The 230,686-nt window shown below is 28.9% G+C and carries 213 protein-coding genes, 7 tRNA genes and 3 pseudogenes (2 of these 223 cut by a window edge); 75 read left to right on the forward strand and 148 right to left on the reverse strand.

Features of this window, described 5'->3' with window-relative positions; all coding sequences use genetic code 11:
• The 5 genes in view from BSV1_RS02035 to mnmE are tightly spaced (at most 56 nt apart) and all read right to left on the reverse strand, a layout consistent with a single transcriptional unit that may run on beyond the window.
• Nucleotides 1-280, reverse strand: the 5' end (the start) of a protein-coding gene (locus BSV1_RS02035; protein ID WP_002656651.1) for a DUF58 domain-containing protein. Its footprint begins 596 nt before the window's first position; only the first 280 of its 876 coding nucleotides appear in the window; its start codon is at nucleotides 278-280; the stop codon falls past the left edge of the window.
• A gap of 14 nt (nucleotides 281-294) precedes the next feature.
• Complete coding sequence (locus BSV1_RS02040) at nucleotides 295-1,287, reverse strand: AAA family ATPase (protein WP_008882432.1); 993 nt, start codon at nucleotides 1,285-1,287, stop codon at nucleotides 295-297.
• A gap of 56 nt (nucleotides 1,288-1,343) precedes the next feature.
• Nucleotides 1,344-1,970 (reverse strand): 16S rRNA (guanine(527)-N(7))-methyltransferase RsmG, encoded by a 627-nt coding sequence (gene rsmG / locus BSV1_RS02045; RefSeq protein ID WP_008882424.1) that lies wholly within the window; start codon nucleotides 1,968-1,970, stop codon nucleotides 1,344-1,346.
• Nucleotides 1,967-3,832 carry a tRNA uridine-5-carboxymethylaminomethyl(34) synthesis enzyme MnmG gene (gene mnmG / locus BSV1_RS02050; RefSeq protein WP_008882536.1) on the reverse strand — a complete coding sequence of 622 codons (1,866 nt, stop codon included), beginning with the start codon at nucleotides 3,830-3,832 and terminating at the stop codon, nucleotides 1,967-1,969. Before mnmG ends, rsmG begins: the two co-directional genes overlap by 4 nt.
• Nucleotides 3,833-3,834: 2 nt before the next feature.
• Nucleotides 3,835-5,229 carry a tRNA uridine-5-carboxymethylaminomethyl(34) synthesis GTPase MnmE gene (mnmE, locus tag BSV1_RS02055; RefSeq protein WP_008882467.1) on the reverse strand — a complete coding sequence of 465 codons (1,395 nt, stop codon included), beginning with the start codon at nucleotides 5,227-5,229 and terminating at the stop codon, nucleotides 3,835-3,837.
• 83 nt (nucleotides 5,230-5,312) lie between these two features.
• On the opposite strand from mnmE, the gene BSV1_RS02060 reads away from it, so the two are divergent.
• Genes BSV1_RS02060 through csrA form a run of 5 tightly spaced genes read left to right on the forward strand, consistent with a single transcriptional unit; the run spans nucleotide 5,313 to nucleotide 9,621 of the window.
• Nucleotides 5,313-5,807, forward strand: coding sequence for a hypothetical protein (locus BSV1_RS02060; RefSeq protein ID WP_008882659.1), 495 nt, complete (start codon nucleotides 5,313-5,315; stop codon nucleotides 5,805-5,807).
• A gap of 11 nt (nucleotides 5,808-5,818) precedes the next feature.
• A complete protein-coding gene (gene flgK / locus BSV1_RS02065; RefSeq protein WP_008882629.1) occupies nucleotides 5,819-7,702 on the forward strand; it encodes a flagellar hook-associated protein FlgK in 1,884 nt (627 codons plus the stop codon).
• 2 nt (nucleotides 7,703-7,704) lie between these two features.
• Entirely contained in the window at nucleotides 7,705-8,979 is a 1,275-nt protein-coding gene (locus BSV1_RS02070; RefSeq protein WP_008882849.1) for a flagellar hook-associated protein 3, read from the forward strand.
• A 1-nt stretch (nucleotide 8,980) separates the two neighbouring features.
• Nucleotides 8,981-9,373: a flagellar assembly protein FliW gene (gene fliW, locus BSV1_RS02075; RefSeq protein ID WP_002556781.1), complete on the forward strand. Its 393-nt coding sequence runs from the start codon at nucleotides 8,981-8,983 to the stop codon at nucleotides 9,371-9,373.
• Between the two features lie 2 nt (nucleotides 9,374-9,375).
• Nucleotides 9,376-9,621, forward strand: a complete 246-nt coding sequence (gene csrA, locus BSV1_RS02080) for a carbon storage regulator CsrA (protein WP_008882526.1) — start codon at nucleotides 9,376-9,378, stop codon at nucleotides 9,619-9,621.
• Here csrA and tsaB read toward each other — a convergent pair.
• The 6 genes and pseudogenes from tsaB to infC form a co-directional block, all read right to left on the reverse strand.
• A pseudogene (tsaB, locus tag BSV1_RS02085) lies at nucleotides 9,605-10,256 on the reverse strand (tRNA (adenosine(37)-N6)-threonylcarbamoyltransferase complex dimerization subunit type 1 TsaB). The gene csrA and the pseudogene tsaB sit on opposite strands and share 17 nt — an antisense overlap.
• A complete protein-coding gene (tsaE, locus tag BSV1_RS02090; protein WP_002556784.1) occupies nucleotides 10,249-10,662 on the reverse strand; it encodes a tRNA (adenosine(37)-N6)-threonylcarbamoyltransferase complex ATPase subunit type 1 TsaE in 414 nt (137 codons plus the stop codon). Before tsaE ends, tsaB begins: the two are co-directional and overlap by 8 nt.
• Nucleotides 10,659-10,919, reverse strand: coding sequence for a hypothetical protein (locus BSV1_RS02095; RefSeq protein WP_002556785.1), 261 nt, complete (start codon nucleotides 10,917-10,919; stop codon nucleotides 10,659-10,661). The genes tsaE and BSV1_RS02095 overlap by 4 nt, the downstream gene beginning before the upstream one ends.
• Before the next feature lie 213 nt (nucleotides 10,920-11,132).
• The gene (gene rplT / locus BSV1_RS02100) at nucleotides 11,133-11,480 is read right to left on the reverse strand and encodes a 50S ribosomal protein L20 (protein WP_008882497.1); all 348 of its coding nucleotides are present in this window, start codon (nucleotides 11,478-11,480) and stop codon (nucleotides 11,133-11,135) included.
• 20 nt (nucleotides 11,481-11,500) lie between these two features.
• Nucleotides 11,501-11,701: a 50S ribosomal protein L35 gene (gene rpmI, locus BSV1_RS02105; RefSeq protein ID WP_008882757.1), complete on the reverse strand. Its 201-nt coding sequence runs from the start codon at nucleotides 11,699-11,701 to the stop codon at nucleotides 11,501-11,503.
• Nucleotides 11,702-11,723: 22 nt separating this feature from the next.
• A complete protein-coding gene (infC, locus tag BSV1_RS02110; protein WP_002556788.1) occupies nucleotides 11,724-12,284 on the reverse strand; it encodes a translation initiation factor IF-3 in 561 nt (186 codons plus the stop codon).
• A 204-nt stretch (nucleotides 12,285-12,488) separates the two neighbouring features.
• Between infC and BSV1_RS02115 the strand changes: the two genes are divergently transcribed.
• The gene (locus tag BSV1_RS02115) at nucleotides 12,489-13,142 is read left to right on the forward strand and encodes a hypothetical protein (protein WP_039949496.1); all 654 of its coding nucleotides are present in this window, start codon (nucleotides 12,489-12,491) and stop codon (nucleotides 13,140-13,142) included.
• Between the two features lies 1 nt (nucleotide 13,143).
• A complete protein-coding gene (locus tag BSV1_RS02120) occupies nucleotides 13,144-13,884 on the forward strand; it encodes a hypothetical protein (RefSeq protein ID WP_008882693.1) in 741 nt (246 codons plus the stop codon).
• Nucleotides 13,885-13,942: 58 nt separating this feature from the next.
• Here BSV1_RS02120 and BSV1_RS02125 read toward each other — a convergent pair whose 3' ends face one another.
• Nucleotides 13,943-14,752: a TatD family hydrolase gene (locus BSV1_RS02125; protein ID WP_008882628.1), complete on the reverse strand. Its 810-nt coding sequence runs from the start codon at nucleotides 14,750-14,752 to the stop codon at nucleotides 13,943-13,945.
• Nucleotides 14,749-15,888: a tetratricopeptide repeat protein gene (locus BSV1_RS02130; protein WP_008882736.1), complete on the reverse strand. Its 1,140-nt coding sequence runs from the start codon at nucleotides 15,886-15,888 to the stop codon at nucleotides 14,749-14,751. Before BSV1_RS02130 ends, BSV1_RS02125 begins: the two co-directional genes overlap by 4 nt.
• A 337-nt stretch (nucleotides 15,889-16,225) precedes the next feature.
• Between BSV1_RS02130 and prfA the strand changes: the two genes are divergently transcribed.
• Genes prfA through BSV1_RS02150 form a run of 4 tightly spaced genes read left to right on the forward strand, consistent with a single transcriptional unit; the run spans nucleotide 16,226 to nucleotide 22,376 of the window.
• On the forward strand, nucleotides 16,226-17,299 hold the full coding sequence (prfA, locus tag BSV1_RS02135; RefSeq protein WP_008882725.1) for a peptide chain release factor 1: 1,074 nt from the start codon (nucleotides 16,226-16,228) through the stop codon (nucleotides 17,297-17,299).
• A 2-nt stretch (nucleotides 17,300-17,301) separates the two neighbouring features.
• Entirely contained in the window at nucleotides 17,302-18,162 is an 861-nt protein-coding gene (prmC, locus tag BSV1_RS02140; RefSeq protein WP_008882386.1) for a peptide chain release factor N(5)-glutamine methyltransferase, read from the forward strand.
• Nucleotides 18,119-20,122, forward strand: a complete 2,004-nt coding sequence (gene spoT / locus BSV1_RS02145; RefSeq protein WP_008882332.1) for a guanosine-3',5'-bis(diphosphate) 3'-pyrophosphohydrolase — start codon at nucleotides 18,119-18,121, stop codon at nucleotides 20,120-20,122. The genes prmC and spoT overlap by 44 nt, the downstream gene beginning before the upstream one ends.
• Nucleotides 20,112-22,376, forward strand: a complete 2,265-nt coding sequence (locus BSV1_RS02150; RefSeq protein ID WP_008882534.1) for a hypothetical protein — start codon at nucleotides 20,112-20,114, stop codon at nucleotides 22,374-22,376. Before spoT ends, BSV1_RS02150 begins: the two co-directional genes overlap by 11 nt.
• Before the next feature lie 14 nt (nucleotides 22,377-22,390).
• Here BSV1_RS02150 and BSV1_RS02155 read toward each other — a convergent pair whose 3' ends face one another.
• Both BSV1_RS02155 and BSV1_RS02160 read right to left on the reverse strand, forming a co-directional pair.
• Nucleotides 22,391-23,476, reverse strand: coding sequence for a D-alanine--D-alanine ligase (locus tag BSV1_RS02155; RefSeq protein ID WP_008882695.1), 1,086 nt, complete (start codon nucleotides 23,474-23,476; stop codon nucleotides 22,391-22,393).
• A 1-nt stretch (nucleotide 23,477) separates the two neighbouring features.
• Nucleotides 23,478-25,004, reverse strand: coding sequence for a UDP-N-acetylmuramoyl-L-alanyl-D-glutamate--2,6-diaminopimelate ligase (locus BSV1_RS02160; protein WP_008882641.1), 1,527 nt, complete (start codon nucleotides 25,002-25,004; stop codon nucleotides 23,478-23,480).
• A 114-nt stretch (nucleotides 25,005-25,118) separates the two neighbouring features.
• Here BSV1_RS02160 and BSV1_RS02165 point away from each other — a divergent pair.
• The 7 genes from BSV1_RS02165 to BSV1_RS02195 all read left to right on the forward strand — a co-directional run bounded on the left by BSV1_RS02165 (nucleotide 25,119) and on the right by BSV1_RS02195 (nucleotide 30,526).
• Nucleotides 25,119-25,191 (forward strand) — tRNA-Cys (locus tag BSV1_RS02165).
• An 84-nt stretch (nucleotides 25,192-25,275) separates the two neighbouring features.
• Nucleotides 25,276-26,514: a hemolysin family protein gene (locus BSV1_RS02170; RefSeq protein WP_002656686.1), complete on the forward strand. Its 1,239-nt coding sequence runs from the start codon at nucleotides 25,276-25,278 to the stop codon at nucleotides 26,512-26,514.
• 48 nt (nucleotides 26,515-26,562) lie between these two features.
• The gene (hflK, locus tag BSV1_RS02175; protein WP_008882569.1) at nucleotides 26,563-27,498 is read left to right on the forward strand and encodes an FtsH protease activity modulator HflK; all 936 of its coding nucleotides are present in this window, start codon (nucleotides 26,563-26,565) and stop codon (nucleotides 27,496-27,498) included.
• Nucleotides 27,499-28,470, forward strand: coding sequence for a protease modulator HflC (gene hflC, locus BSV1_RS02180; protein ID WP_008882362.1), 972 nt, complete (start codon nucleotides 27,499-27,501; stop codon nucleotides 28,468-28,470).
• A 309-nt stretch (nucleotides 28,471-28,779) separates the two neighbouring features.
• Nucleotides 28,780-28,852, forward strand: a tRNA-Phe gene (locus tag BSV1_RS02185).
• Between the two features lie 22 nt (nucleotides 28,853-28,874).
• Nucleotides 28,875-28,947, forward strand: a tRNA-Phe gene (locus BSV1_RS02190).
• A gap of 28 nt (nucleotides 28,948-28,975) precedes the next feature.
• Nucleotides 28,976-30,526, forward strand: coding sequence for an HD-GYP domain-containing protein (locus tag BSV1_RS02195; protein ID WP_008882673.1), 1,551 nt, complete (start codon nucleotides 28,976-28,978; stop codon nucleotides 30,524-30,526).
• A 3-nt stretch (nucleotides 30,527-30,529) separates the two neighbouring features.
• On the opposite strand, the gene rsmD is transcribed toward BSV1_RS02195, so the two are convergent.
• Nucleotides 30,530-31,099 (reverse strand): 16S rRNA (guanine(966)-N(2))-methyltransferase RsmD, encoded by a 570-nt coding sequence (rsmD, locus tag BSV1_RS02200; protein ID WP_039949498.1) that lies wholly within the window; start codon nucleotides 31,097-31,099, stop codon nucleotides 30,530-30,532.
• Between the two features lie 52 nt (nucleotides 31,100-31,151).
• On the opposite strand from rsmD, the gene BSV1_RS02205 reads away from it, so the two are divergent.
• The 7 genes from BSV1_RS02205 to BSV1_RS02235 all read left to right on the forward strand — a co-directional run bounded on the left by BSV1_RS02205 (nucleotide 31,152) and on the right by BSV1_RS02235 (nucleotide 40,214).
• Nucleotides 31,152-31,988 (forward strand): UTP--glucose-1-phosphate uridylyltransferase, encoded by an 837-nt coding sequence (locus tag BSV1_RS02205; RefSeq protein ID WP_008882789.1) that lies wholly within the window; start codon nucleotides 31,152-31,154, stop codon nucleotides 31,986-31,988.
• Entirely contained in the window at nucleotides 31,975-33,720 is a 1,746-nt protein-coding gene (locus BSV1_RS02210; protein ID WP_008882722.1) for a BB_0208 family protein, read from the forward strand. The genes BSV1_RS02205 and BSV1_RS02210 overlap by 14 nt, the downstream gene beginning before the upstream one ends.
• A 26-nt stretch (nucleotides 33,721-33,746) precedes the next feature.
• Nucleotides 33,747-34,514: a tetratricopeptide repeat protein gene (locus tag BSV1_RS02215; protein WP_002556806.1), complete on the forward strand. Its 768-nt coding sequence runs from the start codon at nucleotides 33,747-33,749 to the stop codon at nucleotides 34,512-34,514.
• A complete protein-coding gene (locus BSV1_RS02220) occupies nucleotides 34,507-37,218 on the forward strand; it encodes a tetratricopeptide repeat protein (protein WP_008882321.1) in 2,712 nt (903 codons plus the stop codon). Before BSV1_RS02215 ends, BSV1_RS02220 begins: the two co-directional genes overlap by 8 nt.
• A gap of 6 nt (nucleotides 37,219-37,224) precedes the next feature.
• The gene (gene mutL, locus BSV1_RS02225) at nucleotides 37,225-39,060 is read left to right on the forward strand and encodes a DNA mismatch repair endonuclease MutL (RefSeq protein WP_008882391.1); all 1,836 of its coding nucleotides are present in this window, start codon (nucleotides 37,225-37,227) and stop codon (nucleotides 39,058-39,060) included.
• A gap of 18 nt (nucleotides 39,061-39,078) precedes the next feature.
• Nucleotides 39,079-40,113, forward strand: a complete 1,035-nt coding sequence (locus tag BSV1_RS02230; protein WP_008882518.1) for a coiled-coil domain-containing protein — start codon at nucleotides 39,079-39,081, stop codon at nucleotides 40,111-40,113.
• A 27-nt stretch (nucleotides 40,114-40,140) separates the two neighbouring features.
• Nucleotides 40,141-40,214 (forward strand) — tRNA-Ile (locus BSV1_RS02235).
• An 11-nt stretch (nucleotides 40,215-40,225) separates the two neighbouring features.
• Here BSV1_RS02235 and BSV1_RS02240 read toward each other — a convergent pair.
• Together BSV1_RS02240 and efp are read right to left on the reverse strand one after the other, a co-directional pair.
• Nucleotides 40,226-40,879, reverse strand: a complete 654-nt coding sequence (locus BSV1_RS02240) for a hypothetical protein (RefSeq protein WP_008882463.1) — start codon at nucleotides 40,877-40,879, stop codon at nucleotides 40,226-40,228.
• Nucleotides 40,857-41,435 carry an elongation factor P gene (gene efp / locus BSV1_RS02245; RefSeq protein WP_008882431.1) on the reverse strand — a complete coding sequence of 193 codons (579 nt, stop codon included), beginning with the start codon at nucleotides 41,433-41,435 and terminating at the stop codon, nucleotides 40,857-40,859. Before efp ends, BSV1_RS02240 begins: the two co-directional genes overlap by 23 nt.
• Nucleotides 41,436-41,600: 165 nt before the next feature.
• Here efp and BSV1_RS02250 point away from each other — a divergent pair, with 165 nt between their 5' ends.
• The 4 genes from BSV1_RS02250 to pstB all read left to right on the forward strand — a co-directional run bounded on the left by BSV1_RS02250 (nucleotide 41,601) and on the right by pstB (nucleotide 45,762).
• Complete coding sequence (locus BSV1_RS02250; protein ID WP_008882429.1) at nucleotides 41,601-42,440, forward strand: extracellular solute-binding protein; 840 nt, start codon at nucleotides 41,601-41,603, stop codon at nucleotides 42,438-42,440.
• Between the two features lie 89 nt (nucleotides 42,441-42,529).
• Nucleotides 42,530-43,438, forward strand: a complete 909-nt coding sequence (gene pstC, locus BSV1_RS02255; RefSeq protein WP_008882493.1) for a phosphate ABC transporter permease subunit PstC — start codon at nucleotides 42,530-42,532, stop codon at nucleotides 43,436-43,438.
• Between the two features lie 56 nt (nucleotides 43,439-43,494).
• Nucleotides 43,495-44,979, forward strand: a complete 1,485-nt coding sequence (gene pstA / locus BSV1_RS02260) for a phosphate ABC transporter permease PstA (RefSeq protein WP_083858439.1) — start codon at nucleotides 43,495-43,497, stop codon at nucleotides 44,977-44,979.
• Complete coding sequence (gene pstB / locus BSV1_RS02265) at nucleotides 44,980-45,762, forward strand: phosphate ABC transporter ATP-binding protein PstB (RefSeq protein WP_002660520.1); 783 nt, start codon at nucleotides 44,980-44,982, stop codon at nucleotides 45,760-45,762. It abuts the gene before it with no gap.
• A gap of 2 nt (nucleotides 45,763-45,764) precedes the next feature.
• Here the strand turns inward: pstB and BSV1_RS02270 are convergent, their stop codons facing one another.
• From BSV1_RS02270 to BSV1_RS02295, 6 genes are read right to left on the reverse strand one after another with little or no spacing between them, the layout of a single operon-like run.
• On the reverse strand, nucleotides 45,765-46,586 hold the full coding sequence (locus tag BSV1_RS02270) for a ZIP family metal transporter (RefSeq protein ID WP_002556818.1): 822 nt from the start codon (nucleotides 46,584-46,586) through the stop codon (nucleotides 45,765-45,767).
• 41 nt (nucleotides 46,587-46,627) lie between these two features.
• Nucleotides 46,628-48,412, reverse strand: a complete 1,785-nt coding sequence (locus BSV1_RS02275; protein WP_008882711.1) for an alanine--tRNA ligase — start codon at nucleotides 48,410-48,412, stop codon at nucleotides 46,628-46,630.
• Nucleotides 48,412-49,629 carry a flagellar motor switch protein FliG gene (locus BSV1_RS02280; protein ID WP_008882775.1) on the reverse strand — a complete coding sequence of 406 codons (1,218 nt, stop codon included), beginning with the start codon at nucleotides 49,627-49,629 and terminating at the stop codon, nucleotides 48,412-48,414. Before BSV1_RS02280 ends, BSV1_RS02275 begins: the two co-directional genes overlap by 1 nt.
• Nucleotides 49,616-50,323, reverse strand: coding sequence for a 6-phosphogluconolactonase (locus BSV1_RS02285; RefSeq protein ID WP_008882829.1), 708 nt, complete (start codon nucleotides 50,321-50,323; stop codon nucleotides 49,616-49,618). The genes BSV1_RS02280 and BSV1_RS02285 overlap by 14 nt, the downstream gene beginning before the upstream one ends.
• A 20-nt stretch (nucleotides 50,324-50,343) precedes the next feature.
• Entirely contained in the window at nucleotides 50,344-50,697 is a 354-nt protein-coding gene (locus tag BSV1_RS02290; RefSeq protein WP_008882319.1) for an SIMPL domain-containing protein, read from the reverse strand.
• Complete coding sequence (locus tag BSV1_RS02295) at nucleotides 50,675-50,950, reverse strand: hypothetical protein (protein WP_008882845.1); 276 nt, start codon at nucleotides 50,948-50,950, stop codon at nucleotides 50,675-50,677. Before BSV1_RS02295 ends, BSV1_RS02290 begins: the two co-directional genes overlap by 23 nt.
• A 68-nt stretch (nucleotides 50,951-51,018) precedes the next feature.
• Between BSV1_RS02295 and dusA the strand changes: the two genes are divergently transcribed.
• Nucleotides 51,019-52,026 (forward strand): tRNA dihydrouridine(20/20a) synthase DusA, encoded by a 1,008-nt coding sequence (gene dusA / locus BSV1_RS02300; RefSeq protein WP_008882394.1) that lies wholly within the window; start codon nucleotides 51,019-51,021, stop codon nucleotides 52,024-52,026.
• Here dusA and serS read toward each other — a convergent pair.
• Nucleotides 52,016-53,293 (reverse strand): serine--tRNA ligase, encoded by a 1,278-nt coding sequence (gene serS, locus BSV1_RS02305; RefSeq protein WP_008882542.1) that lies wholly within the window; start codon nucleotides 53,291-53,293, stop codon nucleotides 52,016-52,018. The two genes, dusA and serS, sit on opposite strands and share 11 nt — an antisense overlap.
• Nucleotides 53,294-53,422: 129 nt before the next feature.
• Between serS and BSV1_RS02310 the strand changes: the two genes are divergently transcribed.
• Nucleotides 53,423-54,124 carry a hypothetical protein gene (locus BSV1_RS02310; protein WP_008882546.1) on the forward strand — a complete coding sequence of 234 codons (702 nt, stop codon included), beginning with the start codon at nucleotides 53,423-53,425 and terminating at the stop codon, nucleotides 54,122-54,124.
• A 15-nt stretch (nucleotides 54,125-54,139) separates the two neighbouring features.
• The gene (locus BSV1_RS02315; protein ID WP_008882457.1) at nucleotides 54,140-57,055 is read left to right on the forward strand and encodes an insulinase family protein; all 2,916 of its coding nucleotides are present in this window, start codon (nucleotides 54,140-54,142) and stop codon (nucleotides 57,053-57,055) included.
• A gap of 35 nt (nucleotides 57,056-57,090) precedes the next feature.
• On the opposite strand, the gene BSV1_RS02320 is transcribed toward BSV1_RS02315, so the two are convergent.
• From BSV1_RS02320 to BSV1_RS02355, 8 genes are all read right to left on the reverse strand, one after another.
• On the reverse strand, nucleotides 57,091-57,336 hold the full coding sequence (locus tag BSV1_RS02320; protein WP_008882692.1) for a type B 50S ribosomal protein L31: 246 nt from the start codon (nucleotides 57,334-57,336) through the stop codon (nucleotides 57,091-57,093).
• Nucleotides 57,337-57,396: 60 nt separating this feature from the next.
• On the reverse strand, nucleotides 57,397-58,944 hold the full coding sequence (gene rho, locus BSV1_RS02325; protein ID WP_008882653.1) for a transcription termination factor Rho: 1,548 nt from the start codon (nucleotides 58,942-58,944) through the stop codon (nucleotides 57,397-57,399).
• Nucleotides 58,945-59,023: 79 nt separating this feature from the next.
• Nucleotides 59,024-59,431 carry a bactofilin family protein gene (locus tag BSV1_RS02330; protein ID WP_008882847.1) on the reverse strand — a complete coding sequence of 136 codons (408 nt, stop codon included), beginning with the start codon at nucleotides 59,429-59,431 and terminating at the stop codon, nucleotides 59,024-59,026.
• Complete coding sequence (locus BSV1_RS02335) at nucleotides 59,432-59,758, reverse strand: HU family DNA-binding protein (RefSeq protein WP_002655986.1); 327 nt, start codon at nucleotides 59,756-59,758, stop codon at nucleotides 59,432-59,434.
• A 12-nt stretch (nucleotides 59,759-59,770) separates the two neighbouring features.
• Nucleotides 59,771-60,028 (reverse strand): 30S ribosomal protein S20, encoded by a 258-nt coding sequence (gene rpsT / locus BSV1_RS02340; RefSeq protein ID WP_002556832.1) that lies wholly within the window; start codon nucleotides 60,026-60,028, stop codon nucleotides 59,771-59,773.
• A gap of 74 nt (nucleotides 60,029-60,102) precedes the next feature.
• Nucleotides 60,103-60,930 carry a hypothetical protein gene (locus tag BSV1_RS02345; protein WP_008882594.1) on the reverse strand — a complete coding sequence of 276 codons (828 nt, stop codon included), beginning with the start codon at nucleotides 60,928-60,930 and terminating at the stop codon, nucleotides 60,103-60,105.
• Between the two features lie 15 nt (nucleotides 60,931-60,945).
• A complete protein-coding gene (gene ychF / locus BSV1_RS02350; protein WP_008882369.1) occupies nucleotides 60,946-62,052 on the reverse strand; it encodes a redox-regulated ATPase YchF in 1,107 nt (368 codons plus the stop codon).
• A 32-nt stretch (nucleotides 62,053-62,084) separates the two neighbouring features.
• Nucleotides 62,085-64,091 (reverse strand): hypothetical protein, encoded by a 2,007-nt coding sequence (locus BSV1_RS02355; protein WP_008882433.1) that lies wholly within the window; start codon nucleotides 64,089-64,091, stop codon nucleotides 62,085-62,087.
• Between the two features lie 148 nt (nucleotides 64,092-64,239).
• Between BSV1_RS02355 and lnt the strand changes: the two genes are divergently transcribed.
• On the forward strand, nucleotides 64,240-65,805 hold the full coding sequence (gene lnt, locus BSV1_RS02360) for an apolipoprotein N-acyltransferase (protein ID WP_039949501.1): 1,566 nt from the start codon (nucleotides 64,240-64,242) through the stop codon (nucleotides 65,803-65,805).
• Here the strand turns inward: lnt and BSV1_RS02365 are convergent.
• Both BSV1_RS02365 and BSV1_RS02370 read right to left on the reverse strand, forming a co-directional pair.
• A complete protein-coding gene (locus tag BSV1_RS02365; protein WP_008882512.1) occupies nucleotides 65,745-66,515 on the reverse strand; it encodes a hypothetical protein in 771 nt (256 codons plus the stop codon). The genes lnt and BSV1_RS02365 overlap by 61 nt on opposite strands.
• A gap of 63 nt (nucleotides 66,516-66,578) precedes the next feature.
• Nucleotides 66,579-67,181: a deoxynucleoside kinase gene (locus BSV1_RS02370; protein WP_002663810.1), complete on the reverse strand. Its 603-nt coding sequence runs from the start codon at nucleotides 67,179-67,181 to the stop codon at nucleotides 66,579-66,581.
• 409 nt (nucleotides 67,182-67,590) lie between these two features.
• On the opposite strand from BSV1_RS02370, the gene BSV1_RS02375 reads away from it, so the two are divergent.
• The 3 genes from BSV1_RS02375 to BSV1_RS02390 all read left to right on the forward strand — a co-directional run bounded on the left by BSV1_RS02375 (nucleotide 67,591) and on the right by BSV1_RS02390 (nucleotide 71,890).
• Nucleotides 67,591-68,355, forward strand: a complete 765-nt coding sequence (locus BSV1_RS02375) for an MIP/aquaporin family protein (RefSeq protein WP_008882683.1) — start codon at nucleotides 67,591-67,593, stop codon at nucleotides 68,353-68,355.
• 42 nt (nucleotides 68,356-68,397) lie between these two features.
• Nucleotides 68,398-69,903, forward strand: coding sequence for a glycerol kinase GlpK (gene glpK / locus BSV1_RS02380; RefSeq protein WP_008882469.1), 1,506 nt, complete (start codon nucleotides 68,398-68,400; stop codon nucleotides 69,901-69,903).
• Nucleotides 69,904-70,306: 403 nt separating this feature from the next.
• Complete coding sequence (locus tag BSV1_RS02390) at nucleotides 70,307-71,890, forward strand: glycerol-3-phosphate dehydrogenase/oxidase (protein WP_008882814.1); 1,584 nt, start codon at nucleotides 70,307-70,309, stop codon at nucleotides 71,888-71,890.
• 86 nt (nucleotides 71,891-71,976) lie between these two features.
• Here BSV1_RS02390 and BSV1_RS02395 read toward each other — a convergent pair whose 3' ends face one another.
• Genes BSV1_RS02395 through BSV1_RS02405 form a run of 3 tightly spaced genes read right to left on the reverse strand, consistent with a single transcriptional unit; the run spans nucleotide 71,977 to nucleotide 74,038 of the window.
• Complete coding sequence (locus BSV1_RS02395) at nucleotides 71,977-72,471, reverse strand: YaaR family protein (RefSeq protein ID WP_002556843.1); 495 nt, start codon at nucleotides 72,469-72,471, stop codon at nucleotides 71,977-71,979.
• Nucleotides 72,458-73,012 (reverse strand): bactofilin family protein, encoded by a 555-nt coding sequence (locus BSV1_RS02400; protein WP_002556844.1) that lies wholly within the window; start codon nucleotides 73,010-73,012, stop codon nucleotides 72,458-72,460. Before BSV1_RS02400 ends, BSV1_RS02395 begins: the two co-directional genes overlap by 14 nt.
• Complete coding sequence (locus tag BSV1_RS02405) at nucleotides 73,013-74,038, reverse strand: M23 family metallopeptidase (protein ID WP_008882330.1); 1,026 nt, start codon at nucleotides 74,036-74,038, stop codon at nucleotides 73,013-73,015.
• 196 nt (nucleotides 74,039-74,234) lie between these two features.
• Between BSV1_RS02405 and rdgB the strand changes: the two genes are divergently transcribed.
• The 7 genes and pseudogenes from rdgB to BSV1_RS02440 all read left to right on the forward strand — a co-directional run bounded on the left by rdgB (nucleotide 74,235) and on the right by BSV1_RS02440 (nucleotide 83,103).
• Entirely contained in the window at nucleotides 74,235-74,840 is a 606-nt protein-coding gene (gene rdgB, locus BSV1_RS02410; RefSeq protein WP_008882676.1) for an RdgB/HAM1 family non-canonical purine NTP pyrophosphatase, read from the forward strand.
• A gap of 119 nt (nucleotides 74,841-74,959) precedes the next feature.
• Nucleotides 74,960-76,732, forward strand: coding sequence for an oligoendopeptidase F (pepF, locus tag BSV1_RS02415; protein ID WP_008882582.1), 1,773 nt, complete (start codon nucleotides 74,960-74,962; stop codon nucleotides 76,730-76,732).
• Nucleotides 76,733-76,745: 13 nt separating this feature from the next.
• The gene (gene pcsA / locus BSV1_RS02420; RefSeq protein WP_008882621.1) at nucleotides 76,746-77,450 is read left to right on the forward strand and encodes a phosphatidylcholine synthase; all 705 of its coding nucleotides are present in this window, start codon (nucleotides 76,746-76,748) and stop codon (nucleotides 77,448-77,450) included.
• Nucleotides 77,447-78,060: pseudogene (locus tag BSV1_RS02425) on the forward strand (DedA family protein). Before pcsA ends, BSV1_RS02425 begins: the two are co-directional and overlap by 4 nt.
• A 20-nt stretch (nucleotides 78,061-78,080) precedes the next feature.
• A tRNA-Leu gene (locus tag BSV1_RS02430) sits at nucleotides 78,081-78,164 on the forward strand.
• 98 nt (nucleotides 78,165-78,262) lie between these two features.
• Nucleotides 78,263-80,785: a leucine--tRNA ligase gene (gene leuS / locus BSV1_RS02435; RefSeq protein WP_008882761.1), complete on the forward strand. Its 2,523-nt coding sequence runs from the start codon at nucleotides 78,263-78,265 to the stop codon at nucleotides 80,783-80,785.
• Between the two features lie 14 nt (nucleotides 80,786-80,799).
• The gene (locus BSV1_RS02440) at nucleotides 80,800-83,103 is read left to right on the forward strand and encodes an efflux RND transporter permease subunit (RefSeq protein ID WP_008882520.1); all 2,304 of its coding nucleotides are present in this window, start codon (nucleotides 80,800-80,802) and stop codon (nucleotides 83,101-83,103) included.
• On the opposite strand, the gene lon is transcribed toward BSV1_RS02440, so the two are convergent.
• Nucleotides 83,092-85,512 carry an endopeptidase La gene (lon, locus tag BSV1_RS02445; protein WP_008882405.1) on the reverse strand — a complete coding sequence of 807 codons (2,421 nt, stop codon included), beginning with the start codon at nucleotides 85,510-85,512 and terminating at the stop codon, nucleotides 83,092-83,094. The genes BSV1_RS02440 and lon overlap by 12 nt on opposite strands.
• A gap of 275 nt (nucleotides 85,513-85,787) precedes the next feature.
• Here lon and recJ point away from each other — a divergent pair, with 275 nt between their 5' ends.
• Genes recJ through rpsU form a run of 3 tightly spaced genes read left to right on the forward strand, consistent with a single transcriptional unit; the run spans nucleotide 85,788 to nucleotide 89,075 of the window.
• On the forward strand, nucleotides 85,788-87,914 hold the full coding sequence (gene recJ, locus BSV1_RS02450; RefSeq protein WP_008882352.1) for a single-stranded-DNA-specific exonuclease RecJ: 2,127 nt from the start codon (nucleotides 85,788-85,790) through the stop codon (nucleotides 87,912-87,914).
• Nucleotides 87,907-88,851, forward strand: coding sequence for a M23 family metallopeptidase (locus BSV1_RS02455; protein ID WP_008882724.1), 945 nt, complete (start codon nucleotides 87,907-87,909; stop codon nucleotides 88,849-88,851). Before recJ ends, BSV1_RS02455 begins: the two co-directional genes overlap by 8 nt.
• Before the next feature lie 14 nt (nucleotides 88,852-88,865).
• On the forward strand, nucleotides 88,866-89,075 hold the full coding sequence (gene rpsU / locus BSV1_RS02460) for a 30S ribosomal protein S21 (protein WP_002656880.1): 210 nt from the start codon (nucleotides 88,866-88,868) through the stop codon (nucleotides 89,073-89,075).
• A 37-nt stretch (nucleotides 89,076-89,112) separates the two neighbouring features.
• Here the strand turns inward: rpsU and BSV1_RS02465 are convergent, their stop codons facing one another.
• The 4 genes from BSV1_RS02465 to BSV1_RS02480 are packed head-to-tail and all read right to left on the reverse strand — an operon-like array spanning nucleotide 89,113 to nucleotide 95,439.
• The gene (locus tag BSV1_RS02465) at nucleotides 89,113-91,476 is read right to left on the reverse strand and encodes a DNA translocase FtsK (protein WP_039949508.1); all 2,364 of its coding nucleotides are present in this window, start codon (nucleotides 91,474-91,476) and stop codon (nucleotides 89,113-89,115) included.
• 3 nt (nucleotides 91,477-91,479) lie between these two features.
• Nucleotides 91,480-92,274 carry an undecaprenyl-diphosphate phosphatase gene (locus BSV1_RS02470; RefSeq protein ID WP_008882636.1) on the reverse strand — a complete coding sequence of 265 codons (795 nt, stop codon included), beginning with the start codon at nucleotides 92,272-92,274 and terminating at the stop codon, nucleotides 91,480-91,482.
• A 14-nt stretch (nucleotides 92,275-92,288) separates the two neighbouring features.
• Complete coding sequence (locus BSV1_RS02475; protein WP_008882587.1) at nucleotides 92,289-94,442, reverse strand: flagellar assembly lytic transglycosylase; 2,154 nt, start codon at nucleotides 94,440-94,442, stop codon at nucleotides 92,289-92,291.
• Nucleotides 94,435-95,439 (reverse strand): hypothetical protein, encoded by a 1,005-nt coding sequence (locus tag BSV1_RS02480; protein WP_008882450.1) that lies wholly within the window; start codon nucleotides 95,437-95,439, stop codon nucleotides 94,435-94,437. The genes BSV1_RS02475 and BSV1_RS02480 overlap by 8 nt, the downstream gene beginning before the upstream one ends.
• A 206-nt stretch (nucleotides 95,440-95,645) precedes the next feature.
• Here BSV1_RS02480 and BSV1_RS02485 point away from each other — a divergent pair, with 206 nt between their 5' ends.
• Nucleotides 95,646-97,028, forward strand: coding sequence for a tetratricopeptide repeat protein (locus BSV1_RS02485; protein ID WP_039949509.1), 1,383 nt, complete (start codon nucleotides 95,646-95,648; stop codon nucleotides 97,026-97,028).
• A 6-nt stretch (nucleotides 97,029-97,034) separates the two neighbouring features.
• On the opposite strand, the gene BSV1_RS02490 is transcribed toward BSV1_RS02485, so the two are convergent.
• Entirely contained in the window at nucleotides 97,035-98,288 is a 1,254-nt protein-coding gene (locus tag BSV1_RS02490) for a M23 family metallopeptidase (protein WP_008882410.1), read from the reverse strand.
• A 61-nt stretch (nucleotides 98,289-98,349) separates the two neighbouring features.
• On the opposite strand from BSV1_RS02490, the gene lepB reads away from it, so the two are divergent.
• Nucleotides 98,350-98,856 (forward strand): signal peptidase I, encoded by a 507-nt coding sequence (gene lepB / locus BSV1_RS02495; RefSeq protein WP_008882486.1) that lies wholly within the window; start codon nucleotides 98,350-98,352, stop codon nucleotides 98,854-98,856.
• Nucleotides 98,857-98,881: 25 nt separating this feature from the next.
• On the opposite strand, the gene BSV1_RS02500 is transcribed toward lepB, so the two are convergent.
• The 49 genes and pseudogenes from BSV1_RS02500 to BSV1_RS02740 form a co-directional block, all read right to left on the reverse strand.
• The gene (locus BSV1_RS02500) at nucleotides 98,882-100,351 is read right to left on the reverse strand and encodes an Hsp70 family protein (RefSeq protein WP_008882521.1); all 1,470 of its coding nucleotides are present in this window, start codon (nucleotides 100,349-100,351) and stop codon (nucleotides 98,882-98,884) included.
• Entirely contained in the window at nucleotides 100,329-100,850 is a 522-nt protein-coding gene (locus BSV1_RS02505) for a DUF6115 domain-containing protein (RefSeq protein ID WP_008882578.1), read from the reverse strand. Before BSV1_RS02505 ends, BSV1_RS02500 begins: the two co-directional genes overlap by 23 nt.
• Nucleotides 100,851-100,869: 19 nt before the next feature.
• Nucleotides 100,870-101,172, reverse strand: coding sequence for a hypothetical protein (locus tag BSV1_RS02510; protein ID WP_008882674.1), 303 nt, complete (start codon nucleotides 101,170-101,172; stop codon nucleotides 100,870-100,872).
• Between the two features lie 26 nt (nucleotides 101,173-101,198).
• A complete protein-coding gene (locus tag BSV1_RS02515) occupies nucleotides 101,199-103,103 on the reverse strand; it encodes a FapA family protein (protein WP_008882766.1) in 1,905 nt (634 codons plus the stop codon).
• Nucleotides 103,104-103,105: 2 nt separating this feature from the next.
• The gene (gene hfq, locus BSV1_RS02520; protein ID WP_008882809.1) at nucleotides 103,106-103,585 is read right to left on the reverse strand and encodes an RNA chaperone Hfq; all 480 of its coding nucleotides are present in this window, start codon (nucleotides 103,583-103,585) and stop codon (nucleotides 103,106-103,108) included.
• Nucleotides 103,586-103,591: 6 nt separating this feature from the next.
• Complete coding sequence (locus tag BSV1_RS02525; protein WP_002556868.1) at nucleotides 103,592-104,479, reverse strand: MinD/ParA family protein; 888 nt, start codon at nucleotides 104,477-104,479, stop codon at nucleotides 103,592-103,594.
• An 11-nt stretch (nucleotides 104,480-104,490) separates the two neighbouring features.
• Nucleotides 104,491-105,657: a flagellar biosynthesis GTPase FlhF gene (gene flhF, locus BSV1_RS02530; protein WP_008882782.1), complete on the reverse strand. Its 1,167-nt coding sequence runs from the start codon at nucleotides 105,655-105,657 to the stop codon at nucleotides 104,491-104,493.
• Between the two features lie 3 nt (nucleotides 105,658-105,660).
• A complete protein-coding gene (gene flhA / locus BSV1_RS02535) occupies nucleotides 105,661-107,754 on the reverse strand; it encodes a flagellar biosynthesis protein FlhA (RefSeq protein WP_083858431.1) in 2,094 nt (697 codons plus the stop codon).
• Between the two features lie 8 nt (nucleotides 107,755-107,762).
• Entirely contained in the window at nucleotides 107,763-108,881 is a 1,119-nt protein-coding gene (gene flhB / locus BSV1_RS02540) for a flagellar biosynthesis protein FlhB (protein ID WP_008882351.1), read from the reverse strand.
• Complete coding sequence (gene fliR / locus BSV1_RS02545) at nucleotides 108,881-109,669, reverse strand: flagellar biosynthetic protein FliR (protein WP_008882517.1); 789 nt, start codon at nucleotides 109,667-109,669, stop codon at nucleotides 108,881-108,883. Before fliR ends, flhB begins: the two co-directional genes overlap by 1 nt.
• A gap of 32 nt (nucleotides 109,670-109,701) precedes the next feature.
• Nucleotides 109,702-109,965 carry a flagellar biosynthesis protein FliQ gene (gene fliQ, locus BSV1_RS02550; protein WP_008882769.1) on the reverse strand — a complete coding sequence of 88 codons (264 nt, stop codon included), beginning with the start codon at nucleotides 109,963-109,965 and terminating at the stop codon, nucleotides 109,702-109,704.
• 8 nt (nucleotides 109,966-109,973) lie between these two features.
• Nucleotides 109,974-110,738 carry a flagellar type III secretion system pore protein FliP gene (gene fliP, locus BSV1_RS02555; RefSeq protein ID WP_008882459.1) on the reverse strand — a complete coding sequence of 255 codons (765 nt, stop codon included), beginning with the start codon at nucleotides 110,736-110,738 and terminating at the stop codon, nucleotides 109,974-109,976.
• A gap of 10 nt (nucleotides 110,739-110,748) precedes the next feature.
• A pseudogene (locus BSV1_RS02560) lies at nucleotides 110,749-111,370 on the reverse strand (flagella biosynthesis regulatory protein FliZ).
• Nucleotides 111,363-111,704, reverse strand: coding sequence for a flagellar motor switch protein FliN (fliN, locus tag BSV1_RS02565; protein WP_002556876.1), 342 nt, complete (start codon nucleotides 111,702-111,704; stop codon nucleotides 111,363-111,365). Before fliN ends, BSV1_RS02560 begins: the two are co-directional and overlap by 8 nt.
• Nucleotides 111,705-111,749: 45 nt before the next feature.
• Entirely contained in the window at nucleotides 111,750-112,808 is a 1,059-nt protein-coding gene (fliM, locus tag BSV1_RS02570) for a flagellar motor switch protein FliM (RefSeq protein WP_002656446.1), read from the reverse strand.
• A 37-nt stretch (nucleotides 112,809-112,845) separates the two neighbouring features.
• Nucleotides 112,846-113,382, reverse strand: coding sequence for a flagellar basal body-associated protein FliL (gene fliL, locus BSV1_RS02575; RefSeq protein ID WP_002656257.1), 537 nt, complete (start codon nucleotides 113,380-113,382; stop codon nucleotides 112,846-112,848).
• Nucleotides 113,383-113,430: 48 nt separating this feature from the next.
• Nucleotides 113,431-114,213, reverse strand: coding sequence for a flagellar motor protein MotB (motB, locus tag BSV1_RS02580; protein ID WP_008882645.1), 783 nt, complete (start codon nucleotides 114,211-114,213; stop codon nucleotides 113,431-113,433).
• On the reverse strand, nucleotides 114,213-114,995 hold the full coding sequence (locus BSV1_RS02585; protein WP_002556880.1) for a motility protein A: 783 nt from the start codon (nucleotides 114,993-114,995) through the stop codon (nucleotides 114,213-114,215). Before BSV1_RS02585 ends, motB begins: the two co-directional genes overlap by 1 nt.
• Entirely contained in the window at nucleotides 114,992-115,216 is a 225-nt protein-coding gene (locus tag BSV1_RS02590) for a flagellar FlbD family protein (RefSeq protein ID WP_008882750.1), read from the reverse strand. The genes BSV1_RS02585 and BSV1_RS02590 overlap by 4 nt, the downstream gene beginning before the upstream one ends.
• Nucleotides 115,217-115,237: 21 nt before the next feature.
• Entirely contained in the window at nucleotides 115,238-116,566 is a 1,329-nt protein-coding gene (gene flgE, locus BSV1_RS02595) for a flagellar hook protein FlgE (RefSeq protein ID WP_008882453.1), read from the reverse strand.
• Nucleotides 116,567-116,570: 4 nt separating this feature from the next.
• Nucleotides 116,571-117,014 carry a flagellar hook assembly protein FlgD gene (flgD, locus tag BSV1_RS02600; RefSeq protein WP_008882406.1) on the reverse strand — a complete coding sequence of 148 codons (444 nt, stop codon included), beginning with the start codon at nucleotides 117,012-117,014 and terminating at the stop codon, nucleotides 116,571-116,573.
• Nucleotides 117,015-117,027: 13 nt separating this feature from the next.
• A complete protein-coding gene (locus BSV1_RS02605; RefSeq protein WP_008882346.1) occupies nucleotides 117,028-118,206 on the reverse strand; it encodes a flagellar hook-length control protein FliK in 1,179 nt (392 codons plus the stop codon).
• A 7-nt stretch (nucleotides 118,207-118,213) separates the two neighbouring features.
• Complete coding sequence (locus tag BSV1_RS02610; protein ID WP_008882637.1) at nucleotides 118,214-118,831, reverse strand: periplasmic-type flagellar collar protein FlbB; 618 nt, start codon at nucleotides 118,829-118,831, stop codon at nucleotides 118,214-118,216.
• Nucleotides 118,824-119,255 (reverse strand): flagellar protein FlbA, encoded by a 432-nt coding sequence (locus BSV1_RS02615; protein ID WP_008882444.1) that lies wholly within the window; start codon nucleotides 119,253-119,255, stop codon nucleotides 118,824-118,826. Before BSV1_RS02615 ends, BSV1_RS02610 begins: the two co-directional genes overlap by 8 nt.
• Nucleotides 119,252-120,562, reverse strand: a complete 1,311-nt coding sequence (gene fliI / locus BSV1_RS02620) for a flagellar protein export ATPase FliI (RefSeq protein ID WP_008882772.1) — start codon at nucleotides 120,560-120,562, stop codon at nucleotides 119,252-119,254. Before fliI ends, BSV1_RS02615 begins: the two co-directional genes overlap by 4 nt.
• Before the next feature lie 18 nt (nucleotides 120,563-120,580).
• Nucleotides 120,581-121,501 carry a flagellar assembly protein FliH gene (gene fliH, locus BSV1_RS02625; protein ID WP_008882601.1) on the reverse strand — a complete coding sequence of 307 codons (921 nt, stop codon included), beginning with the start codon at nucleotides 121,499-121,501 and terminating at the stop codon, nucleotides 120,581-120,583.
• Between the two features lie 14 nt (nucleotides 121,502-121,515).
• Entirely contained in the window at nucleotides 121,516-122,550 is a 1,035-nt protein-coding gene (gene fliG, locus BSV1_RS02630) for a flagellar motor switch protein FliG (RefSeq protein ID WP_002556889.1), read from the reverse strand.
• Between the two features lie 15 nt (nucleotides 122,551-122,565).
• Nucleotides 122,566-124,275 carry a flagellar basal-body MS-ring/collar protein FliF gene (gene fliF, locus BSV1_RS02635; RefSeq protein ID WP_008882741.1) on the reverse strand — a complete coding sequence of 570 codons (1,710 nt, stop codon included), beginning with the start codon at nucleotides 124,273-124,275 and terminating at the stop codon, nucleotides 122,566-122,568.
• Between the two features lie 14 nt (nucleotides 124,276-124,289).
• Nucleotides 124,290-124,625: a flagellar hook-basal body complex protein FliE gene (fliE, locus tag BSV1_RS02640; RefSeq protein WP_002660553.1), complete on the reverse strand. Its 336-nt coding sequence runs from the start codon at nucleotides 124,623-124,625 to the stop codon at nucleotides 124,290-124,292.
• 11 nt (nucleotides 124,626-124,636) lie between these two features.
• Entirely contained in the window at nucleotides 124,637-125,095 is a 459-nt protein-coding gene (flgC, locus tag BSV1_RS02645) for a flagellar basal body rod protein FlgC (protein ID WP_008882630.1), read from the reverse strand.
• Nucleotides 125,096-125,118: 23 nt separating this feature from the next.
• A complete protein-coding gene (flgB, locus tag BSV1_RS02650) occupies nucleotides 125,119-125,526 on the reverse strand; it encodes a flagellar basal body rod protein FlgB (RefSeq protein WP_008882632.1) in 408 nt (135 codons plus the stop codon).
• A 33-nt stretch (nucleotides 125,527-125,559) separates the two neighbouring features.
• Nucleotides 125,560-126,906, reverse strand: coding sequence for an ATP-dependent protease ATPase subunit HslU (gene hslU, locus BSV1_RS02655; RefSeq protein WP_008882528.1), 1,347 nt, complete (start codon nucleotides 126,904-126,906; stop codon nucleotides 125,560-125,562).
• Nucleotides 126,899-127,447: an ATP-dependent protease subunit HslV gene (gene hslV / locus BSV1_RS02660; RefSeq protein WP_002556895.1), complete on the reverse strand. Its 549-nt coding sequence runs from the start codon at nucleotides 127,445-127,447 to the stop codon at nucleotides 126,899-126,901. The genes hslU and hslV overlap by 8 nt, the downstream gene beginning before the upstream one ends.
• 8 nt (nucleotides 127,448-127,455) lie before the next feature.
• A complete protein-coding gene (gene dprA / locus BSV1_RS02665) occupies nucleotides 127,456-128,400 on the reverse strand; it encodes a DNA-processing protein DprA (RefSeq protein WP_008882422.1) in 945 nt (314 codons plus the stop codon).
• 9 nt (nucleotides 128,401-128,409) lie between these two features.
• Nucleotides 128,410-129,102 carry a tetratricopeptide repeat protein gene (locus BSV1_RS02670; RefSeq protein WP_039949516.1) on the reverse strand — a complete coding sequence of 231 codons (693 nt, stop codon included), beginning with the start codon at nucleotides 129,100-129,102 and terminating at the stop codon, nucleotides 128,410-128,412.
• Nucleotides 129,103-130,302 (reverse strand): cell division protein FtsZ, encoded by a 1,200-nt coding sequence (gene ftsZ, locus BSV1_RS02675; protein WP_008882824.1) that lies wholly within the window; start codon nucleotides 130,300-130,302, stop codon nucleotides 129,103-129,105.
• Nucleotides 130,303-130,323: 21 nt separating this feature from the next.
• Entirely contained in the window at nucleotides 130,324-131,565 is a 1,242-nt protein-coding gene (ftsA, locus tag BSV1_RS02680) for a cell division protein FtsA (RefSeq protein WP_008882742.1), read from the reverse strand.
• A complete protein-coding gene (locus tag BSV1_RS02685; RefSeq protein WP_008882677.1) occupies nucleotides 131,565-132,308 on the reverse strand; it encodes a cell division protein FtsQ/DivIB in 744 nt (247 codons plus the stop codon). The genes ftsA and BSV1_RS02685 overlap by 1 nt, the downstream gene beginning before the upstream one ends.
• Nucleotides 132,309-132,343: 35 nt before the next feature.
• Nucleotides 132,344-133,402 carry a putative lipid II flippase FtsW gene (gene ftsW, locus BSV1_RS02690; protein WP_008882686.1) on the reverse strand — a complete coding sequence of 353 codons (1,059 nt, stop codon included), beginning with the start codon at nucleotides 133,400-133,402 and terminating at the stop codon, nucleotides 132,344-132,346.
• A 42-nt stretch (nucleotides 133,403-133,444) separates the two neighbouring features.
• Nucleotides 133,445-134,500: a phospho-N-acetylmuramoyl-pentapeptide-transferase gene (gene mraY / locus BSV1_RS02695; RefSeq protein WP_002556902.1), complete on the reverse strand. Its 1,056-nt coding sequence runs from the start codon at nucleotides 134,498-134,500 to the stop codon at nucleotides 133,445-133,447.
• Nucleotides 134,501-134,517: 17 nt separating this feature from the next.
• Entirely contained in the window at nucleotides 134,518-135,909 is a 1,392-nt protein-coding gene (locus BSV1_RS02700; RefSeq protein ID WP_008882803.1) for a UDP-N-acetylmuramoyl-tripeptide--D-alanyl-D-alanine ligase, read from the reverse strand.
• A gap of 22 nt (nucleotides 135,910-135,931) precedes the next feature.
• Nucleotides 135,932-136,213: a hypothetical protein gene (locus BSV1_RS02705; RefSeq protein ID WP_008882728.1), complete on the reverse strand. Its 282-nt coding sequence runs from the start codon at nucleotides 136,211-136,213 to the stop codon at nucleotides 135,932-135,934.
• Nucleotides 136,210-137,100: a 16S rRNA (cytosine(1402)-N(4))-methyltransferase RsmH gene (rsmH, locus tag BSV1_RS02710; RefSeq protein ID WP_008882360.1), complete on the reverse strand. Its 891-nt coding sequence runs from the start codon at nucleotides 137,098-137,100 to the stop codon at nucleotides 136,210-136,212. Before rsmH ends, BSV1_RS02705 begins: the two co-directional genes overlap by 4 nt.
• Nucleotides 137,093-137,929: a hypothetical protein gene (locus BSV1_RS02715; RefSeq protein ID WP_008882566.1), complete on the reverse strand. Its 837-nt coding sequence runs from the start codon at nucleotides 137,927-137,929 to the stop codon at nucleotides 137,093-137,095. Before BSV1_RS02715 ends, rsmH begins: the two co-directional genes overlap by 8 nt.
• Complete coding sequence (locus BSV1_RS02720) at nucleotides 137,926-139,002, reverse strand: hypothetical protein (RefSeq protein WP_008882513.1); 1,077 nt, start codon at nucleotides 139,000-139,002, stop codon at nucleotides 137,926-137,928. Before BSV1_RS02720 ends, BSV1_RS02715 begins: the two co-directional genes overlap by 4 nt.
• 31 nt (nucleotides 139,003-139,033) lie before the next feature.
• Entirely contained in the window at nucleotides 139,034-139,792 is a 759-nt protein-coding gene (locus BSV1_RS02725) for a hypothetical protein (RefSeq protein WP_002556908.1), read from the reverse strand.
• A 269-nt stretch (nucleotides 139,793-140,061) separates the two neighbouring features.
• Nucleotides 140,062-140,901: an NAD(+)/NADH kinase gene (locus tag BSV1_RS02730; RefSeq protein WP_008882787.1), complete on the reverse strand. Its 840-nt coding sequence runs from the start codon at nucleotides 140,899-140,901 to the stop codon at nucleotides 140,062-140,064.
• Nucleotides 140,891-141,421, reverse strand: a complete 531-nt coding sequence (locus tag BSV1_RS02735) for a chemotaxis protein CheW (protein ID WP_008882745.1) — start codon at nucleotides 141,419-141,421, stop codon at nucleotides 140,891-140,893. Before BSV1_RS02735 ends, BSV1_RS02730 begins: the two co-directional genes overlap by 11 nt.
• Nucleotides 141,422-141,464: 43 nt before the next feature.
• On the reverse strand, nucleotides 141,465-142,043 hold the full coding sequence (locus BSV1_RS02740) for an SAM-dependent methyltransferase (RefSeq protein WP_008882734.1): 579 nt from the start codon (nucleotides 142,041-142,043) through the stop codon (nucleotides 141,465-141,467).
• 50 nt (nucleotides 142,044-142,093) lie between these two features.
• On the opposite strand from BSV1_RS02740, the gene BSV1_RS02745 reads away from it, so the two are divergent.
• Both BSV1_RS02745 and BSV1_RS02750 read left to right on the forward strand, forming a co-directional pair.
• Entirely contained in the window at nucleotides 142,094-143,137 is a 1,044-nt protein-coding gene (locus BSV1_RS02745) for a polyprenyl synthetase family protein (protein WP_008882593.1), read from the forward strand.
• Entirely contained in the window at nucleotides 143,134-143,820 is a 687-nt protein-coding gene (locus BSV1_RS02750) for a tetratricopeptide repeat protein (RefSeq protein ID WP_162470430.1), read from the forward strand. Before BSV1_RS02745 ends, BSV1_RS02750 begins: the two co-directional genes overlap by 4 nt.
• A 1-nt stretch (nucleotide 143,821) precedes the next feature.
• Here the strand turns inward: BSV1_RS02750 and BSV1_RS02755 are convergent, their stop codons facing one another.
• The 5 genes from BSV1_RS02755 to BSV1_RS02780 all read right to left on the reverse strand — a co-directional run bounded on the left by BSV1_RS02755 (nucleotide 143,822) and on the right by BSV1_RS02780 (nucleotide 149,541).
• Complete coding sequence (locus BSV1_RS02755) at nucleotides 143,822-144,628, reverse strand: ABC transporter permease (protein ID WP_008882841.1); 807 nt, start codon at nucleotides 144,626-144,628, stop codon at nucleotides 143,822-143,824.
• Nucleotides 144,629-145,561 (reverse strand): ABC transporter permease, encoded by a 933-nt coding sequence (locus BSV1_RS02760; protein WP_008882544.1) that lies wholly within the window; start codon nucleotides 145,559-145,561, stop codon nucleotides 144,629-144,631.
• Complete coding sequence (locus BSV1_RS02765) at nucleotides 145,558-147,018, reverse strand: ATP-binding cassette domain-containing protein (protein ID WP_008882502.1); 1,461 nt, start codon at nucleotides 147,016-147,018, stop codon at nucleotides 145,558-145,560. Before BSV1_RS02765 ends, BSV1_RS02760 begins: the two co-directional genes overlap by 4 nt.
• Entirely contained in the window at nucleotides 147,018-148,070 is a 1,053-nt protein-coding gene (locus BSV1_RS02770) for a BMP family ABC transporter substrate-binding protein (RefSeq protein ID WP_008882575.1), read from the reverse strand. The genes BSV1_RS02765 and BSV1_RS02770 overlap by 1 nt, the downstream gene beginning before the upstream one ends.
• A 412-nt stretch (nucleotides 148,071-148,482) precedes the next feature.
• Nucleotides 148,483-149,541: a hypothetical protein gene (locus BSV1_RS02780; protein ID WP_008882718.1), complete on the reverse strand. Its 1,059-nt coding sequence runs from the start codon at nucleotides 149,539-149,541 to the stop codon at nucleotides 148,483-148,485.
• A gap of 274 nt (nucleotides 149,542-149,815) precedes the next feature.
• Between BSV1_RS02780 and BSV1_RS02785 the strand changes: the two genes are divergently transcribed.
• Together BSV1_RS02785 and bamD are read left to right on the forward strand one after the other, a co-directional pair.
• Nucleotides 149,816-150,952, forward strand: a complete 1,137-nt coding sequence (locus BSV1_RS02785) for a LysM peptidoglycan-binding domain-containing protein (protein WP_008882813.1) — start codon at nucleotides 149,816-149,818, stop codon at nucleotides 150,950-150,952.
• Between the two features lie 94 nt (nucleotides 150,953-151,046).
• Nucleotides 151,047-151,406, forward strand: a complete 360-nt coding sequence (bamD, locus tag BSV1_RS02790; protein WP_008882726.1) for an outer membrane protein assembly factor BamD — start codon at nucleotides 151,047-151,049, stop codon at nucleotides 151,404-151,406.
• Nucleotides 151,407-151,427: 21 nt separating this feature from the next.
• On the opposite strand, the gene BSV1_RS02795 is transcribed toward bamD, so the two are convergent.
• The 3 genes from BSV1_RS02795 to BSV1_RS02805 are packed head-to-tail and all read right to left on the reverse strand — an operon-like array spanning nucleotide 151,428 to nucleotide 156,336.
• Nucleotides 151,428-152,537 carry a VWA domain-containing protein gene (locus BSV1_RS02795; RefSeq protein WP_008882826.1) on the reverse strand — a complete coding sequence of 370 codons (1,110 nt, stop codon included), beginning with the start codon at nucleotides 152,535-152,537 and terminating at the stop codon, nucleotides 151,428-151,430.
• 50 nt (nucleotides 152,538-152,587) lie between these two features.
• Nucleotides 152,588-155,419 carry a periplasmic flagellar collar protein FlcA gene (gene flcA / locus BSV1_RS02800; protein ID WP_008882617.1) on the reverse strand — a complete coding sequence of 944 codons (2,832 nt, stop codon included), beginning with the start codon at nucleotides 155,417-155,419 and terminating at the stop codon, nucleotides 152,588-152,590.
• A gap of 20 nt (nucleotides 155,420-155,439) precedes the next feature.
• Nucleotides 155,440-156,336 carry a 1-acyl-sn-glycerol-3-phosphate acyltransferase gene (locus BSV1_RS02805; RefSeq protein WP_039949522.1) on the reverse strand — a complete coding sequence of 299 codons (897 nt, stop codon included), beginning with the start codon at nucleotides 156,334-156,336 and terminating at the stop codon, nucleotides 155,440-155,442.
• 418 nt (nucleotides 156,337-156,754) lie between these two features.
• On the opposite strand from BSV1_RS02805, the gene BSV1_RS02810 reads away from it, so the two are divergent.
• The 7 genes from BSV1_RS02810 (at nucleotide 156,755) to BSV1_RS02845 (ending at nucleotide 165,990) form a co-directional block, all read left to right on the forward strand.
• Nucleotides 156,755-158,326, forward strand: a complete 1,572-nt coding sequence (locus BSV1_RS02810) for a peptide ABC transporter substrate-binding protein (RefSeq protein ID WP_008882634.1) — start codon at nucleotides 156,755-156,757, stop codon at nucleotides 158,324-158,326.
• Nucleotides 158,327-158,446: 120 nt separating this feature from the next.
• Nucleotides 158,447-160,033, forward strand: coding sequence for a peptide ABC transporter substrate-binding protein (locus tag BSV1_RS02815; protein WP_008882564.1), 1,587 nt, complete (start codon nucleotides 158,447-158,449; stop codon nucleotides 160,031-160,033).
• Nucleotides 160,034-160,167: 134 nt separating this feature from the next.
• Entirely contained in the window at nucleotides 160,168-161,793 is a 1,626-nt protein-coding gene (locus BSV1_RS02820; protein WP_008882755.1) for a peptide ABC transporter substrate-binding protein, read from the forward strand.
• Nucleotides 161,794-162,151: 358 nt separating this feature from the next.
• Entirely contained in the window at nucleotides 162,152-163,072 is a 921-nt protein-coding gene (locus BSV1_RS02830) for an ABC transporter permease (RefSeq protein WP_008882696.1), read from the forward strand.
• Between the two features lie 12 nt (nucleotides 163,073-163,084).
• Nucleotides 163,085-164,134: an ABC transporter permease gene (locus BSV1_RS02835; protein ID WP_008882396.1), complete on the forward strand. Its 1,050-nt coding sequence runs from the start codon at nucleotides 163,085-163,087 to the stop codon at nucleotides 164,132-164,134.
• Nucleotides 164,135-164,145: 11 nt separating this feature from the next.
• A complete protein-coding gene (locus tag BSV1_RS02840) occupies nucleotides 164,146-165,018 on the forward strand; it encodes an ABC transporter ATP-binding protein (protein ID WP_008882343.1) in 873 nt (290 codons plus the stop codon).
• Nucleotides 165,019-165,990, forward strand: coding sequence for an ATP-binding cassette domain-containing protein (locus BSV1_RS02845; protein WP_008882440.1), 972 nt, complete (start codon nucleotides 165,019-165,021; stop codon nucleotides 165,988-165,990). It begins immediately after the preceding gene.
• A 12-nt stretch (nucleotides 165,991-166,002) separates the two neighbouring features.
• Here the strand turns inward: BSV1_RS02845 and BSV1_RS02850 are convergent, their stop codons facing one another.
• Complete coding sequence (locus BSV1_RS02850) at nucleotides 166,003-166,734, reverse strand: early set domain-containing protein (protein ID WP_008882665.1); 732 nt, start codon at nucleotides 166,732-166,734, stop codon at nucleotides 166,003-166,005.
• 139 nt (nucleotides 166,735-166,873) lie between these two features.
• Here BSV1_RS02850 and eno point away from each other — a divergent pair, with 139 nt between their 5' ends.
• Nucleotides 166,874-168,175 (forward strand): phosphopyruvate hydratase, encoded by a 1,302-nt coding sequence (gene eno, locus BSV1_RS02855; protein WP_008882589.1) that lies wholly within the window; start codon nucleotides 166,874-166,876, stop codon nucleotides 168,173-168,175.
• A gap of 65 nt (nucleotides 168,176-168,240) precedes the next feature.
• Here the strand turns inward: eno and rpsI are convergent, their stop codons facing one another.
• The 9 genes from rpsI to BSV1_RS02900 are packed head-to-tail and all read right to left on the reverse strand — an operon-like array spanning nucleotide 168,241 to nucleotide 177,111.
• The gene (gene rpsI, locus BSV1_RS02860) at nucleotides 168,241-168,651 is read right to left on the reverse strand and encodes a 30S ribosomal protein S9 (protein ID WP_004790427.1); all 411 of its coding nucleotides are present in this window, start codon (nucleotides 168,649-168,651) and stop codon (nucleotides 168,241-168,243) included.
• 19 nt (nucleotides 168,652-168,670) lie between these two features.
• Nucleotides 168,671-169,111: a 50S ribosomal protein L13 gene (gene rplM / locus BSV1_RS02865; RefSeq protein ID WP_008882339.1), complete on the reverse strand. Its 441-nt coding sequence runs from the start codon at nucleotides 169,109-169,111 to the stop codon at nucleotides 168,671-168,673.
• Nucleotides 169,112-169,160: 49 nt separating this feature from the next.
• A complete protein-coding gene (locus BSV1_RS02870) occupies nucleotides 169,161-169,970 on the reverse strand; it encodes a hypothetical protein (protein WP_008882392.1) in 810 nt (269 codons plus the stop codon).
• Nucleotides 169,963-171,420, reverse strand: a complete 1,458-nt coding sequence (gatB, locus tag BSV1_RS02875; RefSeq protein ID WP_008882522.1) for an Asp-tRNA(Asn)/Glu-tRNA(Gln) amidotransferase subunit GatB — start codon at nucleotides 171,418-171,420, stop codon at nucleotides 169,963-169,965. The genes BSV1_RS02870 and gatB overlap by 8 nt, the downstream gene beginning before the upstream one ends.
• A complete protein-coding gene (gene gatA, locus BSV1_RS02880) occupies nucleotides 171,410-172,855 on the reverse strand; it encodes an Asp-tRNA(Asn)/Glu-tRNA(Gln) amidotransferase subunit GatA (RefSeq protein ID WP_039949529.1) in 1,446 nt (481 codons plus the stop codon). Before gatA ends, gatB begins: the two co-directional genes overlap by 11 nt.
• A gap of 10 nt (nucleotides 172,856-172,865) precedes the next feature.
• Nucleotides 172,866-173,141, reverse strand: coding sequence for an Asp-tRNA(Asn)/Glu-tRNA(Gln) amidotransferase subunit GatC (gatC, locus tag BSV1_RS02885; RefSeq protein WP_008882666.1), 276 nt, complete (start codon nucleotides 173,139-173,141; stop codon nucleotides 172,866-172,868).
• A gap of 9 nt (nucleotides 173,142-173,150) precedes the next feature.
• Complete coding sequence (locus tag BSV1_RS02890; protein ID WP_008882574.1) at nucleotides 173,151-175,247, reverse strand: ATP-dependent helicase; 2,097 nt, start codon at nucleotides 175,245-175,247, stop codon at nucleotides 173,151-173,153.
• A gap of 2 nt (nucleotides 175,248-175,249) precedes the next feature.
• Nucleotides 175,250-176,449: a BB_0345 family helix-turn-helix protein gene (locus BSV1_RS02895; protein ID WP_008882790.1), complete on the reverse strand. Its 1,200-nt coding sequence runs from the start codon at nucleotides 176,447-176,449 to the stop codon at nucleotides 175,250-175,252.
• Between the two features lie 11 nt (nucleotides 176,450-176,460).
• On the reverse strand, nucleotides 176,461-177,111 hold the full coding sequence (locus BSV1_RS02900; protein WP_008882571.1) for a LolA family protein: 651 nt from the start codon (nucleotides 177,109-177,111) through the stop codon (nucleotides 176,461-176,463).
• Nucleotides 177,112-177,303: 192 nt separating this feature from the next.
• Here BSV1_RS02900 and BSV1_RS02905 point away from each other — a divergent pair, with 192 nt between their 5' ends.
• From BSV1_RS02905 to amrB, 3 genes are all read left to right on the forward strand, one after another.
• Entirely contained in the window at nucleotides 177,304-178,725 is a 1,422-nt protein-coding gene (locus BSV1_RS02905) for an NFACT RNA binding domain-containing protein (RefSeq protein WP_008882713.1), read from the forward strand.
• A gap of 84 nt (nucleotides 178,726-178,809) precedes the next feature.
• Nucleotides 178,810-180,243, forward strand: coding sequence for a pyruvate kinase (gene pyk, locus BSV1_RS02910; RefSeq protein ID WP_008882605.1), 1,434 nt, complete (start codon nucleotides 178,810-178,812; stop codon nucleotides 180,241-180,243).
• 17 nt (nucleotides 180,244-180,260) lie between these two features.
• Nucleotides 180,261-181,001: an AmmeMemoRadiSam system protein B gene (amrB, locus tag BSV1_RS02915; protein ID WP_008882807.1), complete on the forward strand. Its 741-nt coding sequence runs from the start codon at nucleotides 180,261-180,263 to the stop codon at nucleotides 180,999-181,001.
• Between the two features lie 18 nt (nucleotides 181,002-181,019).
• On the opposite strand, the gene rpmB is transcribed toward amrB, so the two are convergent.
• Together rpmB and BSV1_RS02925 are read right to left on the reverse strand one after the other, a co-directional pair.
• Entirely contained in the window at nucleotides 181,020-181,298 is a 279-nt protein-coding gene (gene rpmB / locus BSV1_RS02920) for a 50S ribosomal protein L28 (protein WP_008882740.1), read from the reverse strand.
• Nucleotides 181,299-181,315: 17 nt separating this feature from the next.
• Nucleotides 181,316-182,881, reverse strand: a complete 1,566-nt coding sequence (locus tag BSV1_RS02925; RefSeq protein WP_008882836.1) for a hypothetical protein — start codon at nucleotides 182,879-182,881, stop codon at nucleotides 181,316-181,318.
• A 109-nt stretch (nucleotides 182,882-182,990) separates the two neighbouring features.
• Here BSV1_RS02925 and BSV1_RS02930 point away from each other — a divergent pair, with 109 nt between their 5' ends.
• Entirely contained in the window at nucleotides 182,991-184,124 is a 1,134-nt protein-coding gene (locus BSV1_RS02930; protein WP_008882437.1) for a hypothetical protein, read from the forward strand.
• On the opposite strand, the gene BSV1_RS02935 is transcribed toward BSV1_RS02930, so the two are convergent.
• From BSV1_RS02935 to BSV1_RS02960, 6 genes are read right to left on the reverse strand one after another with little or no spacing between them, the layout of a single operon-like run.
• A complete protein-coding gene (locus BSV1_RS02935) occupies nucleotides 184,121-185,920 on the reverse strand; it encodes a membrane protein (protein WP_008882770.1) in 1,800 nt (599 codons plus the stop codon). The genes BSV1_RS02930 and BSV1_RS02935 overlap by 4 nt on opposite strands.
• Nucleotides 185,921-185,932: 12 nt before the next feature.
• Nucleotides 185,933-186,883: a hypothetical protein gene (locus BSV1_RS02940; RefSeq protein WP_039949597.1), complete on the reverse strand. Its 951-nt coding sequence runs from the start codon at nucleotides 186,881-186,883 to the stop codon at nucleotides 185,933-185,935.
• Nucleotides 186,884-186,917: 34 nt separating this feature from the next.
• Nucleotides 186,918-187,406 carry a CarD family transcriptional regulator gene (locus BSV1_RS02945; RefSeq protein WP_008882559.1) on the reverse strand — a complete coding sequence of 163 codons (489 nt, stop codon included), beginning with the start codon at nucleotides 187,404-187,406 and terminating at the stop codon, nucleotides 186,918-186,920.
• 39 nt (nucleotides 187,407-187,445) lie between these two features.
• Nucleotides 187,446-188,039, reverse strand: a complete 594-nt coding sequence (locus BSV1_RS02950; protein WP_008882638.1) for a hypothetical protein — start codon at nucleotides 188,037-188,039, stop codon at nucleotides 187,446-187,448.
• The gene (locus BSV1_RS02955) at nucleotides 188,032-188,763 is read right to left on the reverse strand and encodes a 16S rRNA (uracil(1498)-N(3))-methyltransferase (RefSeq protein ID WP_008882821.1); all 732 of its coding nucleotides are present in this window, start codon (nucleotides 188,761-188,763) and stop codon (nucleotides 188,032-188,034) included. Before BSV1_RS02955 ends, BSV1_RS02950 begins: the two co-directional genes overlap by 8 nt.
• A 3-nt stretch (nucleotides 188,764-188,766) precedes the next feature.
• Entirely contained in the window at nucleotides 188,767-190,194 is a 1,428-nt protein-coding gene (locus BSV1_RS02960; protein WP_039949534.1) for a S41 family peptidase, read from the reverse strand.
• Between the two features lie 64 nt (nucleotides 190,195-190,258).
• Here BSV1_RS02960 and BSV1_RS07455 point away from each other — a divergent pair, with 64 nt between their 5' ends.
• The 5 genes from BSV1_RS07455 (at nucleotide 190,259) to mgsA (ending at nucleotide 195,326) form a co-directional block, all read left to right on the forward strand.
• Complete coding sequence (locus BSV1_RS07455; protein ID WP_039949537.1) at nucleotides 190,259-190,684, forward strand: hypothetical protein; 426 nt, start codon at nucleotides 190,259-190,261, stop codon at nucleotides 190,682-190,684.
• Nucleotides 190,685-190,687: 3 nt separating this feature from the next.
• Nucleotides 190,688-191,830, forward strand: coding sequence for a MinD/ParA family protein (locus BSV1_RS02970; RefSeq protein ID WP_002556956.1), 1,143 nt, complete (start codon nucleotides 190,688-190,690; stop codon nucleotides 191,828-191,830).
• The gene (gene lgt, locus BSV1_RS02975) at nucleotides 191,830-192,816 is read left to right on the forward strand and encodes a prolipoprotein diacylglyceryl transferase (protein WP_008882556.1); all 987 of its coding nucleotides are present in this window, start codon (nucleotides 191,830-191,832) and stop codon (nucleotides 192,814-192,816) included. Before BSV1_RS02970 ends, lgt begins: the two co-directional genes overlap by 1 nt.
• A gap of 20 nt (nucleotides 192,817-192,836) precedes the next feature.
• Nucleotides 192,837-194,849: a cyclic di-GMP phosphodiesterase PdeA gene (pdeA, locus tag BSV1_RS02980; protein WP_008882626.1), complete on the forward strand. Its 2,013-nt coding sequence runs from the start codon at nucleotides 192,837-192,839 to the stop codon at nucleotides 194,847-194,849.
• Nucleotides 194,850-194,942: 93 nt separating this feature from the next.
• The gene (gene mgsA / locus BSV1_RS02985) at nucleotides 194,943-195,326 is read left to right on the forward strand and encodes a methylglyoxal synthase (RefSeq protein ID WP_008882427.1); all 384 of its coding nucleotides are present in this window, start codon (nucleotides 194,943-194,945) and stop codon (nucleotides 195,324-195,326) included.
• A 41-nt stretch (nucleotides 195,327-195,367) separates the two neighbouring features.
• On the opposite strand, the gene p22 is transcribed toward mgsA, so the two are convergent.
• Nucleotides 195,368-195,952 carry a lipoprotein P22 gene (gene p22 / locus BSV1_RS02990; RefSeq protein ID WP_008882458.1) on the reverse strand — a complete coding sequence of 195 codons (585 nt, stop codon included), beginning with the start codon at nucleotides 195,950-195,952 and terminating at the stop codon, nucleotides 195,368-195,370.
• 125 nt (nucleotides 195,953-196,077) lie between these two features.
• On the opposite strand from p22, the gene BSV1_RS02995 reads away from it, so the two are divergent.
• Both BSV1_RS02995 and BSV1_RS03000 read left to right on the forward strand, forming a co-directional pair.
• Nucleotides 196,078-197,454, forward strand: coding sequence for an aminopeptidase (locus tag BSV1_RS02995; protein ID WP_008882832.1), 1,377 nt, complete (start codon nucleotides 196,078-196,080; stop codon nucleotides 197,452-197,454).
• A gap of 7 nt (nucleotides 197,455-197,461) precedes the next feature.
• A complete protein-coding gene (locus BSV1_RS03000; RefSeq protein WP_008882583.1) occupies nucleotides 197,462-197,740 on the forward strand; it encodes a PTS transporter subunit EIIB in 279 nt (92 codons plus the stop codon).
• A gap of 21 nt (nucleotides 197,741-197,761) precedes the next feature.
• On the opposite strand, the gene BSV1_RS03005 is transcribed toward BSV1_RS03000, so the two are convergent.
• From BSV1_RS03005 to BSV1_RS03030, 6 genes are read right to left on the reverse strand one after another with little or no spacing between them, the layout of a single operon-like run.
• Entirely contained in the window at nucleotides 197,762-198,820 is a 1,059-nt protein-coding gene (locus BSV1_RS03005; protein ID WP_008882599.1) for an NAD(P)H-dependent glycerol-3-phosphate dehydrogenase, read from the reverse strand.
• Between the two features lie 17 nt (nucleotides 198,821-198,837).
• Nucleotides 198,838-201,126 (reverse strand): AAA family ATPase, encoded by a 2,289-nt coding sequence (locus BSV1_RS03010; protein ID WP_008882519.1) that lies wholly within the window; start codon nucleotides 201,124-201,126, stop codon nucleotides 198,838-198,840.
• A gap of 10 nt (nucleotides 201,127-201,136) precedes the next feature.
• On the reverse strand, nucleotides 201,137-202,354 hold the full coding sequence (tyrS, locus tag BSV1_RS03015; RefSeq protein ID WP_008882763.1) for a tyrosine--tRNA ligase: 1,218 nt from the start codon (nucleotides 202,352-202,354) through the stop codon (nucleotides 201,137-201,139).
• The gene (locus BSV1_RS03020; protein ID WP_008882678.1) at nucleotides 202,339-203,688 is read right to left on the reverse strand and encodes a glycine--tRNA ligase; all 1,350 of its coding nucleotides are present in this window, start codon (nucleotides 203,686-203,688) and stop codon (nucleotides 202,339-202,341) included. Before BSV1_RS03020 ends, tyrS begins: the two co-directional genes overlap by 16 nt.
• Before the next feature lie 17 nt (nucleotides 203,689-203,705).
• Entirely contained in the window at nucleotides 203,706-205,178 is a 1,473-nt protein-coding gene (gene gltX / locus BSV1_RS03025) for a glutamate--tRNA ligase (protein WP_008882368.1), read from the reverse strand.
• Nucleotides 205,179-205,190: 12 nt separating this feature from the next.
• The gene (locus BSV1_RS03030; protein WP_008882848.1) at nucleotides 205,191-205,958 is read right to left on the reverse strand and encodes a hypothetical protein; all 768 of its coding nucleotides are present in this window, start codon (nucleotides 205,956-205,958) and stop codon (nucleotides 205,191-205,193) included.
• Between the two features lie 124 nt (nucleotides 205,959-206,082).
• On the opposite strand from BSV1_RS03030, the gene pdeB reads away from it, so the two are divergent.
• The 4 genes from pdeB to BSV1_RS03050 are packed head-to-tail and all read left to right on the forward strand — an operon-like array spanning nucleotide 206,083 to nucleotide 209,603.
• Nucleotides 206,083-207,222: a cyclic di-GMP phosphodiesterase PdeB gene (gene pdeB, locus BSV1_RS03035; protein ID WP_008882328.1), complete on the forward strand. Its 1,140-nt coding sequence runs from the start codon at nucleotides 206,083-206,085 to the stop codon at nucleotides 207,220-207,222.
• A 22-nt stretch (nucleotides 207,223-207,244) separates the two neighbouring features.
• The gene (locus BSV1_RS03040; protein ID WP_008882439.1) at nucleotides 207,245-207,958 is read left to right on the forward strand and encodes a 5'-methylthioadenosine/adenosylhomocysteine nucleosidase; all 714 of its coding nucleotides are present in this window, start codon (nucleotides 207,245-207,247) and stop codon (nucleotides 207,956-207,958) included.
• On the forward strand, nucleotides 207,955-209,133 hold the full coding sequence (gene metK / locus BSV1_RS03045; protein ID WP_008882503.1) for a methionine adenosyltransferase: 1,179 nt from the start codon (nucleotides 207,955-207,957) through the stop codon (nucleotides 209,131-209,133). The genes BSV1_RS03040 and metK overlap by 4 nt, the downstream gene beginning before the upstream one ends.
• Nucleotides 209,130-209,603, forward strand: a complete 474-nt coding sequence (locus tag BSV1_RS03050; RefSeq protein ID WP_008882340.1) for an S-ribosylhomocysteine lyase — start codon at nucleotides 209,130-209,132, stop codon at nucleotides 209,601-209,603. Before metK ends, BSV1_RS03050 begins: the two co-directional genes overlap by 4 nt.
• A gap of 10 nt (nucleotides 209,604-209,613) precedes the next feature.
• On the opposite strand, the gene BSV1_RS03055 is transcribed toward BSV1_RS03050, so the two are convergent.
• The 22 genes from BSV1_RS03055 to BSV1_RS03160 form a co-directional block, all read right to left on the reverse strand.
• Nucleotides 209,614-210,276, reverse strand: coding sequence for a hypothetical protein (locus tag BSV1_RS03055; RefSeq protein ID WP_008882370.1), 663 nt, complete (start codon nucleotides 210,274-210,276; stop codon nucleotides 209,614-209,616).
• A gap of 26 nt (nucleotides 210,277-210,302) precedes the next feature.
• Nucleotides 210,303-210,722 (reverse strand): HIT family protein, encoded by a 420-nt coding sequence (locus tag BSV1_RS03060; protein ID WP_002656400.1) that lies wholly within the window; start codon nucleotides 210,720-210,722, stop codon nucleotides 210,303-210,305.
• 50 nt (nucleotides 210,723-210,772) lie between these two features.
• Nucleotides 210,773-212,137 (reverse strand): magnesium transporter, encoded by a 1,365-nt coding sequence (gene mgtE, locus BSV1_RS03065; protein ID WP_008882505.1) that lies wholly within the window; start codon nucleotides 212,135-212,137, stop codon nucleotides 210,773-210,775.
• 53 nt (nucleotides 212,138-212,190) lie between these two features.
• The gene (locus tag BSV1_RS03070) at nucleotides 212,191-213,615 is read right to left on the reverse strand and encodes an MGH1-like glycoside hydrolase domain-containing protein (RefSeq protein WP_008882714.1); all 1,425 of its coding nucleotides are present in this window, start codon (nucleotides 213,613-213,615) and stop codon (nucleotides 212,191-212,193) included.
• Between the two features lie 112 nt (nucleotides 213,616-213,727).
• Nucleotides 213,728-214,753: a nucleoside ABC transporter substrate-binding protein BmpB gene (gene bmpB, locus BSV1_RS03075; RefSeq protein WP_008882707.1), complete on the reverse strand. Its 1,026-nt coding sequence runs from the start codon at nucleotides 214,751-214,753 to the stop codon at nucleotides 213,728-213,730.
• Nucleotides 214,754-214,839: 86 nt separating this feature from the next.
• Entirely contained in the window at nucleotides 214,840-215,859 is a 1,020-nt protein-coding gene (gene bmpA / locus BSV1_RS03080) for a nucleoside ABC transporter substrate-binding protein BmpA (protein ID WP_008882642.1), read from the reverse strand.
• Between the two features lie 41 nt (nucleotides 215,860-215,900).
• Nucleotides 215,901-216,962 (reverse strand): nucleoside ABC transporter substrate-binding protein BmpC, encoded by a 1,062-nt coding sequence (bmpC, locus tag BSV1_RS03085; protein ID WP_008882442.1) that lies wholly within the window; start codon nucleotides 216,960-216,962, stop codon nucleotides 215,901-215,903.
• Between the two features lie 318 nt (nucleotides 216,963-217,280).
• On the reverse strand, nucleotides 217,281-218,306 hold the full coding sequence (gene bmpD / locus BSV1_RS03090) for a nucleoside ABC transporter substrate-binding protein BmpD (protein WP_008882752.1): 1,026 nt from the start codon (nucleotides 218,304-218,306) through the stop codon (nucleotides 217,281-217,283).
• A 97-nt stretch (nucleotides 218,307-218,403) separates the two neighbouring features.
• A complete protein-coding gene (gene rpsG / locus BSV1_RS03095; RefSeq protein WP_008882361.1) occupies nucleotides 218,404-218,877 on the reverse strand; it encodes a 30S ribosomal protein S7 in 474 nt (157 codons plus the stop codon).
• 24 nt (nucleotides 218,878-218,901) lie between these two features.
• Nucleotides 218,902-219,276 carry a 30S ribosomal protein S12 gene (gene rpsL, locus BSV1_RS03100; RefSeq protein ID WP_002656492.1) on the reverse strand — a complete coding sequence of 125 codons (375 nt, stop codon included), beginning with the start codon at nucleotides 219,274-219,276 and terminating at the stop codon, nucleotides 218,902-218,904.
• Between the two features lie 67 nt (nucleotides 219,277-219,343).
• Nucleotides 219,344-223,477, reverse strand: a complete 4,134-nt coding sequence (gene rpoC / locus BSV1_RS03105) for a DNA-directed RNA polymerase subunit beta' (protein WP_008882760.1) — start codon at nucleotides 223,475-223,477, stop codon at nucleotides 219,344-219,346.
• Between the two features lie 15 nt (nucleotides 223,478-223,492).
• Entirely contained in the window at nucleotides 223,493-226,960 is a 3,468-nt protein-coding gene (gene rpoB, locus BSV1_RS03110; protein WP_008882611.1) for a DNA-directed RNA polymerase subunit beta, read from the reverse strand.
• Between the two features lie 82 nt (nucleotides 226,961-227,042).
• Nucleotides 227,043-227,417, reverse strand: coding sequence for a 50S ribosomal protein L7/L12 (rplL, locus tag BSV1_RS03115; protein ID WP_002556985.1), 375 nt, complete (start codon nucleotides 227,415-227,417; stop codon nucleotides 227,043-227,045).
• Between the two features lie 70 nt (nucleotides 227,418-227,487).
• Entirely contained in the window at nucleotides 227,488-227,976 is a 489-nt protein-coding gene (rplJ, locus tag BSV1_RS03120; protein ID WP_008882448.1) for a 50S ribosomal protein L10, read from the reverse strand.
• 4 nt (nucleotides 227,977-227,980) lie between these two features.
• Nucleotides 227,981-228,661: a 50S ribosomal protein L1 gene (gene rplA / locus BSV1_RS03125; RefSeq protein WP_008882498.1), complete on the reverse strand. Its 681-nt coding sequence runs from the start codon at nucleotides 228,659-228,661 to the stop codon at nucleotides 227,981-227,983.
• The gene (rplK, locus tag BSV1_RS03130; RefSeq protein ID WP_008882701.1) at nucleotides 228,661-229,092 is read right to left on the reverse strand and encodes a 50S ribosomal protein L11; all 432 of its coding nucleotides are present in this window, start codon (nucleotides 229,090-229,092) and stop codon (nucleotides 228,661-228,663) included. Before rplK ends, rplA begins: the two co-directional genes overlap by 1 nt.
• 51 nt (nucleotides 229,093-229,143) lie before the next feature.
• Nucleotides 229,144-229,698, reverse strand: a complete 555-nt coding sequence (nusG, locus tag BSV1_RS03135; RefSeq protein ID WP_008882624.1) for a transcription termination/antitermination protein NusG — start codon at nucleotides 229,696-229,698, stop codon at nucleotides 229,144-229,146.
• Nucleotides 229,699-229,721: 23 nt separating this feature from the next.
• Nucleotides 229,722-229,892 (reverse strand): preprotein translocase subunit SecE, encoded by a 171-nt coding sequence (gene secE, locus BSV1_RS03140; RefSeq protein ID WP_002556990.1) that lies wholly within the window; start codon nucleotides 229,890-229,892, stop codon nucleotides 229,722-229,724.
• Nucleotides 229,893-229,919: 27 nt separating this feature from the next.
• A tRNA-Trp gene (locus tag BSV1_RS03145) sits at nucleotides 229,920-229,992 on the reverse strand.
• 8 nt (nucleotides 229,993-230,000) lie between these two features.
• Entirely contained in the window at nucleotides 230,001-230,180 is a 180-nt protein-coding gene (rpmG, locus tag BSV1_RS03150; protein ID WP_008882830.1) for a 50S ribosomal protein L33, read from the reverse strand.
• A 27-nt stretch (nucleotides 230,181-230,207) separates the two neighbouring features.
• Nucleotides 230,208-230,280: transfer RNA gene (locus BSV1_RS03155), tRNA-Thr, on the reverse strand.
• Nucleotides 230,281-230,353: 73 nt separating this feature from the next.
• Nucleotides 230,354-230,686, reverse strand: the end of a protein-coding gene (locus BSV1_RS03160; RefSeq protein WP_008882837.1) for a hypothetical protein. It continues 516 nt past the right edge of the window; the window shows 333 of its 849 coding nt (coding positions 517-849); its start codon lies beyond the right edge, outside the window; it ends in the stop codon at nucleotides 230,354-230,356.

A 230,686-nucleotide genomic window follows, 5' to 3' on the forward strand; every position in this document is an offset into this window, starting at 1 on the left:
TGGAAAGTGAATTATCAACAAGAAGATGAAGATTCATTCCCCTATCCTCTTTGAAAACCTTTGAAAAAATGCTGTCGGCCTTTGAACTCACATTCCAATCAATAAATCTAGCATCATCAGAATCCTCATACGGTCTAAATTCATGAAATTCAAGGCCAAGACCTTTAAAAATTGAACGATAACCACCAAAATTAAGCTCTGAAAGCATTTTCCTTGAAAAGAATTTTAAAGCTTTTATCCTAGTTTTAGTACTACTACTTATCTCATTATCTTGTATCATTTCAAAATTATTTCCTAAGGAAGCGCTACAGCAGAAAGAAGCATTCCAATAATATCATCAATGCTCATTTCCTCTACCTCTGCCTCATAAGATGGTGTAATTCTATGCCTTAATACGCTGTAAGCAACAGCTTTAACATCTTCTGGTAAAACAAATATTCGCCCCTCATAAAGAGCATTAACACGGGCACACTTTAATAAACTAAGAGAAGCTCTAGGAGATGCTCCAAATTCAATATATTTGGCAAACGGATAAGTTTTTTTATCTCTCTCACGAGATGCTGAGATTAAAGTAACAATATAAAGCATTATCTTGTCATCAACTTTTACTCTACCAACCGTTCTCTTAATATCAGCCAAAGAATAAGCATTCATCACCTTTGCAACTTTAATATTCTCAAGACGCCCATCTACTGAAAATATTTTCAAAAGCCTTACTTCATCTTGCACTGATGGATAATGAACATTAACTTTTAATAAAAATCTATCAAGTTGGGATTCTGGCAAATTATAAGTCCCCTCTTGCTCTATTGGATTTTGAGTGGCAAGAACAAAAAATGGATCTGGAAGTCTATGAGTTTCGTCTCCAAGAGTTACTTGTCTTTCTCCCATAGCTTCAAGAAGAGCAGACTGAACTTTTGCAGGAGCCCTGTTGATTTCATCTGCTAAAATAACATTTGAAAATACTGGGCCTTTTCTAACCTTAAAAGTGCCTGTAGCACTTTTATAAACCATATTACCAGTAAGGTCAGATGGCAAAAGATCTGGGGTAAACTGTATGCGCTTAAATTCAAGATCAAGAACATCAGATACAGTTTGAATTGCAAGAGTCTTGGCAAGACCTGGAACCCCTTCAAGTAAAACATGCCCATCTGTTAAAAGACCCATTAAAATAGCATCTATCATTTCTTTTTGACCAAGAACTCTGGTTGCAACCTCTCTTCTAAATTTATTTATCAAATGTAATGCATTCTCTACTTCTGAATCTATCTGAAAACCACTCTTCATAATACTCCTAGTCAAAATCACTCTAAAATATAAATTGAACTTAAACGATAATAATATTATCTGTAAAGCAAAACCAAATTTCTATCTACTCTTAATTTTGAATTTAAAGGCTTTACTTCTATTTTACTAAATAAATTTTTAATTTGATTGACTTCAAGGTTAATTCTATCAAATTTACCCTTATATGCCATAATCAATCCCCCAACCTTTAAAAGATTTTTTAAAATTAATGCATATTCATTCATACTTCTAAAAGCTCGAATTGTAATAAATTCATACTTCTTTTTTTCTTTTTCAATCTCATATTCTAAAATTTTTACATTTTCTAAATCAAGTTCTAATTTTATCATTTTTAAAAAAGTAGACTTTTTTTTACTTCTCTCTAAAAGATAATATTTTCTAGAAGTGTCAAAAATAGCCAAAATAATGCCCGGAAATCCAGCACCACTTCCAACGTCAAGAACTTCAGAAGGATTAATCTCTTTAACAGTAGACAATCCTAAAAGAGAATCTATAACGTGCAAATTAAGAATAGAATTAAAATTGCTATTACTATTTGAAATTAAATTAAATCTAGTATTTAAAAGTAAAATTCTCTTTATATATAAATTTACCTTCTGAAGATCTTTGTAAGCAAACTGAAAATTATGTTCTGACAAAGCAAATTCAATATCACTTATCATAAAGAAAAATTTATAACTACCTTATTTTTAGGATTTGAAAAATATATTAACAAAACAGTAATATCTGTACTTCTTATTCCAGGAATTCGACTTGCTTGAGCAAGAGTAGCTGGTTGAATCTTGGAAAATTTCTCTCTAGCTTCTCTTGAAAGGCCTTCAACAATCTCATAATTAAAATCAAATGGTAGCTTGACAAGCTCTAGATTATCAAGCCTTTTAATTAAATCCTTTTGTCTATTAATATAGCCCTCATATTTAACATCTAATTCAACTTGCTCTAAAATTACTTTTGAATCACCTAAACTTGGATCAATCTTTATAAGATTATCTAAACTAATAGAAGGATCTTTTAAAATATGGTAAAAATCTTTACTAACATGTTTTTTTAATTGTTCATCAACAACATCTTTTAAACTAAGGCGCCTTTGCTTTAAAAGCTCCTTTATCTCTTCAACCCTACTCTCTTTAAAAAGATATCTTGAATATCTCTTCTCATCAACAAGCCCAAGATCATATCCAATCTTAATCAAGCGCTTATCACTAGTATCATGCCTTAAATTAAGTCTGTGCTCAGCTCTAGAGGTAAACATTCTGTAGGGCTCTTTAGTACCTTTGGTAACAAGATCGTCAATAAGAACTCCAATATAAGAGCTAGTTCTTGTTAAAATCATTGGCTTTTTATTTTGAAGTCTAAGAGCAGCATTAATTCCAGCCATTAACCCTTGAGCTGCTGCTTCTTCATATCCTGAAGAGCCATTAGTCTGCCCCGCTATAAAAAGTCCTTTGACTCTTTTACTCTCAAGATTTGGGTAAAGTTCAATTGGATTTATATAATCATACTCAACAGCATAACCGGGCCTTGTAATAACAGCATGCTCAAGGCCTTCAATGCTGTTAATCAATTTTTGCTGAATATTTTCAGGCAAAGAAGAGCTAAGACCATTAAGATACATTTCTTCAGTATTAAACCCTTCAGGCTCAATAAAAATTTGATGCCTATCTTTATCTTTAAATTTTACTATTTTATCCTCAATAGAAGGGCAATATCTTGGACCATTACCCACAATCTCACCAGAATAAAGAGGTGATAGGTGCATATTCTCGCTAATTATTTCGTGAGTTTTTTTATTAGTATAGGTTACATAACATGAAAGTTGAGATTTATCTAACTTACCATTTGAAAAAGAGAAAGGAATAATGTCTGAATCTCCAAATTGAACCTCCGTCTTTGAAAAATCAACACTTTTCTTATGAATTCTTGCTGGAGTGCCCGTTTTAAGCCTACCCATTTCAAATCCAAGACCAAGTAAAGTTTTATCAAGCCCATAAGCAGAAAATTCAGCAAGCCTGCCCATATCAGCTCTATACTCGCCAATAAATATTTTACCTCGAAGAAACGTCCCTGTTGTAAGTACCACAACGCTTGATCTAAACTTATTGCCTCTCTCTGTAACAACACCTTCAATTTCATTTCTCATAGAATTAAGAAGAAAATCAACAACTGTATCCTGAAAAAGATCAAGATTGTCTTGACGCTCTAAAGTTTCTTTAGCCTTGGTTTGGTACATTAATTTATCAGCTTGAGCACGTGGAGCTTGAACTGCCGGGCCACGACTTTTGTTTAAAACTCTAAACTGAATCATGCTAAAGTCAATAATACGACCCATTTCACCACCAAGAGCATCAATTTCTCTAACCATATTACCCTTAGCAAGCCCACCAATAGCAGGATTACAAGAAAGCTTACCTATTGTATCTAAATTTTGAGTAATCATTAAAGTTTTAAAATTCAGCCTTGAAAGAGCAAGAGCAGCTTCAATCCCTGCATGCCCCCCTCCAATAACAATTGCGTCAAAATCCATATTTATTTCCCCAAACAAAAATTCTTAAACATATTGTCAAGAACATCTTCACTACTAACTTCTCCTGTTATTTCCCCTAAACAGTTGATAATCTCATAAGCATCAAATGCTAACATATCATAACTTACTTGGCGATCAATTTTGCTAAGTAAATTTAAAATCAAAGCATAAGCTTTCTCTAAAAGTTGCATCTGACGACTTGATGATATTATTATATCATCAAGTCCAATCTCGACTCTCTCATAAGAGATTAAAGCCCTTATTTTGTCATAAAGGATATCTATTCCTTCTAAATTTTTAGTACTAATCATTATTAAATTTGAAGAATTTAAAACCTTTGAGCGAACAAATTCTTCAGTGGACTTATTTATCTTTAAATCTATCTTATTTAAAACAAACAATATTTTACTATTAGATTTATTTGAATCAATAAATAAGAAATCATCTTTTGTTAAATTTGAACTAACATCAATCACATAAATTACTAAAGATGCTTCCTTTATTAAAGAATTACTTTTCTCAATTCCCAATCTCTCAACAAAATTGTCAGCATCTCTGAGTCCTGCTGTATCAAAAAGATTAAATAAAATACCATCAAGCTCAAAACTTGCTTCAATATAATCTCTTGTAGTACCTGGATATGAAGAGACAATTGATCTATCTTTTTTGAGAAACAAATTAAATAACGAAGACTTTCCAGCATTAACAGAACCTGCTAAAACCAAAGCAACACCATGATCAATTTTTTCATAAACCTTATAAGAATTAATTAATTTTTTAAGTTCAGCTTTGCTACTTAAAATTAAGTCAAAAGGAATGCTAATCTCATGATCATCAACTTCATAATCAAGATAAACACTAACAGCTGATAGAAAATTTAAAATACTTTTTTTTATTGCATCTATTTTAACAAACAAAGCTCCAGAAAGTTTATTAACTGCAAGAGAATAAGTTTTATTGGTTTTGGCAAAAATAATCTCATGAATTGCCTCTGCCTTTGTAAGATCAATTTTCTTAGCAAGAAATGCGCGCAAAGTAAATTCACCAGGTTCAGCCATCCTAAACCCACTTTTTAAAAACAAATCTATAATCTTTTTAATTCCAATCACAGAACCATGCGCCATAACTTCAATAGCATCTTGTCCTGTAAAGCTTTTTGGTGCTCTATATAAACAAACAACAACTTCATCTACCTTGCAATCATTCTCATTATCTAATATATAACCGTAATGAATCGTATTCCCAGATGCTGAATTGAGAGCTGAATGATTTGAAAAGATTTTAGAAAATTTAGATATAGAAGAAGCACCACTGCTACGAATTACACATAAAGCACTACTTAAAAAAGGTGTTGCAAGAGCTACAATATCATCATTTCTCTCAAAAAACTTACTCATACTTTAATGTATTATAACACAATAAAAAAGACAAAATTGATTTGTAAATATGTTTATAATAGCTTATAATTAATTTCATAAAAATGAAAACAAAACTTGAAGCTGAACTAAAAGAAGTCTTAAAAAAAGAACTTCTCTTGGTAGAAGAAATATATAATTCATACTTAAAAATAAAAGAATATATCGACAATAAAAATGAAATAGGACTTAAAGAGGTTGCAAACAAAACAAAAATATTGCTTGAAAGTTTTAAAGAAATTGAAAGCAAAAGAGATGAAATTTGGAAAAAATTTACCAAAAATGAAAACTTTAAGTCAACTTACGAAGCTGTAGAAAAATTGACTACAATTTACAAACAAGAAATATACGACTATCTACACAAATTGAAAATTGGTATACTGAATATTAAAAATTTAAATTACATAATACAAAACTATGTAAACACCTCCCTTGGCATGTTATCAATAATATTTCAAGATATCCAAGAAAGCGTAGAGAATGTAACTTACAAAAACCCTTACGGGCCAAAAATTGGACGCTCAAACGAAGCTTCCGTTTTAATAAATAAAAAACTTTAAAGGAGTTTAGAATGGATTCAACATTTTCAGGAATAGAAATTGGCAAAAGAAGTTTATTTGCACATAAAGATGCTATGAATACAGTTGGACACAATTTATCCAATGCTACAAAGCCTGGATATTCAAGGCAAAGAGTAACAATGAAAACCGCAATTCCTCTTTATGCTCCACAATTAAACAGAGCCAAAAAACAAGGACAATTGGGCCAGGGGATTGTGGTTCAATCTATAGACAGAGTAAAAGATGAACTGCTTAACACAAGAATCATTGAAGAATCGCACCGATTAGGATACTGGACTTCACAAGACAAGTTTATATCAATATTAGAAGATGTTTATAACGAACCTGAGGATCAATCAATACGGAAAAGATTAAATGATTTTTGGGAAAGTTGGCACGATCTAGCAAATCAACCACAAGGTTTAGCAGAAAGAAAAATAATTCTAGAAAGAGGCAAATCTTTTTGTGAAGGAATAAGAAATAGATTCCATTCGCTTGAAAGAATTTACATAATGGCAAACGATGAAATAAAAATTACAACAGATGAGGCAAACAATTACATTAGGAACATTGCAAATCTTAATAAACAAATTTCAAAATCTCAAGCAATGAAAGACAATCCAAATGACTTAATGGATGCAAGAGACTTAATGGTTGAAAAATTAGGCAATATAATAAGTGTATCAATTGAAAACAAACAAGATCCCAATGAATTTTTAATCCACGCAGAAGGAAGACATCTTGTACAAGGCTCAATTGCAAATGAATTCAAACTAGAAGCTACAAACGGGCCCACCAGAACTAGATGGAACATTTTATGGGCAAATAATGATAAAGCTTACCTTAAAACGGGAAAGCTAGGATCTTTGCTTAACATAAGAGATGAAGAGATTAAAAACGAAATCAATGAACTAAATAATATAGCTGCCAACATTATAGAAATTGTCAATGAAATGCATGAAGCAGGACATGGAATGGATAAAAAAAATGGAAGAAGTTTTTTTTCTCAAGAACTAAAACTAACTGATGATCGAGGTAGATATGATACTAACGGAAATGGCCAGTTTGATTCCGTTCATATTTTCAAAATTAACAGCACAAACGAAATATTTCCAGAAGAAAAATTGGGATTTTACGGAACTCTTAAATTTGAAGCTACAAATAGTAATGAAATTATAGAAATACCTTACAATGCTCCAGATACAGTTCAAGATGTAATAAATAGAATAAATAATTCCAACGCACAAGTTACAGCAAGAATTAACTCAGAAGGCAAGCTTGAAATCAAAGCAGTTAAAGAACAAGAAAATGAGAACATAGCATTTAGAATCAAACATATGGAAGATTCTGGATTATTTCTAACAAAATATACAGGAATATTAAATGCATCTGGACCTGAGGGAGCTTATGATTATAAAAATATTGACACAACAGAAAAATTGGCGCCTAAATCGACTTATTCAATCTCTCCTCTAAAAAATCCTGCGGCATGGATAAAAGTTGCAGACATAATAGACTCAGATCCTTCAAAAATAGCATCAGGAATTAAAAATCCAACAAATGAAATATCTATTGGAGATAACCAAGCAGCACTGAGAATCTCCTCTTTTGGAAATTCTCAGATTATGATTGGCAAAAATTTAACATTAAATGATTACTTTGCAAATACAGCATCAAATATAGCAATAAAAGGACAAATTTCAGAAATCACAAAAGAAAGCCAATCTCAAATATTAAAAGATTTAACAGATCTAAGAATGTCTATTTCTGGAGTAAACAAAGATGAAGAACTTGCAAACATGATCGAATTTCAACAAGCATTTATTGCAGCAAGTAAATTTATCACTGTTTCTGTTGAACTAATAGACACAGTAATAAATAAAATGGGAGTATAAGCATGATAAATAGGGTAAGTCATCCATTAACATATGAAAATTTCAAAACCTCTTCAGCAGAGCAAGAGTCTAAAATTACAAAACTTTTAGAAAACTTATACAAAGGCGGCAAAAGAATTGTAAAACTAAGAAACGATCCAACGGGCGTTACTCACGCAATAAGACTAGATAACGATATATTTAAGCTTAATGTATACATAAAAAATATTGGCACTTCTAAAAGCAACCTGAAATATACGGAAGGATATTTACAATCTCTTACAAATATTTTAACACGAGCTAAAGAAATTGCAATTCAAGGAGCAAGCGGAACTTATGAATCAGATGACAAAAAAATGATATCAAAAGAAGTAAATGCCTTGCTTGAAGATGTAGTTGCAATAGCAAACGCTAAAGGGCCTGATGGATACAGCATATTCTCGGGGACTAAAATTGATAGCGAGGCGTTTAAGGTAACTAGAGAGAATAAAATAAGCAAAACAAGCAAAGACGGTGCAGGCCCCCAAATAATCAAAGTAGAATACAATGGCAATCAAGCTGAAAAAAAAACAGAAGTATACAATGATATTCATATGTCAAATAATTATCCTGGAAATGTAGTATTTTTCTTACAAAACCAAAATATTATCTCATCAATAAATACTAATGGATTTGCCGTAAAAGAAAATACAAAAATTTATATTGACAATATTGAGATAGGACTAACAGCAGGAGATACTGCTCTTGACATTGTTGCAAAAATCAATGAATCTTCAGCGCCTGTTGAAGCAAGCATTGATCCTGTTTTAAACTCATTGTCTATTAAAACCACAACTCCACACCAAATTTGGATAACAGAAGAAAAAGAATCAAATGTTTTACAAACACTTGGAATACTTACCAAAAACAATGATACCAAATTACCTCCTTACAACCTTTCTAGCAGCACAGAAGTTAGAAGTAGATCTATTTTCGATGCGCTTATTGAGCTTAGAGACACACTTTACAATAACAAAGAAGAGCTTGTTGGAAGTAGAAGCCTGGCAGAAATTGACGAAAGCTTAAAAAGATTACTTATATCCGTTGCAGATCTTGGAGCAAAAGAAAATAGACTTGATAGAAGCTATGAAAGAATAAGCAAAGAAGCTGCAGATATGAAAGAAGATATGGTTCAATATACAGATCTTGATGTAACAAAAGCAATAACTAATTTAAATATGGCAAGCTTAGCTTATCAACTGTCTATAGGAATATCTGCTAAAATAATGCAAACGACTTTATTAGATTTTATAAAATAGAATGATAGATGAAAAAAGTATAGAATTTGATTTTCCCGAGGGAATACTTGGATTTGAAAACATTAAAAAATTCATAATAAAAGACTCTAAGTATAAGCCTTTTTCTATTATGCAATCCATCAATAAAGACGTAAGTTTTTTGGTGACATCTCCTTTCAATTTTTTAAGCGAATACTTACCAAATATCCAGGAAAAAGATTGGTCAGACATTAAAGCAAAAGAAGAAGATGAAAAAGTTATACTATGCATAATCAATATGCATGTCAATGATTATAAAGACATTACAGCTAACCTAAAGGCACCAATCATAATAAACAAAAAAAAATTACTTGGAAAACAAGCTATATGCACAAATGAAAAATACTCACTACACCATAAAGTTTTCAAGGAATAAAGATGCTAGTATTGTCAAGAAAAGTAAATGAAAGCATTAAAATAAATTCTGATATTGAGGTTTTAATATTAGAAATAAAAAAGGATGCTGTTAAAATAGCAATTAAAGCCCCTGAAAACATTAAAATATTTAGATCTGAAATTTATGAATTTATTATAGAAGAAAATAAAAAATCACTACTAAAAGACAAACACAATATAAGCAAAATTAAAAGCCTTTTTAATCATTATTTCAAGAATGAAAATTAATCTCTGCATCACTTTGTCTTATGTAAAGAGGTCCTGACAAAATATCATCACCTTTGCGATTTTTTAAGCATTTAGCTACCCCAAGTTCTGTTAAAATTTTTCCAAACGAACTTAAATTTTCAATGATTTTAAATTTATAATTGAACTCTTTGCAAACATCTTCAAGATTGTTCCCAATAAGCACTGAATTTGGATCAATCTGATTCAAATATTCAAGCAAATCTTCCTTAGAAAAACTCAAAATCTTCCCTATCAATTTGCAATTTTTATAATTCCCAAGAAAATATTTACCTGCAGTAAAAGTTAATACAATTACACTAGGGTTATTTTTAACTAAATTCGCAAAAACATCTAATGTGGAAATATTGACAAAGGGAATAGAAAGACCTAAAGCAAGACCTTGACAAACTTAAACTAATTCTAATACCAGTAAAAGAACCAGGACCACAAGAATTTATAATTAATTCAATTTGATTAAGATCAATATTATTTTTAATTACAAAATCATTGAAAATTTTTGGAACACTAAAATTTAAATTTGATTTAAGTTCAACCAATGAAAAATTATTATTATTAATTCTACAATAAACTATTAATGCTTTATATGAATATTCAAATGCAAGTGTATTAACCATTAAGTTCTACAACCCTGCCTGAACCGACTATTTTAAAAGTTAAAGAAAATAATCTATCTTTTGGAACAATACTCAAAGCAATTTGTGGCCATTCAATAGCAATAATTGAGTCAAGATCCATAAGTATTTCCAATCCCCCAACAAGCTCAAATTCTTCCAAAGAAGACACCCGATATAAATCAATATGATAAAATTTAAAATTTACAAAATCATAAACATTAACAATATTATAAGTTGGACTTGTAAAATAAGAAATTCCAAGGTTAAGGGCAAGTCCCTTCAAAAAACTAGTTTTTCCAGATCCCATATCACCACTTAAAACAAATATTTTGCCAATTGGCAAAGGATAAAAAAAAGATTTGGAAAAATTTATCATTTTTTTTTCTGACTTAAATTCTAAAATCAAGGAAGCTTACCTTTAAACTCCAAATCGATTACACGCCTTTTAATTGCAACCATTAGTTTTAAAACAGGATAATTTAAAAGATCTATAAAATCAATAGTGACATGCTTTTCTCCTAAGGGTGTAGCTTCAATTACAAACTTGACTTTTTTGATTTCTAAGATGTCATTATACTTATAAATAACATCAGCAAAATATACATTTCTATAGTATATAAAACTCTCTTGCTTTTCAATATTATTAAGAGAAATAAGCTGCACAATAATAATCCTTAAAATAAATTAAACTCCCAAAAAGCCAACATAAGAACATTTTTATTTAGCGCTATTTTTCAAGGCGGAATTTTTATTCTTAACCTCTGAATTGCTTTTGGCTATCATCGACTAAAAATATTCAAATTCCTAAATTTTATGAGATGTCGCAAAAAAATAACTCTAATTCTTAAAATTAAACCTCCCAGGAGCTTTGATTTTTCATCTTCTTATTTCTAAAACAATTTTTTTAAAAGCTTCAACATCCTCAATTGCCAAATTAGACAAAATTTTTCTATTAATTTTTATATTAGATTTCAATAAACCCTCAATAAATCTTGAATAAGTAATCCCCGTATCACTTAAAGCAGCCGAAATTCTTGAAATCCACAAGCGCCTAAAATCTCTTTTTCTAACCTTTCTATCTCTTGTGGCATACATCATGCCTTTTCTCAAGGTATCCTTAGCTTTTTTATAATTGCTCTTTTTTGTACCCCAAAATCCTTTTGTTTTTTTTAAAATTCGCTTACGCCTTGCAACGTGAACTGTGCCGTTTTTAGCCCTAGCCATATCTATCTCCTAAAATTATTTTAACCATAAGGTAATAAAGTTTTAATTCTTTTAACTTCAAAACAAGAAAGATTGCCCGATTTCCTTAAATTTCTCTTGCGCTTAGAAGATTTTTTTGTCAAAATATGCCTTAAATTTTGTTTTTTATGCTTAACTTTACCGTTTACAGTAAAAGAATACCTTTTTTTTGCACTTTTGCGTGTTTTCATTTTATTTGCCATTTCTTCCCCTTTAATTTAATATTTATTTTTTAAACTTAGGCGCTACAATCAAAAACATTGTTTTGCCTTCCATTTTAGCTGCAGATTCCAAAACATAATTCACATCCCCTACTTTTTCAAGAATGCTATTTAAGATACCATATCCTAAATATGTGTGAGCAAGTTCACGCCCTCTAAATCTTATTGTAACTTTAACCTTATTGCCATCTTTTAAAAAACCTAAAATGTTTTTTGATTTAAAATCAAGGTCATGAGCATCTATCTTGGGCTGCATTCTGACTTCCTTAAGCTTAATTACTTTTTGATTTTTCTTTTGCTCTTTTTGACGCTTTTCTTGATGGAATTTATATTTTCCATAATCAATAATCTTGCAAACCGGAGGAGATACATTAGGAGAAACCTCAACCAAATCAAGTCCAGCTTCTTTTGCTTTTTTAATAGCATCTTCAATTGATAAAACCTCTTGTGTTCCATTTTCAAAAATAACTCTTACTTCGCGAGCCTTAATTCTGTAATTAATTTTTAATTCCTTGTCATTTGATCTGGACCTATCCCTATCTCTATTGGCATTTCTATTTATCATCTAAAAAATATATACTCCTAAATCAATTAATAATTAATATTAATACTTAATTTTATTATACATTCACTAAAAAGTAAATTCTAGAAATAATGTTTACAAAAAGTAATAAAATCAATAACATTGATAAAACAAATATCCAAATCACACAAGTTTTTAGTCAATCAATTGATTTAAAAAACGTTTAAAAGTAGAATTGTACTTACAATGAGTTTATTTTTATTAACAAGTCTACCACTAATATTAAAAATTTATATAAATATTCGGCTAAAACAAGGTCAAACAAAAAATACCCAAGCCCATGTTTTAGCAATATTTCTTGCAATAACAATGTTTTCTTTTCTTTATTTAACTCAAGAATTTATTCTATACAGATCATTTGAATTAGATTACACATCAAGAATAAGCCTGGGGATTTCAATATTTATTAAAGAACATTTATACTACTATATATTCCCACTATTAATATTTATATTTTTCTTTACTCTAAATGAAAATTCTTTATTTAAAAAAAATTTAACAATTCTTATATATTTCACATTTGGACTAATATTTTCTAAAAACTTAGAAATAATAATTCTAAATAGCAAAATTTTTGGAATTTATGAATATATAGAATTACCAATACTTAATGCAATAGAGCTAATCTTTTCGGCCATAATTTTTGAAAAGAAAATTAAAAAATGCCAAAAATACTCGGCAAAAGAATACAAAATCATTCTTTCTCCTATTCTATTTTTAGGATTATTTATTGCAACTTTAAAAACATTAATTCTAACCAACATGAGCATCTATGCGCTAATAATACTTGGCTTGGCTTTAATATCTATGGCTATTAATAATAAATATACTGAGAAATAAAATGTCTGGCCCCAAAAAACTTGCTATAATAGCGCTCTTAGTAATTTCAATACAAGGATGCAAAGAAACTTCTATTATTGAAAAACAATTTAATTATGCAATAATTTTTTCAGATGCAACTGAATATTTTTTTGAAATTCAAAAAACTCCATTCATAAAAAACGAAATACTATTTATAAATGATAAAAATTTAGAAATTATAAAAGACAAGCTTAAAACAACTAAAAAAATACTATTAACTCATAAATCAAATAATGAAATTCTAAATAACGAAATTCTAAAGGAGAAAATTTTTTATCTATCAAAAATAAAATTTTCTCTAAAAAAATCTATTGATTTCCTGCTTAACGAAAAATCAATAGATTTGCAAAAAACATTACTATTTAGAGACAAATCTCTAAATAACGAAGACCTTGAATACTTGGAAAAAAAGGGCAAAGAAAAAAATGTTAATATTACTCTAATAAACGAAAAAAACATATCCTATATTCAAACATTCATTACTTCTCAAATAAAAACAATAATATTATTCTCTTTAAGGGATAATAATATTATTTTAAAAAAGATACTAAATTCGCCTTTTTTTAAAAATATAAAATTTGTATTAATTGGCAATACAAGAAAAGACTTAAAAATTATTAAGCTAAAATATATAATCACCCTTAAAGAGCCTGATTTGATAAAAATAGCAAAAGATGTTGAAAAAGATTTTCAATATGAATTTAACATTTATAAACAATAAAAATGATTAAATTTGAAACTAATAATAAACCATATAAATAAATAATTATAAATAAAATTTAATACAGCAATAAAAGATCTTTAAAGCTATTGTATACTGCAACAGCAACATCATTAACAGAGCAATTTTTAATCCTTGCAATCTCAAGACATACATATCCTAAAAACAAAGGTGAATTAATTTTGCCTCTCAATGGCACTGGAGCTAAAAAAGGGCTATCCGTTTCTATTAAAAGATCATTGATATTTAATTTGCCAACAAGAATTCTTAAAGATTGTGCATTTTTAAAAGTTATATTGCCCGAAAAAGAAACTTTAAATCCCAAATCAATAAATTTTTTAGCATGCTCATAAGTTCCTGAATAACAATGCAATATACCCCTATTTAAAAAATTTAAAGACCTTACAATATTATAGACATCATCATAGGCATCTCTTATATGTAAAATAACTGGCTTTTTATATTTATCAGCCAAGTACAATTGCTCTTCAAGAGCTTTAATTTGAAATTTCTTGTTATCTGCTTTAAAATAATCAAGACCCATTTCCCCAACGGCAACAACATTTTCACTAATCAAAATTTTTTCAAGCTGTTTAATATCATCTTTAAAATGATCACTTAAATTTAAAGGATGAATACCTGCTGTTAAAAACACATTAGAATAAGGGCTTAAAAGATCTTTTCTATCATTAAAATCACTAGGATGCAATCCAACATCAAGAAAATAAGAAAAGCCGTTTTTAAAACATTCATTAATAATGTAATTGACATCCAAAGATCTTTTCTTTAATTCATAAAAATGAACATGAGTATCTATTAATTTGTCAAAAAAAATAGATTTTTCAGTTTCAAGTAAAGAATCCATCATTCCATTTTTTTCCTAAGAGCCGCAAGGTAGTCAATAACAACAATATTTTTCATACCAAGCTGTAAAAAGCTTGATAAAATATCAACAGCATTTCCAATCTGCCCTAATGCTTCATAACATTCAGCAGCATTAACATACAATGTTGAATTTTTAGGATTGTTTTTAATTAAACTTTTAATAGCTATTAATGCTTCTTCATATTTACCTTGTTCCTTCTGAATAAGAGCAAGTCCAAGTATGGCAAACATATCAAAATCAACATCAAGAGCCTTTTTATAATAAATTTGAGAATTTTCATAATCATTTAAATAGCGATAAGCATCTCCTACTCTTGTAAGAACCAAATTATTTTTTGGATCTTTTTCGATAATATCAAGCCAATATTTTAAAGCCTCTTTGTACTCCTTATTGCCTCTATAACAATCAGCAAGTCCAAAAACAGCATAAAAATTGCTAGGTGAAATTTCTAAAGCTTTTTTAAAAAAATAAATTCCTCTGGTAAATTCCCTTAGCTTGCGATAACAATTACCAATTGAAGTTAATACTCTAACATCAACTTTAGATTGATTTAATTCATACATTTTAAGCCAATACTTTAAAGCCTCTTTATATTCTTTAAAGTCATAATACAAATGGCCAATACCTACAAGAGCATAATCATTATCAGGCATTAATTCCATTACCTTAAGATAAGTTTGCTTAGATTTTTGAAAATTATTTAGCTTCCTGTAAGATGCCGCAACTCTTGTTAAAACCGTTATATTCTCGGGATCATATTTTAAATATTCTTCCCATATGTCTGTGGCTTTTTTATAATTATCTAAATTTCTGTAACAATCTCCAAGTCCAAAAAGAGCATAATTATTGCTTGGATGCTTTACAAGACATTTTTGATAATAAACTATTGCTTTATCGTAATTATTCTTCTTCCTTTCAATGTCTCCAAGCCCAACAAGAGCATAATTATTCTCATTATCCTTTTCAAGGATATCAGAAAATAAACTTTCTGCTTCAGAAAGTCTTTCTTCTTTGATCAACTGATACCCTCTTTTTGATTTCTCAGTGACATCAAGAAGTTGATCATCAGAAATGCTCGAGAGATCTCCTAAAGAATCCAAAATTTTTTCATTTAACATAAATACCCCTTTTAAATCGGTTTATCAAAGATATAACTTCAACTACCTCAAACACACCGCAAATAATAATACGCAAAGCTCAATTTATTTATAAATATAACAAAACCTAATTTAACTTTAATATCCAACTTAATAACATTTATTATATAAAAAAACATGAAAAAATATAATTGATTTTTTTTAATCACGCTTATTCTATTTATTTAATAAAAGCAGTTTTAAAAAAGAATGTTAAAATAAAACATAAAAATGGGCATCCATACAAAACTTATTAAAAAGTCTAACAAAAAAATCTAAAATTAATATAAACTATTACTATCTTTCAGGAGAAACCATAATGCTTTTAGAAAAATTAAATTCAGCAACAAGCAAGATTAAGTTGATAGAAGAAAAATTGCAAGACATAAATCTAATTAAAGATCAAAAAAAATATTCAAAAATAGTAAAAGAATATACATATTTAGAAAAAATAAATACTAAAAAAATTGAATACGAAAAAATACTAAGTCAAATCAATGATACCAAAACCATCTTAGAAAAAGAAGATCAACAAGAAATGAAAGAACTAATAAAACAAGAATTAATTGATCTGGACAAAAAAAAAGAAGATCTTGAACATCAAATAAAAATACTACTTTTGCCTCAAGATGAAAATGATAGCAAAAATATAATAATTGAAATTAGAGCTGGAACAGGTGGAGAAGAAGCTGCTCTTTTTGCAAACAATCTTTATAGTATGTATATAAAATATTCGGAGAAAAAAAAATGGAAAACAGAAATTATAAACTTCAATGAAACAGAACTTGGGGGATTTAAAGAAATAATCTTTGAAATTAAAGGAAAAGATGTATTTAAAAAATTAAAATATGAAAGCGGTGTTCATAGGGTGCAAAGAATCCCTATAACAGAGTCTAACGGAAGGCTTCAAACTTCGGCTGCTACTGTAGCAGTGCTACCTAATATTGAAGAAACTGAAATTGATATCAATGAAAAAGATTTAAGAATTGATGTTTACAGGTCATCTGGAGCTGGTGGACAACACGTCAATACAACTGATTCTGCAGTCAGAATAACGCACCTACCAACAGGAATTGTTGTACAGTGCCAAAACGAAAGAAGCCAACATAAAAACAAAGATCAAGCAATGAAAATATTAAGAGCAAGGCTTTATGAATTTGAAGATTCCAAAAAACAAGAGCAAAGATCAAGCAATAGAAAACAACAGGTCGGCTCAGGAGATAGATCTGAAAGAATTAGAACCTATAATTTTCCTCAAAATAGAATAACAGATCATAGAGCAAACATCACTCTTTATAAATTAGAAGAATTTATACAAGGAGAACTTGATCCACTTCTTGATCCTTTGATGATAGCACTTCAAGAACAAGAATTAAAAAGCAACAGTATATAGCAATGAATATAAACGAAGTTATAAATTATGCTAAAAGTAAAAATTTAGATACAATAGAAGCGCTACTAATACTTGAATTAATTTTAAAAACCAGAAAAGAATTGCTAATTGCAAATATAAAAAAAAGCTTAACAAAAAAAGAAAAAAAACTTTTTTTTGATCAAATAGATAAAATAGAAAAAGGAACTCCTATTCACTACATACTTCAAAAGAAAGAATTTATGGGGATTGAATTTAGCCTAAACAAGCATGTATTAATTCCAAGATTTGATACAGAATGTTTAGCAGAAGAAGCCTTAATTCAAATCCAACAAAATGGTTTTAAAAAAATATTAGACTTATGCTGCGGTAGTGGATGCATAGGGCTTTCGATTGCCTATTACATTAGAAAAAAAGTAATACTCTCAGATATTTCAACAAAAGCTTTACAAATAGTTGAAAAAAATACAAAAAAGCTCAAACTTGAAAAATTTGTAGAAATAATTCACTCTAATTTGCTAAAATGTATAAAGGGAAAGCTTGATATAATTATTACAAATCCTCCTTATTTAAATAAAGAAGAATTAGAAATAAAAAATAAAATAAAAAAAGAACCCACAAAAGCTCTTTTGGGATTTGGAAAAGATGGGCTTAATATTTCTAGAAAAATATTAAGCCAAGCAAAAGAAAAGCTTAACCCAAATGGACTAATAATAATAGAATCGGCTCCTTGGCAAATAAAAAGCTTGAAAGATTTTGCAATCAAAAAAGGATTTTCACATTTAAAAACAATTTACGATCTTGAAAAGAGAGCAAGGGCGCTGATATTGGGACAAAGAGATGATACAAGCATACGAGATTGCACATTTAATAAAGATAAATGATCTTGAAAAAGCTAGAAATATTTTTAAAAAAACTGTTGAGAATACTTACAAAGATGAATTTGAACGAAAAAGCATATTCAAAGCTCTAGAAATAGCAGAACAGCTCCACTATGGCCAATATAGAGAAAGTGGGGAGCCTTACATTATTCACCCAATAATGGTTTCATTATTTCTTGCCAAATTTCAACTAGACTTTAAAGCAACTATTGCTGGACTACTGCATGACGTACTTGAAGATACAAATGTTGAAAAAGAAGAAATAGTAAAAGAATTTGACGAGGAAATTTTAAGCCTAATCGACGGTGTAACTAAAATTCATGATTTACATAATAAAACAAGAAGTATAAAAGAGGCTAATACTATCTCAAAAATGTTTTTTGCAATGACACATGATATTAGAATAATAATAATAAAACTGGCAGATAAACTTCATAATATGACAACTCTCTCTTATTTGCCCAAAAACAGACAAGACAGGATTGCAAAAGATTGCCTTTCAACTTACGTTCCAATAGCAGAACGCCTTGGGATCTCATCTCTTAAAACATATCTTGAGGATCTTTCATTTAAGCATCTTTATCCTAAAGATTATAAAGAAATAAAAAATTTTTTATCTGAAACAAAAATAGAAAGAGAAAAAAAATTATACAAAGGCAAATTATCAATAGAAAAAGAACTTCAAAAAAGCGGAATTGAAGCAGAAATTACAGTAAGATCAAAACACTTTTATTCAATATTTAGAAAAATGCAAGCAAGAACAAACAAACTTACTCAAATTTTTGATACTCTAGGAATAAGAATAATTTGCAAAAAACAAAAAGAATGTTATGAGATATTAGAAATTGTTCACCGGGTGTGGAAACCAATCCCGGGAAGACTTAAAGACTATATTGCAAGCCCAAAAGAAAATAAATATCAATCACTACACACTACCGTAAGAATACCTGAGGATAACCAGCTTATTGAAATACAAATTCGAACAGAAGAAATGGATAGAATTGCTAATTATGGGGTTGCAGCCCACTGGATATATAAAGAACAAATTGAACTTAAAGCTGATGATCTTTCATTTATAAACCGAATAAAAAAATGGCAACAAGAATCGGCCAACAAAAGTCAATATTCAATGAATGACATACACAAAGAGTTGTTAAATACATTCATATATGTTTACACCCCAGAAGGAGAAGTAGTAGAACTTCCTTTTGGATCAAATTCAATTGATTTTGCATACATAATTCACACAGATATTGGAGATCAAGCTCTTTATGCAAAAATAAATGGAAAAATAAGCTCAATCACAAAACCGCTTAAAAACGAACAAATTGTTGAAATATTCACATCAAAAGACTCAAAACCGGATGTGATATGGCTAAACAGCGTAAGAACAAAAAAGGCCCGATCAAAAATTAGATCATGGCTTAACAAAAATGACAACACAATTTTTGTAGACAACAATATTATTGCTTATCTTGTTGGAGCAAACAAAGAGCAAAGAAAGCTTTTTAGCTTATTCAAATCTTATACCAAAACCAAAATAAAAAGAATTGCAATAGACCCTGAATGTAGTCCAACAACAGGTGAAGATATTATTGGAATAATACATAAAGACGAAATAATAGTGCACAATGAAAATTGTCAAAAGCTTAAATCCTATAAAAAAACCCAATTGATTGAAGTTGAGTGGGAAGCAACACCAACTAGAAAAGTGCATCACATTATTTTACTTTTAAAAGAGCTTAAAGGAATATTTAGCTATCTTGAAAACATTTTCACACTCAATGACGTAAGACTTATTAGCGAAAAAATAGAAGACTGCGGAAATGGTCATGGAATAACAAATATAATAGTCTCATCAAATGCTAAAAATATAACAAAAATTATTTCTGCTTTAAAAGAAAACCCAAATATCTTACAAATAATGCAAATAGAAGAAGACATTAAAAATTATGACAATTAATATATTGTTATTATTGTTATTGCTTGGTTCAACAGGCCCTACCATTGTGCCAAATAAAATGGAAAAAAATGCATTCAATTCAAGCAATAAAATTGCAAGCTTAGAAACTGAAAAGAACATAAAAACGCACATTAGAAAAATTCATCAACTAAATGAAAGACAAGAAAAAATAATAAACACTTTTAATTATATAAAAAAATATTTTAATACAAATGAAGTTAAATATATGGAATACTCTTTACAAGAAATTGGATTTATTGGGTATTCACAAAAAATAATACATTCTAAAATAAAAGGGAAAAACGCAAATACTTATAATATAATTGCTCCAATTAAAATACAAAATAATTTAAAAAATAATTTAGCAATTGGAATTGCAATTGAGCTTTTAAATAAACTTAAAAATACTAATCCTGAAAACAACATAAATTTTTTTTTTGTTGAGGATGATTCTTTAGAACAAAATACAATAATTAGTAGCAGAATTTTACTTAGTAATAAGTATTTAGGGAAAAATACAAATACAATATACTTAATGTTAAACGAAAATAAAATAAAAAATAAAATTTACCTAGAAAATGAATCTTTCATAACAAATTCAAAAACAAATTTGGGATTTTTAAAAGCTATTATAAAAACCTTTGAAAAAAATAAACTTGATTTTAATACAGCAAAAATAACTGAAAAAAAATCAAACAATTTGTACAATCTATATCGTGATGAATCTATACCCCTTTTAATAATAAATAATAATTTAAACCCTATATTAACTCAAAATAAAAATACTATTTTTGAAATTTACAAATCAATCGAAGAAACATTAACTAATGAGTACAAAAGTAAAAATACCGATGAAACACACTATATTGTAATTGATACACCTTTTAAAAAAATAATAATTAATGAAATTACTTTAATAGCATTAATTTACATTTGTTATAACTTAATTATAATTGTATTTATTAGAAAATTTAAAGAAGCCGGACTAGTTATGAAAAAAGTAAAAAATAATTATTACAAATTAGTAAGATTGTTTTTTACTTTATTTTTAAGCACTTACATATCCTTATTGCTTACAAATAAAATATTTGCAGGCTATGAAAATACAACGGTTTACAGCATAACAAATCCCAAACATCTAATAACTTTTTTTGCAACTTTGCTCATACATAATCTTTTGTCTCTTTTTACATATAATTTCACAATATATTTAAATTACAGGCAACTTAAATACCTAGCAATATCAACCTCTATTATTGAACTAATAATATTAATGTTTATTAAAATAGAATTTATCTTAATAATTATCATAAAAAGCATTTTATTATTAATAAAACCAAATAAAAATACTATTATTCGAAAAATAGTGATATTAATCATTTGGATAATCAATTTTGTATTAATAACATTAATACAAAATACTACATCAATCAAAAATACACTTACACTAAGCTATATAATATCAACTTGTCTTTTCTCTACCATATTTATTAATATCTCAGAACATTTAAAATCCAAACTCCCAAAAATTAAACAAAATTTAAAAAAAGCTGAAAACTTTGGTCTTGTAACTTTTTTTTTAATAATCACAATTATAATATCTAGCAATATTGATAAAAAAGAGCATGAAATACAAATAGAACAAACGGTTAGCTTTCCAGAAAAAATAAATAAAATAAAAATTGAATATCCAAAAGATAAAAAACATCCTATCCAAATAATTTCAAACGACTTTAATCTAACTTTACAAGCAAACGAAAAAATATTAAAAACCAACATTGAAGTCGATGATGAGCTAATGAATATTGATTTTAAAAAAATAGATATAGCAGAAAGAGCTGTTTATAGCATCGATTTAGTTACTCAAAAAATTGCAAATCAAATCGAGCTGCATTTTAAAAACGCATCTAAACTAATAATTTATCAAAGCAATACTCCTTATAAAATATTGGCTAATAAAATTATCTTTACGCTTAAAAACATTAACTCTAAAAAAACAACAATTGCATTTACTCTTAAATCTCAAGATGACATAGCATATGAGGCATTTGCAAATATTCATATTAAAAAAAATCAAGTTAAAATTTACAATAAAACTAATAATACAGAAGAAAAAAATATAAAAATAAATTATTCTTACAAAATAAAATATTCAGGAATATTGCCTAAAGCAGAAAAATATAAAAATCTTGAATACTTTAAACTAAAAGATGATAAAGAGATTGAAAATCTAAAAAATTTAAAATTAAATTAATCTAATAATCTAAATTAATTTTCAAAATCAATCCTTTTTTTCCTATTAATGTAACTTTGAAAAGCATAATCGATTAAATTATCCACTAGGTCTTTAAACTGAAGACCATCATTACTACACATTTTAGCAAACATAGATATATCGGTAAATCCTGGAATAGTGTTTATTTCATTAAGATAAATAGTTCCTGATTTTTTTTCAACAAAAAAATCAACTCTTGCCATACCTCTGAGTTCTAGATTCTTATAAGCAAGAAAAGCATATTCTTTAATGCTTAACAACTGATTTGTCTCAAGATGTGCAGGAATATTAAAAATAATAGAATTTCCAGGAATAACAGAATATTTAGCATCATAATCATAAAATATAAAATCTTGAACAACAACTTCCCCAGGAGAAAATATTTTCATCTTTTCATTCCCAATAATAGAACATTCGATCTCTCTAGCCTCAATAAACTTCTCTATTACAATAGCAAGGTCATACCTTAAAGCCTCTTTAATAAAAGATTCAATCTGATTTTCACTGTAAGCCACATTTATTCCAATTGAAGACCCTAATACTGCGGGCTTAACAATAACAGGATAGCCTAAAACCTCCTTTACATTTCTTTTTATTTCTTCTTTGTCTAAAAAATAATCATGCTGTCTAAATCCAATAAAAGGAACCAAAGGGATATCAAAACTTTTAAGCAAAAGTTTGCAAAAATACTTATTACTAGAAATAGCGCTCCCTATAATACCAGCACCAACACAAGGAATGTCCATAACCTTTAAAACCCCTTGAATAGCGCCATCCTCACCGGTTCTTCCGTGAACAACGGGAAAAACAACATCAATTTCAAGATTTTTATTGTTTGAAAAAATTCCAAGACCTGGCAATAAACTAACAATAGGCAAAACATCTGTATTAATGGGCTTTGGAGGATTAGAAACAGAATCTAATAAATACCAAACACCTGTACACTTATCAATATAAACAGGATAAATATTGTATTTATTTAAATCTAAAAGGGCTAAATAAATACTATAAGCGGATTTACAAGAAATTTCATGCTCAAAAGAAACACCACCAAATATCAACATAAGATTTTTTTTCAAATCACTTCTCCTTTTCTGATTTTTCTAAACTTAAAATAGCATTTTTAACTACCTCTTGTTCATTCCAAAAAACTTCTCTATTTTTATAAATTATTGAACTTTCATGACCTTTGCCCAAAGCTACAACCAAATCTCCTGCCTTTGCAAGACTTATTGCTTTTTCAATAGCCTGCTTTCTATCAGCAATAAAAAATAAATCCTTATTTTCAACTTTATTTACAATTCCTTTTGCAATGTCTTTAATTATACACATACTATTCTCGCCTCTTGGATCTTCATCGCAAAGTACTATTAAATCAGAATAAATATCTGCAATTTGCCCTTGCAAAAATCTTTTTTCAACATCTCTTTCTCCCGCAGAACCAAAAACAGAAATTAATCTATTGGTAGTAAATCTCTTAAAAATAGGAAAAAGTTTGGAAAAAGCACCAGGAGTATGAGCATAATCAATTATTACAGAAAAATTTTGCCCCAAATTAATACTATCCATACGCCCATCAAGACTTTTAATGCAGTCAAGTTTATCAACAATATCTTGAATATCGCTATTTAAAATTTGAGAAACTAAAATAAGAGCAGCCATTACATTCTCAACATTAAAACTCCCCAGCAAGTTAACATTAGCAAAATATTTAACCCCCTTGTGATAAAATTCAAATCTAGTAAAATCGGTTTTCTCATCAATAAAACTAACAAAAAAATCTGCTTTACTGCTTTTTAAGCTATAAGTAAAAGATTTCTTAACAGCATTCTTAAAATCAGAAGAATAAAAGTCATCAAGATTAATAACCCCAAAACCAGCATCATCACTAACAGACCGAAAAAGACCCAGCTTGACATTCAAATAATTTTGAATTGTGCCATGAAATTCAAGATGCTCATGTCCAATATTGGTAAAAACAACTGCAAAATAATTAACATCAATAAGCCTTGCTGTTTCAAGATCAAGCCCATGAGAAGTAGATTCAAGAATTGCATATTGAGCTTCATTTTTAACCATGTTGCTTAAAAATGAATGTATCTCCGTAGACTCGGGAGTTGATTGTCTGTAAGGATTTTTAATCAAGCTCCCACTCCCATCATCAAAAAATACTGTCGATATAAAACCTACTTTAACACCCTTTTTTTTTAAAAGAAGATATATATGATAACAAACAGAACTTTTCCCGTCAGTGCCAGTGACTCCAATAACTTTTAATTTTTTTGAAGGCTCATCATAAAAAATATTTGAAAAATTAGACATAAATTTTCTTATGTTAAAGTCATCTACCTTAATATAAGTAACATTAGAGCTGTAAAAATCCACATCTCGTGAACACACAATAACATTACTACCCTTTTGAATTGCAATTTCAATAAAATCATGCCCATCAAAATGAATTCCTGGAAGAGCAAAAAACACAAACCTGGGCAAAACCAATTTAGAACTATAAGTAACTCCTGATATTTCTAAATCAAGAGAACCTTTTACACATTTTATTAAATCTTGATCTAACTTTAATAAAACTTCATTAAGTTTTTTATTCATACATTAAAATTTTACATAAAACTAATAAAAATAGCTAAGAAATTCAAAATTATGCTTCAATAGAAAATATATTTACAATTTTCTATTTTTTTAATAAACTAAGCAATGTTACAAGGCGCTGTACCCAAGTGGCTAAGGGAGAAGTCTGCAAAACTTTGATTCGCCGGTTCGATTCCGGTCGGCGCCTTCTAAGGTCAAGTCAAAAATATTTTTATACTTAAGGACATAACTTAAGGCATTTTTATTAAAGATAAATTAAAATAATACATATATGCTAGAATTAATCATAATACTACTATTTATAATATTATCTGCTATTTTCTCAGCATCTGAAACAGCTTATACTTCATTAAGCATAATTCAGATACAAGACATAAGAAAAAAAGGGAAATCGGGAATATCGGTGTACAATTTGGTTCAATCTCCCTCAAAATTAATTACTACTATTCTTATCGGCAACAATATATCAAACATTGTAGCAAGCACACTTACAACAAAATTTGTACTTGAAAAATACGGAAACAGTGCACTTGCAATATCAACGGGCCTAATAACAATAATCGTTCTAATTTTTGCCGAAATACTTCCAAAACAAATTGCAATTCTAAATAATGAAATAATTGCCCTATCTACTTCATTTTTTTTAAAGCCATTAATTTTTATATTTACTCCACTAATATATATAATAAACAAAATCATAAAAAAAATATTAAATCTCTTTAAAGTTAAGACTAGCTCCCAAATGACTAAAGAGAGCATAAAAAATATGCTCTCTTTAGCAGGAAGTTTAGGAATTTTAAAAAATGACTCTAGAATATTTATGCAAAAAATGTTAGATATAGATCAGGTAAGAGCTTCTGAAATCATGACCCACAGAACAGGGGTTTTTTCACTCTCAAGCTCATCAAAGCTAAAAGATGTAATCAAATTGATCAAAGAAGAAGGATACTCTAGAATTCCTATATACAAAGGACAAAGCAGAGAACAGATAATTGGGATTTTAATAGCCAAAGACCTCATAGAAGTCAATAAAAAAGATATGAATAAAAACGTTTCTCAATTTATTAAACCAGCTGTATTTGTACAACAAAACAAAAGGATAAAAGACATACTAGATATTATGAGGAAAAAACAAAAAATAATGGCAATCGTAATCGATGAGTATGGTGGTTTTTCAGGGATACTTACAATAGAAGACATAGTAGAAAAAATTTTTGGAGCAATATCTGACGAATACGACATTAAAGAAGAAAAGCCTCTGATTACCCAAATCAATGACAATACTTACTCAATACTTGGAGAAACTACTTTTGACGAGATTGAAGAGGCAATTGGGATATCCATTAAACATAAAGAATATACAAATACAATTGGGGGATACTTAATAGATCTGCTTGACAAAATACCAACAAAAAACGAAACCGTAAAAACAAATGATGGAGAATATTTTATTAAGGAAATTCAGAATAATAAAATTGAAACAATAACTTTTATCAAATCTAAAAAGTAGTGACAAAATTCGCTTACTAAAAATAATTTAAAACATTAGGAGAAGCAAATGTTTGACATAAAACAAATTTTTAATAAAACTTATGAATATTTAATAATTATTATTACATTGATACTAATATCAATAATAGTTATTGCAAACATATTCATAGTAGGACCATCAGAAGAGGCAATTGTACTTCGCCTTGGCAAGCTTAACAGAACTCTTGATTCAGGAATACACGTAAAGATTCCATTAATTGAAGAAAAATTTATCGTACCTGTAAAAATAGTCCAAGAAATTAAATTTGGATTTCTAATATCTCCAAGCGATATTAGAGAAAATGATAATGCAAACGACGAAAGCAGGATTATTACCGGGGATTTAAATATCATAAACATTGAATGGTTAGTGCAATACAAAATAAGAGATCCTTATTCGTTCAAATTTAAAGTAGAAGATCCTGAAACAACAATTAAAGATATTGCAAAGTCATCAATGAATAGATTGATTGGGGATAATACTATTTTTGAAATAATAAATGATAACAGAGTGGGAATAACAGAAGGCGTAAAATCTTCTATGAATGAAATAATAGATAATTATAATTTAGGCATCGATGTAGTGCAAGTACAAATTAGAAATGCCCTACCCCCAAAAGGAAAAGTTTACGAAGCTTTCGAAGATGTAAACATTGCAATTCAAGACAAAAATAAATACATAAACGAAGGGAAAAAAGAATTTAACCAAATAGTTCCCAAAATCAAAGGTGAAGCATTAAAGGTTATTGAAGAAGCTAGAGGATACAAAGAAAGCAGAATAAACAATGCATTAGCAGACACAGAAATTTTCAATGCCATATTAGACGCTTACTTAAAAAATCCCGATATCACAAAAGAAAGACTTTACAATGAAACCATGAAAGAAATACTTGAAAACAAAGATAACATTGAATTAATTGACAAAAACTTCAAAAATTTTCTACCATTTAAAGAGGTAAAATAAATGAAATTTATAATAAATCTTTTATTATCTGCTATAAAGATTATAACCTTTACAGTAATAGTTTGCTTGACTATTTTGTCTATTTTCCAACCAATTTATATTTTAAAAGAAAATGAAATTTCAATAACCACTCGACTTGGAAAAATTCAAAGAACTGAAAATTTAGCTGGACTTAAATATAAAATCCCATTAATTGAAAATGTGCAAATATTTCCCAAAATCATTCTTAGATGGGATGGAGAACCTCAAAGAATCCCAACAGGAGGGGAAGAAAAGCAATTAATATGGATTGATACAACTGCTAGATGGAAAATTGCAGACATAAATAAATTTTACACAACAATAAAAACAATGAGTAGAGCTTACATTAGAATTGATGCAGCAATTGAACCTGCTGTTAGAGGGGTTATTGCAAAATACCCTTTGCTTGAAATTATAAGAAGCTCAAACGATCCTATTCAACGTTTGTCTAATGGAATACTCACCCCACAAGAAACAAAAATTAACGGTATTTATAAAATAACAAAAGGACGAAAGATAATCGAAAAAGAAATAATTCGTATAGCAAACAACAATACCAAAGATATTGGAATTGAAATTGTAGACGTACTAATAAGAAAAGTTACTTATGACCCAAGCCTTATTGAATCTGTAAACAACAGAATGATCTCAGAAAGACAACAAATCGCAGAAGAACAAAGAAGCATAGGATTAGCTGAAAAAACAGAAATTCTTGGAAGCATAGAAAAAGAAAAACTGAAAATATTAAGTGAAGCAAAAGCCACTGCTGCAAAAATAAAAGCCGAAGGGGATAGAGAAGCCGCAAAAATTTATTCAAATGCATACGGCAAAAATATTGAATTTTACAAATTCTGGCAGGCATTAGAAAGCTATAAAGCAGTATTAAAAGATAAAAGAAAAATTTTCTCAACAGACATGGATTTCTTTCAATATCTTCACAAAAGAAATTGAAATTTTATTAGCATAAATTTTTTCTTTAAATACCTGTAAAATATATATTATAAATCTGTTATTATAGATTAAATAGTAATGCAAATCTTTATTTAAATTTTAAAAAACAAACAAAAATATTTTAAACTTACATAAAAAAATAATTTACTACACATCTTGAAAAATTAATTAAATTTTTAGAATTGTCCATTTTAAAGCCTAAAAACTAGCTATGAATCATTTTTTTAGCACTAAATTTGAAAGCTAAAATTTAAAAAGAGTTGACAAACATATATACTTATGAAAAAATTAAGGTACTAGAATAAAAATGCTGCTGTAGCTCAGTTGGTAGAGCATAGGACTGAAAATCCTTGTGTCAGGAGTTCGATTCTCCTCGGCAGCATACATTTGTTTAAATTACAATTGTCGCTGTAGCTCAGTTGGTAGAGCATAGGACTGAAAATCCTTGTGTCAGGAGTTCGATTCTCCTCGGCGACATTTATTTAAAGATTAAAAGGATCTCAAAGTGATACTTAAAGAAATAAAGCAAATAAAAGATCTAAGCGAACAAGACATAATTTTTTCAAGAATAGGAAAGTTATCAAAACTTGGCACAAGAATAAATGAAAAAATCATTAAAATACTTTCCAAAGGCAATACACCATACATTCCTGTACTTAAAAAAGAAGAAGATGAGTCATATGAAGACCTTATAAAAAAAATAAATGAAGAAATTTTAAATGATGATCTTAACTATTTAAGAGAAAAGCTAATAGATAATCTAAAAGATGTATATAAGCCCTTTAAGGAAGACGATCCAATATTTATTACCAAGGGCAAAAAACCGCTCATGAAAATAAATACATTGATGGAGACTGAGCCTAATCAAATTTATTGGAAAGAAATATTGGAAGGAAGCTTTAAAATACTTCCAAGACATAAAATAACATCTTTGCAAAAAATTTTATTAGAAATATATCATTATTTTGATGTTAAAAAGCTTAGGACAAAAGAAAACCTTAAAGATAAAAAAACTTTAAAAAAATTATATTTATATTCTGCTAGAAGAGACTATGAATTTTTTAAAGGAAAAGTCAAAACAGAAGGTGATTCAATACTGCTACATTCAGTCGATACAACAATTTACTTTTTAATTACAATTGCAAATTTAAACAAAATAAGGTCTTTGAAAAATGCACCTCGTTCAACCATTAAATTTTTTCTTGATAAAACTGAATATACCGAATTTACAGAATTTTTTTATGCAGAAGACATGATACTACAAGCCGCACTTGGATCGTTGCTACACTCAATAGGATTAATGCATATAACAATATTGGAAAATATGGGTAATAAAATAAGCCTTAAAGACAAGAATTTTAAAGAACATCACAAATTAAAAATAGAGCACTTGGAAAAAAATATTAACATTGCTAAAAATTTGTTTAGAATAAGAGAAGATATTTCAGCTATTACAAAAATGATAATCAATGGGCAAAAAGACTACCTTGATGCCACTGGGCATCCGCAACTAAAAATCAACAAATTTATTCATGAACTTGTTAGAATTTTTTGTATAGTAGACACTTACGATGAATTGGTAAATCCAATCATAATTAAAGAAAGTGCTAACCCTTTAGAGACTGTTAAATTCTTAATAGAAAATAGTGGGAAATACTACTGGAGCAGAAAAGAGCCAAAAGAGCAAACAAAAAACAAAAAATTCGACATTAAAATGCTTGAAAATTTTTTAACAATACTTGCACCTTTTGATTATGGGCAAATAGTAGATGTAAACAAAAAAAATAATAATGAAAATCTTTTTCAAGCTGCTGTTCTGGAATACAAAATGGGCATTACGCCAAATCTATCTATAATAAACAAAAAAAACCAAACTTACAAAATAGAAGAAATAATAATGGATCTTGAGAACAAAGAAATTTTAATAAAAGATGCAAATGGAAATTATAAAAAAAATCCGTTAAACAATGTGGATGATTTTGTAATAAAAAACAGTATTTCAGAATTAAATAAAAATGAAATTCAACTCATTCCTTTTAGTTATGGAAAAAAATAAATCCTACAATATTCTCAAAAAAATAAGCTTTGATCCCCCATACCTTTTTAAATTATAAACTGAAAATTTTGATGTATTTATCTCCAAATCTTCACTAGAAGGATAATGCATAATGATGTTAACTTTATCATTTAAAATTTTACCCTTTAAAATAATCTCAAGCAAATTAATCTTATTTTTATAATTAAACGGAGGATCAAGATAAATAAAATCATAAAAAAGATCTTTTTTACTCAAAAAATCCTCTGCTCTTTGAAAAAAGAATTTATAAAATTCCTCAACAAAATTAAAATTCTTAACTAATGTAATTTTAATTTTTCTATTACATTCAACAAGATGAGTAAGACTAGCCCCCCTACTAAGAGCCTCAATAGACATTATACCAGTCCCTGCAAAAACATCCAAAAATTTTGAGTTAACAATATCCTTAAAAATAATAGAAAAAAAGGCTTCTCTAACAAGAGACATCACAGGACGAACAGAGCCATTCTTGGGAAATAAAATCTTTTTACCTTTATATTTACCCGAACTTACATACATAAATAAAAATTTTAAAACAATTTTAAAAAACAATGAATATATAAAATTAAATTTTTGCTATAATCTTATTTTAAGAGAGAAAAATATGAAAGGCATTATTCTGGCAGCTGGATATGGAACAAGATTTTTACCAATAACAAAAACAATTCCAAAAGAAATGCTACCAATTTTAAACAAGCCAGCCATAGATTATATTATTCAAGAATTTATTGATTCAGGAATAAAAGATATTTTATTTATAAGCTCAAGAAGAAAAAAAGTTCTTGAAGATTATTTTGACAGAGAAATTGAACTTGAAAATATTTTTTTAAAAGAAAATAAAAAAGATGAATTAGAAAAGATTAGAAGCAAAAAAATCAACATAAGCTTCATAAGACAAAAAGAAATGCTAGGAACAGGAAATGCCCTACTTTATGCAAAACCCTGGATAAATAGAGGACCTGTAGTTGTAGCTTACCCTGACGATCTTTGCATTGGAAATCCACCATTAAGCTTGCAATTGATCAAACTTTATGAAAAAACTGGAAAGAACATAATATCTATCATTGAAAATCCAGAAAATATAAATAGATACGGAGTAATAGATCTCTACAAAGACGAAATCCATGTAAAAAACATTGTTGAAAAACCAAAGATTGGAAGTGAGCCTAGCAATAAAGCATCTATTGGAAGATTTTTGTACAATTATGAGTTTTTTGAACATTTAGAAGAAGGATTCAAACTACATAAAAAAGGTGAATACTATCACATTTATGCTTTAAAAAAGCTAATGGATCAAAAAAAAGTATTATATAAAAACATTGAGGGGAAAAGAATTGACATAGGAACTCTTGAGGGTTATCTAGAGGCAATAATAAATTCTGCCAAAAAAGATAAAAAATTAATGGAAATTATCAAAAAAGGAATAAATGAAAACGATTAAAAAGGATTCAGAATTTTATGATTTCCTTGCTATATTAAAAAAGTATATAAACGAATATATAGAAGAAAAAGTTTTAAAATATGGCATTTCTTCCCAGCTTTACAAATTAGAAAAACCTGAAATAATTGAACTTATAAAAATTAGCAATGATTATGAAAAAGAAAAAAATGCATTTAACACTTCACTTGAAGAATACTACTACAAAAACACTAAAAATGAAGCAATTAAAAAATGGATATTAGAAATAGTAAGAAGCAAAAATTTTATTCAAATAAACAAAGAAGCTAATCTCAACACCAAAAAACTAGGAACAACATATAAACTAAAATCTAGCAACTTTTTAAAACTAATTGAAATACAAAATAGCCCTTATTATTCTCAAGAAAAAAAAGACATTTACAAGCAAATTATATTAAATTTTTCCAGCAATATTAACATTGACAGCCTAGAACAAACAATAGATATTCTGGTAGCTGTAAGAAACAGAAATAAAATTAAAATACTAAATATTTTAAATAAAAATTTAAAATATCGACCAGAAAATCAAAAAGTTTTTAAATCAAGCTTAACCAATAAAGAAAGTAGACTAATAAAATTAAAAAGAATGCTAATACTTACATATTGGCCAGTTGGGTGTTTGAGTAAAAACATTTTTATTAAAATTTTAATAAAACATTACAAATACTTGGAAGAAGAAATTCTAGCGCTAAAATACAATGAAATTTTAAACTACTTACGTGCACTAAAAACTTTAAGCCTTAATGAAATTTTTTATAAAGGTTCGAGTAAAAATATTAGCTTTAATTATTTTTTTAGCGATTTTACACAATACGCCCCAAAAGATTTTCAAGACACATTAAAGTGTTATTTATATGTAATTGAAAAAACAATAACAAAAAAATATTTAACTTGGTTTTTCAAAGACAAAATATCTAATAATTGGGAATCTTTCATAGATGCGCTTGAATACATTGAAAAACATAAATTAATCAACATAAAAGAAAAAATAAAAGAAATTATAACTGCAAAATTTCAAACAGAAGATTTTTTCATATCTTTTGACAAAACAAATTTCAACCCATACGAAAGCTCAATCTTTAAAGAAAGATACATTAAGAGTGCATTTTTAGAAATTATTATGCATTATGTCAAAAAAAATTCTCAGAATATAGAAACTTATGGCTGGATTGCATTCTATATTTATGCTGATAATAAGGATAAAAAAATTTTTTGTCAACGCATGAAAGAATTTTTCAAATCTAAAACCTTTGAAATACAAAATCAAATATTTGTATATTTTCTATCCTTTTACCCAAATATTGAATATAAGCATTTCAAATTTATATCAGACATACTACTCTACCTTGACGAAAATAAAATTACAATACCCAAAAAAATAATAAAAATACAAAAAATAAATCCCAGCCAACTAGATTACCAAAAATCATATCTTTTAATAAAATCACTAAAAACAAGATCAAGGATTTTAAAAATTATTCTCAAAAATATAAGATTTAATCTTATTGAAAACCTGGAAGATGAAAATGAGAAAAAATTATTACCTGCAATGTGCTATTTAATATATTGTGAGAATCTGGTAGAATTAAAAAACAATAGAAAGATAAAATCTAATGAAAAAAATAGTTTTTTAGAATTTATTTCTTTTTTCAAAACAAAATTGAAGCAAAAAATAAATTTTAAAAAAGAGCTTATGAAAGCTAAAGGCATTTAATCTAAAATAAGTATAATGGGAAAAGAATGAGGATTTATTTATTTTTAAATAAAAATTACAAGATTTTTATTTTATTTTTAATTTTAATATTAAATTCAAAATTGGCATATTCTCAAAGGCTAATTAGAATTGGCAAAGAAGAGATGAAAAACAAAAATTATATTCAAGCAATCGAAACACTAAGCGATGCTATTAAAAAATACCCAAAAGTACAACTCGGCTATTACTTTTTATCAATAGCATACAGAGAAAATAATCAACTAACAGAAGCAGAAGGAGCATTGCTTGATGGAATTGCAGTAGGGGGTGAAATCGACTACATACTATATTATGAATTAGGCAACATAATGTTTAACAGAGGGGAAGGTTACTATCCTTTAGCAATAAAATATTATTCTAATTCTATTAAAAGTAGACCTAATTATGACAGCGCGCTACTAAACAGAGCTAATGCCTATGTTCAACAGGGCAAAATAACTTCTAAAGAAAAAGAATACCAAAAAGCTTGGGACTCTTATACTATGGCTATCCACGACTACTCTCAATTTATTACCCTTAGATCAAAAACAGAAAAAAAAGATAGCATTTTGCTTATAATAAGTTATTTAAGAAATGAAAAAATTAATCTTGAACAACTTGACAAAAGTTTGAAGGGGCGAACCGAGCATATTGTATACGCTAAAGAAGATAAAAATCAAATACTTAAAGATAGTTTTAAAGACAACCTAGAAACAAATTCTTTAATTGAGCTAGAAAAACTTAATTGGCAAGAGGAGTTATACATAGATGAATAAAAAACATACAAATTTTTCGGTATTATTGCTTTTAATTTTCTTACTTATCTTATCATTTGGGGGCTTTGGTTACTATATATATCAAAGCAAATTAAATGACAAAAATCGAGAAATAATGCTAAACGAAGTTAAAAATAGCGTAATAGATCGAAACTATAAAAAAGCATATTCTGTTGCAAAACTTCTGCAAGACAAATACCCCCAAAACGAAGACATTGCAATGCTTACAAATACACTAGCAGAAATTGCCAACAGTAGTCCTTTTGAATCAAAAGACTTGCAAAGAGATTCTGCGAATCAAATCTTAGACAAGATCAAAGGCCAAGACAATACAAAAACAAATGTAAACGAAAATTTTGATATAGCATTTAATAATAGATACATCAAAGACAGCACAATAACAGAAAACTACTCTGACAGAAACGATGATGTTGGCATTGAAGATGAAGACATATCTGAATTTAAAAAAAGCAAAATCCCAGAAAAAATAAAACCAAATACAAACCCAAAAGAAGAAGACCAAATAATACAATCTCCAAATCCCAAATTGAGTGTTAATGACCAAAAAAATTTATTTAATTTGGAAAAACTAAAAAAAAAATTAAGTGAAAAATCAAATAGTGAAAATATTTTAAACAACTCTCAAAAAATAGAAAATGATAAGCAAAACACAAATTTATCCAAAGAAAAAAATTCGGAAAATATTTTAAAAACTCCAGACAGCAGTAAATATCCAAACAATAACAATACTACATCTTTAAAAAAAATTCCTTCAAATTCCCAAAAAGAAAGCGAACTTTCTCCGCCCAGTCAAACAATAATAGGGAAAATTTACAGGCCATATAGCTACTTAATAAAAAAAGAGCTCTATGAAATATTAGACAATATTAATACGGGGAGAGTCACACTTGGAAAAAACAGATTAAAAGAATTAATTAAAAAAGGGCTAAGCAACAAATTTCAAAAAGTAAATGAATTGATTGAAAATTCAAAAAATAAAGAAGCTTCAAATTTACTATTAACCTTAATAAAAAAAGATATTGAACCAAATCTCATCAATATACCAAAAGATCCTTACAAAAAAGAAATTTTTCAATTAGATAAAGAAGACAAGAAGCCTCAGCACCCGGAGGACCTTAAATCCAAAGTTCATTCAATAAAACCCATTGATCTTGAAAATACAAAATCACGCCAACAAGCCATTAAGGATCTAAACGAATTCTTAAAAAACAATCCCAATGACGCCCAGGCCTCTAAAACTTTAGCTCAAGCTAATAAAATACAGCACCTAGAGGACCTTAAATCTAAGGTTCATTCAATAAGGCCCATTGATCTTGAAAATACAAAATCACGCCAACAAGCCATTAAGGATCTAAACGAATTCTTAAAAAACAATCCCAATGACGCCCAGGCCTCTAAAACTTTAGCTCAAGCTAATAAAATACAGCACCTAGAGGACCTTAAATCTAAGGTTCATTCAATAAGGCCCATTGATCTTGAAAATACAAAATCACGCCAACAAGCCATTAAGGATTTAAACGAATTCTTAAAAAACAATCCCAATGACGCCCAGGCCTCTAAAACTTTAGCTCAAGCCTATGAAAACAATGGAGATTTGCTAAAAGCAGAAAATGTATACGAAAAAATTACCAAACTCACAAATACCCAAGAAGATCACTATAAACTTGGAATCATTAGATTCAAGCTTAAAAAGTATGAACACTCAATAGAATCATTTGATCAAACAATAAAGCTCGACCCAAAACATAAAAAAGCACTTCACAACAAAGGAATAGCTTTAATGATGCTAAATAAAAACAAAAAAGCAATAGAATCTTTTGAGAAAGCAATACAAATTGATAAAAATTATGGCACTGCCTACTACCAAAAAGGAATAGCAGAAGAAAAAAATGGCGACATGCAACAAGCATTTGCAAGCTTTAAAAATGCCTATAATCTCTACAAAAACCCCAATTATGCATTAAAAGCAGGAATAGTATCAAATAACTTGGGCAACTTCAAGCAAAGTGAAGAGTATTTAAATTTTTTTAATGCCAATGCAAAAAAACCTAATGAAATTGCTATTTACAACCTATCAATAGCAAAATTTGAAAACAATAAACTTGAAGAATCTCTTGAAACAATAAACAAAGCCATCGATTTAAATCCAGAAAAAAGTGAATATTTATATTTAAAAGCATCTATAAATCTTAAAAAAGAAAATTACCAAAATGCTATACCACTTTACAGCTTAGTAATTAAAAAAAACCCTGAAAATACTTCAGCCTATATAAACCTAGCAAAAGCATACGAAAAATCAGGAAATAAAAGTCAAGCAATCTCAACTCTTGAAAAGATAATAAACAAAAATAATAAATTAGCCTTAAACAATCTTGGGATACTTTACAAAAAAGAAAAAAATTATCAAAAAGCAATTGAAATTTTTGAAAAAGCAATAATCAATTCGGATATTGAAGCAAAATATAATCTTGCAACCACTCTAATTGAAATTAATGATAACACAAGAGCTAAAGACCTTCTAATAGAATATACAAAATTAAAACCAAACAATCCAGAAGCCTTACATGCACTAGGAATAATAGAATATAATGAGAATAACAATGATCAAACACTAAGAGAGCTTATAAAAAAATTTCCAAATTACAAAAAAAATGAAAATATTAAAAAAATAATAGGAATATAAATTTCAATGAACAAAATAAGATTCTTAGATAAATACTTGGTTCAAAAAATAGCAGCAGGAGAATCAATAGACAGGCCATGTTCAATATTAAGGGAATTGCTAGACAATTCAATAGATTCTGGAGCTACTAAAATTGAGGTTTTTCTTGAAGAAGGGGGAATTCACAAAATCTTAATAATAGATAATGGAAGCGGAATAAGTAAAGAAGATTTAAAAATCTGCTATCTACCACACACTACTTCAAAAATATCATCGGAAGAAGATTTAAGAAAAATAGAAACTCTAGGCTTTAGAGGAGAGGCTCTCTCTAGTATTGCAATTTGCTCCAACATTTCAATAACAAGCTCAACAACTAGCAATGAAAGCTATCAAATAGAAGTAGAAAATGGAATTGAAAAATGCTTTAAAAAACAACCTGCCATAAACGGAACAATAGTAGATGTCACAAAAATATTTCACAACTTCCCGGCAAGGAAAAGATTCTTAAAGCAAGAACCCATTGAAACAAAAATGTGTCTAAAAGTTTTAGAAGAAAAAATAATAACCCACCCCGAAATCAATTTCGAAATTAATTTAAATCAAAAGCTAAGAAAAATTTACTTTAAAGAATCGTTAATTGACAGGGTTCAAAATGTATATGGAAATGTAATAGAAAATAATAAATTTAGGGTCTTAAAAAAAGAACATGACAATATAAAAATAGAAATATTTTTAGCACCAGATAACTTTTCTAAAAAAAGTAAAAGACATATTAAAACATTCGTCAACAGAAGGCCTATCGATCAAAAAGATCTCTTAGAAGCAATAACTAATGGACACAGAAGAATACTTTCTCCTGGCAACTTCCCAATATGTTATTTATTTTTAGAAATAAACCCCGAATATATTGACTTTAATGTACACCCTCAAAAAAAAGAAGTAAGATTTTACAATCTTCCATTTTTATTTAAACTAATATCTGACAATATTAATAATTTTTTTGATAAAAACATAAATAACTACCAAGACATAATAATAAAAAGACAATTAACAGAAGATGATCATTTAATAGAAATGACAAACCAACCAGAAAACTTTAATGAAATCAAGACATATGATATACCACAAAACAATAATTTAGAAACAGAGGGTAATGTAAGCGAGCCAAACAAAAACATAACACAAAGCAATATTGACCTTAGAAGATATAATTCAATTATACAGAATAGACCAACACTCAGGGAAAACATTGGAAACATTTTCTCTGACAACTTTTTAGAATCTGAAGAACCTCCAAATAAAAATGAAAAAGAAGAAATAAAATTTAACTATATCGGACAAATATTCTCTGAATTTTTAATCGTTGAAAAAATAAATGAAATTTACTTCATAGACCAACACGCAGTTCACGAAAAAATAATATATGAAAAACTTAGAAATTCAAAAAAAATTGTTCAAAAACTTCTAGTACCAATTGAATTCACAGTAGTTGATAAAAACATAGAAGAAATTATAGATAGTGAGATTGAAGAATACAAACAAATGGACATTATAATCTCTAAAATAGGCTCTAAAAAATATCAACTTGAATCTATTCCTAATATTTGTAGTCAATATGAAAATACTCTTATTAACTTTTTTCAATCAAGAAGAAGCAGGACAATAAATTCTCTTGAATCTGACTTATACGCAACTATTGCCTGCAGAAAGGCTGTTAAAAGAAATGACATGCTAAGCGTTGAATTTAGTAAATTTTTAATAAATGAATTTTTTAAACTAGAAATCAAACATTGTCCTCATGGACGAAAAATTTATTACAAAATATCTAAATTTGAGCTTGAAAAAAAAGTTGACAGAGCATAAAATAAAACCAGAGTTCCCATGATAAAAAAAATCAAATCAGAAATCAACTTGTTAAAGATAGAAAAAGACAAAAATTTAATTGAGCTTGGGAAAATATTAAAAAATAATAATATAGTAGAATTAAAAAATTTAAACCACTATCCCAATTTAAAATTAGTAGAAAAAGAATTGTATCAAATGAAAAGCAATTTAAGCAAATCAGAAGAAAATGAAAACATATTAAAAAATTTAAACAAAAAAATTTATATTCTTAAAAAAGAATATAAATCTACTAGTAAATCATATAAAAAAAACCTTAAAGAAATTGCTAAAACAATAATCGAAATTTATCCTCAAAATCTAGAATTAATATCCAAATACAATATGAATTTTTCTAAATTGAAACTTGAAAAATATAAAAAAATAGAATTAGCAAGCGATCATAAAACAAAAAGTTATTTACAAAGAATAATGCTTGAAGTTAGCTCAACAATAAACAATATTATTAATATGATAAATGTATATAAAATATCAAAAGAATTTGAAAAGCAGGTATTCACAAAATATTACCCTTCTGAAAACTTTGGAAGCATAATGAATGAATTTTCATTAAATAAAAAGTTAAACAATGCAATTGTTAAAGAATTTAAAATAATAAATGAAATCAAAACAAATATAAAAAACATAGAAGAAGAAATAAAAGAAATAATATCTACAAGCAAAAAAGAAAAAATATACAAAAAGAATAAAATAAAAAACGAAATCAATGTTATTACAAAAAACAAAGAAAACATTTTAAAAAAAATTGCTGAAGAATTTATTGAAATCACAAAAAAAGATAAAATGACAGCCAAAACCAATGCAATCAGCTCAATAATTCAAAAAATAGAAAAAATAAACCAAAAAATATTAAACTTAAATAATGATTTACTAAAAATAACAAAACAGGAAGAAATAAAAAACATTCAACAAAAGATACAAGCCCTAACAAAAGAAAAAAATAAAATTAATAACAAATTAGACGTATTAACTTCTAAAATAGAAGTTATTCAAAATGAACTTGACAATGAATAAAAAATAAATATAATAAATTAAAGCTAAGGGCCCATAGCTCAGTTGGTTAGAGCACCCGACTCATAATCGGTAGGTCCCAGGTTCAAGTCCTGGTGGGCCCATTTTAATCTTTTCAACCAACTTTAAAAAAAAGATTTGAATTTTTTTCGACATAATAAAAACTTATGTAATTATCAAATGCTTTATCAATCTTTAGAATATCCATTGAATCAATTCTAACAACTGAAGAAACAGGATGTAGTTTATCTTTATAGGTTTTAACAAAAAATACTTTGGAATTGCTTAACTTGTTCAACATTTCCATATCTTTAGACTTATATACATAATTGTGAACATCATCTAAATCATATTTTGACATGCCCAAAGAAATAACAAGCTCTCTATTGTATACTCTCATGCCCTTATCAAAAAGACGAACACATGAGGTAAAATCTTCAAAAGTTTTATCAAAAAAATTAAACCTCAAATCCTTACAATATAGAATATCCTTTCCAAGGCTAGAATCAATAAAAAAAGAGCTATAATTATTATTAATAACTTGAATAAACTCATTAGTGTTCTTATTCTCTATTGCTAATTTAAAAACATCTTTTGAATTTATAACTTTAATTGCAAAATCAAAACTCATAGAGTAATCTAAGCGATTTTCAGTAAAATAATAATTTATCTTATAATCAAGCTCTTTTATCTCCGGATAATTTATGTCGCAAGAACAAGCAAAACAACAAAAAAACAATATTAATTTAATTTTTAATCCGCTCTGCATACTCTTTGGTTTCAGAATTAATTAAAACCTTATCTCCAACGTTAATAAAAAGTGGAGCTTTTACTACAAGCCCTGTATTAAGAGTAATGTTTTTCATTGCATTTGTTACAGTATCACCTTTAACAGCCGCCTCAACTTCTACAACTTCAAAAGCAATCTTTGGAGCCAGCTTAATATCAATAACCACATTGTCAAAAGTTACAAGAGAATAGATTTCAGACTCCTGCAAAAAAGGCACTTTATCTTGCAAATTAGCACTTTCTTTTAAGTCCAAACTAACTTGATCATAAGTTTCTAAATCCATAAAAACCAAAACGTCTTTATCTTTGTATAAATACTGAGCACTAACTTCATAAATTTCAATAGCTTCTGCAGTATCTGCCCCTTTTAAAGTTTCTCTAATGACAAATTTGTTTTTTAAGTTCTTAAGCTTTAACCTTACTATCGCCCCTCCCCTACCTGTTTTTGAGAATTCTCTTTCAAGAACAATATAGGGAGCCCCTTTGATAAGCAAAAAAGAACCTTTTTCAATCTCACTAGATTTCACTACTGCCATTTAAATACCTCGCAAAACTTAACATACAAATCTAGTAGTAATTTATACCAAAAAATTAAAATATTTGCTATTATTCCTCAATTATAACTTAATCAATAAAGTTAATTTGTAATTGACTTATTTTAAATTAATGCTATTATATACTTAAACAAAGGAGTTTACTTGATGAAGAAAGTTATTATCTTAATTTTTATGCTATCAACAAGTTTATTATACAACTGTAAAAATCAAGACAATGAAAAAATTGTATCAATTGGAGGATCTACAACTGTAAGCCCAATACTAGACGAAATGATTTTAAGATATAATAAAATAAACAATAATACTAAAGTAACATACGATGCACAAGGAAGTAGTGTTGGCATAAACGGGCTATTTAACAAAATATACAAAATAGCAATATCATCAAGAGATTTAACAAAAGAAGAAATTGAACAAGGGGCAAAAGAAACTATATTTGCTTATGATGCTTTAATTTTCATTACAAGCCCTGAAATAAAAATTACAAATATTACAGAAGAAAATCTAGCTAAAATACTAAATGGAGAAATTCAAAATTGGAAACAAGTGGGAGGTCCTGATGCTAAAATCAACTTTATCAATCGAGACTCTTCTTCTGGTTCTTATTCGTCTATAAAAGACCTACTTCTTAATAAAATATTCAAAACTCACGAAGAAGCTCAATTTAGACAAGACGGAATAGTGGTAAAATCTAATGGAGAGGTAATTGAAAAAACAAGCCTTACTCCCCACTCAATAGGATATATAGGTCTTGGATACGCAAAAAATTCAATAGAAAAGGGTTTAAATATTCTTTCTGTTAACAGCACATATCCTACAAAAGAAACAATAAATAGCAATAAATACACCATTAAAAGAAATTTAATAATAGTTACAAATAATAAATACGAAGATAAAAGCGTAACTCAATTTATTGATTTCATGACAAGCTCAACCGGACAAGATATTGTTGAAGAACAAGGCTTTTTAGGGATAAAAACATAATTAAATTAAAGAAAAAAAAACTTGACTTAATCTTAAGTCAAGTAATACAATTTAACACTGGCATGAGCTTTAAGGGATTCTTTTAAAAAATGCATCTAAGCTTAAAGACAAAAAGAAAAATAATTGAAATTATTTTCAAATCTTTTATTCTTATATCTGCAATAATCAGCTCCCTATCAATATTGTTTTTGGGTTTATTTATATTAAAAACCGGAATAATGCCATTTCTTAATAACAAAATTAAAATTTTAAACTTTTTATTTAGCACAAATTGGGATCCTACTAGCAATTTACAAAAATCTTATGGTATTTTGGCATTCATTATTAATTCATTTTTAACTACACTTTTTTCTATTTTAATTGCTTTACCAATTGGGTTGGGATTTGCTATATATTTGCTTGAAAAAGCAAAAGGATTTTATCGACAATTTTTACAAACAGTAATAGAGCTTTTAGCGGGAATCCCCAGTGTAGTTTACGGATTTTTTGGAAGCACATTTATTGCAGCTTTAGTAAAAAACATTTTTCAAAGAGAAGACAATTTGGGATACAATTTAATAAGCTCATCACTCATATTAAGCATAATGATAGTCCCCACAATAATTAGCGTTTGTTATTCATCGCTCAAAGCTGTTCCAAAATCATATAAATTTGCATCTCTTGCATTAGCAGCAACAGACTGGCAAACAATATATAAGATAATAATACCATCAGCTAGTCGAGGTATTTTAGCAGGAACAATATTGGCAATAGGAAGAGCTATTGGAGAAACCGTGGCAGTATTAATGGTCGGAGGAGGCTCTCCTCTTTTTATAAAAAACATATTTTCCCCTATTAGAACACTAACTGTAAACATTGCTATGGACATGGGATACGCCTCGGGTGTTCACAGAGAAGCTCTCTTTTCTACAGCTCTAGTGTTATTGCTATTTTCAATAATTACAAATTTACTCAAAAATTTTATACTATCTTCCAATAAAGGGTTAAAGAAAAAGTGACTAAAACTCAAACAAATAAATTAATTAATAAGTTCTATTTCTTTATAATCAATTCTATTGCATATTTTTTAACAGCGGTATTAATTTTTCTAATAGCGTATGTATTATACAACTCTTTATTTTATTTCAAAAAAAAACAAACTTTATTTTTAAACAAAACTCAAAGCTTTGTACCATTTAAAACAGAAGACGGCAAAGAAATACAAATTGCTTTTATTGTTAACAAAAATATCAACGCAGATAAAATCTCAATAGAAGACATTCACAACATATATAATAATAAAATTTCACACTGGGGAAGCATTTCAGACCAGGGAATTGACATTATACCTATTGCAAGTTCAATTGACAGCATATCTAACAAAGCTATTCTAAAAACACTAATCAAAAATAATGCATTTAATAAAAGATACATAAAAATTGAACCATCTACCAAAAAAATACTTCAAACCATAAACAGCACAATAGGCTCTGTAGGCTATTTAACAAAAGAAGAATTTGAATCCCTAGATTTTAAATTATATCCCAATATTAAAGCTTTAAAAATAAAAACTATGTCTGTCCTAATAAGTAAAAAAACTTTAACAAAAAATGAAAATGAAATAATCAATACATTAGGTGTTGATGAAGTTGAAAAACTTATTAAAGGCAAAGAAAAATGGGTCAATTTAATATCAAAAGATATTAAATTAGAAATAATAAAATATCTTGATCAAGAAGAAAATATAATACAATCTATAGAAAAAACAGAAGGCGCACTAGCAATTGTGCCTTGGCATTATTTTCAAAATTTTAAAGCACCCTTTATTAAAATGCATTATGTTGACAAAAGCAGCCCTTTAAATTTAAATTTCATATTATCTATTCCAAGAGATTCTGGCACATATGGTGGAATTTCTTATTTAATATTAAATACTTTTTATGTAATACTATTAACAACCGCTATTTCAATATGCATTGGAATAGGAACTGGCATAATGCTTGCCGAATACACTTCTAATAAAATATTTTACAAAATACTGTCTATGAGCGTTGACATTCTCTCCTCAATTCCCGCAATAATTTTTGGACTTTTTGGACTGATTTTTTTTGTGCCAATTTTTGGAATAGGAATACTCTCAGGAGCAATAACAAGCTCCCTAATGATATTGCCAATGATAGTTAAAACAACCGAAGAGGCATTTAAAACAATCCCAAAATCATACAAATACGCTTCATTCGCATTAGGGGCAAATAAAACAGAAACTATAATTAAGGTTATGGTTCCAGCAGCTATTCCTGGAATACTAACAGGAATAGTTCTTGCAATAGGAAGGGCTTTAGGAGAAACGGCTGTATTGCTTTTTACAATGGGAACAAACTTAGGGCTTGCAACAAATTTAAATGAACCTTCAAGAACATTAACTGTACACTTACTAATGTTATTTCAAGAAGGACACCTGGACAAAGGATTTGGAACAGCCTCAATACTTGTTATTATGGTACTCATAATAAATTTAACATCAAAATTTTTAATAAACAAATTATATAGGATTAAATAAGTGATAAAAGAAAAAGATACACCAAAAAATGAAGTTATAATAGAAACGGAAAATCTAAATCTATTTTATACAGACTTTAAAGCTTTAAATAAAATAAACATGAAAATACTGAAAAATAGTATTACCGCCTTAATAGGCCCATCTGGCTGTGGCAAATCAACATTCTTAAGAACTCTTAATAGAATGAATGACCTTGTTGAGGGAATTAAAATAGAAGGCAATGTAATATATGAAGGGAAAAACATTTATTCAAATAATTTCGATATCCTGGAGCTTAGAAGAAAAATAGGAATGGTATTCCAAACCCCTAACCCATTTTTAATGTCTATCTATGACAATATAAGCTATGGTCCAAAAATTCACGGAACAAAAGATAAAAGAAAGCTAGACGAAATAGTAGAACAATCATTAAAAAAATCTGCACTCTGGAACGAAGTCAAAGACAAACTTAATACAAATGCCTTAAGTCTCTCAGGAGGCCAACAGCAAAGGCTCTGCATTGCAAGAACTCTTGCAATAGAACCCAATGTAATACTAATGGATGAACCCACCTCTGCTCTCGATCCAATATCAACAGGCAAAATTGAGGAGTTAATAATAAACTTAAAAGAAAGTTACACAATAATCATTGTAACTCACAACATGCAACAAGCCGGAAGAATATCTGACAGAACCGCATTTTTCCTTAATGGATGCATTGAAGAAGAAAGTTCAACTGATGAATTATTCTTCAATCCTAAAAATACTAAAACTGAAGAATATATCAGCGGAAAATTTGGATAATTTTAACCTAATGAAACATCGAGAAACATCATTAATGTAAAACCAATAACACCAAATATACTTGGCACTTTATTGTCAATGTCTTTTCTCTTAGCTTCAGGTATTAATTGTTCAATTGACACATAAATCATAGCTCCTGCAGAAAAAGCCAAAGCAAAAGGTAAAATTCGAGTAAAAGAATAAACCGCATAAGCACCCATAAGCCCCCCCACAATTTCTACCAATCCTGACATTTGGCCATAGTTAAAGCATTTTGCCAAAGCAACATTACCTCTTCTTAAAGGTAGAGAAATAGCTGCTCCTTCGGGGATATTTTGAATACCAATACCAAGCGTAAGAAGCATAGCCCCAACTAAAGTTTGAATATCTGGATTAGACGCCAAGGCTCCAAAAGCAACTCCAACAGCTAATCCTTCTGGAAAATTATGTAAAGTAACAGCAGTAAAGAGTAAAAAATCTTTTTTACCATGTTTAGTTAAGTCTTCATCAATAAAAGTAAGTTTATCCAGATCTGGAACAAATACGTCTACAATATATATAAAAAATGCTCCAACAAGAAATCCAAAAACAGCCGGCACCCAAGTAATGTATCCAAGCTCTTCAGCTCTTTCTATAGCAGGCTGAATAAGTGAAAAAAAACTGGCCGCTATCATAATACCAGCTGAAAAACCAAGCATAGCGTCCATTATTTTATTATCTACCTTTCTAAAGAAAAAAACTGCTGCTGCTCCAAAAGCTGTAGTAAACCAAGTGAAAGTAGAGCCCAAAAGCCCCAATAATACAGGATGCAAAGTTAATAAATAATCTAAAATTGATTTTATCATAAAGCCTCCTATTAAAACAAATCAACAAATAATAAACAATTTTATTCATCAATCAAAATAGCTTTTATTCTTCTTATACCCGAAGATGAGGATTGTTCTTTTTGTATTTTAAAAGTACCAAGTTCATTGGTATTCTCTACATGAGGGCCTCCACAAACTTCAAGCGAAAATCCATCTATCTCATAAACGCTCACCAAATCGTCATATTTTTCTCCAAAAAGAGCCATAGCACCTTTTTCTCGAGCTTCACTTAATTCCATTATAATTTTTTTTACAGACAAAGAATTTTTTATCTGTAAATTAACAATCTCTTCAACTTTTTTTATCTCATCATCCGTCATCTTTTCAGAATGAACAAAATCAAACCTTAATCGCTCAGCAGTAATATTGCTTCCTTTTTGTCTAACATGATCGCCTAGTACTAATTGAAGTGCCTTATGCAGTAAATGGGTCGCTGTATGTAGCTTAGTGGTCTCATAAGTATAATCGGCAAGCCCTCCTTTAAAGACTTTGTCACCCCCTTTCTTTGAAGTTTTTTGATGCTTTTTAAAATGCTCATTAAAACCCAACTTATCAACATTAAAGCCATATTCAATAGCAAGCTCTTCTGTTACTTCGTATGGAAAACCATAAGTATCGTATAGTTTAAAAGCGATATCACCAGGAATAGTCTTAGAAGGCAAATTTCTTGTTATTTTAATAAATTCTTGCTCTCCTTGAGATAAAGTTTTAAAAAACTTTTCTTCTTCTTTGCTTAATTCCTTTTTGATAAAATCTTTTTTTTCTGTTAGCTCATTATAAAAAGATCTATAAATAGCTTCTACAGAATCAACAAGATCAGCTAAAAAATGGGATTTTATCCCAAGTTTCTTTGCATATCTGATAGATCGCCTTATTAGTCTTCTTAAAACATATCCTTGCCCCAAATTGGAGGGAAAAACAACAGAACTATCAGCAAGAATAAAGCAAGCTGCTTTAACATGATCAGAAATTATTCTAATACATCTATCATCATCTTCTTTTTGTCCATAAATTTTACCAGAAATATATTCTATTCTCTTTATTATGGGCATAAATGCATCTGTATCATAAACTGAAGATTTGCCCTGCAAAAAAGCAATTGTCCTCTCAAGACCCATTCCCGTATCAACGCATTTTCGACCCAATTCTATGTAATTGCCATTTTCATCTTTATTGTATTGCATAAAAACATTATTCCAAATTTCAAAATATTTACCACAAGAACACGTAATATTACAGTCAAGAGAACATTTAGACTTTCCAGTATCCACATATATTTCAGTATCTGGTCCACAAGGCCCTTTAGATCCAACAGGCCCCCAAAAATTATGATCCTTAGAAAGATAATGTATTCTATCTTTGGGAATACCCAGACTTTCCCAAACTTTAGCAGTCTCTGTATCACGCGGAATCTCTTGATCGCCTTCAAATACACTCACATAAAGACTGTCTTTTGGAATATTTAAATAATCAGAAGACGTCAAAAATTCAAAACTACACTTTACAGAATACTCTTTAAAATAAGCTCCAAGAGACCAATTTCCAAGCATTTCAAAAAAAGTTAAATGGCTTAAATCTCCAACCTCATCAATGTCGCCTGTTCTTAGGCATTTTTGAACATTAACAAGCATATCTCCTGATGGATGTACTTCTCCAAGAAGATACGGGATAAGGGGCTGCATGCCGGCTGTATTAAAAAGAACTGTAGGATCATTTTCAGGAACTAATGATTTCCCCATTATTTCAAAATGTTTTTTTGATTTAAAAAAATCAATATATTTTTTACGCAACTTATTAAGTGTCATTAAATAAATTCCTCATTTTTTCTATATATTATTAAATCGCCTTTTAAAGTTAAATTTTTAATATAATTAACAAAAGCTGTTGTCATAGTTTTTAAATCTTTTTTACTTATTTTCCCCAAAAAAGCTTCTTCGTCTAAAATAATTTCTTTGCGCCTTTTTGAAACATTTGAAAGCATTTTATCTCTAACCTCATCAGCTTTATCCTTAATAATAATTGCAATCTCTTTGTCTGTAAACTCTCTTAAAATATTATGAAGGTCATTATCCATTATTCTCAATATTACATTGATATCAAATATTTTTTCTCGAATTTCACTGTCCACAACAGGATTTAAATCCCGCATATTAATATTATTAAGCAAATTTTTCTCTTCATTAGAATCCATATAGCTTAAAATATCAACAAGTATCTTAGATCCATCAAGTTTATCTGTCTTAAGATTCCCTTGCATCTTAAATCTATCCTTAAGCTTATTTGAAATTGCCTCTATTGTCTCCATGCTCAATTGCCTTGGTTTGGCAAGATCTTTTACAAATTTTCTTCTATCTTCTTCTTCTAGCATTGAAAAAACATATTTTTTTTGATCTTTATTTAAATAATTATATAATATAACAAGCGTTTTAATATTCTCATCCTTAATTAATGCCCAAAGTTGTTCATGCTCAATTTTAGACAAATAATCAAAAGGAATAAAAATATCATTACCAGTAACTTTTTTATAAATTGATTTTGCTTTAGATTTTCCTAATGCTTTATTTAATAACTCATAAGCAAAGTTATCATCAACCTTAACATACCTTTTTTGATTTCTTAGTAACTCTTCAAATTCTTTAATAATATGCTCTTTTTCTTCTGGAGCAATATAACTAATCTTTGAAATTTCTCTGGTAATTAAGATTATATCTGAATCATCAAGCTCAGACATAATCTTAGCAGATTTTTCAAGTCCAATAGCCAAAAAATATTTTGCAATCTTTGTGACCTTACTCTCTTTGCGAATAAACCCTGGCTTTAACTCATTAATATTGTTGGATTTAGGCTCGACAGGTGCTTTACTTTTATTACCCTTAATAAGGCTTATCCAAGATCTAAGCATAGAGCCTTGAATCTCTGAATCGGAAAAATTTTTATTTAAACTTAAAGCATCAATTTCTTCAACAGTTTTTTTGCTTAAATTTTTAGCATTTTTATACTTGGAAAGCCTAGGATCCTGCATAACTTTCATCTCTTTTAATGTTTGTAAGAACTAGTAAATTGGGATGCTCTTTGAGAAGTCTGGCTGGACATTCATTAATAGAACTATTAGAAGCTAAAAAATTTTCTAAAGCACGCTTTTTATCAACACCCATAAATAACAAAACAACAGCCTTTGAACTAAACAAAGATTTCGGCGTTAAGCTTATTCTTTTGTTTGGGAATTTGGGAGAATTGTATTCATACTGATAACCTTCTACATCTGAAAACAACAATTTTCTTGAAGGGAAAAGCGATGCTATGTGGCCATCCTCACCAACAGAAACTATAATAAAATCAAAAATATTAAACCTAGAATTAAATTCAATATTATAGTCATGAATAGCTGTGGCTTCGTCTATTTCGCTATAAACAAAAGCATGAAATTTGGAAATGCTTATTAAATTTTTATCAACCATTTTGGAAAAAAAATTTTTATTTAAAAGATTATAATTGCTATTCTCATCATTTAACGGAACACACCGTTCATCAACTAAAAAAAAATGCGATCTTCTAAAAGAAAAATTTTGTTTAAGAAAAACGCTTAAAAAGCCAACTATACTTCGACCGCCACAAATTCCAATACTTGTATATTTATCTTTATCTACATTCATATTAAAAAAATCAAAAAATCTATCTTTTAAATAATTCTCTTCATCAGAATATAAAAACTCCATCTAACTTCCCTTAATACATATTAATCTAAATAATAATAAATAGTTGAAGCAATCCTTAATATTTTTTTAGGACAAAGCTTTGGATTGCCAAAGATTATATCAACTAGAAAAAATTTAAAGTATTCTTGATTTGCATTTTTAATTTTATCTAATTTAGAACCAAAATGTCTCGCAAATTCTAAAGCAGAGAGTTCTGCATTTCTTATTGAACCCGCTAGAATTTGAAAATTTGTATAATTAATTCTATTTAAATAATATCTTAAATCTATATTACTGCTAATTGGCAAGCCTTGATTATAAAACTCAATAATATTTTTTTCTAATGTTTTCATTTTTTCAATATCAATTGTATTAGCAATTAAAGCAACATACATACATATTTAATAAAAAAGTTTTAATCTTAGATAAATTTAAATTATTTGCTTTAATGCCGTCATTAATCGAATCACCATTCAAATCATCCTGCAAATTACAACTCGAAGATGCCAAAAGGATTTCTTTTTCGCTTATGCCCTTAGCCTTAATACAATTGTCATTTTTGATGACAATTTCTTTTACTCTGCAAGAAATTATAATTGAAAATGACAGAAAAAGTATTAAAAAAAATAAATCTTTTCTTCCAGGCATATAACAATTCCTCCTAAAAAAGATCAAATAATTGTTAAATCGGCTCGTTTATTCTAACATATTATATAATGTTAATGAATCGGAAAATATCAATAGCCCCAATGATAAACATCACAGACGAGCATTTCAGATATTTAATAAGACTTTTATCAAAAAAAGTTACATTATATACCCCAATGATTTCTGCAAAGTCAATAATTATGGGTGATGTAAAAAAAATTGTAAAGCAAAACCCCTTAGAATCTCCAATTGCAATTCAAATAGCAACAAACTCCAAAAATGATGCCCTTAAAGCTATTCAAATTCTTGAAAAACACTTTAATTTTGACGAATACAATCTTAATGTTGGATGCCCATCTCTAAAAATCCAAAATGCAAATTGTGGAGCCTGTCTAATGAGCAATGCTAATCAAGTAGGTGAAATTTTAAAAACGATGAAAGAAAACACAAATAAGCCTATTTCAATTAAACATAGATTGGGTATAAGGCCTTTATCTAGTGATTACAAAAATGAAAGTTATTCTGAGGTAAAAAACTTTGTCAAAATAATCTCAGATTTTGGTATCAAAAATTTTATTATACATGCAAGGATTGCAATATTAAAAGGATTTTCTCCTAAAAATAATAGGAATATTCCAAAATTAAGACATGAATTTGTATATAATCTGAAAAAAGAGAATAAAAATTTGTTTATTGAGATAAATGGAGGAATCAAAAACTCAGAGCAAATTAAAAAACACTTATCTTTTGTTGATTCTGTCATGATTGGGAGAAGTGCATTTGAAAATCCATACTTTATTGCAAACGCCTCAAGAGAATTTTTAAACGAAACTGATGAAATTCTTACAAGAAAAGATATATTGATGCAAATGGTAGAATACATTAAAGAATACGAAAATTATTTGTCGATAAATATATTATTCAAGCATCTTATGGGAATAGTATTCTCCAAAGAAGGAGCTAAAAAATTTAGACAAAATTTAACAGCACCATTTCCAAAAAACTTAAAAAAGCATGAAATATTGCTAAAAGCTATAGAAACATTGCCAGAAAAAATACTAAATTCTAATTCTTAAAAGGAATATAATCAAAACCTGTATACTTAACCAAACTTTTAGGAATTCTAATTCCTCCCTTTTGATCCTGAAAGTTTTCAAGTATGGAAATAATAACCCTTGTTGTAGCTATTGCTGTTCCATTTACCATGTGTGCAAATTTATTTTGTCCATCTTGATCTTTGTATCTAATCTTAAGCCTTCTTGACTGATAATCTGTACAATTTGAAGTTGAAGTAATCTCCCCATAACCACCTTTTCCGTCTCTGCCAGGCATCCAAGCTTCAATATCATATTTTTTATAAGCTGGAGAGCCAAGATCAAAAGAACAAATATTTAAAACCCTATAAGGAATTTCAAGCTCGGTAAAAATTTGCTCTTGAATACTTAAAAATTCATCATGAATAACTCCAGATTCTTCTGCTTTGCAAAAACAAAACATCTCCACCTTGCTAAACTGATGAACTCTATAAAGACCTTTTGAAAGCTGACCATATGCTCCAGCTTCTTTTCGAAAACAATGTGAAAACCCTGCCATTCTTATTGGCAAAGTGAGATCTATTATTTTATTATAATAATAACCGCCAAGCGTAATTTCAGAAGTGCCCACAAGATATTTATCTGTATCTTCAATCTTATAAATATTGCTTTCGTTGCCACGAGGATTAAAACCAATTCCATCAACTATAAACTCTCTTGCAACATCAGGAGTGATAAAAACATCAAAACCTTTTTCTCTTAATTTATTTAAAGAGAAATTAATAAGAGCAATTTCTAAAAAAACTGCTTCATTTTTAAGATAATAAAATTTACTCCCGCTAATCTCACGTGCTCTGTCAAAATCTAAAAGATCTAAATCTCTGCCAAGCTCTAAATGATCTTTTGGCTTAAAATCAAACTGTGGAACAACTCCAACCCTTTTTATTTCAAAATTATCTTCTTCACTACTGCCAATAGGCACATCAGGTGACAAAATATTGGGCACTTTCTTATTTTCAAGGTCAAAATCAACAGATACTCTTTCAAGCTCTTCTTCTAGATCAATAAGCTGTTTTTTCAAAATCTTTCCGGTTTCTATTAAAGAGATTTTTAAAACCTTGTCAAGATTTTCTCGCATTTTAGAAGAATTTTCATTTCTTTTTGCATTAAGCTCACCAATTTTGGTAATTAGTTTTTTTCTCTTATAATCAAGATAAATTAACTTATCAATATCTAAAACAAGGCCTCTTGCTTTAATACTTCTCTTAACAAGATCAAGGTTATCTCTAATAAATTTCAGATCAAGCATCCTATCTCCTAAGATATGTCTTAAGTAAAATTTTTAAACAAAATTACAAATAATATTAATTCATATCAAGGTTATTATATAATATCTTATAACAGGATTAGAATAAATATTGCAGGGAGAAATCATCGCATGCTAAATCCAAGAACAATAAAAACAACTTTTATGTTAATATCTACATTAATGATTTTTAACGGATGTACAAAAAAGTTAACCAAGATCAATTTTAAAGATATTAGCTTAAATAGCAACAAAATGAATTCTTTAATAATAAATTCAATAAGCTCAAAAGAAGAATCACAATTTTATGAATACAATATTAGAATACCCAAATTAATAATTGAGGGAAAAGAAAAAGGAAATCTTGAAGAATTGAATAATGAGATTAATGAATATGTGAGCCAAATTGTAGCAAGACTTGACATTGTTAGTAAAGAGCTTAAACCTGAGAATAAAAAATTCAGCTTAAAAATAGACTATGAAATTTACCATGGGCACAATATTTATACAATAATACTTATTGCAACCCAAAAAATTAATGATAGCCCCATTACAAATTACAGAAGTTATTACATTCAAGATAAAGGAAATTATATTCATAATATTGACGACATAATTAAAACAGATGAAGCATTCCCATTTTTTATAAAAAAAATTAAAGAAAAAATTTTACCTAACGAATTATTATTTGATTTACAACAAGCAGTAATTTACTTTGAAAACAAAAAAATTATTATTAAATTCCCAGAATACACATTTAAACTAGATGACACAGAGGAGCTGCCAAACATATTTGAATTTAATGAAAGTGAAATAGCACAATTTGTAAAATAAGGATTAAAGACATAAATGAAAAAGAAAAAAATTTTCAAACTAATTTCAAAAACTTATTTAGAAGAATATGATGCAGAAGGATATTATTTTAAACACGAGAGTGGCCTTGAAGTATTTCACTTAAAAAGTGATTCTTTTAAAGAAAATGCATTTTGCATAGCTTTCAAGACAATACCCTCAAACAATACTGGGGTTGCACATGTTTTAGAGCACACAATTTTTTGTGGCTCTAACAAATATAAAATAAAAGATCCATTTCTTTACCTATTAAAAGGAAGTCTAAACACATTTTTAAATGCAATGACATTCCCAGACAAAACCATCTACCCAGCAGCATCAACAATTGAAAAAGACTATTTTAATTTATTTAATATCTATGCCGATTCTATATTTAACCCATTGCTCAAAAAAGAGTCATTTATGCAAGAAGGATACAATATAAATCCAAAAGATTTTAAAGTATCTGGAATTGTCTTTAATGAAATGAAGGGTAGCTATTCAAATAAAAATTCTCTAATAAATGAAATAGCAAGCAGTTCTCTTTTTGAAGAGGGCGCATATAAATACGATTCAGGCGGAATCCCAACAAATATTATTGATCTTACCTATGAAAGTTTTTTAGATTTTTATAAAAAATATTATACACTTGAAAACTGCAAAATATTTTTATGCGGCAACACTCAAACTGAAAAAAATCTAAATTTCATTGAAAAATACATAATAAGGCCTTATAAAAAAGAAAAAAGCAACGTTAATATTGACATAGAAAACGTTAAAAGATGGGAAAAGGGGAAAAAATTAACATATAAAATTCCTAAAGAAAACGATAATTCTCTTGGAGTATACACAATAAATTGGCTTTGCACAGAAATTAATAATATTGAAGACAGCATTGGTCTTGAAGTTCTCTCAGAAATACTCTTAGACGATTCTTGTTCATTCATAATTAATATCTTAAAAAGTGGGATAGGAGAAGACATAGCCCACATTAGCGGAATCAATACAGATTTAAAAGAATCTATTTTTTCATTTGGACTCCAAAATGTCATTGCAAACAAAGAAAAAGAATTTAAAAATTTAGTTTTCAGCGAGCTTAAAAATTTAGTAAAAAATAAAATTCCAAAAGAATTAATAAAAGGAATTCTTTTTGGCTACGAATTCGCTTTAAAAGAAGAAAAAGGACAAAATTTTCCTATCGCTTTAATGATAAAAAGTTTAAAAGGTTGGCTAAATGGACTACATCCAATCAAAACATTACAAACAAGCTACTATATAAATGAAATTACAAATAAATTGGAAAAAGGAATTTATTACTTCGAAAATTTAATTGAAAAATATCTAATACTTAATAATCATTATACATTAATAAGCTTTATTCCATCACACGATACAGAAAAGAAAATGGAAGAAGAAATTGAAAAAAAATTGATGACAAGGGAAATTGAAATTAAACAAAATCCAGAAGAATTTTTACAATTTAAAAAAGACTACAATCAGTTTAAAAAATACCAAAATAAAAAAGATTCTAAAGCAGATATAGCAAAACTTCCCTTACTAAAAATAGAAGATTTGCCAAAACAAATAGAAAAAAGTTTGGATCTTAATGAAATAAAAGAGCTAAATCTACATTCTTTTAAGCTTAAGAGTAACAATATTTTCAATGTAAATTTATTTTTTAAACTAAATTTTTTAGAAAAAGAAGATTACATATACCTATCTTTATTCAAAAGAGCTCTTCAAGATTTATCTACAAAAAATTATTCTTACATAGACATTAACAATAAAATCCAAAATACTTTAGGGCAAATAAATATATCTGAAAGTTACGACGAGGATATTGATGGAAACATTTTAAATTCATTTAACATTGGCTTTAAGTCTTTTAACAATAAAGTTAAAGAATCATTTGAGCTGATAAAAGAAATTTTAATTAATATTAACTTTCATGATTATGAGAGATTAAAAGAAATAACACTAAGCTTGAAAAATGATTTTAAATCCTTATTAATCCCTAAGGGACATCTTTTGGCAATGTTAAGATCCAAATCAAAACTAAAATTAAATGAATATTTAAAAGAATTGCAAAATGGAATAACAGGTAGAGAGTTTTGGCAAAAAGCAAAAACCGATATAGAATCTTTAAAAGAAATCGCAAATAAATTAGACAATTTAAAAAACAAAATAATTTTAAAAAACAATCTATCTGCACTAATAATGGGAAATACTGACGACATTCTTAAAAACTTAGAAAATGAATTTTTCAATCTAAAAGAAAGCCTAGAAGAGAGCACTCATTACAATAGGTTGCTCAATCTTGATACAAACAGCAAAGCATTTAGAGAAATAATAATTATCCAATCAAAAGTAGCTTTTAATGCTATATGTTTCCCTAGTTACAAAATCAACGATGCGAATTATCCAAAAGCAAATTTTCTAGAGCATGTATTAAGAAGTGGAATTTTTTGGGAAAAAATAAGGGTAATGGGGGGTGCATACGGAGCAAGCGCATCAATTACCAATGGAATCTTCTCCTTTGCGTCCTACAGAGATCCTAATTTCACCAAAACTTATCAGGCTTTTGAAAAATCTTTAGAAGAATTAGCTAATAATAAAATGACAGATGAAGAGATTTATACCTATTTGATAGGCTTAATAGGAACTAACATCTATGTAAAAACTAAAGCTACAGAAGCTTTGCAAAGCTATAGAAGAAAAATGCTAAATATTAGTGACAGCTTAAGACAAGATATTCGAAATGCCTACTTTACAATTACACCGCAAGATATTAAAGAAATATCCACAAAGATTCTAACACAAATAAGACAACACAACAGCATTGCATCTTTGGTAAATAACCAAATATACGAAGAAGAAAAGAACAACCTAGAAAAATTAATAGGAAAAGAATATAGCTTAAAAAAAATTTATTAATATTTTCTCAAAATTTCATACAAAAAAGCCAATTTTTAGGACTTTTTATACCTTTTATTAAATTTATCAATTCTTCCTGCTGCATCAACAAACTTTTGTTGGCCGGTATAAAAAGGATGAGATTTGCTTGTAATCTCAACAGTAATCAATGGATATTCCTTTCCATCAATATATTTAATAGTTTCCTTTGAATTCAAAGTAGACCTGGTCAAAAACATTGCTCCATTTGATCCGTCTTTAAATACCACTAAATTATCTTTAGGATGTATATCTTTTCTCATAAAACCTTCCTCTTAATCTTCAATAAAGTTTAATTGACATTAAAAATAATGTCAATTTATTTAATTACCATTGCTCATTGTCTTTAAGAAAATTTCATTGTTTTTGCTTTTTTTCATCTTTTCTATCAGAACTTCAACTCCCTCATAATCATCAACACCTCCAAGTATTCTTCTAATAAGCAAAATCTTAGAACGCTCCTCTTCACTAAGAAGCAATTCTTCTTTTCTGGTGCCTGACTTTTTAATATTAATAGCAGGGAAAAGTCTTCTGTCTGCCAAACTTCTATCAAGAATTAATTCCATATTACCAGTACTTTTAAATTCTTCAAAAATAACTTCATCCATTTTACTGCCAGTATCAACCAAAGCAGTAGCTATAATAGTTAAACTTCCCCCTTCTTCTATATTTCTAGCAGACCCAAAAAACCTCTTTGGCTTATGAAGAGCATTAGAATCTACCCCACCCGATAAAATTTTACCAGAAGTTGGCATAGTTTGATTATATGCCCTTGCAAGCCTTGTAATAGAATCAAGCAAAATAACAACATCTTTTTTGTTTTCAACAAGCCTTTTAGCCTTTTCAATAACCATCTCTGCTACCTGAACATGCCTACTAGCCTGCTCATCAAAATTAGATGCAATTACTTCGCCTTTAACGCTACGAATCATATCTGTAACTTCTTCTGGCCTCTCATCAATAAGCAATATCATTAAAATAACATCTGAATAATTAGTAGTTATTGCATTAGCTATTTTTTGAAGCAAGGTAGTCTTTCCTGCTTTTGGAGGAGAAACTATTAAAGCCCTTTGCCCCTTACCTATAGGTGAAAAAAGATTAATAAGCCTTGTAGAAATATTGCAATTTTCATATTCAAGATTCAATTTCACATTGGGATAAAGAGGAGTTAAATTATCAAAAGGTATTCTGTTTTGAGCAAACGTAGGATCTTGATCATTAATAGATTTAATTTTAACCATTGCAAAAAATCTCTCACCATCTCTAGGTGATCTAATTTGGCCATATAAAATATCACCTGTCCTTAAATTAAAAAGTCTAATCTGAGAAGGAGAAACGTAAACATCATTGCCCCCAGAAAGATAAGAATTTGATGCAGTTCTCAAAAACCCATAACCATCACTAAGCACATCAAGCACTCCTGTAAATAAAACATCAATATTATTCTCACTTAATATTTTCACCAATAAAAATATTAATTCGGTTTTTTTCATTGTTACAGCAATAGTATGATTGGTCCCAAGACCTTCAACAATTTTCCTAACCTCTGTAATTGGCTTATCATAAAGTTTTTCAATCTCTACATAATCTTTACCATTAAAAAATTTGATGATATTACTTTGCTCTAAAGTTTTAATATTATTTTCTAAACCTGAAGAAGGAATATCATAATCAAAATCAGGAAATATTACCCCATTTGAATCCTTTACACCACTTAAATCTGCAGATTTTGTCACGTTAGATGCAAAATCCTTTTTAGCAACAACTTTAACCACTTTTTTTTTCAAATTATCTTCAATCTTAAACTCTTTAGAAACATCCAACCGCCTTATTTCACTTTCTAAATCAAATTCACCATTTTTTTTATCCATATTTTCCTCTACGAATTAAATTTTTAAGAAAGGATTTTATAAAAATCTACTTATTATTAATTAATAAAAAACACTGACCCTATTGCAAAGTATCTTTTATTTGTGAAACGGTGAAAGAAAATAAATCTACAATTTCATTAGACTTTATCATTTCACACTTACCATCAAAAATTATATTATCATTAATAAATATTTTTTTTGTTTTTATATCCCCATATATTTTACAACCGCTGTTTAAATAAACCTTGCTAGCAGCATTTACATTACCCTTCAAAATTCCTTCTACTATCAATGTATCACAAATTACCACATTGGTAATAACCTTACTATTCTTGCCAATAAAAAGCACACCCCCTTTTGAAGATATTTCACCCTCAAAAGAAGAATCAAGATACAAAGTTCCTTCAAATTTTAATTTTCCTCTAAAAGTTAAACTGGAGTCCAGCTTACAATCCCATTTATAAGAATCTACAATATTAACCGGCATTTAACCTTTGATACCCCACACTCTCTCTTTCAAATCTTTGCCTGGACGAAAATACGCAACGTGATGATCTAAGACCTTAACATACTCCCCTGTTTGAGGATTGCGAGCATTTAAGCGTCCCTTTCTTTTTCTAACTTCAAATGTACCAAAAGATCTAAACTCAATAACATTATTCGAACAAAGATTACTTTTAAGCTCTTCAAAAAAAGCATCTATTACAAGTCTTATATATTTTTTTTCTAATTTCAGATTATTATTTTTAATATTCAAAGATATTTGATCAACAATGTCTGACTTAGTAACCTTTGGTCTTCTTGAAAAAGACATAAACTAATTTCCTTACTTTAACAGCAAAACATTTAAACGAGATTTTTTTCTAGCAGCCTTATTTTTATGAATTATTCGCTTTCTAGCAGCAGTGTCTAGTTTTTTTGCAACAAATTTAAAAAATTCAATAGCTTCGTCTTTCTTGCCCGCTTTTATCATGTTGATACAGCGTTTTTCTATTGTTTTTAATTCACTTTTTACACTTACATTTCTAATCTTTCTTTTTAAATTTTGACGAGAGCGCTTCAATGCAGATGCATTTTTTCTCAAGTTATACTCCTTAATAATATTATTAAACAATAGCTTTAATATATCAACTAATTCAAATATAGTCAATCAAAGATTTAAGTTAATTCAGTACAATAGTTTTGATTAATATATTCAAAAACCTTTTGCATGGAATAAGAAATTTTTTTATTCAAAATATATACCTTTTTTGTCTGATGATTTTCTTTGTATAAAAAGCATAAATAATTTTTATTGTTAAATTCAAATTCTCTGGCAATAAAAATTTTTTCAAAAAATTCATAAAAATAAATTTCACTTTTAAAAATTTTTCTTTCACAGATTGAATCTTTCCTAAACTCATAAAATAACACTATATTGCTAATAACTGAAAAATCCCCCAACAAAACTTTAATATCAATAAAACAAATAAATAAAAAAATAAATATATTGCTTAATGAAATGTAATAAACAAATAAAGCAATCATAATGCGAGCTAAAAACATAAAAAGATAAGTATAAGATAAATAATATCTTATTGGAAAATTTTCCAATTTTGGAACAAACAGATCTTTTCTCTTAATTTTAAGCTCTTTAAATAATTCACTTGAACCATTGCCTGTCCAAAAACAAACCTTAATCTTTTTTTTATTTTTTAATTGCAAAATCAAAACATTGTCTGATAATCTTTTTTCAAACGAAATAATATCACCAAAATCAAAACTATAACTTAAAAAAATGCCCTTATAATAAATCTTAGATCCCTTAAAAGAAATAAAACAAAAATATCTTAAATAAAAAAAAATTACAAAAAAATTTACCAAAAGAAGTGCTAAAACAAAGTAAAAAAAACTTACGTCATAAAAATCCAAATAAAGCAAACAAATCACAACATTAAACACAAACAAACTAATTAATTTTACATTATTGAAAAATAAATCACGCATAATATAAAAATAAATCTACACATTAAATTTAAAAAAGATTACATCTCCATCTCTTACAATATATTCTTTGCCTTCAATTCTAACAAGTCCTTTCTCTTTTAATTTTTGAACACTTTGAAATTTAAATAAATCCTCGCAAGAATAAACTTCTGCTTTAATAAAACCCCTCTCAAAATCACTATGAATTATTCCAGCAGCTTTGGGCGCTCTCATGCCCTGCTTGAATGTCCAAGCTCTAACTTCTTGTAAACCTGCTGTAAAATAGGTTCTAAGGCCCAAAGTATAATAGGCTTTTTTAATTAAATTGCCAAGACCGCTATCATTTATTCCAAATAATTCTAACATTTCATTTTTATAAGATATATCCTTTATTTGGGCAAGTTCAGCTTCAATTTTGGCACATAAGATTAAAAAATCATTTCCTTCTTTCAAGGCAATATTTTTTACAATATTTGTATATTTATTGCCGCTAAGTGAATTTTCATCAACATTACAAACATACAAAACTTTTTTAAAAGTCAAAAGATTTAATGATCTAATAAAGTTGTATTCAAAATCATCAAATTTAAACTCAACAGCAGGATTCATATTGCTTAAATGGTCTTCAAGTCTTTTTAGCATTAAAACAATTGCCTTAGAAGATTCACTAATTTTCTTATCAGTGCTTTTGGCATTTTTTTCTTGTTTTTGAAGACTTTTTTGAACAGTTTCAAGATCAGATAGACAAAGCTCAACATTAATTGTAGTTATATCTTTCTCAGGATTAATATCGTCATTAATATGAATAACCTCTTTTTCTTCAAAACATCTTACAACATGAACAATAAGAGAAACTTCGCGAATATTAGCCAAAAATTTATTGCCAAGCCCTTCGCCTGTTGATGCTCCCTTGACAAGGCCTGCAATATCCACAAATTCCATAACAGCAGGAATAATTTTGCGTGGAACAATGCACTCTGAAATTTTTAAAAGCCTTTCATCGGGAATCTCTACTATTCCTATATTTGGCTCAATGGTACAAAAAGGATAATTCGCGATCTCAACATTAGATGATGTCAAAGATGAAAATAAAGTAGATTTACCCACATTGGGAAGTCCCACAATCCCCGCATTAAGTCTCATAGCTTAAACCTCTAATAAAATCAAAAATAAATCTAATTAATAAAATATGCAAACTCCCCTCTTCCTGTCTGTTGATTTATATTTGCTTCAACAGATAAATTAAAATATTTATTAGGTTCTTGAGGGCCTGGATAATAATATTCCAACAAATAAGTGCCCGTTTTTTGTTCTAAAATTAAATCATAAACTTTAGATACACCTTCATAAGATGAAAAAGGAATTATGGCGCCACCGGTTTCATTAACTAAGTACTGAAGCTTGCTATTAATAGGATCATTACCAAATAGTATTAAGTAAAACCTTATATCATTATTTTTATAATAGCTTACTATTGTATCTAAAGAGTACTTTTCAAAAGCTTTACGATTTAAAATACCACCACTAAAATAAACTACTGCTCTTCTTGAGCTTTTTGACATAAGCCCAGAACCTGCCAACTTCAAACTAACGTCTGTTTTTACAGCATCTGTACTATAAGGACCAAGAGAACTTGTATTTCTAATGCTATTTGTCAAGCTTTCAATATTATCTATAATGGGCACACTTGTTGCATTTATAAAACTAAAGTTCTTATTTTTTGACAACTCTATTAAAGAATTTAAACCTACAATTTGATCTAAATCATATTTTTTCATATAAGAAGATTTATCAAAAACAACTGCTATATTAATGTCTTTTGAAGCATTTACATTATATGCTACCTTAGGATTGATAATGTAATAATTTTCATTTGAAATTGAAAAATTTTCACTTTTAAGCCCAACAACTGGTAATCCGCTTTTACTGCTAACATTAAGCTCAACGTAAATTTTAGGCCCTCCAAGCCTAACTATTCTTCTAACATCAACATTTAAACTGTCATAAAGACTTGCATCACTCTTGTAAACTGAAACCTTGGCATTATTAAAATCTGAGACAATCATCTGATTATTGGCATCCAAAATAGATGAAGAAATTTTAGAATTCATTTTATCTGCTTTTAAAATTTTTGTAATTGTCTTTTTAGCAATACTATATTTATAAACACCATCTTTTGAGGATACTATAACATTGTTGCCTACAAAATCACTACTAAGCCCCTCTATTCCCTCAATAGAAGTAAAAACTGAATACAAATGATTACCACTGGTATCAAAAACTTCAATGGTATTTCTCAGAGAATCTGCAACATAAATGTTTTCATTCAAATAAGTAACACCTGTGGGGCCTAAAAGGCCCTTATAACCTGAAGTCCCAGAACCAAAATGCAAAATAAAATCACCCTCAAGTCCAAATTTACTTACTCTTTTATTTCCCCATTCACTTACATAAATATAGTTTCTCTTATCAATAGCCATATACTGAGGAGCAAGCAATTCGCCATCTTTTGTGCCTTTCTTTCCAATAGATTTCCTTTTAACTCCAAGAACTTTGTCATAAACACCAATTTCATCACTTGAATAAAGAGTCACATAAAGCAGATTATTAGCTTCAATAACATCATAAGGTGATTTTAAATAACTAAAGCCATCTTTAACTAAAGCATTAACATTATTATTAACATCAAAATACAATATTTCATTGCCTACAAAGTTAGCAGCGTAATATCCGCCGTACTTATCAGCCCTTAAAGATGTAATCTGATACCCATGTGGCCTTTTATAAATAGAATTATCAAGAGAAGCAACTTTTACAAGTTTTTTAAAATTAAGTTCACAATTTGAAAAAATACCTCTCCTTTGCTCAATAGTAGAAATCAAATGTCTAAGATAGGGAACCTTATAGCCTTGATCTTTTAAATTTCTCCATTCCATTAAAGCTTCTTCAACATAACCCAGTCTATAATAAACATTGCCAGTCCAAAAATGATAATCAAGATTATTAGGATCAAAGCTTAAAATTTTTTTAAAAGATAAAAGAGCATCATCGTAAATTCCATTATTATAAGAATTAAGAGCCCATTTAAACTCTTCCTGAGCATCTTTATTAGTAACTATTCCTTGGGCATGCAAACTAAAAATATTTAAAAAAAACAAACCAATAAAACCAAAAATTAACATAATCCCCTTTACTCTTTAAATACCTATTATAAGCATAACTTTTCCAAAAAATAATACAAAAAAATTAATACTATCATATAAAATTATTAATGATAATGTTAAATATACTACACCATTATGTTACTAATAATAGTAAAAAAGAGGAAAAATGAAAACTAGATGCTTTTGCTTAGCCGCATTTTCAGGAATTCTTACAACACTTGCAATTCCAAATGAGATTAAAGAAACCGGATATTCAATCCTGGGATTTGTTGCTTATGTACCACTTTTTATAGCCTTAAACAAACTAGAAGATAAAAAAACATTAATGGGACTGACGGTATTTTACTTTATAATAGCCAACAGCCTACAAAATTTTTGGCTTGGGTTTTTTCATGCATTTGGATGGATTACATTCATTGGAGTGATAATAGGGTACATTCCATATTCATTAACTCTAGGCTATTTCCTTTATTATTCTTTAAAAAGCTTTAAAAATAAAACGATGAGCATAACAATGCTTTTTACATTTTATGATTACTCAAGATCAATTGGATTTTTAGCATATCCCTGGGGGCTTGCAGCTTTCACCGTAAATAACTTCAATAATTTAATTCAAGTAGCAGACATTTTTGGTGTATTTTTTGTATCATTTGCAGTCTACTTTTTAAACTCGGGAATTGCAGACTTTCTAATCCACAAAAACAAAACAAATTTGCTAAACATAGCATTTCCAACATTGCTAATAACAACATCTTTTACTTACGGAATGATCAAAAAAATTGAGCTAAAAAACTTATTAGCAAAAGAAATAGACAGTCTAAACATTGCAGCTATTCAGCTTAACACTGATCCATGGTTGCCAGGAAATGACAAAAAAGGAATAAGAGATTCTATTGAAATTACAGAGCAAGCCTTAAAAGAAAATCCAAAAATAGAATTTGTAATCTGGAGCGAAGGGGTACTAACCTACCCTTTTAGCAAAGAAGATCAACACTTTAAAAGCTCTGATTTGCACAATGAGCTTAAAAATTTTATAAAAGAACGCAAAATCCCATTTGCCATTGGGGCTCCCTCAAATTTGGACAAAGCCATGGGGATTCAACAAAATTCTATTTATATGATAGAGCCAAACCTCAACATTGCAAACATATATTCCAAAATATTCTTAGTCCCTTTTGCAGAAAAAATTCCATTTTACGAATATAAATTTGTAAGAAACTTTTTTTTAAAAAACTTTAGAATCTTGGGACAGATTGAAGGAAATAAAATTGAAATATTAAAATTGAAAAAGTTTAAATTTGCTCCTTTAATATGTTATGATGATGCATTTCCAGAGCTTTCAAGGTTTTACAAAACCCAGGGCGCTAATATATTAGTAAATTTTTCAAACGATTCTTGGTCAAAAACAAATTCAGCAGAATGGCAACACTTTGTTGTGGCTAAATTTAGAAGCATTGAAAATGGAATCAAAACTATTAGAGCTACAAACTCAGGAATTACTGCAACCATCAACGAATATGGAGAAACCATTAAAAAACTGGAAACTTTTAAAAAAGGATACCTATTATCAACCGTAAAACTGTCCCCAACGTTTACAACCATTTATGAAAAAATTGGAGACTCGTTTATACATATATTAGTGATGATGTTTTTAATCACAACACTAAGATTTCAATTTATGGAAGACAAAAACCAATTATTATCATCCTCTGTGGTAAAAATTAAAGTTTGACGTTCTTTCCAAAATGGAAAATTTTTAGTAACATCATTTTTTTTGGCATTAACATTAACAGCAAAAGAAGTATCGTTGGATTTTGAAATTTTTAAAGACTTTAAATCGTAATAATCATCAACTGACAGATACTCTAACTCATCAACATCGGCCTTAGATGAAGCACTTGACAAAGTTGATATAAAATCATTTTTTGATTCAAATTGACCCATAACATTAACTTTATCCGCAATAACTGAATCAAACAAGTCAAAGTTCCTAGAAATTAAAGCTCTTGCAAACTTTCCAAATTGAAACTTAATAATTTTATCTTGATTTTTGCTTCTCTCTCTTTGAGCAATATATTCTATTTTAGGAGCATTTGTAAAATCATTGATTTCTATTTTTTCGTGCACTATTCCAGGTACTTCCTCAAGCTTAATATCCTCAAGCATAACAACCTTAGGATTGTCATCTTTAATCCTAGCATCAAGCTCTTTAACTGCAAGCTTGATATCAAATCCCTTTTTCAAATCTGGATAAATCTTTAAAGCTTTTGCTTGAAAAAGCTTTCCTTTTTTAATTTTACCAACGTTTATATATCTTTGACCAACCTCATAATAAAAAATAGCAAGCTCTTTTTGCTTATCAATATAAGAAGAACTACCTTGAGCAAATAAATTCAAAAAAACAAAAGAACATAAAATATATAGAAGAAATAATCTTCTCATAAGAACCTCCATTAACACTCAACCTTAAAATAAAACAAAAGAATGTCAATCTACTATAAATAATTATAATACAAGTTTATCTCTAATTAAAGAAATCACTTTATTCCTATCTTCTTCGCTAAAAATATTTATATTATCGTAAGAAAATTTTATTTTTGACGACAAGTTGTATTCATCATACCACTTTAAATATTTCCTATTAAGACCCTCAAGATAATCTCTGGGAATATTCATTTCAAAGCTTCTATTTCTATTTTTAATTCTGCGCTCAACTTCATCAATACTACAATCAAGATAAACAAGCAAACTTGGTCGCTGAGAATGTTCAAGCATATTATCAAGAAGATCGATATATATTTTATATTCCTCATCAGAAATATGCCCATCACAATTTAAAAGAGACGCAAACACACAATCACCATAAATAGATCTGTCTAATATGCCCCCTTTTGTTCTAAATACACCTTTTATTAATTTAAATCTCTCATTAAGAAAATTAATTTGAACTGGAAATGCCCATCTGGATTTATCTTTATAAAATTTGTCTAATACAGCTAAAGTAAAATCATTATTCAGTTCACTGTAAAAAGGAACTTCCAACTCCTTTGATAAAATATTTCCAAGAGTAGTTTTTCCTACCCCAATTAAACCTTCTATTACAATCACCAAGTCTACCTCCAAAATAACTTAAATAAATTCAAATATAAGCTAAAAAAAGAATTACTAACGAACAAAACTTCATTAATGAAAAAATCCAATGTAAAAATTTTAATATAAAATAAAAAATCCTTAAACAAATTTTAGAAAAGAAATTCATAATTTAAAAATTAAAATTCTTAAATTATTGACATTAATCTTAATTAAAAATAAGATATTAAATATAATTTTAATAAAGCTTTTATTAGAAAAATTAATTTTTTTTAATAAAAGAGACTAAAATAAAAAAATTCTAACCATCTTGCAAAAAACAAAATAAAATTTAATTAAAAAATTAAATATTATTCGGATTAAAAAATCAAAAATTAAAACTTCTTAATAAAAAATAAAATAGTTATAAAGATAAGGAGATATAATTATGAATTATACAAAATTCCAAGAATTTATATCGGAATTTTTGGGAACATTTATCCTATTGGCTCTAGGAACTGGATCTGTTGCAATGACAGTATTATTTTCCTCAAGTCCCGAAATACCAGGAGAAATAATAAAAGGGGGATATACAAATATAGTATTTGGATGGGGATTGGGTGTAACGTTTGGTATTTACACAGCAGCAAGAATGAGCGGAGCACACCTAAACCCAGCTGTTAGCATAGGATTAGCAAGTGTTGGAAAGTTTCCCGTTTTAAAACTTTTACATTACATTGTAGCGCAAATATTAGGAGCTTTTACAGGTGCATTGATGACACTTGTCGTATTTTATCCTAAATGGATAGAAATGGATCCTGGCTTAGAAAATACTCAAGGAATAATGGCAACTTTCCCTGCTGTTCCTGGATTTTTGCCTGGATTTATTGATCAAATTTTTGGAACTTTTTTGCTAATGTTTTTAATTTCTGTTGTTGGAGATTTTACAAAAAAACACAGCGACAATCCATTTATTCCTTTTATTGTAGGAGCAGTGGTTTTATCAATAGGAATAAGTTTTGGGGGAATGAACGGCTATGCTATTAATCCTGCAAGGGATCTGGGACCAAGAATTTTGCTCTTATTTGCTGGATTTAAAAATCACGGATTTAACGATCTAAGTATAGTTATTGTACCAATAATTGGCCCAATAATTGGAGCAATTTTGGGAGCTACAATTTACGAATTTACACTAAAAAATAACAAAGACTAAAAGAAAAAATATTTATCTTTATTAAAGAAAAAAGGAAAAACTATGAAATACATTTTATCTATTGATCAAGGTACTACTAGCTCGAGAGCAATGGTATTTGATAAAAATGCAAACATAAAAGGGTTTGCTCAAAAAGAATTTACTCAAATTTATCCACAACCAAGTTGGGTGGAACATGATCCTACAGAAATATGGGGCTCACAACTTGGAGTTATAACAGAAGCTATGGCAAATGCAAGAATTTTGCCCAACGAAGTTGATGCTATTGGAATAACTAATCAAAGAGAAACTACGGTTATATGGGAAAAAAATACAGGAAAACCCATCTATAATGCAATAGTATGGCAAGACAGAAGAACTGCAAAAATTTGTGACCAATTAAAAAAAGAAGGAAAAGATAAAATTATTTTGGAAAAAACAGGCTTGGTGCTAGATTCTTATTTTAGTGGAACAAAAATAATGTGGATATTGGATAATGTAGAAGGCGCCAGACAAAGAGCTGAAAATGGCGAATTATGCTTTGGGACAATAGATACATGGATACTGTGGAATCTGACTCAAAAAAAAGAACATGCAACTGACTACTCTAATGCTTCAAGAACATTATTATTAAACATTAAAACATTAGAGTGGGATGATGAGCTTTTAAGCATATTAAATGTTCCAAAAGCAATTTTGCCTGAACTTAAAGAAAGTTCTACAATATATGGCAAAACAGACAAAGCACTATTTGGAGCAGAAATTCCTATTGCAGGAATTGCTGGAGATCAATTTGCAGCAACATTTGGACAAGCCTGCCTTAAAAAGGGTATGGCTAAAAACACTTATGGAACTGGTTGCTTCTTAACGGTCAATATAGGAAAAGAACCAATCATTAGCCACGACAAGCTTTTAACTTCAATTGCATGGGGAAGAAAAAAATCTGTAACTTACGTTCTTGAAGGAAGTGTTTTTATTGGAGGAGCTGTAATCCAGTGGCTAAGAGATGGTCTTGAATTTTTCAGAAAAAGCTCAGATGCAGAAGCTTTGGCAAGCTCTGTCTCAGATAATGGTGGAGTTTATTTTGTGCCAGCATTTGTTGGGCTTGGTGCACCTCACTGGGATTCTTATGCAAGAGGAACAATCATCGGAATAACAAGAGGCTCAACAAAAGCTCACATTACAAGAGCTGCTCTTGAGAGTATCGCATTTCAAAGCTTTGATATACTAAATACCATGAAAAAATCCATTCCCAACTTTGAAATTCAAGAATTAAGAGTAGACGGGGGAGCAAGTCAAAACAATCTATTAATGCAATTTCAAGCTGATCTTTTAGAATGCAAAGTTGTAAGACCAAAAATGACAGAAACAACCGCTCTTGGCGCTGCTTATCTTGCAGGACTTGCAACAGGTTATTGGCAAAGTGCCGAAGAAATCATAAGCCTTTGGCAAGTAGACAAGATATTCGAACCTTCAATGCCAAAAAATCAAAAAGAAAAGCTTCTTGAGAATTGGAACAAAGCAGTTGGGAAAGCAAAATCCTGGATACAGAATTCTCATAGTTCATAAAAGTTTAAAACAGAGCTTTAAGATTATAACAAAAATATACTGGTAACAAAATTATGCATAATTTATTTGATTTTTTAAAACTAAAACAACATATAATAAAAATGTTTGGCAAGCAAATAAATCAATTATACAAACGGCTCTTAATTAAATTTTTTCATCGATATCTATTAATATTGTGCATGTATTCAAAAAATAAACTGTCTAATCCTTTCAAAAAGGTAAAATTCATTGGAACAATACAAAAAATGATTAATAATATATTAAATCTAAAGAAAAATCACAAAAAATTGAAAAATTTACCAGCGCAATTGGTCTATAGTGCTATTCAATAAAATTAAAACAAATGGACTTTTCGAATTTCTTCAATCTAGTATTTAACTAAAAAGAAAAGAAATTAACCAAAATGGAGGAATATTTAAATTTCATGAATAATAACAAAGAAACAAAATTAAAAGATCTTGAAAATCAAGAATTTGATCTTATAATAATTGGAGGAGGCGCAACAGGTCTTGGCATTGCGGTGGACGCAATTACAAGGGGGTATAAAGCAATACTTATAGAAAAATTTGATTATGCAAAAGGAACTTCCTCTAGATCAAGCAAATTAATTCACGGTGGAGTAAGATATTTAGCCCAATGGAATATTTCTTTAGTTAAAGAAGCTTTGCACGAAAAAGCCATTCTTGAGAAAAATGCACCCCATTTAATTAACGAATGTGCACTTATCACGCCTATTTATAATGTTTTAGAAATACCTTATTATTATTTTGGATTAAGTTACTACCACAATCTTATGGGTAAAGAAAAAACTACCAAATACAAAACTAAATTACTATCCAAAAAATCTACCATTGAAAAAGCTCCCAATATTAAAACAGAGGGCCTTAAATGCTCTGTTCTATATTACGATGATTCATTCGATGATGCTAGAATGGCAATAACATTGTTAAGAACCTTTACCGAAAAAGGAGGCATTGCCCTTAACTATACAGAACTTAAAAAATTCAACAAAGAAAACGGAAAGCTTTCGGGGGTTCTAATACAAAATAAATTGTCAAAAGAACAAATTTCATTAAAAAGCAAATGCATAATAAACGCAACAGGAATATTTTCAGATGAAATAAGAAGGTTGGATGATGAAAAAGCCTTAAACATCATTAAACCTTCCCAAGGTAGCCATTTAATAGTCAAAAAAGACAAATTTCCCAAAAATCATGCAATACTAATACCTAAAACTAGTGATAATAGGATTTTATTCGCTATTCCTTGGCATGATAGTGTTGTTTGTGGAAGCACTGATATTCCAATAAAAGAGATAGAAGAAGAACCTAAAAGATTTGAAGAAGAGATTGACTTTATAATAAATAATTTAAATAACTATTTAAATATTAAAATAGAAAAATCAGATGTAAAAAGTGTATATACCGGAATAAGGCCATTAATAATGGATCCAAAAGCTCAAGGAAACACTTCAAAAATCTCAAGAAACGAAAAAATATTTATATCAGATTCAAATCTTATTACAATAGCGGGGGGGAAATATACCACATATAGAAAAATGGCAGAAAAAACCTTGCTTAAGGCCATAGAACAAAATTTAATACCAAATTGTGCACCAACTACAGAAGATTTAAAGTTGCACGGCTATCTTAAAAAAGAAGAGGCAATGAAAATTCCTGAACCTTTTAGAGCTTATGGCAGCGACTTTGAAATTTTAAAAAATATGGAGGGTTTTGACAAAAAAATACACGAAAACTTGGATTTAAATGAAGCACAAATAGATTTTTCAATTAAATTTGAACAAGCCAAAACTATTGAGGATGTTTTAGCAAGAAGAACAAGATCACTGCCTTTAAATCCTCAAGCTACAATTGAGGCTGCTCCAAGAGTTGCTGAAATAATGATGGAAAAATTAAATAAATCTGAAGAGTGGAAAAATGAACAAATAAAAAACTTTTTAGAAATAAGTAAAAAATATTTAATTTAAAATTAATTTTTATATTAAACAAAGGGATTGTTTAACAATCCCTTTTAATTTTAAAACCTAAAACATTAAAAAGTCTTAAACCCAATTCACATTAGCAAATTCACAAGCAAACCCTGAATCTCTTCAATGCTATCCAAAAGTTTAATCTGAGTCATTTGATTTTGTAAAACAGAATAAGCAAGTTTGTCTAACTTGTCGTTAATAATCTTAATAATTCTATACTTGGGACGCTTGGGATCTCCCAAATTTCCCCCTTTTTGCTCTTTCAAACAAACAGAAGATGATATAATAATGGATATAAACTCTGAAATAACTTTTTTGTAAAAAATAACATTTTGTCTGGAAGGCTCACTCAAGAGTCTCTCACCAGTCTCATTAATTCCATCTAACATACTTTTAATTAAATCAAGATTAAATTCTCCATTTTCAAGTAAAATAAAATGCTTATCCTCTTTGACACTTTCAGCCTGAAACATCGAAGAAAAAAGATTGTTCTTATCAAAAGATACCTTTTTGCCACTTTTTTTATAATCTTTTGAATTAAGATTTAATGCCCCAGCAATTAAATTATTTACTTTCATCTATTTTGTTCACAACGCTTGAAAAATATTTATCATCTTTACCTTCTAAAAGTTGAAAAGACTTTTTTTCTTCTTGATGCACCTTATTGATTTCAATTAAAAGATCTTCATTAACCTTGTAAGAACCAGTATAAAAAAATGTATTTCTTTCAGGAGCTCTAAGATACTCAGCGCCAATATCCATATACCCATCAATAATAGCGCCCTCTTCAACTTCAATTGACTTACAAGAAATATTTCCAATAACACACCCTGATGCAAATATTTTAATCTTGCTTTTAGCATAAATATTGCCCACAACCATTCCAGAAATAACAAGTTCATTAGCATCAATGCTAGATTTAACCCTACCACTCTCCCCAATAATTACCCTTTTAGTAGAGCTAATGGTGCCTATAAAATCACCATCAAGCCGAATAAAATTATTTGAAACTAAGTCTCCTTTAAAAAAATCCCCAACGCCCACTATTGTTTTTATTTCATCAAAAATAAACAAAGATGGGGCTTTTCTTTCTTTTTTTACAGTCAAAAAATTTAACATCTATTTTGAAGCTCCTGTTGCTAAATTTAAATACATATCGGGATTAATAACTTGAGAGCCTACACGAACCTCATAATGAACATGAGGACCTGTTGCATAACCTGTCTGCCCCATAAATCCAATTATCTGCCCCTTTTTAACATAAGACCCTTTAGAAGTATTAAGCCGCGACATATGCGCATAAAGGGTTGCAAGTCCATACTTATGCTTAATTTGAACAAAATTACCATAGCCTGCTGACTGATAACTTGCCCTAACAACCTCCCCATCAGCAGTTGCAACAATAGGAGTTCCAATTCTAACTCCCCCAAGATCTATGCCTTTGTGAATATACCATTGCCTAGTAAAAGGCTCAATAGCAGGACCAAAATGCAAAGTAATAATTCCAGATCCACCCGCAAGAGGCCAAAGAGAAGGAATATCATTTAAAAGCTTGTCTTGGGCGTGCAAGACTTTAACTATGCTTTTAAGAGGAGGAATTGAACTTTCTATTTTGCTTTTAATATTTTTAAGATCACTAAGCTCTTTTATTGAATTAGCTTCTAAAATTTGCAAATCAATAAAATCAGAAAGATCTCCATCTAGTTTATTTTTATTTAAATCAACACCATTAGAATTGATTTTTAAAGAAGTTTTAAGCTCATCTAAAACTTTAGAAAAATTTTTTGCAACAGAATTAATTTCTACAACTGTATTTCTAAAATCTTCAATCTCAGATTCTGCTAAAGAGTAATTTTTCTCTGTAGACTTCACAATTGATGAGAGAGTAACATAATTAACAGCAAGTAAAACAAACCCTATAAAACCGCCTAAAAAAAAAGTAGAAAAGAAAAATAAAGTCAAAAAAGAAATTTTAATATTTTTAACATTCCCTTTAACATGGGGAATAACAATAAAACTAATATTTTGCTTAAAAAAAGAATGTATAACTTTAAGGGCTATAAACAAAGAATTATAAATAGCTAAAAAAAACTTTAAAATTCCTTTAAAACCCAAAATAATCTTAAATCTAATTCTTTTCTTCATAACAAACCTTACTAAAAATTACTATGATCAAACAAGAAAATTAAAAATTTATTTTAACACCTTAGACAAAAATCCAAATTTTTTCGATAAAAACCTAGTAAAAAAATACTTAACAAATACACAAAATTAAAGAGAATAATACTTAAAACCAATATAATTATACAATTAAACTCATAAATACTTTATTATTATATAGATGAAAACACTATTTTTTGCAACAACAAATGAAAATAAAATAAATGAAGTAAAAAACATATTAGATATACCTAATTTAAACTTAATAGTCCCTCAAAATTTTAACATAAAAGAAACAGGAAAAACATTTAAAGAAAATTCTTTACTTAAAGCAAAAGCACTGTTTGAAATTTTAAATAACAATCAAAATGTTTTCGGAGAAGATTCTGGGCTGTGCATTGAGGCACTAAACTTGGAACCGGGAATTTACTCTAAAAGATATGACACTTATAAGCTATGTAAAAAATTAAGCACTAATGAAAAAAATCAACTAATTTTAGACTTAATGAAAAATGAAAAAACCAGAAAAGCATATTTTATATGCAACATAAGCTATATATCAAAAAATGGGCAAATATTAAATTTTGAAGGAATTATTAAGGGAAAAATTGCCTTAAGCTTAAATGACAAGAAAAACTATGGATTTGGGTATGATTCAATATTTTTAACTAAAAATAATAAAAAGCTTAGTGACCTAACACTTGAAGAAAAAAACAAAATATCCCACAGAGGAATAGCATTTTTAAAATTTAAAAAATTTTTACTAAAATCTTTATTCAATAGTTAAACTTAAAGGCTTTTTATATATAAAGTTTAGACTTTATTGTAAAATAAAAAGCACAATGTTTATAAAATTTCAACTTATTATTTCTTTTCAAACAATAAAAAAAGGAAGAGGAGGATTTAGTGATAAATAGAAATGAAATCAATGAGAATGATAAATGGGATTTATCTTTTCTATTTGCAAATGAAGAAGAATATGCAAAAGCAATCAATGCTATTGAAATTAAAACCAAAGAATTTAAAAAATATGAAAAACTGGAATTAAATTTTGATTTATTTAAAGAAATTTTAAACAAATACTACGAAATCATAGAAGATTTAGAGAAAGTCTCTTACTATGCAATGCTTCAATTAGAAACAGATGTAACCAATAAAGATTCAAATAAAATATATTCTATATGTGTCAATATAGCTACAAAAGTATCTAATACTACATCATACTTTATGCCTAAAATACTAAAAACAGATGAAAAAAAAGTTCAAGCCTGGATAAATGATCCAGAGCTTAAGGATAAAAAAATTGCAATTGAAAAAATACTAAGAGAAAAAAAACATATTTTAAGCGAACAAGAAGAAAAAATACTTGCTAACTACACCCCTCTTTACTCATCTTATCAAAGCATATTCTCAGCATTAACAAATGCTGATATGGAATTTGGAGAAATTAATAAACAGCCTTTAACCAATTCTACCTACACACTATTTTTACAAAACGAAGATCAAAAAATACGAAAAGAAGCCTTTTTAAGATTTTATCAAAAATACAAAAATAATGAAAATACACTTGCTAATCTTATTATTTCAGACTTTAAGAAAAATCACTTTATTGCAAAGACAAGAAAGTTTCAAAATACTTTTTCAATGCAACTCTTTTCAAACAATATTGATAAAAAAGTTTATACAAATTTAATCGAAACTGTCAATGAAAATTTATCTGTGCTTAACGACTATTATGAGTTTAGAAAAAAAGTCTTAAACCAAGAATATTTATATCACTACGATGTTTACGTACCATTAACAAAAGGAATAACATTTAAAAATTCATTTGAAGAAGCTTGTAAGAAAATATTAAAATCTTTAGAGGTACTAGGAAATGAATATACAAAAATCTTAAGAAACGGTCTTTTAAAAGAAAGATGGGTTGATAAATACGAGAATACTGGAAAAAGATCGGGGGCTTTTAGCGCTGGATCATACAACGGAAAGCCTTATATACTTCTTAATTACAAAGACGAATCAATAAGAGATATGTTTACGCTTGCACATGAAGCAGGACATTCAATGCACTCTTACTTTAGCATAAAAAACAACCCATTCCCGCACTATAATTATTCCGTTTTTGAAGCAGAAATAGCATCAATAATCAATGAACAAATATTGGCAGAATATTTGCTTAAAAACGAAACCGATACTAACAAAATAAAATATATAAAACTAACACAAATTGATGACATGATTTCAACATTCTTTAGACAAACAATGTTTGCTGAATTTGAGTACATTATTCATGAAATGATTAGTAAAGAAGAGCCTGTAGTAAAAGAAACACTAACAGAAACTTATATGAATTTGTTAAAAAAATACTTTGGACCTAGTCTAAAATTTGATGAATTAAGTCCCCTTGAATGCCTTAGAATTCCCCACTTTTATTCACCCTTTTATGTGTATCAATATGCTACAGGCATTGCAGCTGCTCTGTCAATATATAAAGGCATTAAAGAAAATAAAAAAGATGCAGTAGAAAATTATATAAAATTTTTAAAAACAGGGGGTTCTAAATATCCACTAGATTCCTTAAATATTACCGGAGTAGATTTAACAAAAAAAGCAACAATAGAAAACACTATTAACATTTTCAAATGCAGACTTGAAGAGATAAAGAAAATATTCCAATAAAAGGAGATTTACTGTGAAAAATATCAATTTGATTTTAGCTTGGCTTGTACATATTTTTACAGCATCTGGCTTGATTGTAGGACTTTACTCAATAATTTCAATTGTAAATGGTGATTATTCTCTTCTTTTAAAACTAACAGCAATAGGGCTTATCATAGATGGAATTGACGGAACTATGGCAAGAAAACTTAAAGTTAAAGAATTAATACCTGAAATTGATGGCACTCTGCTTGATAATATTACAGACTATATAAACTATACATTCATACCCGTTATATTTTTTTATTTAGGAGAATTTATTGAAGAAAAATATAAAGTCGCCATTTGCATCGGAATTTTACTCTCATCAGCATACCAATTCTCAAGAACAGACGCCAAAACAAATGACAACTACTTTAGGGGATTTCCTTCTCTATGGAATCTCTTTGTGATATTAAACATAATATTTAAAATGGAACAAATAACAAATCTTATTACAATGTCAATATGCATTATAACAAGCTTTATTCCAATAAAATTTATTTACCCATCAAAAACCAAAGAATTAAGGAAAATTACAATACCAATAACAATAATAAGTTGCCTAATATTTGTTGTATCAATATTTTCAGAGCTGTCCACAACAGCGTTAAAAATGGCAAAAACAGTTCTTATCCTTTACTTTGCATATTTAACTTTAGCAAGCATATATTTAACTTATAAAACAAGAAATAGATGACAAAAATGTATATAAACACAATAATAGAATATATTGATTCAAACATAGCTTATTCCCCAATAGTATTTTTTTCTTTACTAATTTTAGCAGGACTTAATGTTCCTATTTCTGAGGATGCAATAGTGCTAATGGGTGGAATTTTATCTAGTCGAAAAAATGAATATACTGTATTAATATTTTTAGGAATTTTTTGGGGAGCCTATCTTGGAGACATAATATCTTTTTACATTGGAAAATTAATGGGAAATAAATTATTTAAAAACAAAAAAGACAATAACCTTCTTGACAAAATAAATTACTATTATGGTCAATATGGGGTACTAACTTTATTTATAGGAAGGTTTATACCCTTTGGAGTTAGAAACGCAATATTTATATCGGCAGGAATGGGAAATATGAAATCTAATCTATTTATTGTTTCTGACTTTTTTGCAACTTTGCTCTCAATAGTTGTTTATTTTACTCTAAGCTTTAAACTAGGCCAATCATTTGAAATAATATTTTCAAAAATAAAAATAATTATATTTGCAATATTTATCACTGTAATAGCAACAACAATAATAATCTACGTAATTAAAAAAATAAAAAAGTTGACAAAAATTTAAAATAAAAAATATAATAATTAATAGTGCTGTGGTGGTGGAAGTGGTAGACACGCTAGCTTGAGGGGCTAGTGGGCGCAAGCCCGTGCTGGTTCAAGTCCAGTTCACAGCATCAAAATTGTTAGCAAATTATTAAATAAAATTAACAAAAATGCGATCTAAAAGAATATTAGAGAATAAGTTGTTGTGGGTTAATTTTCAAGAGGATAAATGTCTAAATACGAATTCATAAAAATTGAAAAAAAATGGCAAGAATTTTGGGATAATAATAAAACATACAAAGTAGAAGAAGATCCAAGTATTCCTAAGGAAAAAAGATTGTATATACTTGACATGTTCCCCTATCCTTCTGCCAACGGGCTTCATGTTGGTCATCCAGAAGGATACACAGCAACAGACATATTTGGAAGATACAAGCTTTTGAATGGATTTCATGTACTTCACCCAATAGGATTTGATAGTTTTGGACTTCCTGCTGAAAATTACGCAATACAAACAGGAACTCACCCTCAAAAAAGTACAGAAGAAAATATTAATAAGTTTAAAAAACAAATAAAAGCTTTGGGGTTTGCCTATGATTGGGATCGAGAAATTAGAACACATGAGGAAAATTACTATAAATGGACACAGTGGATTTTCCTGCAATTATATAAAAAAGGGCTAGCTTATGTAAAAGAAATGCCTGTATGGTACTGCCCCGAGCTTGGAACGGTACTAGCAAATGAAGAGATTATTCAAACTTCAGATGGACCAAAATCTGAGAGAGGATCTTACAACGTCGAAAAAAAATATTTAAGACAGTGGGTTTTAAAAATTACAAAGTATGCTGAAAGATTGCTAGACGACCTTGAAGAATTAGAATGGCCTGAATCTATAAAAGAAATGCAGCGAAATTGGATTGGCAAATCAACAGGAGTTGAAATTGACTTTGAAATTGAAGGCCACAACGATAAAATTAAAGTCTTTACAACAAGGCCAGACACAATCTTTGGCATCACATATTTAGTGATCGCACCAGAAAATAAACTAATAGAAAAAATAACAAAGAACAACTTTAAACAAAATGTTTTAAAATATGTAAAGCGCGAAGAACTCAAAAGCGATCTCAATAGGACTTCTCTTGAAAAGGATAAATCGGGAGTTTTCACAGGATCTTACGCATTTCATCCAATAACAAATGAAAAAATTCCAATTTGGGTTGGAAGCTACGTACTAGGAACTTACGGAACCGGAGCTGTAATGGGTGTTCCAGCACATGATGAAAGAGACTTTCAATTTGCTACAAAGTATCAATTAAAAATTTTACCCGTGATATCAAAATCGGGGAAAAATGAAATATTAGAAAAAGCATTTGTTGATGATGGAATTTCAATAAATTCTCCCAATGAATTTAATAATCTTAAAAATTCTGAAGTAAAAGACAAAGTAATAAAATGGCTTACTAAAAACAAAAAAGGGAAAGAAAAAGTTACCTACAAGCTTAGAGATTGGATTTTTTCAAGACAAAGATACTGGGGAGAGCCTATACCCATTTTGTTTGATAAGCTTGGGAATGCAATACCTTTGGAGGAAAATAATCTTCCCTTAAAGCTTCCAGAAATTGCAAACTATAAACCTTCTGGAACAGGTGAATCTCCTTTATCAAGAATTAAAGATTGGGTAAACGTAAAAGATATGGACCTTATAAGAGAAACAAACACAATGCCTCAATGGGCAGGCTCTTGTTGGTATTATTTAAGATACTTAGACCCCAAAAACTCAAAAGAGTTTGCAAACAAAAAAAAAATTGAATATTGGATGCCGGTTGATCTATACATAGGTGGAGCTGAACATACAGTATTACATCTGCTTTACTCAAGATTTTGGCACAAAGTTCTTTATGATCTAGGATACGTAAATACCAAAGAACCTTTTAAAAAGCTAATAAATCAAGGCATAATAACGTCATTTTCTTATCAAAAAGAAAATGGGGTTTTAATACCCAATGACCAAGTTATAGAAAAAGACAATAAATTTTTTGATAAAAAAGATAACAAAGAAGTAACCCAAGTAATTGCCAAAATGTCAAAATCTTTAAAAAATGTAATAAACCCAGACGACATTATTAAGGAATTTGGAGCAGACTCAATGAGAATTTATGAAATGTTTATGGGGCCACTAACAGATTCTAAACCTTGGAACACTAAAGGAATTATTGGTGTTTTTCGATTTTTAAACAAAATTTGGAACTTAAGAGAAAAAGAACTGTCAAAAGACAATCCTCCAAAGGAAATAATATCTGAACTACATAAAGCAATAAAAAAAGTCACAGAAGACACAGAAAAACTAAATTTTAACACAGCAATCTCCGCAATGATGATATTTATAAATGAACTTCTAAAGTATGAAAAAAATTATTTAAACATATTTAAACCGTTTATCATTATTTTATCTCCCTATGCACCCCATTTAGCAGAAGAGTTGTGGGAATATATTGGAGAGCTTCCTAGTTTATTTAAAAATTCAAAATGGCCAAAATTTGATGAAAGCCTTATCATTAAAGATAAAAAAGAAATCGTCTTGCAAATAAATGGAAAAATAAAAGACAAAATTTTATTAAACAAAGAAACAGACGAAGAAGAACTAAAAGAAATAGCAATGAGAAATAGCAAAATAAAATCAAACTTATTCAATAAAAAAATAGTAAAAATAATTGTAATTAAAAACAAGCTTGTTAACATAGTGATAAAGTAAAAAAGAGGCATTATATGGACTTTGAAGGTCTAAGCATTAGATATAAAGGAATTATATTCACAATATTTATCTTAATTACTATTTTTTTAGGATTTTTTTTAAAAAATCTTAAATTCGATGCAAACATCTTAAAGCTTATACCCAAGACCAAAGAAACTGAAAGCTTAATAGACATTGACAAAAGTAATTCACTTTTATCTACAATAGTAATATTTCAAGATAAAAAAAATATCTTCAATAAAAAAAATTTTGAAACAATAAACAGCGTAATCAATGAAATAACCAAAATTTTAAAAGTATCTCCAAATGCCGTTACAAGCATATTTTCTTATTTCCCACAATTTCAAAAAGAAATCTACACAGATAAAGATATAGAAGAAATAAAAAATATAATAAAGGCAACTCCATTTGTAAAAAACACATTCTTAGGCAGCTCAGAAAATTTAATATACTTCATAATAATCCCATCAGAGAGTGACCAAATAAACTTCAGTAGAAATTTAAAAACCGAACTTGATGAGATGGAAAAAACAATTAAAAAATATGAAACTGACGATTTAAAGTTGTATCTTACAGGAGATTTAATAGTAAGAGAAAAAATTTTAAACTACATGGTTGAAGACTTCAAAATCTTAGGGCCTCTTGCTACTTTTGTAGTAATAATTTCACTCTATCTTATTATAAAAAATCTAATTGGCGCATTAATTCCTATTTTTATTGCATTATTATCATTGATTTGGACTTTTGGAATTAAAGGACTTGTACAATCCCCTATTACAGTGCCAGAAACTTCAATGATTGTTTTACTTATTTCAATCGGATGCGCCAATGCTGTACATATAATAAATGAAATATTTAAATTAATAAAAAAAGAACAACTCTCAAAAGAATCCATAAAAGAAACAATTAAAAAACTTAAAACACCCATCCTGCTAACATCTTTTACAACTGCATTTGGATTTTTATCTCTTACAACCTCTTCAATTAATGCCTACAAAACAATGGGTATTTTTATGTCAATTGGAGTAATTATCTCAATGATAATTTCATTAACCGTTTTACCTGGAATAATAACATTAATCCCATTTGCAAAAAAAAAGTCTTTTGAAAAAGAAAAAGAAAATAAACAAAATAAAATATTCTTCCTTGAAAGACTTGCCAAACTAAATACACAAATAACAAAATCTATATTAAAAAGAAAATATACATCCTCTATAATGGTCCTCATCATACTGGGAATTTCTTTTGTAGGTCTTTTAAAGATCGAAATCAATTTTGATGAAAAAGATTACTTTAAAGAAAGCACAAGTGTAAAAAAAACATTAAACCTAATGCAAAAAGAAATGGGGGGAATATCGATTTTCAAAATAGAAATTGAAGGCAAGCCCGGTGAATTTAAAAATGCTAAAGCAATGCGAATATTAGACTTAATTACAGATAAGCTTGATGCATTTTCTGCAAAAACTCAATCTAGTTCTATTAATGGCATTTTAAAATTTACAAATTTTAAAATTAAAAAAGAATCCCCACTAGAGTATAAACTGCCTGAAAACAAAATTATACTAAACAAACTGATAAATTTGATAGATAAAAGCGATTGGACCAAGGACAATAAAAGAATGTACATTAACGATGACTGGTCATTAATATCTATCATAGTAAGAATTGAAGACAACTCAACCGAAGGAATAAAAAAATTTGAAAAATATGCTATTAAAACAATTAATGAATATATGAAAAATAATAAATATCATTTCTCAGGTGTTTATGATAAGGTATTAATAGCTAAAACAATGGTAAAAGAACAGGTTATAAACATTATAACAACTCTTGGATCAATAACACTACTACTTATGTTTTTCTTTAAATCTATAAAAACCGGAATAATTATTGCAATCCCAGTAGCATGGTCAGTGTTTTTAAACTTTGCTGTAATGAGATTATTTGGAATAACCTTAAACCCAGCAACGGCAACAATTGCATCTGTAAGCATGGGAGTAGGGGTAGATTATTCAATTCATTTTTTCAATACGTTTATTTTACAATACCAAAAAAATCAAATCTACAAAACCGCACTTCTTGAATCAATACCCAACGTATTTAATGGAATATTTGCAAATTCTATTTCCGTTGGAATAGGATTTTTAACTCTAACATTTTCGTCTTATAAAATAATATCAACTCTTGGAGCAATAATTGCTTTTACAATGCTAACGACATCTCTTGCATCGCTAACTCTTCTTCCATTATTAATTTATTTATTTAAACCTAGAGTAAAACTAGTCTCAAACAACAATTTTAAAAAATTAAAACAATAATTTAATGACCTCGCGCATATTATCTACAAGATAAAAATTAATTCCGCTCTTAATGTTAGTAGGAATCTCTTCTAAATCCACTCTATTTGCCTTAGGAACAATAATATGCTCCACGCCACTGCGCTTTGCTGCAATTATTTTTTCTTTAAGGCCCCCTATCATCATTACATTCCCAGTAAGAGAAAGTTCTCCAGTCATAGCCAAATGGGGTCTAACAACCTTATTAAGAGCAAGAGAGATAAAAGCACTAGCTATTGTAATTCCTGCAGAAGGCCCATCTTTTGGGGTAGCTCCTTCTGGAATATGTAAATGAATAATATTTTTTTCAAAAAAAGATTTACTAATACTTAAATCTCCTTTAATACTATTAACATAAGTATAGGCAATATTAGCAGATTCTTTCATAACATCTCCAAGTCTACCTGTTAATTTAATTCCACCTACCTTGGATTCCGTCTTTACAGTCTCAATCATCAAAGTTGAACCTCCATAATTTGTCCAAGCAAGGCCCATTACCATCCCTGAATATATAGCATTAGGCATGCTTTCTTTTCTAAAAACAGGAACACCAACATATTCTTCTAAATTGTCATTGGAAATTTGATAAGATTTAACCTCAGTATTCTCAATAAGCTTTCTAGCAACCTTTCTTACAATTTTGTTTAAATATTTTTCAAAATTTCTCACTCCATTATCTCTTGCATACTCTTGGGCAATTTGAACAAGAGATGAACTTTGAAATTTTAAAGAATCTTTATCAACTCCGTTTTCACTTAAAACTTTGGGAATTAAATACTTTCTTGCAATCTCTATTTTTTCGTTATCAATATATCCAGAAATTTCAATAATCTCCATTCTATTTAACAAAGGTCTTGGTATTGTTTCAACAGAATTAGCAGTTAAAATAAAAAATACATTCGAAATATCAAAAGGAAGATCAAGATAATGATCTCTAAACCTAACATTCTGTTCAGGATCTAAAACTTCAAGAAGAACCGAAAAAGGATCCCCATAACTTGAAGCAGAAATCTTATCCACCTCATCAATTAAAAAAACAGGAGAATTTGTCTTGGTAATTCTTAAGCCCTGAATAATTTTTCCAGGCAAAGCACCAACATAAGTTCTTCTGTGTCCCTTAATCTCCGACTCATCGCGCATTCCACCAACAGAAAACCTAAAAAACTTGGTACGCAAAACCTTTGCAATAGCTGCCCCAATAGAAGTTTTTCCCACACCAGGAGGTCCCACCAAAAGAATAATAGCCCCCTTTTGAGTCTTTCTTAATTTAAGAACAGAAATATATTCAATAATTCTATCCTTAACTTCGTTCATTCCGTAATGAGTTTTATCTAAAATTTTTTTAGATTTTTGCAAATCTAATTTATCAAAATTAATTTTCAAATCTCGCCAAGGAAGCTCAGTAATAAGTTCAAGATAATTTCTAACAACAATGTATTCAGCCGAACTTGTTTCAAGAAGCGAAAATTTTTCTAACTCTTTTTCAACTACCTCCAAAGGCTCACCCTTCAACTCTAAAGCCTTTAGCTTAGTTTTAAGCTTTTCTAAATCGCTGTTTTTTTTATCTCCTATGCCAAGTTCAGCTTTAATAGCCTTAAGCTGTTCTTTTAAAAAAAACTCTTTTTGCTGTTTCTCTAATCTCTCTTGAATGCCCTTGGCAATTTTATTTTGAATTTCAATTAAATTAAGCTCTTCATAAATCAGTTCTAAAACTTTTTTAAGCCTATCTTTTACATTCAAAGTTTCAAGAACTATTTGATGATCATTTTTTGAAGATGAAATAGTGCTGGCCACAATATCACATAGTTTCCCCTTATCCTCAATATTAACCATATTTAATTGAACTTCCGGCATTTTCCTATGTGCAAATATTTCTTTAGTTCTAAGCAAAATACTACCGTAAACTGCCTTTGATTGAATATCATCTTTTCTAACTGGAATTTGCTTTAAATAATCAATCTCAATTATGGGAAACTTATCATTAAGAACAACTTTAACAAATTTTATCCTATCAAAAGTTGAAACAAATATATTGTAACCACCATCCGGAAGATTAATTTTTTTTATTATCTTTCCAGTAACTCCAACAGAATAAATATCTTTACTATAATCAATAATTAATTTCTGTTGAGCATTATTGTTGTTTTTTTCTAAAAATTTATCATTCAAAACAAATAAGGCAATGATCCCATTGCCTTTCATAGCATAATCGATTGCTTTCATATCAGAATCAGAGATTAAAACAATCGGAATAAACATCCCTGGAAAAACTGGATGAGAAGGAACCGCTATTAAAGGCACTCTTGCGGGTTTATTAGAATGAGGTAAAATCCCAGCTACGGCTTTTTCTTTTTTTTTATCTCCTGACCTAGCTTTTTTAGATTCATCCATAAAATTTGAAATCTCCTAAGCTAATTATAACAAAACAAATATTTTATGGAAATTCATTTAATAATAATTTTTTTTATTATAAAATAATAAAATGAGAATTTTAACAGTTAAAATTATGACCATTAATTTGGATTATAGTAAAAATTACAATCCGCTAAAACTATACCATTCGATAATAAACATAATAACTACTACTTAAAATTAATTAATCTATGGTGAAGTTAGTAAAGAATAATCCTTGAAAAATCGATTAAAAATGAATTCTAGAGAAGTAAATGAAAATTTGGAAACAAAAAGAAACTAATATACAGGCCCAAGAATTAACTCGCATTGCTAAGCAATATAATATCAATACCTTTGCGGCAACTTTACTTATAAATCGAGAAATCAAAGAAGAAGATTTTATGTTTTTCCTTGAAGACAGCGTAAATTTATTGCACAACCCATTTTTATTAAAAAATATAGATAAATTTATAAACAGAATTAATAAAGCAATCAAAAATAATGAAAACATATTAATCTTTGGAGATAAAGATGCTGATGGAATCACAGCGACAATAATAATGTACGAAACTCTTAAAGATTTTGGACTTAATGTGAGCTATAAAATACCTTCAAATGGAGAGTTTTATGGACTTTCAAACGAATTAATCGACACAGCCTTAGAAAAAAAAATCTCTTTAATAATAACTGTTGATAATGGGATTTCTAGCATTGAAGAAATAAATTATGCAAATTCAAAAGGAATAGAAATAATAATAACAGACCATCATCTTCCAGGCGAAAATTTTAAAACTGAAAACATAGTTATAAATCCTCACCTAAAAGATGACAAATATCCATTCAAAGAAATAGCAGGATGTTGTGTAAGCTTTAAAGCTTGCCTTGCTCTTAGCATGTCCTTTACAGACCTTTATTCTAAAAACCTTGTATTTTTATTTTTAGAAAAAACAAAAAATGAGATTATTCTTCACGCAATAGAAATAAACAACTACATTCTAAAACAATATCTAAGATTAAATAATAAAAATGATCCCTTAATTAACTCAAACAAACTAGAAAAATTTGTACAAAACAAATGTATAATAATCTTTAACAAAGAAGATCAAAATGAATTATTAAATAAACACTTTGCAAAAAGCATAAACATAAACACAATTGATATTGGTGAAAATTTTATAAAAAAATACCCAAACTTTAGAAAAAAAACATTAACAGACTTAATCCAAGCAACCAAATATTTCAAATACAAAGAAGTTGAGATTAAAGACAAGCTTTACTACATATTTTACAACGTAATTTTTGAAACTAACAGAAATTTGCTCCAAAAATGCCTAAAAAGACTTAGCTTTGTTGCAATAGGAACAATAGCAGACAATATGCCCATTATTAATGAAAACAGAATAATCCTAAAAGTAGGACTTAAAGAAATCGCACTAAGAGAGAGAATGTCTATTAATTATCTATTAAAAGATGCAAACATATTAACAAAACCAAATATAACTTCAACAGATATTGCATATAAAATTGCACCAATACTAAACTCAACAGGAAGACTTGAAAAAGCAGATATTGCAATAAATTTTTTACTAACTAATGACATTAATCAAATAGAGAACAAATTTAAAGAAATAAAAGAAATCAACGAACTGAGAAAATACAAAGAAGAAAAAGCTTGGAATTCTCATAATAAAAATACTATTTTTAAAAATGATAAATTCATAGTTTGCTATGATAACAATACTCCAAAAGGAATAAGTTCTAGAATTGCAACTAGACTTTCTTCTTACTACCAAAAAGTTGCTATTTTTTTAACAAAGCAAGATAACATTATTAAAGGATCAATTAGATCAAACAATAAAATCAATTCAAAAACACTAATATCAATAATACCTTCCCATTTAGTAATAAATTCGGGGGGTCATAAAGCTGCAGCTGGATTTACGCTGCATGAAAATTTACTCGAAGACTTTATTAAAGAATTAGAATATACAACTACAAAAGTTGAATATGAAACTACTAATGAAAACGAATCAATACCAATAGATGCTATTCTTCCAAAAAATTTAACAAAAGATTCTCTTTTCAAAACAATAGAAATATTTGAACCTTATGGCTATGAATTTAGAGAGCCAATATTATTGATGAAAAATGCTTACCTTCAAGAACTCAAAATAATTGACAAAAATCATAGCTCAAAACATATAAATATGCGAATTAAATCACAAAACGAATACTATAAAGCTATTTTTTTTAACGGAACAAAAAAAATAGAAGAATTGGATATAAAAGAAGATCAATACTTAGATATCATTTTTACAGTTAATGAAGATTTTTATTATCCTAGAGAAAAAATTTTGAAAATCATAGACATAAAAAAGAATGCTCAAATCAATGTATAGAATACAAAAAGCCCTACTTATACTGTGTATCCTAGGAATAGAAAATATAAATTCAGAAATAATAAATACTATTCCTAAAGTCCAATATAAAAAAGAGGCATTTCAAGGAGATTACATATACTTTGCAAGTAATCAAAACTTTAAAAGTTTATCACTTTTAAGCACAAATAAAAATCCAATCATAAGCTCTTCTCCGTTTAAATTTACAGTAGGAAGTAAAATTTACTACATAGCATTTATGGGAATTACACCAATGATAAAAGAAGGTAAAAGAAAAATTCAAATAGAATTTGAAAATAAAAGCTACATCAAAGAAATAGAAATAAAAAAATTTCACTTCAAAAAAACAAAAATTAGTTTTAATAAAGAAAAGGCCAAGCTTATCACCCAAAAAAAATCAACAAAACAAAAAGAACAGGCTTTGGTTTTGTGGAATATTATTGGCAATACTGGAGACACAACAATATACCACTACGATGCTTTAGTCAAACCAATAAAAGATCAATACATTGTAACAAGCCTATACGGAGATTTAAGGCTTTACATGCAAGGTGACAAAAAAATTTCAAATTATACAATGCACAATGGAATTGATTATGCCCCATTCAAAAGAGAAAATACTCCGATTTTTGCTGCCGGCAAAGGAAAAGTTGTGTTTGCACAAAATAGAGAGCTAACGGGCAATACCCTTATAATACAACATTTACCGGGAGTATTTACAATTTATCTTCACCTCTCAAAATTGGGAATAAGTGAAAATAAAATAGTTAGTGCTGGGGAATATATTGGACATACTGGAAATACAGGCCTTTCAACAGGCCCTCATTTACACTTTGAAGCAAGAATTAATGGCATAGCAATAAATCCAGATTTCCTTTTAAATGGCATGCTTATTGACAAAAATAAAATAATAAATAATATTAAAAGAATAGAATAAAAGGGGGTGATTTTTTGGTAACAGTAACTGTGGACAAAAATGAAAATCTTGAAAAAGCATTGAAACGTTTTAAAAGAATGATTGAAAAAGAAGCAATTATTCGCGAATGGAAAAGAAGAGAATACTATGAAAAACCATCCACAATACGTGTAAAAAAGGAAAAAGCTTTTAAAAGAAAACAGGCAAAAAAAGTAAGAAAATTAAAACAAAAAACTAATAGATAGATCGCACAAGAGATGTTCAAATGGATATCTCTTTATTTTAAATTAACACCTCTCTTGGTTTTGATCCATTAACAGGTCCTACATATCCCATATCTTCCATAATTTCAATAATTCTAGCTGCTCTATTGTAACCTATCTTCAACCTTCTTTGCAGATAAGATGCTGAGGCTTTTCTTGTGGTTTTAACAATCTCAAGAGCTTCATCAAACATTGGCTCATCAGAAGGTCCAAGAGCAACCAAATCTGGCTCTTTTACACTATCAATAAATATTTCATCATCAATATAATTTGGAGAACCAAATTTTTTAACCTCTTCAACAAGCCTGTAAACTTCTCTTTCCTTTAAAAATCCACCCTGAATTCTTTGAGGAAAAGGATTTAAAGAGCTAATATAAAGCATATCCCCCTTTCCTAAAAGTTTTTCAGCACCAGAAGATCCAAGAATTATTCTCGAATCCATAGAACTGGCCACCATGAAAGAAATCCTTGAAGGAAAATTGGCTTTTATTACCCCCGTAATAACATCAACTGAAGGTCTTTGGGTCGCAAGAACCAAATGAATCCCCACAGCTCTAGCCATTGCAGCAAGTCTAGAAATTAAATTTTCCAAATCCTTTCTTGCAGAAAGAATAAGATCTGCAAATTCATCAATAATTATTACAAGATATGGCAAAATCATTAAATTCAAATTCTCATCTTTTATTTTTTTATTATAAGAAGAAATATCTCTTACCAATAAATTATCAAGAAGCACATACCTTCTCTCCATTTCATCAAGACACCATCTAAGAGCCTCTAAGGCTCTCTTTACATCTGTAATAACTGGAGTTAATAAATGAGGAATATCATTAAAAAGTTTAAGCTCAACTATTTTGGGATCTACCATAATTAATTTCACTTCATCTGGAGATTTTGAAAAAATAATTGAAGCAATTAAAGAATTCACACAAACAGATTTACCTGCCCCAGTTGCACCAGCTATTAATAAATGTGGAGAATTAACAAGGTCAAAAACAATATTTTCGCCACTAATCTCTTTTCCAAGAGCAAAAGGAATTCTAAAATCACCTCTGAATTCCTTACTGTCTATTATCTCTGAAATTAAAATAAACTCACGCCTTTTATTAGGGATTTCGATTCCTACAGCTTCTCTGCCAGGAATTGGAGCAATAATCCTAACCCTAATAGCCGCAAGCCTTAAGGCAATATTATCAGAAATAGAAGTAATCTTAGAAAGCTTAATTCCCTTATCCGGACGAACAGCATACATCGTCACAACAGGGCCTTTAATAATATCAATTAATTTGGCATTAATATTAAACTCTTTTAATGTCTCCTGGAGAATCATTGATTGCTTTTGAATTCCTTTATCGTATTCAATATCCTCTACATCATTTTTAATCTCTTTCTGGTCAAAAACTGAAATATCAATAACGTAAGAATCACTTTTTTCATTCAAAGCTACATCTTCGTTATAAACATGAGAAATAGCGACCTGACTAATTATGCCCTTAGTCCTTATCTCACAGGCTTTAACCTTTCCGCTAATAATTAACTTATTATTCTCAAGATTGTCTAAATATTTATACTCACAAGACTCATTAATTTCATCTACATTTTCATCTGAATTTAAAGCATTCTCATTTAAAATATCCTTATTTAAAGAGCTTGCTTCTTTGAGATCTGAGCCTTCAAAAACAGTCTTGTCTAAATTAATATTGGAAGGCTTTTTATTGTTTCTTAAAAAAGCACTAAATGACCATAAAGCCTGATATTCTTCATCATTAATAATATTCTTTTTCTCATCAAAAACTTGAGAATCTTTAAGATCATCTACAGAATCTCCATAAACTTTAATATCTTTTTTTACATCCAATGAATTTGAAAAGGGAAAATAACTTAATATATTTTCAAACAAAATTTTAATCTTAAACTCTAAAAATTTAAAAGTATCTAAAATAAAATTAACATCCTTGAAAAAGACATAATTCAAGTAAATCCACACAACAAATTCTAAAATTAAAAGAGTAAAAATAAAAAAATTTCCCAATACTATACCAAAATTAATAAGAAATATCTTAATAAAATAAGATTTTTCAACATTAGAATTAATTTTTATTAAAAATAGAAAAGTAAAAAACAATATTACGGTATAATTCCAATTAAATATAAATCGTTTAGTAAAAATATGTTTTTTATAGGCGCACCAATTAACAATTGGATATACTATTAAATAAAATGACAAAAATGAAAAAACATTAAGAAGTATTTGTCCTAGTAAATTGAAAACAAAAAATACAAATACATTGCTCAAAGGGGTTAATGCTACAAAAAGAGAAAAAGAAATAACCGAAAGCATGAAAAAAAACAAAAATTGAAAATACTGATAAAAATCTTTCATATTCTAAAAAAAATAACAAACTATAATTGAAAGTGCAAATAAATATATCGAAAAATAATACAGTTTTTTGTTATTAAGCATTTTAAAAAAGAAATTTATTGAGAAAATACCAACAACAAAAGCAACCAATGCTCCTAAGTTTATTTCAAAAAAATTTAAAACCATAAAAATATCATAAAATTCTTTATGTTTTAACAAAATCGCTCCAAAAACTATTGGAATTAAAGATAAAAATGAAATTTCAAATGCACTTTTTCTATTAAATCCAATAACCGAAGCCGAAAAGATCGTAATTCCTGAACGAGAGATTCCTGGAAGCGCACCCAAGCCTTGCATCAGACCCATAAAAATTCCTGCTAACAAAATATTACCTTTAAAATCAATTTTTAAAAAATTAAATTCTAGCATCAAGATTAAAATCCCTGTTATAATAAAATTAATTAAAACGAAAGGCAATGTAAAAATTCTCTCGTATTTTGAAATAAAAGTCCCAACAACTCCGGTAACAATGGTTATTATTAATATTAGCAATATTAATTTTAAGTTTGTTAAATCAGATTTAACAGCTTTTCTTAAAGAAAATCTAATAAAAGTTAAAAAAAGTTCTAAAATCCTTTTACGATAGTAAATAATAATCACCAAAACTGTTGCAAGATGTAAATAAATATCAAATATTATTGAGAGCTTTAAATTTATAAAATGCCTAAAAAGTAATAAATGTCCCGAACTAGATATTGGTAGAAACTCTGTAATGCCTTGAATAATGCCCAAAATAATTGCACTTAAAATATTTGTCATTAAATGCTCCAATATTAATTTTTTGGAAATTCGCCCATAATTTTAACTATTACCGAATCTATTCCCTTCTTTTCATACAAAGCATCATAAAATACCGAATAAACTAATATTTTTTTAATATAATTTCTAGTTTGACTAAAAGGAATTGCCTCAATAAAAAGCTCTTTTGACAAATGTCCGTAACTTTTCTCCCACTTTCTAACATTACCAATACCCCCATTGTAGGACGCAAGAGCCTTATAAAGACTGCCGGTTGTAGATATTCTTTTTTTTAAATAATATGTTCCAATTATTATATTATCTTTTGGGATCTTTAAATCATAGTTAAAATACTTAAGTTCTTTGGAAATATCATTTGCTGTTGATGGCATAACCTGCATAAGGCCAACAGCACCCGGTTTTGAGACAGCATTTTTCTCAAAGCTGCTCTCTGCTTTTATTAAAGAAAATACAACACTAGCTTCAAGCCCTCTCCTTTTAGCCCAATATTCTATCAAAGATCCATACAAATAAGGATAAAGTCTTTTATAGTCATTCTCCATTAAAGCAGATTCATCTTGGTTTACAAGATAATTAATCACAAGGGTTGCATCGTAATAATTTTCACTCTTTAAAAGTTCATCGTATACTTTTCGATAAAAATCGAGTGAAAATTTATATCCATTCCTAAAATCCTCAGAAATAAACCCTCTAACATAATTACAAAGATTGAATTTTAAAAACCCTTCCAAAAAAATCTCATAATCGGATTGCTCATACTTAATATCAGACCCACCTGTAAAAAATTCATCAATATTTTGATCTAATAAATACCTACTCATAAATGAAGAATAAGACCATTTATCATAATTAACAGCAGAATGCAAAAGACTCTTGTATTCTCCGCTTACGTTAGGTTTAATTAATTTATGATATATAAGCCTTGCATTAATAAAAGCAAGCTTAGATAAAACAGAATTAGAAATAACTTTTTGAGCATTAGAATAAAGCTTATAAAGATTACCATAGTCTTCAAGCTGAATTGATTCTAAAATATACTCTTCTAAAATCTTAATAAAAGTAGAATTTTTTTTATCGCTCTCAGTATAAAACTTGGCCACACTTTCTGCAAAATAATCCCTTGCGCTCTTAGTAAAAATTAAATTGCTAAAAGCAGTATTAAGCAAATCTAGCCTGTTAATCTCATTGATAAGATTTAAACCTTCAAAATATTCTTTTAAAAGAAGAAGTCCTAAATTATTTTTTTCTCTAAGGTTTAGAATGCCTAAATAATAATTTTTATATTTGCTCTTTATTTTGCTAAAAAATGTTAAAGCACTTGAAACTTTGCCAGAACTAATAAAAGCCTTATAAACATCACTTAATACAATATTATTATCATAATAATCATTTAAACCATTTTTATTTAATATATTTATTGCACCATTAAAATTACCATTTGCCACTTCATACTTAAATCTAACAAGATTTAAAAAATTTGCACCAAAATACTTAGACTTATTTTCAATAATAAAATAATCATAAGCTCTTACATGTAAATAATTTGCAGGTAAATTCTCAAAAAGTTCATTAAAATAAATTTTTGACTCACTTACATTAGAAAGATTAAGATAAAGAGCTGCTTTTAATAAAATATTTTCATTTTCCTGATAATCAGAAAATTTCATCTTATCAAGCTTATTTAAAAGACTAAGTGCCTTATCGTTTTTCTTTTGCCAATAAAGACTTTTAAAGTACCCCAGTATAATGAATTTATTATTTTCGTATTTTTTATAAAGCTTCTCTCCAATCAATTCAGATGCAAAATACTCTTTTATTGAGTTAAAATATTCAATAAGCTTAATCCCAGCAAACTGGGATGCAATGCTATCTCCATTAGCTATGGCCTTTTTCATATACTCTACAAATTTCTCTTCAAATCCTATTTTTTTAAATAAATAGGCAACATATATGTAAGAACTTGGATCTATGTTAAAATGCTTATCAAAATTTTTTTTTGAATAATCAAAATTCCATAACCAATTTAAATTATTTAAATCAAACTCTTTTGAATGCGCCTTAATAAAATCATTGCCTGAGATTTCTTTTTTTGCAAAGCAAGAAACTAAACTTAAAAATAAAAAAAGAAAAAGAAAATTTTGTAATACACAAGAACTTCTATTAAACATATTGATCTTTTTCATATCTCTTAATTCTATCTTTATCATATTCAAAGTAATATGAAACAAAATCTCTAGGTTTTAAAATTTTTGAAAAAACTAAAAACAAAGAAAAAAATATCAAAAGAAAAAGAGAAATAAGACTCAAATACAACATAGGAGAATGAACCATCCCCTCACTTGAATTTAATTTAAAATTGTTTTTTACCATATCATTCTCAAAATCTTCTCTAAGATCTAGTTCAACATCTTCATCTGAAGTATCTATTAACTCTTTATCAATATCTGCAATAATGTCTTCAACGCTTAAATCATGCAAATCTTCTTCTTCTAAAGAAGATTCTTCTAATTTTTGAAGCTCAAAATTATTAAGATTTAAAGACTTCTCGTCAATATACTCAACTTTTTTATTTTCTAAATTAAGCTTTTTAGAATCAACATAGCTATCGTCATAATTATCATCAAAATCTGAAGCATTTGTCTCAATTTTTTGGTCTTCTTCGGTTTTTAAATCTAAAGAATTAATAGTAGGCATACTTATATCAGAAACATCTTTTTTGACAAAATCATCTTTTTCTTTAAAATTTAAATCAAATTCAGAACCCAAATTTTCAACAGACAAATCACTGCCAATGCCACTTTTAAAATCATTTAAAGGGTTGCCCCTATTAGATCCTTTAAAATTTTGATTAAAATCTACAAGGCCTAAATCAAACTTCGATTTATCTTTAATCCCATCAGATTCACCATAAACATAAAGTATTTCATCCACAACTTTAAAATAAACATTGACACTCAAGCTTTCCTTTTTTAAATTATCTAAGAAAAAAGAACCAACCAAAAAAGGATCTAAAAAATCTTCATATTCACTAACATAAAAATTCAAATTAATACTGGTATCACCTGCAACCTTGCCCAATATTATTCTCTTAACAGAACTATCATCTAAATTTAAAACCGAATAATACTCATTATTAGATAATTTTATCGCTAAAAACCCTTTCAAAAATCATAACCTCTTTGCTTTGCTAATTTTATTGAAACTAAACTTACGCACTAATTATAGTTATCATTATTATTATAACTATAATATAATATAAATAATGTGATATTCAACTTACAAATTACTTTTATTTTAAGTAAATAACTTTTATTAAAAGTAACTATGATGATGCAAATTAATGGGATATTTTTAATTTAGGAGCAATACGAGTGTTGTCACTATTTATAGTAATCTCTTCATTGACAGTATTTATTTTAGTGTTTTTATTTTTTAAAATAGCATTAAAACTTACAATAGGTAAAAATATAGGGAAAATCAAAAAAGATGATGAGAGAACGCGAAAATTAATCGAAAGAGCAATTTCCCTATTAAAAACAAATCCAAATGAAATAGGCGCCCTTGAAATTTTAAATAATTACTACTATAAAAACAAAGACCATGAAAATGGCATAAAATATGCAAAAAAATTATGTCAATTAATAGAAGATAACCCAATAAGCCAAGAAATAAACACATTTAAAGCTTTTTTAAGTTATGGATTTTATAATCTTAAAAGAAATTTTAACAGAGAAGCCTTAGAATATTTAAGAAAAGCTTTTCTGATTAAAAAAACAGATGAAGATGCAAATTATTATCTTGGTATAGCATTCTTAAAAAACGAAATGTATAAAGAGGCTCTATACTATCTTAAAAAAGTCCACAATTTTAATAAAAATAATAAAGATATCCTAAAACACCTGGGAATAACTTTATTTAATTTAGAAAGCTACAGACAAGCTGTTATAATATTTAACAATATAAAAAAAAATATACAAGGCGACATTGAAGCTCTTTTGGCATATGCTAAGTCTTTGTCAAAAATGAATCAAGATCATCTAGCACTAGAGATTGCCAACAAAATAAAACAAAAAGATGGAATGATTTATGAGGCTTTATTGATTACATCTGAGATTCATTCAAAAAATAAAGAATTAGAAAAATTAGAACAAAATATTAAAGAAATAATAAAAGTAAAACCCGACTTGCCTAAAAAAACTTTCCTTGAATTATTTTATAATCTTGGAGAACTTCAAATCTCTGCTGAAAATTATCAAAAAGCTACAGAAGCTTTTACCAAGGTTGAAGAGATTGATCCAAATTACAAAAATATTAAAGAAAAATTGGAATTCAGCAAAAGGTTAAACGAAAACATAGCCCTAAGAATATATTTGCGCAGTTCAAAAGAAAATTTTGAAAAAATAGCAAATGAGATTATTTTAAAACTATATTTAAATAAATTTCAAATAAGAGATTCTAAAATAAACGAAGTAACAACACAATTTATTGATATAAACTTTCACTTAGCTAACAATCAATGGGAAGAAAATTTAATAGTGCGTTTTGTAAGAACTGAACAAGATACTTTTGGTGAATTATTCTTAAAAGATTTCATTTCAAAAATAAAAGAAAATAAAACAAAAGGACTCTGTATTGCTCCATCAAAATTCTCTTTAAAGGCTAAACAAATGATTGAAGGAAGACTTATTGATCTAGTAGAAGGCAAAAAACTAACTCAAATACTTAAAAAAATTAACATATCCAAATACACATGAAAAACATTATCTTAAATATTTCATAGGATTTTCAGTTTTACCATTTTTAAAAATGGTAAAATGCAGATGATTGCCCGTACTATAACCAGTACTTCCCATATAACCTATTACCGCTCCCCTTGAAACTTTTTTTCCAACCTTAACGGCAAAAGAATTCAAATGTGCATATAAAGTTTGGAATCCATTGCTGTGAGAAATGACAATATATTTTCCATACCCCCCCGCATTAAATCCAGCAGTTACAACAATACCTTCTCTTGAAGCTTTAATAGGCGTATTAGCTAAATTTGCAATATCTATTCCATTGTGAAAACTAATAACTCCTGTAAACGGATCTGGTCGATAGCCATACCCCGAAGTAATAACACCCTGCACAGGATAAATAAAAGTCTCGCCTAATACCTCTTTTAAAAAATCTTTGGGCAATCTTCCCCCAGGAATAAACAACTTTTGCCCTAAAAATAAAACTTCATTATCAAGATTATTAGAATCTAAAATATCAACCTTGGGAACATTATAAGCACTAGCTATAGATGAAATAGAGTCATTTTTTTTAACAACATAAACAATTCCTTTCATATTGGGAACTTTAATAACTGAATTTGGCTTAATATTTCTCACATCTTTAATTTCATTAAAAGAAATTAAAGTTTCACTGGTTATTTGATATCTAGCTGCAACATGCGAAAGCGTTTCTCCAGGCTTAATTTTATGATCAAATACCTTTAATACAAAATTTTTTTTAAATCCAGGAACATTTGCAGAAATATTAGATTCAGGTAAATAACTACTAATTTGAGCTATATCTTGATCACTATAATATAAAAATGTATCAATAAAATAATCTTTGGGCAAAGAAAGCCTATTTAAAAAAACATACGAACCATAATAAGAAAAAATGTTAATATAAAATGTTAATATAAAAATAAAGATTATTGCATTAAGCTTAAAAACAAATTTATAATCTAATCTTACACTAAAGATATCAAAAACTTTATCTCTCAAGCTCTTGTAATAATATTTATATTCATAATGATTAATATTTTGTATTTTAAGCTTATAGAAAAATAAAGAAACTTTTTTAAAAAAATTGATTTTTTTTTTAAAGAAGTTCTTAATCTTAAAAACTTTTTTTCTTCTTTTACCAATATTAGAAATATTTGCAAAATCTTTTAATTCAAAATTAACACTCTTTTTGCTATTGAATAAAAAATTTTTTTTACGTTTTTCTACCCTTTGCTTTTTTTTTGGTATAATCATAACATGCTATTTCATTATACAATAGAAAATTGCATTTGAATGAAAGCATCGTTTAAAAGTTATGAGAATATTTAAAGCTCACAAATATGAACTAGCGTCGATTTTAGCCGCTTGCTTATTTTTAATAACCTTAATAAAACTATTCTTATCATTTTACATAGTAAAAGGCGAATCAATGACTCCAGCAATATTTGAAAAAAATTGGATTGTAAATCACAAGTTTGCATATGGACTTAGGATTAAAAAGCAGCAAAAATACCTTTTATTATGGAAAAACCCCAAAAAAAATGAAATGGTGCTTATTAAAGATCCCATAACAAACAAAATTGCCATTAAAAAAATTTTTGCAATTCCAGGAGAAAAATTTAAACAAATAGAAAAAAATAAAATATGCATACATAATTTAAACTTTAAAATAGATGAAAATATTTTAAAAAAAAATACTAAAAAAATTCCCGAAGACCACTATTTAGTTATAGGAGAAAACAGACAGATCTCATTAGACTCAAGAGATTACGGATTTATAAAAATTGATAATATATTGGGAAAAATAATTTATTACTTTTAAAAAATATTTTTGCTTCTTTGAGTTTTTAATCAATAATATTTGCAAAAGTGTTTGAAAGACTCTCTTTTGCTACATTGTCAGATGAACTTGTAATTTTTATTTCAATAAAATTAGAAGAATTGGTCTCTAAATCTTTAGCATTAACACTCAAAATACCACTTTCATTTAAAGTAAAAAGTACCTCTATTTTGGGAATTCCTTTTAAAGCTTTTTGAATATTGCCAAAGGAAAACCTACCTATAGAATAATTCAAAGAGGCTTTTTTATATTCGCCTTGAAGTATGTGAATCTCAATTTCATCTTGATAATCATTGGTAGTCGTAAATAGTTTGCTCCTAGAAATTGGCAAAGAAGTATTTCTCTTTATTAGAGTAAAAAATTCATTATCCTTTATCTCAAGTCCAAGAGAATAAGGAGTCACATCCTTAAACTTGATAACAGGGTCATTTCTAGAAAGACTAAAAGCATGAATACCTGCACCAATAGCTACAACTTCATCTTGATTTAAAGCATCTAAAATTGTAGCAGAAGGAAAGGATTCCTTTAAAACTTTTTCAATCAAGGGTATCCTTGTTGAACCACCAGAAAGTATGATTTTTGAAACACTACTAATATCAATCCCAGAATCAGCAATACATTCCATAGATAACTGAATAGTTTTGTCAATATATTCACTTATCATTGAATTAAATTCATCCCTTTTAAGATTATAATTTAAATGCTTACCATCAAGAAAAAGCAAAGTAATGTCGACCTCTTCCATAACAGATAGATTTTTTTTACCCTCTTCAATTCGCTCTCTTAACTGCTCTAGAAGAAAAATATCTTCTAGATTAAAATCAGGATATTTATTTTTAAAACTATCTAAAACATACTTTTCAATGATTTTATTAAAGTCATTACCTCCAAGTCGACTTTGCCCTTTAACCGAAAGAACAGTATAGGTGTCGCCTCGTTTCTCCATAAGAGTTACATCAAAAGTTCCACCCCCAAGATCATAAATAAGAAAAATTCCATCAATCTGTCTTTCAAAGGCATAAGCAATGGCAGCTGCGGTTGGTTCATTAAGTATGGCCTTACAATTCAAACCAGCAAAATTTGCAGCCTCAACAACACATCTTCTTTGAATCTCAGAAAAATAGGCAGGAACTGTTATTACAGCATTTTCAATTTCTTCATCTAAAAATTTTTCAGCGTTCCTTTTAACACTAGCAAGCAAATGTGCTGAAATATATTCTGCTTTATAAAATTCACCATCTACTTTATAAAAATTATTAGAGCCTATATTGGTCTTAAAATTATAAAATGTTTTTTGAGGGTTAACTAATATTTGATTTTTAGCGGCACTTCCAACAAGAACATCCTTATCTGAGAAAGAAACAATAGAAGGAGTTATTCGCTCACCCCTTTCATTTAATATTATCTTAGAACTAACATCAAAATACGATGCAACAGTATTTGTGGTTCCAAGATCAATACCTATCCATTTTTTCATGAATACCTCCCCTATGTATTGAAATAATCAACTCAACCTCACCTAAATCTAACTTAAACTTTTTAGCAATAGCTTCAAAAGACATACCTTGTTCATGAAGTAAAATAATCTGATTGCGAACATTATAACTTTCTTTTATTATATTTTTTTCAACAGTAGGCATAGAATAATCCAAATTACTTTTATAAATTCCATCACTTTTCGATCCAAAACTAGAAGGACTATTGCCAGGAATAGAGCTGTTGTTAAATCCTAACAACCTCTGGTCAAGAATTTCAATTCTCTCGTCAACCTCTTTGATGATTCTATTTAAACTTTCAATTTTTATTTCAATAATATTTATATTTCTATCCGTAGCCTGATTAATTTCAATAATTGTTTTATCTACCTCACTTTTGAACTTTCTAAGTATGCTATTAGATTTTATTTTCAAATTAATATACACATGAAAATATATAAAAATAAATATAATTAAAATAAGATAAAAAACAATAAACATATAAAAGCCCTAAAACATTTTATCTCTTAATATTAACATTTTTACCAATTTTAGGATCTTCAAACTTATCAGAATATAAACTAAGCATTACCTTCTCTTCATTTTTATTTTTTTTAACTGGAAACGAAAGTAAATAATTATCCTCGACTTTATTAACTACACATACATTACCAACCTCAGAATCAGTATGACAATCCCTTAAAAATCTAAATCTAGCATTTTGATTAATTTTTAATCTTTTGCGCTTTTCACTTTCACTTAAAAATTGTCTAGCTTTAAAAGATCCAACAACAGACATTTTAAAAACTTCAAATGTATCCATATACAAATCCTTATATTAAAGATCATTCACCTAGACTTAAAAGGAATATAGGTCATAACTTTAATATAATTATCATCCTCTATAAAAGTAACGTTGTTATAATCTTTTGAAAGCTCATAGAAAGCATTCTTAATATAAAGCTTAACGCCTGAACAAGCTATATTTTCAACAGAAATTTTACCCTCTATCTTAGTATTTTCAAGATCATTTTGCAAATTAATTCGCTTGGCCTCTATCATTTTTATTTCCATTCTAAGAATTTTACTCTCATTAACAAATTCATTGTAACTATCAATCTTTAAGGATTTTTCTGCCTTATCTGTAATGAGCACAATATTCTTTTTTAAAGCAACAATGTCTTTAGTTAAAACTTCTAATCGCTTTTCAATCTTTTCAAGATGACTAGTAAACCTAGTTAGTAAATCTTTAATTTCAGGATCATAGCCAACATCAATGCAGGTTTCACAACTTCTATCAGAGCCTATAGAATAAGCCCTAACCTCTTCTTTTGCACAAACATTAGAACCAACTATTTTTGATTTTTTACCAATACAAAGAACTCTCTTTTTAGAAGAAACTGAAGAATTAACAATGCCCCTTAAAACTTCAACTTCCCCACCACAATTTAAGGTGACATTTTCTAAAAACTTAGCCCTAACATTACCCCGCGCATAAATTTTAGAATCACCCTTACCATTCACACCACTATGAAAAATAATAGCCCCATCCGTTTTTAAATTGCACCGACCCACCAATCCTTTCACTTCTATTCCACTTTTAGCCATAATATTGTATCCATCCAAAACATTGCCCTGCACAAGAACCATTCCATTGTTTACTATATCTCCAGTAGCAGGTCCAACATCACCTTTGACCAAATAAATATTATGAACGGATATTACACCATCTGAAACAGACATATACCCATTACATTTTGCCCGAATTTTATAACCATCTCTAAAAGTATTCTCGCCCAAAATAAAATCAATATCCTGCCCACTCTCTGATTTTAACACTTTGCCAAAAACGGTATAACCATCTACACCTTTGCCAAAAGGAATAATTCTGGCCAATTCCTCGCCTTCAATTACATTTCTAAATCCTATGCTTGAAACCTCATACTCATCAAACCTATTATTTTCATCAACAATAAAATCAATATAAGAATCCTTGCCCTTTACTGGCTCTAGACCCCTTGCAAGTTCAACAGGCTCGCCATAAACAGGATAATCCACAAATTTTGCTACTTTATCCTTAAGTATTGCAATATCTATTACTCCATATTTTCTAAGAATATTGAAAATATCTTGTGCAAAAATTTCAGCTCCATTAATTCCAGGCGCGGTAAATTCAATGGTAACTGACATTGAATTTTCTGATATTTGAACCATCATTGTAACATTTTCAGAAGGATCAGATTCAAAATCAGCAATTTTTTCATAATATCCACTAGCATTCTCAACTATACCTTTCACAATATCTTTGTTGAAATTTTCAATATTGCTATGCAATTCTAATTTAAAAATAACATCTTGATACTTAATAGGGATTCCTTGTCCTTTTGGTGAGATAACCTTTAGAAATACGCCTTTTGAAGATTTCCTGATAAAAAATTCACCATCTGATGAAATAACTTCTTTTTCTCCTGAATCATTTTTTGAATCAAGAGACACTTTAGGCTTGCTAGAAGAATTCCTATAGGCAACTATTTTCCATTTTTTCTTCCCATATCCCAATATACCATTACTACCTTTTAACAAAATCTCATAGTCTAATTCTTTATAAGGCACCGAAAGCTCCAAAGAAGCATCATTTAAGGCCTCTTCAAGAGTATCGGCTTCTATTTCCATCAAGTCAACATGACTTTCTCTTTCTAAGTAAGATCGCATCTTATCACAAAGTTCAGAAAAATTTATAGCCCTGTCATCCATATTTATTCCTTCTTGCTCATTAAAGTTTTAATAGCATCTGCAACAACTTTTGGATCATTATCTTCAATAAATGACATTTTTTTATTTTTGTCACTCCCCCCAATCATGTCTTCCGTCTCAAATTTATACTTTTTAACTTCTTCTATAAAATCAACACTACTACTGATATTTTGAGAATTCTCATAAAGAGAATTTTTATTTTGAAAATCAAGATTCTCTTTAAAATCTTTATCACTCTTCTTATCATCTTGAAGCTTATTTTCCATATTGCCAGACAATTCTGTTGAAAAAAGATTCGACAAATATTTCTTAAAGATATATTCAATTAAAAGTCCAATAACAAAAAAAAATAAAAACTGTAACAAAGATCTCATTAAGATTGTAAAAAATGATAAACCACAAAACAATCCTAAAACTGCTGAAATAAACAGTGCTGACACACTAGCTAATAAAATATACTTCAATTCTCTGCTTACAAACATAATGTCTTATTCCACACCAAAAAATCTTAATATAAAACCTATAACCCCTCTTCTTTTTCTATTATCTAGAGAAACCTCCTCAAGGGTGGCAACAATAGAATCAAGACAATAGCTAGCTTTGCTATTTGGATTTACCAAAACAAAAGGTTTTTGCTTAAAAACAGAGCTTCTAATGTTTTGATCCTCATAAATATGACCCAAATAATCAATATTTAAATTTAAAAATTGCCCTGAAATATCTATAACCTTTTTAGCAACTCCCTTGGCCTCACTAACATTAGCTACTCTATTAACAATAAGCCTTAAATTTTTCAAATTCTCCATCTTATAAGACAAAACCTTTATTATTCCATAAGCATCAGTAATCGAAGTGGGTTCTGGAGTAGTAACAATAACAACATCGTCACTAGAAAGCAAAAACGAAATAACTTGTCTTGAAATTCCGGCACTAGTATCTATTACAACTATATCATATTCATATATTTTTAATAATTCTTTTATAAATTTATTAACATCAACATCAGAGAGATCTAAAAGCTCCATTGTACCAGAAGCACCGGCCAAAAGATCAATATTGTACTCGGTCTTTGTTATTACTTCTCTGATGTCACGACTTTGAGCAATCATATGATATATACTATACTTGGGAATAACTCCAAGCAAAATATTAACATTAGCCATTCCAATATCAGCATCAAGTATTAACACCTTTTTACCAAGCTCAGAATATTTAAGAGCAAGTCCAATTGCAATATTGCTTTTACCAACACCACCTTTGCCACTACTAACAGCAATAAATCTTGTTTTGCTGTTTTGAACTTTCTCATCAACTGAAAAATTAAATTTACCATTTAATCTCATCATATCTCTTAAACTTTGAGCTTGATCTTCCATTATAACTTTCCTTAATAATAAGATTTACTTTTTATCTTCTTAATAAACTCTGAATCATCGCTTATTCTGTAGCCATTTATTCTTCTAATAAAAGTAAGTGGTTCTGCAACGCTGATATTATGAGGAACAATTTGCCCATCCGTAACATAAGAAACTACCTTCTTCATTTCATAAATCAAACTTATCAAATTTCCAACACAAGTGGTTTCATCCACTTTGGTAAAAATCACAGTTTTATAATTAAAAGGAGAGAATTGGTGAAATATTTCTTTGACATCTGATGTTTTTGTAGTAGAACTGACAGCCAAATGAAATTCGGCATCCCTTCCACAAGCATTAAGAAGCTCCTTCATCTCAGCAAGCTTCATGAAATCTTTGGGACTTTTACCAATTGTATCAACAAGTATAAGATCAAAATCCTTTGAATCAGTAATTTCATCTTTTAAATCTTTAAAAGACTCAATTGCTCTAACCGGAATACCCATAATATCACCATAAGTTTGAATTTGTTTTTTAGCTCCAATACGATAATTATCAATAGTAATAATTTTAATATTTAAGCTCTTAGATTCTCCATTAATACCATAAATTGCTGCAAGTTTTGCAATTGTGGTAGTTTTTCCAACACCTGTTGGACCAACTAAAATAAAAACCCTTTTCTTAAGATTATCAATAATAGATCCTGAACATTTAATTGTCTTTGCAATATATAAAACAACATCCTCTCTAACCCTCTCATAATCATCAAGATCTGACAAGCTAAATTCTCTCTTAATAAACTCATTAATGTCTTTAATATAATTTTCAGAAAAATCATTTTCTCTTAAAATGTCTCCAATTTTTGTAATTGTTGGATGATTAATATTTTCTTTTTTATGAGCAAGTTCTGTTTTAAGAGACTTAACTTCTTTAAGCACATCTTCAATTGAAGAATTTTCTTCTCTTTTAATGCTTTGAAGAATCTTTCGCTTTTCATCTTCAACATTAATTTGTTGATTGCCAATGTCATATCTAACATAACCTGAAACTTCAACCCAATCTTTGCTAAATAAACCTAAAATCCCCCCATGGGGAACAGTTTTATAAGTCATAACCCTAGCATTCTTACCATATTTTTTCCTAATTATTTCTATGACTTCATTATAAGTTGGACCTTTTTCTGTAAAATATTGAACCATATATTATTCTTCAACCTCTACTGTTTTAAGAACATTAACTTTAATATTTTGGGGAACCTCTAAAACAGACATAACAACAAGATCTGGAATCTCTCTACTTGTTATCACTTTTATTATAGGTCTTGACGATTCGCTTGAGAGAACAACTGGATAAAACCCTTCTGCTTGAACTTCGTTTACAATTTTGAAAAGTTCATAAATAAATTTAGTTTTTAAATTAGGATCAATTGAACTTATAATATCATGATTGGATTCTACACGAGAATCAATTATCATTTGCTCAAAACTGGGGTTTAAAGTTATTACATTAAGCTCAGAATTTAAATCTAAATATCCACTAGTTATTTGCCTGCCAACCGATTGCCTACATTTCTCAATCAAGAAAAATATATCCTTAGTAATACTTGTGAAATCTGCAATTGTTTCAAAAATTGTAACCAAATTGCGAATTGAAACCTGTTCTTTTAAAAGACCTTGTAAAACCCTTTGAATCTCACCAACCGAAAAATTCTTAAGAACCTCTTCAACAATAGCTCCATAATCTTTTTTAAAAACATCAAGAGTATTTTGAACATCTTGACGAGTCAAAATTTCATAAGAATGTCTTTTAATAAGTTCTGTCATATGAGTAGCAATAATTGAAGGAGGATCTACAACTGTATATCCTAATTTTTCAGCAGTTTCTCGCCCATCATCATTTACCCAAAGAGAAGGAAGTCCAAACGAAGGATCTTTAACAAGATCTCCATCTATTCCAGAATCAATTCCAACATTTATCACTAAAAATTTGCCAAGCTTAATCTCGCCCCGCCCAACTTCAACTCCTCTTAGCTTAAAAGAATAAGCATTGGGCTCAAGTCGCATATTATCAACTATTCTAATCTTGGGCACAACTATTCCAAATTCAAATGCAATCTCACGCCTTATCTTAACAATACGATCAAGCAGCTCAGAAGTTTTTGTATCATCAACTATTGGAACAAGATTATATCCAATCTCAAGAGCTAATGGATCAAGCGGAACAACAGGAGCAACATCTTTGTCTGAATAAATTGACGCCTGCTCTTCTTCAAGTTTCATTTTTTTATCTATTTCTTCTTTTTGTCTTATTCCTGAAAGAGAATAAGCTAAAAATGCAATTGACAAACTTAAAAACATAAGAATTAGGGTTGGAAATCCTGGAAGAAAAGCTAAAAAAAACAAAAACCCGGAAACAATCCAATAAATTCCTAAATGATTTGTGAATTGCTCAAAAATCTCGCCACCAAAACTATTTTTTGAAATCGACCTAGTAACAATCAAGCCTGTAGCCGTTGAAATTAAAAGAGATGGCAATTGAGACACAAGCCCATCACCAACTGTCAATGAAACATAATTGTTAAGAGCTTCGTTAAAGTTAAGACCTTGCAAAGTTATTCCCACTAACAAGCCACCAAGAATATTTATAAGAGTTATTAAAAATCCAACCTTAACATTTCCTGATACAAATTTAGAAGCTCCATCCATTGCACCATAAAAATTGACTTCTGATTGTAAATCGTTTTTTTGCCTTGTAGCCTCTTCTTCTGTCAAATTTCCAGAACTGTAGGCAGAATCAATCGCCATTTGCTTACCAGGAAGTGCATCAAGAGCAAACCGAGCTGCAACTTCAGCTACCCTTGTTGCTCCCTTGGTAATTACAATAAATTGAACAGCAATGATTATTATAAATATTATAAATCCAATAACAAGTCCTTGAATTCCAGAACTACCCACAACAAATGTCCCAAATGTTCTTATCATTTGTCCATCAAAATTTATACCTTTGGTTAAAATTAACCTAGTAGAAGAAATATTAAGAACGAGTCCAAAAATAGTCATCACAAGCAGCAATGTAGGAAAAACAGAGAAATCTAGAGATCTCTTAGAATAAAGAACAATTAAAATAATTAAAAGGCTTATTACTAAATTAACCGTAATCAAAACATCCAAAATAACTGCAGGAAGAGGCAAAATAAATCCGGCAACAACAAATATCAAACCGACCGAAATTATTAAATCAGACTTATTATTAAGCCCCAAATACCCTAATATAGAATTTTTTCTAGCATCCAACAATAGAACCTCTAATTAAACTTTTTAGTAATAGAATATACTCTCACAAGAATTTTTGAAACAATCTCCCAATATTCTCTTGGAATCTCTTCGTTAACCTTAACATTAGCATAAAGAGCTCTTGCAAGGAGCTTATTTTCCATTAAAGGAACATTATTTTCTCTTGCAATTTTTTTAATTGTGAGAGCTATTTCATCTTGACCTTTTGCAAGCACCCTTGGAGCTAGCATTGTTTCGCTATCCCATTTAATAGCAACTGCAAAATGTTCTGGATTTGTAATTACTACATCTGCTTGAGGAATAGCTACTCTTAAATTGGTACTTAAAATAACCCTCATTCTCTCTTTTATTCTAGATCGAAGCAAAGGATCACCTTCCATTTCCTTTCTTTCCTGCTTTACTTCTTCTTTTGTCATTTTCAAACTCTCAATGTACTGAGATCTTTGAAACAAATAATCAAACACCCCTACAATTGCCAAAAACATTACTGAAAAAAAACATATCTTATAGGCAAGCACTAACACAATAGAAATTCCAGACTGAAGTGTATACTCCGAAAGCTTAGAAATTTTGCCTATATTGTTTTCTATAATAAAATAATATATCAAGCATATTATAACAACTTTTAACAAACTTTTAAACAAATTGAAAAAAGCCCCTGCTGAAAAAAAAGAATTTTTTGCCCATCTGGAAAAATTAAAACTAATTTTATCCCACCTTGGCTCCAAAGATTTAAAAGTAATAAAAAAGCCTACTTGAATAATATTGACAAAAAAATTAACAGCTAAAGATGCTAAAAAAAACAAAACGACATACCCCATGATAGATCTAATATATGCAAAACCCATAGTATAAACACTCATACGCATAACTTCAGGAAGCTTGATGGCCTGCTCTTTAAAAACAGCTATTAAATCTAAAGCAAAATAAGAAAGCATGAAAAAAAACAATGCAAATAACAATAAAAGACTAACGGCAGTATTAATTTCAGTAGACTTTAATACCCGTCCTTCTTCTCTTGCTTTTTGCTTTTTCTGGTCAGTAGGTAATTCAGTTCTTCCCTCATCATCTGCAGAAAAAAAATCAAGGGGAATATACCAACTTTTAATCAAAAATTCATCTTTTATCATTATTTTAAAACTCTAGAAAACAATTTTAAAAAACTATCAAGAGAATCTAGTGAAAGTTCAATCACTCTTTTTGAAGATATTGCTAAGCTTGGAAATCCAATATATAAAATTAACAACCCTAAAAATAGCGAGGTTGAAAAACTAATTATTAATAAATTAATCTGAGGCGATGACTTTGAAAGTATTCCCAATACCAGATAAAAAAGTAAAAGCAAAGACAATATTGGAAACGAAATTAATAAAGCTTTTTCAAAAAGAAAACCAAAAGACATAAGCAAAAGCTTGACAAATTCTGAATTTCTCATATTGACCAAATGTTCAACCCTAATGTTCAAAACAGAATCATGTATGCCAATCACAAAAAACCGAAGTAAAAAATCGCTTGATAAGAACAAAAGCAAAAACAAATAAGCAAAAATTTGTGAAATAATCATGCTATCTTCTTCTGAAAAAACATCAAAAATATTTGCATAAGCAAGCCCAATTTGATTAGAAAAGAAAAATCCAACTAAATGAAAAACATTAAAAATTATATTAACAAAAAATGCCTGAATAAGGCCTAAAATAGCTTCTCCTAATAAAATTAACGCAAAAGAAAGCATATTGTCTAAAGGATAAATAATTTTAATCTTTTCAACAACAATTACGGAGAGAATCAAAGAAAAGAAAAAATTAAAATATCCAATTTTTATTGTTGAAAAAAATGGAGAAAATTTTAAAAACATAAAAATTCTAACCAACACAGGTAAAATTGTAAAAGATTTTAAAACCAAAAAATTTAAATTCAAAATTTCATCCCAATAGTACAATTAGTCATAAATTAAACATTTTGCAATTGACTAAAAATAATATAGGTAAACCGCATAAGCTTATTCAAAATCCAAGGACCAAAAATCACAATAGTTAAAAGTATAACAATAATCTTTGGAATAAAACTCAAAGTTTGATCTTGAATTGAAGTAATAGCCTGAAAAATTGAAATCAAAAGACCAACTATAAGAGCTATAATCAACATTGGAGCTGATAAAATAATAATGTTTTCAATAGAAATTCTAATCAAATAAAGAATGTGTCCTGCAGTCATATATAACCTTACATAAAACTTTTAATAAGACCACTAGTAATTAAAGTCCAGCCATCTACCATTACAAAAAGAATAAGCTTAAAGGGCAAAGATATCATCACAGGGGGCAACATTATCATACCCATAGCCATTAAAACAGAAGCAACAATAATATCTAAAACTATAAAAGGCAAAAATATTAAAATTCCCATCTTGAAAGCCACTTTAAGCTCATGTAAAATAAAGGCTGCAATTAAAACATGCGTTGGCACTTCGCTAAAATTTTTTGGTCGATCATAATTACTCATACTCATAAATAATCTAATCTCTTCATGACGCCCATCAGACATCTGCTTATACATAAAAATTCTAAGAGGAGCAATTCCTTTGTTATAAAATTCATTAAAATTTATTTTTGACTCTTTAAGGGGCAAATAAGCTTGTTCATACATAGAATTAAAAGTTGGCCACATAGTAAAAATGGTTAAAAATAAAGCTAATCCCATTACTATCTGAGTAGGAGGAGATTGTTGAAGAGATAAAGCACGCCTAATAAAATCCAAAACTATGGATATTCGCAAAAACGAAGTCATTAAAACTAAAAAAGCTGGAGAAAGGGTAATAATGGTTAATAGAATCAAAAGCTGCAAAGAAAAAGCTATCTCTGAACCACCAATACTGTCAAAATTTAAAAACGGAAAATTAAGACCATTAGTAGTCTGCAAAGATTTTGTTTGAGCAAAAGATAAACTTGTTACACTAAAAAATAAAAAAAAATTAAAACACTTTCTCAAAATAAACCCTCTAAAATTTTTTTAATCTATCTTGTTTATCCTTAAGTGAAGTCTCAATTTTCTCCTCAAGTTTAACATAATCATTCCCAGAAAAAGGAATCTCTTCTTTTTTGAGCAACATTTTCTTAAAGATTGACTGGAAAGAATCTTTCTTGACAGAATCATTAATTTTGCTAAGCCTAAGTTTTAAATCTTCCAACTCTTCTTCCGATTTAATCTCTTTGAGTAAAGTAAAAGAATTACTAGAAACTAAAAATATATAAACATTCTCTAATATGTTTATGATTCTATTGAGTTTTAACATCTATCTCGTAAAAACAAGCTCTTAATTAAATTAGAATTTTGTTCATATTTGCTTTTTTTGAATAAAAAATTAACTTCTTTAATAAGAAAAAGATAAAAAAAGCAATAAGTAAAAATAAAACTATCTTAAGCAAATCCGAAATATTGAAAAGAGAAACTGGCTGAGTACTATCATTGTTAGCAAAATTTGCCTTATCCTCTTCAAAGATTGGCAAGTTAGATTCATTTCCTAAATCGGTAGATGCTGAATTTACCTGCTCTTGTGAATTAGCATATGTAAAAACATTAAAAAACGCTAAAAAAACTAAAAATAAAAATTTATTATTCATTTTTAGTTTTAATTATCTCAGTAATTCTAACTCCAAAATTTTCATCAATTACAACTACTTCTCCCTTGGCAACTATTTTACCGTTTACTAAAATATCCACAGGCTCACCGGCAAGTTTGTCAAGAGTAATAATAGTCCCTTCAGACATGCCAAGTATGTCTTTTATCTTGCGCTCTGTTCTTCCAAGTTCTACAGTAAGCTGCATAGAAACATCCATTAAAAGCCCAAAATTACTAGGATCAACCCCCTCTGGTAAAGTATCAATTAAATCGGGAAGCTTAACCCCCTTTATTTCTGGCTTTTCTCCATTATCACTTTTTTCATCTACGCTCATAATTCAACCTCTTAATAATTTAAGTTTTAATAAATAAAATAACTATCACTCAACCTCTTCTGTAAGCTCTTTTAATAAATCAAAACCTTTTATATCTCCAATTTTTTCTGTAATTTGCACTGAAACTTTATTTCCCATTAAACCCATTCTACATTTAAACTTTTCTTTGGTGCCAACTTTCAAAGTTAAATCTTTATTTATTAGAGAAGATTCAAGATTTAAAACATCACCTTTGTCAAGCGATAAAATTTCTCTTACTTTAAGTTTAACTTCCCCTATTTCTGCTACCAAAGGCATCGCTGTATTTTCCAACTTTTCACGCAAAGCATCAAGATTCTCGCTAGTAGTTCCAACCCCAATCAAAGAATGCCAATATCTTGTTGATAATTTTGAAACAATAGGCTCTATGGTAATATACGGTAAACAAAAATTCATAAGCCCTTCTACTTTTCCTATTTTAACCTCAAGAGTTACTAAAATAATCATTTCTGTGGGGGGAACTATTTGAGCAAACTGTGGATTGACCTCAATATGACCAAATCTTGGTCTTAAATCAACCACTTGAGACCAAGCCTCTCTCATATTAGCAAGTATACGAATAATAACACTTTCCATAACAGACTGCTCAATTTCTGTTAAATCTCTACTTTTATCTTTAATCGTATCTCCATCACCCCCAAAAAGCCTATCTACAATAGCAAATGCTATTGTTGGATCAACTTCAAAAATAGCAGATCCTTTAAGAGGGTCCATATTTATTATTGCTAAAGTTGTGGGGTTGGGTATTGACCTAATAAACTCTTCATAGGTTAATTGATCAACTGAGGCTACGTGAACATGAACCATTTTTCTTAAAAGAGCAGAAAGTGAAGTTGTAGTATACCTGGCAAATGCCTCATGAAAACTTGAAACTGTTCTAACCTGCTCTTTTGAAAATTTATCTGGCCTTTTAAAGTCATAAACCTTAACTTTCTGCTTTTTGCCTGTAGGGCTAGAGATAACATTAGAAAGAGATTCGTCTAAGGATAAACTTTCAGACGAGTTAATAGACTCTAAAAGACTATCTATATCATCTTGAGATAAAGCTCCTGGATTGTTTGCCATTTAAAATTCCTTTAAATTTAAAATTCTTTTAAATTTATTACATATCAAAAATATCAATTTGGGTTAATGCTATTTCTTTTATTTCTCCATTTCTAAGAATGCTATTAATTCTTGCCTTAATTTCTGCTTTTATTTGACTTTCATTCTTTATTTCTTGACCAGTTCTTTGGCTAAAATATTCTCTAATAATGTCTTTTAAGCGCACCTTCTGTCTTCCAAGCTCATTAAGAATATTAACATTATTCTCTGCATACCCTAAAGCAAGCTTTACAACAAAAGTTTTTGGAGGAACATCTAAGGTGTTACCTCTAATCTCATCTATACTTTCATACCATATAAGCATAGGTGGCTTTCCTAAGTATTCATTAGAAAAAACTGGAAAATCACTAGGAGCTCCACTTTGACTTACCACCATTTTAGACACAAAATAAGAAACAATTATCATTATTGCAACAGTAAATATTCCTATTGCAAGTATTTGTAAAATTTTTATTATAATATCAGGCAATAAACCGCCTTTTCTACTAACATTGGAATCCCCCATATCTAAATTGTCATCGTCTTTATTAGGCATAATAAAATTCCTCCCATTAATTTCTTTTTTAAAGTTAAAAAGAATTACTTACTGCTTAATTTCCTTAGGGAAACTTAAAGATGCATCTGTAGTAATTAATATATCAATTCTTCTATTATAAGCCCTACCCTCAGGGGTATCGTCTGTTGCAATAGGCCTACTTCCACCAAAACCAGATACTTCAAAACTATTTTCAATTCTTTTAACATCAGATTGATCTAAATAGTTCAAAATATGCTCCAGCATATTAACAGATCTAGCAACCGAAAGTTCCCAATTGCTTTTCCAAGGTCCATTTATATCAGTATCAATATTATCTGTATGCCCTTCTATTTTAAAATTATAGCCTCTAGGACTTAAAAAGCCAATAAAAGATGCTATTTTTTGAATAGAATCTCTATTCTCTTCAAGCTTAACATCTGCACTAGCAGAATCAAAAAATGCATCTGCTGCAAGAGATATTACAATACCTCTTTCTTCTTGCCTAACTACAATATTTTTAGACTGAATCTTCTCAATAAATTCAATCATAGATTTATTTTTAGCAGTCTGAGATGCTTGTTTATTGCGCACAGTAGAAGGTAAAGACATAAAACTATTACTCAAATAAGATAATTTACTAAAATCTAAAGTTTTACCGCCCTTGAAAAATCCCGCACCCGTGAAAGAAGCAGACATTATTCTTATCACATTTTCTTGAAAAATAATATCATTTAATGAAAACATTGTAACAAAAAACACCAGCAGCAAAGTAACCATGTCTCCATAAGTCAACATATAATCTGGAGACCCTTCATCACATTTTGAAGGTTTCTTAATTCGCAAAGCCATTATTCACCACCAATACTGCTATTAAGCTGACTTCGATCTTTGGGGGTTAAAAACGTCATTAATTTTTGCTCTAAAATTCTAGGATTATCTCCAGACTGAATTGATAAAACACCCTCAATTATCATTGTCTTTACTGCAGCCTCTTCAGTATCAATTTTTTCCAACTTAAGTTGAACAGGAGTAAACATTAAATTTGCCATTATAGTTCCATAAAGAGTTGTAATAAGAGCAACAGCCATAGAAGAACCAAGCGCAGATTTATCCTCTAGATTGCCAAGAAGAGCTACAAGCCCAATAAGAGTACCCGTCATACCAAAAGCTGGAGCAAGCTTTGCCCAAGTTTTAAAAAGATCTGAACCAACCTTATGCCTTTCTTGCATTTGATCAAGCTCTAAATAAAGCATAGTTCTAATTACCTCAGGATCTGCACCATCAACAACAAGCCTCATTCCTGACTTAAAAAATGGATCATTAATTTGTTCAAGCTCATCATCAAGAGATAAAAGACCTTCTTTTCTAGCCTTTTCAGAAAGCTCTACTAATATTTTTATAATAGAAACCTTAGCATATGAATTTCTTCTAAAGAAAAATCCCAAATACGTTGGAATTTTTTTTACAGCAACAACTTCTGAAGAAGCCATAAGAGCAGAAAAAGATCCAACAACAGTAATAAAAACAGAGCTTAAATCCCAAAAAACACCAAGTCCTGTAGGAGTAAATGCCATAGAAATTAAAATAGCTCCAAATCCAACTCCCCACCCAATTATACTAGCTAAATTCATAATTCAACGCCCCCATTTCCTTCTCCTAAAATTTTTTCTAAAGAAGCAACTTCTTTCCTATACAACTTAATCCTACTGATCACCTCTTCAACTTTTTCTCTAACAATTAACTTCTTACCATTCATAAGAAGAATTGTAGTATCAGGATTAGCCTCAATACTTTCAATATGATAAGGATTTAAATAATATCCATCACCATTAAGCTTAGTTACAAAAATCATATACTAAAAAACAATCTTAGATTAATTTTTCAATCTTACAAGTTCTTGTAATAATTGATCAGAAGTGGTAATGGTTTTGGCATTTGCCTGAAATCCTCTTTGGGTCACTATCATGTCTGTAAACTGCTCTGCAAGATCAACATTAGCCATTTCTAAAACACCAGATCTAATATCACCAAGTCCAGCAAGTCCAGTTTCGCCTATTCTAACTTGACCTGAATTGCTTGTTTCTACAAAATTAGTATCCCCTGATTTTGCAAGTCCTCCGGGATTCATAAAAGAAGCAAGAGCAATCTTGCCAAGTTCTCGTCTTATGCCATTTGAATAAATGCCAACTATAACACCATTTTGATCAATTTCATAATTTTCCATATATCCCATGCCATATCCATCTTGAATAATGGCCTTTGTACTACTAGAATCAGCAAACTGAGTAACTGAATCGGTGTAGCTTCCAACTGTTCCCAATTTTAAATTTACAGTTTGCTGCTCACCAGCTTCACCTACATTTGCGCCCAAAACATTAAATGTTATAGGAATTTGAAGAATATCTCCTTTTTGGCCTGGTTGACCATTTAAAGACGCTAATGCTCCTTCATTGTCAAACCCAAGTGTAAAATTTGAATTTTGCTCACCATTTATTAACACTGTTGCATTCCATAAATTAGGCGTATTTAGATCTTTTACAACTCTAAGCTCAAGAACACTAACATTTCCAAAACTGTCATACAATGATTTATTGACAACCCAAGTTCCACGTGCAATATCTGCAGGACTTGCACCTTCTTGAATTAAGGGCAATCTCTTATCAAGATTACAAGCAAAAGTAACATTTTTGGTAGACCTTGCTCCCTCTTTATCTCCAATCGGAATAATCAGATCCTCAATATCAGAAGCTGTATTTATAACCTTTTTACCTTCTAAATCTCTTGCCATCCAACCTTGAATTCGCATTCCATTTGCAGGATTTACAAGATGTCGATCAGAGTCCACATCAAAAGCGCCGGCTCTTGTATAAAACAAATTTTTACCTTCTTTTAAAATAAAAAATCCGTTGCCGCTAACCCCAAGATCAGATGCTTTTTGGGTGCTTTGAAAAGCTCCTTGAGTGTGAATAGTGTCAATTGAGGCAACATTCATGCCTAATCCAACTTGCTTGGGATTAGTCCCACCACGAGCATCAGTAGGGCGAGAAGCTCCAGAAATAGATTGCGATATCATATCTTGAAAATTTACTCTTCCCTTTTTAAAGCCAATTGTATTTACATTGGCGATATTGTTACCAACAACATCCATTCTTGTTTGATGATTCTGAAGCCCAGAAACACCAGAATATAAAGACCTCATCATATAATTATTCCTCCAAACCTACCGATAATATGTTTTTATATACATAATAATTACCATTAACCATAACTTGAGGTATTGCGCCTGTCTTAATGTTTGTGACACGACCTTCAACAATCTCCCCATCACCATGCTGAAATTTAATTACTTTGCCTAATAAATCCAAATCTTTTCTTATTTCTAAAGAAGATGAAAGTTTTTCAAACGATCTACTCATATTAGCCATTTGCTCAAGAGCCGAAAATTGCGCCATTTGTGCAATAAATTCTTTATCCTTCATTGGATTTGTAGGGTCTTGATACCTAAGTTGAGTAATGAGTAACTTTAAAAAATCATCCTTGCCAAGATTAACCTTATTAGATATATTGTCAACATTAAAATCTGGTTTTTTTTTAACTTTATTACTAATATTTAAATTAAAAACATTTTCAACACCGTTCATTTTATTCATTTAGCTCCACCCTCTAAACAATTAAATTAACATTTTTATCTACATCGTAAGAAAATTCAACTTCTTCTTCAATTTGAAAAAATTTATTATAACCAAAATGAAAATTTTGATCCTTAGGGTCATCTTTAAAATCTCCAGTAAAAGAATTTAAATTCTCACCTGCAAGAAAAAGATTTAAGCTGGCATTAAAACCACTCTCACCAAGCATTTTATTTAATGAATGCATATTTTGGTCAAAAAGCATTTTAACATTTTGATTATCCACTACAATCTTTCCCAATAAATTATTATTTGAATCAAGGTTTAAATTAATTCGTATACTACCAAGCTCTTTGGGCTTTAAAACCAACTTAATCTCTCCTGTATTATTCGATTTTAACACAACTTTAGCTTTATCCACAATATTTTTATTAATCTTAAGATTCCACTCTGGCTTTAAACTGCTGACAAAATCAAAGCCTCCAACATCTTTGGAGCTTTTTATATTATAATTAGCAAATTCTTCAACAAAGCCTTTTAAAGAATCGTTTGATATTTCTTTAACTTTATACCTATCAACAAAATTTTGACCATCAATTGCATTTAAGCTAAACTTTGAAAAAACAAAATCATTATGATCACTATTATTCTTTTTGAAGTTTTTTACATCAATGTTAATAACATTCTTTTCTTCCTTTTTATCATTCAAGCTTATCTGATTATAATGATCATCAATCAAAGCAGTTAAAAAATCGAAACCCAAAAAAGAACTCAAATCATTAAAAGCTAAACAAAGTTTTTCGATTTTTTCAAAAAATTTTTCTTTACCTAAAAAATCAAAATTGGATGATAAATCTTCTTTAATGCTATTTAAACCTTTAAAATCTAAAAATACATTCATTCTAGCAATTAAGGATTTCAAATCGGAAACAAAATCTTCATTTTCAAGTTTTTTTAAAAAAAAGGATTTATTTAAAGGTGATTTTTTTAAATTTTTAGCAATAAGTCCATTGTCTTTAAAAAAATTTAAAAAATCAAATATCATAAATTTTGCTTTAGCTAATTTTTTAGATTCAGAAGACATAACATTTAAAAAAGAGCTCGCATTCCCTTTAGATTCCACCTTAGAAACATTTAAATTTAACCCCTTAATTGTATTTAGGAGATTTAATTTATTCCCATAAGCTTTACTTAAATTTAATAAATTATTCATATACACACTACTCCAATGAACTAACAGACATTTTTCTAATCAACATAGCAGCTTTTTTAGAATCCATAAGAGACAACCAATAGGGAACAATTGATAAACGACCTTCTTTTTTGGAAAGCTCTTCAATTTTCCGCATATAAGATATTGCAAGCTCGGGATTTAAATCCTCAAGCCGCTTAACAGCATCTTCTGGAGGCATATTCATTAAATATACAGCTGTTTGCAAAATATTTGCTTCCTCATCATTATATTTATTTATAATATCATCTATTACTTTTTGTTTTAAATCTAAATCTTTCTGCTTTTGTTTAAGCTCAAATTCAAGCTTATTTAAGCTGTCTTCTTTTAACTTTAGATCTTCTTTAAGCTTTTCAATCTGCTGATTCTTAATATCAATAGCTTCTCTTTCCTTAACAAGTCTAGCTTCATCAAGAATTATATTAGAATTATGATCAAAGACCAGAGAAGTTTCTCCTAACAACTTGGTTCTTACAAATTCGGGAAAATATCTTTTAGTATTATACATTCCAATAAAATCAATAAAGAATAATACAAAGAAAAATAAAATAACAATTAAAAATAACAAAAAAAATGCCCTAAAAAAGAACGATAAAAAATTATTCACTTTCATTCCTTAGATTTTGACAAACTTTATAATTTACATGCTCATCTAGCAGCAAGCTTTCCTTTTTTTCTCTATTTTTAATTATAGAATTATTTAAATTTTTTATTAATATCTTAATCTTTTTTTCTTGCCTATATTTATCTACATAAATATCATAACATTTGTTATACTGCTTTCTAAGCTCTTCAAGAATTTTAAAATTTTGGGTTTTTTTATAATTTAAACAGTCTATATAACCTCTTATGTAAAGATCATCAAAACCATTCAAGTTTTTTAAAATATTAGGAATTCCATCTGAAGACTGATTTATTTTTGAAATTTTCTTATTTATATTCATTAAGTCTCTCTCGCTTAGCTTTCTAAAGTAGGTTCTAATCGTCAATATTCTATTAAGCTTTTGCTTTCTAAAGTTTAAATCATTCAAGATAATATTTCCTTTATTTCATCTTCTAAATTTTCAAAATCAAATGTTTCGTTTATTCCTTGAGAAATAAAATCAATAATCTTAGGATACTTGGAAATTGCAAAATCAACATCCTTATTGGATCCTTTGAGATAAATTCCTGTTCTAATAAGATCTTCATAATCTTTATAAATAGACAATAAATTTCTGGCTTTCATTATTAATTTTTGTTTTTCTAGGCTCATTATTCTATGAATAGATCTTGAAGTTGAACTTAAAACATTTATTGAAGGATAAATTCCCCTGTCAAACAAATCTCTGTCTAAAATAATATGACCATCCAAAACAGCTTTAATATTATCGGCTACAGGCTCTGTAAAATCATCCCCCTCAACAAGAACAGTATAAAACCCAGTAACACTTCCCCCATTACCATTAAAGCCCGATCTCTCAAGCAAAATTGGAATTTCAACAAAAACAGAAGGCGGATAACCTTTAGCTACCGGAGGCTCTCCTAAAGAAAGAGACATCTCTCTTTTAGCATTTGCAAACCTGGTAATAGAATCAAAAAGCAAAGCCACATCTTTGCCTTGCTCCCTAAAGTATTCTGCTATCATGGTAGCAACATAAGCTCCCTTATACCTTGAAATGGGAGATTCATCAGAAGTTGAAACAACTAAAACACTTTTTTTTAAACGCTCTTCACCAAGCTCATGTTCAATAAACTCATTAAGCTCTCGGCCCCTTTCCCCAATAAAAGCAATAACGTTTACATCTGCATTTGAATTTTTTGCAATCATGCCAAGCAAAGTAGATTTACCAACACCAGAACCAGAAAAAATACCAACTCTTTGTCCTTTTGCAACTGGCAAAAACCCATCAAGAACTTTAACTCCCGTTAATATTTGATCTTCAAAAATACTTCTATTAATTGGATTAATTTTTTCAAAAATTAACTCTTTATAACTATTGTTCAAAAATGACCCTTTATTATCAATGGGTCTGCCAAGAGAATCAATAACTCTTCCCAAAAGCTCATCACTAAGATTTATTTCTAGCCCTTTGTTTAAAGAATAAACTTTATTTCCAACTTCAATCCCGCTAAATCCTTCATAGGCCATAAGGCTAACATAAGGACCATTAAATCCTAAAACCTCTGCGCACACCTTTTTACCATTTCTTTGATCAATTAAACACAAATCTCCAATAGCACACTGAGGCCCTAAACTCTCAACTAAAAGACCTTTTATTTTTTGCACCCTGCCAACAAAAGAAACAGTTTCAATATCATCTACTTGTCTTAAATAATTTTCAAAAAAATTGCTCACTAAAATTCCTTTAGATACTTAACTTAATAACGAAAAATTTTTAAACTTTTCCTCTATTTTATCAAGTTGAGAAGAAATGCGCGCATCAATCTCTCCAAAATTAGTTTCAATTATACAACCGCCTTTGCCTATGTTGGGATCTTCTATGATCTCTAAATTTTCTATAATATCAAATCTAGAAATAAAATCACTCTTTTTATGTCTAACAATATCTAAATCATCAAGATTTACACGAATGGTAATCTGTGTTTTATCTTTTACCCTTTTCAAAATCTCATTAACATTTTCCAAAACAATATCTTTTTGAGAATCTGTAATCCTCTTAATAACCTTAATTGCAATTTGCATAACAAGACTTACTATCTGGCCACTCGAAGATTCAAGAATACCTTTCCTTTCAGCAATCAGAGATGCTATTATAGCATGTAATTTTCTCATAACTTTGTCAAAATCTTCAAAACCACTTTCATAACCTTTGCTATATCCCTCTTCCCTGCCTTTAGCTGTTGCTATCTCAAGATCTGTTTTTAATTTTTCTTCATACTCTCTTGCTAATCTTTCAATCTCGGCATTAGATTCAGTCTCAATAGATTCTTTCTTGTAAATAGCTTCCTTTTGTAAAAGATCTGCTTCTTGTTTGGCTGCTTCTAATACTTCATTGGCCTTTGCCTTAGCCTCTTCAATAAGCCGCTTAGATTCAATTTGAACTTCCTCTTTGGCAAGTTCTTGCCTTTTAGCAAGCTCTTCCTCAAGTCGTAATTTTTCATCTTTTAAAAGCTGCAACTCTTCTTTAAGATTGGAGATTTGACTTTCTATGTCGTAAACCTTGCCTTCCTTCTCCTTGATTTCCAAAGATTCAAAAACAGGCTTTGCTATCTCAACAAACTCAAACTTTACTAAATTATCAACTTCTGATGATTTATATAAAACCTTAGGCAAACAAAACTCCTTTATCAGACAAGCACATCTTCTTCACCACCCCTTGAAATAACTATTTCTCCCTGTTCTTCTAATTTTCTAATAAGAGAAACAATTTTTTGCTGAGATTCCTCAACATCTTTTCGCCTAGTAGGTCCCAAAAATTCCATGTCTTCCTTAAGCATTGAAGCCGCTCTTTTTGACATGTTTTTGAAAATTTTTTCTTGGACAGGAATATCTACAGATTTTAAAGCTTTTGCTAACTCTTGACCATCTATTTCTCTTAAAACTCTTTGTATAGATCTGTCATCAAGCAAAACTATATCCTCAAACACAAACATTTTCTTCTTAATCTCTTCTGCAAGCTCTGGATCTTCTTCTTCAAGAGATTCAATAATAAACTTCTCCGTTTTTCTATCAGCCATATTAATTATCTCAACAACATTGTCAACTCCCCCTGCTGATGTATAATCTTCTGAAGAAAGAGAAGCTAGTTTTTTTTCAAGAACTCTCTCAACCTCTCTTACAACCTCAGGAGAAGTTCTATCCATTAATGCAATTCTTCTTGCAACATTGGTTTGTACCTCTGTGGGCAAACTAGAGAGAATAAAAGAAGCCTTTTGAGGATCAAGATATGAAAGAATTAAAGCAATTGTTTGGGGATGTTCTTGCTGAATAAAGTTTAAAATATTCGCAGGATCTGCTCTTCTTACAAATTCAAAGGGTCTAGACTGTAAAGCAGAACCCAAATTATTAATAATATCAACTGCTTTTTGAGTCCCAAGAGATTTTTCAAGAAGCTCTCTTGCATAATCAATTCCACCTTTTTGAATAAATTCTTGAGCCATCATTAATTCTTTAAACTCTAAAAGAACATTATCTTTAAGCTCAGAAGTAATTGTCTCAAGCTTTGCTATCTCAAATGTCAAAGACTCTATCTCTTCTTGAGAAAGATACTTAAACACTTTAGAAGAGATTTCAGAACCTATTGAAACCAACAAAATAGCAGCCTTTTGCTTGCCTGTTAAAGCAGAAACATCCAGAATCTCCTTTTCTTTTTTTTCTTCCATATCAATTACTACCTTTTACGCGTTTTTCAAAAGCCATGTTCTTATAAGCTTAGCAACATCTTCTGGCTTTTCTCTGGCTAAAAGCTCAGCATTGCTTTGAAGCTCATCGCCTTCTCTAATCCCACCAACAACATCGTCAACGCCAATATCGTCACCACCATCCATTAAGGCTTGTTGACGTCTCAAGTGTGCTTGCTTTGCTAATTCCTCTTCTCTAAGACGTCTTCGTCTCTCAAGTTCTCTAGAAATAGCAAAAAATATCGTAAATACTAAAATTAATAATGAAAATACTATACTTGCAATAAATAAGAAATATTTAAACCTTTCACTTGCAAAATAATTTTCATCTATTTCTCTAAATTCATTCATACGATCAAAAGATATATTTCTAACCGTTATTGAATCGCCTCTTTCTGGCTTATATTCAAAAGAACTTTGCAAAACATCTTCAATATTTTTTATTTCTTCTAATGCCATAGGCTTATATTCTCTTTTTCTCATTCCATTTTCTATTACGAAATCTCCCTTCTCATCGTACACAAAATTCCAAATACCATCTACGAAAATACCAAGAGAAACACCTACAATCCTAGCGGGCTCTTTTTCGCTTGTAGATTTTTTTTCATTCAAAGCAACATTTTTGATCTCTTGAGACTCATTATATTTACCAGTAATATCACTTAAATCCTGATATTCAGGAGGAGTATTGCCTTCCTGCCCAGGAGGTCCCCAGGGGCTATATCCCTGACCCTGATATTCTTTTTTTTGAGTCTGAGAAGATATAATAGTTGAATCGCTTACTTTCCTAGTGTTATAAGAAGCTTTTGGATCTTGAGATTGAAGCTCAATAGGGGCATACTCTTTAGACTCTGTAGTTTCTTTTGAAGTATCAAGCTTTACATTTACTCTTGCTATCATAAATCTATCAACAGACAAAACCTTACTTAATGCAGAATCGATTTCACCCCTAAGCATAGCTTCATACTTAAGCTTTAACTTACGCTCTTTTTCTGCTAAGTCTATTCTATCTATCCCATCTAAATTAGAAAAATCATTTAAAATAGTTCCCCTATTATCAACAATAGCAATATTGTCAGATTCAAGACCTTCAATGGCATACTGAATAAGTTTAACAAGTCCTTCAACTTTTTTTCTATTGGTAATAATATCAGAACCGGGCCTTGGGGTAATTCTAACAGATGCCTTAACAGGCTCTTGAGACTCTTTAAAAAGAGCTTTCTCGGGCATAACAAGATTCACACTAACAGCATCAACATCATCTAAAGCTACAATATGCTGTTCAACCGCTCTTGTAATAGATCTTCTAAGATTAATGCTTCTTTCAAAATCAGTAATAGTCCACCTATCAATATCAAACAAAGCCCATGGATCCATATGAACGGGCACAAGCTCTTCTCTAACAAGAATTGCTCTCATTTTTTTTGCAAGCTTTTCATCATCTAAATAAATTCTTCCATCAGAACTCAAAAAATACTTAACATTTTCTCTATCAAGTCTTTGCGATATCCTATCTAAGAGATATTGATCTTTAATTTCAACCCCAAAAAGAGCAATGCTTTGACTTTTAGTAGAAAACCCTATTAAAAAAACAAGCGCAAGAATCACAAAAAAAATAATCAATCCTAAGGCTATTTTCTGAACCGTACTAGCTTTTTTGAAGATTCCTTTTGCTGAAACAAAAAAATTAGTAAAAAATTTGCTCAAAATCTTATGGCTCCTTAACGAATATTGATTATATCTTGATAAGCCTTCACACCTCTCTCAACAACGGCCTTTAAAATGCTTAAATTCATATTCGCCTTAGACATCGCTATTACAACATCATGAACATCAATGCTACTAGGCTTAAGAATAGCTTGTTCTGTAACCTTAGAAACATTTAATTGGCTTTTGTTGACATCAGTAATCGAATTTATTAAAACATCCTTAAAAGTTTTAATATCATTGTCTTTGGCATTACTTTTAGAACTAAAAAGATTCACATCAAAATGCAAAGGATTTTTTTTAACCAAATTAATATTATTTTCTGTAAAAAAAGCATCTGTTCTCACCAATGATCTCTCCTTTAGCCTTGAAGTATAGCTAACGCACTTCTAAACATAGACTTACTACTATTGATGACAGTAGAATTTGCCTCATAAGCACGAGAAGCTGAAATCATATCTACCATTTCTTCAACTAAATTAACATTGGGAAGCTCCACATAACCTTTTTTATCTCCAGAACTTATTGAATCAGGATGAGTTGGATCATATTTTAACTTTAATGGAGATTTATCTTTTTCAATGCTAGCAACCCTAACTCCTTGACCAATGCCATTATCAAGATAATCCGGAATAAAAGGCCCTTTCCAATAAGGATTATTAACCCTTGGTGCAAAAATAATCCTTTGCCTTCTATAAGGTCCACCATCAGGAGTTCTAGAAGTGGAAACATTTGCAATGTTATTAGAAATAACATCAATCCTTAACCTTTGTGCTGCTAATCCCGTTGAAGCTACATTAATGCTTGAAAACAATCCCATTTTACATTCCTTAAGATATTAATTTATTTTAATACAATATTTATACTTTTAAAATAATGCGCCTGAACATTAGTCATAAGATGATACATCATTTGGTTTTGCACAAGTGCCTTAACCTCAGAATCAATATCAACATTATTGCCATTATTATTCATAGTTGAAAAATGGTCAAGAACTCTGTGAGGCTTGACATCTGAATACTTTAGATTTTTAAACCCAGACAGGTGCTTATCACTAGATTTAATTAAGTTTAAATTATTTTTATCTTCATTTAAAAAAGCCTTTTCAAGCTCTGATTCAAAAGAAATTTTGCTTCTTTTAAAATTTGGAGTATCTACATTTGCTATATTGTCAGAAATAACGCTTTGCCTTAAACTCAAAACATCTAAATACCTATGTGAAAAATCTACAGATCTTTCAAAATCATTCAAATTGAAACCTCCCTCATTTAAAATTGCTTTTAACTAAATTATATAATAATTCAAATCTTTTTGTTCGTTAATTTGTATTTTTTTATTAACATAGTCCAAGTTTATTTCAAATTTTTTCAACTTACTGCCGGGCACTTCAAAAAAAAGATCTGCAAGCACTATTTCCATAACACCATGAAGTCTTCTGGCACCAAGATTTTCACTCTCAAGATTCATATTAAAAGTAAGCTCTGCAATTCTATCTATAGCCTCCTCACTAAACTTTAAATCTAAATCATAAACCTTAAACATCGCAACATATTGTTTTATTAAAGAATTTTTTGTTTGTTTTAAAATTTTTTTCAAATCGTCTATGCTTAAACTCTTAAGTTCAACCTTAATAGGAAATCTTCCTTGAAGCTCGGGTATTAAATCAGAGGGTTTGGCTAAATTAAATGCTCCTGCTGCAATAAATAAAATATGAGAAGTATCAACTATTCCATATTTTGTATTAACTTTAGAACCTTCAATAATTGGCAAAATATCTCTTTGAACACCTTCTCTGGACACATCATTGCCACTCCTATTCTTAGCAGCTATTTTATCGATCTCATCAATAAAAATAATTCCCATATTTTCAACTTTAGATTTTGCAATATCTGAAATGTTTTCGTGATCGACCAATTTCTCAAGCTCTTCTGCCAATATTATTTCCTTTGCTTTTTTAATCTTCAATTCTCTTTTCTTTTTTCTATCAAATATATTGCCCAGCAAACCGCCAATTCCCATATCAATCTCTTCAAAATTACCACCCGTAAATATTTCTATTGTAGAAAATGGCATTTTACTAGAAATTTGTATTTCAATAGTAGTATCATCAAGCTCACCTGCTCTAAGCTTTTTTCTAAGCTTCTCTTTTACCTTTTCTTCCGCCTTTATTTCATTTGGATCCATATTCTCAGAATTACTAGATCCCTTAAAAAGACTATCAACTATTCTCTCCTCTGTTCTTACTAAAGCATCATCTCTTACAGTACTATACATCTCTTCTTTTACCATATTAACTGCAATGCCCATTAAATCTCTAACCATAGATTCAACATCACGACCAACATAACCAACCTCAGTATATTTTGTAGCCTCAACTTTAATAAAAGGAGCTTTAATTAATTTAGAAAGTCTTCTTGCAATCTCAGTCTTCCCAATGCCAGTTGATCCAATCATAATAATGTTTTTAGGCATTACCTCATCTTTTATTTCTTTTGGAAGCCTAGACCTTATATATCTATTAACAAGGGCAATTGATACTAATTTTTTAGCCTCGTCTTGACCTATTACATATTTATCAAGTTCTGCAACTACATCTTTGGGAACTATATAGTGCTCTTCTAATTTATTCATTTTCAATCTCCTCAAGCACAATATTAGAATTAGTATATATACACACTCTTGCTGCTATTTTTAAAGATCTAAGCGCAACCTCAAAAGCACTTAATTTTTTGTTCTCCATGTAAGCAAGAGCTGCTGAATATGCATAATTGCCACCACTGCCAATTGAAATAACATCCTCTTCAGGCTCAACAACATCACCAGTACCAGAAATCAAAAGAATATTGTTAGAATCAGCAACAAGCATCATAGCCTCAAGCTTATGAAGTATTTTGTCAGAACGCCAATCTTTTGCAAGGTCAACAGCCGCCCTTTTAATGTCAATCAAACCATCGCCTTTTGCTTTGATTTTTTCTTCAAATTTTTCAAAAAGAGTAATTGCATCAGATGTTGAACCTGCAAATCCTGCCAAAATTTTCCCATTAAGCAATTTTCGTATTTTAATAGCATTACTCTTTAAAACAGTATGTCCAAAAGTTACTTGTCCATCTGCTGCCACCACAGTCTTACCATTTTTTTTTATTGCAATAACTGTGGTTCCTTTAAAGCTCATATTACCCCCTATTTATATACCTCTTTTAAAAGTTCCCCAATAAGAACATCAGATACATTTTTACAATCACAACACTCTTTAGAATCATCTTCAATATTATTGGAATCTACATATTTAATATTTAATAAAGCATAAAGATCCTTAACGGTTTTTATTTCTTGCGCACCAAAATCATGCAATTTTACAGCTCCATCACCACAAAAATCTAAATCATAAACATAAACATCAAGTCCTAAGTCAAGACCAAGCTCAGCTGTAATTAAAGCTCCTGATTTCAAGGGCGCATATGTTATAAAAATAGCATCAGACAAGCCTGAGACCAATCTATTTCTTTTGGCAAAAAAATAATTTTGAATTTTATCAAATGGCAAAGTCTCAGTAATTATTCCTCCACCTTGTTCTAAAAGCTTGAAAACATATTTTCGATTTTGCTTAGGATAAATATTATCAATATCTGTTGGAATAACAGCAAATGTTCTCTTATTCTCATTTATTGCCGCTATATGAGCCTCAATATCTGCCCCAATTGCAAATCCAGAAATAATCTCTACACCATTTTTTGCAAGATGTGAAGAAAATTCCCTTGTTCTCTCAGCAAGAGTTTTACTAATTTTTCTAGAACCAACAACAGCCCAAGACAATAAAGAACAATCTGGTAAATTGCCCTTGTAGTAAATAGCAAAAGGAGGGTCATAAATTCTTTTAAGCTTATTAGGATAAAACTTAGACCCCAGAATAGCAACTTTGGCCTTGGTCCTTTGAATAACTTTTTCTTGCAATTCTACTAATTTTAGATCGGGCAACCTAAACAATCTTCTAAATGACTTTAGAAAATAAGACTCAATGTCCTTCTGGGTCAATTTAATAACATTATTAAAATCAAAATTATTAAAAAGTTTTAATTTTTCTTTGCCTTTTAAAAATTTCAAATTATCAATATAAAGCAATTTCATCATAAATAATTACTTCAAATTACTCATGATCCTAGAAACACCTTCTTTTTGCTCTTCAGTTGAAGCCTTTTTACTAGCTTTATCATAAAACAATATAGCATTACCAAGATCGCCCAGCGAATAATAATTTGCACCTCTTAACATTAAAAACTCAAAATAGTCCTCACCCATATCGCCAAGTTTATTTAAATAATTTTTAGCTTCAAGTTGTTTATCAAGATCATATACGTACATATTAGAAATGGCAAAAAGAGAATCTTTAAAATCATCTCTAATTGAAAGTGATTTTAAAAAAGAATTTTCAGCAAGAATTATGTATTTTTCAACTTCATCTTTTACTCTTAAATTTTTAGCTAAATTATAAGAAGCAACACCTATATAAAAATGAGATAAATAATTATTGGGATTGATTTCTAAATTTTTAGCAAAATATTCAATAGCAGGTCCGTACTGACCAAGCTTAAAAAATTCAAGACCAATTAAATTAAAAAATCTGGCTTTCTTATCAATGGAATTAACTATCTTTAAAATATTTTTATCTTCTTTTTCAATAAATTCTTTATAAACTTCAATCTTAGATTCAGATCCACCACCTGAAATTTCCAAATCTCTTAATCTAAGCCCAAGATTTGATTTTTCTTTAGATTCATTACCACAAGATAAAAATAAATTAACAAGAATTATTAACCACAAAATTTTCACCTAATCATCGCTACTTTTTTTATTTAAATTTCTAAGAAATGTTGGAACATCAATGTCATCATCAAAATAATTAACATTTTTGGACTTTGCCGAAAAAGAAGAATCTTGTTGCTCATAAGATCCAGAAGGAGCATTTTGATTGCCTGACATTAAAGTATCAAACTCTTTGGAACTTAAAGTATTATTTTCTGGGGCGCTAGATATTTCTTTTTGCTTTTTAGATGCAAAACCTGTAGCAACAACTGTAACGTAAATTTCATCTTCAAGATTCGAATTAATAGCATGCCCATATATTACAGTAGCCTCATCATCAACACTAACTGTGATTATCCCCATAATCTCTTCAAGTTCAAGCAATGAAAAATCATCTCCGCCAGTAACATTAACAAGAAGCCCCTTAGACCCTTCAATACGAACTTCCTCAAGTAATGGATTACTAATAGCAGAAGTTGCAGCATCAACAGCTCTGTTTTCGCCCTTGCCATATCCTATTCCCATTAAAGCATCGCCTTGACCTTGCATAATGCTTTTAACATCGGCAAAATCAATATTAACCTCTCCATGCTCAATAATAAGCCCTGCAATGCCTTGAACGCCCATTCTAAGAACATCGTCTGCACGCTTAAAAGCATCTTTAATGGTGGTTCTTTTGTCAACAACAGTTAAAAGCTTTTGATTTGGAATAATAATCAATGTATCTACAGACTTTCTTAAGTTATTTATTCCCTGCTCAGCAAGTCTCAACTTCTTAGGACCTTCAAACTTAAAAGGCTTTGTTACAACTCCAACTGTTAAAATACCAAGCTCTTTTGCAACTTGCGCAATAACTGGAGCTGCTCCGGTTCCTGTCCCGCCCCCCATACCAGCAGTAATAAACACCATATCGGCACCAGAAAGATGGTTGCGTATAACATCTATGTCCTCCTCTGCTGCAGCTTGCCCAATCTCAGGCTTTCCCCCAGCACCAAGCCCTGCTGTAACTTTTGCTCCAAGGGCAATTTTTATGGGAGCAATAGAGGTTTGGAGAGCCTGAAGATCAGTATTAGCCACAATAAATTCAACATCTCTTACTCCATATTCAATCATACGATTAACAGCATTACTACCTCCTCCGCCCGCACCAATCACCTTAAGAATTGTAGGATTTGTAGTAGAATCAAATCTTCTTGTATGGCTATCAATCATATTATAATCTTTCATTAACGCTTCCTCCATGATTGGTCAAAACCATTCTTTCAAAAACCAACCTTTCAACTTTGAAGATATTTTATTTTTTCTTTTAACTTTACTGCTTACCTTCTTTAATTTATTGAATTTTTGTTGCTCATGCTTATAAAGAACAAGACCAAGAGCTGAAGAAAACTTGGGATCTATATGCTCTTCTCCAATTCCATTAATACTCATTGGTAAACCTATTCTTGCAGGATAATTAAATACTTCTTCTATTAAATTAGAAATGCCTGGGAATAAAGCTCCTCCACCTGTTAAAACTATTCCACCATTAATTTTATTATAAAGTCCGCGCTTAAGTATTTCCGCTTTCATCATTTCAAAAATTTCTCTCAGTCTTGAATTAATTATTACAGACAACTCTTTCCTACTTTTCTCTTGAGGAGGTCGAGTTCCAAGATTTGGAATAATTACAGTTTCCATTTGACTCTCAAGAATAGACGGATGAGCAATACCAGCTGTTATTTTAATATTTTCAGCAACATCCTCAGGAACCTTCCAAACTTGCGCAATATCAAGAGTCACTCTATTAACACCAATGGGAATTACACCCGTATAATAAGGAGATCCATCAACATAAAGAATAATATCCGTTGTCCCTTTGCCCATATCAATAAATAAAACTCCCATCTCACGCTCTTCTTTGGAAAGAGTTGCATAAGATGAAGCTAGGCTTCCAAGAACAACCTCATCAACAGCAAAGCCAGCTCGATTTACGCATCTGACTAAATTCTGACTAGAAGAACTAGAGCCCGTAATAATGTGCACCTCTCCTTCAAGACGAATACCCATCATGTCTATTGGATTTTTTATATGAGGTATTCCATCTACAATAAATTCTTGAGGAATAACATGAAGAATTTCTCTATCCATTGGAATAACAATTGCCTTTGCTGCTTCAATCACCCTTTCAACATCTTCTTCGTTAATCTCTCTTGTTTTTGAATTTATTGCAACAACACCACGTGAATTAGTCCCCTCAACACTGCTTCCAGACATAGAAACTGAAAGTGATGTAATGTCACATCCTGAGATGAGCTCTGCAGCCTCAATAGAATTAGATATTGAATCAAGAGCCGCCTCAATATTTATTAAAACTCCCTTCCTAACTCCTCTTGATATACTAGTGCCTATTCCAACTATTTCTAATTGATCATTTAAATTTACCTCGGCAACAACAGTACAAATTTTTGAAGTTCCAACATCTAAACCTACTATCAAATTCCTAGACACTAACTTTCTCCTAACAAAATGATATCACCGCTTCTTAAATCTATAACGCCGGGTTTTCCTTTAAGTAAATTAACCGCAAGAAACACTTTATGCATCACATCCATTAAATTCATATCAACTGTTATCAATATTTTATTATATATACTTTTAATATACAAAATTACATTATAATCATAGAAATTCAATTTTAAAAAATTGACCTCTGATATTAAATTATACAAATATTTTTGATTTATTTTAAGATAATCAAGGCCTCTTACAATATTAAGCATTCTATCCTCTAGAAAATCTCCTACATTGTTGTCATTTAAAACTAATCCGCTAATTACGGGTAAATCATAAATTAAATGCTTACTCTTTTCCAAAATTACACCATCTGATGCAATACAATAATAAGTAATATTACCATTTGCGTTTTCTAAAGCAACAGCAATCGGTATTCTTTTTTCTATTTTAATATTAATTTTATTGGGAAACTTAAGATCAACTTTAACATCCTTTACCCTTAAATCTTTTTTAAGATTCTCCTCATATATTCTAACATTAGCATTATGATAATACGTATTGGGCTTGATTCCTGAAATCTTGATTATATCCTCTTTAGAAAGAGAAATATCATTATTGATACTAATATACCTAATCAAAAAATAAGGAGATGCAAAAATGATAATTATTATTTCAAAAAAAATTAAAGACGTCAAGAAATATATATACTTAATTAAAAATTTTCTCTCAAAAATCATAACCTAACTCAATTTACACTACTAAAAAAATCCAATCAATTATTACTTAAATTTTTTGAAACATTTGAAATAAGGCCAGACAGTGCCATGGTAACAATAATAGAAGATCCCCCAGATGAAAAAAATGGTAAATTTATCCCTGTGGGAGGCAAAAGACCGATTGCAATTAAAATATTCATCATGCTTTGAAGAAAAATTGCAAGACTTGAAATAAATGCAATAAAAAATTTAAACCTACTATTAGAATGAATAGCTATAAAATAACCAAAGTAAAAAAACAAAAAAAACAAGCTTATGGCAAACAAAACACCCAAAAATCCTAATTCTTCTCCAAGAACTGAAAAAATAAAATCCGAATTAGCCTCTGGTAATTTTCCAAGTTTTACCTCTCCCATTCCAAGCCCTTTACCTAAAATTCCCCCACTTTTTAAAGCATTAAGAGATGCTATTATCTGGTAACCTTTGCCAGAAGGATCATCGTAAGGATTGAGAAAGGCAAAAATTCTAGAAACCCTATAAGGTTCAAGCATCAAGAATATAGCAGAAACTGGTAAAAAAGTAACCACAATAGCAAAAACATAGCTAAATGCCATATTAGAAACAAACAAAACAATAAAAAAAAGAATGGCAAAATAAATAGCTGTTGAATAATCGTTTTGCAAAATTATTAACACCCAAAAAATTGCAAAAATTAACATTGGCTTTATCCAGTATGCAATACCATTGTTTTTTCTTGGGTCAAACTTACTCAAATAAGCTGAAAGATAAATAGTAAAAGATATTTTAAAAATCTCAGAAGGTTGAATGCTAACACCTTGAAAGAATATCCATCTCTTTGCTCCAGAAATACTTGGAGATAAAAAAGTTGCCATAATTAAAAAAAGAGTTATAATCAATACAGGAAATATTGATTTTTTTAAAAAATTTAAAGAAATCCTTTCAAAAACAAGAAAAACTATAAAACTTAAAAAAAGATAATTAAGTCTTGTGAAAAATAAAAAATTTGGATTACCTGTCAATTCTAAGCTTAGGAAAAAGGAAGAAGTATAAAAAACTACAAGGCCATAGGCTACTAATAGCAGCAAAACAAGCAAATAACATGTCCTAAGTGAATTTATCTCTACAACCATAATAAATTATCTGATTTTTATCGTGCTTAAAGCAATTATAGCAAATATTAACCCTATTATCCAAAATCTAATAACAACTTGCATTTCAGACCACCCAAGTTCTTCAAAATGATGGTGAAGTGGAGCCATTTTAAATACTCTTTTTTTGGTTTTTTTGTAAACCAAAACTTGAATAATTACAGACATAGTTTCAATAATAAAAACACCCGCAAGAATTGAAAAAAGTATTTCACTTTTTAAAATCAAAGCTGCCATCCCGAGAATGGCCCCCAAAGCCAGACTACCTGTATCTCCCATCATAATTTTAGCAGGATAGGCATTAAACCATAAAAATCCAAAACTACCCCCAAGCAAGGCCCCAAGAAATATTACAAGCTCTTCAGAACCTTTAATATTTGGAATATGTAAATAAGCTGCAAAATCAGCTCTACTTGTAAGGTAAGCTATTATTATTAAAGCCCCTGTTATAACTATACTCAATCCAATTGCAAGTCCATCAAGCCCATCTGTTAGATTGAAAGAATTAGAAGCAGAAATTAAAATAAACATGCCAAAAGGAATGTAAAATAACCCCAAATCTATTTGAAAAGACTTAATAAAAGGAAAATAGATTACACTAACATGCTCACCACCAAAATAATATAGAATGCCAACAGAAAAAAAAGAAAATATTATTTGTCCATAAATCTTAAATCGAGCTTTAAGTCCATCTGAGGTTTTCTTTTTGATTTTTAAAAAATCATCTATAAAGCCCAAAAAAGCAAATCCCAGCATAACAAAAACCATAATCAAAAAATAAACATTTAAAATATTGCTCCAAAATACTAAAGAGATAAAAACACAAAAAAAAATAAGAATGCCCCCCATGGTAGGAATTCCTGCTTTTTCACTCAAATGTCTTTTAGGGCCATCTTCTCTTAAAATCTGATCAGCTCTTAATTTTTTTAACTTTAAAATAATATAAGGACCCACAATCAAAGAAAGTAAAAATGCAAAAATTGTAGCATAAGCCATTCTAAAGGTAATATATTTGAGCAAACGCAAACCTAAAAGGTAAAACATAAAAACCCCACTATCATCTAAATATAATTTAAAATTCTCTCAAGCCTGTTAAACCTTGAGCCCTTAATGACAATAAAAACTGAAGGTTCCAAGCTTTTTAAAAAAAAATCAATAAATTTATCAAACTCGCTAAAGTAATATAAACACTTTTCAACTAAATTCTCAGAATCCCTAACATCTAAAAATTCTTCGCCAATTAGAAAAATTTTATCAAAATTCATTGAAACAGCCTCTTGGATTAAATCTTTGTGAGTTTTGTATGCCAATTCCCCAAGCTCTTTAAAAGACCCAAGAACTATAAACTTTTTGTTTTGAATATTAAGATCCAAAATCATATTTTTTAAGGCCATAAAAGAACCCATATTACCATTATAAGAGTCGTTTAAAATCAAATATCCATTTTTTGTCAAAATTTCTGCTCTACCTTTTTGAAAAGCAGTTTCAATAAGGCCCTCTTTTATTTCTTTTTCTCTCATTCCTAAAAATAAGGCCAAATTAATACACCCTATTGCATTAAAAATATTATGCCGACCCAGCAATAAAATAGAGTATTCAAACCCTTTGTAAACAAAATCAAAAGAGAATTTCCCCTCCAAAAAAGAAAATGATTTAATACTAAGATTTTCAAAATCAAAATAAACGATTTTAACATTTGGATTTGCGATTTTTGCTCTTTTTTCAAGATAAACACAATAATCATTCATTTCATTTACAACAAAGATTTCAATGTTTTTGCCAATTATTTTGCTTTTTTCAAAAGCAATAGTTTGTAACTCCTTGAAAGCTTGCATATGTGCATAGCTTATATTCGTAATAATAACAATTTCTGGTTTTAAAATTTGGGATAAAAGATCCATTTCTCCAACATAACTAACTCCAACTTCAAAAACAGCATATTCTTCATTACCCTCTACCCTTAAAATACTAAGAGGAAGTCCAATGTCAGAATTTAAATTGCCCCAAGTTTTGTAAGTTTTGTATTTCTTTGAAAGTATACTATAAAGCATCTCTTTAGTTGTGGTTTTGCCATTGCTACCCGTAATAGCAATTCTTTTAAAGCTTGTTTTTTCAATTAAAAACGATGCCAAAGTTTGAAGAAGTTTTATTACATTACTTGTAAGCAAAAAAACTAACTCTTCATTGTCATTTAAATATTTAATACACTCAGATTCATGCTCTCTTGAACATACAAAACATTTAACACCCAGATCAATTAAATATTTAACAAAAGAAAATCCATCTACTTTATTTCCCTTATACGCAAAATAAAGACTATCATTGATATTATCATCCTTTATTTCACGACTATCTAACGAATAAAAAGACACTACTCTTTCAATATTTTTTATATTCCCCACAAATTTCACATCTTTAGAAGAGATTAAAATATCCTTAATCTTTATACGCACTCAAACCTCATTCTAAAATCTTTTACTCAACAAAAATATTTATATCTTCATTAGCTTTTTTTTCCAAATTTAATTCTCCAAAACAAAAACTCTCTATTCTATCAATATTTTCAAGCTCATATATTACCGTCAGCAACCTTAAATTATCATCAATAATATTTTCCTGTTCATTGTCTAAGCGATTAAATTCCCTAAGCTTTACAACATATCTGAAATTTAAATAAATATTAAAACACAATATAACTGTTAGTATCAAAACTAAAATACAATAAACTTTAAATTCAATCTTACTTATGCTGTTCATAATTTTTTTATAACTCTAAGTTTTGCACTCCTTGAAGGTTTGTTTTTTTTAATCTCATCAAAACTTGGCATAATGGGCTTTTTTGAGATCTTAGCATACAAATCACAGCTCAAGCCTCCAAAAAAATCTTTTACAATACGGTCCTCTATTGAATGAAACGTAATAATGGCTAAAATTCCATCTTTGGCTAAATTTTCTACCCAAAAAGGCAAGCTCCTTTTAAGCCGAGCAAGCTCATCATTCACATAAATTCTTAACGCTTGAAAAGTTTTTGTAGCTGGATTTATTTTAACTTTTGAAAAAGGATAAACTTTGCTTATTATGGATTGCAGCTCTTTTGTGGTTTCTATTTTTTTAATTTTTCTATATTCTATAATAGCTTTAGAAATTCTTCTAGAATAATGTTCATTGCTTAAATCATAAATTAAAGCTTCAAGGTCATATTTACTAAAAGTGTTTACAATCTCAGACGCACTAATTTTGCAAGAAGAAGAACAAAGTCTCATATCTAAAGGCTCATCTTCAAGAAAAGAAAATCCTTTTTTACTGCCCTTGTAATGAAACATAGAAATACCAAGATCAACCAAAATAAAATTGGCTTTGACATTTAAAGGATAATTGACGAAAAAATTATCAAACCAATCATTAAAATATGTAATTCTCTCTTCAAAAATAGAAAGAAAATGCTTTGCTCTTTCTAAAATTTGAGGATCTCTTTCAATTCCAACCAAACTTAAAAAGTCATATTTCTCAAGAATAGCTTTTGCATGAACACCTTCTCCAAGAGTAGAATCAATGTATATTAAATCACTTTTTACGGGCAAATCTTCTATAAGCTTACAAATTGCATCAAGAAGCACTGGAAAATGAAAAGCATTATCATTCATTTAATTTAAACCTATAAATTATTTTTTTTTCATTTCCATAAACATCGCCATATTTTATTTTAAGCTCATTCTTACCCTTAACAAAATTAAGATCATTTATCTTAAGGCATCCCCCATCTTTTTTAATATTCAAAATATCTAACCCATAATTTTTCTCTTGAGCTAAGGTATGTGTATTATTAATCAAAAAAATATTTTGAAAATCTGAACGAAGAATACTTTTATTATTCAAAATAGCTTCAAAATAATAAATTCCTTTAAGAGAATTTTCAAAAGATTCTACTTTTTGAGTATGAAAATATAACAAAAGACTGTATTGACCAGAATCGACATTTAAATTTATATTTTTTGATAATTCCAATCTTTCATCATCACCCTTTCCTTTTAAAAAAACCCTATCCAATGTATAAACTGTCTCAGCAACCACATTATTCCTATTTTTGATAATAAACAAAGGATTGATAATTTTTTTAGCACTAGGATCATTAACTACCAAATCAATAACACTCTTTTCATCTTTTAAAAAAATTTTTCCAAGCTTATAAAAAAAGCTCCCAAAAACCTCTAAATTTAGATTTAAATCATTATCAAAAATAATTAAAATACTGCCATCCCTATTTAAACTATTTTTTGAATATAAAATTTTATAATTATTGGAAAAAACAGATACAGTTTTTTCCAAGGGCCTTAACCTTAGGCCAATATTCAATTTATTATTATCCAACACACCAAAATCTTTAATTAAAGCAAACTTTTCATCATTTCTAAATTCCAAAAATGAATATAAATTTAAAATATTAAAGAAAAATATAAAAACAATTAAAATCACTGAGCCAATCCCAAGTATTTTAAATCATTATTACTATTAAAATACAAAAGTCCTTTTCCAAATTCAACAAAAGAGCTTATTTCATCTTTAATAAAAATATTATCAAACAATTTAAAAGAATTTGCAGAATAAGTTTTTATATTAATGATTTTTTCACTCTCAGAATAAAAATATACTCTATAAATATTTTGAAAATAATCATATGACGCTCTTAAAATAGAATTTTTATTTTCAACCTTAAATATTTTACCACTTTTAATATTTATCACCGCAAGTGAATTTTTGGCCTCAATAAACAAATTATGATAATCATCTATTTTTATAAAAGTCTCAAAACTATTAATAGTTAAATTGTTTAATTCTAAAATTTTTTTATAATTATTCTCTAAATCAATTATTTCTAAAAAATACTCAGAATTACCTTTTAGTGAAACCAAATATTTATTATCGGAACTTAATTTAACAAAACATGTTGGAAATTTTCTCTCTAAAAAATTTTCCATATAAATTATCTTACCCTGTTTATATATATAAATCTCACCATTAGAAAGTCCCAAAACCAAAACCTCATTATTATAGTCCACACTTAAAATTGAGGACAAAAAATTGAACATTAGTATATTATTTCCACTAGAATCATAAACTTCTAAAGTTTTATATAAATTGTTGAAAGTAAAAATTAAATTATTTATTGCAAAAACAAAATCCTTTAGCTTGAGTGTAAATAAAAATTTATTGTCTTTAACAGAAAAAACAGAATAATCCTCACCGGAATTAAAAAGAACATAATAATAGTCTGAATAACTTATTAAGTTATCACTTAAAAGGGAATAACAAGATTCCCCAAAATTAAGACTTAAAACCTTATTTGATACAAAAACATTCTTGCTTAAATTTATATTTTCACAATCAGATTTATTTTCAAAATTCTTAAAATCATAAAAATTAGATACATTCATAGTGGATCTTATAAAAAAATCAATCAAAATTATAAATAATAAAAACAAACTTAGAATCAAAAAAAATTTTAATTTTTTGAATTTAATAGTGCCCTCTTCTACATTAAAACTCAATATAACTACTTTCTCCCCCACTTTAATTTATCTATTTTACTTTAATTAAGTCTGAACTAAACTTTGAAGACCAAACTCCATGAAACCTTGAAAATTTTTCAGCAGCTTCTTTTTGAGAGGCTATGGTAGCCAAAGCCCTTCCAGCTTCAAGATAACCAAGAGAATGCAGTCCAAATTCATGAGATCCACTAATCTCATATTTGCCCCTTAAAATAAAAGCTCCTTCTTCTAAAAGCTCCAACACTTTAATAAGGTGTTCAAATTGAAATTTATAATAAGGACTCTCAAGTTTTAAATTCTTAGAAAAATCTCTAAAATCAATAATATTTTTAGAAAAAACAATAAATTTGAGATACATATCCTCAAGAAAAACAAGCGTTTTAGAATCTTTTTTGCTAAAAATTTTAGCCAAATCAATTAAATAGCCTAATTTTTTAATAATTAAAAACCTCTCTTCTGGATTTAAATTAAGAGCCTGAGGCATTTCAATCAACTCTCTTGGGGTAATACTAAGAACAGGGCTAATAACTAAACTAAAATCAGAAATCAACCCAGACAAAATTTTTTTTATAGAATAATTTACTTTCAATCTAGGCCTAGTATAAAAATAATTTAAAGAAGAAATATAACTTAAAACATTTAAATTGAAATCAATAAGATTAAATGAAAGTTTAGCATTTGATGTAAATTCGCCAGTCTCTTTTATAGCTGCTATATCATTTAAAGTCCTTAAAACAAGATTATTAATGTACACTATTTTTTTATAATTTTCATTATCAATTAAATCCATAAACACCTGCCTAAAACTCATAAAAGGGTGATTTATCAGCTATCTAATATATTGATTTTAGCAAAAAATATATTAAATATTTTAACAAGTTATAAATTTATAAAAAACACCCTTTAAAAATTAACTCTGCGAACAAACAAAACATTAAAATCCTTATAATAAAACATGTAAAATCCTCTAGCCTTATTAAAGATTAGATTAAACCAAACATTCAAATAACAACCAAGAAAAATTTTATTAAAAAGAACACTGTTTAAAAAACATTGAACTTACAATAATTTGTTTTTTAATCTCTTAACAAAAGTATCCGTACAAAATGAAACAAAATTCAAGCTTTGAGAAGAAATTTTAAATTCAAAAACAACGTCAACCCCGAAAGAACCAAAATTAATTCCATCCAAAAAAATTGATGCTGCTGCTATAAAATATTCCTTTGAAAAAGAAATAGAAAGTTTACTTAATTTAGAGAACACAAAAGAACGATTATAAACAGAATGTGGAGAAATAGGCGTAAGTAAAAATCCCTCAAGATCTGCTTCTAAAATAGGACCCCCTGCTGAGAAAGAATACCCTGTTGAGCCTGTTGGAGTAGACACAATTATCCCATCACTTTTGTACGATAAAAAACTCTCAGAATTAACCATAAGATCTACATAAATCATTTTATTAAGAACGCTTGAGCGAATAATAATATCGTTTAAAGCATATTTAGAAATTAAATCTTTACCATGTTGAGAAGCTGCTACATGAAGCAAAAATTTTTTATTAATAACCAAAGAATTATTAAAAAATCTATCTATGACTTTTTTAAAATCTTCAATCTTAATATCTGCTAAAAATCCCACATTGCCCATATTAATTGAAATAATTGGAATATCAATATTTTCATTTTCAAGAAGCAAATTAACAGCCAAAAGAACCGTACCATCTCCTCCTAAAGTTATCAAAAAAAGAAAATTTTCTTTTGGAAAAGAAAATAAAGGTCTGCCAACATCTATTAACACTACCTCAACAAAATACTTAGTTTCTAAATAAACTTTAACATCATTGCCTAAAATACTAGCTCCCGACTTTAAAGTATTAATGCAAAGAAGAACTTTATTCTTCATGTTGATCTTTATAGGGAATGTCGTCAAATTCGCATTTATCAAAAATTTTTGCTATATCAATTAATACTAAGTATTCACTCTCAAGATTATCAGCCTCGTCAAGCTTTACAACTCCAGATATATATTTTCTATCTAAAGTTTGTAAAGTAGCGGGAGGTTCTTGAATCCTAGAATCATCAAAACTAATAACTTTAAGAACTCTATCAACAAAAATGCCTAAAAGCTTATTTTTAATCTTAACTATTAAGTATCCTGTTAAAAGCATATCTTCTTCTGTTACCGAAATAGAAGGAACTCCAAATTTAATATTTAAATTAATTAAAGGAATAATACTGCCTCTAAGATTATAAATACCTATAATATATTCAGGAACATTTGGTATAGCATAAACTCCTTCTGATGGAACTTTAATAATTTCTCTAATGTGCTCTATTGACACCCCATAGCTTTCTTTTCCTATTTTAAAACCTGCAACTTGAAGCTGTGATCTGCTGTCTTTAGAACTTTCTTTTCTAAACATATTTTATACCTTTAAATTTGTTTATAACAATTTGATTAATTTGCTACTTGCCAAAACTTTTGCCTAAAAAATAAATTTCAAAAGAATTTTTCCTTACAGCTTTGGGTCTAATTTTTTTTACAAATTTAAAATATTTTTCAAACTTTTTAAAAATTTGCATCTCGTCTCCTCCCTGAAAAACTTTAACAAGTAAATTCCCTTTTTTAAGTAAAACTTCAAGTGATAAATCTATTATTCTCATGCTTAAATTAAAAGAATTGCTGGTATCTACAAGTCTATTTCCAGTAGTCTTGGGAGCCACATCGCTAATTACAAGACTATAGGGTCTAAACGTATTAATTTTAAAAACTGTATCATCTGAAAAGATATCTCCCTTTATAAAATAAAAATTATCATCATATCTAAGACCAATATCATTAATATCAACAGACACTAGAATTCCTCTTTTAAGCTTTTTATAAGCATACTGAGAAAAGCTGCCAGGTGATGCACCAATATCTAAAACATTGCCAGAAGAAAATAAAGAAAATTTTTCATTAATTTCTATCAACTTGTATACAGACCTTGCCAAATATCCTTCTCTTTTGGCTTTTTTAGAATACTCATCATCCAAGCGATACACATCAATCCCTTTAATACACTTTATTATACTTTTTCATTATAATTCTTATTATGCAAAATAAACTATTTTTAAAAAAAATTGAAAAAAATATTAATAAAATCTTTTCAACAACTAATTTTCTAAATTTATTCAAAGATAACGATTTAAAATTTACTTTTAAAATAAAAAAGAAAACCCTTGATTATATTAAAGCACCAGCAATTGAAATTGTTAATAGGGGCGGAAAACGAATAAGACCAATGATAATGATTCTTTTAGCATATGCATTAGGTTTAAAAGAAAAAAATACCAAACTAATATATAAATTAAGCTTGTTGCTTGAACTTCCTCATTCTGGAAGCTTGATTATTGATGACATTGAAGACAATTCACTAAAAAGACGCGGTGAATCAGCAATACATTTAATCTACGGAATAGATAACAGTATAAATGCTGGCAATTTAATTTATTTTTTACCTGCAAAATTAATAGAAAGATCAAATTTAAAAGAAAATCAAAAATTACTAATTTATGAAAATTTCTTTACAACTCTTTCAAATCTCCACCTAGGACAAGGAATTGATATTAAATTTCACAATGAGTCATACATCCCAAGTATTAAAGAATACATCTCTTTAGTAGAATTAAAAACAGCTTCACTTTTTGGAATGGCCAGTTTTCTAGCTGCAATACTCACAAATAATGAAGACAAAGCTAAAAAAATTTACAGTACATTTTTAAAGCTTGGTGTTTATTTCCAAATAATAGACGATATTAAAAACATTAAAAATAAAATTAATGGTAAAGAATTCGGAGATGATTTACTTGAAGGAAAAAAAAGCTTGCCAATAATTTATTTTTTACAAGAAAAAAAGTTTGAACCAAAAATTATTTCAAAATTCAATAAAATAAAAAATACCAAAACTACTAAAGCAAGAAAAGAAATATTTAAACTAACAGAAATGATAAACTCATCAAAATCAATAAAAAATTCAACTATTGTTGCCTTAAAATACTTAAACGAGTTTAAAAACGAACTCAATTTATATCCACTAACAAATAGATATAAAAATCTACTAATAGATACTATTGAGCAAATAAAAGAAGGAATATAATGAAAAAAATAATAATAATACTTTTCTATGGCTTGATTATAAATATTTGCCCTACTACAACAACATCAATATTAAAACTTGATGAAAAAGCAAACAAATATACAATAGAAAAACTTTACCAAAAATCAATGTTGCTAAAAGATTCAAAAAAATATAATAAAGCAATAGAAAGTCTAACAAAAATAATTAACATGGATAAAAATCAAGCTGATGCTCATCTTTTGCTCTCAGAATTAGAATATTTAAATAAAAACTGGAAAAAAGCAATTATTAAATCTCAAGATTACTTAAAAATAATAGACTTTAAAGATAAAAAGAACTTTTTAGATATCTCTTGGGCATACTTTTTAATAGGAGAAGTTAAAAATTCAATGGACTATATAATTAAATTTTTCCAAAGCGGTAAAGAATTGTTCAGAGAAAACATATTTATAGCAATTGATGCCCTTTTTAAAAAAAGTATTTATCATTTTATAAACAATGAAAATGCAGCATTCAATACAATATTATCTTCAACGTTTCAATTAGCACTCAATGACGACACATTGTTTATAATTTTTTTAAATAATTTAGAAATAATAAAACAAATACCCTTCTATCATTTTAATAGAAAAAAATTAGAAGAATTATATCTACAAATCAGCACTCTAAAAACAATTCAAAACACAACTTGCAGAACTTAAACTAAGATCTATCTTTTCTCTTAATCAACGAAACCAATATGTTTATTATTATTGCTACATAAAATTGAAAAGAAAGAGAAAAATAAGAATTTACATACTCTTGAGTACGAAAAAATTGATATTCAAAAAAAACTATCAAAAAAGAAATTGGGAAAATTAATAAAGGATTTGAAAATGCAATATAAAGAATGCAAATAGCAAGCCAACCATTGTTTAATCCTAAATTATAAGAGTAAGCATTAAGACTTACCGCAATAAATGAGCCAGCAAGACTTGCTGTGAAAATTGATACAAAAATTGCAAAAGATTTGAAACGACTGCTTATTTTCTCACCCAAAATGTCTTCATAATTCCCCGAAGAGATAAATTCAAATACTGCTCTAATTCTTGAATAACTTATAACATAAACGGTAATAAATAAAAAAATGAAAAAAATAGTAATAAAAACAAAAATCTCAAAATTTCCAGATAAATTTAAAGTAAAACCAGGAATAAAATTAAAATTACTCTTCATTAAATAATCAACAAAAAAATAACAAAAAATATTAATACCTATTCCTGCTATAAAAATATCATATTTTTTTTTTACTACAAAAGATAAAAAAAATCCAAACAAAAAACTAATAAAAAGAGTAAAAATGGTTGACATAAAAATTCCATATCCCAAATAGATAAAAAAAGATGTTAAAAATATTGAAAGATACGAAATGCCCTCAATAGATACATTTAAAAATCCTATTTTCTCTGTATAAAGAACCCCAAGTGCTAAATACGAAAATATAATAGCCTGCTCAAAAATACTAAACATCTACCTTTTCCTAGCTTTAATCAAAAATAAAGAGATAAAAATAGCAATTGATTGACAAAGCCCAATAAATTCATACTTAAAGTCATAATTTATATTAAGAAAATTATTAAATTCAATTAATATTGAAAACAATAGGCTAAAAAATAATACATAAACATAATTAAATCCTGAAATTACAGCAACAATTAGACTGCTCCAACCAAGTCCTGAAGTTAGCCCTAAAACCAAATATGGTCTAAAAAACACTACAAACATAGAGCCTGCAAGACCATTTAAAAAAGCACTGCCAAATACAGCGAAAAACTTATATTTAAATTCATTTATATTGAAAAAAATGTCTATCTTTTTTTTATTGCTTAATATTTCAAGCTGAAGACCATAAATAGTTTTTTTGTGAATAAAAACATAAAAAAGCCAAACTGATACACCAAACAAAAATAAGTAAATAAGTGATGAATCTAAAGCAAACAAACTATTAATCCTTTTTGTCTGATTAGAAAAACTACCTGTTTTTAACATATTTAAAATAAATCCATCAACCAATCTTTGATTTCCATAAGATATTAAAAGAGCTGTTAAGGCTTTATTTAATCCGAAGAAAAAAGTAATAAAAAAAGGAATAAGCCCTAAAAGTCCTACAAAAAAAGAACTTAAAAGTATCAAAAATACAAAATTAAAATAGGTTAATCCAAAAAAACTTGAAAATATATAAACTAAAAATGCCCCAAAATAAATCTGACCTTCATTCCCAAGATTTAATGAATTACTCTTGGCACAAGTAGCAATCCCCGTAGCCATGATTAAAAATAAAATAAAGCGCCAAGATATCATCTTAATATAAGAAAATTGAAAAAAATCACCGAAAAAATAGCTAATACTTAATATTGAAAAAGAAAAAATTAATGCCATAAAGCTATTTCTAAAAAAGATCATAAAAATAGCAATTCCTTTAATTTTTCTTTACTAATCTTTTCTCTAGATACGTTTAACAAAACTTCTCCCATTTTCATTGCTAAAATGTTATCAGAGAGCAAAAGCAATTCATCTAAATTGGAAGTAATCAAAAGAACTGGCTTTTCTTTTGAATAATTACGAATAGCAACAGACATTTCATTATAAGCTTTGTGATCTAAATTGCTCAAAGGAGAAAAACAAATTAAAAAACTTTTTGCAATATACATCTCTCTGTAAAGAGCAAATTTCTTCAAAGTTCCTCCAGAAAATGCCAAAGATTTTGAATAAAGAATTCTATATATTTTCTCTTCGCTATAAAATTCCATTTTTTTTTTAAAAAAATCTTTAATTTGATTAATGTAAGATTGCCTAATAAAAATTTTATTTTCAAAATTCATAAATTTGGCCAAAAAATTATCTAATATGCTGCTATTATCGGGGAATAAATTACCAATACCTAAGGGTAAAAATCCCGCTTTACACTCAAAAATATTTATTCGCTCATATCTAATGCCATCAATTTTTATGCACCCAACAAAAAGAAGCTCTCCTAAGAATAATTTTTCCCAAGTTTTAATTACAGCTTCTTCACCAATTATTCCTAAAACACCCCTTTTATTTAAAGAAAAACTAACATCGTACTTCCAAAAATCTTCAAAAAACAAATTAAATTTAATAGGATCTTTTTCAAATTTGTTGCAATTAATGTTTGCAACAAATGCTTTGTCACTAGAGGATTCAAGTTTACTCAAAATTGATTCTTTGTTTACTGTTCTAAAACACTTTCCATCTTTTAAAATAATAAACTCATCGCTAAATTTTACAGCATCTGTAATCTCACTGTGGGTAATAAAAAGAGACGCAACTCCCGATTTCTTAAGCAATATAAGCAATTTTATAAAAGCTTGCGCTTCTTTTTGAGAAAAATAAGCAGCACTCTCATCAAAAATAATTATTTTTGCATTCTCTTTAAGAGCAGCAATAATAAGTAAAAAATAAATCTCTTTAATATTTAAATCTTTAATTTTCTTATCTAAATCAAAAGAAATTTTATAAAATTGCATAAGCCATCTATAATATTTGTAGGTCTTAGATTTATTCATCGGCATGAAAAATTCATAACCAAACCAATAGATACTCAAATATTCCCATACTCTTAAATTCATTTTTAAATTAGGAACTTGAGAAACAAGATAAATACCATTATTTTTAGCTTTATCTACATTCCAATTTTTTTGCTTAATACTATTTACTAATATTTCACCCTCATCAAATTCAATAAATCCGGCAATAATCTTGGCTAGAGTGCTCTTCCCTTCTCCATTTTTACCAACTACTGTAAAAATTTTAACTTCCCCAATTTTTAAATTAATACTGTCCAAAATAGGCTTGTCAATATCTGGAAAATACTTAACTATGTTTTTAAACTCTACCATTAATTTTGTTCCAAATTAATTTTTATACCATTTGCACTAACCTCTTCTATTTTTTTAAAAAGATCTTCTTTTAACTTTTGACTGGTTCGCTCTAAATAAAAAACATTCGAAACATTAAACAAAACTCCTCTATGTTTTATGCCAAAAATATCAGAATTTCCATAGTTAATCTCTGACTTAAGGGCCTTATCTAAAATATGTGAAACATAATATTTTTGATTTGTAATTCCTGAACCAATAATATTTTCTTTATTATCCAAATAATCTTCGCTATCAAAAAGAACCGCAGAGATATTATTCTCTCTAACAGAAGAAAGCACTCCTTCAACAGCAGGCCCCACAATAGGAAGTATTACCAAAGCCCCCGAATCCTTAATCAAAGAGTCTGATAACAATTTAGCTAAATTGCTATCATGCCAATTGCCCAAAACTCGATAATAAACTTCAGATCTCATACCAGTATCAAGAATGCCTTTCTTGAAATAACGATAAATATAATCATTCATAACGGGATAGTTTTGACCTGCAATCAAAGCAGCATTTCCAAAGCCAGATTTAATAAATTCCTTTAAAAAAAGTCCTACATAATATCCTAAAATATATGCCTCTTCTGCTACATTATAAGAAACTGAATAAACCTGCTTATTGGTATTTTTAACCAAAGAATCAAAAATGAGAAACTTAGTATTAGGATAATTACTTGAAACACTGTCAACAATGTCTTGCATAGCATTATTTGTAGTTATTAAAAAATCATATTTTTTTGAAGTTAATAGTTTTTCAAGCATTTCTATCCACTCGCTTTGATTAAATCCAGCTTCTAAAACTTTAATTTCAAGATTTTCGTGATTTTTTTTAAATTCAAACAAAGAATCATACATTTCTTTATAAGATGGAGATCCTGAAATAACCCCGGGAATAAATAAAGCAATATTAGTTTTGTTAGAAATATCAACCTTTCGCTTCTTGAAAAAAATTAAACAAACAAATAAATATAAATGAAATATCGTAAATAAAATCCAAAACCCTTTAAAAAACGCCTTTTTACTCATAAAAATAAAACATCCTTTTATTAATTATTATTAAATTCACTTTAATGCCATAAAAGTCAAATAAAAAATCAATAACAAGCTATAAAAAATAAAACCGCCAAAACTAATTAAAAAATTAATTGTCCGAACAACTGAAGAAAGCATTTTTCCCCCTTACGATAAAATTTTGGCAAAAAAATTCTCAACCCAAATTTAATAAAATATTAAGCAAATTATGAATGTGAATTTTAAATTCCGCTGAATAATATAATAAAACTTGAAAATTTTTCATTTTTTTTAAAAATGGCTGATATTAATAGTTTTAAACAGCTAATAAAAACAAATATGTTAATTTCTTCTTCAATTTGAATTTTCAAAGAATATATCATGTCATCTAACAAATAACTTTAACATAAAGCTAAATATATAAAAATCAAAACTCTCTAGGGCGCAATAAATACAATTCATCAACATTTAAATTACTAGTAATATCATCATTTGAGCGTCTTAAATACATCTTTAGAGAATGGATTGTTTTAAAAAACTTATTTTTTAAAAGATTTTTATTAGCTTTGTAATCTTTTAAAAATTTTGAAATGGGCCCGTTAACAGTTATTGAATTGTCGAAAAAAGCGGGAAAATATTTCAAAACATCATCTACAAAATAAAACCTATTAGCCAAATCAACAAAATTATTAAAAAGCACTCCGATTCTACCCTTTAAATAATTAACATTTTTAATCATATCAACCCTGTTACCAAATTTATAATTTTTATCTTCCAGGCTCCATTTTGAATATATAGAATTAAATTTAAAATCTTTCATTAAATAATTATACATAAAGTTGAATCTAAAACTATCCTCAATATATTTTAAAATAAAAAAATATAAAAACCCCTTATTTAAAGACATAAAATTATCTTTAGCCATCCTTATAAAATTTTGATTAACACCCTTTAAAGTGCCTTCATTAACTTTGTGTAAAAAAGAATTTCCATTAAAAAGCAAAAGACTGGTATTGGGAAAAATTAAATATTCAGTTTTATTAATATGCCTGATGCTACCCTTGTAAACATTAATAAAACAATTATTAAAATAATCGCTATTGACATAAAATTTTGAAGTATTTTCGGCTTTAAACAGGTTATTATCTATTATAACAGAAAATGAAGATCCTTTAACAATGTTATGAACTATAGCATCAACACTTCCTCTAAATAAATATATTTTTGCGTCTTGCAAATCTTTAAGAGAAGAATAAAACACAAAACTATTTGTATTGGAATAAAAAATTAAATCTGCAGAAATACCATTTATTTCATATAAATTTATTTTAAGCTTTGAATTTTCTCCAACCTCAATAAAATCATATTCAAAAATTTCGTCATCTAAATCTAACTTAACAAGAAATGTATTTCTAACAACACTAACTCTACCTTCTATTTCTTTTACAACTGCCACTTGAGAAAATAAAGCTCTACTTGAAAGCAATATTAAAAGTATAAAATGATATATTCTAAAAATATAGTTCTCCTGATCTTTTAAAAACTCATAAATTTAATTATACCTTGTTTTACATAAATTTATTACACTTTGAACAATGATAAAAAAGAAGTATAATTTAATTTAAGAATTAAAAATATTAAGTTTTTATTGACATACTATAATTGCTATACTAATAAAAATAGTAAAAGTAAGAACTTCAATATTTATAGGTTCTTACTTTAAAGATTAATAGAAGCCAAGTTATTAGAAGGGTGTATTTATGAATATAAAGAATAAATTAATATCGCTGCTGCTAATTGTAGTAGCAATCTCTTTTATCGCATGCAAAACGCCTCCAGAATCAAGAGAGAGTAAAAATGCTAAAATTGCACAACCAGATAACAAAAATTTTCAATTAAGAGATATAAAAGGCATTAAAAATGAACTAATAAGAGAACGGGGACATCTTTTTTATTCTAAAGAGTTTAATGAAGCTGAAAGATTAGAAGAAGCAATGAAACAAAGTTTTTCCAAAAAAAAAGCAATAGAGGGAAATGAAATTGCTCTAAAAGTACTTGAAAGATACAAAACAATAATAAGAGAAACGAGGGAAAAAAAAGAAAAAACAAATTACCTTAAAGAAAATATTGAAAAGTATCTAAACGATGCAGAAGCAAATGAAGCATACATATGGATCCCACTGGAAATTGACGAAGTAAATAATTTATATTTTGAAGCAACAAGAAAATATAAAAATTACGATCTTGACAATGCCCTTGACATGTATAGCAAGGCCTTTAACAGAGCACAACAAGCAGCAAAAAATGCCAAAGAAGCTAAAGCTTTAAAAGAAACTGATGAGAGAATGTACAAACAATTAAAAGCACTTGAAGCGGCTTCCAACTTGCCAATTTATAGCAATAATAAACTTATAAAGCCATCCCCATGGAATGGTAGAGCATTCATTAAAGAAAGAAACAGTCACTTAAACCTTTTAAATACCAATAAAGACACTTATCTTCTTGGAGAAGCAGAAGCTTCAATTCCAATAGTACTCGCATACGAAGAAAAGATAGAAATAGCAAAAAACTCCAAACCTCAAGAACAATTCAAAACACTAGAACTTATTGAGCGATCTAGAACATTGTGGGAAAAAGGGGTTGAAGCTAAAAATGTAAAAAACTTTAGACTTGCCAATGAACTATTTTTAGAATCTGCAAGATACCTTGAAGCTTATCAAAGCAATGCAAGCAGCGAGCTTTACGTAATAAAAATAGGCAATACCCTATGGGGCATTTCCAAAAAATTATACAACGATCCTTACTTGTGGCCAAAAATTTGGTTTGCCAACAGACAAAAAATACAAAATCCGGATCTAATTCATTCTAACTGGAAGATAATAATTCCTGCCAAATAAGCAAAAACAATCATAAAGCAAGGCTTAAAAGCCTTGCTTTCTTATTTTATATCTAATAAAATTAAATAATAAAAACATTCTAAAAGAGACAGAAATGAAAAAGCTAATATTACTAAACTTAATATTTATTTCCTGCTATACGATCAACTTAGAAAAATTAACAAAAGAAACTCCTTATGGAGTTTATCTCAGAGAAGCTCAAAAAGCTGTCAATGTTAATGATTATAACTCTGCTTTAAAAGCATACGAAAAAATGATTCAAAATTTCGCTCACAATTCAAATATAGTTGCTACTGGCAAATATGAAATTGCATTCATATACTATACAACAAACAAAACAGAAAAAGCAAAAAAAATCTTTGAAGGGTTAATAGGAAATAATATGGAAATGCCTAAATGGATTAAGCCTTTAGCTAAAAAAATATTAAATAAAATAGAAAATAATAAAAAATAATAATTTAAGAAATAAAAATTTTTACTGGAATATTATTCCATAAATTGTAATATCTTTTTCCTTTGCAGAATTGATAACATCTTTATAAACAACAGACCCTCTTGGATACTCATGAGGAGGTGCATCTCCTATAACAATAATAAATCTTCTTTCTGCCCGCCAATCAAACTGAGTCACAGCAGCATCAATCCCCTCAAAGACAGCTTCTGGATAATCCCCACCGCCACCAACATTAACATACTTAAGAATATTATTTAAATAAGGAATAGTATTAAAATCAAAAGCTTTGGTTAAAAAATCTTCAAGATAGTCTTTATAAAAAACAAGGCCTATTCTGTAGGATTTGAACTTTTGAAGTTGAGGTTCTATTATTGAAAACAAATGCTCTTTTAGAATTTCAATATTACTTTTCATACTATCAGTAACGTCAACAACAAGAACTAAATCTAAATCATAAACTGAATCTTCTGGGTTTTTTAAAATTTTGTTTATTTTATCAACAATATCAATGCCATTATTAGCAATAACAACCTCATCTGAAAATTTTGTAAAAGTATCTTTTAATTCATTAAATTCAATTTTTCCCTGATTTTGATCATCCTTGAAAAGCAATTCATAAGCATTGTCTTGATATCTGCCCAAATAATCATTATATTTTTTCTCAAAAGATCTTATAGAAAACCAAAAGGGTTCTTTTTTGTTTTTTAATACTTCTAAGTCAATATCACCACTTCTTGTTGAAAAATTTGGAAATCCATATTTTAATTTTTTTGGAATCAATATATGAAAAGCTTCTCCAAACTTTTTATTAGGAACAGGGGTGGAAGATGTCAATGATAAAAGTTCTTTATTCTTAATAACTCTTCCATTTAAAATACGAATTTCATCTCCATTAACCTTATTATAACTTAATGTACGAAATGAATAAGTGGCCACATCTTTTTTCTTATCAGGAATTTCAAAAGACTCTGTCAATATTACTGATTTGATTGCAGGTTTTTTTCTAATAAAAAGATGAAATCCCTCTTCATGAGCCTCAACATAAACATCATCAATACCTATTTTCAAAGAACTATCTTCAAATCCAAACAAATAAAAGCTAATAAAAAGAAATAAAAAAATTTTCTTCATAAGGAAACCACCCTCATAAATAACTCAAAAACAATGAATAAGATCTATAATTAAAGTTTTTCGGATAAATTTTCATAAAATAAAACATTAGACTTAGAAAAACTATTCTTAAAAATATTCCTGAGATTTAAACTAGCAAGATCTTTTTTAACACTCTTTACCATATCTTCATCCCTATTTAATATATCAAAAATCTTGGCTGACTCGCTTAAATTGCTAACTCCAGAATTAAAAAGTTTAGTATCTCTTATAGATGAAAAAGAAGCCATTACTTCTACAACCCCAAGATTATTATAAGTCTCAATTTCTTTTAATAAAAGAGTTTTATGATAATCATTTTCTTTGGGATTAAAATTCAAAACATTAGCCTTCTCTAGTTCTAAATTTTGCATAACCCTTAAATAATAGCTTCTAGAAGCTAAAAAATCACCTATTTTATAAAGAGTTAGGGCAATAGTATTTAAAACTTCGTTACTACTTGAAAACCCCGCCATGCTCCCTACTTTAAATAAATATTTCAATGCATCATCATAATTATTTTCTCTGTAACTAAGTAGCCCAACTTTATAGTAAACATCTGGATAATCAACGCCCTCATTTATTGCCAATTTGTAAGAAGATATCGCAGACTTAAAGTCATTTAAAGATCTAAGAATATCTCCTTGCTTTTCATAAATTGAAGAAATCTCCTTAGATCCTTTTATAAGATTATGTTTTTTATAAAAAGAATAATCACTCAAGGCTAAACCAATAATATTACTAGCCCTAAGAGAATCTCGAGATTTTTCATAAATGTCCGCTAAAATTTTATAAGCCAATATCTTGTCCCCAGCATCTTCAATTGAATTTTTATGCCTAAAACTATTTAACGCTTTAAGCAAATAAACTTCGGCCTTCTTAAAATCTCCTATGTAATACGAATATCTTCCACTTTCAAAAAGTGCCTTGTCGTAATTAGGATTTTTACTTAATATTTTTCTGAGAATGTATTCAATCTCTGAATTCATATTAACATTATTGTCAAGCTTAAAAATAGTTCTGCCATCATTTCTTTTAAAATCAGAAAATTCCTTATTCAATAAATTTGTTTGCCCATTAAGATAATTTAAATTTATAGCAAGATTATTTGCTCTTTGATTATAAGTCACAAAAGAGACATACTTATCTACAAGCTTTTTAGCATATTTTGTGTAAACAACTTCATCAATATCTAGAATTTCATTTGACTTAATAAAATTATTAACATTGTCGGACTCGGTATCTAAATTAGCTTCAATATAAGCATTGAAAAGTTTAAATAAAATTTCCTTCTTTTGTCCATATTTAGAAAGCACAACCGTATAGCTATTAATACTATCTTTATAGTAGTTAGAATTTGTTTTAGCCCATTTAAAATAATTATCTCCCTTTAATACTAAAGCATCATAATCGTAAAGATCATAAGATATAACCTCATCAAGTATTGAATTAGCCTCAGAGTGCTCTCCAAGACCAATTTTCATGGCAGCATATGAAATATATCCTTCCTTATTAAACTTTTTTCGTCTTCTGTTTGTAGAATTTTTAGAAAAAGGCTCAATAGTAAACAATTCCTCATACTTCTCTTCAGCACTATCAAAATCTCTAACGTCTTCAAACGCCTTAGCATAATTAATAAACCATTTATCATCAGGCCTAATATAATAAGCATCTCTAAAGATGGATTTGGCAAGATCTCTTTTATTCGCATATATAGATTCTATGCCCTCTTTATACTTGCTCTCAGAGGCAACATAAAAAAATATTACATCTACTATAAGGTACAAAGAAACTAAAACTAAAACAACAAAAATAGAGGCTATTTTTATCAAAGGTAGCAAAGCCCTTGAAACTCTGTAGCTCAACTTTTGCTGAAGCTTGCTAAATTCTTCCGCCTTGAAATAAATTACAGGCAATTTAATAGATCGCCCAACAATATCTCCTACAAATTTAGCAATAAATTTCAACCTTTTTTTATTTTTTTCAACAAGATCAATTAGCGCTTCAAGCTTAAACCTTGAAACATTTTCCTTAGTTAAAGCTTCAGCAATTGCAATTCTTAAATTTCTAGGATAGGAATTTAAATGCTTTAAAAATAATGGGTAATTAACCTTAAATTCAAAACGTTTAAAATTTGCATTTTGCTCATACTCTAAAAATTTAAAATCATCTACAACGTTTTCAAAATCATCCTCATCAGCACTTAAATTTAAACTGTCTCCAACAAACATCTCTGATTGTTCATCTGTTTGGTTTTTGCCATTTACCGCATCAGCAATATTAAATTCATTAGATTCATTAAATTCATTAGATTCATTAAATTCATTAGACTGTAAAAAATTACTATCCCCTGAAACAGAAGAATCATTATTGGCTTCAAAAAAATTATTATTGCCTTGATTGTTAATCAATTCCTCAGAACTTAATTCTGGGGAATTGATTAAATTATCAAAATCAAGCTTAGAAGCAATTTCTAAATCAATAGAATTATCATCAAGAACTTTGTCAATATTATTCTCAAAAGAATCGCTAGAAGAAACGTCAAAATCATTATTTAAAGTTGAAAGCTCTGAATCCACATCAACCCTCAAGTCAGAACCACTTAAAGGCAAATTGTCATTAAAAATGTCAGAATAGGACAATTTATCCTCATTCTCAAGAGCATCAAGCATAAAATTTAAATCAAGTTCATCATCGGTTTCACCTAAGGCAAGATCTTCGCCTATCCAAGGAACAATACTCTCTCCAGGCTCAGGGAGCTTAACATCCATGCTTACGCCAAAAGATTCTTTAGATAATCTTTCATTAGAAAGATTATCTAATATTTCTCTTTTAAATTGTATTATCTTATCTACATCAGGCATATTGTAATCAAGTTCCTAGCTCATAAAAAGCTTTTTTTATAAAATTTATGACCTTCTGCATGAAGAACATTAAAGCGATTTTCTAAATCTTCAGCAATTTTTAACCCCAAAACTTCCTTTGTAATCTCAGCCTGAGAATCTTTCAAGGTGTTTAAAATTTCATCCCTATACTCAGCAATACTTATAACCTTGTCAGCATTATATATAAGTGAATCTCTTTTAAAAACATCGTGAGACATATCTCCATCCTCAGAAACTTCTAAAACATTTCCATTGACTCCAATCATCAAATAATAATCAAAAATTTTAAAATAATTGCCAATTTCTAAAATTATTTTTTTTGTTTCAGGTCTTCCTTTTCTATACCTAGTAGCAGTAGGAAAAATAAGTATAATGTACCCACTATTTTTCTTTTCATAAATATACTTCATAGAATTAGCATTAAAAACACGCCTTTGCCTAGCATGTTCTAAACCAACCCCAACAAATGCGTGCGGTGGATACACTAATATTGCATTGTATCCCAAAGAAAGAGTCTTAACAAATAAATTATCCCTGAAAAGCTTAACTCCAGCTATTGGAATAATATGATCTGCAATATCATGATAACCCATTTTGTAAAGTAAAAATTGGAAACAAGGAAAATCAAAATTACTATAATGCTCCATTAATATAATTGAAGACTTGCCAGATTTAGTCTTTTGGTAAAGTTCTAAAATATTTTGTATACCAACAATGGTAGATCCACTCTCAAGAAGTCTCTCTATCATTCTATCTGCCAATCTTCTACTATTAGAATCTGCATTTCGATAAGACTTATCCAAATAATTAACATTTTCAACAGACTTAAATTGACTTACAAAGTCGCTTTCCATGTCTTTAAAATATTTATCAAAACTTTCATTTTGTACAAACATAAAACCAGCACCCTTTAAAGCATTCCATGTTGCCACTTAACCATTAGTTATATTTTATTTACTAAAGACAAAAAGCTCTATAAGACTAACAATAAATAACTAATATTAAACAAGCATACATTTTTGAAAACATTTCACACCATTATACCTTATTTACTATACAAATTAAAGTAAAATTTTAGCTTGCAACAATAGACAAATAATACTAAAAACTATTTAAAATTATTAGACTTTTTTTATTGCAAGAATTAAAGTAAAATTTAAATACGAGACAAATCAAAGCAAGACAAATCAAAGTACTGGAGGCATACATATTTAAAATTAAAACAAAATAAATATTCTTTATTAAAATTTATTAAAAAAGATTAATAAAGAATGAGAACAAAAAATATATAAAATATTGAAAAAGGAAAATCCCATGAAATATACAAAAATAGCCTTAATGCTAATAATTTTTTCTTTAATAGCATGTATTAGTAATGCTAAAAAAGAAAAAATAGTTTTCAGAGTATCAAACTTAAGCGAGCCATCATCACTTGATCCTCAACTCTCAACAGACCTTTACGGTAGCAACATTATTACAAACCTATTCTTAGGCCTAGCGGTAAAAGATTCTCAAACTGGAAAATATAAACCAGGACTTGCGAAAAGTTGGAATATTTCTGAAGATGGAATTATTTACACATTTAACCTAAGAGAAGATATAGTTTGGAGCGATGGAATTGCCATTACTGCTGAGGAGATAAAAAAATCATATCTAAGAATTTTAAATAAAAAAACAGCTGCAATGTATGCTAATTTAATAAAATCTACAATAAAAAATGCACAAGAATATTTCGATGAGACAGTGCCTGAATCTGAGCTTGGCATAAAGGCTATTGACAGCAAAACCCTAGAGATAACATTAACATCTCCAAAGCCTTATTTTCCCGATATGCTAACAAACACAGCATACATACCAGTTCCTATGCATATTGTTGAAAAATATGGAGAAAATTGGACAAATCCTGAAAATATAGTTGTTAGTGGCGCATACAAACTTAAAGAAAGATCAATTAACGATAAAATCGTAATAGAAAAAAATGATAAATACTATAATGCAAAAAATGTAGAAATTGATGAAGTAATATTTTACCCAACAGAAGGTAACGTGGCCTACAATATGTACATAAACGGTGAAATCGATTTTCTACAAGGAGCAGAAAAGAATAACTTGGAAGAAATTAAAATAAGAGATGATTATTACTCCGGATTAAAAAACGGAATGGCATACATAGCATTCAATACAACAATAAAACCACTAGATAATTTAAAAGTTAGACAAGCCATCTCCCTTGCTATTGACAGAGAAACTTTAACTAAAGTAGTTTTAAAGGGAAGTTCAGATCCAACAAGAAACCTAACTCCAAAATTTGATGATTATTCTTATGGGAAAAATTTAATACTATTTGATCCTGAGAATGCAAAAAAACTTTTGGTTGAAGCTGGATATCCGGATGGAAAAGGATTTCCCACATTAAAATTTAAAATATCAGGGGGAAGACCAACAACAGCAGAATTCTTACAAGAACAATTTAAAAAAATACTAAACATTAACTTAGAAATCGAAAATGAAGAATGGACAACATTTTTAGGAAGCAGAAGAACTGGAAATTACCAAATGTCAAGCGTGGGGTGGATAGGAGACTATTTTGATCCCTTAACATTCTTAGACAGCTTATTTACAACAGAAAATCATTTTTTCGGAGCGTACAAATATTCAAACAAAGAGTATGATGCTTTAATAAAAAAATCTAATTTTGAACTTGATCCAATAAAAAGACAAGACATTTTAAGACAAGCTGAAGAAATAATAGCAGAAAAAGACTTTCCTATGGCACCTTTATATATACCCAAATCTCATTATCTTTTCAGAAATGATAAATGGACGGGGTGGGTACCAAATATCGCAGAAAGCTATTTATATGAAGATATTAAAACTAAAAAATAATAAAATTAAGTAAAATAAGTAATTTTAAAATTAAGATTTAAAATTAATATCTACGGAAGGAAAATTATGAAATTAAAGTTAAATTTTAAAACAAACTTTAAAATGGAGGTATAAAAAATTATGAAATTACAAAAGTCATTATTTTTAATAATATTTTTTCTAACTTTTCTTTGTTGTAATAACGAGGAAAGAAAAGAAGGAGTATCATTTAAAATAAGTTTGGGGGCAGAGCCAAGCAGTCTTGACCCCCAATTAGCAGACGATAATGTCGCATCAAAAATGCTAGACACAATGTTTAGAGGGATTGTCACAGGAGATCCTAATACAGGGGGAAATAAACCAGGACTTGCAAAAGGGTGGGATATTTCTTCTGACGGAACAGTTTACACATTTAATCTAAGAGAAAAAATCACTTGGAGTGACGGAGTTGCGATCACTGCAGAAGGAATTAGAAAATCTTATCTTAGAATTTTAAATAAAGAAACTGGCTCAAAGTACGTTGAAATGGTTAAATCGGTAATTAAAAATGGTCAAAAATATTTTGATGGACAAGTGTCTGACTCTGAACTTGGAATTAGAGCGATTGATGAAAAAACATTAGAAATAACACTAGAATCACCAAAACCTTATTTTATTGATATGTTAGTACACCAATCATTTATTCCAGTACCAGTTCATGTTACCGAAAAGTACGGACAAAGTTGGACAAGCCCTGAAAACATGGTGACAAGTGGTCCTTTTAAATTAAAAGAAAGAATTCCTAACGAAAAATATGTCTTTGAAAAAAATAACAAATACTACGACTCAAATGAAGTAGAATTAGAAGAGATTACATTTTACACAACAAATGACAACTCAACAGCGTATAAAATGTATGAAAATGAAGAGCTAGATGCAATTTTTGGTTCCATACCTCCAGATCTAATCAAAGATCTAAAATTAAGAAGCGACTATTACTCATCAGCTGTTAATGCCATATACTTTTACGCATTCAATACACACATTAAACCACTTGACAACGTTAAAATTAGAAAAGCCTTAACTCTTGCTATTGACAGAGAAACGCTTACATATAAAGTTCTTGACAACGGGACTACCCCTACAAGAAGAGCAACTCCCAACTTTAGTTCATATTCTTATGCAAAAAGTTTAGAATTATTTAATCCTGAAATTGCAAAAACTCTTCTAGCTGAAGCTGGGTATCCTAATGGCAATGGATTTCCAATTTTAAAATTAAAATACAATACAAACGAAGCAAATAAAAAAATTTGTGAATTTATTCAAAACCAATGGAAAAAAAATTTAAATATTGATGTGGAGCTTGAAAACGAAGAATGGACAACATACTTAAACACTAAGGCAAATGGAAATTATGAAATAGCAAGAGCAGGATGGATAGGCGATTATGCTGATCCTTTGACATTTTTAAGCATATTCACACAAGGATACACACAATTCTCATCTCATAATTACTCAAACCCAGAATACAACGAACTTATAAAGAAATCCGACCTTGAGCTTGATCCAATAAAAAGACAAGACATTTTAAGACAAGCAGAAGAGATAATTATTGAAAAAGATTTTCCAATAGCACCAATATACATATATGGGAACAGTTACCTTTTCAGAAATGACAAATGGACAGGATGGAATACCAATATTTTAGAAAGATTTGATTTATCTCAACTAAAATTAAAAAATAAATAATTAATATTTAATTTAATCAAATAAAAATCGTCTATTATTTTATTCCTTATGGACGATTTTTATTGACTTTCTTATAGAAAAAAGATAGCTTAAAACTTATAAATAAATAGTTTTAATTTGGGGAAAAGGTTAATATGAATTTTAATAAAACTAAAAAAATCGGTAAAAAAATTAAAATAGTAACACTGCTTATGCTTGCCGTGTCTTTAATTGCATGCAATAATAATTCAGAAAAAGAAAAATTAGCATTTAAAGTATACATAGGGGGAGCGCCCTCATCGCTTGACCCTCATTTGGTAGATGAGACAATAGGAGCAAGAATTTTAGAACAAATATTCTCAGGGCTTTTGACATTAAATACCAAAACAGGAAAGCTAAAGCCCGGACTTGCTAAAAATTGGGAAGCCTCAAAAGATAAAAAAACATATCAATTTTATCTAAGAGACAACCTTTTTTGGAGCGATGGAGTTGAAATTACTGCTGAAGGGATAAGAAAATCTTTTTTAAGAATTCTAAATAAAGAAACAGGATCTACAAACGTTGACATGCTCAAATCAATAATAAAAAATGGACAAGAGTATTTTGACGGGAAAGTATCCGATTCTGAACTTGGAATCAAGGCAATTGATAGTAAAACGCTGGAAATAACACTTACGGCTCCAAAGCCATATTTTCTTGAGCTGCTTCTACATTACGCATTCATGCCAGTACCTATTCATGTGATTGAAAAGTATAAGGGAAATTGGACAAGCCCTGAAAACATGGTTACTAGCGGTCCTTTTAAATTAAAAAAAAGATTACCTAATGAAAAAATTATCTTTGAAAAAAATGAACGTTATTATAATGCAAAAGAAGTAGAACTTGATGAGCTTGTCTACATTACGTCTGACAATGATCTTACTGTGTACAATATGTACAAAAACAACGAAATTGATGCTATTTTTAACAGCATCCCGCCGGACATTGTAAATGAAATAAAACTACAAAAGGACTATTACCAACACAAAAGTAATGCAATTTATTTATATTCATTTAATACAAAAATAAAACCCCTTGATGATGCTAGAGTTAGAGAAGCTTTAACCTTGGCTATTGACAGAGAAACTTTAACTTACAAAGTGCTAAATGATGGCACAGTTCCTACAAGAGAAATAACTCCTGATCTTGAAAATTACAATTATGGTAAAAAATTGGCTTTATTTGATCCTGAAAAATCTAAAAAGCTTTTGGCGGATGCAGGATATCCTAATGGGAAAGGATTCCCAATGCTAACACTAAAATATAATACAAACGAAACTCACAAAAAAATTGCTGCATTTATTCAAAACCAATGGAAAAAAATTCTAAATATCAATCTTATGCTTACTAACGAAAATTGGCCTGTTCTTACCAACAGCAGAAATACTGGCAATTTTGAAATAATAAGAGTTGGACGCATTGGGGAATATTTAGATCCACACACATACTTTACTATATTCACAAAAGAAAATTCACAACTTGCATCATACGGATATTCAAACCTAGAATTTGACAAACTCATCAGAGAATCAGATCTTGAAAAAGATCCTATAAAAAGAAAACAATTACTCAGAAAAGCAGAATCAATAATAATTGAAAAAGATTTTCCTGCTGCACCAATATACATATATTCTGGGCATTATCTTTTTAGAAACGATAAATGGACTGGATGGAGTCCTAATGTATCAGAGGTTTATTATCTTTCTGAATTAAAACCAATTAAAAATGCAAAACATAATTAATTTTAAAAGGATTTTAATATAAATTAAAACCAATATTTAAGCCTAAAAGAAAAGCTGACTAAGCTTAAGACAGTAGCTTTATTTAAAACAAAAATACATAAATAATGTGTAAGATTCTATGATAATTTTACTTAGAATCTTACACAAAAAAATTCTTCTCAAATCAAGACAATAAAATTTTAAATTAAAAAATAAAAAACAAAAAATACATTTTATTGAAAATTAAATTAATCATTATAATACAAAAAACCCCCTATTCTATCAAAAATTATCAACTATAGCTTGAAAAACAATAAAGACTATATGATATAATTGACTAATACGTAAGTTATCAACATCTATTTACAAAGGAGCAAAAATGTTAAAGTTTACTTTAAAGAAAATATTAGGAATAATACCAACTTTACTGGTAATAATTTTTTTATGCTTTTTTGTAATGAGAATGGCTCCTGGAAGTCCATTTGATTCTGAAAAACCTATTGATCCTCAAGTAAAAGCAAGATTGATGGAAAAATATCACCTTGACAAACCTTTTTATATTCAAGCTTTTTATTACATTTCAAATGCTCTCAAAGGAGACTTGGGGCCTTCTTTAAAAAAGAAAGACCTTACAGTCAATCAATACATAAAATTAGGATTTCCAAAATCACTTACACTAGGAGTAATATCCCTTATTATATCACTATCAATAGGAATACCAATAGGTATATTAGCTGCCATTTATAAAAATACTTATGTGGATTATATAATAACATCAATAGCAATATTGGGGATTTCAATACCATTATTCGTAATAGGGCCAATTTTGCAATACTTTTTTGCAATTAAATGGGGCTTGCTTTATACCTCTGGATGGATTACAGAAAGAGGAGGATTTTCAAATTTAATTCTACCCATAATAACTCTTAGCATGCCTAATGTAGCTATTTTCGCAAGAATAATCAGAGGATCAATGCTAGAAATAATACAGAGTGACTTTATAAGAACTGCACGTGCAAAAGGGCTAAGCTTCAAAACAATAGTTATAAAGCACATGTTAAGAGGAGCAATGTTGCCTGTAGTAAGCTATATAGGCCCAGCATTTGCTGCTATAATATCTGGAAGCGTAGTTATTGAAAAAATATTTAGAATTGCTGGAATGGGAATGTTTATAACAGAATCCGCACTAAACAGAGATTATCCCGTATTAATGGGAGGACTATTAGTATATTCAATAATCCTGCTTATTTCCATATTAATATCAGATATTATATATAAAATGTTAGATCCAAGAGTATAAGGGGAAATCAAAATGAATAGCCTTAAAAAACAAAACGAAGAAAACAATTCTAAACTTGAAAGAAGAGCTTGGTCAAGATTTAAAGAAAATAAGCTTGCATTTGGCAGTCTTTTTGTAATTGGATTTTATATCTTAATTGCCATTTTACAACCAATATTGCCAATATATAAATACCATACTCAAATAGTAGAGCATTCTGATTTGCCACCATCTTTCCAGGCCGCTGGAGAACTCTGGTACAATAAAGAAAAAAAATTTATTGAAAAATTAGCAAAAAAAGAAAAAAGAGAAATAAACGAAGAAGAGCTAAAAAAACTCGAAGACATAAAAAGAAAAATAGAAAATGAAGTTCAAATAATAGATAAAAGGGAAGTAAAAATACATAAAAGAGTATATTTGCTTGGTACAGACAATCTTGGAAGAGATTTGCTTGCAAGATTAATACAAGGCAGTCAAATTTCTCTTTCTGTAGGATTTATTGGGGCTTTTTTGTCTATGATAATAGGAACTATCCTGGGATCCATAGCGGGATTTTTTGGGGGATTGCCTGATAAAATAATAACTAAAATAATCGAAATTCTTTATGTACTACCCTATCTGCTTATTGTAATAATACTAATGGCAATAATGGAAAGAAGTATAATAGGATTATTCATAGCACTTGCATTTGTGTCGTGGCTAACAGTAGCTCGAGTTGTACGAGGTCAAGTACAATCACTATCAAGTTCAGAATTTATACAAGCAGCCAAAACGCTTGGCGCAACAAATCAAAGAATAATCTTAAAACACCTAATCCCTAATAGCATTGGAATGATCGTTATATTCACAACAATAAGGGTTCCAAGCTTTATTATGGCTGAAGCATTTTTATCCTTTTTAGGACTTGGAATTTCAGCTCCAATGACAAGCTGGGGAGAATTAGTGCAAAATGGAATTGCTACATTTGTTGAATATCCATGGAAAGTTTTTATTCCAGCTATAGTTATGACAATATTTCTATTATTTATGAACTTTTTAGGTGACGGGCTAAGAGATGCTTTTGATCCAAAAGATAGCATCTAAGGAGAAATTGAATGGAAAAAGAAAATATATTGGAAATAAAAAATTTAACAGTTGAATTTAGATTAAAACATACGACAATTCATCCCGTAAGCAATGTTAACCTATCTGTAAAAAGAGGAGAAATTAGAGCTATTGTTGGAGAATCCGGAAGTGGAAAATCCGTAACAAGTATGGCTATTTTAAAATTATTACCAGAACTTACAACGGTATATAAAAGTGGAGAAATACTATTTGAAAATCAAGATTTGCTAAAACTTAGCGAAAAAGAACTTTTAAAAATCAGAGGGAATAAAATATCAATGATATTTCAAGACCCAATGACTTCATTAAACCCATTTTTAAGAATATCAACTCAACTTGAAGAAACAATAATCTTGCACCAAGGATTAGGGAAAAAAGAAGCCAAAGAAAAAGCAATAGAAATGTTAAAAACTGTTGGCGTTGTAAATGCAGAAGAGAGAATAAAACATTTCCCACATCAATTTTCAGGAGGAATGAGACAAAGAGTTATGATTGCCATGGCTCTTAGCTGTCATCCATCCTTATTAATAGCAGATGAACCGACAACAGCACTTGATGTTACAATCCAAGAGCAAATATTATTATTAATCAAAAACCTATCTAAAAAATTCAATACCTCTACCATATTTATAACTCATGATCTTGCGGTTGTTGCTGAAATTTGTGATACGGTATCTGTAATGTATCAAGGAAAAATTGTAGAAGAAGGAACAGTAGAGGAAATATTTAACAATCCTAAGCATCCTTACACCATTGGGCTTTTAAAATCAATTCTTACGCTAGAACACGATCCAAATAAAAAGCTTTATTCAATAAAAGAAAACCCTATAAAGATCACAAAAACCAGCACCGAGGAGTTTTAAATGAGCAGTAAAAAAGAAATAATTCTTAAAGTAGAAAACTTAATGCAAACATTCACAACAGGAGAAGATTTTTTATTCTGGAAAAACAAACAAAAAGTAAATGCGGTAAACAATGTTAGCTTTGAAGTTGAAAAAAATAAAACTTTAGGACTCGTAGGAGAATCTGGTTGCGGCAAATCTACTACTCTTCGCTCAATAATGCAGCTTTACACGCCAACTTCTGGAAATATTTACTTTAACGGAAAAAACATAACTAAACTTTCAAAAAAAGAACTCTTAAAAACAAAAAAAGATATGCAAATGGTATTCCAAGATCCTCATACTTCGCTTGACCCAAGAATGACAATAAAAGAAATAATAGCAGAACCACTAGAAATATACAATGAAAACAAAATTCTTCCAAAAACAAAACAAGAAATAGAAAAAAGGGTAAACGAACTAACAGATATTGTTGGACTACATAAAAATATGTTAACCAGATATCCTCATGAATTTTCAGGAGGACAAAGACAAAGAATAGGAATTGCTAGAGCACTAGCTTTAAATCCTAAGCTTTTGCTTTTAGACGAAGCCGTTTCTGCGCTTGATGTATCAATCAGAGCTCAAATTTTAAATCTTCTAAAAGCTCTGCAAAAAGAATTCAATTTGTCTTATTTATTTATTTCTCACGATCTTGCCGTAGTAAAATATATGAGTGATAAAATTGCTGTAATGTACCTTGGAGTTATCCTGGAACTTGCACCTAGAGAAACGCTATTTTCAAACCCAATTCATCCATATACTAAAATGCTAATAGCATCAATTCCTGAAATCAACCCCGAAAAAAGAAAAAATAAAAATATAAAACTAGACGAGCAAACTCTAGCAAACATTAGAAAAATTCATTTATCAACCCAAGTACATCCAAAGCTCGAAGAAGTAGAAAAAGATCACTTTGTATCTAAATATCTTTTTGATGAGATGAATAGATAAATAATTAAAAGCTTACTTATGATCAAAATAGGAAACTTCGAAATCTATTTTATTATCAATTCCCTCAACAAAGTATAAATTAATTCTATTAACATTATTTTTATCTATTACTTTGTTACCAGAATCAATAAAATAATAATAAATTCTATCCTTGGGTAAATTTTTAAGCTTAATAGTATAAATTCCCTTATTGTCCTCTTTCTCAATAAGCCTATTTAAAAAAGGATTAAAATTATTAAAACTACCAGCTATTGTAACTATTTGTCCAGGACGACCTATATAAAAAATTTCAATTTCATTGTTATCATATGATTGTATTGGATTTCTTAAAGAAATATAGCTGGACTTCTCTTTAGAGACCTCAATTTTAGAAAATGGGATTAAATCCTCATTATAAACTACATTTTTATTATACTCGTCATTAGTCCAAACACCGTCTACAATAAGCCTATATTTTATACTGCTTGTGCCATGAGGAATATTAACTTTAACAAAAAAAACTCCATGCTCATTTTTTTTGAATAAATATTTCTTAGAATACTGATCAAAGTCAAAGGCAGCAAAAATTTTTCTAATTTCCTTATTGGGAGGATAAAACAATAATATACGATTGGAATCAACCATAGGCTCAAGATTGTCTTTTCTTGTTGAAACTTCTAGAAATTCATTCAAACTTAAATCAAAATCATAAATTAAATAATCATCTGAAAAAAGATTGTTAACACATAAAGCTACAAAAACCAATAAATACAAACACCTTTCTTTCATAGATTATACACAAAGCTCACAATAATAATTCTTTTGGCAAAATACTACACATTTAAACTTTTTAACATTATACTAAAAACATACATTAAAGTAAATAATACGAGGAGTACAAAAAATGGGTTTTCACATTTATGAAATCAAAGCCAGACAAATCATTGATTCTAGAGGCAATCCAACAGTTGAAGCTGATGTCATTTTAGAAGATGGAACTTACGGAAGAGCTGCCGTACCATCAGGTGCATCAACAGGAATTAACGAGGCTGTTGAGCTTAGAGATGGTGATAAGTCTGTATATATGGGAAAAGGGGTTTTAAAGGCAATTGAAAATATAAAAAACATAATTGCCCCAGAACTTGAAGGTATGAACGCCTTAAATCAGGTTGCAATCGACAGAAAAATGCTTGAACTTGATGGCACCCCTACAAAAGAAAAGCTTGGTGCTAATGCAATTTTAGCAGTTTCAATAGCTACAGCTAAAGCTGCTGCAAAGTACCTTGGACTTAAGCCTTATCAATATCTTGGAGCGTACAAAGCCAACATTTTGCCTACACCTATGTGCAATATTATTAATGGCGGCGCCCACTCTGACAACTCTGTTGACTTTCAGGAGTTCATGATAATGCCAATAGGAGCAAAAACATTCAGTGAAGCAATAAGAATGGCAGCAGAGGTTTTTCATACGCTAAAGGGCATTCTAAGTGGCAAAGGGTATGCAACTTCTGTTGGAGATGAAGGAGGATTTGCTCCAAATTTGAAATCAAATGAAGAAGCCTGTGAAGTGATTATAGAGGCAATAAAGAAGGCAGGATATGAGCCTGGAAAAGACATTGCAATAGCTCTTGATCCCGCAACATCTGAGCTTTATGATCCAAAAATAAAAAAATACGTACTTAAATGGTCAACAAAAGAAGAACTTACTTCCGAACAAATGGTTGAATATTGGGCAAAGTGGATAGAAAAATATCCAATTATTTCAATTGAAGATGGAATGGCTGAAGAAGATTGGGATGGATGGAAAAAACTTACAGACAAAATTGGAAACAAAATACAACTTGTTGGAGATGATTTGTTTGTAACAAATACCTCGTTTCTTAAAAAAGGAATTGAAATGGGAGTTGCTAATTCAATCCTTATTAAGGTCAATCAAATTGGAACACTAACAGAAACATTTGAAGCTGTAGAAATGGCTAAAAAAGCAGGTTACACGGCAATAGTCTCTCACAGATCGGGAGAAACAGAAGATACAACAATAGCTGATCTTGTAGTAGCTCTTGGAACAGGACAAATCAAAACTGGTTCACTCTCAAGAACAGACAGAATAGCAAAATACAATCAACTCATAAGAATAGAGGAAGAATTGGAAACAACTGCTGAATACCACGGTAAAAGCGTCTTTTACTCCATTAAACAAAAATAAATCAAATCCCTTTTACAGGGATTTTTTTAATTAAATAAAAATGTAAAATGTATAAAAAAATAAAATTATCTTTTGGAAAATTGGAAACTTTTTCGTGCTTTTTTCTGCCCAAATTTTTTACGTTCAACCTTCCTTGAATCTCTTGTTAAAAAACCATTAGATCTCAAAATCATCTTATTAGATTCATCAAGTTCAAAAAGAGCTCTTGAAATGCCGTGCCTTATTGCCCCTGATTGACCTGAAATCCCTCCCCCATAAACATTAATATAAAGATCATATTTCCCAAGTGTATTTGTCAAAACCAAAGGCGATAAAGCCATTGTTCTTAAATTTTCAAGTTGGATGTAAGAGTCAAAGTCTCTATTATTTACCTTGATATTGCCACTACCCTCTCTAATGTAAACTCTAGCAACAGAAGATTTTCTCCTACCAGTTCCCATTGATAAATTAACATTGCTAAAATTTGATTTTTTCATTTTACCTCTCTAAATTAGCTTACAGCTTTATAGGACTTTGAGCTTTAAGAGTATGCTCTGAACCAGAAAAGACTTTTAAATTTCTAAAAAGATTACGCCCCAAAGGGCCTTTTGGCAACATACCCTTAATAGCAATTTCAAGAGGAGCACAAGGCTTTCTCTCTGACAATGTTCTAAAAGTGTCAGAATAAAGACCTCCAGGATATCTTGAATGCCTATAATAAAGTTTTTGTTGATATTTTTTTCCCGTCAGCTTAACTTTAGAAGCATTAATAATAATAACATTGTCACCTAAATCTTGATGGGGAGTATAATAAGCCTTATGTTTGCCTCTTAAAATTTTAACAACATCCACAGCAACTTTGCCTAAAATTCTATCTGCTGCATCAATTACATACCATTTTTTCTCAACAGTCTTTGGCTTGATCCAAATCGTATCATTATTGGTTATTTTATTCATAATAGCGCTATACCCTTTATAATTTTATGTATAAATCTCATTCATTGTATTATTTGTAAGGATCACTGTCAAGTCCATCAATAAACTTATTTTTAAGAGCAAAACAAAGTTTTTTAAAATTATCCAGATCTCCTTTAGAGAACTTCAAGGGAACAATAGATGGAATACTAAAATTTGGACTAATTAAATACCCAAATTTGAGAAATTCATTAAAAATTTCAGCATGATAACAAGCATCATAAAGAGGAAGCATATACCTATCGGTTATTCTAAACAAAGGTGTGGCAAAAGAATTAAAATCAATATCGATATTTTTCTTATAAAATAAAAGCTTGCTTAATGTATGTCTAGCTAAAGATAAAGTTACAGCATCAAAATTATCTTTAAATTCTATTTTTCTAGAAAGATTATCCATAACAACAATGCTAACAGACATAAAATCGGGCAAAGGAATATTAAAAATCATGGGATATTTAATATTACTAAATCCTACTCTAAACTCATATATTCCTTCTTCTTTTTCCCAGGGCATAAAAAATTTATTTTTACCAGTTAAAGATAATAAAAATTCTTTTGCATCTTTTTCTAGCTTAAAAATATAAACAGACCCGGCCTCTTTAAAAAAAGTAAATACCAAATTGATAAACTGATTTTTAAAAACAGAAGGATAAGGAGATATCAAACACCTTGACATAGTTTGTTTAAAAAGACGATTTAAACCTTGAACCCTATAACCTAAAAAATTTTTTCCACCATTTAAATATAAATCCAAATATCTCTTACCATGAATATCGTAAAGATAAAAAAATCTTGCCCTTTTAATCACTGGTAAATTGTCTATTAAAGGCAAATCATACATTTGATAAACTTTCTAAAAGAATTTCATTTGCAAGTATAGGATTAATCTTTCCTGAAGATTTTTTCATTATTTGCCCCATCATAAATTTGATAGCATGATCTTTACCCTTTTTGTAAAGTTCAATTGATTTAGGATTTTCATCTAAAACTTCAAGCACAATCTGCTTAATAACAAACTTATCACTTACTTGCTCTAATTGATTTTCACTTATAACAACAGAGGCAGAAACTCCTCTGGTCATCATCTCTGAAAATACCCTTTTTGCCATTTTGCCACTTATTTTGCCAGCAACAATAAATTCAACAAGCTCTGTAATATAGCTTGGAAGCAAATTAAATTCAAGAACACTAATTCCTTTATCATTAAGAACGCTTAAAACTTCAGACAATATCCAATTAGCTACTTTTTTAGGATCGCTTGAATTAATAACAGCCTCTTCAAAATATTTAAGCAGGTGCTTATCTGCTGTTAAAGTAATAACATCAAAATCACTTAACCCATATTGGCCCTTAAGCCTAATTCTTGCATGAAATGGAAGTTCAATTAACTTTAAATTTTTAATATTATCAATATAAGAATCATCAATCTCTATTAAAGGCAGGTCGGGCTCTTGAAAATAGCGATAATCAGATACTGTCTCTTTATTTCTTTGAATAACCGTTGCTCCACTCTTATAATCAAATCCTCTAGTGTGCTTACCACAACTATCAAGAGTTTTCTTAAATTGAACCCACTCCTGTTGCTGCCTTAATTCTTCATATTCAATGGCCACTTTAATAGATTTAAAAGAATTTAAATTCTTTATTTCAGCTATAGGAGTTTTATACTCAACACCATTCTCTTTAACAATTAAATTAACATTTACATCACATCTAAAAGAACCATTCTCCATATTACATTCGGACAAATCAAGATACCTAAAAATTTCTCTTAAAGAGCTTAAAAAAGCAACTGCCTCATCCCCACTGCTAATATCTGGAGCAGAAACAATCTCAAGCAAAGGAGCACCCGAACGATTAAAATCAACATAGCTTTGATTTTCACTGTCCAGTAAATGTAGGCTCTTGCCAGAATCTTCTTCCATATGAATTCTAATAATGTTAATCTTTTTGGACCCAGAAGGGGTTTCAATCAATAAGCTTCCCCCCTCACAAATTGGCTTATCATTTTGCGAGATTTGATATCCTTTTGGCAAATCTGGATAATAATAATGCTTTCTATCAAATTTAACAACATTTCTAATCTTTGAATTTGTGGCATGCCCCGCTAAAATTGCACTATTAATAAGCTCTACATTCACACTTGGTAATGAACCCGGCAATCCAAGACAAATTGGACAAACACGAGAGTTGGGAACTCCTCCAAACTCATTTTTACATCCACAAAAAGCCTTTGTTTTTAAACCCAGTTGAACATGAATTTCTAATCCAATAACTAATTTATATTCCATTAAGTCCTAATTCCCTAATCACATTTTTTGAAAAACTTAAAAGTTCAAAATCCTTCTTGCTACGCCCAATAATTTGCATCCCAATTGACAATCCTTCCTCATCCTTAGAATATGGAAGCGAAATAGCAGGAGCTCCAATAAGATTTGCAATAACAGTACAAATATCTGAATAATACATTTTAACAGGATCATCAAAATCCAAACCAAGTCTAAAAGGCTTAACAAAGCTTGTTGGGGTAATAATAAAATCACAACTTTCAAAAAGCTTGTTAAATTTAGGAATAATCAAATTTTGAAGAATTTCACAAGCTTTTGCATAATATTTAGAATCATACCCTTCTGATAACAGATAATTTCCAAGAACAATACGCCTTTTAACTTCTTCTGAAAAGAAATTGCTCCTATGTTTAAAATAAAAATCATTAAGACTCAAGCTTTCAGAGATTCTCTTGCCATAACAAAGTCCAGTATAACGAGCAAGATTGGAGGATGCTTCAACAGGAGAAATTGTATAATAAATTGATAAAATAAAATTAATCTCTTCTATTGAAACTTCTTTTATATTAATGCCTTTTGACAAAAGGTCTAATTTAAACTTTGCAAAACTATTTGCAACATTTTTGTCCATTAGATCTTCGCCAAGCTCTTTGATTACAGCTAAATTTTTACTTTGCAACGATTCAATTTTTAAAGGATAAAAATCATCAAAAATGTCTACGCTAGTAGAATCCATTTTATCAGATCCACAAGTATGCTTTAAAATCAAAGCAATATCTTCAATAGAATGAGAAAAAAATCCTATTTGATCAAAAGACGAAGCATAAGATGCAAGCCCATAGCGAGAAAGACCTCCATAAGAAGGTTTAAAGCCCAAAATTCCTGAAAAAGATGCGGGCAGCCTAACAGAACCCCCAGTATCACTACCAAGCGAAAAAGGCGCTTGAAAAGCTGCAACTACAGCTGCAGAGCCTCCAGAACTACCACCTATAACATATTCTCTATTTAAAGGATTTAAAGTTGCGCCGTAATAAGAAAATTCACAAGTAGAGCCCATGGCAAATTCATCCATATTGGTTCTACCAATTAAAATTGCTCCTTTATTCTTAAGCCTTTTAATCACAGTCGCATCATAAGGAGAAATATAACCTTTTAAAATCTCAGAAGCACAAGTTAAAGATTTATCTTTAATTGAAATATTATCTTTAACTGCAATAAGCATACCAATTAACGGCAAATCTTCTAATTCACAATTTTTTAAACAATCGTCATACCTTTTTGCAATCTCTAAAGAATCATCAAAAAATTCAATATATCCATTGATATCTTTATTTAGCTCATAATTATTTTTATAAGCAAGCAAAATATCATAAATTTTACATTTTCTAGTTAAAACTAATTCTTGAATTTTGGTTAAAGTTAAATTACTTAAGTCCAACACCTTATCCTTACTCCAATATTTTAGGAGATGAAAAATATCCATCTAAAAACGAATTACTAAGTTTTTTAATTGATTCAATAGAAAGAGAAAATTCTATTTTATCCTCGCGCAACGTAGAAATCTTTTTCTTATTAGCATTAAAATTAATTTGAACCTCAAAATTTGAAATTTCATTAACCAATTTAATAACTTTCTCAAATTTTGAAATAAATTGATCTTCACTCTCTCTATTAAGTGTCACTAAGCTTAATTTTAAGCTATTTTTTAAATGTATATCTTTCAAAATAAACCTCTAAACTTTGATAATTTTTTTAATATACTCAGGACTCAAAATAGCTTTCTTACCATTTCTCAAGCTAATTTTAACAAACTGCAAGTTGCTTTGGTACCAGCTATCAACAACTATTCCCTTTTCTCCATTATAAATTATATAGTCTCCAATATTAAATCCAATATCCCTTTTATTATTAATAAAAAAATTATTAAAATTCTCTTTTAAATACTCAGGGATAAAGATAATGTCATAAGAGTTTTTGTCAATATCTTGGAAAAAAACAGAAGGCAAAGTGCCCTTATAAGAACCTCTAAAAGCTCGCCTTAAGTTTAAGGTAACAATAAGCTCTGATTTAGCTCTTGTGATTGCAACATAAAAAAGCCTTCTCTCCTCTTCAAGTCTATCTTCTGTTAATTCTTCAATTTCAGCAGGTAAAAGACCTTTCTCAAGCCCAGAAATTACAACTCTATCAAATTCAAGCCCCTTAACACCGTGAATTGAAGACAAAAGTATATTGGACTTAAAATCTCCAGAAATTAAAGGAGAAAGTGAAGAATTTTCTAAAAATATAGCAAGACCTTCAAACGTGCCTGAATATTCAATTCCACTATTAATAAGTTCATCAATATTTCTTAATTTTTCATCCTTATCAAATTTTTTATAATAATCTAAAAGACCAAACCTAATTACGACATCCTCAATAAAAGTAGATAAATTAATATAATTATCTTCAAAAAGTTTTTTACCCAGCTCATCATAAACATTTAAAAATAATAAAAGGGACTCTTTGGCTCTATTTTTAAGCAAACCTAAAGTCTTTTTACTAGCACAAAACAAATTGAAATTAACATCTTCATCGTTTAAAGAACTAATTATTTTGCCTAGAGTAGTTTTTCCAATTCCTCTAGAAGGCTTGTTTATCATTCTCAAGAAAGATATTTTATCTTTCTTGTTTATAAAAAGCCTAAGCAAACAAATAATATCTTTTATTTCCTCTCTATCATAAAATTTAATTGATCCTAAAACCTTGTATGGGATATTCTTCTTTAAAAAAGATGTTTCAAAATGAAAAGATTGAGAATTAAATCTATAAAGTATTGCTGTCTGAATATCATTGGAAATAAGCAAATTAGAAAAATATTCAGCTTCATCTGAAGTGCTTTGAAAAACTAAAAATTTCATCCTTTTATTAGAACTATTTTGAGTTGTTATTTGCTTTTCGTATCTATTTTTATTTTTTGAAATAACCTCATTTGCAATGCCCACTATATTTGAATTTGAACGATAATTTTGAACTAAATAAAATTTAATAACATTGTCAAAAGTTTTTTCAAATTCAAGAATATTTTCAATTCTAGCTCCCCTAAAAGAATATATTGACTGATCTTCATCTCCTACGACCATAAAATACATACCATCTAAATAAAGTTCTTTTAAAAATAAAAATTGTGAATAATTTGTATCTTGATATTCATCTACAAAAATAACTTTAAATCTAGATTGAATAGACTCTTTTAAAGATTTAGATTGCCTCAGCATTAAAATAGGCTTAATAATAAGATCTGAGAAATCAAAAGCATTATTTTTGGCTTTCTCTTCCTCATAAATTTTAATATACTCATATTCCTTTTCTGTAAATTCAATAAATTTTTCTAAGAAAAAATTTTCTTTGTCTTTTAAAATCAAAGCTGCAATATGTTTTGCCATTTCAAGATTTGGAGCAAGATCAATTTGTTTAATAAATTTAACAACATCATTAGTATCCCAAATTGTAAAATTTGAATCATAATTTTTGTTAAAATCCTTATAGTAAACTCTCAAAAGCCAAGACCCAAAAGAATGAAAAGTTTGAATATGAAGTTTTTTATCAAATTTTAAAAGATCATTTATCCTATCATTCATTTCATTTGCAGCTTTATTGGTAAAAGTTAAAGCCAAAATTTCATTAGGATCTATATTCATATGTTTGATTAAATGCACAATTTTTGCAATTATAACTCTTGTTTTACCACTTCCAGGCCCTGCTAAAACAAGCATTGGATTTTTACTTTTATTAAAAACAATTTTTTCTTGAGAAGTATTTAAACTAGAAAAAAATTTTTTTATTTTATCCATCACTAATAAACTTCAGAAACCTTAAGATCAAACCCTGAGGGGGTCTTTACCCAAAAAAATTGAACAGCAAAAATTTCTTTTCCCTGCTCTTTTAAAAAAGGAGTAATGTCTCTGTCATTAAGAATGATATTAACATCAGAAAGTCTTGAAAAAAATAGTATCAAAGATTTTTCAAAAGCTAAATTAATAGGAATACCTTTGGATGCAAAAAGAGACTTGCCATAAAGATTGTTTTCATCGGCATATCTAAAAAATGTATCATTTAGAAAATCGATTTTCAAATCAACATTTGAAAGTTTTTGAGAAGAATATAGGGTAAGATAATTGCTGCTCGGCAATTTTTCAGTTCCCTTAACATCAAACTGCCAATTTAAAATATTAAATCTATTGTCAATATTAGTTTCAGATACATATTTAACATTTAAGGCAAAAGACTCTAAACTTACATGAGCTATTTTCAACTTATCATAATAATAATTCTCATAAATAATTTTGACTCTAATATTATCATCAAGATTTATCTCTTTAAACTCTCCTAAATTTAAAATATTCTTACTTTTTTTAAACTCATCAACAATAACTAAATCATCGCCAATAAACGATGCTCTATATTTTGCAATATCATCACTATACGTTAAAGATAAAAAATCTCCCTCTTTAAGAGAAACGTTCCAAAAATTCTTTTTATCAAAAGAAACTTCATGAATATTTGAAATTATCTTTTCATCCTGGCTAAGATTGAAAAATTTTTTAAAATAGCCTTCCACTTCTCTAAAATATACAAACACAAACAATAATAAAAGAACACCAACAATGCCTAAAAAGACTTTAAAAATACTTAAAGACTCTAAACTAAAAAAAAACAATTTTTTTTCTGAAACTTTATTGTCGCTTAAAAACCCTAAATTTGAAATTTTATCTTCAGATTTAATCCCAATATAACTATTATTAAGTCTACTTTTATAATCCTTAAAAAGCGTTGATATTAATCTAGAATCAATATCTAAATATTCGCTATAAGTTCTTAAAAATCCAACAGCCAAAACTTCGTTTGGGAAAATTTCAATATTAGAATCTTCAAGAGCCTTAAGATACTTAATAGAAATTTTAATATCCTCAGCTACCATTTCAAGAGTCAAATTTTTACTATCTCTAACTTTTCTCAAGTAACTCCCAAATTTAATAAAATCATTTTCTTCCATAGATTTAAACCTTAATTTTTTTTAATATCATATAAAAAATTATCTACCTTATTTGAAGATTTTGGAGGATCATATTTAAATTTGCTATCAAGAATTCCAACATTGAACTTCACAGCAGTCAAATCAATAACTATTTCGCGCCCACCACTAGTAGGAAAAGCAGTAATTCTTCTAATTATTCCATCCGGAGCAAAAGCAATAATAAAAGAATTAATAGTAGCAGCCCCCTTGTAAAGCTTTCTAAAAAAAGTTAATTTAATATATTTTCCAGGCTCAGATGAATCAAGATCTTCTAAATTTGGAGAATTGGTATAAGATACGCTGTACTCACTATTTAAAACTTTCATAAGACCTCCTCCACTACTACCCTTTAATAATTGCTGATTAAAAGAAGTCCCAAGAGATGGAACATAAACTGTCAAAAATTCACCATCACTTACAAAAACTTGATTATTTGAATCTAAATTAATAATAAACTTGTCTGGAAACTTATAAAGCAAAACACCTGTTTGCTTTAACCCCTTTAAAGTAAAATTAATTGTTGCTTGCATATCCTCTATATTTTGATATTTAGCATAAATTCCTTCAAAATATTGATTTGCAGATATTTGAGAAAACACAGCAACAGGATACAAAACTAATAAAAGCATTGTTTTTATCATTCTATGAACTCTTATTATTAAGCTTAAGCTATTAACAAAACTACATTTAAACTATTTATTGTCAATAAACTTTATTTCCATAATACTACATATCATGGAAATAAACTATTATTAATAGTACTAGTTTAATACATAAAATAAAAATTTAAAGCTTAGGTATAAACACCTTGAGAGAATTAGGATTTGATAAAAATGTCTTTGAATTACACTGAAATAAATACTTTAATTAAAGAAATTCCTTTCACAAACTCTTTAATAACAAAAATAATACAACCGGATTACAAGAGTTTAATTTTAGAGATTTACAATAAAATTGACAATAAAAAATTTAAAATACTAATCTGCTTAAATCCAAACACTACAAGATTCCATATAACAAAAAAAAATTTCAAAAAGAATGCTTTAAAATTAAGATTTTCTGACTTCTTAAAATCAAAAATTCAAAATGGAAAAATTATAAAAGCTTTCCAAATGAAAAATGAAAGAATCATTTCTCTTGAGATTTTACAAAAGGACATAATTATCTTATTTATTAAATTGTGGCCATCCTCGCCCAATATAATAGCTACAAATTCAAACTTTAAAATACTAGATGCATATTACAGAAGGCCGAAAATAAAAGAAACAACAGGTGAAATCTTTTTAAAAGCCAAAGAAATACATGAAAGCAATAAAATGTCTGATAAAAAAATTATGGGACTAAAGGAAGAATATAATAATACTAGCTATACATCTTATTCTGAATTTCTTGAAAATTACTACGAATCGCTTAATGATCAAATTAAAAAAAACAATACAAAAGAATTGCTTATTGAAAAATATAAAAAAGAGTTAATTGTTTTAGAAAAAAGAATAGACTCTTTAAAACAACAAATTAAACTGCTTGAAAACATTGAAAACGAAAAGGAAAAAGGCGAATTGATTTTATTAAATATTAATAAAATACAAAAAGGGATTAAAGAAATAAACCTATTAAATTATAAAGAAGAAAAAATTAAAATATCCTTAAACCAATCATTATCACCAAAAGAAAATGCCTTACAATATTTTAAAGCATATAAAAAGGGTAAAAATTCTTTTAAAACCATACAAAATCAATTAAAAGATAATCTAGATAAATTTAATTTAATTCAATCAAAAATAACAATGTTAAAAGTCGAAAATTTAATTCCGGAAGAAGAATATAATAAAGAAAAAACTGCTAAAGAAAAAGAAAAAACGCCAAAAATAGGCTTGCATTTTACCTATTGTGGATTTGAAATTCTTATTGGAAGACACGCAAAAGAAAACGATGAACTTTTAAGACATTGCGTTAAAGGAAATGACTATTGGCTTCATACAAGAGATTATCCTGGAGCTTATGTTTTTATTAAAAATCAAAAAAATAAAACTCCTAGCCTTGATGTCCTTTTGAGTGCTGGTAATTTATGCGTATTTTACACAAAATTAGCAAAAAAATCGGGAAAAGCCGATCTTTACTATACTCAAGTTAAAAATTTAAGAAGAGTTAAAAATAAAAAGCTAGGCCTTGTAATTCCAAAAGCAGAAAAAAATTTACATATTAAGCTAGATGAAAATCTAATAAAAAAAATAAAACCTAAACACTGCTTATAGCAAAGTAAAGTTTTGAATTTTTTGCAAAATATTGTTATTCAATGACAAAAAGCATAAAATTTATAAAAGTGGAGGAAGAACTTTATGATTTCAAAGTTAACAAAAATTGTAGCAACAATATCTGATCTTAGATGCGAACCAGAACATATAAAAGATTTGCACGATGCGGGGGTAAATGTTATAAGGCTAAATACTGCCCATCAATCACACGAAGATACAATAAAAGTAATAGACAATGTTAGAAAAATTTCAAATAAAATAGCTTTAATGATTGATACAAAAGGACCAGAAGTTAGAACAGCAAATATTGAAAATCCTATTATTGTAAAAACTGGAGACAAGGTAATCATTTCAACCTCGCCTATTAATGAGCCTAATAACTTTCAAACCAATTATGATGGATTTGTCAAAGAAGTACCCCAAGGATCTAAAGTGCTAATTGATGACGGTGAGCTTGAAATGACTGTTGTTACCAAATTGCCTGACAGATTGATTTGTGAAATTAAAAATGACGGCCAAATTAAAAATAAAAAATCAATCAACACCCCCGGAATTTCTCTTAAGCTACAATCAGTAACCGAAAAAGACAAAGGATTTATTGAGCTTGCAGCAAAATATAATGTTGATTTTATTGCCCATTCGTTTGTAAGACATTCCAAAGACGTTCAAGATGTTCAAGAAATTTTAACTGCCTCTGGAAATCCTGATGTAAAAATTATATCCAAAATCGAAAATCAAGAAGGAATTGACAACATTGAAGAAATTGTAAAAGCTTCTTACGGAATAATGGTTGCAAGGGGAGACATGGGGGTTGAAATTCCTGCAGAAGATGTACCCATTGCTCAACTTAAAATAACACAAACCTGCATAAAGTATGGAATACCGGTGATTACAGCAACTCAAATGCTTCATACAATGATTGAAAATCCAAGACCTACTAGAGCAGAAGTGTCTGACATCGCTAACGCTATTTTAAACGGCACAGACGCAATTATGTTATCCGGAGAAACCGCCTACGGGAAATATCCAATTGAAGCTGTAAAAATGATGACAAGCATTGCTAAAAAAGTTGAAAAACACAGAAAAATGACCTTATATAAGGATGAACTTTTTTACGATAAAAGCATCACAAGAAACTATATTATCAAATGTGCAATTGATGCCACAAAACTTATGGACGTAAAAGCAATTATTGTAGATTCTCTAAAAGGCAAAACCGCAAGAATAATGGCAACCTACAGAGCAAGTGTTCCATTATTCATTACAACAAATAGCGAGAGACTAGCAAGAGAATTAGCATTATCTTACGGAGTTTATTCTAATCTTGTAGACAATAATTTCAAAAGAACTACCGAATTTGTAGTAACTTCTCTTAAAATGTTAAAAGAACAAGGCATTGTTAATGACAAAGACACTGTAATAATTATTTCTGGAAATCCAAATAGAAATATTGAAAAAGGAACAGAATTTATGGAAATAAACACAGTAGAAGATGCAATCAAAGGACGAAATATATAAAGCAAGCTAGAAACTCCTTGGTTGAAAACATATTTTATTCAAATAATACAAACGACTTGTCATTTAAATTGGAAGAAAAAAAAACTCACAAAGCCCTCCTAACAAGTTATGGAAGCTATGAGTTTTTTTTAAAAAATGAATGCTTGTTTAAAAAAATAATATCAAATCAAACTAATAATGTATTTATAATCTCTGAAGCCAAAAGCAATTTTTTAATTAATATATCTAATCACAATGTGTGGAAAATTTTTAATAAAAATATTAAAGTAAACCTAAAGATATTAAAATCATTAAAAACCTTAAATTTTATTAATATAGACGATAAATTAATCGAAAATGATCACAAAATTGAAATTACATTGAATTTTATTAGCAACATAAAGGAAAACATAAAAATAATTCCAATAATTTTTGGAAAAACTTGCAATAAACATTTACTAAAATTTTGCGAGTTTTTAAAACCTTTTATAAACAGAGAAGAAAATTCATTTATTTTGCTATCTTGCTTTATTTCAAAATCTACAAATATAAAAAAAGCCTTAAAGCTTGAAGAAAATTTAAAGCATATCCTTCTTGAAGAAAAATTGCCTAATCTTAACCTAATACTAGAAAACTATAAATCAAAAAAAATATTTCCGGAAAATATAAATGCGATCATGACCATTTCAAGCCTTTTTAAACATTTCGAATTTACAGACTCAAAAATAAGATTTAACTCCCTAGAATACTTAATATCAAGCAGTATTCTAATAAGATAAAATTGTCAAAATTAAAATTTATAAAAAGTTTTCTATTTTTTTGCAGTTTTTCTTTAAAAAAGCATCAAGCCCTATCTTTGAAATACTTCTTAGCGCATTAGCAGAAACTTTAATGCTAACACTTCTTCCAAGATTTGGAATAAAAAATTTTTTATTTATTAAATTAACCTTAAAGGTTCTTTTGGTTTTTACTCCAATATGTTGTCCAGCTCCACCTTTTTTCTTGGCAAGCCCCTTCCTTGGAACATTGTTTCCAAACATAGTTTTTTTTCCTGTTATCTCACACTTCCTAGACATTTTAACACTCCTTCAAATTAAGATTTTTTCTCCAAATATAAATCCATTAACTTTAAAAATAAAGCTAAACTACCCAAAATATTTTTCATTATACCTCCAAAGTTTAAATTGTTTCCATAGCTTTTAGCAAGATCCATATCAAGCTCTTTCCAATTATAAATCAGCTCTCTTTCCAAAGAGACTTTTGAATAGTCTGAAAGACAATCTTGCAAACGCTGCTCAATAGAATATATTTTGGAATAATATTCGCTTGATATAGCAAACGCCTTTTTATTAACATCTGCTATTATATTTAACAACAATTTCTCCGAAGATTTATCCCCCAAAGAAGCTCTGTGCAACAATGCATTTATTCTATTGCCATAACCGCCTTGTTCCCCCAAATTAGAATCAAAATCAATAAGACTTGCATAAATATTAATCAAAGCATGCATGTCGTTAGACATTTCTCTTGAAAGCTCTATAAGCTTCCATTGTCCTTTAATAATAAGCAAATTAATAATATCATTAAGATCTTTTTTAACAAAATAAATAGTATATGTTCTCAAATAAACTAAAAGTTCGCAATAAATATAACCCGTAGTGCTCATAATTTTAGATACAATCTTTTCATTCATTTTTTCATTATAATTATCCAAATTTAAAAAAGATATTCCTGGGAAAAGCTGTTCAGCTAATATTTTAGATTTATTATTTTTTTGCAAAACTTTAATCTTTTCAATTTCAGTGGCAACATGCTTGGTAAGATCATTAAAAAATATTCTTGCTATTGGATTGGGCTTTTGACCAACAGAAATAGGGAAATAATCTGGATCCCCGCTAACATATCTTATTAGATATAAAATTTCCTTACTCTTATTTATATCCAAAATAGAAGAAATAATCTTAATCCAGACATTAGATTTAATAGGAAAATGTTCTTTATTTCCATAAATTTCTAAAATAATGTCATAAAGGTTTTTCCAAATAGAAATATTCTTAATGCAAGAAATACATTCTAACAAATCTTTAAGATCATCTATAATAACTCCACAACCTATAGAGCTGAATCTAGGCCTATACACAAAATCATCTTCTGGGAGTAAGTTGTCAAAATTTTTAAGAACCAAATGATATTGATATAAGACTAAATCAAAAAAATTATGCAAAGCTTCATAAGTTTCATCTATCAATTTAATTTGTTCTTGAGTTATGTTTTTAAACAAATAAGATAAATTACTATGTAAATTTTTAGGAAGATCTGAAGCAAAATTTATGTTATCGCTTGCAGAAAAAGAATAAATATAATCTAAAGACTTCTTCTGGCTTTCATTTAAGTATTTTTCAACAACAAAATGAACAATTTTATTAGAATTTTTATATCTTTGCGCAAATGGCCTTAAGGGAGAAAAAATTTTATAAAAATTATAAAGAAATCTAGAAAATTGAGGTAAAGCCTGAATTTTTGAAGCATTAAAAAAATTACTTACTCTGCCCAAACTAACTTTAACTTCTTTTAACCTTTTTTGCTTTATTTGCTCAGAAGTAAGTTCTTTATTAATACTAAACATAGAAAGTATAAAATCAAATAAACCCAAATTCATCATCCCCCTAAAAGCTCTTAAGCCGCCTTACTCTAATTTCCAATTAAGCATGGAAATTAATATAACTATAAAAATTATACATAATTTATTGTAAAATAAAAGAAAAAACTTGAATAATTTTATGAGAATAAAAAATTTAATACTAATAGCAATTTTATTAATTAGCCCTAGCTGTTCAACAAATAAGAACATCGTTGTACTAACTGACAATAAAACAATACCATTTTATATAAATCAATTTAATATAGAAAATAAAGCAAATTTTATAATTAAGTTTAGAAATAATATTGACCTGCAAACAATAGAAAAAGAAAATGCACAAATAATTATTTCTAAAAACATTGGTAACACAAATATTGCCAACCATTTTAAATCTGTAAAAATCAATTATAATCCAGATTATCCCATCTTAAAGCATATTTTCAAGCAATTTAACTACAAAATTATTCCATTGGGCTTTGACATTCCTATTTTAATCTATAAAAATACACATCATATTAAAAAATACATAAACACTAAATATTTAAAAGAAAAATACGAAAATTTCATTAAAGATGGAAAATTTTTTATATCGCCTTATGTTTCTGAAAATTTATTTTATGTGATTTCTCAAATAAATAATGTGAGATTTTCTTTTGAAAAAAATAAATTAAATTATAATGAGAATCAAATTTTAAAAATGCTAGAATATTTCTCATCATTTTTAAATACAAAACAAATGGACTTGCAAAAAGATTTCTTTAATAAATACGGCTACTTAAAGTTAAATAAAATATTACTTAATAAAAAATCTCTTTTAATAGCAGGATTGAGCGATATAACCTTCTACAATAGCTTAAGCGAACAAGAGAAGTCACAAATAAAATTTTCTTATTTAATAAACGATAACAATGAAATTGTTATCTCAAACCCAAATTTTATTGGCATTTTAGAAACATCTGTTTTAACTAAAAAATTTATCAACTGGATATTGGATAAAAAAACCCAAAAAACCCTAATTGGATTTAACAATCAATCCCAATCAAATATATGTTTTGGATTTGCCGATGGCTTTACTCCTTACAAAGAATTAAATCTAAAAATAAAACATTCAATTGATGGAATATCTCCTTTTATTATTGACGAAACTCAAATCAATAGCCATTCCTATGTATTAAGCAAAAAAACAATTGGAAAAGAAAACTTACTAATAAATGAATGGTTTTTCTCTAAAGCTAATAATCTAAAAAAAAATAAAAATTAAATATGTTTTTCTTTGTAATTCAAAGTAATTATTTTAAAAATAAGAAAAAACAATAATGCAGAAAGAATAGCTAAAGATACGTACACGCTATTAAAAACATATATAAGAAGAGAGGTAAAAACAATTAGAAAATAATTTACAAAAAGACAAGTAATCCCCGAGAAAATGGCTATCATTAATGAAACTAGAAAAATCATAGACTTGGAATTGAAATTAAATTCTATTTTAGAAAACAAAGAGATAAAAAATGCCCCTATTAAAACTAGCGAAATAGGAGAAATCAGTAAAACCAAACTTAAGGAAAAAGTATTAATTAATTTCAAATTTAATATAGCAACCCTATGAAAAGCACTTGGCAAATTTTGGATTTTTAAAAAAAATCCAAACTCAGTAAAATTTGAAAATAAAGCTAAATTTTCTACATTCTCATTAATTTTGACAACCTCTAAAACATTTGTATCAAAGCTATCCATAGACACAAAGACCTTAGTAAGAGTAATTTCGCTCTGCTCATTGTCTTTATCTAAAACATTTTGATACACAGAATTACCCTTCAAAGTAGCAAATGGAATTTTAATATGTAATATAACATTCCCCGTATTATTAAATCTAATAAGTTCAAAATTTTTTATTATTTTAGAATGATTGTTAAAGGCGACAACTTTTTGCATGTAAATATAATCATAAAAACCTCTCTTAGAATCTGGTTGCAGTAAAAATACATCGTTTATTCCGTAATATTCAAAATATTTTTCAATCTCATCAAAAAAAAGATATCTTTTCCTAAGCTTTTCAAGAGATTTATTTTTATAATTCAAAATTTCATTATCACTGGGCAATAACTTATGAAGATTCGAAAACCCGTAATAAGCTAATTTAAATTTTTCAGTATTAAGAAATAAAAAATTTTTTTGTTTTTCTTCGGAAATCAACTGCATTTTTTCTTTTTCAAAATTCCTGTTTTCATTAATAAACTTTAAAGTCAAATTTAAAAGCACAACAAAATTATCGTCTTTTGTTGCAACATAAGCAATATAAGCAAAATAATTGGCTGTATAATAATCATTTTGAGAAATAAATTCATTGACAATATTAAAAAAATCTTGCTTTTTAAGACTTTGTAAAGGATATTTAGAAAAAGTTTTTTTAACCTTTTCTAAATCAACGTCATAACTTGGAATTTTACTATATTCAGATTTCACTAAATAATAATTTGTTAAAAGCTCTTCATTATTTACATAAATAACTCGCATTTTATCATATATTCTAATCAAATTTTCAAGATGCTTTCTCTTTTGCTTCATTGAATCTGCCAAATCAGAAGATAAAAAAAATCTATTTGCAGACAAACTTATATCTATATGTTTGATTTTAAGAGATATTTCATTTGCTTCACTTTCAAGAAGATTATATCTGTCGTAACTAAACTTATACTCATTTCTCTGAGCAATTATATAAGGCAAAATTAAATTAAATATAAAAGTAAAAAAGAGTCCTATAATAAAAAATAATAGTAAAAATGCATAAAGCCTAGAAAACAAATATCCATTATGCGATTTTAAATGAATCTTTATTTCTTGCTGAACAAAAAAAGCAAAGTAAATGCAAACAATAAAAATAAAAAACCCAAAAAAATACTTATAAAAAAGCAAAATAGAATCAAAAAAAGTTGCTATTAATTTATGCTTTTCTAAAAAATTTTCTCCAAAAAAATATGAATAACTAAAGAGCAAACCTAGAAAAAAACACATAAAAATAATAAAATTGCTCAAAAATGCATATATTTCTCTTTTCATAAGCTTTAAGAATTAACTACCCTTATATAAATTATTATCCAAATCTTTGCTGATTTTAATATATTCTGAAACAAAACCAAATAAATAGGTAGAAAAAAAAGTTAAAACACAAAAAATAAAAGGAATAAAATCGGAGATCATACTCTTTCCTATTATTACATTGTAAATCTTGGGAAACTCAATTGAATAGACATTATAAATTTTTAAAAAAAATATAATAAAAATAGGATAAAGAAATATTGCAAAACTATTTGAAAAAATAAGATTAAAAACATAAGAAAAAGCAAATAATAATAAAGAAATTCCCAATATATTAAAAATTAAATTTAAATAATTTAGCGAGAGTAGAAAATTATTCAAAATTTTTAAATCTCTGAAAAGAAAATCAACAAAATTATTATAAATCTTTTGCTCTAAAAAATTGTTCTCAACAAAATCAATTTTACTAGAATTAGAAATATTTGATTGGCAAGAAAAACCTTTATCCCCTTTGCCATTCTCTGAAACGATTAAAACTCCATTAAAACCATAAAGTCTAGGCCTATTGCTAGAAAATATTATCTTATCATTTAAAAAATGCACAACCTCATCTTTAGGGATAAAATTATCATTTCTATTGCTATTAATATAGTAAGAATGAAAACTATGACTAACTAAAAATCCTAAATAAGAAAACAATAAAATAAGAACAAAGATAATACAATAAAAATAGAAAGACTCTCTAGATGACTTTAAAACTATTCCATAAAAGGGACAAGATATTCTCATAAAAGCAACAACAAGGGACAAAGGAAAAGAATAAATATAAGCATTGTAATAAAGACTATAGCTAAAAATAGAAAAATTAAAATACAAAAACTTATATTTTAAATAAAATGTACATATAAACATTAAAGAAAAAAGGCAAAATATTAAGATAAACCTACAAATTATTAAAAAGATCAATCTTAAAGAATCAAACACAGCAAATCCTCCCCCCTCGAAAATTGAAAAAACTTTAAGCCTTTTTGTTATCGACCAAAATATTTTTAATCTTCTTCTTAACCTCTTCAAAGCTAATTTGCAAAGCTAAGCTAATCTCGTGCTCCAATATTAACTCAAAATCATTCAAAATCCTTTTTTCGTAAAAAGGAAGTTCTTTTTGAGTAGATTTTTTATATAAAAACTTATATAACTTTGCTGTATCTAGAATATCGCTTTTTTTATAAAATTCATGACCACCATCTTTTATTTTTTTTGAATCTATTTGACCTTCAAACTCTTTAATAACATCAAAAACTTCTTCCACCTTTTCCTTGCTAACCAAAGCTCTAATTCCAAAATCATCAACTTTGGCAACAGGAACCATAAAAATCATATCATTAAATGGAAAATGTATTTCATAATAATCAATAATCTCACCATTAAACTCTTTAGTCCTAATATCCTTAATCGTCCCTACTCCATGCATTGGATAAACTACTGATTGATTTAGCAAAAATGCCATACTTACCTCATAAAATATAGATAGTTAAAATTTAAAAGTTCATAAAAAAACACTTAAATTGGTTCTAATATTAAATTTATTTTCATAAAATAAATTTTCAAGATATCTATCATTACAAAAGCTTATTATTACACTAGGAGTAAGTTTATTAATATTTGCAAAAAACATTTCTTTATTTCTCTTTACAGCTTTTAAATCATAATACCCAATAAAACTAATTTCTTTATGAGATTCTTTCAATCTTAAAAATTTTTTCTTTGAAATCACTTTATCCTTGTCAATAATATAACATGTTTTATGGGCATTTTCTAGTATTTCCATTAAAATGAGAAGAACTGTATTTGAATCATAACAATCAATATTAACTCTTTTAAAAATCCTATAAAAAAATCTTACAATCTTAGAATTTAAAAAAACAAGAGAAGAATTTTTAATATGATTTCTAAACTTTTTAAAAATCAAAGCCTTTAGAAAAGCTTTAAGCCCGATAAAAATTACTATTGAATGATAAGGATGCCCTGAAAGATAGACAAATCTGCTTATAAGCTTGCTACGACTATCAAAAACATCTATAGGCACACCTAAAAAATAAAATCTGTCTGGTTTTGAATATATGTCTTTTAAATTAGCCATTATAATCCTCTAATAATGCCTTAAAATAAGCAAGCGAATAAATAATAGCCGTATCTGCTCGTAAAATTGGAGTGTTAAACCTTACAAAATTAAAGCCTTTCTCCTTGAAAAAGACAATTTCGGGCTCCGAAAAGCATCCTTCAGGACCTATTATAATTCCAATTTTGCCAAAATTGCCAAAACTTTCATTCTTGCTTAAAAGCATTCCGCTTGGATGAGCAACATAATATTTAGTAGTACAAAAAGAATAAGGTAAATAAAAAAAATTATTATAAAAATTAATTTTAGGAATAATTTTATTACCACTTTGCTTTAAGGCCTCATCTATTATTTTTGAAAATCTTAAAATTTTGGCAGATGCATTGCTTATATCTATTTTCGATACAGAACGATCCGCATTAATAATATTGATTTCTGAAACTCCAATCTCAACAACCTGTCTTAACACCAAATCTATTTTTCTGCCCTTTAAACTAGAAATAAAAATACTTATCTCAAAATTATTTTTTTCAATTTTATCTATTTTATTGGTAGTAAACTTAATAAAATTACTACCAATCTTTACTATTTCTGAGGCCCTTAATTCTTTATCTTTTAAAAGAATGTTCAGCTTATCACCCTTTTTAATTCGTCTTACATTAACAAGATGGTGATATATTTTTGCATCTTTAACAATAATAAAATCACCTGCTAAACAATTCTCATCCAAAACAATTTGCTTCACAATTTAATTACCTAATTTAGACAAATACTCACAAGCTGTTTTTAAAACTTTGTCATAATGTAGATTATAAATTGGCAATTCTTTATTATTGTCCTGATAGTAATTAAAAAACACATACTTGCCTAAAAATTCTTTATCAATTTTATATTTTGGATTTTCTTTTACAAGATTCTCAACAAAAAAATCAATCTCTTGTTCGGTAATGGATTTTTTACCCTTCAAAAAATCTTCTATCAGCTTTTTATCAAAAATTTCTTTATATATTAATGCTTCTTCCTCAGAAAAATCTGGAGATTTTATTTCCAAATCAGGCTCAATTCCAACCTTATGAATACTCTTTCCAGATGGAGTATAATACTTTGAGCTTGTAATTTTAAATCCACCAGTATAAAAAGGAACTACATGCTGAATAAGCCCCTTGCCATAAGACTTTTCCCCTATAATGTATGCTCTCTTATTGTCTTTTAAGGCTCCTACAAAAACCTCTGATGCTGAGGCTGATGATCTATCTATTAAAGCAACAATTTTTATATCTGAAGGCAAAACTTGTTTTGAGCTTGCCTTATAATCAATAGGCTTGCTAGAATTTCTTGATTTTGTGGAAACAATAATTCCTTTAGATAAAATATCATCCGCCATTTTTATAGCTGCCTGAAAATATCCTCCGGTATTAAGCCTTAAATCTAAAATTAAAGATTTAATATTTTTATTCTTAAGATTATCTAAAGCTTTTCTAAAATCTACAGAGGTGTGTGGATTAAAACTTACTATTCTTATATAACCAATATCTGAATTAATAATGTCATACTTGATTGTTTGTATTTCTATCTTCTCTCTTGTAAGTTCAAAATCCAATGTTAAATTTTTTCCCCTAAGAATAGATACTTTAACTTTTGTGCCTTCTTTACCTTTTAAAAGATCAACAACTTGATCTACTTCCATAGAATAAACACTCTTGCCATCAACAGCGGTAATACAATCTCCAGATTTAATTCCAGCCTTATAAGCCGGACCTCCTTCAAAAGGCGTAACAATAGAAACGCAAGCACTATTAGGATCAAAATCTTTTGCCTTGTCTTGCTTATCTTGGGAATGCATTTTTTTTATTATAGAAATTCCAATGCCAACATAATCTCCTACTGTTGTTTTTGAAATTTCTTCTAAATCTTTTTTTGTCAAATATTGAGAATAAGGATCGCCTAGAGATTGAAATATTCCTTTTAAAGCGCCTTCAAAAATTACTTCATCGCTTACGGGATCAACATAATTTTCTTTTACAAATTCAAAAGCTTGAATCATCATCTGCTCATAATTTGATCTTGACAACTTATTATTAGATTCATCAAAAGCAAAAATGGATTCAACAATTACTAAAGAGCTTATACCCAGAGTCAATAAAAAATATACACATATTAAAAATTTATTTTTCATTTATTCATTCCTAATGCAAAAATTAAAACTTGATTTTATTTCCATAATATAATATTTTAAAACTATGTTAAACTCACATCCTAAAAAAAAACAAAGCCTTTACAGAGCAGGACTTATTGTTTTACAAATTACTGAAAGCCTTTTAATCTTAGCCTTATTATACCAAGCCATTAATAAATTAATTTTCATTAATAATTACTCCATAAAGTTTATGTTAACATTTATCTTATACTCACCTGAATTTTTCATGGCCAATTTAACAATCTATTACTTTATCTACGAAAAATTCAAAATTCTTCACAGCATTATAGTAATAACTAAATTATTCCAAATAATATTAACATTATTATTATTCATCTTGGGATTTATTTTTAAAATATACGTCTATCAAACCTCTCTAGCTATACTTTTAGGAATTACAGTAGTTTACCTAGCATTTAATGCAACAATATTAGCGCTAATTAAAGCAAAAATAAAAAACCTGGAGTAAAGCTTGATTATTATTCCTGTAGCCAGTGGTAAGGGGGGAGTTGGCAAATCCCTTTTTTCAACAAACATAGCAATTTGCCTGGCAAACGAAGGAAAAAGCGTATTGCTTGTTGATCTTGACCTTGGAGCATCTAATTTGCACTCAATGTTAAACATTATACCTAAAAAAAGTATAGGGACATTTTTAAAAACAAGGATTAATTTCTCAGACATTATTATTCAATCTGGAATTAAAAATCTAAACTTCATTGCAGGAGATTCTGACATTCCAGAACTTGCTAATATAGCTGCTTCTCAAAAAAAAATCATAATAAAAAATTTAAAATCTTTAAAATATGATTACTTAGTGATTGATCTTGGAGCAGGAACAGCTTTTAATATTATAGACTTTTTTTTAATGTCAAAAAGAGGAGTAATAGTAACAACACCAACAGTAACAGCTACAATGAATGCATATTTATTTCTTAAAAATATAATATTTAGGCTGTTATCAAGTGTGTTTAAAAGAGGGACAAAAGGAAATGAAATTCTCAGAACAATAAAACAAAATTCAATCGATCTTCAAAGGGTTTATATACCTAATTTGCTGTTAAAACTTGAAAGCGAAGATCCTGAAAATTATTCTAAATTTAACAAATTGTTTAAGACAATTAGCCCTTTCATGATATTTAATATGCTCAAAGCTCCCAAAGACATTGAAAAAACCGAAAAAATAATAAAATCAGCAAAAAACTATTTAAGCATAAATTTACAAAGTATTGGAGCAATCTATAAAGATGAAATAGTTGATCAGGCTTTAAACAGCAAAATACCCATCACTATATACAAACCTACAAGCTCAACTTCTAAAAGTATAAAAAAAATTGCAAAAAAATTAATCGAAATTGAAGATTTAACAAATGATGCCGAGCTTTTAAACGAAGAAGATTTAAATGAAAGTTATGATTTTGTACTAAGAGAAGCTCAAGAAGAATATATTGAAAAAATTGAATACCTTGAATCGTTGATAAAAAACAAAACAATAGAAAGTAGTGAAATTATTGATATAATAAAATCTCAGAAAAGAGAAATCGAAACCTTAAGAAAGCAAAATATGCTATTTAAAAAAAAGCTTGTTGAAAAGCTTGAAAAGGCTAAGGAGGTCTAATGCCAAATTACATAAATTACCCAAGTTGGTTGCATCCTGAAGTAATTCAAGGTATACCAATTACATGGTATAGCCTATCTTATATTTTAATCATACTAATCTCTTATAAGTTTATTTGGTATCAAATACAATCAGACAACGTTGATATCAAAAAAGAAGATTATGAAATATTTATGTTCTCACTTGTACTTGGAGCAATTTTAGGAGGCAGATTAGCATCTACCTTAGTTTACGACAAATCGGGAATTTATTATTCTAATCCTTGGCTAATCCTTTTGCCATTCGACCAGCATTGGAATTTTACAGGCTTTAGAGGCATGGCCATCCATGGTGGTTTTTTGGGGGCAATAATTGCTCCTCTAATAACAATAAATACAAAGCTCAAAAATACAAATGTTCAAAAATATTTTCTAAAACTAACAGACTATGGATCAATAGCTTTTTCTTCTGGCTACATACTTGGAAGACTTGCTAATTTCGCAAATGCAGAACTTTATGGAAGAGCAATGAAAGGGGGAATAATATTTCCCAATGCAGAACCATTTGACACAAATATACCAGGTGTAAAAGAATTTGCATCATCAGTAGGGCTTGAAATTTCGCCTCATGACCTGCTAATCAACCTTCCAAGAATACCTTCTCAACTTATTGAAGGATTTTTCGAAGGACCTGTAACTTTTCTGTTGCTATGGTTTTTATTTAAAAAAATTAAAAAATATGATGGATTTATTTTTGGTACATATGTAATGCTTTACGCTTTTTTCAGATTCTTTATTGAATATTTAAGAGAACCGGACAAAGAACTTGGATTTATAATAACCTACAAACCAATTACAAGCCTGTCCGAATTTTCTTTTTTAAACATATCAATGGGACAAATTCTCTCGCTAACGCTGATGCTCTCAGGATTAATCTGGATAATAGTCACCAAAAAAATTGGAGATAAAAAAATAAAAAACAACACCAACTTGGCATACAAAAATTAAAATAAGAGCAAGCCAATAAAATGAACGAAGTCAATAATTATCAAAATATAAATTCAGTTATAATCTCTAAAAAAGAAGTTGAACTTAGAGATCTCATAAAGCTTAAATCTATTTTCAACTTAATTCAAATCGTAAAATCTGAAAAAGCTTTATACAGCGAATATGTAAAACAAAATAATATTAAATTCGCTATTATTTATAATTATGAAAAACCAATAGATTTTTCAATAAACGTTGCAAACGAATTAAAAAATGCAAACAAAATACATTCTATTATAATTAGCAAAGAAAAATTTGATGAGGAATATTTAAAACTTGATCACATAGAAATAATAAAAGATATAAGCGAATTAGAATATAAGCAAAGTTTAATACATCAAAAAAAATTATTTTGCGACAATAAAAACACAACTCTGGATTTCTTTTTAAATTTATCAGAACTCATAAAAGAAATAGTAATCATCACAAACACCAAAAATGAAATTATTTATATCAATGAAAAAGGTAGTAAAAATCTTAATCTTCCAATGAAAACTTCTGGAAATATAATCAAAGTAACCGACATAGATATCAGAGATTGGGAAAAGTTAGAAAAAATAAATTTAAGTTATCACACAAATTCTATTCCTGAATTTAAAAATATATTAATAACTGATTGTCTTTTAATTTTAAAAAATAACAAAAAACTGCATGTGGATATATTTATTAGCACAATTGCTCAAAACAATATCGATAAATTAATAACGATTAAAGAAATATCAAACTCTAATAAAATAGAAAACTATAAATATCTAGAAATTATTGATTCGCAAGACGAGATTCAAAATGCCAAAGAAATTGAAAAATTACTAGTAAACCATATGGATATTTACAAAAAAAAAAGAATATATTTGCTTAATTTAGACGTATCCCTAACAGCAGAATATGAATACAAAGAAGATCAAGAAAAGCTTAATGCAAAAATACTTAAAATAATGTATTCAAAAATAATGTCATTATACTCTGAATATATTTTTAAGTTAAAACACAACAATTTAATAGTAATCATAAGCACAAGTGGCGGAGAAAAGCGAATAATCTCAATTGCCAAAAAAATCAAAAAAACAATTGCTCTGGCATTTAAAAAAGAAGATATTATTATATTCAAATTCAATATTGGAATAATAGAGGTAAATTTAAAAGAAAACTTAGAATTCAAAATCCCTAAATTAATGATGGCTACAAAAATATCATCGGAATACAAAGAATCTAATCCCACTATATACAAAGAAGAACTACCAGAGGCGGTGATTTTAAAAAATCAAAACAAAATTTTTCAATATATACTCAAAGCAATAAAAAATGATTTTTTTACTCTTTATTATCAAAAAATAAATCCTCTTAAAAAGAACTTAAAGCCCAAAATAGAAATCTTGACAAGACTTTTTGACCACATGGGCAAATCAATTCCAAACAATCAAATTTTTAAATTAATAGACAAATATAATTTAACTGTTGAGGTTGATACATTGGTGGTTAAAAAGGCTTTAAGAGAATACAAAAGCTTTGTATCAAAAAATGGAATTCACATTTTCTCAATTAACATATCTCCTTATTCACTAAAATCACAAAACTTTCGAATCTTTTTAAGAGATACTTTATTGAAAAGCCAAATCCCGCTTCAAAATATATGCTTGGAAATAACAGAAACTGGAATTCTTGAAAACTTTGAGATAATAAACAAATATTTTCAAGAATTAAAAAGTTTTGGAATCAAGCTAGCACTTGATGACTTTGGAAGCGGACATACATCACTCTCATATATTAAAACACTACCAATAGACTTACTTAAAATAGACGGATCTTTCATAAAAGCAATAAACTCTAGTGAAATAGATTTTGTAATAATAAAATCTATTAAAAAAATAGCAGATACAAAAAATATAAAAATTATTGCCGAATTTGTGTATAATGAGGAAATATTAAAAAAAATAATTGAACTAGAAATAGACTATGGGCAAGGATTTTTATGGCACAAACCAGAACCAATATAAATTCTAAAAAAGTGAAATCTAAAAATATACTTATGCCTAAATTTTATTAAATTTCAACAAAAATTATTTTACATTGAAAAAGGAATAAAATTAATGGAAAAAAAAATAGCATTAATTGCACATGATAAAAAAAAGGAAGATTTGGTAAATTTTGTCAAACAAAACTATCTCTTCTTATCCAAATTCAAGCTTATTGCAACAGGAACAACAGGGTCTAAAATCCAACAAGCTACCGATCTTACGATTTTTAAATATAAATCAGGCCCTATGGGAGGAGATCAGCAAATTGGAGCTGAAGTAGCCGAAGGAAATATTTTAGCTATATTTTTCTTTAGAGATCCCCTAACAAGCCAGCCTCACGAACCAGATGTGTCAGCTCTTATTAGGCTTTGCGATGTACATAAAATACCGCTTGCAACCAACGTAAAAACAGCAGAAATTTTAATAAAAGGACTTGAGAGCTTAATTTTAAAATAGGCTTTAATTTAGATTAAAGCCTATAAAATCAAAAATATAAATTAATTCGTTAACATAGGTGAAATTTTTTCAACACCGTCGATAATGTAATTAACAGATTCAAGGAAAGTCTTGGCATCTGAATTATTCTCATCAACTGTAATTTCCAATTTTGAATTTTTAATATTAAGATCTTTAAAAGTACCAATAAGATCACTTCGAACACCATGTAAATTACTATTTATAATCTTTTTAAAGTCAGGGGTAATCCCAACAAAAATAAAGGCTTCTTTTCCAGAGATACTAATTGGAGCCTCTCCTGCATAAATATTGTCATAAAAATAAACTATTAACTTTGCATTTTCTTTTGAGGGTATTGTTCGAAAATGTCCATCTTCTTCAGAAAAATAAAAAACCTTTATATTTTTCCCCAAACTTTTTCGATCCTTTTTTGAATGAACTACTCCCATAGCATGAAAAACGTGCCCAATAGTATGTTCATCTATTTTAGAATCATCAGGCTTAGAAGAGTTCTCCGCTTCTTGCTCCTCAACATATTCATTTGAGCTGTCTTTTGAAGTACAAGCAATTACTAAAAAAATTAAAAGCAATGACAAATAGTTTTTAAAAAAACCATTTTTATACATAAAAATTCTCCCTTATAATTTATTAATTATATTAAAATTAAAAGTAAGTTTACAATAAATAATTTATTTTGTACACACTTTAAAAACAATTAAAATGTTAAAATGAAACAGGAGGTCTTATTAATATGAAAAAACAAAATCCATGGATATATTTAAATGAAGAAGAAAAAAATCAAATTTTCAATTTTTCTGAAAGTTACAAAAAATTTATAAGCAAATTCAAAACAGAAAGAGAAGTTACAGCCTATGCCCTAGATAAAGCAAAAAAATTGGGGTTTATTAACGCTGAAGAAAAAAAAAATTTAATGCCAGGTGACAAAATTTTTTATACCTGTAGAGAAAAATCTGTTGCTTTTGCTATTATTGGCAAAAATCCCATTGAAGATGGAATGAATTTTATTGTTTCTCACACAGATTCACCAAGACTTGATGCAAAACCCTCACCAATCTCTGAAGAAAATGAACTTACATTTATTAAAACCAACTATTATGGGGGAATAAAAAAGTATCAATGGCTATCTACACCCCTTTCAATAAGAGGTGTGGTATTTTTAAAAAATGGAGAAAAGGTTGAAATCAACATTGGGGACAATGAAAACGATCCTGTATTTGTAATTCCCGACATTTTGCCTCATCTTGATAGAAAAATACAAAGAAATAAAAAATCAGATGAAATTATTGAGGGGGAAAATCTAAAAATTTTAATTGGAAGCCTACCAATCGAAACAGAAGAAAAAAATAAAGTTAAACTGGCAACTTTGCAAATAATAAAAGAAAAATACAAAATAGAAGAAGAGGACTTTGTATCATCAGAAATTGAAATAGTGCCTGCAGGAACAGCAAAAGACGTTGGATTTGACAAAGCGTTAATTGGGGCTTACGGACAAGATGACAAAATATGCGTTTTCACTTCACTAGAATCCATATTTGATCTTGAAGAGACTCCAAACAAAACAGCCATTTGCTTTCTTGTAGACAAAGAAGAAATTGGTTCAACAGGTTCAACCGGACTAGATTCAAGATATCTTGAATATTTTGTTTCTGACATGATCTTCAAAATTAAAAAATCAGAATACAACAATCTTCACGTCCAAAAAGCTTTGTGGAATTCAAAAAGCATTTCTGCTGATGTTTGCGCAGCAATAAACCCACTATTTAGTTCAGTCCATGACGAACAAAACGCTCCCCAACTTGGCTATGGAATACCTATAATGAAATACACAGGACATGGTGGAAAAAGTATGGCTAGCGATGCTGATGCTGAGCTTGTTTCTTATATTAGACAATTATTAAATAAAAACAATATAGCCTGGCAAGTAGCAACACTCGGAAAAGTAGAAGAAGGAGGAGGAGGAACTGTTGCTAAATTCTTAGCTAGCTATGGAATAAGAACAATAGACATGGGGCCTGCTGTTATAAGTATGCATTCTCCAATGGAAATAACTTCTAAATTTGATTTATACAATGCTTATTTAGCATATAAAGCTTTCTACAGAGAATAAAATTACTATGATAGATTTAGAAAAAACAAATAAAATTAAAGTAGCAGAGCATATTGTAGAATGCTTTGGAGGAATTAAAAATATCAAAAACATAAACAAAGACCTAACAAGAATAAAAATTTTAGTAGACAGCAATTCTTTAGTCAAAAGAGGCGATTTAACAAAAAATGACAACATAATAGGAACTATTAAATCTAATGAACTTACAGAAGTTGTAATGAATTTTGAAATAATCGAAGATGTTCATAATAAAATTTTATATATGATGAATGAGCAAAAACAATAAAGCCTCTGCAGAGGCTTTATTTTATTGTCTAACATCTCTCATATACTCAATAATAGATTTGGGCTCCAACTCTTTATTCAAAATTTTATATATAACGCTTAACAAACTATTAGGATTGAGATCACGATTTAATTGTTTAAAAAAGGAAAAAATTGATTTAGCAGCCAAAACTCCCTCTGGCAAATATCCAATTTTTTCAATATTACTTATCAAATCATCTATACTTAAAAAGCTTTCTAAAATGTTTTTGCTAACAATTTCATTGCCAAATCGTCTATTTCTTCCAAACATGCTTCTACAAGTAACATCTAAATCGCCAGAACCAGACAAAAATAAAAACGTTTCAATATTTCTTCCCCCAAGCTCCATTGCAATATCTTTTATATTATTTAAGGATATTGAAAATAAAAATGATTCTGTATTATTACCTATTAAATTAGGATAATTCAATTTATAAGCATCCAAAATTCCAAATGCAATAGCAAACACATTTTTTAAAGCTGCTGCTATTTGCACCCCAAAAACATCGTTGCTATAAAATAAAGAAATTGGGGTTTTACTAAATAAATTAATAAACAAATATGCATTTTCTCTGTTATTGCTAGCCGCAACAAGTCCTGTTATCACACCAAGCCCAACTTCCTCAGCATGGCTTGGACCAACAATATAAGTAATTTCGTCTTTATATCCTTTCATAACTCTCTCGGCAGCTTCAATAACTGCCTGAGTTTTACCATTAAAAGTAATAAACCCTTTTGTAAGGATTGCTAGCTTTGGTTTTATCTCCAGAGAATGTAAAAATTGATCCATTTTTTTTAAAATATCAACAGTAAAAAGAGAAGGTGTTGCAATGAAAATATAATCGGACATTGTTACAACTTCAAATAAATCTGAACTTGCAACTAAATTTTTTGGCAATTTAATTCCCTTTAAATATTTAGTATTAAAATTATCATTATTAATATCATTCTTAACATCTTCTTCAAAGGCCCATAAAAAAATATTAAAATCAAATTTATCTGCCAAAGATTTTGCAATAGCTGTTCCCCAAGCACCTGCCCCTATTACTGATATTTTCATAAATACTCCCTATAACCTTATAAAAACTCATATTTTATTGTTTCATCCAAATAGATTTTTATTTTACCAGAATTTTCAATTTTCTTAAAAAGAATTTCATCTATTAAAAGCTTTCCCAATTCTTTGAATATAAATTTTCTAACACTTTTTAAGCTGTACCCCTTTCCATAAATCTTTTCTCGAATATAATCAACAACACTTTTTTCAAAAAAAACATCAAATTTTCTATCTCTTAATATCCTTCCAAAATAATTAAGTTCATTAAAAATGATTTTTTCAAAATCTAACTCATCAATAGATTTAAATACAAACACATGATCTATTAACTCTAAAAACTCATTGGGTAATCTCTTCTTTAATATAAAGTTAAAATCATTTTCCCCCGCCATTTTGTTTTTAAAACCAATGCTATTAAGCTCTTTGCTCTCAGCATTGATACTTATTACTATTAAACTTTCTGATAAACTTACCTTTTTCCCAAGACCATCAAAAAGTTTACCTGTTTTAAACCCCTCTAAAAAAAAATCTAAAACCCTTTTATTACATTTGTCAAAATCTGATAAGAAAATAATAGAATTAGAAGATTTGTTCAAAAATTTAAAAAATCTGGTAGATTCATAATATCCTTCATTACTTAAAACAGGCCCAATCAATCTATCAAGAGAATTAAAATCACCATACTCACCCATGTTAAGACTAAATTTCGGAATTTTAAACTCTTCTGATAAAATATCCATCAATTTGCATTTTCCTGACCCAGAAACACCAATAAAGGCAAATATTCCAATAGTACTTCTATTGGCAAGCAAATTAAATTTTAATAATTTAATATTTAATATCAAATCAAGTACCAAGTTATCATGTATAATAAGTTCTTTTTTTATTCTATTTTCTAAATTAATTAGCAATTCATCATCATACTCTTCAAAATTAAAAATATTAGAACCAACAATAGATTTAATCAGATTACAAACATCATCTTTTGTTATAATCCTTTTTATTTTTTCAAGCTTAAACTTAGAGCCTAATTCATCTAAAATATCAAAAGCTTTGTCTGGAAGAAATCTATCTTTAATATATTTTTGAGACATGAGAATGCAAGCTTGTATTGCCTCGTCTGTATATTCCACATTATGATATTTCTCATAATCTTTTTTAATCTCCTGCAAAATATTATAAGCGTCTTCAAAATTAGGCTCTTTGAGCTCTATACTCTGAAACCTTCTCATTAAGGCCTTATCTTTTAAAAAAAATTTTCTATATTCATATTCTGTAGTAGCTCCAATAAATTTAATTTTTCCTAAAGTGAGAATGGGCTTTAACAAATTGGAAATATCCATACTACCAAATGAAGTAGCTCCTGCCCCTACTATCATGTGGATTTCATCAATAAAAAGCATAACTTTTTTTCTTGAGCTTAAAAAATCTAAAACCCTATTCACTCTACTCTCAAGATCCCCCCTATATTTAGTACCAGAAACAAGCCTGCCAATATCAAGAGAATAGATTTCATACCCTATTAAATCCTTTGGAACATTCTCTATTTTTATTTTATATGCAAGACCTTGAATTAATACTGTTTTTCCAACACCAGGCTCTCCAAATAAAATAGGATTACTTTTATGCTTCCTAAGTATCACCTGGATTAACCGAGACAATTCTTGATTTCTACCAATTAAAGGATTGTATTTTAAATCCAAAGTATCAATAACGTTTGTTAAAAAATTGCCAATAGAGCCTTTACTTTCTAAGAAAATATTATTTTGATCCAACTTATCACGCTTATCATCAAAAATATGAAAGCCTCCTTTCATTTTTGGCGCATTATGAATATATTCTGCAATTAATTCACTGTTGCCTAAGGCAGATTTAGTATTTACAGCTAAATAATCATGAACTTCAATAAGTTTGTCAAAAATAGTCAAATTAAAACCCGAACTAAGCAGCGCATCTAAAATACTATTTTTTCTTTTTTTGACAAGCACCCATAATAAATCTTTTTCTTGTATTTTATAAGGTTTTTTATAAAAAAAAAGAACACTAATTATATCATCATACAAATAATCCATACTAGAAACATAGTCTGGGATATAATTGCCTCTTAAGGGAAGTTTGCTAAAAAATTCTTCTAGCTGTTTATTAAGTTTATAAAAGTCAATTGCACACAAATTAAGCAGTTCTTTAACTTTATCACTTTTAATAAGCCCATAAAAAATGTGCTCTTCTGTAAACACAAGGTGCCTAGATTCCATGAAAAACAAAAAGACGTTAAAAAATAAACAATTTAAAGCTCTTCTATCATACATCCAAAATCAACTATAAAACAATTCGTAAAAATTTTTTTTTACCTACTCTTAATTCAACTTCATTGTTATTAAAATCCTTTTTAGTAAGAAGGTGGCTCTGACTTTCTACCCTTTTACCATTAATATAAACACCTCCAGAATCAATCAATCTTCTGCCTTCTGATTTGCTGGGCACAATTTTTGAATCTAACATTAAATCAACCAATAATATCTCTTCTTTTGGGCTAGAAAAGCTAAATTTAAAAAATGGAATATTACTCCTATCTCCACCTCCCCTAAACGCAGCAAAAGATGCCTCTTGAACTTTCAAGGCTTCTGCTTCTCCGTGAACAATTTTAGTTATCTCAAAAGCCAAAATCTCTTTGGCCTTATTTAAAGAATTCCTCTTAAAATTTGAAATTAATTCAATCTCATCTTCTTCTAAAAAAGTAAAAAGATATAAAAAAGTTTTCACATCAGAATCTGAAGTATTTCTAAAATACTGATAAAAATCATAAATACTAAAAAGATTAGAATCAAGATAAACAGCACCTTTTTCTGTTTTGCCCATCTTTTTCCCATCACTTCTTGTAATTAATGGAAACGTAAGCCCAAAAGTTTCTGATCTATTTTTTTTTCTAATTAGGTCAACCCCTGAAATAATATTCCCCCATTGATCATCACCACCAATTTGAAGTCGGCAATTTTTAATTTTATTAAGCATATAATAATCATAAGACTGCAAAAGTTGATAATTAAACTCAATAAATGAAAGTCCAAAATCTAACCTTCTTTTATAAGTTTCAAAGCTTAACATACGATTAACAGAAAAATGCATGCCAATATCTCTTAAAAATTCAATATAATTGAGATTATCTAACCAATTTGAATTATGAATAAAGCATTCTGAAGTAAACTTAGTTATTCTTTGAAGTTGATTTTTTATCAACAAAGCATTATTGCCAATCTCTTCTGAAGATAAAATCTTTCTCATCTCACTTTTTCCAGAAGGATCGCCTATTTTTGCTGTAGAATCTCCAATCAAAACAATTGGTATGTGCCCGTGTTGCCTAAGATGCATCATTGCTAAAAAGGGAATCAAATGACCAATATGAAGAGAACTAGATGTCGCATCAACTCCTGCATAAAAAACTATTTTTTCCCTATCCATTAAATCACTTAAAACTTTTAAAGATGTACATTGCTTTAAAAATCCGCGTTTATGTAAAAGACTTAAAGCAAGATGCATTTATTAAAATCCTCTTTGTAATTTAAAATCTCTGTTTTAATGTATGAATATAAATCATTAATAAAAATTCTCTTCTGAGTCATGCTATTTCTTTCTCTAACAGTAACTGTCTCATCCTCAATCGTATTGTAATCTATTGTTACGCAATAAGGAGTTCCTATTTCGTCTTGACGTCTATACCTTTTACCTATTGTTCCACTATCATCGTAAAATATATGAAAATCATCGCAAAGCTCCATATAAATCCTTCTAGCAATCTCAGTAAGCTCAACTTTTTTAACAAGAGGAAATATAGCAATCTTGTAAGGAGCCAGCTTGGGATGTAAGCGCAAAACAATACGCTTATCTCCATCTGAGAGCTCTTCCTCAGAATAAGCATCACAAAGAGTCATTAAAACAGACCTTGTAAGACCAGCAGAAGTCTCAATAACATAAGGCACATATTTCTCTTTTGTCAACAAATCATGATACTCAAATACTTTGGGCTTGTTGGAAAATTTAGCGTGCTGAGTTAAATCATAATTACCTCTATTATGAATGCCTTCTACTTCCTGAAATCCAAACGGAAATTCATACTCAATATCAAATGCAGCTTTTGCATAATGAGCAAGCTGCGTTGAATCATGCGCCTTAAATCTTAATCTATCGGGACTAATTTTAAGAGTTTCTATAAAAAAATTCATTCTATTTTGCTGCCAATAACAAAACCACTCGTCTATTTGCTTGGGATGAACAAAAAACTGCATTTCCATTTGCTCAAACTCACAAGTTCTAAATATAAAATTTTTAGTAACTATCTCATTTCTAAACGCTTTACCTACCTGAGCAATCCCAAAAGGAATCTTAAGCCTTGAAGAATCCAAAACATTTCTAAAATTAACAAAAATTCCTTGTGCTGTCTCAGGCCTTAAATAAACTTCACTAGAACTATCCTCCACTACTCCAATATGGGTCTTAAACATTAAATTAAAACTTCTTGGGGAGGTAAAATTATTTCCAACTTTGCAATTCGGACAATTTTTTGACAAATCAACAAAATCAGCTCTAAATCTACTTTTACAATCTTTGCAATCAACCATAGAATCCGAAAAACCATCAACATGGCCAGATGCTCTCCAAATTTCAGGGCGCATAAAAATAGCGCTATCTAAACCTACAATATTTTCATGCAAATACACCATGCTCTTCCACCACTCTTTCTTTATATTCTTTTTAAGTTCAACACCCAAAGGACCATAGTCCCAAGCTCCTGAAAGGCCCCCGTAAACCTCTGAAGACTGAAATACAAATCCTTTTCTTTTTGCAAGAGAAATAATATCTTCCATTCTAACCATAAAAATATCCTTAATAGCTATTCATTTATTCTTAAAAATTCCTGTGCTAATTTTATTCTTTCAAAAACTTTAGACTTGCCTATCAATTTTAAAGAATCAAAAAGCGGCGGAGAGACTTTGCTGCCAAGCGCTGCAATTCTAATAGGAAGAAGAATTTCTCCCAATTTAAAACCATTACTCTCAGCAAAATCATAAAAAATTTTATCATTTTCTTCTGACGATCTTTCTTCAAATCCTTCTAAAATAGGCTTTATTAATTCTAAAATAGAACAAACTTCTTTAGCTGTTTTTTTTCTACTTAAAAACTCATCTAAATTCCAAGATTTAATGTCCTCATAAAAAAATTTAGTCATATTTAAAGCATCACTTAATTTTTTAATTCTACTCTTTATAAGAGGAATTAATAACTTTAATTTTTGATTTTCTTCCAAAGTACTAGGCTTAGAAACATACCCTTTTTTTTGGAAAAAAGGGAGTAAAAGATTAAATAAATCTTCATCTTTTTTTTCTCTAATATAGTAGCTATTGAAAAAATCCAACTTATGATAATCAAAAATAGCGGGGGATTTATTGATCTTCTCAATTGAAAAAAATTGCTCAAGATCATTTTTTGAAAAAAATTCTCTCTTATCATCGTAAGACCAGCCAAGCAAAGTAACATAATTAATAATAGCCTCTGGAAGATACCCATCTTCAATAAACTGTCTTAAAGCTGTTGAACCATGTCTTTTGCTTAATTTTTGACCATCATTTCCCATAACCATTGGAAGGTGACAATAAATAGGAGGTTTCCATTTAAAAGCCTTATAAAGAAGTACGTGCAATGGACCTGAAGAAACCCATTCTTGAGCCCTTAATACATGGGTAATTTTCATTAAATAATCATCAACAACATTGGCAAGATGATAAGTCGGCAATCCATCTGACTTGAGAATTACAGGATCAGGACTAATGTCTTTATTCGCCCATGTAATCCTTCCAAGTAAAATATCATCAAAGCTGGTATCTCCTTCTAAAGGAATTTTAAATCTGACAACGGGCTTGATTTTTTTAATTATCGCATTCTCAACCTCTTCATTACTTAAATTCCTGCAATGCCTATCATATCCGGGTGACATCTTATTAATATTTTGAATTTTCTTAATCCTTTCAAGCCTTTCGGGACTGCAATAACAATAATAAGCATGCCCAGATTCAATTAAATATTTAGCATATTGCTTATATATTGCACTTCTTTGAGACTGAACATAAGGCGCATAATCACCCCCTACAACAGGGCCTTCATCAAAAGAAATGCCAAGCCATTTAAGACTTAAATAAAGATCATTTTCAGCTTCTAGAGAATACCTGCTCTGATCTGTATCCTCAATCCTAAGCAAAAATTTACCTCCGCAAGACTTTGCAAAAAAATAATTAAACAAAGCTGTTCTAATCCCACCAATATGTTGCAAACCTGTTGGAGAAGGCGCATAACGAACTCTCATACTCAAAACACAACTCCTTTAATAAAAAACATCTTTTTTAGAAAAATCATAAATATAATAAAAAACAACAAAAAATAAATTCGAACCAAGTAGCTTTGTATGCTTAGAATCTATCCTGTTTTTAAATTTATAGTATCGATTTCTAATCTCAACTTTCTTGCTTTCAAGCAAATCAAAAGATATTTTTGATTTTCGCAATAAATAATAGAAATAAATAGTAAAAATATCATTTTTCAAAAAAAACTTATCTAAAAAATTTACCAACTCTTTTAGCTTTGAGTGCTCTTCAAATGACAACATACTAAGAGCCTCACAATATTTCACCCACTTATTTCTACTGTACTTGTAATTTAAAATTAAACTAGAAGCCTTTTCTTTTTCTCTAAAGCTAATAAGAACAGAATAAAGCTCTATTATTGTTTTATGTCTTAATCTAGTGTCTTTTAAATAAAAATAAAGCTCATCAAGGCTTTTTTTATCTTGTTTTATTAAAATAAACCTAAGAAGAATAGATATTTCAAAAACACTTTTAAGCTTTTTGCGAACCATTTTAAGCTTCAAAAAAGTGAATGTATCTTCCATCCCATTTAAAATAAAATACAATCTTGAAAAAAAATACTGGGAATAAATAACATTAAAAACAATCACTAATAAAAAATAAACTACAATAAATTGGTAATTAAGCAAAATGAAGCTTAATTTCATTTGAAATCTTAAAATTGCCAGAAAATAAATAAATAATCCAAGAAAAATAATATTAAAACCTAAGCGTATTTTTTCTACCATAAAAATCTCTTCAAAAAAGCTTAATTCAAAAATTGAGATATAATAAATACATTATACTAATAGATAGACAATTAATAAATAATATGATATACATGGTTAATAGAGCTTAATTTCAAGGGAATAAATGCAAAATTCTGAAAGCATTATCAAAAACATAAAAAATTCATCATATTTAATAGACAAGGAATTTTTAGTTTGGCCTGAGAATGCATTTATTGGAGACAAAAACATTGAGCTTATTGAAAAATGGAATCTAAAGTCATACATTAAAGAGAGGAAAAATTTTTTCAGTGACGATTCTGTTAAAAGAGAATATGAAGAAATACACAAAAAATTCAACGAAGAGGCTATTTCTAGTTATCATGTAATAATAAGCAATTTAGAAGAAATTTATGAAAATTGCAAAAGAAATAAAAAAATATATTACCAAGATATTATGCCTACTGTAAAAAAAGTAATAGAATTTTACAAGAAACAGAAGAAAATTTTTATCAAATATTTTAGAATTCCCAAGCTTTCTGCAAACTATCACATTATTCATTCAGTAAATACAGCTATCCTAACAGTAGCCCTTGGCAATGAAATGGGACTAAATAACTATAAAACAGTAGAACTTTGCAGTATTGCTCTTTTACATAAAATAGGATTTTTATTTATTCCATCAAAAATCAGCGAAAAAAAAGAAGCATTAACGGAAGAAGAACTAGAAATAATAAAAAAATATCCCATAATAAGCTACAAAATAGCTTCAACAAGCAACTTGTCACGATCAATATGTTTGACACTTTTAACACATAAAGAAAATCTAGACGGAACTGGCTATCCTAAAGGATTAACAAGTGAAAATATCAGCATAGAATCAAATATAATAGGCGCTGCTAGCGCCTATTCTGCTATCATTTTAGATAAGGCATACAAAAAATCTTTTAATTCTGGAGCATCTATTATTGAATTAATCAAAGATGCTGACAAAAAATTTGACAAAAGGGTTTTGAAGTTAATAATCAATGCAATATCTTCTTGTCCTTTAGACTTTATTGTAGAACTTAATGACAATTCTATAGCCAAAATAGTAGATACAGATGAGTCTAACCCAAATCTCCCATACATCAACTACATAATAAAAAATGGAAAAGTTATAGACAAAAATGAACAATCTAGTGTTCAATCTATACCAAATACAAATACAGGAATAAAAAAAATACTCAATCAAAATGAAATAGAGCTAATTAAAAATAAACATTCTTTAATAGATATTATATAAGACGCTTAAAAGGAGAAAAAATATGATTTTGATAATATCAGCTATGCAAGAAGAATCAGAAGAAATAAATAAAATACTTGACAACAAAGAAGAAATTGTATTAAACGACTACTTAGAAAATAAAAAGATTTATAAAGGAAAAATTCTAGGAAAAGATGTAATATCTTTAACTACAGGAATTGGAAAAGTTAACGCAGCAACTTGGAGTAGTCAAATTATATCTAAGTATAAAATCACTCATATAATAAACTCTGGAAGTTCTGGGGGGATAAAAGAAAACTCTAACCTTAAAATATCAGACATTATAGTATCCTCAGAAACAGCATACTATGACTTTGACTTAACCAAGTTTGGACACAAAATAGGACAAGTCCCTAATTTGCCACAAAAGTTTAAAGCAGATGAAGAGCTACTTAAAAAAGTAGCCAATATTGTTGACAACAAGCTTTTAAAAATTGATATCCATATTGGCTTAATACTAACAGGAGATCAATTTGTTGACAATGAAAAAAATCTTGAAACAATTAAAAAAAATTTCAAGGATGCTTTAGCTGTAGATATGGAAGGAGCTGCAATAGCTCAAGTAGCACATATATTTAAAATACCATTCATAATAATTCGTTCAATTTCTGATCTACCAAACAATAAAGACAACCATATAGATTTTAATAAATTTTTAAAAACATCATCAATAAATTCAAGCAAAATGACAAAGGAACTTATTAGGCTAATATGAGTAAAATAATAGCAGCGAACCAAACTTTAACTTCTGAGGCTGTATCTGAAGGACATCCAGACAAAATTGCAGATCAAATCTCTGATGCCATCCTTGACGAAATACTAAAAGAAGATAAAAATGCAAAAGTAGCTTGCGAGGTCATAATTGCACAAAATTTAGTAGTAATAGCAGGAGAAATAAATAGTCCTGTAAAAAAAAACATAGATATAAAAGAGGTTGCTAAGAATATCATCAAAGATATAGGCTATACAAATATTGATTATGGGCTTGATTACAAAACAATAACGGTAATAGACGCTATTGGCAATCAATCACGTGACATTATAAACGCAATTGAAAAAAAAGGATCCAATGCCCTTGGAGCAGGGGATCAAGGAATAATATTTGGATATGCCTGCGATGAAACAAAAAATTTTTTACCTGCTCCTTATGAACTAGCCAATTCAATTCTAAAAAAAGCTAGCAATCTTAGAAAATCAGGAGCAATAAAATGGTTAAGACCTGACTCAAAATCTCAAGTTACCATAGAATACGATAAAAACAGAAACCCTGTAAAAATAAAAAATATTATAGTCTCTCATCAACACCATCCAAACATCTCACAAAAACTAATACAACAAACAATAATTGAAGAAATTATCAAGCCTACTGTTCAAGACAAATCAATGCTTGATGAAAATACTGCTTATTGCATTAATCCTTCTGGAAATTTTGTAATTGGAGGCCCTACCGGAGACACTGGGCTTACAGGAAGAAAAATTATTGCAGATAGCTATGGAGGATTTGCAAGACACGGAGGGGGGGCATACAGCGGAAAAGATGCCACAAAAGTAGATAGATCAGCTGCCTACATGGCAAGATATATCGCAAAAAATATGGTGGCAGCCGGAATTTCTAAAGAATTTGAACTACAGCTCGCATATGCAATTGGCATTGAAAACCCAATATCTGTTCAAATAACTGGGGGAATAAATGATCCTAAATATGCAAACAAAATATTAAATTTTATTGTTAATAACTTCGATTTAACTCCCAACGGCATAATTGAAAAATTAAAACTAAAACAACCCATATATCTTAAAACTTGCACTTATGGTCATTTTGGAAAAAATGAATTTGAATGGGAAAAATTAGATTTTGTAAAAAAAATACAAACAGCGCTAAAAAAATGAAAAAAATAACAAGCTTTACAATAGATCATACAAAACTCAACCCTGGCATATATGTCTCAAGAAAAGATACCTTTGAAAATGTAATATTTACTACAATAGACATTAGAATCAAAGCTCCCAACATCGAACCAATAATTGAAAACGCAGCAATACATACAATAGAGCACATAGTAGCTACTTTACTTAGAAGCAATGAAGTTTGGACCGAAAAAATAGTATATTTTGGCCCTATGGGATGCAGAACTGGCTTTTACTTAATAATTTTTGGAGACTATGAAAGTAAAGATCTTGTTGACTTAGTCTCATGGCTTTTTTCCGAAATCGTAAATTTTTCAGAACCTATCCCAGGCGCAAGTGATAAGGAATGCGGAAATTACAAAGAACATAACCTTGATATGGCCAAATATGAATCTTCTAAATACTTACAAATATTAAACAATATTAAAGAAGAAAATTTAAAATATCCTTAGCTCATAAAATTTACAAAATAGAAAGTATTTCGCTTTCATTTTTTGTTGCTACATCAAACTGAAAAATAAATCCTAATGTTATTTTATGCATTTGATTTAAAAGTAAAGGTTTGTTATAAAAAATTGGAAAGATTGTATATTCCAAAAAAATAAAATCTACATTAATTCTAGCTCCAATGTCTATTCCCAAAACAAAATTATCCAATAACACCCAATCACGCGAATCTACAAAACAAATTTTTGCACCAATGTATGAAAATTTTAAACCTGTAAAAAAGATTAAACTAAACATTGGTGTATAGGGTAAAAAGAAATAATTACCATACATTCTCAGTGAAAATGAAACGTCTTTTATTATGAAATAATTTAGAGAATGCTTCAAATATGCTTGATCATCCAACATAAATATAATCTCATTGGTGTAAGGAGTATGGCTTGGTAAAAATTTAATATCTAAATTAAATTCTCCACCAAATGCTAAATTTTGAGAAACATTAACACCAACTCCACTGAAAAATTGATACTTAAGTCTTTCATAAAAGAATAAATCTTGAGTAAAATTGTCAACACCAAACCCAACTCCACTGTATACATTAAGATATCCAGGAATTCCTGAATAAATTCTAAATGTATTAAGCATAAAAACAAAAAAGAATAAAAAGTTTCTTCTCATAAAGAATCCTTTTGGGCAAAATAAAATTAAATATTCATACTTATTTGCATAGACAACTCTTTAAATTTTTCAACTTCAAGATTAAGTTTATTGCCTCTCTTAAAACCAAAACCATCGTTTTTAAATCTTGGAATTACATGAAAATGAGTATGAAAAACCTCTTGCCCTGCGCCAGCCCCCAAAGCAGAATAAATATTTATTCCACCATAAATGCTTGAGTTTATTCTTTTTAAAGCATTTGAAATTTTTTTACATACCTTTAAAACTCTTTCGTTAAATTTATCATCCATGTTTAATAAACTCTCACTATGTTCTTTGGGAATAACAAGAGTATGCCCAACAGTTAAAGGATTAATATCTAAAAATGCTAAAACTAAATCGTCCTCATAAACTTTATAACTAGGAAGCTCTTTGTTTATTATTTTACAAAAAATACAATCGTACATTAAAAATATCCTATTATAAAAAAATAGCAATCAACATATTTAAACGAAATTTAAACAGCATAGCTAACTAAAACCCATTTTGCTATATTAAAATAAGCTATTAAAGTAATAGCATCTGCAATTGTAGTGATTAAAGGGCCTGCCATAAGTGCTGGATCCAACTTTAAAATTTTAGCAACAATGGGTAAAAGACCTCCCAATATCTTTGCCACTGTCAAACTTACCATCAAGCAAGATGAAACTACAAAAGCTATTTTCATCTTATCAGAATGGTGCGGAGCTACAAAAAATACAATTCTTAAAAAATTAACACCAGCAAGAATTGCTCCCACTAGAATACTAACACATATTTCCTTTAAAAACACTTTAAAAAAATCTTTTACCTTGACAGTACCAAGAGCAAGCTCACGAATTATTAACGCAGATGCCTGAGAGCCGGCATTGCCTGAAGTATCCATTAAAAGGGGAATAAAACTAGCTAAAACCACTAAAGACAACATTAAATTTTGATAATTTGAAATGATTGTAGCTGTAAAAGTAGAAGACACCATAAGAACTAAAAGCCAAATTATCCTATTTTTTGTCATAACTAAAATAGAAGTATCAAGATAAGATGTATCTAAAGGCTTAACAGCTGCAATCATTTGAAAATCTTCAGTATTTACAGATTGAATAACCTCTAAAATGTCATCAATAATAATAACCCCTATCATTCTCCCCTCATTATCAACAACAGGAACACTAGTAATATCATGTTTTTGAAAAAGAAGTGCGACATCTTCTTTCTCATCATTAACCCCCACAATATAAAACCCACTACTTCTCATTATTGACGAGAGAATAACATCATCTTTAGCCAATATTAAATCTTCAATTTTTATAACTCCTTTTAAATGCTTTTCATCATCTGTAATATAATAAGTGTAAATATCTTCTTTGGTTTTAGCTACCCTTCTAATATAATCAAGAGCTTTGCCAACTGTGAAATCTTCTTTAAGCTCAACATACTCAATTGTTACGATCGAGCCTGCAGAGTCATCACTGTAAGACAAAAATTTATTAATAATTTCTCTATTCTCTTCTGTAGAACTTGCCAAAAATCTCTGAACAACATTTGCAGGAACCTCTTCCAAAAGGTCAATAACATCATCAAGATTTAGCTCATCAATCATTTCACTTATTTCTTTATTGGTAAAAGAATTTGCTAATTTATTTTTTGTAGATTGGTCAAAATTAGAAAAAGTTTCAACTGCTATTTTTTTGGGCAAAAATCTGTAGAGTAAAATCAATTCAGTTCCATTAAGTCTTTTAAGAGCCTCAGCAATATCAAAGGAATCATGCTTTAAAAATTTTTCTTTAATTTTAGAATAGCTCTTCTCTTTAAGAAAAATTCTCAACTCATCAATATCTATCATTAAAAGGCCTCCAAAAATTTAAATTTTACAAGACATTTAATGAATCTAATTCATCAAAGCTTATCCAATAACATAGAACATCTTCCTGAAGGAATAGGAAGGGTTTTTTCTTTTTTATTTAATATATTTATTGTAAAATAATAAAGTTTTTCAGATTCCATTTTTATTTCCCAACCTCTTTTCCCTTTATTGCAAATTATTGTAGTTTGATTCTTTTTAAGAGATAAGCATTCTATCCCCATAATTTCAAGAGTGGGTATGTTCCAATATACAGTTTTATCAGGCAAACTAATTGTAAGCCCAATAATATTTTCTATCATTAAGCTAATACTAAAAAGTGCAAGATAACAAATAAGACCTTTCTCAGTATAAGTTTTTTTATTAGAATCAAAATATGCAGGTCCTTCTTGCATAGGTCTATAAGCTTCCCAAATGTGCCCTTTAATTTTATTAAAAGGCATTAAAGTGTCTAATATATAATACAAATGTCTTATAGTAAATTCTCTTGCAATATTTGCACGACCACAATATTCAAGACCTTTGATTACAAAAAAATTCATATAAGTATAAACTGAACCATAATATCCATTGCCATCCTCACTAAAACCTGGCTCACTAACAGAAAGTGTTGGAAAAGGATTTGGAGTCCCAAAATGATTAGTGCTTTTTAAATAAAAAATCATTCTTTCTATTCTGTCCTCACTGGGAATCTCAGAAAGCATTGGGAAAAACCCTACTATTGTCTTAATTTCAAGAATATTTTCATTAACATCAAGATCATAATAAAATCCATCTTTTTCGCTCCACATTAAAGAATTAATTTTGACCTTAAGGGAAAAAAATCGTTTTTTGTATTCAAGCGATAAATTTTTATCATTTAAAATGTCTGCCAATTTAGAAATACAATATGCACTATGAACTTGCAATGAATTAAAATCTATAGGATAGTATGCATCTACTCTTGGGGAGTTCTTATAAAAAATTTTATTTACATCAATCGAATAAAGGCCATTTTCCTTTAAAAATTTGCTCTCTATCCATTTATAATACTTATCAAGAATTGGTAAAACTTCAGAAATTCTCTTTTTATTTCCTGTCTTATGATATAAGTTATATTCAGCCCATGCAAAAATAGGAAATCCAATATTTTCTTCATTCTCATCAAGATCAATAATAGCATTGTTGTTGTCATATCTAGCCCTGATTGCACCAGATTCTTCCTGCAATTGATAAAATTTATCAATTGCAGATGTAGATGAATATTCCCCATTACTATAGACAAGAAAAAAGCTTGACATACAAGCTTGCATCTGATCTATATAATCACAATTTTCCGAATAATAATTTTTATCTTTTTTACCCCTATCAGCAACTTTTTGCAAAATCACCTTATCTTGAATCCAAGATAAACTTTTATTATAAATATCAATAAAGTCTTGATCATAATAGTAAATTTTGGGAAACATTTTTTTATTCAATGCTAAATCCTCTAAAACAACAGAAATGTACTTCTATTTATTATAACACAATAAATATAACATAATTAAAAAATTAAAAACTGGAAAATTAAAATCTTTCTATTTCAAAAGTTTATAACTTTAATATTTGTTTTATAAAAATTTCATATTCCTCCTGATTGCAAGGAACAATGATCTCTTTATTGATTATTTTTCTCTCAAGAACTTTTATGTATTCAAATTCATTCGCATTAGGCAACCCAATAACACCATCTCTTAATCCCATTTGAACAACTTTTCCACCTTCCCAAACATTATTATTTTTAATATATTCGCTAGTAATCAAATACAATGCGTCTCCAATGTTTTTTATAACAGAAGTAATAAAATTTTTAGGAGCAAGATATGATTGATCCTGATCGGCTCCAATAACATAGTAACCATCGCCAAGATTTTTTGCTGCCTCAATAACACCAATTCCTGCTAAACCAGCTGCAAAATGAATTACATCTATCCCTTTAGAATACATTTTACTAGCTATGGCTCTACCAATATCAACATCGGAAAAAGAATTGGAATATTCACTTATAATCTCTATATCTTTATTAGCATACTTTGCTCCAGCTTCATAACCATAGCGAAATGCATCTACTATATTGCCCTTCACTCCCCCTATAAAACCTATTTTGCCAGAAAAGCTTTTTTTAGCTGCAATATAGCCAGCTAAAAAAGCACCTTGCTCTACTCTGAAAACAACAGCAATCAAATTTTTAGGAATCTGAACATCATCACCATAAATAGGATCTATTATTCCATAGCTAATTTTTGGATTCTCCGATGAAACCAATAAAGATGCGTCCGTAAGCATGTACCCTACAAGCCAAATCAAGTCTGAGCCATTCCTTTTTAAATTATCAAGATCTGAAACATAACTAGAATAAACTCCAGAAATAGCACAAGAAAAAACTTTTTCAATGTTTTCTGAAAAATCTTTTTTCAAGCGTAATAAAGCCTCATTAGCACTAGAATTAAAAGATTTGTCATCAAGAACACCATCTACCAACATAGATATCTTAATTTTTTTTGAACTAGATTCTATTCCATTTTTACTAAAGCAAGAAGTCAACAAAATACCGAATATAAAAATTACAATTCTCATATAAAGCACTTCTCCATTTCCATTATTCAAACAAAACCAATGTGTTTTCTATACTTAAAAATAAAATATATAAATTGATTCTTTATTTAAATAAATTCTTTAAGAAACTTCTCATAACTTTCTTTATTAGATGGAACAATAATTTCTTTGTTGATTATTTTGCTAGAAAGATTGTCAATTTCTTTTTCAAGTTCAAAGGGAATCATTTTAGGATTTCTTACAAACCCCACAACTCCTTCTTTAAGGCCATAATTTATTAATTTGCCACCTTCGAAAGTATTAGTTTTTAAATAGTTAGATGTAAAAATATTTAAAGCTCTACCAACATCTTTAGTTGTAGATGTTATTAAATTGTCAGGAGCAAGATATGATTGATCTTCATCAACTCCAATAATGTAATGCCCAGAACCAAGTTCTTTTGCAACCTCAATAGCCCCAATTCCTCCAAGGCCTGCAGCATGATGAATAATATCTATCTCATCAGAATACATTCTAGTTGCAACGCTTCTACCAGCTTCAATGTCAGCAAAACTACCAATATACTGAGTAGATATCTTTATATCTTTATTAGCATACTTAGCACCAGCCTCATACCCATACCTGAAAGCATCTACTATCTCGCCTTCTATTCCCCCTAAAAATCCAATTTTACCTGTTTTAGAAAGTTTTGCAGCAATATAACCCGTTAAAAATGCGCCCTCTTGAGCTCTAAAGGTCATGCCCACCAAATTTGCAGGAATAGGATCGTTAGAATAAACAGGATCAATAATTGCATATTTCATACCGGAATTTTGAAGAGAAGCTGCTTTGGCCACATCGCTAAATCTATACCCAATAAGCCAAATTAAATTTGAACCCGCATCCTTAAGCCCTTCAAGATCAGATAAATAAGAATTTGATGAGGATTCTTTTAAAACAAGATCAATCTTAAATTCTTCTTTAACTTTTTTTACGCCATTTAAAGCACTCTCATTAAAAGATTTATCATCAAAAGTTCCATCAATTATTAAAGACACCTTAGGAATTTCGCTCCCAAGACTACCTTTACCACTACAAGATAAAAAAATAATACTCTCAAGCAAGATCAACAACAATATTTTATTCATAAACTATTCCCCCTTTACAAATAAAGCTATACCTAAGTAGTTTATAACTTTGATTTAAATAAATCAAATGCATATTCACTATCAGGAACAATAATTTCTCCACTTATTATTTTATTTTCTAGATCAATAACTTCATCAACTAACCTATTATTTAAAACATCAGGATCCTTAACAATTTCTATTACTCCTTCCTTTAGCCCCCGATCAATAACAATTCCACCCTTAAAAACTCCATTATTAATATACTCTGATGAAATAGAATAAATAACCTTACCAATATCCTTAATTATTGAAGTAATAACATTTTGAGGTGCAATATATGATTGATCTTGATTTAAACCGATAACATAATATTTAGGTCCAAGCTCCTTAGCAGCGTCATAAACTCCAAGACCAGTTATACCGGCTATTGGAAAAATAACGCCTACTTTATCTTCTTTATACATGAATAGAGCCATTGCTTTGCCTTTCTCCTTATCAAAAAGAGAAGGTGCTTTTTTTGAAACTAATCTTAATTTAGGATTAGCATAAAAAATTCCAGCCTTAAAACCAAACTTAAAATCTTTTAAATGCTCACTCATAGGACCTGTTAAAAATCCAATCCTTTCTTTTCTGCTCATCTTAGCAGCAATATACCCAGCCAAAAATGCAACCTCTTCATTTCTAAACTTAATAGCCAAGGAATTCTTGGGAACTTGAATATCACCATAATCAAAAGCATCTATAATACCATAATAAATATCTGGACGTTCATAGGAAAGCTTAACTGACAAGTCAGAAAATTGGTATCCAATCAACCAAAAAAGATTTAAAGGATTTTTTTGAACCTCATAAGCATCCTCAGCCATTGCCTCATCAACAGTAAGAAGTCTTTTACCCTCAATAGGATAGGGTCTTAAAGATTTAGTTATAAGCTTTATTCCAAAATTATCCCTAAGTTTTACAACACCATCATGAACGCTTTGATTATAGCCTTTATCATAAAAGCTACCATGAGCCAAAACACCTACAACAACTCTGTCAGATTTAATAGACTTTTTATTAGATTTAAAACAAGCAAATACCAATAAAGATAAAGTAATAAAAATAAACCTTTTAAACAAAATTAATCCTCTCCTTGCAAAATTTATTTAAAAAATTCTAAATTTTTTAAAAATCAAAATATTAACTTTATTTTACTAACAAGTAGTATTCTTTATTTATAAAATAAAATTTTAATAATCCCTTTTAAAAAAATACTTCTAGCATTAATAAAACACAGTAGTAGGAAAAATAATTTTTCCTACATCACCATAATATCCAAATTTAAACCCTTTTGCAAGATTAATTTAAATTCAAAACTTACAACAATTAAAAAACCCTTTAAAATATCTTTAAAGAATTAAAAAGATTTTTCACAAATCAGCTCAATAAAAATCAAATTAATTTCCCATTTGCAAAACAAAGTTATCATAAGATGCCTTATCATAAGGTGCTTTTATTATACCATTAATTATACTTTGCCCAATTTTCAATGATTTGTTATAAATCTCAGAATAATTTGATTTTAAGTTTTCATTTAAAACTAAACCAAGACCATCTTCTTTAAGCCCTAAAAACATAGTCTTGCCACCATCCAAAACTCCAGTTTCTAAATACTTTTTTGTTAAACTATACATCAATGAATCAACTTTCTTTACAGCAGAAACAATAACATTATTAGGAGCAAGATATGATTGATCCTGATCGACTCCAATAATATAATGATCGGGCCCCAACTCTTTTGCGGCCTCAATTACCCCTATACCAGAAAGCCCTGCAGCTGCAAATATGATATCAACCCCATCTCGATACATATTAGATGCCGTTGAACGACCAAGTCCAAAATCTCCAAATGTACCAACGTATTGAGAGACCACTTTAATATTAGAGTTTGCATACTTAGCACCAGCTTCATATCCGTACATAAAAGATTCTAAAACTTTTCCCCTCACCCCTCCAACAAATCCAATCTTACCCGTTTTAGAAGCCTTTGACGCAAAGTATCCTGCTAAAAAAGCCACCTCTTCGGATCTAAAACTAATATTAAGAAGATTTTTGGGTATTTGAATTTCATCATAAACTCCTTCTATGATTGCATAATTAACAGAAACATTCTCGCTAGCTCTTTGAAAAAGAATGTCTGATAATCTAAATCCAACCCCCCAAATCAAATTTGAATTACCATCTTCTAAGTTTGCAATATCTCCTAAATAAGAATTACCTGTAGATGCTTTTTCAATTATATTTATATTTAAATCTGCCTTTAATTTTCTTATCGCCTTAGAAGAACTTTCATTAAATCCTTTATCATCAAAAGCGCCATCAACTATAAGCGAAACTGTTTTTGCCCCCGACTTACCATCATCAGAACTAGAACAAGCAACAATAAATAAAAAAATTAAAAAATAATAAACTTTTTTTAACACAAAAATATCCTCCTTGCTTTTAATAAAAAAATATAAAAAATAGTTCTCATAATACACGACATATAAACAAAAAAAGACACCTTTTTAAGGTGTCTTTTTACCATCTATAATGAGTAAAAGCTTTATTTGCTTCAGCCATTCTATGAGTATCTTCTTTCTTCTTGAAAGCAGCTCCAGTAGAATTATATGCATTTAAAAGTTCGTTTGACAACTTTTCTTTCATAGACCTACCGCTAGACTTTCTAGCAGCAAAAATAATCCATTTCATAGCCAAAGCTTCTCTTCTCTCTTCTCTAACTTCAACAGGAACTTGATATGTAGCACCACCCACTCGTCTACTTCTTACTTCTACCAATGGCTTAATATTATCTAAGGCTTTATAAAAAACAGCCATCTTGTCGCTTTCTTCAAGCTTATCGGCAAGTAAATCAATTGAACTATAAAGTATACTTTCACTTATTGATTTTTTCCCATCATACATCATTCTATTTGCAAACTTTGCAACAATTCTAGAATTATACCTGATATCAACAAAAACTTTCTTTTTGATTTTTTTATTTTTTCTTGACATATTTAATATTAACCCACCTTTCAATTAAGCTTTAGGCTTTTTTGTTCCATACTTAGATCTACCCTTTTTCCTATTATTAACACCAAGGGTATCCTTAGCTCCTCTAACAATATGATACCTTACTCCAGGCAAATCCTTAACTCGACCACCTCTAATTAGAACCACAGAGTGTTCTTGTAAATTGTGTCCAATTCCTGGAATATATGCTGTTACTTCAAATCCATTTGAAAGTCTAACACGCGCTACTTTTCTTAAAGCTGAATTAGGCTTTTTGGGAGTTACAGTCATTACACGCGTACAAATTCCTCTTCTTTGAGGACAATTTTGAAGCGCAGGAGATGCGGTCTTCTCCGTTTGACTTTTTCTAGGCTTTCTAATTAACTGATTAATTGTAGGCATTTATCAACGCTCTCCTTTTCTTGAAACTATTAATAAAATGGTAGCAAATATATCACTTATTTTCAAGTTAAACTTCAGAATCGATATTTTCACTAACTTTAATTTTTTTATAAAGACCCATACCAGTTCCAGTAGGAATTAAATGTCCAATTACAACATTTTCTTTTAATCCCCTAAGATCATCTATTTTTCCAGCAATAGAAGCATCTGTTAATACTTTTGTTGTTTCCTGGAAAGAAGCTGCGGAAATAAAAGAATCTATATTAAGAGACGTTTTAGTTACTCCTATAAGAATTGGACTTGCTATTGCTGGCTCACCGCCCTGTTCGATTACTTTTCTATTTTGCTCATAAAAAGTGTGCTTATCTACCTTTTGACCATAAACAAAATTAGTATCACCAACTGCAACAATCTTAACTTTTTTCATCATTTGCTTGATTATCACACCAATATGTTTGTCATTAATGCTAACACCCTGTTTTCGATAAACATCCTGAATTTCTGCCAACAGAAATTCTTGTAAACTAATCCCACCTAAAATTTCAAGCACATCATGAGGATTAATTCTACCATCACAAAGCATATCCCCTGCTTTTACAACATCTCCATCTCTAACCAAAAGATGTTTTCCGGCTGGAATATAATGCTTATGTTCAACCCCATACTCATCTAAAATATTAATAAGCCTTTTACCTTTTTGAATTGATTTAAATTGAACAATTCCGCTTACTTTAGCCATTTCAGTTAAATTCTTGGGAATTCTTGTTTCAAAAAGATCATTAACACGGGGCAATCCCCCTGTAATATCTTGTGTTTTTTCAGAACCTTTAGAAAGTTTAGCAATAACATCTCCTATGTTAATACTCTGGCCATCTTCAACTTGAAGATAAGCATCGCCTGGTAATACATAAGATGCAACCTCCATACCACTACTATCAATAATAAAAATTCTAGGATCAAGAGATTCAAAAACATTATCTGTAATTCTTTTTTCAACATTCCCTGTTTCAGTATTTATTTCCTCTTTAAGAGTGGTTCCTAAAATAATATCCTTAAATTTAATTTTACCCTTAACCTCTGCAATAATAGGCTCTGCGAATGGATCAAATGTACCAATAACCTTGCCTGATTCAACATAATCACCAACCTCTATTTCAAGCTTTGTACCCGCTTTCAAGGAAACTTCTTGCTCTTCTGACACTATGAAAAAATTATCGTCTCTTAATTTAACATAACCAATGTAAGAAGAGAGAATCTCTGCGCCCTTTTTATCAATAAACAAAGGAATTCCTTTTATTACTCTTTGAGAATCTAAAACTTTAATCTCTTTTATGTTCTTAATTTTTTCCTCATAAAAAACATTGATTATTTTTAAAGTTCCTTTTCTTGTGAAAAGAATTCCATTATCAACTCTAACATTAAAACCTTCTATGCCATTGAGTATGAAGGCATTCTTTAAAGATATTTTATCATCCTCGCTGCCAGCCTGAGCAACTCCACCAATATGAAAAGTTCTCATGGTTAATTGAGTACCCGGTTGACCTATGGACTGGGCAGCAATTATTCCCACAGCCTCCCCAATGTTAACAGGTTTGTTCTTAGAAAAGTCTCTACCATAACATTTTTGACAAACGCCATGCTCAGCTTCACACGTTAAAACAGATCTAATCACAAGTTTTTCAATACCAATTTTTTCTAATAATTCTATTTTGGCTTCTGAGATTTCTTCATTTGCATCTAAAACAATCTCACCAGTAATTGGATTCTTTATTCTTTCAATAGAATAACTCCCAACAGCTTTTTCTTTTAAAGATTCTAATATTTCTTCACCATTTTTTACAGTCTCAACTTTTATTCCGTTTATAGTTCCACAATCCTCTATTCGAACAACAACATCTTGAGCAATGTCTACTAATCTTCGAGTTAAATATCCAGCATCAGCAGTCTTAAGAGCAGTATCTGCTAGACCTTTTCTTGCTCCATTTGTAGATATAAAAAACTCTATCACAGAAAGACCTTCTTTAAAGTTAGAAATAATTGGAAGCTCAATAATATCCCCAGAAGTTTTTGCCATCAATCCTCTCATGCCAGCAAGTTGTCTTATTTGATTTCTACTACCCCTAGCACCAGAATCTGCCATCATATATATAACATTAAATCCATCTCTATCTTTCTTTAAAATTTCCATCATCTTATTAGTAAGTTCTTCATTAGTCTTTAACCAAACAGAAACTACATTGTTATAACGCTCTTCGCCAGTAATAACACCTTTGGCATAATCATTTTGAATCTTGGCGATTTCTTTATTAGCCCTTTCTACATAAGTTTTTTTTTCATCAGGAACAATAATATCGCTCATACTAATTGTGCATCCAAACTTAGTGGCATACCTAAAACCAAGCTCCTTGATGATGTCAAGCATTTCAATTACGGTAGAAGAACCATGAACTACATAAACCTTTGATATTAAAATTTGTAGCTCCAAATCACTAAGAGTTTTATTTACAAATTCAATTCCCTTGGGCAAAGCCTCATTAAATATAACCCTACCAGCTGTAGTTTTTTTGTACTCACCATCAATTTTTACATAAATAGAAGCATTGTAATCCAGACTCCTATTATTTATAGCAAGAATAACATTGCTAAAGTTTAAAAACTTTTTACCCTCTCCAACAACATTCTTTTTTTCCATAGTTAAATAATATAGGCCCAAAACAATATCTTGGGATGGAAAAACAATAGGATGCCCATTGGCAGGATTTAAAAGATTATTTGTTGAAAGCATTAAAGCCCAACTTTCAGCTTGTGCTGCCGGAGTAAGAGGCACATGTACTGCCATTTGATCACCATCAAAATCGGCATTGTATGCATGACAAACAAGAGGATGTAATTTTATTGCCTTACCCTCAACTAACACAGGTTCAAAAGCTTGAATTCCAAGTCTATGAAGAGTGGGCGCCCTATTTAAAAGAATGGGATGCTCTTTAATAACAATATCTAAAATTTGCCACACCTCATCTACTTCTTGCTCTATTAAATTCTTTGCCCTTTTGATATTAAAAACAGCTTCACTCCCAATCAATCTCCTTATCACAAAAGGCTTAAAAAGCTCAAGGGCCATTTTTGCAGGCAATCCACATTGATGTAGCTTAAGCTCAGGTCCAACAACAATAACAGAACGACCAGAATAATCTACTCTTTTACCAAGAAGATTTTGTCTAAACCTTCCCTGCTTACCTTTTAATGCATCGGAAAGCGACTTGAGAGGCCTACTAGACGAACCCTTGACAACCTTTCTTTTATGAGAATTGTCAAAAAGAGAGTCTACTGATTCTTGAAGCATTCTTTTTTCGTTTCTCACAATAATCTCTGGCGCATTAAGAAGAAGCAACTTCCTTAAACGATTATTTCTATTTATGACTCTTCTATAAAGATCATTAAGATCAGATGTTGCAAAGCGCCCCCCATCAAGCTGAACCATTGGCCTAATCTCTGGAGGAATAACAGGAAGAACTTCCATAATCATCCATTCTGGCTTATTGCCAGAAATTTTAAAATTCTCAATAATTTCAAGACGTCTTAAGAGTTTCTTATCGGTTTTATCATCTTTATCTATCATTTGAATTCTAAGCTTAGACGAAAGCTCATCAAGATCAAGATTTTCAAGAAGAGTTTTAATAGCCTCAGCTCCCATTGAAGCATTAAAAGACATACCATATCGCTCTCTAGCTTCTATGTACTCATCTTCATTTAAAAGCTGCATTTTTTTAAGATCAGTATCGCCCGGTTCAATTACTACATATTTTTCATAATAAAGAATAGAATTCAAACTAGATGCCGTAATATCAAGTAAAAGCCCAATCCTAGAGGGTATATATTTGTAATACCAAATATGAGCAACTGGGGCTGCTAGCTCAATATGCCCCATTCTTTCACGTCTAACCTTAAAATGGGTAACCTCTACATTACAACGATCACAAATAATACCTTTATATCTGATCGATTTAAATTTACCACAATAACATTCCCATTCCTTTGTAGTACCAAAAATCCTTTCACAAAAAAGCCCATCTTTTTCGGGTCTTAAAGTTCTATAATTAATAGTCTCGGACTTTTTAACCTCTCCATAAGACCAATTTCTAATTTGGTCGGGAGACGCTATTTTAATTTTTATTCTTTCAAAATCTTTTATCTCTTTCATAAAAACTCCAAAAACCTAGCTTTTATTAATCAATTCTTCTTCTTTTTCTGTCAAAGGAACCTGATTCCCAGCATCATCATAAATTGACAAATCAAGTCCAAGCCCTCTAAGCTCTTGCATTAGCACATTAAAAGACTCGGGGATCCCTGATACATTAGTAGGAACGCCTTTTACTATATTTTCATATATTTTGACTCTGCCTGACATATCATCAGATTTAACTGTTAAAAGTTCTTGAAGAGTGTGCGCCGCGCCATAAGCTTCAAGAGCCCAAACCTCCATTTCTCCAAGTCTTTGCCCACCAAATTGAGCTTTTCCTCCAAGAGGTTGCTGAGAAACAAGAGAATATGGGCCTGTTGATCTTGCGTGCATTTTATCATCAACAAGGTGGTGTAGTTTAAGCATGTAAATCACCCCAACCATTACTTCATTTTCGAACGGCTCTCCTGTATAACCATCATATAAAATTTCTTTAGAAGTTGGATTAAATCCAGCTGTTTTTAATTTTTCCTGAATTTGTTCATTTGTAGCAGATTCAAAAACAGGAACATTATAAGATTCGCCAAGATATTTACCAGCAAGACCCAATTGAGATTCCATTAACTGTCCGATATTCATTCTAGATGGAACTCCCAAAGGATTTAAGCATATATCAAGAGGAGTTCCATCTGCAAGATAAGGCATATCTTCAACAGGAAGAATCTTTGCAACAACACCCTTATTGCCATGTCGTCCAGCCATTTTGTCGCCCTCTTTAAGCTTCCTTTTTTTGGCAACATAAACTTTAAGTATCTCCTCAACTCCAGGAGAAAGATTGCCAACATCCTCTTTAGTAATCCTTTGAACATCAATAACTGTACCTTCAGTACCATGAGGAACTTTTAATGAATTATTTTTAACATCTTTTGCTTTTTCTCCAAAAATGGAAGTTAACAGCCTAAATTCAGGAGTAATATCTCCTTCTGACTTTGGAGTAACTTTACCAACCAGAATATCACCAGGCTTTACATAAGTTCCTATCCGTATAATCCCATTTTCATCCAATTTATTTAGTATCTTTTCGCTAACATTAGGTATATCTCCTGTAACTTTCTCAGGACCAAGTTTAGTTTCTCTTACCTCTATGCTAAATTCTTTGATATGAATAGATGTATAAAGATCTTCCTTTACAATTCTATCAGAAATTAATATAGCATCCTCATAATTAAATCCATTCCAAGGAATAACTCCTAGCAATAAATTATTACCAAGAGCAAGTTCTCCATATCTAGTAGCAGGACCGTCAGCTATTATCTCGCCCCTTTCAACTTTTTGACCCTCTTTAACTAAAACGGATTGATTAAAACAAGTATCTTGATTTGTCCTTTCATACTTAACAATATGATATTCATCTAAATCTTTAACATTCTCTGCCTCAAAAGGTTTAACAACTATCTTACTACTTGTTGCAAGAACAACTTCCCCACTTCTTTTAGCTTTAACAACTACTCCTGAATCCTTTGCAACAACGCTTTCCATACCCGTACCAACAATAGGAGGCTTAGGGAAAAGCAAAGGTACTGCTTGTCTTTGCATATTAGAACCCATAAGAGCTCGATTTGCATCATTGTGCTCAAGAAAAGGAATTAACGCCGAAGATACTGAAATTAGCTGCCTAGGAGAAACGTCCATATAGTCTATATTTGTGGGACTTGTTGTAGTATAATCACCAGAAATTCTAACAGAAACTAAATCTTCAAGATACTTTCCATTAGAATTAAAAGCAGCATTGGCCTGAGCAATGCACTTTTTCTCTTCGTCAATAGCAGATAAATATTCTAATTGGTCAGTCACCTCTCCATTAACAACTTTCCTATAAGGAGTTTCTAAAAAACCATAATCATTAACTCTAGAATAAGTAGCCAAAGAAACAATAAGTCCAATATTTGGCCCTTCAGGAGTTTCAATAGGACACATTCTACCATAATGAGTATAATGCACGTCTCTTACTTCAAATCCTGCCCTATCCCTTGAAAGTCCTCCTGGTCCAAGAGCATTAAGACGCCTTTTGTGAGTAAGCTCAGCCAAAGGGTTGACCTGATCCATAAACTGTGAAAGCTGGCTGGTTGCAAAAAATTCTTTAACAGCAGATACAATAGGTTTAACGCTTATTAATTCTTGAGGCTTTAGATTAAAAACTTCTTTGTTAGACATTCTATCTTTAGCAATTTTTTCAACTCTTGACATCGCGCCTTTATATATATTAATAAGAAGCTCGCCAACAGAACGAACCCTTCTATTTCCTAAATGGTCAATATCATCAAGAATATCATGACCTTCATATATTCTTAAAAGATGAGATATGGTGTTAACAATATCATCCATAGTTAAAACCGATGTGGTTAAATCATCAAATCCAAATTTTTTAGAAAGTTTATAGCGCCCCACACGTCCAAGATCATATCTTCTTTCAGAAAAGAATATGGTTTTTAAATCGTTTTCAGCATTATCAATTGATATTGGCTCACCAGGAAAAAGAGATCCATAAACAGCCAGCATAACTGATTCTTTTGGAAGCTCTTTAGAGCCATCCTTTAAAGCAAAAAAAGCATCCTCTTTTTCAAGACAATTTAGAATAACATTCGAACTTACAAAGCGCTTTCCAGAAATATCATCATAACCATCAAAATCAACAAGCTCTATTTCATTTACTCCATTTTGTAAAAAATCTTCAACATCTTGCAGAGTAATTTTATCTCCTGCTCGATAATACATATTCTCTCTTATGTTAATACTCTTAGCTAAATATTGCCCTGGAAGATCTCTTTTTGTACCGTCTTCAACTTTAATTTTTTTAATGTTGTAAAAAGTTTCTATTATTTTTTCTCTCGTATCAAACCCCAAAGCTCTTAAAAAAAGAGTTATGAGTATTCTTTTTTTTCTATCTATTTTTACATAAAGATAATCTTTTTTTGAATCAATCTCAAATTCTAACCAAGAGCCACGATAAGGAATTATTCTAGCAGAATACAAATCTTTTTCTTTATAAAAAACAACTCCTGGGGATCTGTGAATCTGAGAAACAACAACCCTCTCAGCCCCATTAATAATAAAAGTGCCTCTTTCTGTCATTAAAGGAATAGTTCCCATGTATACGTCTTTTTGCCTTATTTCCCCAGTAGTCAAAAATTGCAAATTCAGTCTTACTTTTAAAACAGCCTCATAACTTTGCCCCTTTCTTTTACATTCTTTTTCTGTAAAATTAAGGACATCATTTTCTATATAGTATCTTTCATATTCAAGAGCAACATCACCATTTCCACTTTTAATGGGAAATATATTTCTAAAAACAGACTCAAGGCCCTCATTAAGTAAAGGTTTTTTACTTTTTAATTTATCAAGTTGTAAAAATTTTTCATAAGAATTTAATTGTATTTCTATCAGGTTAGGTAGGTCTAAAATCTCATCAGCTCTTCCTTGTCCCAGATGAACTCTTTTTATCATTAAAAGACTCCTTTTTTAAGACATAACAAGCCGCACATCATAACGACATGCGGAATAACAACTTTGATATATTTTTAATTTTTTATTTAACTTCAACTTTTGCGCCAACTGCCTCAAGCTTCTTTTTTAATTCTTCAGCATCTGACTTAGAAAGACCTTCTTTAATAGCTTTAGGAGCAGCTTCAACCAACGCCTTAGCTTCTCCAAGACCAAGCCCTGTAATAGCTCTCACTTCTTTTATAACATTTATTTTGCTATCACCAAAAGACATAAGAATTACATCAAATTCGGTTTGTTCTTCAGAATCAGCCGAACCTGCTGAAACAGCCCCCCCTACACCAGCAGCAACAGCGGCAGTTACTCCAAACTTTTCCTCAATAGCTGTTACAAGGTCAACAACTTCCATAGTTTTTGCACCTTCAAGCCAGGTTAAAATATCTTCTTTATTTAGTGCCATATTAACTCCTTATATATTTTCATTTCACAGTGATAGCATGCACTCAAAAATTAAGACTAACACTGCCATGTTAATTTTTAACATCAGCCAAAGCTTTCAATGTTCTTGCAAGCTTAGAAACTGGCGCTTTTAACACGCTAGCAAATAAAGAAATAGACTCTTTTTTGGCAGGAAGTTTGCTGTAAGCTTGAACTTTAGCCTCATCATAAAACTCTCCTAATACAAAACCGCCCTTTACTTTTAAAGTACTACTTTTTACAAAATCATAAAAAATTTTTGCTATTACATTAGCTTCTTCTAATGCAGTAACAACAACTGTAGGGCCAACCAAACAAGAATCAACAACATTAATATTCTTTTCTTTTAAAACCATCTTCATTATATTGTTTTTAACAACTTTTAATGCTCCATGTTCGCCTTCTATTTTATTTCGAAGTTCCGTCAACTTAGCTACATTTAAACCTCTATAATCTAAGAAAAAAAGATTTTGTTTGCTATCTATAAACTGTTTTAATAAATCAAACATTTCCAACTTTTTAGAATTTATCTTTGCGCTCATAATGTTACCTCCAAACAAAATTAACTTTTATAGAAGGCCCCATAGTAGATGAAATATAAATACTATCTATAAAAGCTCCTTTTAAGTCACTCGGCCTTTTTTTAACAACTTCCTTGATAAATTCCTCATAATTTTCTTTTATCTTTTCATTGTCCATAGAAGATTTACCAAAAGAAAAGCTTATTACACCATTTTTATTTGCCCTAAATTCTGTTCGACCCCTTTTAAGACTATTGATTGCATCTTTAAGATTATTTGTAACTGTTTGAGTCTTTGGATTGGGCATTAAACCCCTTTTTCCTAAAATAGGACCAAGTCTTCCAACATCTTTCATCATATCAGGAGTTGCAACAACAACATCAAATTCATCCCAACCGCTTTTAATCTTATTTATAAGATCATCATCGCCAACATAAGTTGCACCAAAAGCCCTGGCTTCATCTGCTCGATCACCTTTTGCAAAAACAAGTATTCTTTTTGGCTTCATAAACTGATTTGGCAAAACTATAGTGTCTCTAACAGTATGATTCTTTTTTAAATTAAGGTTAATAGATATATCTATAGTTTCATCAAATTTGGCAAATTTAATTTCTTTTAACAGCAAAATTGCATCTTCAATGTTATAAAATTTATTCTTATCCACTTTAGAAAAAGCTTCAATATATTTTTTACCCTTTTTTGACATTATTTCTCCACCTCAACACCCATTGAACGCGCACTTCCTGCAATAATTTTAAACGCTGCCGATTCTGACTTTGCATTTAAATCAGGCATTTTAATTCTTGCTATCTCCATCAACTTTTCTTTTGATATGGTTCCAACTTTGTCTGTATTAGATTTTTTAGATCCTAATTCTATCCCAATAGCCTTTTTAATTAAAATCGAAGCTGGGGGAGTCTTTACAATAAAAGAAAAACTTTTATCACTATAAACAGTAATAATAACAGGAACCACAATGCCGGGATCCATCTTTGCGGTCCTCTCATTAAATTCCTTTACAAACTGAGGACCACTAACTCCATGAGGTCCAAGCGCTTGCCCTATTTTAGCTCCTGGAGCCGCTTGAGCAGCTGGAACCTGCAATTTAATCCAAGAAATTGCTTTTTTTTTTGCCATATAATCTCCTTATGGTAATAACGCCTTAAAAGCTCCCATTAGTATTAAATTTTAAATCTTTTCTATATGTTGGAAATCAACTTCAACAGGCGTTGATCTTCCAAAAATTTGAACTGCAACTTTTAATTTCTTTCTTTCATAATCAATAGAACTAATAAGTCCTTCAAAGGAGTCAAAAGGTCCACCCTTAATTCTAACTCTTTCCCCTTCTTCAAAGTCATAAAGCATAAAAATAGATTTATTTGCTTTAATCTCACCAGTAAGCATAAAAACACTTTTTACTTCTTCATCATTAATAGGAATAGGCCTTTGCCCCTTACTAACACCAACAAAATTAATAACACCTTGAACTTTGATGATATTAGCAACAATATCTTTCCAGCCTACTTCTGGAAGATCTAGCTCAATAAGAATATAGCCTGGCCAAATTTTTCTCTCTCTTATTCTTTTCTTGCCATTTCTTATCTCTTCTACTTTTTCAACAGGAGCCTTAACATCTAATACCACACCACCAAAAACACCTTCATTTATTAAAAGCCTTATGTCCTGCTCTATCTTTTTCTCATATTGAGAATAAGTTTGAACTACATACCAAGCTCTAGACATAATTTATCCTTCTTATAACAAAACTAAAATACATAAGTTACAACAAGAAACATGAGATAATCGACTATACCCAAGAAAATTGAAACAAATAATACCAGCCAAAAAACTTGCTTTCCATTTCCAACAACTTCATTATACTTAGGCCACGTTACCTTCTTAAGCTCCAAGATACTATCTTTGATAAACCTAAACACTTTAAAGCCTCACTTTAATTCTAACAACAGGTCAGGAGGGATTCGAACCCCCAGCATACAGTTTTGGAGACTGTCGTTCTACCGTTGGAACTACTGACCTATTATTTATTATTTTATTTTTCCCTCTTTATGAAGAGTGTGTTTTCGTAATTTTGGACAATATTTCATCAATTCTAACTTTTCTTGCTTATTACGTCTATTCTTAGCAGTGGTATAATTTCTAATTCCTGTCTCTTCACAAATCAAAGATATAAGCTCAACAGCCCCTTTGCCCTTCTTTTTACCCATATAACAAAACTCCTAACTACCAATAAAAGCCCTCAATCGGACTTGAACCGACGACCCCCACCTTACCATGGTGGTGCTCTACCAACTGAGCTATAAGGGCACTAATTCCCTATAAAACTCTTTATTATCTTAGTTGATTGTTTAGAAAAAAACAAGTACTAAATTTAATTTTCTTACTTTATTACAACAAGTTTTCCATCTTGCAGAAGTTTAATGTTGTTACTATTTGAAAACAACTTATTAATAGAATACTCATCAAGTATAATATCTGTATTATTTTTACCATAAATACTTTTGGCAACTAATTTCAAAGGACGATGTCCAACCCTATTTTTATTATTATAAAGAACATCATTGCTATACTCAAGCATTCCCCATTTTTTCAAAGCCTCTGAAGAAACCATTCTCTTATCAAAATATGACCTAATGTTTTCATCATAAATTTTGATAAAAAAAGAGTCTTCTAATTTTTTAGAACCAGAAGTATTATTGTAGACTTCGCCTAC

This window comes from [Borrelia] finlandensis (assembly GCF_000181875.2).
In the GTDB taxonomy this organism is placed as follows: domain Bacteria; phylum Spirochaetota; class Spirochaetia; order Borreliales; family Borreliaceae; genus Borreliella; species Borreliella finlandensis.

Excerpts from the sequence above, each read along its gene's own strand:
- BSV1_RS02040 (WP_008882432.1), bottom strand. The coding sequence starts at position 1,287 with ATGAAGAGTGGTTTTCAGATAGATTCAGAAGTAGAGAATGCATTACAT.
- rsmG (WP_008882424.1), bottom strand. The coding sequence starts at position 1,970 with ATGATAAGTGATATTGAATTTGCTTTGTCAGAACATAATTTTCAGTTT.
- mnmG (WP_008882536.1), bottom strand. The coding sequence starts at position 3,832 with ATGGATTTTGACGCAATTGTTATTGGAGGGGGGCATGCAGGGATTGAA.
- mnmE (WP_008882467.1), bottom strand. The coding sequence starts at position 5,229 with ATGAGTAAGTTTTTTGAGAGAAATGATGATATTGTAGCTCTTGCAACA.
- BSV1_RS02060 (WP_008882659.1), top strand. The coding sequence starts at position 5,313 with ATGAAAACAAAACTTGAAGCTGAACTAAAAGAAGTCTTAAAAAAAGAA.
- flgK (WP_008882629.1), top strand. The coding sequence starts at position 5,819 with ATGGATTCAACATTTTCAGGAATAGAAATTGGCAAAAGAAGTTTATTT.
- BSV1_RS02070 (WP_008882849.1), top strand. The coding sequence starts at position 7,705 with ATGATAAATAGGGTAAGTCATCCATTAACATATGAAAATTTCAAAACC.
- fliW (WP_002556781.1), top strand. The coding sequence starts at position 8,981 with ATGATAGATGAAAAAAGTATAGAATTTGATTTTCCCGAGGGAATACTT.
- csrA (WP_008882526.1), top strand. The coding sequence starts at position 9,376 with ATGCTAGTATTGTCAAGAAAAGTAAATGAAAGCATTAAAATAAATTCT.
- rplT (WP_008882497.1), bottom strand. The coding sequence starts at position 11,480 with ATGGCTAGGGCTAAAAACGGCACAGTTCACGTTGCAAGGCGTAAGCGA.
- rpmI (WP_008882757.1), bottom strand. The coding sequence starts at position 11,701 with ATGGCAAATAAAATGAAAACACGCAAAAGTGCAAAAAAAAGGTATTCT.
- infC (WP_002556788.1), bottom strand. The coding sequence starts at position 12,284 with ATGATAAATAGAAATGCCAATAGAGATAGGGATAGGTCCAGATCAAAT.
- BSV1_RS02115 (WP_039949496.1), top strand. The coding sequence starts at position 12,489 with ATGAGTTTATTTTTATTAACAAGTCTACCACTAATATTAAAAATTTAT.
- BSV1_RS02120 (WP_008882693.1), top strand. The coding sequence starts at position 13,144 with ATGTCTGGCCCCAAAAAACTTGCTATAATAGCGCTCTTAGTAATTTCA.
- BSV1_RS02125 (WP_008882628.1), bottom strand. The coding sequence starts at position 14,752 with ATGATGGATTCTTTACTTGAAACTGAAAAATCTATTTTTTTTGACAAA.
- BSV1_RS02130 (WP_008882736.1), bottom strand. The coding sequence starts at position 15,888 with ATGTTAAATGAAAAAATTTTGGATTCTTTAGGAGATCTCTCGAGCATT.
- prfA (WP_008882725.1), top strand. The coding sequence starts at position 16,226 with ATGCTTTTAGAAAAATTAAATTCAGCAACAAGCAAGATTAAGTTGATA.
- prmC (WP_008882386.1), top strand. The coding sequence starts at position 17,302 with ATGAATATAAACGAAGTTATAAATTATGCTAAAAGTAAAAATTTAGAT.
- spoT (WP_008882332.1), top strand. The coding sequence starts at position 18,119 with ATGATACAAGCATACGAGATTGCACATTTAATAAAGATAAATGATCTT.
- BSV1_RS02150 (WP_008882534.1), top strand. The coding sequence starts at position 20,112 with ATGACAATTAATATATTGTTATTATTGTTATTGCTTGGTTCAACAGGC.
- BSV1_RS02160 (WP_008882641.1), bottom strand. The coding sequence starts at position 25,004 with ATGAATAAAAAACTTAATGAAGTTTTATTAAAGTTAGATCAAGATTTA.
- BSV1_RS02170 (WP_002656686.1), top strand. The coding sequence starts at position 25,276 with ATGCTAGAATTAATCATAATACTACTATTTATAATATTATCTGCTATT.
- hflK (WP_008882569.1), top strand. The coding sequence starts at position 26,563 with ATGTTTGACATAAAACAAATTTTTAATAAAACTTATGAATATTTAATA.
- hflC (WP_008882362.1), top strand. The coding sequence starts at position 27,499 with ATGAAATTTATAATAAATCTTTTATTATCTGCTATAAAGATTATAACC.
- BSV1_RS02205 (WP_008882789.1), top strand. The coding sequence starts at position 31,152 with ATGAAAGGCATTATTCTGGCAGCTGGATATGGAACAAGATTTTTACCA.
- BSV1_RS02210 (WP_008882722.1), top strand. The coding sequence starts at position 31,975 with ATGAAAACGATTAAAAAGGATTCAGAATTTTATGATTTCCTTGCTATA.
- BSV1_RS02215 (WP_002556806.1), top strand. The coding sequence starts at position 33,747 with ATGAGGATTTATTTATTTTTAAATAAAAATTACAAGATTTTTATTTTA.
- BSV1_RS02220 (WP_008882321.1), top strand. The coding sequence starts at position 34,507 with ATGAATAAAAAACATACAAATTTTTCGGTATTATTGCTTTTAATTTTC.
- mutL (WP_008882391.1), top strand. The coding sequence starts at position 37,225 with ATGAACAAAATAAGATTCTTAGATAAATACTTGGTTCAAAAAATAGCA.
- BSV1_RS02230 (WP_008882518.1), top strand. The coding sequence starts at position 39,079 with ATGATAAAAAAAATCAAATCAGAAATCAACTTGTTAAAGATAGAAAAA.
- BSV1_RS02240 (WP_008882463.1), bottom strand. The coding sequence starts at position 40,879 with ATGCAGAGCGGATTAAAAATTAAATTAATATTGTTTTTTTGTTGTTTT.
- efp (WP_008882431.1), bottom strand. The coding sequence starts at position 41,435 with ATGGCAGTAGTGAAATCTAGTGAGATTGAAAAAGGTTCTTTTTTGCTT.
- BSV1_RS02250 (WP_008882429.1), top strand. The coding sequence starts at position 41,601 with ATGAAGAAAGTTATTATCTTAATTTTTATGCTATCAACAAGTTTATTA.
- pstC (WP_008882493.1), top strand. The coding sequence starts at position 42,530 with ATGCATCTAAGCTTAAAGACAAAAAGAAAAATAATTGAAATTATTTTC.
- BSV1_RS02270 (WP_002556818.1), bottom strand. The coding sequence starts at position 46,586 with ATGATAAAATCAATTTTAGATTATTTATTAACTTTGCATCCTGTATTA.
- BSV1_RS02275 (WP_008882711.1), bottom strand. The coding sequence starts at position 48,412 with ATGACACTTAATAAGTTGCGTAAAAAATATATTGATTTTTTTAAATCA.
- BSV1_RS02280 (WP_008882775.1), bottom strand. The coding sequence starts at position 49,629 with ATGCAGGATCCTAGGCTTTCCAAGTATAAAAATGCTAAAAATTTAAGC.
- BSV1_RS02285 (WP_008882829.1), bottom strand. The coding sequence starts at position 50,323 with ATGGAGTTTTTATATTCTGATGAAGAGAATTATTTAAAAGATAGATTT.
- BSV1_RS02290 (WP_008882319.1), bottom strand. The coding sequence starts at position 50,697 with ATGTATGTTGCTTTAATTGCTAATACAATTGATATTGAAAAAATGAAA.
- BSV1_RS02295 (WP_008882845.1), bottom strand. The coding sequence starts at position 50,950 with ATGCCTGGAAGAAAAGATTTATTTTTTTTAATACTTTTTCTGTCATTT.
- dusA (WP_008882394.1), top strand. The coding sequence starts at position 51,019 with ATGTTAATGAATCGGAAAATATCAATAGCCCCAATGATAAACATCACA.
- serS (WP_008882542.1), bottom strand. The coding sequence starts at position 53,293 with ATGCTTGATCTGAAATTTATTAGAGATAACCTTGATCTTGTTAAGAGA.
- BSV1_RS02310 (WP_008882546.1), top strand. The coding sequence starts at position 53,423 with ATGCTAAATCCAAGAACAATAAAAACAACTTTTATGTTAATATCTACA.
- BSV1_RS02315 (WP_008882457.1), top strand. The coding sequence starts at position 54,140 with ATGAAAAAGAAAAAAATTTTCAAACTAATTTCAAAAACTTATTTAGAA.
- BSV1_RS02320 (WP_008882692.1), bottom strand. The coding sequence starts at position 57,336 with ATGAGAAAAGATATACATCCTAAAGATAATTTAGTGGTATTTAAAGAC.
- rho (WP_008882653.1), bottom strand. The coding sequence starts at position 58,944 with ATGGATAAAAAAAATGGTGAATTTGATTTAGAAAGTGAAATAAGGCGG.
- BSV1_RS02330 (WP_008882847.1), bottom strand. The coding sequence starts at position 59,431 with ATGCCGGTTAATATTGTAGATTCTTATAAATGGGATTGTAAGCTGGAC.
- BSV1_RS02335 (WP_002655986.1), bottom strand. The coding sequence starts at position 59,758 with ATGTCTTTTTCAAGAAGACCAAAGGTTACTAAGTCAGACATTGTTGAT.
- BSV1_RS02345 (WP_008882594.1), bottom strand. The coding sequence starts at position 60,930 with ATGCGTGATTTATTTTTCAATAATGTAAAATTAATTAGTTTGTTTGTG.
- ychF (WP_008882369.1), bottom strand. The coding sequence starts at position 62,052 with ATGAGACTTAATGCGGGGATTGTGGGACTTCCCAATGTGGGTAAATCT.
- BSV1_RS02355 (WP_008882433.1), bottom strand. The coding sequence starts at position 64,091 with ATGTTAATTTTTGGTTTTATTGGTTTGTTTTTTTTAAATATTTTTAGT.
- lnt (WP_039949501.1), top strand. The coding sequence starts at position 64,240 with ATGAAAACTAGATGCTTTTGCTTAGCCGCATTTTCAGGAATTCTTACA.
- BSV1_RS02365 (WP_008882512.1), bottom strand. The coding sequence starts at position 66,515 with ATGAGAAGATTATTTCTTCTATATATTTTATGTTCTTTTGTTTTTTTG.
- BSV1_RS02375 (WP_008882683.1), top strand. The coding sequence starts at position 67,591 with ATGAATTATACAAAATTCCAAGAATTTATATCGGAATTTTTGGGAACA.
- glpK (WP_008882469.1), top strand. The coding sequence starts at position 68,398 with ATGAAATACATTTTATCTATTGATCAAGGTACTACTAGCTCGAGAGCA.
- BSV1_RS02390 (WP_008882814.1), top strand. The coding sequence starts at position 70,307 with ATGGAGGAATATTTAAATTTCATGAATAATAACAAAGAAACAAAATTA.
- BSV1_RS02395 (WP_002556843.1), bottom strand. The coding sequence starts at position 72,471 with ATGAAAGTAAATAATTTAATTGCTGGGGCATTAAATCTTAATTCAAAA.
- BSV1_RS02400 (WP_002556844.1), bottom strand. The coding sequence starts at position 73,012 with ATGTTAAATTTTTTGACTGTAAAAAAAGAAAGAAAAGCCCCATCTTTG.
- BSV1_RS02405 (WP_008882330.1), bottom strand. The coding sequence starts at position 74,038 with ATGAAGAAAAGAATTAGATTTAAGATTATTTTGGGTTTTAAAGGAATT.
- rdgB (WP_008882676.1), top strand. The coding sequence starts at position 74,235 with ATGAAAACACTATTTTTTGCAACAACAAATGAAAATAAAATAAATGAA.
- leuS (WP_008882761.1), top strand. The coding sequence starts at position 78,263 with ATGTCTAAATACGAATTCATAAAAATTGAAAAAAAATGGCAAGAATTT.
- BSV1_RS02440 (WP_008882520.1), top strand. The coding sequence starts at position 80,800 with ATGGACTTTGAAGGTCTAAGCATTAGATATAAAGGAATTATATTCACA.
- lon (WP_008882405.1), bottom strand. The coding sequence starts at position 85,512 with ATGGATGAATCTAAAAAAGCTAGGTCAGGAGATAAAAAAAAAGAAAAA.
- recJ (WP_008882352.1), top strand. The coding sequence starts at position 85,788 with ATGAAAATTTGGAAACAAAAAGAAACTAATATACAGGCCCAAGAATTA.
- BSV1_RS02455 (WP_008882724.1), top strand. The coding sequence starts at position 87,907 with ATGTATAGAATACAAAAAGCCCTACTTATACTGTGTATCCTAGGAATA.
- BSV1_RS02465 (WP_039949508.1), bottom strand. The coding sequence starts at position 91,476 with ATGAAAGATTTTTATCAGTATTTTCAATTTTTGTTTTTTTTCATGCTT.
- BSV1_RS02470 (WP_008882636.1), bottom strand. The coding sequence starts at position 92,274 with ATGACAAATATTTTAAGTGCAATTATTTTGGGCATTATTCAAGGCATT.
- BSV1_RS02475 (WP_008882587.1), bottom strand. The coding sequence starts at position 94,442 with ATGTTTAATAGAAGTTCTTGTGTATTACAAAATTTTCTTTTTCTTTTT.
- BSV1_RS02490 (WP_008882410.1), bottom strand. The coding sequence starts at position 98,288 with ATGATTATACCAAAAAAAAAGCAAAGGGTAGAAAAACGTAAAAAAAAT.
- lepB (WP_008882486.1), top strand. The coding sequence starts at position 98,350 with ATGAGAATATTTAAAGCTCACAAATATGAACTAGCGTCGATTTTAGCC.
- BSV1_RS02500 (WP_008882521.1), bottom strand. The coding sequence starts at position 100,351 with ATGAAAAAATGGATAGGTATTGATCTTGGAACCACAAATACTGTTGCA.
- BSV1_RS02505 (WP_008882578.1), bottom strand. The coding sequence starts at position 100,850 with ATGTTTATTGTTTTTTATCTTATTTTAATTATATTTATTTTTATATAT.
- BSV1_RS02510 (WP_008882674.1), bottom strand. The coding sequence starts at position 101,172 with ATGGATACATTTGAAGTTTTTAAAATGTCTGTTGTTGGATCTTTTAAA.
- BSV1_RS02515 (WP_008882766.1), bottom strand. The coding sequence starts at position 103,103 with ATGGATGACAGGGCTATAAATTTTTCTGAACTTTGTGATAAGATGCGA.
- hfq (WP_008882809.1), bottom strand. The coding sequence starts at position 103,585 with ATGTTTGTAAGCAGAGAATTGAAGTATATTTTATTAGCTAGTGTGTCA.
- BSV1_RS02525 (WP_002556868.1), bottom strand. The coding sequence starts at position 104,479 with ATGGAAGATCAAGCTCAAAGTTTAAGAGATATGATGAGATTAAATGGT.
- flhF (WP_008882782.1), bottom strand. The coding sequence starts at position 105,657 with ATGGTTCAATATTTTACAGAAAAAGGTCCAACTTATAATGAAGTCATA.
- flhB (WP_008882351.1), bottom strand. The coding sequence starts at position 108,881 with ATGATAAAAGATGAATTTTTGATTAAAAGTTGGTATATTCCCCTTGAT.
- fliQ (WP_008882769.1), bottom strand. The coding sequence starts at position 109,965 with ATGACTGCAGGACACATTCTTTATTTGATTAGAATTTCTATTGAAAAC.
- fliN (WP_002556876.1), bottom strand. The coding sequence starts at position 111,704 with ATGAGCGTAGATGAAAAAAGTGATAATGGAGAAAAGCCAGAAATAAAG.
- fliM (WP_002656446.1), bottom strand. The coding sequence starts at position 112,808 with ATGGCAAACAATCCAGGAGCTTTATCTCAAGATGATATAGATAGTCTT.
- fliL (WP_002656257.1), bottom strand. The coding sequence starts at position 113,382 with ATGCCTAATAAAGACGATGACAATTTAGATATGGGGGATTCCAATGTT.
- motB (WP_008882645.1), bottom strand. The coding sequence starts at position 114,213 with ATGGCTTTGCGAATTAAGAAACCTTCAAAATGTGATGAAGGGTCTCCA.
- BSV1_RS02585 (WP_002556880.1), bottom strand. The coding sequence starts at position 114,995 with ATGAATTTAGCTAGTATAATTGGGTGGGGAGTTGGATTTGGAGCTATT.
- BSV1_RS02590 (WP_008882750.1), bottom strand. The coding sequence starts at position 115,216 with ATGATTTTTGTAACTAAGCTTAATGGTGATGGATATTATTTAAATCCT.
- flgE (WP_008882453.1), bottom strand. The coding sequence starts at position 116,566 with ATGATGAGGTCTTTATATTCTGGTGTTTCTGGGCTTCAGAATCATCAA.
- flgD (WP_008882406.1), bottom strand. The coding sequence starts at position 117,014 with ATGAATAAAATGAACGGTGTTGAAAATGTTTTTAATTTAAATATTAGT.
- BSV1_RS02605 (WP_008882346.1), bottom strand. The coding sequence starts at position 118,206 with ATGAATAATTTATTAAATTTAAGTAAAGCTTATGGGAATAAATTAAAT.
- fliG (WP_002556889.1), bottom strand. The coding sequence starts at position 122,550 with ATGGAAGAAAAAAAAGAAAAGGAGATTCTGGATGTTTCTGCTTTAACA.
- flgC (WP_008882630.1), bottom strand. The coding sequence starts at position 125,095 with ATGGGATTGTTTTCAAGCATTAATGTAGCTTCAACGGGATTAGCAGCA.
- hslU (WP_008882528.1), bottom strand. The coding sequence starts at position 126,906 with ATGAATAAATTAGAAGAGCACTATATAGTTCCCAAAGATGTAGTTGCA.
- hslV (WP_002556895.1), bottom strand. The coding sequence starts at position 127,447 with ATGAGCTTTAAAGGAACCACAGTTATTGCAATAAAAAAAAATGGTAAG.
- dprA (WP_008882422.1), bottom strand. The coding sequence starts at position 128,400 with ATGAAATTGCTTTATATTGATAATTTGAAATTTTTAAAAGGCAAAGAA.
- ftsZ (WP_008882824.1), bottom strand. The coding sequence starts at position 130,302 with ATGAAAGATTATAATATGATTGATAGCCATACAAGAAGATTTGATTCT.
- BSV1_RS02685 (WP_008882677.1), bottom strand. The coding sequence starts at position 132,308 with ATGATTTTTGAGAGAAAATTTTTAATTAAGTATATATATTTCTTGACG.
- mraY (WP_002556902.1), bottom strand. The coding sequence starts at position 134,500 with ATGTTTTACCTTTTAGGTTTGCGTTTGCTCAAATATATTACCTTTAGA.
- BSV1_RS02705 (WP_008882728.1), bottom strand. The coding sequence starts at position 136,213 with ATGAACAGCATAAGTAAGATTGAATTTAAAGTTTATTGTATTTTAGTT.
- rsmH (WP_008882360.1), bottom strand. The coding sequence starts at position 137,100 with ATGAATGATAATGCTTTTCATTTTCCAGTGCTTCTTGATGCAATTTGT.
- BSV1_RS02725 (WP_002556908.1), bottom strand. The coding sequence starts at position 139,792 with ATGGATTTAATTGATAATGAAAATTATAAAAAAATAGTGTACATTAAT.
- BSV1_RS02730 (WP_008882787.1), bottom strand. The coding sequence starts at position 140,901 with ATGAAGAATAAAGTTCTTCTTTGCATTAATACTTTAAAGTCGGGAGCT.
- BSV1_RS02735 (WP_008882745.1), bottom strand. The coding sequence starts at position 141,421 with ATGTTTAGAAAAGAAAGTTCTAAAGACAGCAGATCACAGCTTCAAGTT.
- BSV1_RS02745 (WP_008882593.1), top strand. The coding sequence starts at position 142,094 with ATGCAAAATAAACTATTTTTAAAAAAAATTGAAAAAAATATTAATAAA.
- BSV1_RS02755 (WP_008882841.1), bottom strand. The coding sequence starts at position 144,628 with ATGTTTAGTATTTTTGAGCAGGCTATTATATTTTCGTATTTAGCACTT.
- BSV1_RS02760 (WP_008882544.1), bottom strand. The coding sequence starts at position 145,561 with ATGATCTTTTTTAGAAATAGCTTTATGGCATTAATTTTTTCTTTTTCA.
- BSV1_RS02765 (WP_008882502.1), bottom strand. The coding sequence starts at position 147,018 with ATGGTAGAGTTTAAAAACATAGTTAAGTATTTTCCAGATATTGACAAG.
- BSV1_RS02770 (WP_008882575.1), bottom strand. The coding sequence starts at position 148,070 with ATGAGTAAAAAGGCGTTTTTTAAAGGGTTTTGGATTTTATTTACGATA.
- BSV1_RS02785 (WP_008882813.1), top strand. The coding sequence starts at position 149,816 with ATGAATATAAAGAATAAATTAATATCGCTGCTGCTAATTGTAGTAGCA.
- bamD (WP_008882726.1), top strand. The coding sequence starts at position 151,047 with ATGAAAAAGCTAATATTACTAAACTTAATATTTATTTCCTGCTATACG.
- BSV1_RS02795 (WP_008882826.1), bottom strand. The coding sequence starts at position 152,537 with ATGAAGAAAATTTTTTTATTTCTTTTTATTAGCTTTTATTTGTTTGGA.
- flcA (WP_008882617.1), bottom strand. The coding sequence starts at position 155,419 with ATGCCTGATGTAGATAAGATAATACAATTTAAAAGAGAAATATTAGAT.
- BSV1_RS02805 (WP_039949522.1), bottom strand. The coding sequence starts at position 156,336 with ATGTTTGTACAAAATGAAAGTTTTGATAAATATTTTAAAGACATGGAA.
- BSV1_RS02810 (WP_008882634.1), top strand. The coding sequence starts at position 156,755 with ATGAAATATACAAAAATAGCCTTAATGCTAATAATTTTTTCTTTAATA.
- BSV1_RS02815 (WP_008882564.1), top strand. The coding sequence starts at position 158,447 with ATGAAATTACAAAAGTCATTATTTTTAATAATATTTTTTCTAACTTTT.
- BSV1_RS02820 (WP_008882755.1), top strand. The coding sequence starts at position 160,168 with ATGAATTTTAATAAAACTAAAAAAATCGGTAAAAAAATTAAAATAGTA.
- BSV1_RS02830 (WP_008882696.1), top strand. The coding sequence starts at position 162,152 with ATGTTAAAGTTTACTTTAAAGAAAATATTAGGAATAATACCAACTTTA.
- BSV1_RS02835 (WP_008882396.1), top strand. The coding sequence starts at position 163,085 with ATGAATAGCCTTAAAAAACAAAACGAAGAAAACAATTCTAAACTTGAA.
- BSV1_RS02840 (WP_008882343.1), top strand. The coding sequence starts at position 164,146 with ATGGAAAAAGAAAATATATTGGAAATAAAAAATTTAACAGTTGAATTT.
- BSV1_RS02845 (WP_008882440.1), top strand. The coding sequence starts at position 165,019 with ATGAGCAGTAAAAAAGAAATAATTCTTAAAGTAGAAAACTTAATGCAA.
- eno (WP_008882589.1), top strand. The coding sequence starts at position 166,874 with ATGGGTTTTCACATTTATGAAATCAAAGCCAGACAAATCATTGATTCT.
- rpsI (WP_004790427.1), bottom strand. The coding sequence starts at position 168,651 with ATGAAAAAATCAAATTTTAGCAATGTTAATTTATCAATGGGAACTGGT.
- rplM (WP_008882339.1), bottom strand. The coding sequence starts at position 169,111 with ATGAATAAAATAACCAATAATGATACGATTTGGATCAAGCCAAAGACT.
- BSV1_RS02870 (WP_008882392.1), bottom strand. The coding sequence starts at position 169,970 with ATGTATGATTTGCCTTTAATAGACAATTTACCAGTGATTAAAAGGGCA.
- gatB (WP_008882522.1), bottom strand. The coding sequence starts at position 171,420 with ATGGAATATAAATTAGTTATTGGATTAGAAATTCATGTTCAACTGGGT.
- BSV1_RS02890 (WP_008882574.1), bottom strand. The coding sequence starts at position 175,247 with ATGGATAAAATAAAAAAATTTTTTTCTAGTTTAAATACTTCTCAAGAA.
- BSV1_RS02895 (WP_008882790.1), bottom strand. The coding sequence starts at position 176,449 with ATGGAAGAAAATGATTTTATTAAATTTGGGAGTTACTTGAGAAAAGTT.
- BSV1_RS02900 (WP_008882571.1), bottom strand. The coding sequence starts at position 177,111 with ATGATAAAAACAATGCTTTTATTAGTTTTGTATCCTGTTGCTGTGTTT.
- BSV1_RS02905 (WP_008882713.1), top strand. The coding sequence starts at position 177,304 with ATGTCTTTGAATTACACTGAAATAAATACTTTAATTAAAGAAATTCCT.
- pyk (WP_008882605.1), top strand. The coding sequence starts at position 178,810 with ATGATTTCAAAGTTAACAAAAATTGTAGCAACAATATCTGATCTTAGA.
- rpmB (WP_008882740.1), bottom strand. The coding sequence starts at position 181,298 with ATGTCTAGGAAGTGTGAGATAACAGGAAAAAAAACTATGTTTGGAAAC.
- BSV1_RS02925 (WP_008882836.1), bottom strand. The coding sequence starts at position 182,881 with ATGAATTTGGGTTTATTTGATTTTATACTTTCTATGTTTAGTATTAAT.
- BSV1_RS02935 (WP_008882770.1), bottom strand. The coding sequence starts at position 185,920 with ATGAAAAGAGAAATATATGCATTTTTGAGCAATTTTATTATTTTTATG.
- BSV1_RS02945 (WP_008882559.1), bottom strand. The coding sequence starts at position 187,406 with ATGGCATTTTTGCTAAATCAATCAGTAGTTTATCCAATGCATGGAGTA.
- BSV1_RS02950 (WP_008882638.1), bottom strand. The coding sequence starts at position 188,039 with ATGGCTAATTTAAAAGACATATATTCAAAACCAGACAGATTTTATTTT.
- BSV1_RS02960 (WP_039949534.1), bottom strand. The coding sequence starts at position 190,194 with ATGAAAAATAAATTTTTAATATGTGTATATTTTTTATTGACTCTGGGT.
- BSV1_RS07455 (WP_039949537.1), top strand. The coding sequence starts at position 190,259 with ATGTTAAACTCACATCCTAAAAAAAAACAAAGCCTTTACAGAGCAGGA.
- lgt (WP_008882556.1), top strand. The coding sequence starts at position 191,830 with ATGCCAAATTACATAAATTACCCAAGTTGGTTGCATCCTGAAGTAATT.
- pdeA (WP_008882626.1), top strand. The coding sequence starts at position 192,837 with ATGAACGAAGTCAATAATTATCAAAATATAAATTCAGTTATAATCTCT.
- mgsA (WP_008882427.1), top strand. The coding sequence starts at position 194,943 with ATGGAAAAAAAAATAGCATTAATTGCACATGATAAAAAAAAGGAAGAT.
- p22 (WP_008882458.1), bottom strand. The coding sequence starts at position 195,952 with ATGTATAAAAATGGTTTTTTTAAAAACTATTTGTCATTGCTTTTAATT.
- BSV1_RS02995 (WP_008882832.1), top strand. The coding sequence starts at position 196,078 with ATGAAAAAACAAAATCCATGGATATATTTAAATGAAGAAGAAAAAAAT.
- BSV1_RS03000 (WP_008882583.1), top strand. The coding sequence starts at position 197,462 with ATGATAGATTTAGAAAAAACAAATAAAATTAAAGTAGCAGAGCATATT.
- BSV1_RS03005 (WP_008882599.1), bottom strand. The coding sequence starts at position 198,820 with ATGAAAATATCAGTAATAGGGGCAGGTGCTTGGGGAACAGCTATTGCA.
- BSV1_RS03010 (WP_008882519.1), bottom strand. The coding sequence starts at position 201,126 with ATGTATGATAGAAGAGCTTTAAATTGTTTATTTTTTAACGTCTTTTTG.
- tyrS (WP_008882763.1), bottom strand. The coding sequence starts at position 202,354 with ATGCATCTTGCTTTAAGTCTTTTACATAAACGCGGATTTTTAAAGCAA.
- BSV1_RS03020 (WP_008882678.1), bottom strand. The coding sequence starts at position 203,688 with ATGGTTAGAATGGAAGATATTATTTCTCTTGCAAAAAGAAAAGGATTT.
- BSV1_RS03030 (WP_008882848.1), bottom strand. The coding sequence starts at position 205,958 with ATGGTAGAAAAAATACGCTTAGGTTTTAATATTATTTTTCTTGGATTA.
- pdeB (WP_008882328.1), top strand. The coding sequence starts at position 206,083 with ATGCAAAATTCTGAAAGCATTATCAAAAACATAAAAAATTCATCATAT.
- BSV1_RS03040 (WP_008882439.1), top strand. The coding sequence starts at position 207,245 with ATGATTTTGATAATATCAGCTATGCAAGAAGAATCAGAAGAAATAAAT.
- metK (WP_008882503.1), top strand. The coding sequence starts at position 207,955 with ATGAGTAAAATAATAGCAGCGAACCAAACTTTAACTTCTGAGGCTGTA.
- BSV1_RS03050 (WP_008882340.1), top strand. The coding sequence starts at position 209,130 with ATGAAAAAAATAACAAGCTTTACAATAGATCATACAAAACTCAACCCT.
- BSV1_RS03055 (WP_008882370.1), bottom strand. The coding sequence starts at position 210,276 with ATGAGAAGAAACTTTTTATTCTTTTTTGTTTTTATGCTTAATACATTT.
- BSV1_RS03060 (WP_002656400.1), bottom strand. The coding sequence starts at position 210,722 with ATGTACGATTGTATTTTTTGTAAAATAATAAACAAAGAGCTTCCTAGT.
- mgtE (WP_008882505.1), bottom strand. The coding sequence starts at position 212,137 with ATGATAGATATTGATGAGTTGAGAATTTTTCTTAAAGAGAAGAGCTAT.
- bmpB (WP_008882707.1), bottom strand. The coding sequence starts at position 214,753 with ATGAGAATTGTAATTTTTATATTCGGTATTTTGTTGACTTCTTGCTTT.
- bmpA (WP_008882642.1), bottom strand. The coding sequence starts at position 215,859 with ATGAATAAAATATTGTTGTTGATCTTGCTTGAGAGTATTATTTTTTTA.
- rpsG (WP_008882361.1), bottom strand. The coding sequence starts at position 218,877 with ATGTCAAGAAAAAATAAAAAAATCAAAAAGAAAGTTTTTGTTGATATC.
- rpsL (WP_002656492.1), bottom strand. The coding sequence starts at position 219,276 with ATGCCTACAATTAATCAGTTAATTAGAAAGCCTAGAAAAAGTCAAACG.
- rpoC (WP_008882760.1), bottom strand. The coding sequence starts at position 223,477 with ATGAAAGAGATAAAAGATTTTGAAAGAATAAAAATTAAAATAGCGTCT.
- rpoB (WP_008882611.1), bottom strand. The coding sequence starts at position 226,960 with ATGATAAAAAGAGTTCATCTGGGACAAGGAAGAGCTGATGAGATTTTA.
- rplL (WP_002556985.1), bottom strand. The coding sequence starts at position 227,417 with ATGGCACTAAATAAAGAAGATATTTTAACCTGGCTTGAAGGTGCAAAA.
- rplJ (WP_008882448.1), bottom strand. The coding sequence starts at position 227,976 with ATGAGCGCAAAGATAAATTCTAAAAAGTTGGAAATGTTTGATTTATTA.
- rplA (WP_008882498.1), bottom strand. The coding sequence starts at position 228,661 with ATGTCAAAAAAGGGTAAAAAATATATTGAAGCTTTTTCTAAAGTGGAT.
- rplK (WP_008882701.1), bottom strand. The coding sequence starts at position 229,092 with ATGGCAAAAAAAAAAGCAATTTCTTGGATTAAATTGCAGGTTCCAGCT.
- nusG (WP_008882624.1), bottom strand. The coding sequence starts at position 229,698 with ATGTCTAGAGCTTGGTATGTAGTTCAAACTTATTCTCAATATGAGAAA.
- rpmG (WP_008882830.1), bottom strand. The coding sequence starts at position 230,180 with ATGGGTAAAAAGAAGGGCAAAGGGGCTGTTGAGCTTATATCTTTGATT.